The following is a 230,686-nucleotide window of genomic DNA, read 5'->3' as shown; positions in this document are numbered from 1 at the left end:
ATCCGATGAATAAATAAATTACAGGAGATAAAGTCTTTTTTTTATTCGTCTGTAATATGCGTAATGAGGTAGGTTTTTCCTGAATCATGCTGCATCAACTAAGGTAAATGGATTGTAATATGTGCTTCTTCTGCGGGTGCTGAAATCACATTTTGATAAGGAGATAAAGCACTCTGGTTTTGTTGGGATAACATAAATTTTAGCCCTGCAAAAGTCAGCGCAGCAAACATCAATAAAAATATTAAGATCCAAAAGAATGGCAGTTCATGATGGATAATATGTTTAATTTGATCGGGGATCGCTGCAAAAGGGGAAAAAGCCGCTTTTTTACCTTTCAGATAATCAATTTCATCGCCGACACGGGCGACCAGATGATTTAAACTTTCAACGGATTCAAGTCTATATTTCCCTTGAAAACCTAAAAGTAAACAATAATGAAAAATCTCAAGTGCAGCTAAGCGATCTTTACCACGGCTACGTAGTTGTTCCAAAATTTCAAAAAAACGATAGCCTGCTAATTGTGAACCAAACAAGCTGAGTTGCAGAGGGCTAACCAACCACGTATTTTGCAAGTTGAAGTATGCAGCATCTTGTTGAGTGGCGATGGTTTCATCGATTAAGGCGCAAAATGCATATTTAGCATCATGAATATCATCACTCGAAAATTGAAGTCGTTTCGCTTGTTGCTCAAAACGATTTAATAAATCTAGAATTTTGTTACGGAAATCGCTGGGATTTGAGGGGATATAACGATTACGAATTAAAAATACCAAATAGAATCCGTCATGCAGCAGATCTATCAAATTTGTCGTTTGAGATTTATTTTGCGGGAGATTTGATGCAGGTAAACCTGAACCAATTTTTCCATCATCAAATAAAGAGGGTATGCCCGTCGGATGTTGAGTCATCATTGTTCTCTTAGGTATTCATTACGGCAATAAGTTCAATCGTGATATCTTGAAAACCAGCAGGTACATATACACAAATGGTTTCTGATTCAAGCATCTGTTGATATAACTCGTGATGCGGTTCAATCTCAAAGTAACTTACACCTGAACGAACTGGGATCGCCGTTGGAACTTGCATTAAATGGTGTAGTGGCACAGCGGGTAAAGCAGCTACCACACGTCGCTCAACATCAATGGTGCTACCCACTTTAAATCGCAATGGCACAATCTGAATGAGTTCATGCGTTTGCATCACGCTACTTGAAACGGCAATATACAGACGAGTATCACGGGTGATTTTATCTGACTCAAGACTACCGACCCAATAAGACGGTCGAATTTCTTTCAGGTTAATATTGAAGTAGCGGTTTGAAATAATGGTATCTAATAAGTCTCTTAAGATCACATCCAGTTGTTGGAAGCTTTCTTGAAGTTGATGATGTTTGTAATGTGGCAAATGATCTACGTCATAATTGGTCGAAAAGGTCAGTAATGATCCAGTTAAACGTAAAAGTTCGGAAAATAAACGCTCAGGGTGAATCAGTGGATACTGTAATAAATGATTTAAGCCTGCGTAAGACGTGTTTAGTGCGTTAATCAGCCAAAATGAGACAATATCTCCAGAGCGGAACTCAATCAGTTTCTGTTCATTTTCTCGGTTGCTGCTTTGAATTGTTTTGATCTTTGCCTTAATGACATTGAGGGTTCGTTTTAAGTTACTGGTTAAGGCTTCTGACGCTGCAATGTGCAAAATGGGTGGGATAAACTTCTGATCCAACTCAAAAGAACCTGAACTTTGGCGTTTTAATTTACCAACAGCGAGATATAAAAAACCATCTAGGTTTTGACTTGGTTGAATATGTTGTTCTAGTAGTTTAAATTCTGCGCGACGACGCAATAAGCTGAGATCGGCTGGGCTCGCATCGGTGAATAAATCATGCGTTTCAGCTAAATAATTATGATACCGACTGGAAAGCGAGTGATTTCCATCCGAAATATTTTTCTTGTTGGCTTGTAAAATAGGTAAAGCAAGATAAACAACCATTTCACCTTTTAGATTGATATCATCCAACAGTAATGGTTCGGGTAGTAGGTCTTGTGCAGGAGCATTATAAATCTCTCCATCTTGCCAAATGATCTCGACTTCCTCTAACGCCAAAATATGGGTTGAAAGTTGCACCTGGTCAAACTTGAGTTTTTGTACACCATAAGCATAAGGAATTAACGCGCGAATGGTATGGTTTAAACGCTGCTCGTGATAGGTGTCTTGGATTTGGAAATGCTGTGGACGTAAAAATAAGCCTTCGCCCCAAAGAATTTTTTCTGCTTTAAACATATCAATTTACCAGTAATTATTCGTATTCATTCTTTGGCTGAACGCCGAGCATGTCTTGCACCATTTGTAAGGGATGCTCATCTTTAATAACTTGACCCAACCATTCATGTAGCGGCATTTGACTCCATTTAATTGTTTTTTGCAGCATATAACTCACAGGGCTGTGTGGTTCATTTTTTTGAAAGTAAGTGGCAATCTCTTGCAGTACTTGCATGGCTTGTTCACGATTTTCAACATGAGATTGAACTTGTGGTTGAAAGGACAGTTGATTGTGGGTCATTGGAGCCTGAGCCGTAACTGGTTGAGTTGTTGGTGTGCTTGGGGTTGCGACTGGAGTTATGCTTTGTTGAGTAGATTGTTCAAAATGTTCAGTTTTATAGATCTTTTTCAGACTGATATGAATCGTATCTAAACTTGAATCAATCGCTGCAAAACTTGGTGAATCTAAGCCCAATAAGCCATCCAAAACATTTTTAAGTACAGACCATTGTTGGAGGATTTCATTAAAATGTTGGTAGTTTTGATATTGAAAGTTTTTATCTGTATTCAATAAAGCCTGTTCAAATTGCTCTAATTCAGTGTGGTTATTCGTATTGTCATATTCATCACTTTGCTTGCGACGAATATTTTCATGGTAGAGAAAATTGTCATAATCAAGCAAATGATAAAAAGGGGAGTGATCAACTAACGAAACTTTTTTAATCAGTAACGGTAATTGATTAATGAGTCCCTGCAATAAACCAATCCGTTGGTCCAGATCGTCATCTTCGACTTCTGGGTGGATCGTCAGCCAGTATTGCTCAAGTAAGCGATGGCTTAACTCTAGACTTTTGGCAATCCCTGAAAAACCGTAAAGATTTGCCCAAGCCTCAGAAAGCCACGTAAGCAAGCGAATGTCTTTACTTTTAGATTGCAGCAAATCAATAGATGTAGATGCAACAAAATCCCAATCAGCTTGCTTAGGTTCAGTAACCCAATCCCCTTGATCAAGCAAAACATCATCTTGCGTTCTCGCTTTTTTGATGGTGTGAAACTCATTGGAAAAAGAGTAATCTTCACCACACGGCGATTGCTCATGAATTGGTGTAAGTAATGGGGATATGTCCATATTCATAACAATTGGGGCTCAATCTCAATAATCTTAAACGTCAGCTTTTGCTTTTCTACTCGCACGCTTTTTAGGTCCTTTTTCAACGGGATCTAATTGGTAGCTAATATCTTCATCTTTGACGTCAATAACGATAAGTTTCGGTAATTTATGCTCAGCTAAAGCAACAAGAATTTCAGTAGCAAGAGAAGGTAGTACCGTCGAGTTTAGGATATTGTCCACATTTCGTGCACCACTATCAACTTCAGTACAGCGGTTCAATAGTAGTTCGACGAGTTCTTCAGAATACTGAACTTTAGTGGCATATTGCTTCTCAATTCTAGAAACAATCTTACCCAGTTTATGTTTAATGATTCTGACCAGTAATTCATCATGCAATGGGAAATAAGGAACGATCCGCATACGACCAATAAATGCAGGCTTAAACTGTTTATATAAGCTTGGTTTTAAATGTTCCAGCAAGTCTTCAGCATTTGGCCATTCTTCAACAGGTTGGTTTAAGCAAGCCTGCATAATCGCACTTGATCCAGTATTTGAAGTGAGCAAGATGGTCGTATTTTTAAAGTCAATTAGACGACCTTCACCATCTTCTAAAGTTCCTTTATCAAACACTTGGTAGAAAAGCTCTTGTACATCACTATGCGCTTTCTCGATTTCATCTAATAACACAACACTATATGGATTACGACGTACTGCTTCAGTCAGTACACCACCTTGACCATAGCCAACATAGCCTGGAGGTGCACCTTTTAACGAAGAAACCGTATGTGCTTCTTGATATTCAGACATGTTAATGGTGATTAAGTGTTGTTCGCCACCATAAAGCTCATTGGCTAAAGCTAATGCAGTTTCGGTCTTCCCGACACCACTTGGCCCGACCAACATGAACACACCTTGGGGTTTATTTGGATCTTCTAATTTGGCTTTAGAGGTCTTAATGCCTTGCACTAATTGGGTTAGTGCATAATCCTGACCCATGACGCGCTCAGCCAATTTATCTTCGAGCGTTAAAATTTGCTTAATTTCATCATTGACCATATTTCCAACAGGGATACCTGTCCAGTCAGAGATAATTTCATTAATAATTCGAGGCGTGACACGTTCAAACACCAAAGGACTTTGTCCTTGAAGCTGGGTTAAGTCTGTTCTTAACGCGGCGATCTGATCTTTGGTTTCGCTATGTTCATCTTGGGCATTTAACTGTTGGATCTGTTTCACCAAGGCAAGCTCTTGTTGCCATCGCGCTTCAATCTCTTGTATTTCATTCTCTAAAGTCGAAAGCTCTTGGTTAAGCAGCTCTAAACGCTCATGATGGATCGGGAACTGCTGATGTTCTTGCGTTAAAATTTGCTGTTCTAATTTTAGATTGTGTTGTTGAGCTTTGAACTGGTCGAGGATTACTGGTTGGGCATTTTGAGTTAATGCCACACGAGCCGCAGCGGTATCTAACACGCTAATCGCTTTGTCTGGAAGCTGACGTCCACTGATATAGCGATGAGAGGCATGAACAGCAGTGACAATCGCTTGATCATCAATATGTAGGTTGAAATGATTTTGCATGACAGGAATCATGGCACGCAGCATATCGATGGCGACCTCTTCAGTCGGCTCTTCTACTTTTACCACTTGAAAGCGACGACTTAGGGCAGCATCTTTCTCAAAATACTGTTTGTATTCTGCCCAAGTTGTGGCGGCGATGGTTCTTAACTCACCACGCGCCAAGGCTGGCTTGAGTAGGTTGGCTGCATCATTTTGTCCAGCTTGGCCACCAGCACCGATCAGAGTATGTGCTTCATCAATAAATAAAATAATCGGGTGAGAGGAAGCCTGTACTTCTTGAATGACTTGTTTTAAGCGATTTTCAAATTCACCTTTAACACTCGCGCCCGCTTGTAACAGCCCCATGTCTAATACGTGCAGTTGTACATTTCTCAATGCTTCTGGAACTAAGCCCTGCGATATTTTTAATGCTAGACCTTCAACAACCGCCGTTTTACCTACACCAGGCTCACCTGTCAGAATCGGATTGTTCTGCCGACGACGCATCAAGATGTCGAGCATTAATCGGATTTCAAACTCTCGCCCAATAACAGGATCAATCTGTCCATTCTGTGCTTTTGCAGTGAGGTTGATGGTGTATTGATCTAATGCAGGTGTTTTGATGACCGTTGCCGTTTTTTCTTTTGGTACTTCGGTTGATGCTGTTGGCGCTTCAATTTGAGCTTGTTCGCTACTTTGACCACAAATATCCAAAAACTTATGTTTCATGGTATCGATCGGGAATAGCTCAAATAAGCTCGATGCTCTGAAGGCAATTTGTTGTAAATCAGGTGCAGTGAGCAGTGCAATAATTAAATGGCTACTGCGAATCAAAGGTGTTTGCTCAGCAGAAGCTAATAACCATGCTTGTTCAAATAGCTTAACGATTGATTTTGCAAATATCGGAGTACGAGTATTACCTTTGGGTAGAGAGGCAATTGTTTCTTTTAAATCCTGAGTTAAAGCTTCTGCGGAAATATTATTTTTTTGTAATAAAATAAGTAAATCATTCACTGGACTTTGATTTAATAACTCTACAAATAAATGCTCAATCTCAATCTCATAATTCAATTGATTAATGCAGTAATTGGCAGATTTTTCTAATGCAGCACGAGTAGGAGGTGATAGTTTTGTAATTAAAACCTTTAAATTACTCATTTATTACTCACAATAATTTTGAATATCAAGCCCCGCTAAGTAAGTTCAGACTTGATATTGTTGTTATATCTAAAATATATTTTCTGAATAAAATCAAAAACTTAGCTTTACTCTATCTGAGTGTACAGATTATTCTACAACAAATGATATTAATTTTAAATAGAAAGCGAGTACTAATTCTTAAAAAAAAATTTAGTAATATAATTAAAATAATTTAATAATGTTAGGAAACGTAAATAGTATTGACTTTCTATGTGTTTTTTTTGTTAAATTCGCCACAATGTTCTAGCTGCACGAAATTGAAGAGTAAGAGGGTTTTTTAAACAATAATTGTCAACTCTTCAATTATATAAGTTAAATAATTATGAGGCATATTTTGAAAAAAGGTATTGTAGTATCAATTATTTGTATGGTTATGGGTAGTTTGGCTTACGCAGATGATCAAGAAATAAAAAATGTTGATCAGGAGGTTGAGCTGACTGATCAAAAAATAAAACCTGTTAAGTTAAAAAGAAAATGTATTAAACAAAACCCATTGGTCGCGGGTCAAACCGATCAAGCATTATTGAAAATTTATCAGCAGGTTTGTGATAAATCGAATGCTGGTCAAGTCAATGATTTGTTGGCTCAAGCAGCGATGAGAATGTATGAGCTGAAACAACCCATGAATGCTTTGACGTTGGCAAATGAGTTGCAACAAAAAAATATTCAAGGCGCGACGTTGACTGATGTCACTTTCCTAGCGAGTGTTGATATTGCAAATAATGCATTGCAACACATGCGAACCGATGAAATGCGTTATCTCAGTACTGAGTTAACTTATCCACCTGCTAAACAGTTTAGCGAGAATATTCGTACTGCATTACCTGCGCCTGTGATTACGACTAAGGCTGTAGAGGAAGCACCTAAAAAAGAAGCTCGAAGTACGAGCACCGCGAATCGACGTGTAGTAAGTCAACCTAAAGCACGAACCACTTCTGCACCGCGTAACACCTCAACACAGACTACTGCGCCAGCAAGTCGTCCAACAACCACAACACCAAGTGCTGTTCGACCAACAGGTACGAATCCATTCGCTTCGTTGAAAAAATAATCAAGGGTATAGAGTTATGGCAAAAAGAGAAAGCGTACAGAAAAAATTGCAACGTATTCGTCCTCCTCGTGTGCAGCTCACTTACGATGTCGAAGTGGGGGATGGTAAAGAGTCTAAAGAATTGCCTTTTGTCGTTGGCGTAATGGGAGACTTTTCTGCTGCTTCAGAGCTTGAAAAGACCAAATTGAAAGACAAGAAATTTATCAATGTTGATTTGGACAATATTGATGAAGTGATGGAGTCTTTAGCACCAAGAGCGGCATTTCAAGTTGAGAATACATTGACTGAAGAGGGCGGACGTATGTCTGTCGACTTAACTTTTAATTCAATGGAAGATTTTAGACCTGAGCAAGTTGTACAACAGGTTGATCCTTTACGTAAATTGGTTGCAGCACGTGAACGTTTAACTGATCTTCGAAATAAGATTTCGAATAGTGAACGTTTAGAAGATTTATTAGATGACGTGCTAAAAAATACAGATCAAGTACGCCAACTGAGCGCGGAGGCGGAAAATGAGTAATTTACAAGCTGCAACTGCATCAAATGTAGAAGCTGAATCAGCAAATTTGCTTGATTCGATCGTAGAGCAAAGTCGTATCGCGCGTAATGATGACGAGCATGTTCGCGCTAAAAGTTTGATTGGTGAGTTAGCCAAAGAAGTGATGGCAGGGACGATCACAGTTTCGGAAAATATGACCTTATCGATTGATAAGCGTATTGCCGAAATTGATGCTTTAATTTCAAAGCAACTTAGTGAAATCATGCACCATGAACAGTTTCAGAAAATTGAATCGACATGGCGTGGACTTTATTATTTCTGTCAAGAAACACCTTCGCACTCAATGATTAAAATTCGTATGTTAAATACGACCAAAAAAGAGTTGGTGAAGGACTTCCAAGGTGCAACAGATTTTGATCAAAGCACTTTGTTTAAAAAGATTTATGAAGAAGAATATGGCTCATTTGGTGGTGCACCTTACGCTGCGTTAATCGGTGATTTTGAATTCGATCGCACGCCGTCTGATATGTATTTATTAGAGCAAGTTTCGCATGTTGCAGCGGCTGCCCACGCGCCATTTATCTCTGCAGCGAGCCCCAATATTTTAGGTCTTGAATCATTCACTGATATCGATCGTCCACGTGACGTTTCAAAAATCTTTGAAACAGCAGAATATGTGCAATGGCGCTCTTTCCGTGAGAGCGAAGATTCACGTTATGTTGCCCTCACCATGCCGCATGTTTTAGGGCGCTTGCCTTATCATCCGAAAGAAGGCACAGCAACGGAAGGTTTTAACTTCATCGAAGCGGTGACGGGTGAAGATCATAATGATTATTTGTGGATGAATGCAGCTTATGCCTTTGGTACACGTTTAACCAATGCTTTCGATGCACATGGTTGGTGTGCTGCGATTCGTGGTGTAGAAGGTGGTGGTTTAGTTGAAGGTTTGCCAGTGCATACTTTTAAAACCTCCGATGGGGAAGTTGTATTTAAGTGCCCAACTGAGATCGCGATCACTGATCGTCGAGAAAAAGAACTCAGTGACCTCGGTTTCATTCCACTGGTTCATTGTAAAAATACAGACTATGCCGCTTTCTTTGGTGCGCAATCTGCACAAAAACCGAAGAAATATGACAGTGATACAGCAAACGCAAACTCTGCACTTTCAAGTCAGATCCAGTACATCATGGCTGTCTCACGTATCGCACATTATTTAAAAGCAATGATGCGTGACAAAGTGGGCAGCTTTGCATCAGCAGGCAATGTTGAAGCCTTTTTGAACGAGTGGCTCTCACAATATGTTTTGCTTGATGATGGTGCATCTCAAGAGGCGAAAGCACAATATCCGCTTCGTGAGGCATCAGTAAAAGTTGTAGAAGATCCTGCACAGCCAGGTCACTACAAATCTGTGGTCTTTTTAAGACCACATTTCCAGCTGGATGAGTTGTCTGTTTCTTTGCGACTCGTGACTGAACTACCGCAGTCCTCAAATTAAAAAATGAGATCAGCCAAAAGGGGAGGTTGATACTTCACAAATGTTTGCGACTAAAGATGTTTTTTAGACGATTCAAGACATAGCTGAGGTGTCAACAGACCCTAAAATAACTTTAAATAAACAGAGGTAATTTTTAAATGAAAGATATATACGTTGAGTTTCGTGGCAAATACAAGGTTGATGGAGAATCTCGCGATTCAGAGCACAAAGGTTGGCTAGAAGTTAACTCTTGGTCTCACAAAATCCGTCAGCCTAAGTCTGCGACTTCAAGTAGTGTTGGGGGTCATACTGCTGAGCGTGTTGAGCACGAAGATATGATTTTCCTTAAAGATTTGGATGCAACTAGTCCTAAACTTTGGGAAGCATGTTCTGCTGGTTATACTTTTGATGAAGTACAGATTGATTTTTATCGTGCAAATGGTGATAAACGTATCAAGTACTTACAAATCAAATTGAAGCATGTTTTAGTTTCAAGTGTAACTCCGATCGTAAATGAAGAAGGCGTTCCAACTGAACAGTTTGGTTTGAAATATGCTGCTGTTGAGTGGACATATAACCAACAAGATATTAACGGTACTGCGAAAGGTGCTGTAACTAAGAAATGGTCACTTTCTAACAATACAGCATCTTACGCTGCATAATTAGAATCGTGATTTTTCATAGAGGTTAATGATTCATTAACCTCTATTTCCCTTATCTTTCTGTTTTATCAAAATGAATTTAGATCATTTATATCCATATGGGTTTAGGTCAACACTGTTTGATCGCTTATTACCTGAGCATGAAGATTATTTAAGGGGATTGTCGATTCAACAATTACGGGAGTCGGTTGCTCGTGATTTGGAGGATCTACTCAATACCAGAATTGCGCAGTTTGATACTGATATGGATGAATATCCACTCGCAAAAAAGTCTATTTTGCAGTTTGGGATCATTGATTTCGTTGGACTTTCAACCGCAAATCCGTTGGATCGAGATAAGATTTGTCAGTCTATTGAGCAGTCTATTGCGGCACATGAGCCAAGGTTGCGACAGATTAAAGTCGAGATGTTGTTAGATGGGCATAATATGGGGGCATTGTGTTTAAGCATTCAAGCTTACTTAAATATTCATCCGTTATATGAACCCGTTTTTTTTGATGCTTTATTGAAACCGACGACACAACAATATGTTATTTCTGCAAGAGCTTAGCGCGAGAGAACTGTGATAGAACAACTTTTACCGTATTATGAAAAACAATTACAAGAGTTCGGTCAACAATCTAGAGAGTTTGCGCAGAAGTATCCAAAGATTGCTCAACGATTATCACTGAACCAAGAACAAATTGATGACCCTCATATTGAGCGGTTAATTCAGGCTTTTTCATTGATTGCGGCGCGAATTGATAAAAAATTAGCAGACAGCTATGACGTATTTACTTATTCGTTATTTGAGGTGATGTTTCCTCAATATTTACGTCATTTTCCAGCCTGTACTGTGGTCAGTTTTGAAGATATTAATAAAATTAAACAACTGACATCACCACATATTATTCCTCAAAAAACGGCATTAAGATCACGTAGTTTTAAAGGCGTGCAATGTGAATTTAATACCAGCAATGAAGTTCGTTTATTACCCATCGCGTTAACGGATTTGGATTTTCAGACTTCACCCAGTACGCATATGCATCTGAATCAGAATGCAACCTTAAGTTTGAAATTTGAAGTATTTAATGATGCTCAGTCTTGTGTACTTGACGAAAAACTTCCAATTTATTTAGATGCGATCTCAAATTTTCCATTACAAGTCTTAGATAGTATTTTTCACAAAGAAACAGCTTTTTCAGTACGGATTGGATCACGTATTGTCGAGATTCCCAATCCATTTTTGGTGATGGGTTTCACCGAGCAAGAAAGTTTACTTCCTGTTGATCAACATACGCATCATGCTTATCGGTTGTTGATGGAATATTTTTGTTTTCCTGAAAAATTTAACTATCTCAATCTCGACTTAAGTCAGTTAAAAGGTATCCTGCAGCAACATTCGAGTTTTGAAATTTTGATTCATCTTAAATTGAATCTAAATGATCAGGCTGTGGTACGTAATTACTCAGAATTGAATATCGCAAATTTCAAATTATTTACCACACCCGCAATTAATCTGTTTGAAAAACAGGCTGAGCCACAAAAAATAGCCCATACCCAATTGCAATATCCACTGGTAACAGATGCGCATCATCCTGAGCTATATCAAGTGTATTCAGTGATTGAAATGAATATGGTGCGGGAAAAAACCAATCTGGACCAAACCTATTTGCCTGTGCTCCCTTTCTTCGCGATGAGCCATTACCATAACGATAAAGTACAGTTTTTTTATGCATTGAATTACTTCCCATCGTCCAACAAAACCATGCAAATGGGATATTCAATTGTTTCGAAGCATTTAAAACCGTATGAAATAAAATCAGATTTTATTAGTACCAAATTGTTGTGCTCAAATGGTGATTTAGCGCATGAGGCTTTGGGTCAAAGCAATAATATTTTAAATCTAAATGATAGCAGTTTGGCTCGACGTGCTTTGATTCTGAAACGTCCAACATCTCCTTTTGAGTTTGATAAAAATAAAAATGAACAGTGGCGAATTATTTCGCATTTGTCATTGAATACTTTGGCGTTGATGAAAGGGGATGCGCTCAGCCACCTCAAAGAATTATTAGCCTTATACAATTTGCCACATTCCAAAGAAAATATTTTATTGATTGATGCATTGAAAACATTAAGTTTTTCGACGACCAATAAATTGGTCAATGCCAAACCATTTCCGATGTTTATTCGGGGGGTAAAAGTAGAGTTAGACGTGAATCGAAGCGTCTTTAGAGGGCATAGCTTATATATTTTTAGCCAGTTACTCAGCCATATCTTTAATCTTAAAGTGCAGATCAATAGTTTTGTTGATGTAGTTGTTAAAGATAGTCTTAACCAACAGGAGATATACCAATGCGTTCAGAACGTTGGTGGCAAGACGCTTCTGTAGTTGATCAGCTCTTTAAAAAGGCAGGCACTTTTGAGTTTATCCAGTCAGCCCGGCTATTGCGGCATGTGCCTCATGCACCTGTGTCTCGAAATTGGTCAGATGATTTTAAGTTTGAAACATCCTTTAGTTTAAGCTTTCCTGCGACTGAAATTGAAGAATTACGCTATCAAGATGAACGTATTTATTTGACAAATCTTGTTGTGGGTTTAACAGGCACACAAGGTACGTTGCCTTATACCTATACCAATAAATTAAAACAAAGTTCGAGACAGCAAAGACTCGAAGCGAAAGAGTTTTTGGGATTGTTCAATCATACTTTGACCGCGAAGTATGTTGATGCAAGCCTGACTTACAATTTACCGATCCGTTATGAAATCGAACAGGATAATCATTACCTCGATATTCTGCATGCCTTAAATGGTTATATTAGTTCCCAACATGAGCAGCAAGATTTAGAAGAATACTTTGCTGAATTTGCAGGTTTGATGCAAGGGCAGAACAACACCGCACATGCCTTGAAAACTGTATTGACCTGCATGTTTAATGAGCAGGTACATATTCAGGAATTTGTGAAAGAAAAATTCCAGTTAGGTGACGAACAGAAGACCAGTTTGGGTGGGAAAAATCCAAGTTTATTGGGAGTGAATACCTTTTGTGGGGATATCGTACAACAAATTGATGGCAAGATTGAAATACAAATTGGCCCATTAAAGCGAGAGCAATATTTGGCTTTTTTACCCGAACAACCCTTAAATAAAAAATTGAAGCATTTGATCCAAACGTGGTGTAGTCCAACGTTGTTTATCGATGTTCGGCTGATCTTGGATAAAAGTGAAATTGGTCCAATGGGTTTAAATTCGACCCATAATATTGGTTTAGGGCAAGGGGCGTTTTTAATGCCATCCACACAATTACAACATAACATTGAAACGCGTTATGCACTGTTGGGGGCGGCATAATGATGAAGAAGATTATCGCAATATTTATCACTTGTTTCCTCTTGGTCGGGTTGATTGTGATTTATTTTTGGCGTGATACCCAATATCAACCAGAATCAGGCGATCTCATCCATTATTTCCTTATATTACCTTTAATCATCACCTCAGTTTTGATTTTACCGTGGTTGATATATCAGGCTTATCAAAAGTATAAAGATAAAAAGCAACAAGCTTTAGCCGCTGAGCAAAGTCAAAATATTGAAGCTACTGAGCAAAAAGAAGTCCAAAAAAGCACGTGGTTAGAGCTGAACATTTATGCGGCAGGAGCATATAGTGCTTTAGGTGAAAATGATTCAACGCTTGAGGGTATCAAAACGCTTGCGGGGCCGTTGTTGGATAGCAATTTATTGGATGCGCATGGATCGCCCGTTTTGTCTTATCGTATTGAGGCATTGGATCAGTTGCTCAGTGAAGATACATCTGCAGATATGCAATTTGTCAGCATGCGACAGCAGCGAATCACGTTACTTATCCATCATCAAATTCAACAGCATAATGAAATTTTGAGCACTATTTCAGATCATTTACAACGTTCTAGTTTGTTTTATGAAAGCCAGAATTTGCATGAGTACCGTATGCATCCAGCTTGGATAGATCCGACCGTGTCGAGTGATGAGGGAACTGAGTTAAAGCAGATTGAGCAGGTCTATCGTTTAGAGAAGCTTAACTTGCATATGATAATTTCTGAGGATGTAATTCACACTTGGAATGATCAAAGCAGTAATGACGGTATTCAGGCCATTTTCTATGATTTAGGGATCATTCCACAGAAGTTTCATATCGAATATCATTTCGTCAGTCGATCATCTGTTGATCAGTATGTGGTTGAGTTATTTGATCGAATTCAAAAACAGCCACACGAAATTTCATTGATCATTGCAGCTGATTCTGAGCTTGATCAAGAAATTATCGATGAAAAAATGTGGGGCAAAAAAGCGTACACACCTGCTGAATATGTCAGCAGTTGTTGTGTTGCACCTGCAGTGGTTGAGATAGAACAGTTACAAGCTTTAAAAATCTTAAAGCTTGTATCAAATCAAAATAATTTAAAGCAAATTTTTGATGAGCTAGATATTCATGATTTACCACAATATGAGGATGAGGCGCCTTTTGTCTTGGTGATTGAAGATGGTTCTGATGTCAAAGTTGTTAAAAAACTAACGCAGTTTTTTGCAGAGAGTCCAATTGAACCGCATCATTATCTTTATTGCCAAACGATGGCTGGGCACACTCAAAACGTCGCAAAAGTTTTTGGATTGATGTTGGGGGCACAGCTTCCAGATCCACAGGTTGCTTTTGTGTATAGCCAAAATTTTAAAGCATTTATTCAAACTTTTTCTGAGATTAAGCAAGATCAGGAAAGCGTTGCGATTGCTGATTGATTAACTTTTTAAGAATTCGAGAACTCAATGTACATCATTTTAGGTTATCTGTGGCAGTACATCACCAATCCGAAAGCAATTATTGCCTTGTCTTTATTTGTGGCACTTGTTTCTTCCTATTCGGTTATTCCACGTCATATTTTTCTGGCTTTGGCTGCAACCTATGTACTGGGTTTAATCGTCTATGGCATTTATTGGTTGATCCAAAGAAAACGCCATGCTGCACAGGGTGAAGAGTTAGCCAATGCGATTGAGCAAGAAAGTAGTGCTGAACATGATCAACAAAAAGATAAGGCTGAATTACAGTTAATCCATCAGCAGATGAAAGAATCGATTCAGTTGATTCGTAAATCAAAATTAGGCGATAAAAAAGGTAATGCAGCGTTATATGAATTGCCTTGGTATATGGTGATTGGTAACCCCGCGGCAGGAAAGAGTTCTGCAATTTATAACTCTGGGTTAAAGTTTCCTTTTGAAGAAACGCATCAAAAAATGGTGTCTGCAGGTCTGAGTGGCACACGTAATTGTGATTGGTTTTTCTCAACTGAAGGGATATTACTGGATACCGCAGGCCGTTATTCGGTCTATTCAGAAGATCATTCTGAATGGTTAGGCTTCCTGAATATTTTAAAGAAAAATCGCTCCAAAGCCCCTGTAAATGGCTTGATTGTGATTGTGAGTATCGCTGAGTTAGTCAGTCAGAGTCCTGAAAGTTCATTGAAATTGGCCAAGAACTTACGTGCTCGTATTCAAGATTTGACCGAGAAATTAGAAGTTGTGGTTCCTGTCTATTTGATTTTCTCTAAAATGGATTTGATTGCTGGATTTACGGAGTTCTTCGATTGTTATGAATCGCAAGAATACAACCAAGCTTGGGGAGCGACTTTGCCGTATGAGCAGAACTCCTCACAAAATGCTGTCGAATTATTTGATAAACATTACAGCTTGCTTTATGACGGTTTGAAAAGCGTCAGCACGACGCATTTAAGTCGTCGTCATTCGCAAAATATCTCACCAAGTGTCATGACATTCCCACTGGAGTTCAAAACATTAAAGCCTGCACTTAAGAGCTTTATTGGGACTTTATTTGAAGATAATCCATATCAGTTCCAACCGGTATTCCGTGGTTTCTATTTTACCAGTGCTTTGCAAGAGGGCGTGATTGAAAGCCCAATGACAGAGAACATTGCACAAGAGTTTCAGCTTGAGCATATCCAAAGTAGTACCCAAGAAGGCATCACACCATCAGTTGCGCCGAATCATGGCTATTTCTTACATGGATTGTTCTCGAATGTCATTTTGCGAGATAAGGATTTAGTAAAACAGCACATTAACCCTGCTAAAAAACGTCAACGCTATATCGCATTTATCGGCGCATTGGTGGGCGTTTCACTGATATTGGGAGTATGGGTCTGGTCATATCGCAATAACCAACAATTGATCAGCGACGTACAGGCAGATTTAGATAAAGTTGTGCATTTAGAAAAGTCATCTGGTGGACAACTCTCAACTCAACTTGAAGCTTTGTTAATCTTACAAGAGCGTCTACAACAGCTGGATGAGTTCGATAGCAATCGCCCGCTCAAATTTAGTTTCGGCTTGTATCAAGGCAATCAATTGCGCGAAAGTTTAAAAGCTGAATACTTGAAAGGTATCAAGCAGATCGTGTTGACGCCAACTCAGCAAAATATCGCGCAATATTTGCAACGTGTTAAAAACAATGAAACAACGTTGAAAGAAAATCATGTCAATGTCGAAATCAAGCAGGTTGCTAAAACTCAACAGTATTTAGAGCCGTCTGATAGCAACCCTCAAGATGCTTACAATGCGCTTAAAGCTTATCTGATGATGAGCAATCCTGAATACATGGATAGCAGTCATTTGAGTGATCAAGTCTCTCGTTTCTGGCGTTCTTGGTTAGATAGTAATCGTGGCCAAATGCCACGTGGCGAGATGATTCAGGATGCGGAAAAGATTCTTTCTTATGCGATGACCTTGGCCAATCAAAGTGGTTTCCCTATCTTGGAAACTGATGCGCAAGTTGTTGATCAAACGCGTCAAGTACTATTGTCTGTCGTTCAAGGTATGCCAGCACGCGATCGTGTTTATAATGAAATTAAAATGCGCGCTGCAGTGCGTTTCCCAGCGGTAACAGTTGGTCAAATTGTTGGCGAGCAAAATCGAGGTATCGTGTTAGGTAGTTATGCATTGCCAGGTGTTTTTACACAGAAAGCTTGGGATGAATATGTGGAAACCGCCATCGATGATGCCGCAAATAAACCAACAGACAGCAAAGATTGGGTATTGAACAGTCGTCAATCCGACGATCTCACTTTCTCTGGTAGCCCAGAACAGATTCGTAAACAGTTGGTGGCTTTGTATAAACAAGAATATGTAGCGGAATGGAAAAAATTCCTGAATGGTATTTATTATGCAAAAGCGGATCAGTTTAGCCAACAAGTCAAAAATATTGATGTTCTAGGTGAACCACAAAACTCACCAATTCGCGTGTTATTACAACGCATAGCTATCGAAACCAATTGGGATAATCCGATTGTACAAGCAGAATTGGCGATTCCTGAAAAAGGCTTCATTGCGTGGTTCAAACGTAAAGTTTTGAGGAATTCGGATGATCAGCGCACTGTTCAAGCCATGAATAAAGCACAGGGTGCAATTTCGCAAGAGTACCAAATGTTCTATCAATTGGTGCGTAAACGTGATGATCTACAAGACAAATCATTATTTGATGAGTACATGAATAATCTCGCGCAAGTGCGTAGTAAGTTCAATGACCTCAAAACAGCAGGTGAGATTGGACCGAATGCAATGGCATTGGTGAAACAGACCATTACTGATCAAACTTCTGTCTTTAACATTACCCAGAAGTATGTTGATGAGAAAATGATGGTGGGTATGAAAGAAGCTGATCAGCAAGTGGCGCAGAAATTATTGATGAGTCCATTGACGCAGGCATTTTCAAGTTTGATCCTGCCAACTCAGGATGAGTTAAATAAACTTTGGGGTATACAAGCCTATCAACCATTCCAAACCAATCTTAGTCAGAAGTATCCATTTAATTCGAGTGTGACACTTCAAGCAACCAGTAATGAAATTGGTCAGATCTTTGGTGAAACAGGTAGTATTTCTCGTTTTGTGAAAGAGGCTTTAGATCCATTTGTGATTCGTCGTGGTTATGTGCTGACTTCTAAAACTTGGAAAGATTTAGGCATCAGCCTGAATCCAAAATTTGTGATGGCTTTCCAACAATATGTCGCACCAGTGAATGGTATGGCGACGGGCAGTTTGGATCAGCCGGCGGCTGCGCCAGCATCGAATCAATCTAACTTCCAGTTTTATCCATTGCAGAACCCGCAATTCTTGTCTTATACCATTGATATTGATGGGCAACGTATGGTCTATGAAAACGGTATTCAACAATGGGTGAATTTTGTTTGGCCAAATAAAGGCGCGATTCCTGGTGCTCGCATTACTGCGATTGATCTAGAAGGACAAACCCATACTATCTTTGATGAACCTGGTGAGTACGGGATTAATCGTTTGATTGATAGTGCACAACGTAAAGAGCAGAATGGTAGTTTTGAAATGCTCTGGAAGAGCAAGGCAAATCCAGCATTGGCGTTGAAAGTAAACTTTAGATTAATCAGTGGCAATAGCTCAGGCAACGTCGGATCAAGTCGTGGTTATGCAGATTTAAAACTTGTGGATAATGTGGTAACTGAGAAAGCAGTTCGCGTTGTCGCTGCCCAAACCACACCAACCAACACTGCTGCGACACCACAACCTTCTACTGTTTCACCATCTCAAGGAGCAACACCGTAATGATTAGGATGATCAAGCAGTATCATGAGGGGGGTGTATGCAAGCAGTAAAAACTACGCCATTGTATTATGGAAAAACACCTGCTCGTGGGGATTTCATTAAATCCAAAGGTCAATATACGTTGATTCAAGTGCTTGATCAGTGGATCACTGAAGCACTTGAGCATGCAATGCAAGCGCCTGAGTTTAAACAGCGCTACGAGGCTTTGCCTGCACTTGATTTTTTTATTGCAAATCCTTCGGAATCAATGTTCTTGGTCGCAAACTTGATTGCCAGCCAAGATAGCTCAGGACGAGCATTCCCGATGGTATTGAGTCAATTACTAGAGATTGAACAGCCTTATAAAAATCTGTTGCTTGCACCTTATTTTTATAAGTCGGTGTTGGTGGATTTATTTCAACGAAATCGAGTATTACGCAGTATCCGCGATACGGATGTGATGTTGGATAAGCTCAACAATTTACCCAATTTAGTTCAGGTTTTCACCGCATCAGAATGCAATAGTTTTTATGAAAATCATACACTGCATTCCTTTGCTCAATTGATGAAAATCAATGTCTATCAACTGGCACAAAGTATGATCGGCTTGGGGCTTTTGCTCCAGCCAATCTTAAAAAATGGTACCAGTCGTCTGAATAAAGTACTGATTTTGCCAATCAATAACCATATGTATTGCTATGAAATTGCTGCTTTTTGGGTGGGAATGATTGGGCGCTTTTTAGAAAAAAGTAATACAGAAATATTGATTGGTATCTTGCATCGGGAAGACCCTATTTTATTTATCGGTTTTCAAGGGGCAGATATTATGGCGCTAAGTGATCTGTTTACCCAGAATATTCAGAGTGATCATTGGGTATCTTTGATCCAAGCCGAGTGGATTGATGCTTATCTTGAGCAGAATGCAGGTCTTGCTACTTTAGAGCAATCATTGTGTCAACGTCAGTTGAGCCTTAACCAAGGTTTAAAGCTATTTCGACAAACTTTTTTAGATGAATAAATATGACAAATAATACGAAATTTATATTGGGTAGCTGTGTTGTCGGTTTATTGAGTTTAGTGCTGAGTCATATAGCCATCGCAGCACCGATAGTGGTTGAAGGTGTTGTTCCCAATGAAGCAAGCAAACAGGCGATTTTGGTTAAAATGCAGTCTGTTTATGGTGCAGATCAAGTGGTAGACAAGATTCAGGTTCGTCCTGTTTCAGCGCCAAATGGTTGGAGTGATTCAGTGACGCGCGTGATTACACCTGATCTAAAAAAAGTGAAGCAGGGACAATTACGTGTACAAGGGACTCAGATTGAGCTGACTGGGAAAATGACAAATCCAAATGAGATTCAACCTACAGCTTCAAATTTCCAGTCTTTAGTTCAACAGCCTTATCGGTTCAATGCCCAGCTTTCTGTAAATCTGGCTGAGCAAAAAGTCATTGATGATGCTTTGAAAGATCGCATCATTGAATTTGAATCAGGTAGTGCGATTTTAACTGATGCAGGTAAACGTATTTTGGATGAAATGGCCGTTGCTTTAAATAAGGTCGGTAGTAAGCAAGTCCGAATCATTGGGCATACCGATAGCTCAGGTGATGCCAATAAAAATACAATTCTGAGTAGGGAGCGTGCCGTTGCTGTACAAGATTATTTAGTCGCTAAAAATATTGCGACTGATCGTTTAAGTACAGAAGGTAAGGGCTCAAGCCAACCGATCGCAGACAATGCAACTGCTGATGGTCGCCGTAAAAATCGTCGGATTGAGTTTGAAGTACTTTAATTTTTTAGCATTAAAGATGCGAGGGATGTGATTATGGCAACACCCTATATTGTGATTGGTTGTCCAACAACTGGTGGTGGGAAGGTCATTTCTGGAAATAGTAGCTTCTTAATTGAGGGTATTCCGATTGCTTGTGTCGGTGATAAAGCGACTTGCCCTAAGCATCAAACGGTTTCAACGATTATTGCAGGTGATCCAAATATGCAGGTGATGGGAAAAGCGGCTGCACGAGTCAATGACCCTTTATCATGCGGATGTAAGTTGTTGCCGAAGCAAAATTTAGCTGTAAAAGGCTAGATTTCTCACTTATCGTTATTTTTAGCGACATTTGCCAGTGTACAAAACTGGCTAATTGTGGTTTTTAGTGTATCTTTATTAGGCGTTATGTTTGTGGAAACATAGCGAATCCGAGGAAGGTACATAGAACGCATATGAAGATTAAAGTAGCATGCTTTGCAACAATATTGTTTGCAGGAAATTTATCGTTAAGCGCAAATGTATTGGCGAGCAATACAGTAACGGTCTATGCAGCTGCAAGTCTGACGGATGCAATCAATGAATTAACTCAGCATTATCAACACGAAAATAAAGTCAAAATAAAAACCTCTTATGCAGGCTCTGCAACATTAGCCAAACAGATCGAAGCGGGAGCACCGGCGGACCTCTTTATTTCCGCTGATGTAGATTGGATGAATTATTTACAAAATAAAAAACGAGTCACGGCTCATCATCGGATCAACTTACTCAGCAATCGTTTAGTCCTGATTAGTCCAAAAGATCGTCCAATCAAGATTAAAATGCAAAATAGCTTTGATCCTCTGAGTGTGATTCGAGGTCGGGTTTGCACAGGAGATATCAGAAGTGTGCCTGTGGGACGATATGCAAAGCAAGCGCTAACATCGTTGGGCTGGTGGGGGAGCATAGAGCCCCGTCTCGTTGCAACGGAAGATGTACGCGCAGCTTTAAATTTCGTGGCACGTGGTGAGTGCCAAGCGGGAGTTGTTTATGCGACAGATGCGGCGATCACGAAAAAAGTGCAGATTGTGTCTGTATTTCCTGAAAATACCCATACACCGATTATTTATCCTGTTGGATTACTTAAGAACAATACAGAATCCGTAAAGTTCTATCAGTTTCTGCAAAGCCGAGAAGCAACTTCTATATTTAAAAAATATGGCTTTAGTGTACTGCCGCAATGATGCTTACACCTGAAGAGATCGAAGTCCTGAAGCTGTCATGTAAAGTGGCAGCAACTTGTCTCATTTTTAGTTTAATTCCTGCCACCTTGATTGCTTGGATATTGGCGCGAAAAGAGTTTTGGGGAAAATCACTATTAGAGACGCTGGTGTTTTTACCGTTGGTGTTGCCACCAGTGGTGCCCGGTTATTTACTATTGCAAGTTTTTGGAAACAATGGATTTTTAGGGCAGTATCTCGCACCATTCGGGATAGAGTTTGCATTTAACTGGAAAGGAGCGGTGCTTGCATCGGCAGTGATGGGGTTTCCGTTATTGGTACAATCGATACGACTTGCAATTGAACTGGTCGATCAGCGTTTAGAAATTGCAGCAAAGAGTTTGGGTGCTTCTTCATTTGGTGCATTTATGCAGGTGACTTTGCCATTGGCCAGTAGTGGTATTCTAGTGGGTAGTATTTTATGTTTCTGTCGAAGTTTAGGTGAGTTCGGTGCGACCATAACCTTTGTTGGTAACATTGCCAGTGAAACGCGAACCTTACCTTTAGCGATGTATAGTCTCATGCAGCAACCTGATACTGAAGCCGCCGTTTGGCGCTTGATTATTTTGTCACTGACCGTTGCCTTTTTTGCCTTATGGTTTGCACAGTGGTTCAATCGCTATCAGAAAAATAAGCGTGGTTATGCATGATGATGATTGATTGTCATATTCGTTTACAGCAAGGGCAATTTTATCTTGATCAGCGTTTCCAGTCCGATCATTCAGTCATTGGTTTGTTTGGTGCATCGGGTTCAGGAAAAACCACAATTTTGCACAGTATCGCTGGTTTAATCACGCCACAATCAGGTTGGATCAAGGTTCAGGATCAGACTTGGTTTGATCATGGTCAAAAGATTAATTTAACGACGCAACAACGCCGCGTCGGTTTGGTCTTTCAAGATGCACAACTGTTTCCACATAAAAATGTGATGCAAAATTTACGTTTTGGGTTTAAGCATATTCAGCCGCAGCAACGGCAGTTTGATGTGGACTATATTATTGAGTTATTAAAGTTAGGTCATTTAGTCGAGCGAATGCCGATTAAGCTTTCAGGTGGCGAGAAGCAGCGCGTTGCCTTAGGTCGAGCGTTACTTTATTCACCACATTTATTGTTATTAGATGAACCATTATCAGCCTTGGATGCAGCGCATAAGGCTGAGATTATTCCTTTTTTTCAGCAGGTAATACAGGATATTAAAATCCCGATGCTGTATGTCAGCCATGACAAAGCGGAGATCGAGCAGCTCACAGATGTGATGTGGTATTTATAAGAGATATAGCATTAATCCACACAGCGCAGATGCAAAAATCACGTACAGCACATTGATCTGGAATTTAAATAATGCAATTAAAGCAGCAAGAGTCATCAGTGCAGCTTCAAAATTAAATCCTTGCTCAAAACCATTAGGCCAAAGCACATGATAGCCAAAGAACAGTGCGAGATTTAAAATCACCCCAACCACGGCTGCTGTAATTGCGGTCAGTGGAGCTGTAAATTTAAGTTGGTTATGGGTGGATTCGATGACAGGTGCGCCCGCCAAAATAAATACAAAAGAAAAAAGAAAAGTGAACCACGTGACAATTACGGCTCCAATTGCACCTGCAAGAAATAAATGCTCAGTTCCCAATAATGCTGCATTGAAAGCGCCAAGGAAACCAACAAAAGCCACCACCATAATCAGTGGGCCGGGGGTACTTTCACCTAATGCAAGGCCGTCAATCATTTGCGTTGGGCTGAGCCAGCCATAATTCTCGATTGCACCCTGATAGACATAAGGCAGAACTGCATAAGCGCCACCAAAGGTCAGTAAAGCAGCTTTAGTGAAAAACCATGCCATTTGGGTATAAGTATGTTGCCATCCCAATGTTAAGGACAACATTAATATCGGCACGCACCATAATAATCCTGCAATGATTAAAATCTTGAATAGATTCGCCCAACGAAAAATAACATGACTGGGTGGCGGAGTATCATCATCAATTACCGCTGTACCATAACTTTTTGCGCTATTTGTATGCGCAGTTTGCTGAGCAAATAAGAGCGGATATTTTTTACTGGTCAGATAGCCCAATATTGCCGCACTGAGGATGATGATTGGAAAGGGAATATTAAAGAAAAATATAGAGATAAATGCTGTGCTGGCAATAAACCATAAAAACTTATTTTTGAGGGTGCGATGACCGATTTTATAGGTTGCATGGAATACGATTGCGGTGACAGCAGGTTTTATGCCGTAAAATAGCCCTGCAATAATCGGGACATCACCAAACTGGATATAAACCCAAGAAAGTAGGATCAGAATAAATAATGAGGGCAGGAAAAACAAAATGCCAGCAACCAAACCACCGATAGTGCGATGCATTAACCAACCAATATAGGTGGCCAATTGTTGCGCCTCTGGACCAGGAAGCAACATACAGTAATTCAATGCATGTAAAAATCTTTTTTCAGAAATCCAGCGCCTGCGTTCGACTAATTCTTGGTGCATTACGGCAATTTGACCGGCTGGACCACCAAAGCTAATAAAACCTAACTTTAGCCAAAATAAAAAGGCTTGCCAAAATGGAATCGTTGGAGCTTGGTTTGGTGCGTCAGCTTGTTGCATGATTTTTCTCAGAACGCTGTTGATTTTTTTACATACACGATAGCGCTTATGTACTGTAATAACAGCGAATTATAGGTGAGTTAGTTTTATTGGTCTTGTATATTTTGCATGTGTAGTTATTCAAAAAAATGAAAATGCCATAAATATTTGCACGGTTTTGATAGACCCTTTGCATAATTGTTTAGCCTCTTTGTATTTCTTCCATCAAGAGAAACAAAAGGGGCTTAGGGGAAATCTATAAGAAGAATGAATGTTTTATATACCTCAAAAGAATAAACAACGCATTTTTTCTTATTTTTAATAATAAAACATGGCGCATACCATAAGTCCTTATTATTGAAAGATCATCTCATTATGGGCCTCAAAAACCGCAAGCCACTTATTGTTACAACAATCGTCCTTGTGGCGATAGTTGTTTTTATTATTTATCAAAATCAAAAAGATGCTACATCAGTACAATCAAAAAATAACAAATCGGTGGTGATTGCTTATCAGACGGGTATTGATCCAACCAAAGTAGCACAGGCCAATGGTGATTATGAGCGTGATAGTCAGCAATCCATTCAATGGCGTAAATTTGATGCGGGCTCAGATGTGATCAATGCACTGGCATCAGGTGATGTGGTGATCGGAAATATTGGTTCAAGTCCATTCGCTGCGGCCGCCAGTCGTGATTTACCCATCGAAGTATTTTTAGTGACTTCAAAATTAGGTGGTTCTGAGGCCTTGGTGGTGAGTCATAAATCGGGGATTAAAACACCACAAGATTTAGTGGGTAAGACCATTGCGGTTCCCTTTGTTTCAACAACACACTACAGCTTATTGTCTGCGTTAAAGCATTGGGATATTTCAGAGAACCAACTCAAAATCATTAATTTACGTCCACCTGAAATTACTGCGGCTTGGGAACGTGGTGATATCGATGCCGCTTATGTTTGGGAACCTGCATTAAGCAAAATCAAAGCCAGCGGACAGGTACTTACCGATTCAAAGCAAGTCGGTGAGTGGGGCGCACCAACCTATGATCTTTGGGTGGTACGCAAAGATTTTGCTGAGAAAAATCCTGAATTCCTCAAAGCCTTCGTAAAAACCAGCTTGAAGCAGATCGAAGCCTATAACCAAGATCCCAAAGCCTTTCAACAAAATGCGGACAATATTCAGAAAATTGCGCAACTGACGGGGTCGGATAGCAAAGATATTCCATTACTGCTTTCAGGAAATATTTATCTAGATCGTCAGCAACAACAAGCGACGTTAGCGGGTGAGTTTGCCAAGAATATTTTTGATACAGCAACTTTCTTAAAAAGTCAGGGCAAAGTCGATCAAGTCAAGCCGAACTATCAGGGCAATGTTACCACCAACTTCTTACAGCCATAGGAGATCTAAATGAACGTATTAGTTGCTGAGCATCTTCATTTAACTTTTCCAAAGCAGACTGTGCCAGTACTTCAAGATATTAATCTCAAGATTGAAGAAGAGACTTTGACTGTTATTTTGGGTGAGTCCGGCTGTGGTAAAACAACATTGTTGAATATTTTGGCAGGTTTTCAAAAGCCAAGTTCAGGGCAAATTAAACTGGATGATGAAGTGGTGACTGCACCTGATGCACGCCGCGCTGTGGTGTTTCAGGATCACGCTTTGCTGCCTTGGTTAAATGTCTCTGAAAATATTGGTTTTGCTTTGCAGCTTAAAGGCTTAAAAGCACATGAAATACAACAGCAAGTTGATACGATTCTGAAAATTGTTGGCTTGAGCCATGTTGCCAAAGCTAATATTTGGGAATTGTCAGGGGGCATGAAGCAACGTGTTGGTATTGCACGTGCTTTGATTAGCCATGCAGCTTTTATTTTGTTGGATGAACCTTTCGCAGCATTAGATGCATTTACCCGTGAAACCATGCAGCAGTTGGTTTTAGATTTATGGATTGAACAAAATAAATCCTTCTTTCTGATCACACATGATATTGAGGAAGCCTTGTTACTGAGCAATCAACTGGTGTTAATGACGGCTCGTCCCGGCAAGATCGTGGAAACTTTAAAATTAGATTTTGCTGATCGCTATAAACGGGGCGAACCCATTCGTGCGATTAAATCCGATTCAAAATTTATTCAATTACGTGAGCAATTGTTTGAACGGTTACGTGTACAGAAACAAGCAGTAAATGAGGTGACTGTATGACGGGTCAAGCAAAAAATACAGTCTATGAAGTTACGAAGACTGCTGAGCTGCATCCATCCGAGCCCAAGCAATCAAGTTTCGTTCTGAATGCATTAGGAGGGTTTGTAGCTCGCCGCCGTAGTTTGATTCTTAGTTTGTCGAGTGTTTTGAGTGTATTGGCGATTTGGTATCTGATCACCACATTAAACATTGTCCCCAGCCTATTTTTACCGAGTCCGCAAGCGGTATGGCAGAAGTTCCTTGAAGTCAGTCAACAAGGCTTTATGCAAGCAACATTGTGGCAGCATTTGGCGGCAAGTATTTCACGGGTCTTGCTGGCTTTAGTCGCGGCGATTGCCATTGGTGTGCCTGTCGGTTTGTGGATGGGATTGAACAAATGGGTGCGTGCGCTGCTTGATCCGTTGGTTGAGTTATTGCGTCCGATTCCACCTTTGGCCTATTTACCTTTATTGGTGATCTGGTTCGGCATTGGTGAAACCACCAAAGTACTTTTGATTTTCTTTTCGATCCTTGCACCCGTGATTATTAGCAGTACCCATGGCGTGTTGAGCCATCAACTTAATCGTGAGCGTGCTGCTTTATCTTTAGGCGCGAGCCAGTCACAAGTATTTTGGCATGTGATTTTACCAACGGCGTTACCGCATATTTTGACAGGAATCCGTATTGGTCTGGGTGTGGGCTGGTCAACCTTAGTAGCATCGGAGTTGGTGGCAGCAGATCGTGGTATTGGTTTTATGGTGCAGTCAGCGGCGCAATTCCTGATCACCGATACTGTGGTACTCGGCATCATTGTGATTGCCATTGTCGCCGTCAGTTTTGAATTGTTTTTGCGTTGGTTACAACAGCAACTCTCGCCTTGGTATGGTCAACAGTTATAAGTGTGGATGTAAAAATGACGTTAAATCTTGAAATCATTAAACCAAGCATTGGTGCAATTATTCACGATGTAGATCTAAATACGGTTGATGAAAAGACCACCCAACACATTCAACAGGCGTTGCTTGATCATCATGTGATTTTCTTCCGTCATCAGCAGTTAGCACCACAAGCCCAAGCTGATTTGGCACGTGGTTTTGGTTCTTTGCATATTCATCCGATTTTTCCAACGGTGGAAAATGTACCTGAAATCATTGTATTGGATAGTTGGAAACAAGACTTACGTGACAATGAGTTATGGCATACCGATGTCACATTTAGCCAAAATCCGCCATTAGGTTGTGTCTTACAAGCCATCAAGATTCCACCAGTCGGTGGTGATACGTTGTGGTCAAGTGGAGCCGCTGCATTTGCTGCACTGGATCAAGACTTACAGCAAAAGTTGCAAGGCTTAACGGCTACCCATGATATTCGTCAGTCTTTCCCGATTGAACGTTTTGCACATAATGAGGTTGAGCGTCAAAAACTTGAACAAACATTTAAACGTAATCCTCCTGTCATTCATCCAGTGGTGAGAACCCATCCTGTCACAGGTCAGCCGGTTTTATTTGTGAGTGAAGGTTTTACCACGCGTATTAATGAATTAGATAAAGCCGAAAGTGCTGAGTTGTTACAGTATCTATTTGCGCATGCGACCAGTGAGCAGTTCCATTTACGTTGGCAGTGGCAGGCGGGTGACGTAGCAATTTGGGATAATCGTTGTACGCAGCATAAAGCTTTATTTGATTATGGTGATGCGCATCGGATTATGCATCGCGCCACCATTAATGGTGATGTACCGTTTTATCAAGCTGCAAGTTAAGTTTCTATTTTTCGGTTATTTAAAGCAAGCTTGGGATGCTAATGAGTCCTAAGCTTGTTTGTGCTTGAATGATAATCTGTTGAACATTTGACAAAAAATACATTTTTTTAGACCAAAATCCCTCTTTATAAAAAAATAAATTCCCTTAACGCTTTTGGCTATCGCATAATTTTGTTTAACTTTAAACATGCTTTATAACAGATAGTTAGAAAAAGAATTTAATAAGGGAATGTACCAATGTATCAGGTTGGTTGGGATAAGCAGGAAATTCAAATAAAACCCAAAGGCTACGCCATGTTTGGTTATGGCCAATGGTCACATCGTGCTTATGAAAAGCGAACGGCTTTATATGTGCGTAGTTTTAGCATCGTCGATCAGCAGCAAAATCGGCTTATTTTTTGCTGTCTCGATTTAGGCTGTATTACCCATGCCATGCGTAATCAAACGGTGACGAGGCTTCAGCAAAGCTTTGGTTCAGCGTTTAATGAAAATCAATTGGTCTTGACCGCAACCCATACACATTCAGGGCCGGGTGGCTGTGCACATGAAGCCTTGTATAACATGCCAACACCGGGTTTTGTGCCCGAACATTTAAGCGCGATTGTCGATGCGATTATTCTGAGTATTCTGACCGCCATAGAGCAAGAACAAGAGACTGAGATTTTCCTGACCACACAGAATTTTGCAGAAAATACACCTGTGGCATGGAATCGTTCAATCAAGGCTTATAACCGTAATCCTGATGTCATCCATTATTCAGAAACTGAAACACATTTGGCGATGAATCGTGAAATGCAACTGATCGGTTTTTATCGAGCGCAAAAATTACAATCCTTTATTTCTTTGTTTGGGGTGCATGCAACTTGTCTTGGAAATAATTTAAAAGCACATGATGGCGATAATAAGGGCTATGCCGCTGCATTTTCAGAGCAGTCTTTGATTGATCAGGGGATTCAAAATCCTGTCACGATTTTTGCGCAAGCAACTGCAGGCGATGTGTCTCCACATTTTCATGGCAAAAACCAACTCAAGATTCGAAACAAAATTAAAGGCGAACAAGAGTACCAATATGCACAGCAAAATGGACGTTATCAAAGTGAATTGGCTTTAGCGGCATTTCAGTATCCTTTGCAACAGATTAAGGGAGAAATTGATGGGGTATTGTCTTATGTGGATTTAAGCAATATTGAGATTCCGCCTGAGTTTGCTGCTGGGCACGTCGGTGCCAAAACCAGTCAACCATGTCATGGCGTTGCTTTTTTTGCAGGAACGCCTGTCGATGGACTCGGTGCGCCAAAGCCTTTAATCAAAGCGATGCAGTTTTTAGCCAATCAATTTCGAAAACAAAAAACCAAGCATCCTTTAGCATCTGATTTTACTGCCTATCAACAACTATATGCCTCACAAGGACCTAAGCAAATTTTACTAGAAGCAGGCGCAAAAAAGATTTTAGGGCAGCCGATTGGCTTTCCGCCGAGTATGCTTGATCCGTTGATTGCAGAAATGAATCGACAAGTCAAAGTAGGGGCAATACAGCAAAGTCCTTTAGTGCCGAGTGTTGTGCCATTACAAATCATTCGATTAGGTCAGTTAGCACTTGTATGCTGTCCGGGTGAGTTTACGACGATTGCAGGACAACGCGTTATTCATACTGTAAAACAAGTTTTGGCTGATCAGCCTGAGATAGATCGAGTTTGGTTAAGTTCTTATTGCAATGATTATATGGGTTATGTCACCACATATGAAGAATACCAAGAACAAGCTTATGAAGGTGGGCATACCTTATTTGGGCAATGGACACTTGCCGCTTGTCAAAGCAAATTCAAACATTTAGCAGAACAATTATTACAGCGGAAACATAAACGTAACGATGATCAAGGTTATGATCAAACGACGCGGCCAAAGCCGATTCCAGAACAAGAACTCGCAAAGCGAACCAATCACGGTAACTTAAAAACTGCCGTAGGCCAAGGAGAGGCAGTATGAATGAATTTAGTCAGGCAACTTGGTCGAATTGGTCAGGTTTTCAAAAGGCCTATCCTACGCAGATCTTACAACCAACCAATATTTTAGAGTTACAGCGAATTGTGCAAGACTATCCTAAAATACGGGTAGTTGGTGCAGGGCATTCATTTACGCCGTTGGTCTGTACAGATGCTTTGTTATTGTCTTTAGATCGTATAGCGGGTGTGGAGTCTTCAGATATTGACCGCTGTCAAAGTACCATCTATGCAGGAACACGGTTATACAACTTAGATCAACACTTACACCCGATCAATCAAGCCTTGATGAATCAGGGCGATATCGATCAGCAAAGTCTGGCAGGTGCAGTTTCAACAGGTACACATGGAACAGGCGCAGATTTGCATTGTATTTCGGCTTATGTTGAAGCCTTTGAGTTACTGACGGCTTCAGGTGAAATCCTAAAATGTAGTCGAAGCGAACATCCTGAAATTTTTGCCGCAGGACGTGTTTCCTTAGGCAGTTTAGGGGTTTTGACCAAGATCACCATGCAAAATCGTCCACGATATAAGCTGAAAGAGCACATCGAACTTTGTCCCCTCGAAGATATGATGCATCATATTCAGCAATGGAAGCATCAGCATCGGCACATTGAGTGTTTTGTATTTTCCTATGAAAAACAGGTGATGTTAAAAACCTTAGATGAAACTGATGAGAAGATATTGCCACGTAAAGAAAACTTCCCGTCGGATGATACTTTGCTGACCATGTGCTCTGAGCTCACCCGATTTTTCCCACCAATCAATCCATATTTGCAGAAGCTTTTAGGTGTACTGGTTAAACCAACAACTTACGTGGATTGGTCGAGTAAGATATTTCCAACGCCGCGAAATACCAAATTCAATGAAATGGAATATCAGATTCCTGTTGAGCAAGGCATCGAATGTCTAGATGAGGTTTTACATACCTTAAGAAATTATAAAGTTTCAACTTTTTTCCCACTCGAATTTCGCTTTGTCAAAGGTGATGATATTTGGTTGAGTCCTTTTTATCAGCAAGATTCGATTTCGATCTCAGTTCATCAATATCATAAACAAGATCCGAGTTTGATTTTTGATGTTGTTGAACCGATTTTGCAGAAATATAAGGGTCGTCCACATTGGGGGAAAATGCATAATATAACTACGACGCAGCTTCGTGCTTTATATCCAAAGTGGGATAATTTTATGGCCTTGCGTCAGCGACTTGATCCGCAAGCCAAGTTTTTAAATCCATATTTAGAAAAGTTGTTTTTGGGTTAAAGAGCGTTTGTATGGGCTGGAATATTTTTAGCGGAGTCATGCCGTATTCTCATCTAATTAAGGAATAAGCTTTCAGCTAGACTTACTTTGGTTTCGCCCTGAGAGGTGTTTAAAGCTTATTAAGGTGTATTTTAACTTCTTGCGCTTCGCTAACGCTACAGTCGCTTTGGCTTGCTCAGGTTGTAGATGACTTTTTCACGTATCGAATTGTATGTAAATTTTCTTTGATTGAAAAGGATAAAAAATGTTGGATCATTATTTTAAACAACTCAATTTCGATTTAAAAAAACAGAGGGTTGCGACACCACAACTCATCGTGGATGCGGCTGCTTTAAAACAAAATATCCAACACGTACAAGTGCGTTTGTCACATGCTCAGCACTTGAAAGCACGTTTGGTGGTGAAATCGCTTGCCTGTCTAGATTTATTAAAAATGTTGTCTGAACAGATCAATACGCAACGCTTTATGGTGTTTCACCAACCACATATTATTTCAATCTTAGAAAACTTTGCTGAAGCTGATATTTTATTAGGCAAGCCCATGCCAGCCCAAGCCACAGGTTATTTTTATGAAAAGTATTCCGAATGGTCACACGCCAAGATTCAGTGGCTAATTGATACCAAACAACGCCTACAGCAGTATTTGGAAATTGCTCAGGTATATTCAATTTGCTTAAACGTGAATATTGAAATTGATGTCGGCTTACATCGTGGTGGAGTGCAGTCCACCCAGCAACTTGCTGAAATATTGAAACTGATTCAGCAATATCCACAGCATTTAAAGCTATCAGGCTTGATGGGCTATGACGCACATGTCAATAAAATTCCAGCTATCATTAAAAAGCCTGAACTTGCGTATATAGAATCACAACAGATTTATGCAAATTATCAAAATCTCATTCAAAAACAGTTCCCAATGTTATGGAATGATGAACTTTGTTTTAATGGTGGTGGTAGTCCAACTTTCAGTTTTCATACTACTGAAAGTGTTTGCAACGACTTATCTTTCGGCTCTATGTTATTAAAACCAAGCGATTTTGACAGTGATTTTTTAAAAGCTTTGCAGCCTGCATTATGGATTGCCGCGCCTGTATTAAAAGTACTGCCTTTTACTCAGCTTCCTTCTATGTCTTTACTCGATAAATTGCCACATAAATCTAAGGCGTTGTTTATTTATGGAGGATATTGGCTAGCAAATTATGTCTATCCAAAACAATCACATCCGCATGTTTTATATGGACGTAGTAGTAACCAAGAGCTGGTTAATGTCCCGAAAGATTGTGATATTCAAGTAGATGATTTTGTATTTTTAAGACCGACACAAAGTGAGGCAGTTATCCCTCAGTTTTCTGAGTTACAGTTGTACAAACAGCATGTCTTTGAAACATGGGAAACTTTTCGAGAATAGCGGTAATGCAATAAAAAACCTTGTGATTTAGCACAAGGTTTTTGAATCAGAAGATACTTTATTGCTTTATGACCAGAACTGGAATGTGTGATTCAGTCAGGACTGTACGAGCAACACTACCGAGCAATAAACGTTTTACCCCAGTACGACCATGCGAACCCATAATAATCAAATCTGCCCCAATTTCATCAGCAACAAAAAGTATGCCTTCACTGGCCGAGCCATGATAAATTTTAGTGGCAACATTGATATCATTTTGACTAAATGATTGAGCAATGTCCTGTAACTGTGTTTTTGCATGTGCTTCAGCTTGCATAAAATGCTCAGTTATCGCAGGTGCAACTTGGTAAAAGTCCACGCCCACATAAGGATCAACTGCAACCACACTTAGCACTGTGACTTTTGCACCTGATAATTTCGCCAAAGACAGTGCATGTTCAACCGCCGCATAAGAAATTGGAGAGTCGTCCACAGGGACTAAAATATTTTGATAAGACATGGTTACTCCTTATAATTTATCGTTGTGATCATTTGGGTTTGTTGAAGACCCTAATATGTTGATAACATACTTAAGCCGCCTCAAGCAAATAAAAATAGGAACCTTTGTGTTACTCAGCTTAGATGCTTTTAAACAGCAAAAATTCGACAAGATAGCGAATAAAATAATCGCCGATCCTGAAACATATTTATGTTTTGATTCGGTTTCAGATTTTTATAAAGCGACGTGGTTAGATGAGTTTCCTCAAGGTACGACATGGTCAGCAACAGGCTTAGACGATGGAGCTGAACAGTTCTATGCTGTGATTGAATATGGTCATCATTATTTATCGATCAGTCGTACGACATCAGTTGCTGTAAAATTAGGCATACGAGAAAATCACAATAAGAATAACTAATCGGAGCAGTCACCAATTTTTGCTAGTTCAGACTTTGCGATTCAAATGAGAATGATATACTTCAGACGGTGATGAAATCCTAAATAAAACGAAATGGAAATTTAAAAATGGCACATCAATTTACGGTAAATGAAACAATTCATGGTGTTTCAATTGAAGAATTTTCAAGACTGGTTGCGAATACAGCTTTGCATGAAGCAGTGTGTAAACGTATTCCTGGGGAAAACTTAGAAATTATTGAATCTGCTATAAACGGTGATACTTATACGCTGCGCCGTGAATATAATCTTGATGTAAATATTCCAGATGTTGCGAAAAAGTTGTTAAAAAATGCATTCCGCTTAAAACGTTCTGATATTACCCATTTGAAAAATTTAACTTCAACGGTTGAGTTGGGTGCAAATTTACCTTTAGAAGCAAAGGGTGAGCGTAGCGTTACTGGTGACAGTGAGAAAGTAAATATCTCTTTGACTTGGACTGTAAAAGTAAAAGTGCCTTTGATTGGCGGTATGCTAGAGAGACATGCTGAAGGTGAAATTCGTAAATTTAGCCAACTTGAAATTGAAATTGTTGCTGATGAATTAAAGAAAAATCTTTAATTTAACTTAGATTAGAAAAAACGCTTCGTATCATCAATACGGAGCGTTTTTTTATTTTAGCGTGAAAATGATAGAAGCCACATGAAATATCCAATACTATGTTATTTACTATTTGATCAAGAATAAGGTCATTGTTATGAGTGTGGTTTTAGCTGTAGCACAGCGCGGTGAAGATATTTTAACCCTTAAAGCTGCAACCGTTGGGGATGGAGAGTTTAATAGTGAATGGTTGATGCAACTTGCTTCAGCGATGCATGCGACCATGCTTGAGCGTAATGGTGTTGGGATTGCTGCACCGCAGGTTTATATTTCAAAACGAATTATTATTGTCGCTTCACGTCCAAATATACGCTATCCGGATGCGCCTGAAATGGATGCGGTGGTAATGGTGAATCCTGAGATTCTAGCGTTTTCTCAAGCGACTTGTTTAGGTGAAGAAGGGTGCTTGAGTGTGCCAGATCAGCGCGGTGTAGTGGAGCGAGCACAAGCGATCAAAGTACGTTATTACACTTTGCAAGGTGAGGTGGTTGAAACCACATATGAGGGTTTTCCCGCGCGGATCGTTCAACATGAAGTTGATCATTTGGATGGTGTGTTGTTTGTGGAGCGGATGAGTTAGTTTGATGTATGGCATTTTAAAACATACTTTAAATTTACACGGTGTATGGCAACCTTTAAATTATTACAAAAGCTATAATTTCAATATTATCAGTAATCTGTACTATAAGACTTAATCTAAATTATAACTTGAAACATTCAAAGGCTAGATGACCATGAAAACTCCTCTTCCTGATTATTTGGCACATGTGATTGATGCCTGTGATATCGATAACGGTGGTCATCTAGCCGATTATATTCCTGAGTTGGCAAATGCAAATCCCAATCGCTTGGCGTTGGCATTGTCTACAGTAGATGGTGAAATCTATTCAGTTGGGGATGATGAGATTGAATTCACAATTCAATCGATGTCTAAACCATTCACTTATGCCTATGTGCTACAACAGCTTGGTATTGACGCTGTATTAGATAAAGTTGGGGTTGAACCATCGGGTGAGGCATTTAATGAAATTTCATTGGGTAAAGATCGCCGTCCTAAAAATCCGATGATTAACTCAGGTGCAATCACCACACATTCATTGATCCCCGCTAAAGAAAATTTATCTAGTGCAGAAATTTTACGGCAATTTTTGAGTGAGCTTGCAGGACGTGAACTGCGTTTTGATGATGCTGTTTATGATTCTGAGGTGAAAACTGCTTATCGCAATCTCTCGATTGGTTATATGTTGAGGACAGTCGGGATTTTGGAAACTGACCCTGTTGATATTGTGAATGGCTATATTCGTCAATGCTCGATATTGGTAACAGTCAAAGATCTGGTGCATATGGGCAGTGTTTTTGCCAATGGCGGTGTTGATCCCAAAACTGGAAAACGTTTATTGAATAGTGCTGTGGTACGACAAGTCCTGAGCGTGATGATGAGCTGTGGCATGTATGATGCAGCAGGTGATTGGCTCACGACTGTTGGAATTCCTGCCAAAAGTGGTGTCGCAGGCGGAATATTAGGTGTGTTGCCTGGTCAGGTCAGTATTGCTGCTTTTTCTCCGAAGCTCGATGAGCATGGGAATAGTGTAAGAGGAATCGATATTTTAGAACGGCTATCACGAGATATGGGTTTGCATCTGATGGAAGGCACACCTTCAGCACAAACCATTGTACAGAGCCATTATCGAACTGGGAAAAATGCATCATTAAGTGTGTATGTGCTTCGGGGCGTTTTGAAATTTACTGAAGCAGAAATGTTATTGCGTATTTTACAAGCCGAGCCGATTGATCAAAGCACAATCGTGATTGATTTGACTCAAATTTCAATCATTCATGATGTCGGTAAACGTATGTTCCTAGAGGGAGTCGATCGCTTGATTGATGATGGGCATACCTTGCTTTTGGTCGACCCTGAACAACGTCTAGATCATGCACGAACTCATAAAGATCGTGTCTTACATGTTTATCAGAACCTTGATGATTTGATTGAGAAACAGAAAGAGCTGTAAGAAGAAAGAGCCTTAAATAGCATTCGTCTGAATTGCGGCGGTGAGGTTAGCATCACGCTATACATGAATCACTTGGATGGCGTGTTGTTTGCAGAGCAGATGTCTGCTTAAAAGTGGAGATTAATGAAGCCTTATAATAAGAATCTAAAGCAAGCATGTCGAAATTTAAGAAGTAATATGACAGATGCTGAGCAACTACTATGGCAAAGAATAAGACGTAAACAGATTTTAGGACTACAGTTTTATAGACAGAAGCCTATTCTAAATTTTATTGTGGATTTCTATTGTCCCACAGTAAATTTAGTAATTGAATGTGATGGTGGGCAGCATTATACAGAAGAGGGTTTGGAAGTGGACCAGAATCGAGATCAAACTTTAAGTGAGTTAGGGCTTTTGGTTCTCAGATTTTCTAATCATCAGATTTTGGTTGAAACTCATGCTGTGGTGGAGCAGGTTTATTGGGTTGTTCAGCAGAGATTGGAATCCCTGTCTTGCGAAACTTAGGTTCTCACCTTTAGCAAAGGGGGACTTTACCATGAGTTGAATGTAGGTCTTAGATTTCGCGGCACTCTCTCCTTTGTAAAGGAGGGTTGGGGAGGATTATAATTATTTATATCCTCAAATTTATGAAAGTAGTTTAGTAAAAAGCATATTAAACTTAATGACTAAAATTGAATGAATTATCAGATGAATATACTTTTCGATGTCATACGCTAGGAGCGTTTCAATGAAAAAAATTTACCTCATATTACTTTTAATTGTGTATATGTTACTGAATCCTTTGACTACTTTTGCTGAGTCTATTGAATCAAGTGAGGTGATGGATATTTTTATAGGGACGTTAGAAGTTAAAAACAAGAAAGTGATTTTGACGCGTTGTGATATTAGTAGAAATATATATGAACTAAAAGATGCTGAATGGAGTGATGAAAAAGCAGTATCAAACTTTTTATCTAAGGAAAAAGATATGATAAAACCTGTATATGCTGAGGTTGTTGGAGCTTATAGAGGTGATGGAAATAAGAATATGCTTTTAGTTGATTCAATTAGTGATGTTACAGAAAGAAAAAGTTGTCATTTAAGTGATCTATTCTAAATTCTAATCTGTATCAAGTAGTTATTTTGTTTGGAAACAGAGATTGCAATACCTTTTAGTAAAGAGGGCTGTCGTAAATCTAAAGTTGTTATTTTATTATCTGTACCTTCTCATTTTTAAAGGATGGTTAGGGAGGATTAAAAAAATATAGGTTAAATAGTTGGTATGAGTATCTCTCAACTTTCAAGGTCAGGGATGGCACGCTAAATTTTAAAAAACGAATTTTATTCACAGAAACAAATTTATCTGTAATTATTAAATTCTTGTATATTATAAAATAATTAGGTGATTTATGAATTTTAAATTAATAAGTATAAGTGTATTAACAGTTTTTCTTATCACTGGATGTGGTAGTGATAAGAAAGTAGGAGGTTCAGTTGAAAAAAATATACTCACAATTCAAGCTGAGGAGTTTAACGATAAAATTAAGCTAAATTTGAAAGTTGGAAATTATAGTTTAAGTGCTAAAGGAAATGACCCTGACGTAACTCTTTCGTTTTGGGAGTTTGATAAATTAAATGATTTTTTTTACGGAGATCTAAGACTTATAGCGGAAAATAAAAAAGCTAGTTTTGCTACACTTGCTTGGGGAAGTAATTACAAATATAGTTTTTTATTCTGTATCAGTTATTTGGAATGTGCCGATAATACTAGTTATAGATTTGACGAAGTTGGTCGGAAATTAAAGGTAAGTTTTAAAAAAAATTCTAATCAACTGATTAGAGATTACGTAGAGGAAGCGGAAAGAGAGAGTGCAAGAGCTATACCTGCAACTATTTCAGGTGATTTGGAATTCAAAATTCCATCTAATTGGCTAGCTTTCAATAAAAATCGATTTCCAGAAATAAAGAAAAAAGGAAGCCTAAAATTTGATGATCAAACTTATCAACTATCTGTGATAGATTCCGACGTTGTTTTCTATAGAGATGGTAGCGGTGAGTATATCAGTAGTGTAGACCATCTTAATTTTAAAAATGATGAAGAGACTATTAGTATTCATATTTACCAAGGTGTAGCAGAGAGTAATTCATTCAAGGATACACGCTTAGAAATTATTAATTATAATAAAAAAGGTAAATTAAATTTTTCCTTTGATGACTTTGTTCCAGCTTCATTTATCTCATGGACAGATAATGGAAAAATATTATCAATTAATATGGAAAACTTAAAATTGTATGATAAAGAAAGAGATATAAATAAAATATTAAATATAAATTTTGATATCCCTAGAAATATCTCTAATTTAAGCCTCAACAATGAAAATGTTCTATTATCAACCTCAAGGATTGATTTCGCTTATGTCATTAATGATCAGAAAATATATGCAATCAATTTAAAGAATTATTCTGAATCATATTTTTTAAATATAATTCAAGAGTTTAACGGAAATCTATCAATTGAAAGTGTTGATGGTGAATCAAAGATAACCTGCGGAGATCGTAATAACTCTTGTTTAGGCTTATCAATCAATTCGGATAAAAAAACTTTTAAATTTGATAATGTTAAATTAGGAAAAGATGTATTAAATGGAACGATTTACATCGCAGGAGTCCTTAATTCAAGATAAGGAAAATAACCCCCTCAATCGAGGGGATTTTTTATCACATAAGTTTATCCAATCGAATCATCTAAATTCGGTGCTAACCAACGCTTCGCTTCATCTAGTGTCCAACCTTTACGTTTTGCATAATCCTCAAGCTGATCTTGAGAAATCTTGCCTACGTTAAAGTATTCACTTTCAGGATGTGAATAGTAGAAACCACTGACAGAAGAAGGTGGCATCATCGCAAAGTGTTCAGTCAGTTTCGTACCAATTTTTTCTTCCGAACCTAACCAATCAAATAGCACTGCTTTTTCAGAATGCTCAGGGCACGCAGGATAACCCGGTGCAGGACGAATACCGACATACTTTTCTTTGATCAGTTCATCATTGTCCAAAGTCTCATCGACTTTATAGCCCCAAAACTCTTTACGGACACGCTGATGTAAATGTTCTGCAAATGCTTCAGCAAAACGATCTGCCAAAGACTGAATTAAAATTGCAGAATAGTCATCACCTTTGGCTTTATATTCATTTGCCAATTCTTCCGCACCGAAGATCGACACGGTAAAACCACCAAGATAATCTTCTGGCTGCTCAGATTGTTTAATAAAGTCAGCTAAAGACAGATTTGGTTTACCTGTGACTTTGTCAGATTGTTGGCGTACGTGTTCAAAAGTATGCGTGAGCTGTTGAGCTGTTTCGTCAAATACACTGACCGTATCCGCACCAGTGCGTTGCGCAGGGTACAAACCAAATACGGCACGTGCATCGAACAGTTTGTTGTCGATCACGTCTTTTAACATCGCTTGTGCTTGATTATATAGATCTGTTGCTGCTTCACCGACAACTTCATCTTGTAAAATTTTCGGAAATTTGCCTGCCAAACTCCAAGAAATAAAGAATGGTGTCCAGTCAAAATACTCCACCAAGGTTGCAAGTGGGTAGTTGGTGAGAACGTGTGTGCCCAATGTATTTGGAATCGGCGGCACATAATCTTTATCGACCTTAAAGCCATTTTTAACAGATTCTGGGTAGCTCAGTTTTGCCGCTTTAGGTTGTTTATTGGCTAAGCGTTCACGAATTTTGGCATATTCAGCACGTTGTTCTGCGATAAAACTGCCACGCATTTCAGGTGAAAGTAGGGTGGTTGCAACACCCACCGCACGCGATGCATCGGCAACATAAATCACCGCATCATTTGAATATTGAGGGTCAATTTTTACTGCGGTATGGGCTTTCGATGTGGTCGCACCACCAATCAATAGCGGAATATTAAAGCCTTTGCGTTGCATTTCTTTGGCAACAAAGACCATTTCATCCAGTGACGGGGTAATCAAACCTGACAAGCCGATGATGTCACATTTCTCATCAATCGCCGTTTGCAGGATTTTCTCACAAGAGACCATGACACCAAGGTCAACGATATCGTAGCCATTACAACCAAGCACCACACCCACGATATTTTTACCAATATCATGAACGTCGCCTTTGACGGTTGCCATCAGGACTTTACCTTTAGGCTTGCTATTCGTTTTTGCCGCCTCGATATACGGATTCAGCCATGCCACCGCTTGTTTCATCACGCGCGCAGATTTGACCACTTGTGGTAAGAACATTTTGCCCGAACCGAATAAGTCACCGACGACGTTCATACCATCCATCAATGCGCCTTCGATGACATCAAGTGGGCGTTTTGCTTTTAAACGTGCTTCTTCTGTATCTTCATCAATATAGGTGGTGATGCCTTTAACAAGGGCATATTCAAGACGCTTTTCTACAGATTGATTACGCCACTCAAGATTGTCAGCTTCACGTTGAGCGCCACCTTGACCGCGGTATTTTTCAGCAACTTCCAGCAACTTTTCTGTGGCAACTTGCCCTGATTCACCTTGATTTTGATTCAGAACAACATCTTCAACTGCTGCTTTGAGCTCAGGGTCAATATCATCATAAATGGCCATTTGCCCCGCATTGACGATCCCCATGGTCATGCCTTGTTTGATGGCATAGTATAGGAACATTGAGTGAATCGCTTCACGGACAGGCTCATTTCCGCGGAATGAGAATGAGACGTTAGAGACACCACCTGAAATCATCGCATGAGGTAAGTTCTGTTTGATCCAACCCGTTGCTTCGATAAAGTCCACAGCATAGTTGTTGTGTTCTTCAATACCTGTCGCGATTGCAAAGACGTTCGGGTCAAAAATAATATCTTCAGCAGGGTAGCCGACTTCATTGACCAAAATGTCATAAGAGCGTTTACAGATTTCGCGTTTACGTGCAGCGGTATCCGCCTGACCAGCTTCGTCAAATGCCATGACAATCACAGCAGCACCATACTGGCGGCATAATCGAGCTTTCTCGACAAACTCGTCATAACCTTCTTTTAAGGAAATCGAGTTGACAACGGGTTTACCTTGTACGCATTTCAAACCTGCTTCAATGATTTCCCATTTTGATGAGTCAATCATGATCGGCACACGAGAAATATCAGGCTCAGATGCCACAAGATTCAGGAAATGGACCATCGCATTTTGCGAATCGAGCATCCCTTCATCCATATTAATATCGATGATCTGTGCACCTGCCACCACTTGTTGCTGAGCAACTTCTAAGGCTTCGGCAAAGTTTTCTTCACGAATTAAACGCAGGAATTTTTTTGAACCTGTGACGTTGGTACGTTCACCGACATTCACAAAGAGCGAATCATCATAAATGTTAAATGGCTCTAAACCACTTAAACGACAGGCAGGAACGGTTTCAGGTACTTGTCGTGGTTTAATATCTTTTACGGCATTATAAATCGCACGAATATGATCTGGTGTAGTCCCACAGCATCCGCCTGTGATATTGATCAAACCACTTTCAGCAAATTCTTTGATGAACTCAGCCGTTTGTTCAGGTGTTTCATCATATTCACCAAACGCGTTTGGCAATCCTGCATTTGGATGCGCTGAAACAAAAGTATCAGCAATATCGGCAATGGTTTTAACATGCGGGCGCATTGCGTCTGCACCCAAAGCACAGTTAAAGCCGATAGAAAGTAAGTCGCCGTGACGGACAGAGTTCCAGAACGCTTCGGCAGTTTGACCTGTTAATGTACGACCAGAAGCATCGGTAATCGTGCCTGAAATCATCAATGGCAGTTCACGACCGATTTGCTTGAAGACTTCTTTGACCGCAAAGATCGCTGCTTTACAGTTTAAGGTATCAAAAACGGTTTCGATTAGGAGGATGTCCGAACCACCTTCGATCAAAGCATGGGTTGCTTCTATATAGTTTTCTTTAAGTTCATCGAAAGTAATATTACGAAATGCAGGATCATTAACATTTGGCGAAATTGAACAGGTGCGTGATGTTGGCCCCAATACACCAGCCACAAAGCGTGGTTTGTCTGGCGTTGAGTATTTATCACAGGCCGCTCTGGCTAAACGCGCTGCTTCACGGTTGATCTCAGGAACCAAATCTTCCATGTGATAATCGGACATTGAAACGCGAGTACCATTGAAACTATTGGTTTCGATAATGTCTGCACCAGCATCCAAATACGCTTCATGAATGCTTTGAATAATTTGTGGTTGTGTTAGAACCAATAAATCGTTATTACCTTTAAGGTCCGATGCCCAGTCTGCGAAACGTTCCCCACGATAATCTTCTTCTTCTAATTTATGGCGTTGAATCATAGTTCCCATTGCACCATCAATGATCAGGATGCGCTGGGCGAGAAGTGATTTTAGGGTGGCAAGTGTGGACATAAGGAACCCCAGTAAAAAATGAAGATAAAAAGCAGGGGCATTGTAACAGAAGCCGTATCAATGCGCGTATTTTCAGTACAGCAGAGTGATGATCTGTCAGTTCACATTAAAAATGTCATCGACGTTTCATTAAATTGAAATAATTAAACGGAATAATGTTTAAAAATAAGACAGGTGCCCTGAAATATGACAATAAGATGTCAACTTTCGTAGCATTTGTTGCAAAATCAGACAAACAGTTTTTAAGGTGTTTTTGTTTTATTAATCATTTGTTTTCATTGGTATTTATATAATAAGTAGGTGGATTTATCGCCAAAAAGTATCGAAAATCAGTGTGAAAATATGAAATTTTGGCTTCATATGGCATTCCTTTGTCATATAATTGTCATAATTTAATTAAACAATACAGGGGATTTCATTATCCTCTGTCCGTCTACATGAATTCTAATCTTCCCCCTGCTTCGGATTCACCACTTGCCAACCCAGCGGCAAAATCAACGAATGTACATGTACCAACACCGAAATTTTTTATGCCGGTGTTTTTGACGATTATTGTTGCAACACTTATTTATATCGGTTTTCAGGTCAGTGCTGACTTAGCACATGTTCCTGCTTTAAGTTTATATTCTGTCATTTTATTATCAACGGCTCTTTTTATTGCTTTGGCTTTCGAGTTTGTAAATGGTTTCCATGATACTGCCAATGCGGTAGCGACGGTCATTTATACCAATGCGCTTCCTGCACCTGTAGCGGTGATGTGGGCGGGCTTCTGTAACTTCTTAGGGGTTATGGTCGCGAGTGGGGCAGTTGCATACGGTATTATTGCATTGCTTCCTGTTGAAATGATTATGAATGTAGGCAGTGGTGCAGGCTTTGCGATGGTCTTTGCATTGCTGATTGCGGCGATTATGTGGAATCTTGGAACATGGTTTCTCGGTATTCCTGCTTCTAGCTCGCACACTTTGATTGGCTCAATTTTGGGCGTGGGGATTATGAACCACTTGCTCAATGCTTCAACTGGTGCGACCAGTGGCATTGACATGGATCAAGTGCTTAAAGTTGGTAAGGCTTTACTGTTCTCGCCAATGATTGGTTTCGCTTTCGCTGCGGTTCTATTCTTGTTGGTTAAGAAGATATTTAAAAACCAAATGGAGTTATTCCAGCCGCCTGTTGGCAATAAGCCACCACCACCGTTAATTCGCGGTATTTTGATTTTTACTTGTACTGGGGTTAGTTTTGCTCACGGTTCAAATGATGGTCAAAAGGGCATGGGCTTAATCATGTTGATCTTGATTGGTTTGGTTCCATTGGCATATTCATTAAATAAAAATTTAGATGAAAAACATCTACAATCATTTGAACAATTGTCTTCTCAAACGGCTTTAGTTCTAAATGTTGATCGACAAGATTTTTCTGATGAAAAAGCGCGTGAAGTGCTGACCACGTATATTCAAACCAAAGAACAAACGCCTGAAGTTGTACCTGCATTGGCAAGTATGACCAATCATTTAGGTGAAAAAGTTGCAGCTTATGGTGATCTCAAAAGCATTCCTGAAGAAGGTGTGGCAGAGTTACGTAATGACATGTACTTGAGTACAACGGCATTTAAGCGTTTAGACAAAGCTGAAGCATTACCAGTGATGACTGACGAACAGAAAAAAGTTGTAAAAGAATATCGTAGCAATATGGATTCATTTTTACAGTACATCCCAACTTGGGTAAAAGTAGCAGTCGCTCTTGCGCTTGGTCTCGGTACGATGGTGGGCTGGAAACGTATTGTTATTACTGTGGGTGAGCGTATTGGTAAGAATCACATGACCTATGGTCAAGGGATGTCTGCTGAGCTTGTTGCGATGAGTACCATTGCTGCGGCTGATGGTTTTGGTATGCCAGTTTCAACGACGCATGTCTTAAACAGTGCGGTTGCGGGTACGATGGTTGCGAATAAGTCAGGCTTGAACTTCGCTACGGTGAGAACCATTTTGTCTGCATGGGTATTCACTTTGCCAGCAACGATCTGTTTATCAGGTGGCTTGTACTGGTTATTCTTGCAGTTCGTTTCTTGATTTAACGATTCGATTTTAGATGTTAAAGGCTTTGCTTCGGCAAGGCTTTTTTGTTTTTAAATGGCTCTCTTGCGTAAATTTGTTCTTAACGGCATATTCAAGCCTATAATTTATAAATGCATAAGCTTGTACTGTTCATCATTTTGCTTTGTCATCGGCAAATATAACGATGAGGCTTAATGGTATGTTGAATCAAACAGTAAATGAGTGAACTACTTTGAAGTAGTTCTTCAGCGCTGTGAAGCGTTTCAAAGTTGATAAGCATATGGCGTATAAGGGGAATGGAAATGTATTTTTTATCTAGAATCTGGGCTGAATTACGTGCTGTTTTTTATATGGTCCTATTGGTTTTGGGTTCATCATCACTCTATGCCAAAACACTCAAGTTTCAGGATTATCCTACAAAAAATTACGCAGGAGAAAATCAACCTTTAAAACTTAATCCACATAGCCAAAAATACCGAACTTTATTTAAAGAGATGTCCCAACGAAAACCAAATTTTGCAGGGCATTATGTTATGGACACGGTAGGTTGTGGTGGGGGATGTAGCTTTGCTTTAGCCTATAATGCCAAAACTGGTCAGAGTTTTGTTTTGCCCGATACCTTTGCTGATTGTTATAGTGAACAGAAAGGCTTTACCCCAAATGATATTTTTTACCAAAAAGACAGTCGTTTGGTCATGGCTGTGGGGAGTCGCTATGGTAATCAAGACGTTTGTGAAACCGTGTATTACCAAGTGGATAATGACCATTTCAAGCAAATTTCAAAACAATTGAGATAAGGGCATAAGGCGTTTATGCAAAAAGCAAAACTTCGGTATTTCTCAAAAATAGGCTTGGGATACACATTTAACAAAAATTATTCATACAGGGAGCCTCGGATGATCGTTTTCCCATAAAGATCCAACCCTTCACCGAACTGGTTTTACCGAACAAGATATGAGCCTACAGAGAATGTAAACAGACTGATAATTTGAAACGACAATAGGGGCGGTAGCGATTAGATCCGTATTTTCATCATCCTTAGGATTGAAATAGGCAAAAAAATGGCTACCCCAAAGTAGCCATTTTGTTTTATCAGGTTTTAAGCTTGCTGAATGCCTGCAACAACCCAATCTTGTTGTGAGCCAGCAGGTTTAACAAAGTGCCAAATCTCGGTAAATGGTTGTGGCAAGCTGTTTAAGTCTTCACTTACGGTACCCGTAAAACGAACGCTGACAACATATTGACCATTTTCAGTTGAACTTTCGACCACCATTGCATTGAGATTGCTAAATTCAGCAACGTCTTGGTCTTGGTTGGCCATAATGTCGCTATACATTGAACTGTAAAGCTCAGGTGACAAATAACGACGGATTTCTTGGATGTTATTTGCGTTGTTTACTGATTGGATGTGATTGAAGCGTTGACGGGCAGTACGTAAAAATGCAGCTGGTTCAGTACCATCTGGCAGTTGATTGCCATTGCTGGTTGAAGCACTACCAAATGGTGCTTGAGTTGGAGCATTGCCAAACGGTGCTTGAGTGGCAGCACCACCACCAACTGATTGACCAAAGATATTGGTGTTGTCACCTGTTTGACGAGCAGTTGGTTGTGATGTTGTTTGACGGCTAAAATTATTTCGACCGCTATTGTTCGGAGCGTACGGATTATCTGCTGCTAATTTTTTTTTTGCGCCTAATCTGCGGAACACAAAGAAGGCGGCGGCTGCTGCAAGTAGAACCCAAATCCAACTAGGAAGCCCTTGTTTCTCCTCCTCGGCTGCAACAGCTTGTTGTTCTGTTTGAGCTGGATCTTTATCATCTGCCATTGCGTTTGCTGCAACGGCACCTAATGCTGCGCCAGCAACACCTGCGGCAACCATACCACCGACACCAGGACCTGCCTTTTGAGGTGCAGCAGTCGGAGCGGCTTGTTGTTGTGCTGGTGGAGTCGCTTGGCGAGGTTGTTGATAAGACTGGCTAGATGAGTTAGATCTGCTCATACCATGACTCTTTCCGCCGCCTGCACGTTTCGCTTCTGCGAGTGGTGCAGCAACCAAGGTTGCCATTAATAAAGCGGCCATCAAGCCACGCTGGTGTACTTGCATCGAAAATCCCTATTTAGTTCCAATTAGTAAGTGTATTTATGCAGGCATTTGCTGCGAATTTCAACTAGAAAAGCATATTTTTTATTACAATTCATCACTAAGTTGCATCGCTTCAGTCAAGGCTTCATGTAATCGTGCAACTGCAATCACTTGGATACCTTCAATTGGTTTTTGTGGTGCGTTGCCTCGAGGTAAAATCACATATTTAAAACCATGTTTAGCTGCTTCTTTTAAACGTTCTTGACCATTTGGAACGGGGCGGATTTCGCCAGATAGCCCCACCTCACCAAAAACAGCCAATTGTTGAGGTAAGGCTTTGCCGCGTAAGCTGGATGCGCAGGCGAGTAGAACCGCAAGGTCAGAACCTGTCTCGGTGATTTTTAAACCACCGACCACATTGATATAAACATCTTGACCAGCAGTTTGAACCCCGCCGTGTCGATGCATGACTGCAAGCAACATATTTAAACGGTTTTGTTCCAAACCGAGTGCCACACGACGAGGTTGACCATGTGCATCATCGACTAAGGCTTGAACTTCAACAAGGAGTGGGCGAGTACCTTCACGGCTGATCATTACAATTGAACCTGGGATGGCTTCATCATAACGGCTCAGGAAAATTGCGGACGGATTGGCGACTTCACGTAGACCTTTATCGGTCATTGCAAAGACCCCAAGTTCGTTGACTGCACCAAAACGGTTCTTCACTGCACGAATCATGCGATAACGTGAGTCAGATTGACCTTCAAAATAGAGCACGCAATCGACCATGTGTTCTAAAACACGAGGGCCAGCCAGCGCACCTTCTTTGGTGACATGGCCTACGAGAAACAAAGCAGTGCCGCTATTTTTGGCGTAACGGGTGAGTAATGCTGCAGATTCTCGAATTTGAGAGACGCCACCAGGTGCAGATTGTAAGGTTTCGGTATATAAGGTTTGAATGGAGTCCAAAATGGCAACAGCAGGGCGCACTTGTGCTAAAACATCACAGATACGTTCAACGCAGGTTTCAGCCATGACTTTGAGTTGATCGGTAGGCAAATCTAAACGTTGTGCCCGCAACGCAACTTGAGAAAGCGATTCTTCGCCAGTGATATAGAGTGCTGAGCTTTTTTTGCTGGCCATGTGGGTGGCAGTTTGCAGCAAAATTGTGGACTTACCAATCCCCGGATCGCCACCAATCAAGACCACTGAACCAGTAACTAAGCCACCACCTAAAACGCGGTCAAACTCACTCACCCCTGTGGCTAAGCGGGTTTCATTGGAAACGGAGACTTGATTTAAGGTGGTAATGCTTGCTGCTTGACCAGCATATCCACCGCCCATTTTGGGTTGACTACGATGAGTGACACTCGGTTCTATGCGGATTTCAGTGAGACAATTCCATTCACCGCATTCGGTACATTGCCCAGCCCATTTCGGATGATCTGCGCCACATTGTTCACAACGGTAAATAGTTTTAATTTTTGCCATATTTAAAATTGAAAATTTTCTGTAAATTAGTTAAAAAGTAAAGTAATTACGAAAACATTGCGCCAATCGTATTTCTCTTAATAAGGATGAAGGGAAAAGGGCGCTTTTCGTAACTCACTGGTTAAAGGGAAGTGCTCAGCAAAATAACATGATATAAGACTTTTACAAGTAAGATACAGTGTGTTTTTGAGTTAATATACTTGTTCAGTTCACTTTTTCCATGGACGGTTTTGAGCATTTGTTCAATTCTTGGCATGATACTACGGTTGATTGGCATAGATATTGCTTATGCTCAAGCAAATGGAAATATAACGGTTGTTATATTTCCAATTTTAATAAAAAAGGTTGATATATATGAGTGCAGCAGAAATTGTTAATTGGGTAAATGGCATTATCTGGAGCCCCGCGCTAATCTATTTATGTTTAGGTGCAGGTTTATTTTTCTCTATTCTTACGCGTTTTGTTCAAGTACGACAGCTTAAGGAGATGGGAAGGCTATTAATTAAAGGAACATCCTCTTCGCAGGGTATTTCATCATTTCAGGCGTTATCCGTTTCACTTTCTGGTCGTGTTGGTGTAGGTAACATTGCTGGGGTTGCCGCAGCGATTGGTTTTGGTGGTCCGGGTGCTGTATTTTGGATGTGGGTGGTTGCATTTTTAGGTGCAAGTACCGCTTATGTCGAATCAACTTTAGGTCAAATTTATAAAGTTGAATATCAAGGACAGTATCGCGGTGGTCCCGCTTTTTATTTTGATAAAGGCTTAGGACAGCGCTGGTTAGGTATTCTATTTGCGATTGCTGCAATTATTTCCTGTGGCTTGTTCTTGCCGGGCATTCAAGCGAATGCAGTCGGAAATGCATTTACGCAAATTACAGGTGACGGTGCCATTGTTTTTGGCAATGTTGGTGCTTATAAGTTGTTGGCACTTGTTATCATTGTCACGTTATTATCGGTCATTATTTTCGGTGGTATTAAACGTATCGCTCGATTTGCCCAGTATGTTGTACCATTTATGGCACTTGGCTATATTCTCATGGCGCTAGTGATCATTTTTATGAACATTCAAGAACTTCCGGGTGTGATAAAAATGATTTTTGCTGATGCTTTTTCACCAATGGCGGGTATCGGTGCTGCAATTGGTTGGGGAGTAAAACGTGGTGTTTACTCAAATGAAGCAGGCCAAGGTACAGGTCCTCATGCAGCGGCAGCGGCTGAAGTTCAACATCCAGCACAACAAGGTTTAGTACAGTCATTCTCTGTCTATGTTGATACTTTATTTGTTTGTTCTGCGACCGCGTTCATGATCTTGATTACGGGGATGTATAATGTTCAAGGTACTTTAGAAGCAGGTCAATTTATTGTTCAAAATGTCGGTGCTTCTGTTGAAATTGGTTCTCCAGCATTCACTCAAATGGCTGTAAGTACGGTCTTTGGTGGTTTTGGTCAAATCTTTGTCGCACTTGCAGTTTTCTTCTTTGCTTTCACGACAATTATTGCCTACTACTATATTGCGGAAACTAATATTACCTATCTCAGCTATATCACCAAAACACCTTCATTAATGTTCCTGACTAAATGCTTCATTCTTTCAGCCGTTATTTATGGTGTGATTAGTGCGACGGGTTATATCTGGGGGATCGGTGATATTGGTGTTGGTTTAATGGCATGGATTAATATCATTGGTATTATCATGACCTATTTTATTTGGAAACCAACCATCAAGGCTCTCAACGATTACGAGCAACAACAAAAAGCAGGCGTGACGAAGTTTACTTTTGATCCAGTCAAACTCGGAATCCGTAATGCAACATTCTGGGAAGATCGTTTGAAGAAAGAAAAAGAACAAGAACAAAAAAAATGATTTAGTTTTCTCTAGTTAAATATCGCCCAACATAAAAAAACAGCCCTTGTGGCTGTTTTTTTATGTTTAGACTTTAGCCTATCGATTGATCACGCTATACTGCTGCGAATTGTAAAAGTTAGGTGCTCAGATGCGTCCAGTCATTTGTTCTATCAGTGTGTTGCTGAGTTGTGTTGTATTAACCGCATGCGGTCAGTCGGGTGCATTGCAACTTCCTTCTGATCCAAATCATGATAAGCGTGCAAAATACCTGCTTTATAAAAATGAAGTGTCTACAGCCAAAGCTTCATCTGAAGTAAATGCAGATGAAGTGAAAGCGGAAAGCCAAGCAACATTATCAACGACTGAATCACAACCAACGTCACCTTAAGTTTGTAAACAAGGACATTTTCATGAGTTTCACGCGCATTAATGGAGTATTGCATGCTGAGCAATGTTCATTAGATCAGCTCGCACAGCAATTTGGCACGCCTTTGTATGTTTATTCAAAAGCAACTTTGGAAAAGCATTATTTGGATATGCACCGTGCTTTTGATTTTATTGATCATCAAATCTGTTTTGCGGTGAAGTCAAACTCAAATATCGCTGTTCTAAATGTCTTGGCAAAACTTGGCGCTGGTTTTGATATCGTGACGGGCGGTGAGTTAGCCCGTGTGCTGGCTGCAGGTGGCGAACCATCAAAAATTGTATTCTCTGGTTTAGGGAAATCTGAAGCAGATATTGAAAAAGCCTTAAATGTGGGTATCGCTTGTTTCAATGTGGAATCCTATGCCGAACTTGATCGTATTCAAAAAGTTGCAGCCAAGTTAGGGAAAAAAGCGCCGATTTCTTTACGTGTCAATCCTGATGTTGATGCTAAAACTCATCCCTATATTTCAACGGGCTTGAAAGAAAATAAGTTTGGTATTCCTAGCGATACTGTAAATGGAACTTATCAATATGCGGCGTCACTTCCGAACTTAGAGATCGTGGGAATTGACTGTCATATTGGTTCTCAGTTGACTGAGACTAAGCCTTTTGTTGATGCACTTGATCGTGTGATGTTGATGATCGAGCAGTTGAAAAGCCTAGGTATCACCCTAAAACATATTGATATTGGTGGTGGTTTGGGTGTTTGTTATAAAGATGAAATACCGCCTACGGTTGCAGAATATGCCAATGCACTTCGACCTGCTTTAGAAAAGCTCGGTTTAAAAGTTTATATGGAGCCGGGTCGTAGTATTTCTGCCAATGCTGGTGCATTACTGACTAAAGTTGATTTACTCAAACCAACCAATCATCGCAATTTCGCCATCATTGATGCGGCAATGAATGATTTAATTCGCCCAGCTTTGTATGAAGCATGGATGGATATTCAGTCCGTCAATCCAAATGCCGATGTTGAAACTAAAACTTGGGATTTAGTTGGTGCCATTTGTGAAACAGGCGATTTTCTAGGTAAAGAGCGTGATTTGGCATTGCAGGAAAATGATGTATTAGCGGTATTAGGTGCTGGCGCATACGGTTTTGTAATGAGCTCAAACTACAATACCCGCGGTCGTGCTGCTGAAGTTATGGTCAATGGTGATCAAGCCTATTTAATTCGTGAACGTGAAACAATAGAATCACTCTGGGAAAAAGAGCATTTGTTGCCTCAGGAGTAAATCGGGATGTATTTAGAATTCACCAAAATGCATGGTCTGGGCAATGACTTTATGGTTGTTGACCTGATTACCCAGCGCGCTTATTTAGATACCGTGACGATCCAACGTTTAGCCGATCGTCATTTTGGTGTGGGTTTTGATCAACTTTTGATTGTTGAGCCACCTGATTTTCCAGATGTGGATTTTAAGTATCGTATCTTCAATGCCGATGGTTCTGAAGTCGAGCAGTGTGGTAATGGTGTACGTTGCTTTGCACGCTTTGTGCATGAACGTCGTTTAACCACGAAAACCAAAATCCGTGTGCAGACCAAAGCGGGTATAGTTGAGCCTGAGCTGGGTGCAAATGGTTTGGTTCGTGTGAATATGGGCTATCCTAAATTTCTACCGCAAGAAATCCCATTTTTAACCGATGCACATGAAGATGCTGAAGGTCTTTATGCACTTGGCTTGGCCAATGATAAAAGCATTAACATCGATGTGGTCAATATGGGCAATCCGCATGCCGTTACGATTGTCCCCGATGTGCTGACTGCTGATGTTGCAGGGATTGGACCACAAGTCGAATCTCATGTTCGCTTTCCACAACGTGTTAATGCAGGGTTTATGCAAATCTTGGATGAAAAACACGTGCGCTTACGTGTGTTTGAACGTGGAGTAGGTGAAACTTTAGCGTGCGGAACAGGGGCGTGTGCTGCGGCTGTGAGTGGTATGCGCCGTGGTCTACTTGCCAGTGAAGTTGAGGTTCAGCTTGCGGGTGGGAAGTTACATATCGCGTGGCGTGAAGGAGATGTGGTTTGGATGACAGGTCCAACTACACATGTCTATGATGCACGGTTAGATTTAAGATATTTTCAAGGTTAACCAAAAAAGAGCACCAGATGATGGTGCTTTTTTGTTTTAGGCTCATACAAAGTTGCTTATGAATAAAATTATCTTTTTACCCGGTGCTTCTGGTGATCTGAGCTTTTGGCAGCCTGTTCGTGACTTATTGCCAAGCACATATGCGAAAGAAATTATAGGTTATCCGGGGTTTGGTAGTGTTGAAGCGAATCATGACTTAACAAGTTTTGATGAACTGATTGATTATGTCGTTGGTCAAATACAACAAGAATGTATCATCGTTGCTCAATCGATGGGCGGTATTTTTGCTGTGGCTGCGGCATTAACGAAACCTGAACTGGTAAAAGGATTAGTTTTGGTTGCGACATCTGGTGGAATTTCACTGGAGCCTTTTGATGTACAAGATTGGAGAGAAGGATATCGTCAGCATTATTTACAATATCCAGATTGGTTTGTGACCGCCAATATCAATTTTGAAGCTGAATTGGGTTTAATCAAAAATGATGTATTGTTGTTGTGGGGAGACCAAGATCCTTTGAGTCCACCTACTGTCGGAGAATATCTAAGTCAGTGTTTTTCACATGCTGAATTGCATGTCATTAAGGGTGGTGATCACCAGTTTGCACATACACATGCACAGATTGTTGCTGAACACATCAACAACTACCTAAACAGAATTTTGTAGTTTTAACGTTTGCTGAATGCAAGTTTCAGTGCAAATAGAATAAAAATACTGCCTGTGATTCGATCCATGTAGCGAATAAATTTTGGCTGTTTTAAGTAATGCGATACGGATTGCATGGCAGAAATTAGAAACATAGACCAGATAAATCCGATTACTACATGAATCATGACTAGTCCCATAGTCCACGCAATCGGTGAGGCTGAATGTGGAATGAACTGAGGAAGGAATGAAATATAAAAAATACCGACTTTGGGATTGAGCAAATTTCCGAAAAAACCTTTGATAAACCAATTCTGACTCGATCCAGAATTTGCTGTACTTGCAAGTTCTGCTCTAGGTTTGAAGATCATATTGAGTCCAAGCCATGCTAGATAAGCAGCACCGATCCATTTTAAAACATCAAAGGCTAAATCGGAGGTCATCAATAATGCCCCTAAACCACAAGCGACGATTACACCCCAAGCAATACAACCTACATTAATCCCTAAAGCGGCTTGAAATGCTTTTAATTTTCCTTCGAGTGTTGCAGTACGGATAATTAAGGTCGTGTCTAGGCCGGGGGTGATGGTAAGCAGTGTGATTGCGATCAGATAAGGGATTAGAATTGTTGTCATTATGAGAAAGCACGTTCTAAAACTTGAAATTTATTGTATTACAACCCTGATTGATCTTGAAGATTTGTTTAATACATCAGCCTAAAAAAATTGTTAAACTGTAGGATGATGAATTCAATAATATGGAGAGCTATTTGGAAACCCCTGCAAAACTGCTTTCCATGTGGTTAAAAGAACGGATGCTTCAAAATCAGTCTGAGCATACTATTACAGCTTATCGGCGTGATTTAACCGATTTTTTTCTATTTTGTGAGCACAAACAACTCCAATTACAAGATGTTGAGGCTTCTGACCTTAGACAGTATTTAGCTGAGCGAGTGGAACGAGATCAACTTAGCTCAAGTAGTTTGCAACGGCATCTGACTTCCATCCGTCAATTTATGAAATGGGCGGAACAGGGGCAATATTTAGCACAAAACCCATCAGAAGATTTTAAATTAAAACGTCAATCTCGACCTTTACCAGGTTTGATTGATATTGAAACTGTCAATCAAATATTAGACCAAGCAGCGCCTGAAAAACCGCTTGATCAACAATTGTGGTTGCGGGATAAAGCGATATTGGAACTGCTCTATTCTAGTGGTTTACGTTTGGCTGAATTGCAAGGTTTGACCATTAAAGATATTGATTTCAATCGACTGTTATTGCGTATCACCGGTAAAGGGAATAAAACACGTATTGTCCCTTTTGGACGTAAAGCCAAAGAAAGTCTGATTGAATGGCTTAAAGTCTATCGGATTTGGGTGGGTGAATTCACTGCGGATTCGGCCGTATTTATCACTCAGCGCGGGCAGACATTAAAGCCGCGACAAATTGAAAATAGGGTGAAGTTGCAAGCACAAAGAGCGGGGGTAGATGTTGATTTACACCCACATTTATTGAGACATTGTTTTGCCAGTCACATGCTCTCCGCCAGTGGGGATTTACGCTCTGTACAAGAAATGTTAGGGCATAGTAATCTTTCAACGACCCAGATCTATACGCATGTGGACTTTGATCAACTCGCAAAAGTATATGATCAAGCCCACCCAAGAGCACAGAAAAATGAATATTAAACAACAATTTTCATTATCTCTAGATGATGATGCATTTATACAATGTAGCACTTGGATTGAAACGATCTTGCAGGAATACAAGACTGTTATTCAGTTGAATTATCAAGGTTATCTCAATCATTGTAAGCGTGTTGCAGCATGTTGTTTGACCTTATGCCAAGATAACGGAAGCGAAACAATTTATAAAATAGCGATCGCTGCTGCTTTTCACGATATTGGTATTTGGACTGCAAAAACGATTGATTATCTCTCCCCATCAGTAGATCAAATGCAACAATACCTTATTGCAAATGATTTGTTAGATTGGGAAAAAGAAATCGCCTTGATGATTACCGAACATCATAAGTTAACTAAAGCAGAATTTTCGGAATATCCACTGGTTGAATATTTTAGACAGGCCGATTATGCAGATTTTTCATTAGGTTTATTACGTTCAAATATCCCAGTGAACCAGTTTAAAAAATTAACCAGACAGTTTCCAAATTCTGGGTTTCACAAGACTTTGATTTGTTTGGGTATAAAACGTTTAGTGCAAAAACCGTGGAGTCCGTTACCGATGTTTAAATGGTAATTTGATTTGTTAACACAAAGCAATTAGGGTGAAGCGATATATTATGTTGCAAAATTGAGTGTTTAATAGCCGACTACTTTCAACTTTGTCATGAAAATTTGTTTAATTGGTATTCTTACTTTATTGCCAAGTTTTTGCAAAATAGATGCAATCGCTAAACTCACTGGTAAAGATCGCTTGCGGATCATGCTTATTCGATGAAATATATTGATTAGAGGTCGTTGAATTTATAAATTATAAGAAAAATCAAAGTGTAATATTAACATTAATCAAACTCCAAGTTTATATGCTGAATAGGTGTTTTAAATTTGTGAACTGGGCATTTCATCTTTTTTCTGGTCGTAGCGGAAATTGTGACTTGACCAAAATGCCAAATACATTGCAAGATAGGGCACCTAAAAAGTTTCGATCGAAGAGTTAGAATGCTCTTTACTACATTTACTTGTTTAGAACAGCCGAGGATTACATGAAGGCTCTTGTTGCTGTAAAACGTGTGGTTGATGCCAACGTTAAAGTTCGTGTTAAACCGGACAATAGTGGGGTTGACCTTACCAACGTTAAGATGTCAATTAACCCATTCTGTGAAATCGCAGTGGAAGAAGCGGTTCGCTTAAAAGAAAAAGGAACGGTTTCAGAAATCGTTGTTGTTTCAGTGGGTTCTAAAGACGCGCAAGAACAAATTCGTTCTGCAATGGCTTTAGGTGCTGACCGCGGTATTTTAGTTGAAACTGCTGATGAAGTCGGTGCTTTAGAAGTTGCTAAAATCTTAAAAGGCGTTGTTGATGCTGAAAAACCAGAACTTATTCTTCTAGGTAAACAAGCGATTGATGATGACTCTAACCAAGTAGGTCAAATGCTTGGCGCTTTACTTGGTGCTGGTCAAGGTACTTTCGCATCTGAAGTTAAAGTTGATGGTGGAAAGGTTCAAGTAACGCGTGAAATCGACGGTGGTTTACAAACTGTTGAGCTTGGTCTTCCTGCAATCATCACAACTGACTTGCGTTTGAATGAGCCACGTTATGCTGCGCTTCCAAACATTATGAAAGCTCGTAAAAAGCCGCTTGATGTTAAGTCACCTGCTGATTATGGCGTTTCAACTGGTACTAAGCTTAAAACAATTAAAGTTGAAGCACCTGCTGAACGTAAAGCTGGCGTACAAGTGAAGTCTGTAGATGAGCTTGTAGAAAAATTGAAAAATGAAGCGAAAGTGATCTAATACAGAAGGATAAAATCATGAGTATTTTAGTTATCGCTGATCACAACAACCAGACACTTAACGGTGCAACTTTAAACGTTGTTGCGGCAGCTCAAAAAATCGGTGGTGATATTACTGTATTAGTAGCAGGTTCAGGCGCTCAAGCAGCTGCTGATGCTGCTGCTAAAGTTGCTGGTGTGAGCAAAGTGTTGCTTGCTGATAATGCTGCGTATGCAAATCAATTGGCTGAAAACGTTGCTGGCTTAGTTGCTGACATCGCGAAAGGCGGTTACAAATACGTATTAGCAGCTTCTACAACGACGGGTAAAAACTTACTTCCACGTGTTGCAGCACTTCTTGATGTAAGCATGATCACAGACATCATTGCTGTTGATTCTGCAAATACATTCAAGCGCCCAATCTATGCAGGTAATGCAATCGCAACTGTTCAATCTGATGAAGCAATTATCGTTGGTACAGTTCGTGGTACAGCGTTTGATGCAGTTGCTGCTGAAGGTGGTTCTGCTGCTGTTGAAGCGGTAAGTGACGCAAAAGATGCTGGTATTTCTAAGTTTGTAAACGAAGAAATCGTGAAACTTGATCGTCCAGAATTAACAGCTGCGCGTATCGTTGTTTCTGGTGGTCGTGGTGTAGGTTCTGGTGAGAACTACCATAAAGTACTTGATCCATTAGCTGACAAATTAGGTGCTGCACAAGGTGCTTCACGTGCTGCGGTTGATGCTGGTTTCGTACCAAACGATTTCCAAGTAGGTCAAACTGGTAAAATCGTTGCGCCTGATCTCTATATGGCAATCGGTATCTCTGGTGCGATTCAGCATTTGGCTGGTATGAAAGATTCTAAAGTCATTGTTGCAATCAACAAAGACGAAGAAGCACCGATCAACAGCGTTGCTGACTACTGGTTAGTGGGTGACTTGAACACTGTTGTGCCAGAATTGGTATCTAAACTTTAATTCTTTTTGAATTAAGTTTAAAAAAACGCTCCGAAAGGAGCGTTTTTTTTACATTAGATTTCAGAAAAAAATGATTGAAATAGTGTCTTTGGAAATATGGACAAGCGGAAGATAAAGAGGCAGATACAAAATCCATATTGTGCTATTATATGCCGCTTTTTGGTACTACCCATATTTTTGGTTTGGAGTTGAGTTTTTGCAGCTAGATACTCGTCTTACGTGGCCTGTTGTCATCCTCTTTGTTTTATCTTGTTTTATACCACTTTTGGCAGATTTTCATGTGCCTATATTTCAAGAGCATTTTGTTCGACAAGTTGAAAATGTGCAGGCAATATTCTTGCTATTTTTTGCCGTGTTTAGTTATTTCTATATGCGTCCTTTAACGTTGTCGCGTGGTAAAAAGATTTTTTGGTTGTGGGCGATATTGTGGTGGGTGCTACTGTTCGGGCGAAGTACCAGTTGGGGCCGTGATTATTTTCCTGATGTACCAAAACCATATTTTCGCGCGATATCTGTGTTATTGATTGGATCTGTGACGTTCATGCTCTTTTCAAAAACATTGTGGCAAGAGATCTTGGCTAAGTTTAAATATGCATCAATCCCGATTTGGGGGTTCTTGCTCGCTGTCTTTGGTCTGATTGTTTCTGATGCGGTTGAACATCACCGTATTATTGCGAGTGTGTTTTTGCATGATTTACGTTATCAAGATTTAGTCGAAGAGTTGTACGAGTTTCTTGTGATTTTTGGCTTGTTTTTGGTAGCACTACCAATAATGAATCGAGATAAGCATACTCAGTCACCGAGTGAAGTAGAAAATCAAGCAGTTTAATGACAGGCTATATTGAAGTTGTTTTCGATTTATTTGCTTTGAAAACGTTAGCTTAAATTGTTGAATCGCTTGATAGCATGATATGCATTAATACCATTAAACACCTCTTATTTTTTAAGAGGTTTTTTTATGCAAAAAGTTTATGGAATTGGTTGAAATAAATACAAAGAATCATGGTTATAGATCGTAAGTGGCACACAAATTTAGTCTCTAATATGTTATACTGATCGACTGAATTTTTGATGTCGATTTGGTTTTTTTGAGTCGATTTTTTAGCGAGTTTTGAGACATATAAGTGCGAGATTTTTCTCGTAGAAAGGAGTATGCATGAGCGTATCGGAAATCAGACCGATTGCCATTGAGGACGAACTCAAGCATTCATATCTAGATTACGCGATGAGCGTAATTGTATCTCGTGCGTTACCAGATGTAAGAGACGGTCTTAAACCTGTTCATCGTCGTGTATTGTTTGCAATGCATGAATTGGGCAATGATTATAACAAATCATACAAAAAGTCTGCTCGTGTTGTCGGGGACGTGATCGGTAAATATCACCCCCACGGTGACAGTGCTGTATACGAAACAATTGTTCGTATGGCACAGGACTTTAGCTTGCGTTACATGTTGGTTGATGGTCAAGGTAACTTCGGTTCAGTTGATGGGGATAGCGCGGCAGCAATGCGTTATACCGAAGTTCGTATGCAGAAGTTGACCCATGAAATTTTGGCTGATTTAGAAAAAGATACAGTCGATTGGGAAGACAACTACGACGGCTCTGAGCGTATTCCTCAAGTCATGCCAACCCGTATTCCAAATCTTCTGATTAATGGAACCACGGGTATTGCGGTGGGTATGGCGACCAATATGGCACCACACAACATGACCGAAGTGGTCAATGCTTGTTTGGCCTATGCAAATAATCCAAATATTTCTGTAGAAGGATTGATGGAGCATATCACTGGTCCAGATTTCCCTACAGGCGGTATTATTTACGGTAAAGCAGGCATCGTTGATGCTTATCGTACGGGTAAAGGTCGTTTACATATTCGTGGTAAATATCACTTCGAAGAAGATCAAAAATCAGGTCGAACGACGATTGTCTTTACTGAAATTCCTTATCAAGTCAATAAAGCAAGAACGATTGAACGTATTGCTGAGTTGGTTAAAGAGAAGAAATTAGAAGGTATTTCTGAGCTTCGTGACGAGTCTGACAAAGATGGTATGCGTATCGCGATTGATTTGAAGCGCGGTGAGAATGCAGAAATTGTCGTAAACAATTTATTTCTGCATACCCAGCTTCAAAACTCGTTCAGCATCAATATGGTTTGTCTAGATAATGGTCAACCAAAATTGATGAACCTAAAAGAGATTATTGCGGCGTTTATTCGTCACCGCCAAGAAGTGGTGACTCGTCGTACTATGTTCGAATTGCGTAAAGCACGTGAGCGTGGACATATCTTAGAAGGTTTAACGGTTGCTTTAGCAAATATTGACAAGATCATTGAGACCATTAAGACATCTGCAAACCCAGCTGAAGCGCGTGAGCGTTTACAAACGGGTGAGTGGTCAGGCGGTGGCGTCGTTGCTTTATTGGAAAAAGCGGGTGCAATTTCTGTTCGTCCAGATGAGATTGAAGGTGAAGATCCTGCTCGTCCATTTGGTTTGTCAGGTGACATCTATCGTTTATCACCAACTCAAGTTTCTGCAATTTTAGAATTACGCCTACATCGTTTAACGGGGTTAGAGCAAGACAAGCTACATGCAGAATATACTGAAATCTTAGGGCAAATTGCTGAATTAACAGCAATTCTTAATGACTTCAATTTGTTGATGAACTTGATTCGTGAAGAGCTTGCTTTAATCATCCAACAGTATGGTGATGGACGCCGTACAGAGATTATTGAGTCTGGGGTTGATTTCTGTCGTGAAGATTTGATTCCAGAAGAACAAGTCGTTCTTACTGTTTCTCAAACAGGCTATGCGAAAACTCAACCACTTTCTGATTATCAAGCGCAGCGTCGTGGTGGTCGTGGTAAGTCAGCAACTTCAATGAAAGATGATGACATCATCCAGCATTTAATTGTTGCTTCAAACCATGCCACGGTATTGTGTTTCACCAATGTAGGTAAAGTTTATCGCTTAAGAGTATTTGAAGTACCTCAGGCATCGCGTGGTGCTAAAGGTCGCCCAATTGTGAATTTGTTGCCACTTGATGCAAATGAAACAGTGACTGCAATTTTGCCACTCAAAGATTTCCCTGAAAACCATTATGTATTTATGGCTACAGCATCTGGTACGGTAAAACGTGTTGAGCTGGTACAGTTTAGTAATGTCCGTTCAAATGGTTTGCGTGCAATTGAACTCAATGAAGAAGATACCTTAATCGGTGTTGCAATCACTGATGGCAAGCAGCAAATTATGTTGTTCTCGAATGAAGGTAAAGCAATCCGTTTTGCTGAAACCGATGTTCGTGCGATGGGACGTACTGCGAAGGGTGTACGTGGTATGCGCGTCAGCTTTGCAAGTAGCGTGCTGGAAGTTGAAGAGACCGACATCATTGAAAATGATGAATCAGATGATGGCGATGATGTAGCAGAATTAAATGTGATCAGTCGCATTGTGTCGCTTGTAGTTGTTCCAGAAACAGGTGAAGTACTGTGTGCATGTGCCAATGGTTATGGTAAGCGTACTCCAGTAGGTGATTTCCCAACCAAGAAACGTGGTGGTAAGGGTGTAATCGCGATCAAAACCTCTGAACGTAATGGCGAACTAGTGGGTGCTGTTTCGATTGATGAGAGTAAAGAGCTGATGTTGATTTCTGATGGTGGTACTTTAGTTCGTACCCGCGCATCAGAGGTTGCTACTACAGGTCGAAATGCTCAAGGTGTTCGCCTGATTCGTTTAAGCGAAGCTGAAACCTTGGTTGGTGTTGTTTCGATTGAAGCTGTTGAAGTAGAAGATGATGAAGAGTTGGATGTTTTAGAAGAGGTTCAAGTCACTGAGACAGAGACTTCAGAAACGCCTATTTCTGATCAAACAGATGATGCTCCCAAAGAGTAAATAAAACTGTAAAAAAACCCAAAGTTCTCTTTGGGTTTTTTTATATCTATTGCTTCTCTAACTTTGATTTTCAGGATGTTCTATTCGAAATCAAAGGAAGCTATTTAGCTTCCTTATGGGTGGGTTTCATGATAACTAAGCGATAGTAGGAAATTGCCAATAAAACGGCACCCACCGTCGCTAAATAAATTAGTTTTGGAATGACGATCGTCGTTGGTACACCCATTTGATTGAGTTGTATGAACATTTGAACACCATGGGTTGATGGTAGTAGCCAAGCAAACCATTGCATCCATTCAGGCATGGCTTCATGGGGCCATGCTGTACCTGTGAGTAAAAAGAGCGGAACTGAAGTCACCACGATAAGGTGTCCCACACGTTCAGGCATATCGACTAATGAGCCGATGAGCATAGCTATGCCAATCACACAACTGACATAGATTGGAACTGCGAGTAACATGCCCCCAAAATTCCCTCCATGTGGATACTCATATAACCAGAAAGTAAAGCCGAATAAATAGAAACAGCTTAAACAACCCGTGGTGAGGATTGCTGCAAATACAGCCCAAAATTCTGACCTTTCCGCTACCCAGCCTTTTTCACGATAGCTGGCAATCAGCATGGCGAGTCCAAGTAAAATGGTCTGATGGACAATTAAACTTGCAACCGCTGGAAATATATAGCTTCCGTAACCTGACAAAGTATTAAACAATGGAATTTGGTGAATCGAGAGTTCTGGATGGAATTGTGATGCATTACCAAATTTTTCTAAGTGTTCTTGCAAGGTATATTCAATTGAACTTGCTAAACCAAGGCCAACTTCTTTGGTTCGTATAAAATATGCGGTACTCAGGTAAAGCCCAATGCCTCCCATCTCCCCACGCTTTAAACTATTGGTGAGATTCTCAGGTAATAGCAAAATTCCCTCAGCTTTTTGATTTTGAACCAATCGTTGGGCTTCTAGAAAATTATCCGTTACTGTTGTGATCTGGATATGAGGGCTATTCGACGCTTGACTAATAATTTTGGAGCTAAGAATGCTTTGTTCTTCATCCACGATGACGATGGGTATATTCTCTGCCGTTTGTGCTTTATATGCCGTTGGATAGAAAAAACTATACAAAAGTGTTGCTGCGATTAATGTAGTAAACACTGAGTTATTGGCAAAAATATTTTTAAAGGTTTGAATGTAGTAATGGAAAAATGACTTCATGAGATAATCTCCTGTACATTTTTCTTTAAGAGACGAACACTTAATCCAAAATAAAGCGCACAGAAAATGACTAAAATACCTAAAGGCAGCAGCGAGACATATACATCACTGCCGATGACCCATTGCTCAGTCTGTAGTTTTGCATAAGGGGTATATGGGATAATCATTGACCAAAATTGGGTAAAAACAGGCGCATTATTTAAGGGGAGTGTAATCCCTGAAAAACTCGGAGAAGAACCACCATAGAGTGCAATAAAACCAAAAGTTTTTGGTAGATCTCGGGTCGCTAAAACGACCGTGCTACTAATCACTGCATAAGCGAAATATAGTAGGAATTGTGCAAGTAAAATAAGTGTGATCGAACCAGCGATGAAATAGCCACGAATATGCGCTAGCCAAAACATCCAGCACCAGGTCCATGCACAGAAAATTAAAACATAAACTAATATTTTACCAAGTAAGCTCGTAATAACCTGCTTTGAGTTGACCCATTCTGTAAGTGTCTTTCGCTTGAGTTCTTGTCCTATTGCAAAGGCAACGCAACAACATAGGAGTAAATGGAGAACAGCAGGTACCATAAAGGGTTCTAAGAACAATTCATAACTCATATTGGGGTTATAGAGTGTAGATACTTTAATGTGTGGTGTGGGTATATCTAAATAGGGGATGGTATTGGCAAGATAACTTTGTCCCATGTAATCCGCCATACCATTTAAGGTACTGATCAGCATAGCAGATGAAACCGTGCTACCAATGCTAAAGAAAGACTGATTGTAGGCGATACTGATTTGCGCATCTTGTGCTCTGACCAGCCGTTGTTCTGCACCGTCTGGAATTAAAACGAATCCCCAAGCCTTGGTTTGGTTAATCAAGTGTTCAGCTTCATCTTGGCTTTCGGTGATCGTTTTGACTTTCAAAGCATGGTTAATACTAAGAGCGTGAATGACCTTACGGCTCATTTCACTTTGATCTTGGTCAATCACAACGATCGGTAAATGTTCAGCTTTACCCGCAGAAAACATGCTGCCAAAAAGTAGAATCACTAGCAAAGGGGCAATGACTGCCATAAAAAGATCAACTTTATGGCGCTTTAAATAACGCAATTCCCGAAGCATCACAGCAAACATCGGTTATTTTGCCTCTTCGATTTTAAATAATACACTCATACCCACTTTTAAGTCAGGAATAGATTGTTCAGGAACTAAATGGAACTTAAAGCTACGAATATCATAACCACCAGTTTGACGTGTGGTTTTAATGGTTGCAAAATCACCTTCAGCATCAATACTTTGGACTTTAAAGGTGACGTTTTGATTTAGGGCTGGAATAAAACCGTCAAGTGTTTTTCTTTTATAGACAGCGTTATACATGTCTTCACGGATATTGAGGCTAACCCACAAATCGTGGTCTTCAATGATACTGACGACAGGCACGCCTGTTGCGACGAACTCAGTTGGTTTGCCGTAGGTTTTAGAAACGGTGCCATCTGTTGGCGAATAGAGTTTGGTTTCTTCAGTGAGTGCTTGGGCTTCTTTAACAGCAGCTTGAGCCATGGCAACTTGTGCATCAGCTGTTGATTTTTGCTGTTCAGTACTACCACGTTTAGCACGTGCGTACTGTTGATAGGCGGCTTCGGCAGTTTCACGAGCAGATGTTTGTGCGGCTAACATTTCATCACGACGTTGACGAGAAATAACCCCTTGTTGAAATAGAGTCGCACCTCGTTTATATGTGGTTGCAGCTAATTCTGCTTGTGTTCTCATGGCTTGCCAATTGGCATAAAGGGTTTCAATATTTTCTTGTTGCGCACCGCGATAAACGGTGGAGTGGAAGGCCGTCGCGCTTTGTAGCGCAGCTCTCGCTTGTTCGCTTTTTGCTTCTAATTCTGGACTGACAAAACGAATTAAAGGCTGTCCCTTTTTAATGATTTGTCCTTCGGAAACATAAAATTCTTCAATTCGACTGGGTACTTTGGTGCTGATATGGACAGTTTCTGCTTCAACACGACCTTGTAACTCGATAGTTTTGGGTTGGTAGGCTTTCCATAGACCATATACAATTAAACCGAGTAATAATAAAAGTACAACCAAAGCAATGATTTTGGCTTTGCTGTTCTTTGGTGGTTCAGTTGGTTGTTTTAGAGTCGCTGATACTTTGGATTCATCAACGGTTTCTGTTGAAGACTCTTGTTGAGTGCTTGACTCAGTTGATTGATTTTTAGTAACTTTTTCCACGTCATCTGTATCGCGTTCTGAATTGGATGATGATTGATTTTGGCTCATAATATTCTCCAATTAGCGGATATAGTCAGTACGTGGCTGGTTCACATAAAGCTTAAATTCATCAATAGAACCGTAGCTTTGTAGCAAAGTGGCCAGAGATAAAATGTATTTATAAGAATTAAGCGCCATTTCACTTTTTAAAGCACTTAATGCATTTTGAGCATCAATGACTTGGGTGGCAGTACCCATACCTTCTTTAAATGAGAGTTGTTGAATACGCAGGTTTTCTTGGGCTGCTTTGGTATTCTGAGTCAGAAGTTGATGACTGGTTTGAGAGGCATTTAATTCACTATAAGATTTGTACAATACGTTTTCGATTTCTTGCTTGGTACGTTCAGTCATGAGCTCAGCCGCAAAACGCTTAAGCTCTGCTGCATGCACATTTTTGTTTTTATCTATTCCAGAAAATAAATTGTATTTTGCCATCACGCCCACAATCCAATTTTCTTTGTCATCTAGGCCATATTCACCAAAAGCAAAAAGGCTGGGTCTTTTGGCTGCTTGTTGGATTCTTACATTTTCATTGGCAAGTTGAGTATCCATCTGCAACTTTTTGACCAAGCTGGAATTTTGGTCATAGCTGGCCAGCAATTTATCCAGAGAATGGTTTTCTACGGTATTTACAAAGAGTGGGGTGCTGAGATTTAAGCCTTCTTTAGTCTGTAATAGATTTTGAAGACTAAATTGACTGGCACGCAAATTCGATTGTGCATTTTGATAAGTACGTTCAGCATTATTGCGTGCCACTTCAAATTGCATGCGTTGCCCTTTATTAATAAAGCCTTGCTGCTCCAATTTAAGTGCATTGTTATAGTGTTGTTGCATGGCATTCAAATTAAACAGACTCGCGTTGAGCAGTTGCTGTTGTAATTGCACATTAAAATAAGATTGAATCATTTCAAAACGCTGTGAATCTTGTTGTTGTTTCACACTTATATTTGAGCGCTGTGCCTGAATATTGGCAATTTGTTTGGCGCTATTGATTTTCCCACCTGTGTAAAGTGGCATGACCATCGAGACTGAGGTGCGGACATCATGATCTTTAATGGTGACATCTAGATTATTTGGAACTTTATTGAGACCATCATTTACGGTTTGATCGAAACCCTGACTGACTTGATCAATCGCCTCGGGCGAAAGTACATTTTCCCATTGTGATAATTTGTCATCAAAACCACGTGTCAGGGAGTTTTCGAGTCTGCGTTTACTTGACTCTAAAGGTACGCTGGTTTCGCTATGAAAAGAGTAAGCACGCGCATTTAAATCAATGCGTGGAAGACCTAAATGTTTGACCGCTTCCATTTCAAGTTGTGAGGCTTGTTGCAAAGCTTGTTGTGCTTGAGACGCATAAGCATTTTCGACAACATATTGTTCGGCTTGGTTATAACTCAACGTCTGGGCAAATAGCGAAGTCGAAAATAGAGCACAGCTGATCAAGTGAATACTCAAGCTGAGTTGTTTAGGCAGCCGTTTGACCTTAAAACTTGGTCGATCATGTCGTTTCAACATTATGGTATGTCGCAATTTAATATTATCCTGAGTTAGTCTAAATTGTTTTTATAAAATTTAAATATTATGTTTTTAATTAAATAGTTATATCGCTCTGATTGGTGTATTCAATTTGTAAAAAATAGAGTTTTTAATCTAGTAAAAACAGGATAAATCTCATTTTTGAAGCTTATAAATATTCATCTAAATTATTATTAAAATAAATTTAAAGGCAGAAACATGATTGAAAAATTAATAGGATTTAGATGATTAAATTGAAATATTTACTCGATAAGCTGCTGCAAGCTGCGTCAATCTGTGATTAAATTCCTATCTCAATTTGTTTCACTTTGACAAGGGAAAATTCATGCGTGCTTATAATTTCTGCGCTGGTCCTGCTGCATTACCTACTGCCGTTTTAGAAAAAGCTCAACAAGAGATGTTGGATTGGCAAGGTAAGGGCTTGTCGATCATGGAAATGAGTCATCGTAGCAATGACTATGTTGCTGTAGCAGAAAAAGCTGAAGCTGACTTGCGAAAACTCATGAATATTCCTGAGAACTATAAGGTCTTGTTCTTACAAGGTGGGGCTTCCTTACAATTTTCAGCGATTCCGTTGAACTTGCTTGGAAAAAATAATAAGGCCGATTATATTCATACTGGAATTTGGTCTGAAAAAGCATTAAAAGAAGCGAAACGCTATGGTGATATTAATGTTGTGGAAGCCGGCACGCTGATTGAAGGAAAACATGCAATCACAGAACAAAGTACTTGGAATCTTTCTCCAGATGCTGCTTATGTACATTATGCGGATAATGAAACTATTGGTGGTTTACAATTTGCGAGTGTTCCTGAAGTAAATACACCTTTAGTTTGTGACTATTCATCAAGTATTTTGTCTGCACCATTAGATGTAAACAAATTCGGTTTAATTTATGCAGGCGCACAAAAGAATATCGGACCAGCCGGTTTAACGATTGTGATTGTTCGCGATGATTTACTTGATCAAGCAAAATCGGATATTCCAAGTATTTTAAAATATGCAGACCAAGCTAAAAATGGCTCAATGGTCAATACACCAGCAACCTATGCGTGGTATTTATCAGGTCTAGTCTTTGAGTGGTTACTTGAGCAGGGTGGTGTAGACGCAATGTATAAAGTTAACCAAGAGAAAGCTAATTTACTTTATGGTTATATTGATTCTAGTGATTTTTATAACAACCCAATTGCACTGCCAAATCGTTCAATGATGAATGTGCCATTTACACTGGCGGATGAAGCACTGGAAAAGACCTTCTTAAAAGAAGCAGAGCAAAGTCATTTGCTTAACTTGGCAGGTCATCGTTCAGTAGGCGGCATGCGCGCCAGTATTTATAATGCTGTTCCGCTAGAAGGCGTTCAAGCATTGGTGAGCTTTATGGATGAGTTTGTAAAACGACATGGTTAAATTTGACTAGATACAATAAAAGCCCTCGACGAGGGCTTTTATTTATTTATAAATATGTTAATGGTCAACAATTAGAACAAGCCAATTTGATGAAAAATGAGTGCTGCTAAAAACATACCAAGTAAAAAAAAGCAATAAGCACCAACATCAAGTTTAAGACCTTGATCACTCGAATGAATAAGACTGGTGGTCGTTTGTTCTGGTATAATTTTCATTAGAACGCCTAAAAATGCCATTTATGTGATTTTTTGTCACTTTAAAGCTGTTTTAGCATAAATATTGGCCTGAATCCATAGATTGCCACGAATATATTGGCCAATGTTAAAGTTTTTATACAAATCATTTTTAGTTGCAATACGAATGACGATTGCAGGGAGATCATCTTCTAAAACTAAAGTCACGTCATATAGGGTATATTCATCTTGCATAAACTGCATTGTGGTTTTTCCGACGATATTTCCTTGGAACCATGCTTCATCTTCTTGACCTAATGTTTCACCGAATAAATAGGCAACCATTTTAGAAAAGTCGACAGTTACAGGTTCTTGATCTTCAGGGGTTTTTGGTTGCCAATCATTAATAAGTTCTTGTAAGTTTTCTGGTGCAATCCCATTATGTTCGGTCAAAATTGCATTTAATGCACGGTGATGTTTAATTGAAGCGGGATCATCAACAATGATTTTCTCACCGTCAGCAACGATTTCTAATTCATAAGCCCAAGCATTAAATTGGACTTGATAAGTTTGGTTCTTATCATATTTGCAATGATTTACACTGAATAAATTATCAAAGGCATAAATAACGGTATTGGTATTTAAACTTAAACGCAATACAGCTTGAGTTTCAGAATCACAACTAATAATTCGCTCGATTTTTGCTTCATATTTATATGGACTTTCAAAACTTGGAAAAGCTGTTTTTAATGCGCGAGGTTTTTGATCTTCTACTGCAATAATTTGATTAATTGAAATTGCTTCACCACTTGGTCCCTGAATCAGCCAAAATGATTGATCCATCTCTTGTTCATCTTCACATAGACCCATTGGCATCACAGGTGCATCCAGTGCCAACCCTAACCATTTAGGAACATCGGTTTCAGGTGTATCGGTCAATAAGTTCCAGTGTTCAACGTGGTTACCGAAATTTTGATCTTGAATTGTAATCGTTTCTGGACTGTTTTGATTTTTCATAAAGCGCGATGCAAAAAGATTGAACTTATTCTATTAAATCGAGGGTAACTGTCATATTTCAAGTCTGGATATGTAATTCTATAAATTTAATTTTTCATGTAAGTCCTAACTCTCCATTTAATTTCTTCTCATAACGATTACTCTGGTTTAGTTTTTTGATGCTGGCTCTATTAGTGTAGCAATCTGCTACACTATATTTTTTATTTATATGAGCTTGTGCCAACGTGCTGCCATTTAAATTATGGGTAGATGCGGATGCTTTACCTCGAATTTTACGTGAAGTGATTCTTCGCGCATCTGATCGTTATCAACTCGAAGTTATTTTTGTTGCCAATCAAAATGTCGGCATTACACCATCCATACGAATTAAATCGATTCAAGTCATGAGTGGGGCAGATCGTGCTGATCAAGAAATTGTTGATCGTATGCAGGAGAATGATATTGTCATTACGCAAGACATTCCACTTGCAGCCCAAGTGATCGAAAAAGGGGGAATCGCAATTCATCCTCGTGGTGAGGTCTATACCACTGCAAATGTCAAAGCGCGGTTACATTTACGGGATTTTATGGATACTTTGCGTGGTGCTGGTGTTCAGACTGGTGGACCACCTCCGATTTCAGAAAGAGATAAGCGGGAATTCTCTAGTTCATTAGACCAAACGATTTTCAAACAAAAACGTAAAACAGCTTCTTGAGCAGAATATGCCCTCACGTCTTAATTTAATGCTCACTTACGTTTTGTTAATATTTATTTGGGCATCAACGCCTTTAGCAATTGTTTGGAGTGTTTCTGATTTACATCCGATGTGGGCTTTACTGTTACGGTTTTTAATTGCACTGCCTTTGGCAGTATCGGTTTTACTGTTTTTAAAAGTTAAATTTCCAACCCATAAACTTGCACTATTGAGTTATGTCGCTGGTTCTTTGAGTTTGATTGGCTCACAGATTTTTACCTATGCCGCTACAGCTTATTTAAGTTCTGGCTTGATTGCATTGATGTTTGGTTTAGCCCCAATTATGGCGGGCTTAATAGGGCGATTTGCTTTTCAACAGAAACTTGCTGCTTGGCAATGGTTGGGGATGGCTATATCGATTATTGGACTGGCTATGATTTGTCTTAGTGGCAATCAAAAACACGTACAGCCGATCGGTATTGTCCTGATGTTATTGAGTGTTTTTTCTTATTCATTGTCAATTTTTTGGGTGAAAAAGATCAATGCAGATGTACAACCGATGGCGCAAGCCACGGGTTCGATTCTCATTTCGACTTTATGTGCATTATTGCTGTTACCTTGGATTTGGCAATACGCACCGACACAGATTCCTTCGGCGAAATCGTTATTGGCACTGGCGTATACTGTGATTGTGGCATCGTTAATTGCGATGTTTTGCTATTTTAAATTGGTCCAAAACTTAAAGGCGACGACCTTATCGTTGACCACGGTGATGACGCCGATGTTAGCAATATTGATTGGTGCATATCTCAACCATGAACAATTGTCAGTTCAAGTGGTTGCTGGCGCAAGTATTATTCTATTTGGCTTATTCTTATATTTCTTTAGAGATCTAAGTGCATATCACCGTTTAAAAATATAAATTTTAGTTTTTAAATTTGATTTACTTCAAGCGATTGAGCTTGTTGAATACTAGCGTTTAGTTTGGCTCGATCTTGTGGGTTTAGGGTAATAAAATAAGCGCCGATACGAAACTTACCTTGTTCTTCTGCTGTACTGTAGGCAACCTGTGCGGTTGCAGCGATATGAAAGAAGTTTTCAGGATGACTTAAGGTGATATGAATATAAGTACCTTCATTAATATCTTGTGAGCTAAAGAAGCTTAAGCCATTTTCAGAAAAGTTTACTTGTTCAGGTACAGGAAGTTGAGATTGCACGATATTGTCGTAAAAAGATCCTGTAATCAGATTTAATTTCTGATTAAAAAGGGATAAGATGCGAGCAATTTGTTGATCTTTTTCATTTAATTGTTCTAATTCGTAGCGTAGTGCATGATCAAATTGATCTAATTCAGCAAGTAGTAGAAAATAGCGTGGCAGTACAAAATGAGAATCATAAGGGTCATTCAAGGCAACATCATCTGGAATGATTTGATAGTTGATTCTCAACACAGCATCAATACGAGACATCACGCGACGTTCTGCGTTGTCGTCAATAAGATGATGTTGTGAATTTTCCATAATAAATCACCTCGGACTAAATGGTATGTTTAAGCCAATTTCGCTGTATATAGGGTTGAGATACACTCGCGCTCGGCGAAGTAATCATTTTATTTCTTTTATTGCCTTGGTTTCCATGATTGGTTTAACCCTAGGCGTGGCTGTCCTCATTACAGTATTGTCTGTGATGAATGGTTTTGATCGCGAATTAAAAACGCGTGTTCTTGGAATGGTACCACAAGCCACTGTTTCTTCTACTCAAATTTTAACAGATTGGCCTGAGCTTGTAAAAAAAGTTGAGACTCATCCGCAGGTTACAGGCGTCGCACCATTTACCCAATTACAGGGAATGTTGACTGCTCATGGGCAGGTCGCAGGCATTATGGTAACGGGGATCGAACCTGAATATGAGAAAAAGGTTTCAATTATCCAAGATCATATGGTCACTGGGGATTTAAACGCTTTACAAAAAGGTGAGTTCGGTATTGTTCTGGGTAAGGACATGACTGATGCGCTTGGTCTAGGCTTAAATGACAGTGTAACCTTGGTTTTACCTGAAGCAACGCCATCTCCTGCGGGAGTTGTACCTCGTTTTAAACGATTTAAGATTGTGGGTATTTTTAGTATTGGGGCAGAAGTTGATTCAATGGTCGGTTATATCGCATTGAATGATGCTTCAACTTTATTGCGTTTGCCAGATGGGGCGCAGGGCGTTCGTTTAAAGTTAGATAATATTTTTGCAGCACCAAAAGTAGCCGATGAAATTGTGAGTGATTTACCAAGCAATTTTTATGCATCGAACTGGACCTATACCCATGGCAATTTATTTAATGCCATTCAAATGGAAAAAACGCTGGTTGGCTTATTACTATTTCTGATTATTGTGGTGGCTGCATTTAACATTGTGTCATCGTTAGTGATGGTGGTTACGGATAAGAAATCAGATATTGCAATTTTGCGAACATTAGGTGCTTCACCTTCCATGATTACCAAAATTTTTATGGTGCAAGGGACTGTGATTGGTGTGATTGGAACGATTGCAGGTACGATTTTAGGTGTGACTTTAGCATTGACCATCAGTGACATCATTTCTTGGTTGAATACAGTTCTCGGTCTGAACTTATTCGATGCTTATTTTGTACATTACCTTCCTTCTTATCTCAGATGGCAAGATGTGGCTGTGATTGTCGCTGTTTCATTGGTCTTGAGTTTCTTGGCGACGATTTATCCTGCATTGCGTGCAGCTAAAGTTCAACCTGCTGAGGCGTTACGTTATGAGTAAGATTGTCTTAGAAGCCAACGATATTTATAAGCATTTTGATGATGGTAAAAGTAAAGTCGAAGTGATTAAAGGCTTGTCGTTACAAGTGAAGGCGGGTGAGTTCGTCTCGATTGTGGGTTCAAGTGGTTCAGGTAAAAGTACGCTGTTGCATGTGTTAGGTGGTTTGGAACAACCGACACAGGGTCAAGTGTTTTTACAAGGACAGCGTTTTGATAACTTGGGCGAAGCAGAACGTGGGTTTAAACGGAATCAATATCTAGGTTTTGTTTATCAGTTCCATCATTTGTTACCTGAGTTCTCTGCTTTAGAAAATGTGGCAATGCCGTTAATGTTGCGTTCAGACGTTCAATATAAATCAGCCAAAGCTCAGGCCGAATATTTACTTGATCGAGTGGGTTTATCTCATCGTATGGATCATCAACCCGGTGAGTTATCGGGTGGTGAGCGCCAACGTGTGGCATTGGCACGATCGCTCGTCACTAAACCTGCTGTGGTGCTGGCAGACGAGCCTACGGGTAATTTAGATCGCAAAACCGCCCTGAGTGTTTTTGAGTTGCTGACTGACTTAAAAAAAGAGCTCAATATGGCAATGCTGATCGTCACCCATGATGAGCAATTGGCACAATCTGCGGATTCTATTTTGCATATGCAAGATGGGTTGTGGATCGAGCAACAGTAAATTATTTTATTAAATCTCTTGTTAAAGCCCTGAAAAAGGGCTTTAATTTTGCCTCTAGAAAAATCAAAAACTTAATTAAAAATTGATGTTAAAAATTATTTTATTGGGGTGGATTGCTGGTATTGCAGTCATGGGGAAAACGTTCCCTTTCATTACTGCGACATGGTGGTTTTGGTGTCTCGTTGCGTTCAGTTTTTTGAGCTTAGTTTTTTATAAAAAACACCTCTATTTTCATCGATCACTCTACAAAGCTTTGGTATTAATCAGTGCGACGTGGGCATTATTTTGTGCCGGTTGCTATTTTGCTGATTCCGCTTTGGAGCAACGACTTAAGTTTAGAGAACTTGAAAAACAGTCATTTGAGGCGATTATTTATATTAAAAAGATTGATGAACTGAGTGATGATGGACAGAAACAAATTGCTGAGGTGCTCAATCGGCATCCTCAGCCAGTTGATTGGTTACTTTACTTAAATAAAAATAAAGACTCATCCAACGCTGAGCCTGAGCTGAAACTTGGACACTATTATCGTGTATATGGCGAAATTCGACCTGCCCATAGTTATGCTGTTGCAGGGGCATTTGATCAAGAAAAATGGTTCTTACAACAAAATGTGATGTCAGTTTTTTCAGTGAGGCACATTCAGTTATTAAGCAATGATGAAATTTACGGTCTAGGCTACCAACAACACCTGAAGCAACAACAAGGTATTCGAGCTAGCTTTTTACTCAGTGTGGAAATGAAACGTTTGACATTTCGGCAGATGTTACAAGCTTCGAACTTACAGCACAAAGGTTTGCTCTTGGCCTTACTCACAGGTGATGAAAGTCTTTTGTCGAATGCATTAAAACAACATTTTCAACAACTGGGAATTTCCCATTTATTGGCGATTTCAGGGCCGCATGTTTTGATTTTTGCTTTAATGTTGACTTGGCTCTTGCGAAATATAGTACAGCGTTATTGTCCGCATTTATATCTTAAACAGCCTCGGCAATTGTTGTTACTGTTGCCCTTTGTGTCGAGTGTTCTACTTTATGTGGCCTTTGTTGGCTTTGAAATACCAGCCATGAGAACACTATTAACGGTGATGATTGCGAGTATCTTTCTTATATTCAGGCAATCGATTCAACCTTTTGCGATATTGGTTTATAGCGCCAGTTTATTATTGATTTATGATCCATTTAGTATTTTATCTGCTGCATTTTGGCTGTCTTATGGCGCTTGCTTTATTCTGCTGAGGATTTATCAAACCATCGTACAATTACCAAAAGATCAAGTGGCGACCACGACACAGAAAATGCGTATGGCGGGTAAGGTCTTAATTGAATCACAATGGAAAATCTTTGTCGCTTTACTGCCTTTGGTGTTAATTTTCTTTCAGCAAGTGTCATGGCTTGCACCTCTGACGAATTTGATCGCTATCCCATTATTGAGTGGCATCATTGTACCTTTAGATATTATCGCCGCTTGTATCTGGTTAGTGATCCCAATATTGGGTGGACTGTTATTTCAGCTCAATGATCTATTTTTATCGCTTTTGATGTCGATATTGAATGCTTTGCAGCATATTTCCCCAGATTTATATGGTGTCAGTTATACCCCTTGGGCAATCGTGAGTTTGATCTTTGGTATTTTTATTTTGTTTTTGCCAACAGGAACGATCCCAAAAGTTTGGGCATTGCTGTGTTTCTTGCCGATATTACTTGGTGTAAAGGCTCAACCGATTGTGTTGAGTATATTGGATGTCGGACAGGGACAAGCGATTTTATTACAGCATCCGCAACACACCTTAATGATTGATACGGGTGGCTCGTTTGATGAAACTAAATTCAGTTTAGGTGAGCGGGTTGTGATTCCATTTTTACGTCAGCAGGGCATACGCCAACTCGATCAAGTGATTTTGTCGCACCTCGATCAGGATCATAGTGGCGCATTTAGCTCGATTCAAAAAGCATTTCCCATCAGACAGGTTCAATCAAATGAACGTGGGGATAAGCTTCCTTTTAATGACAATTTTTCTTTATGTCATCAAGGTCAAAAATGGACATATCAAAATCTGAATATTGAGGTTTTATTTCCTCATGCTGAGGCGCTGGTTTATGCCAAGCACCAGAAAAATGAATATTCCTGTGTGATTTACGTGCAGTTTCTCCATGCACAGCCTTATCAAAATTTTTTGATTATGGGGGATGCAGGCTGGGAAACTGAATATAAGCTTTTACAACAATATCCAGATTTAAAGGTGGATGTTTTGGTACTGGGTCATCATGGCAGTAAGCATAGTTCAGCCTATGATTTTTTAGCAACGATTCAACCTAAATTGGCGATTGCTTCAGCAGGGTTAAACAATCGTTATGGCCATCCGAGTCAAGAAGTATTAAAGCGTTTACATGCTTTAAATATTCCATTGCTCAATACAGCGCAAGCAGGAACGCTCAGCTTTGTTTTTGACAATGGAACGGTGCAACTGAAACAACAGCGCCAGCAAGTAAAATGGTTGGAGAGAGAATAGCCTAAGCATTTTCTTGCGATGTCTGTAATCGGACTTCTGCGACGCGTGTTAAAGCTTCACTTTCATCAATATCGTATATTTTTTTCAAGGCTTTATTGGCACTAAAACGCTTATAGCTCCAATGATAATGCGCAGGATGACGTTTAATTAATTGTTCTAAAGTTTGATGAATAATGAGTGTGCCATCTTCAGCATTACCTTTATAAATCTGAGGGTTGATGGGTTCAACGTACATATCAAAACCATCTTGATCATTACGCATAGCATAAATGAAGAGGGCTTTCGCTTTGGTTTTCTGAATGAGTTTGGCGCTGAGACTACTTGAGGCTAAGGGAATACCAAAATAATCAATCATTTCACCGCCATGATCAGGGGTATGGTCAGGCAAAATTGCAGTTGTCCCGCCTTGCTTTAAGGCTTTAAAGACTTGTCGAACACCACTTTCATCGGTAGGTACAAGGTTGGCTTGTTCACGGCTGCGCGCATCTCGTACAAAACGATCCGCATCAGGATTTTTGACGGGCTTATATAAAATCGTCATCTGAGTGTATTTTGATAACCAAGAATTCATCACTTCCCATGTGCCAAAGTGGGGTATGACTAAAACCAGCCCCTTTTTTTCTGCCAAAGCCTCATGAAAATAATGTTCACCATGTATGTTGTGAATACGCTGAATATTTTGAGAATTAGATGCTCCCCAAATACTGATAAATTCAAAGTAAGAGGTGATCTCATTCCGAATGGCTTGCTTGGTGAGCTGTTGTCTTTCTGAGTTTGGTAGCTCAGGAAACGCGATTTGTAAGTTCAGTTGTATGATTTTTGAGATCTTAGAGAGTTGGAAAGTATTGACCAACATCGCCACCAAGCGTGCAAAAAAACGCCCTAATTGAATCGGTTGGCGACTAATCAGCTTGAGCAAATGATAACGAGAATGGGATGATTTGGGGTGAGTCATGTATCACAGATTCAAAAATTACAAGATAAAGTATAGGGGCTGTTAACGTTTCACAGATGCTTGCGACAGAGGGTATTTTTTAACGATACAAGGCATGTTTTGCGAAATTTAGTCATTCTAAATGAGCAGGACATAACGCTGTAGCGGGAAAAAATACCCCTGTCCCGAAGGGTTATGGCTAAAACCTCCCCAAACTTTGTTATGAAACTTGACAAGGGGATCGCCATTGCCTACGTTTCATGCCTTGTTTGAGTCGTTTTAGCCGATAACGCAATGCATATTTGAAATATTAACAGACCCACTGTAAAAATAATTATAAGTTAAAACAAGTTAATTAAACAGTTTTGTGTAAATCAGCGTATATAATAAAGTCACTTTAAAATTATTGGATTGGAGTCTTATGTCCGATTGGCCACCAAAACCACAAAACGAATCTACAAATAGTAATTCTCCAAATAGTAACAATGTGACAGGCAAAGAATGGCAGATTTTAGAAAAAGCTGTTTTGGCCTCTGTCGAAGAACAACGCCGTAGTCGCCGTTGGAGTATATTCTTTAAATGTTTAGGCTTCGCTTATTTGCTAATTGTCTTGATTGCAATGAGTAAGAGTTGTACCACCTCCACAACAAAATCAACCACCAATATCAGTAGTGATCATTTGGCTGTTGTCGATATCATCGGTACGATTGACTCCTCTAGTGGTTCATCTACAGTAAACAGTGATGATACCAATAAGGCGCTTAAGCGTGCATTTGAGGCGAGTGGTAGTAAAGCTGTTGCTTTGAATATTAACTCTCCAGGTGGTTCACCAGTACAGTCAGATGAAATTTGGCAAGAAATTCGTTATCTGAAAAAACAACACCCAGATAAAAAAGTCTATGCGGTGATTGGTGATATGGGTGCTTCAGGTGCTTATTATATTGCTTCTGCTGCGGACGAAATTATTGTCAATCCATCAAGTTTGGTTGGTTCGATTGGCGTGATTATGCCGAATTATGGTTTGAGCGGTTTGACACAAAAACTGGGAATCGAAGACCGTACCATGACTTCGGGTAGCAACAAAGATATTCTCAGTATGACCAAACCGCTTGATCCTGCACAAAAGCAACATGTGCAATCTGTTTTGGATAATGTGCATGGGCACTTTATTAATGCAGTAAAAGAAGGGCGTGGTAAGCGTTTGAAATCGAATGATCCTGCTATTTTCTCGGGTTTATTCTGGACAGGTGAGCAAGCAATTACTTTAGGCGTAGCAGACCGTAGTGGTAGTTTAACGACATTGATGCGTGATCTTAAGGTAGATCAAAAAGTAGATTATACGGTTCAGCGTAATCCTTTTGAGTCTATTTTAGGCCGTATGGGTACAAAGATCGGTGAGGGAATCAGTAGCTCACTTGCAGATCAATTGCAAACCAGCCAAAACGCAAAAATACAATAACAATCGACAGAAAATCTTTAAATTCAGGGCTGTAAGGATTTACAGTCCTGAGTTTTTTTAAAATTACTCCTCAGTTCTTCTTCTTGTATTGCGACATGGTTTGAGAGGAAGATAATTTATCGTTTATTAAACTTAAAAGACTGACATGAAACCTATTATTCATTTTGCCCATGCCAATGGTGTTCCATCTAAAGTTTATCAAAAGCTGTTTGATCAATTGAAAGATCAATATGACATTATCTATGTCGCTGAAATTGGAACAGACAAGCGTTATCCAATCACGCATGGTTGGACACATTTGGTTGATCAAGTGATTGATAGCATTGTACAACAAGCTCAAGGGCGGAAAGTGATTGGTTTAGGACACTCTTTGGGTTCAGTCCTGACTTTGATGGCTGCTTACCGTCGTCCAGAGTTATTCTCACAAGTGATTATGCTGGATCCACCATTGATCATTGGTAAAGCTTCATTTGTTTTTCATCTTGCTAAAATCTTTAAACCTAAATTGGTGGATCGGATCACACCTGCGGGTTTATCGGTACGTCGTCGTGATCATTGGGAGTCTCGTGAGCAAGCGGCAGAGCTGTTGGGATCGAGAGGTTTTTATCAGCATTTTAATGCTGATTGTTTCCAAGCCTATATTGATCATGCATTAAGCAATGATCCTCAGCGCGGTGGAGTGACTTTAACGATTCCAAAAGCGGATGAAGTGGCATTGTTTAGAACCACACCATCGATGTGGTGGTTGCCTATGCCAAAACCTCCTGTTCCTGTGCACTTGGTGGTTGGCAGTGACAGCGTATTCTTAAAAGAAAAATTCCCACAAGTGGCTAAAAAGAAATTAGGGATTCCTTTTTCTGTGCTTGAAGGTGGGCATATGTTTCCATTGGAGCATCCATTGGAAACTGTAGAAAAGATTAAAAGTTTGATTTAATTATGAGGCTACGTTAAATCGAGCAAAGATAAAAAAACACATCCGAAGATGTGTTTTTTTAGTTTCAAAACTGAGCAAATTGAATTGGCTGTTTTAAAGGTTTTTGATAGAAATAAGCCTGACCGTTTTCCCAAGAGAGCTGACCATTACACAACCATTGCACGACTTGAGGATAGATGAAATGCTCAAGTTCATGTACACGTTGCGCTAAGCGTTCTGTTGTATCATTTAAACCGACTTGAATAATGGATTGAGCAATGCTCTGTCCAGCATCAAGTTCCGCGGTTACAAAGTGAACTGTACACCCATGTAAGCGATCCCCCGTGTTTAACACACGTTGATGTGTGTTAATTCCTTTATAAAAAGGGAGGAGAGATGGGTGAATATTTAACATCTTACCTTGCCATTTGCTGACAAAATTCGGAGTTAAAATGCGCATAAAGCCTGCAAGAATGACCAAATCAACCTGCCATGCAAGCAGTTGTTGATGCATGGCTTCATCAAAGCTTTCTCGGTTTGGAAAGTCTTTATGAGAAATGACAGCAGTTGCAATATTGGCGCCTTTCGCACGTTGTAGTGCATAAGCATCCACTTTGTTGGACAGAACACCAATGATTTTTCCTGAAAATTGATGCCCAATTTGGGCATCAATCAGGGCTTGTAAGTTGCTACCGTTACCGGAGACAAGTACCGCAATTCTCATTATGCAAAGATCACGCGAATTTTTTCGTCTGCACCTTCAACTGATTCAGCATTTTCTTGGATATGACCAATTTCCCAAGCTTTTTCGCCTTGAGCATTTAAGATATCAATTGTTTTTTCTGCTTCGCTCGCATCAACTGCAATTACCATACCTACGCCACAGTTAAAGGTACGATACATTTCAAAGCGTTCTACATTGCCTTCACGTTGTAGCAGTTGGAATAACTCAGACCATTCCCAGCTTGACTCATTAATCACGGCTTGAGCGCCATTTGGAAGTACGCGAGGTAAGTTACCTGGTAAACCACCGCCTGTAATATGCGCCATTGCATGAACGTCAACTTGTTTGCAAAGTTCGAGTACAGGTTTAACGTAGATACGTGTAGGTTCCATTGCGACATCTGCAAGTGGACGACCATCAACGATTTGGGTTAAATCAACGTTTTTCACATCTAAGATTTTACGCAATAATGAGTAACCGTTTGAATGTGCACCACTTGATGCAACACCGATTAATACATCACCAGCTTTAACTTTAGTACCGTCAATAATTTTGCTGTGCTCAACGACACCTACTGCAAAACCAGCGAGATCGTAATCTTCGCCTTCATACATTCCTGGCATTTCAGCAGTTTCACCACCAACCAGTGCACAACCAGCCAGTTCACAACCTTTACCAATACCAGTCACTACATCTGCTGCAACATCAACATTCAAATGACCCGTTGCATAGTAATCAAGGAAAAATAATGGTTCAGCGCCACACACTAATAAATCATTGACACACATTGCGACAAGATCTTGACCAATTGTATCGTGGCGATTGAGGTTGAGTGCTAAACGTAATTTTGTACCTACACCGTCAGTTCCTGAAACCAATACAGGTTCTTCATAACCTTTTGGAATTTTACAAAGGGCGCCAAAACCACCTAGACCACCCATGACTTCAGGGCGAGTGGTGCGTTTAGCGACAGATTTGATACGATCGACCAATGCGTCGCCCGCTTCAATATCGACGCCTGCATCTTTGTAGCTTAAGCTTGTGTTTAAGGTAGAGGTTGAGTTGCTCATAATGAAGTCTCCGCATTGGCGGCAGATTATAACCTGAATATACGAAACTCTTATGTTATTTATGCTCGAAAATGCTATCTTTATTAAAAATTTTTTCCATTTATAACGATTACACGAACAAAGGTTAAATTTTATGCAAGATCTGGTACTCCGCCGTATCTTTATCCTCGCTGGGTTAGCATTGTTGATTTGGGTGATTTATTTACTCAAACCGATAGTCATTCCTTTCGTCGCTGCTTTTTTTATTGCATATCTATTTAGCCCGTTGGTTGATGTTTTAGTTAAGATTAAATTGCCGCGTTGGCTTGCGATCAGTGTTGTGTTTATCGGTATCGGTGTGACTTTAACGGTCGTATTATGGTTTCTTGTTCCACTTGTTTGGAAGCAATTGATGTATGCGCGGGATAGTATTCCTGCGGGAATTCATTGGATTAATGCAACCTTTTTACCTTGGCTTTCTGAAACTTTTGATTTGGTGCCAATGGAACTCGATACCGACCAAATCTCTAAAGTCGTTATGGAATATGTTCAAACTAATTACAGTTCTGATAGTGTTCAAACATTTGCGTTGCGTCTCGCTCAATCTGGCTTGAACTTTATTCAGTTAGGCGGGCTTATTGTCCTAATTCCAGTCATTTCTTTCTACTTTTTACTTGATTGGAACAGAATGCTGCAAAGCTTCCGTCGTCTGATTCCACGTCCTTATGAAGCATCAACTTTAACCATTATCCGTGAATGCCACAGTGTATTGGGCGCCTTTGTGAAGGGGCAATTTTTGGTTATGTTGTTACTGGGGATTATTTATGCAGTGGGATTACAGCTGATCGGTTTAGAGGTTGGTCTAATTATTGGCATGATTGCGGGTTTGGCCAGTATTATTCCTTATTTAGGATTTGCTGTTGGTATTATTGCAGCCATAATTGCATCGTTATTTCAATTTGGTTTAGATTGGGTGCATCTACTTTTGGTGGGTGGCGTATTCTTGTTTGGTCAAATGGTGGAAGGATACGTACTACAACCGTTTCTATTGGGTGATAAAATTGGTTTATCTCCAGTCGCTGTTGTATTCGCAGTTTTGGCAGGGGCGCAACTTGCGGGTTTTCTTGGAATGCTGATTGCATTACCTGTGGCAGCAGTCATTGTTGTTTTATTAAGACACGCACGAGATAATTATGAAAAAAGTCGGCTATATGGTTTACCGGCTGACATGGTTGCGATAGAGAGTGGGGCGCAGCATGTTAGTGTGGAAACTGAACAAGTATCGCTTGATATTGAAATAAAAAACTCTCAAGATACAGAGACTTCAAACCCTAATGATGGTTCCAAATAAGCGGGGAAAAAATTAAATCTATGCGTCAACTGCAATTGGATATTGAACCACAACTTGATGCCCGAATCAGTGATTTTTCGGGACCAGGTTGGGGACCTATGGTTGATGCAGTGAGGCAATTACATGCAGGTTTGGTTAACCGGTTTTATGTTTACGGTGGAGCAGGTACAGGTAAGAGCCATTTATTATCTGCAATTTGTGATTCTTACTTAGAATTGGGCCGTCCAGCCATCAAAGTCTCTTTGTTGGAGTTATTGGATGCGCCGATTGAAGCAATTACATCATTAGAATTTTATGATTTGGTTGCATTAGATGATATTGAGGCGATTAGTGGTGTTCCTCATTGGCAAAAAGCTGTTTTTCATTTGATGAATAACCATGAAGGGCAACTGGTATTTTCTTCACGATCAGCCCCGATAGAATTGCGGTTGGAGCTTCCTGACTTGCAATCAAGATTAACTCAAGCCGTCAGTGTTAAAGTTCCTAGCGGGAGTTCATTTATAGATCGACAAGCATTGTTGCAATCTGTGATGACGCGACGAGGAATTCATTTTGATCAACAAATCATTGATTACTTATTGCAAAACGGACCTCATCAAGCTTCGATCTTATTACAGACACTCGCGCAGCTTGAAAAAATGTTAAAAGGCGAAAAAACCAAACTCTCTAATACCACCATCAAGCAGATTTACGCATTAATAGACGAATATCGCCAATAGCATAAAATTTCTTGAGTAATTACGAGAGCTATGACAAAGTACGCACAAAGGATGTGATTGCGAAATTTGGATTTTGCAATATCAAGAAAAATGAAAAATAGAAGGAGAACGGTATGTTCAAGCGGACGCTTGCCTGTGCTTTATTTGCGATTACTGGACATGTATATGCTGCAGATATTCAAGTTACAACATTAGTTGATGAAGACAAGGATGATGCCGTTTGCTCATTGCGTGAAGCTGTATTTTTTTTAAATAATCGAACTAAACCAGAATATGAAAATGGCTACAAAGGATGTGGCGATAAGGATTCTAGCTCAACTATTCTTTTAAAACGCGATCAAGAATATAAGCTGAATTCAGCACTTAGCATCAAATCGCCAATGACAATAAAAAGTGAAGCAAGTGATATATTTAATGATCAAAAACTGGGCTTGAATAACGCTACGATTAGCATCAACGGACAAGATCGTTTATTTTTAATTGATGACGGTAGTGTTGAAGATACCTTGATCATTGTTCACTTCAAAGAGCTTAATTTAAAGGGTTCTCCTACACGATTCAATAATAATGGTGGTTTGATTCTGAATCGAGAAGATTTGAGAATCGAGTACTCGCGTTTAACAGATGGAAATGCGAATAAAGGTGGAGCGATTTATAATGCTGGCATATTCTCTGATACACAAAAAACTGCGGGTAAAGTAACGATTTTTAGTAGCATATTGAAAAATAATAAAGCAGATCAAGGTGCTGTAATTTATAGTGAAATGCCACGATATTTAATTTCTCATTCAGTCATTCGTGACAATCAAGGAGTTGCAGGTACGGATGGGGCGTTACTGCATGTTCAAACAGGATTTAGTGATGAAACGATTGGTAACTCGTTGGGTAATCGAGATTCAGGCATAAGAAATAGTACAATTTTTCATAATAGAGGTGGGTTTGTCGCCAATATCCGTGAAGGCATGTTTTTAAATAATTTGACGGTAATTAAGAATGCTGCAGGATTGTATTTACAATCATTAAATCGGAAAGTCACTACTACTGGTGAAGATAATAAACCAGAGGTGAATTATTATCCTAGTGCTTATATTTCCAATAGTATTATTGCTGCAAATGGCAGTGAAAACTGTAGGGTTAAGTCAGATGATACCACTGTTGTACAGAGTAATTTAACAACAGTTGAATGTGATCAAAATCCTGCAGATCGGTTACCTAACTTCATGATCGGGGATAATAAGCTGATTGCAGGGGGAGATGACGAAGGTATTTGTGATGCACCACCTGCCGATGGATTACTGTGTCCATATAAGATCCCTAAGGATCAAATGTTAGGCTTCTTTAAACCGCGCTTATTGGCTTCTTATAATCAACTGTCTGATTCATTTATTGTGAATAAAGGACGTATCTATAGTGATGGTACAAGTTTCAGTTTAGCGAGTTGTGAGAGATCAGATCAACGAGGAATTGACCGTACTGGTTATAATGAGTTGTGTGATTTAGGTGCGATTGAATTGGTGGTTGATCGTAGTAATATTCCAATTGCAGGGCAGGATATTTTCTTCAATGAAATTGCAAAATTTAATATCTCTGAGAGTTTAGTGGATGGAGAACTACTTGATCCAGCGACTTGTGAGAAAGTATTAGGTAAGCGTTCAGATGGACAATCATGGCAATATGGTTGCTTGCAAATCATCCAAAATCAGACGCCATCAAAGGGAACGCTGACTTTGGATCAAGATGGAAATGTAACTTATGTTCCACATAGTAATTGGCATGGTGCAGATATATTCAAGCTGCGAATTATGACGACAACGACGCGTTTTAATGATGTGACGAGTAATTACATTGAAATTCCGACCACCATTGTACAAGACCCAAAGAATAATTTTAAAAGTAAAACAGTAAAGACGAGTGGTGGAGGTATCGGATTTGGAGCAATTCTGATGCTGGTTGGTTTAATTGGATTACGCCGTTTTAAGTCATAATCAAGGATGATGAGATGAAAAATTATAACAAAGCGTTTTTAGCCACTGTAATATTGGCTTCAATGCCGTTGATCGCTGCAACAAATGATGGACCAATTAAAGTCACCACTTTTGTAGATGAAGATGGCGAGAATCTCAAGGCATGTTCACTCCGCGAGGCCTTGGAAACAGCCAAGCGACGTACCTCTTATGGTGGTTGTAAGGTCACAGATACTGCATCTAGTACGCAAAAGACCATTCAGTTAGAGGCTGGAGTTTATACCCTAAAAAGTGAGCTTACGCCGCAAGTCAGTGTTGCTATTTTTGGTGAAAGTCCTGTTGATTGGGACGAGAAAAATATTTTACTCAACGATGTAATCAATCAATATCCAGCTCAACTCCCATTGAGAACCACCATAAAAGCTGAGAATTCACGTATTTTTAATACCACGCAGGGTAAACAGGGATTAGTGCTCAACAATGTTATTTTAACAGGTGGGCGCACTAGTGATCGGGGTGGAGCTATTTATGCTGGTGAAAATGTCTCTCTAAATAGTACTCAAGTTTTAAATTCACATGCCGGTATCGCGGGTGGCGCGATTTACCTTGCAGGGAGTACCAGTGGTTTAACGATCTCAAAAAGTCTTATTCAAGGCAATCAGGCACCGATCGGAAGTGTGCTGGCGATGCATGATAAGAATGATTTGGGTTATACCAAGCGTGATATTACGATTACATCGAGTAGTATTGTTGAAAATGGCTCAACAACTTCCAAGAGTATGTTTGAATTTGTTGGGGAACCAACTGTTGTATTAGAGTCCAATACTATTGCTAAAAATAAAGCTGATTCAACGCGTGGCAATCTAATTAAATTTACGGGTGATACTGAAGCTGGAACGGTCGGAAGCAATAGTTCTAGTGTTTTAAGTAGTTTGAGTCGATTGACTTTAGAAAATAATACCATTGTTGAAAATAGTGCATTTACGACATTTTTATACGATAAAATTGGACTTAAACGCATCACCTTTAATGTCTTAGCTTATAATGGTGGTACTGGCACTTATGCTTGCCGTTATTTGTTAGGTGATGCTAAAGATCAAAAAAATGTGGGACTGCTTTTTGGATATAATGCCTTTGTAGAGAAAGAGACGGACGAAAATTTCTGTGATTTACCTGAAGAAACATTAAAAGACAATAAAACGAATATTGATGTCACTGGACAGCCGATAACCACATACTTAATTGGGCTGGTGCCTGCTTCAGCGTATACTGCATTTCTACCGCTGTACTATCCAGTTGATAACAATAGAAATAAATCAGAAAATGAGACCAAAACTAAGGATCTCATAGATACTGGGGCTACAGATTGTAGTACGATTGATCAGCGTGGTTTAAAGCGAATTACAGATGGTGCTTTACATTTAGATCCAAAGGCTAGGAATACCTGTGATATCGGTTCTGTGGAGTTAATGAGATTAACGGCAGGTGACATCAATGATCTGTCGAATAGTTCACTCAGCAGTATGATAAATAACTATCAAGGGAGTTATGATTTATTTGAAGATTTGGTCAAAAAACCGAATAATGCAGAATTTTTAACCTACTATAAGTTTCGTCTGGCGCAATACAAAAAGGTATTGGATGTATTTGCTGATCCAGAGAAAAGAAAGAATGCGTTAAAATATCGAGCAATTTATGTGGACTTACGCAACCACAAGTTGCCATTACCGGAAGAGGTTGTTACATCTGATGGAAAAACACGTGCGTTACAATTCTTTAGTACTGAATATTATGATATTGATGTTAAGGCATTAGGGAAAGGGCAGATTGATGGCGTGATTGATGAGGATAATATTCCAGAAGATGAGAAATTTGTCTGTAAGTGGAATGCTGATCTAGAACAGATTATGATTTATCGTACTGATGATGAAATAACTCAAGCAGGTGATAAGTATTTTTGTAAATATACCATTACATCTATAGCCGATCGTAGAATTACCTCAACAGGCTTGTTGCAAGCGGCATTTGATAATGTTGCACCTGTAGTAGAAAATACATCAGTAACATTAAGATATAAGAAAAATGATACTGCTACATTAAATTTGCTTGATTTTGCAAATGATGATGGCGATACAGGTAAAAATGGTTTTGGTCCTGAACTGGAGCCAAATAAACCATCTTTTTGGCGCAATGCTGAAGGGGTGGAATTGCCGATTCGTCTATCAAATGTCTCGAGTAATCTGATCATCACTGCCGATCGCCAAGGTAAGTGTCCAGCACCAGATCAGCAAGAAACGTGTTATGGTGGAAATATTTATATTAAAGAAGCCAATGCTTTTAATCCTTTTAACTTCACCTTCGGTTATCAAGTGTATGATGCGGATGAGAAGCTATCGAATCTCGCCACTGTGAGTGTGATCAGTACAGCGACTACCACTGATGATTCGCGTAAAGCCAGTCATGGCGGGGGCGGTAGTACAGGCATCTTCTCTTTATTTTCTTTGTTGGGGTTACTCACATATCGCCGTTTAAGAAAATAGATTAAGACTAAAAATAGCGCCTATTTGGCGCTATTTTTTTGGGATTGATTTTATATTTTGTTAATAGAGATCATTTTATTAATATTCAGCGTACTTGGTTAAGTATTCATCTCTGATGTTTACACGTTCTTCTAAGCTGGCGTTTTGCATACGTTTACGTAATGTAGTTCGTTCTTGTGTGCTCATCTTTTGCCAAACGTCACGCATTTTTTGTTTTTCGTCATCAGGCAATTGTGTAAACCATTCCATCCGCTGTTGAAGTTGCGAACTTTGATCGGTTGGAATTTCTTTTAGAGTTTGGTAACGCTGAATAAGAACTCTTTGTTCTTCAGGGGATAAGTCATCCCAAGCTTCTTCAGTCGTTGCTTTGATTGGCTTTGAAAATGGCCAAAAACGTTCCGAACCAGCAAAACTAGTTTGTAGTAAACTTAATGTACACACAACAAGTGCTAATCGTTTAGCTGCCATGTCTGACCTTATCCTCACCCAAGACCATTAACATTTCCATGTCTTCTACCATTTGTGGTGAAAGTTTTGGATTGATAACAACTTGATTTTGTGGTTTATCTGCTAATTCTATAGAGTTCGGTAAAACCACAATTCCTGTAATGGCTGCGGCTAATGCAAAGCCACCCATTTTCCAAATACTATAGTAGGACGTTGATTTTTTTTGAACCTTATCCAAAACCTGATTCATCACTAACATTTTATTGTGATGTTGCGCTTTCTCAAGCTGATCAAGTTTGGAAGTCACTTGTTTGGTGAACTCATCTTTATTATTCATCTGATGAACCTCCCGTGTGTGGATTTAAATGCGCTAGCGTAACTTTAAGCCCTTGAATCGCACGGTGGTAATGTGTTTTAACACTGCCTTCACTGCAATCCATAATCTGGGCTGTGGTCATCGTATCGAAACCTTCCCAGGCTCTTAGCATAAATGCTTGTTGTTGACGAACGGGGAGTTGATTAATCGCGTTTTGAATCTCTTCCATCGTGACTGCTTGATTCAGAAATTCGAATGGGTTTGGTGTGGACTCATCTACGATATCAATAACTTCTTCATCGTCATCTAAACTCATTCTTTTAAATAAAGAAAATGGATTTGCGCGACGTGCTTCTTTGCGTCTCCAATCTTGTAATTTGTTATTTAAAATCGTATAGAACAGTGGATACCATTCTGCAGTATTTTTTTCAGCATAGGATTTATGTAAAGAGATAAAAGCTTCTTGCACTAAATCCATCGCAATGCCTTGTTGGCCTTGGGTTGCGCTTTCCATCATGACCAGCGCACGACCTGTAACGTCTTGCATAAAAAAACGAAGACGTTGTTCAACCGTACTTGTATTAGTACTGTTGTCAGTTCGAGCCTGTTTCGGTGCTAAATCCATAGAGATGGAAAATCCTGTCATGGATACCCACCATTATTCTCAATTCATTAGTCATATAACGTTGAAAATGGCGGGTGCGTTGACAACTGAAGCAATTATTTTTGTAGTGTAATTGATTTCATCATCAAAAAAATCGGCTTTAATGTAATTTAACGTTTTATTGGCGCTGACGAACCATTTCAAAAAAACAGATTGAACCTGCGATAGCAACATTCAAAGATTCCTGTCCACCGGGTTGAGGAATCGCTACAGCTTGGGCATGTTCTAAAGCGTAGTCACTAGCACCTTGTCCTTCGTTGCCTAAAATCCAAACACAGGCTTGAGTTAAATCTTTTGAATATAAGCTTGTAGAGCGATGTGAGCTGGTGACAAAAACAGGGATTTCAAATTTTGAAAGAATGTCATTCAGTTGAATATTTTCAAAACAGCTTAAACTAAAGTGTGCCCCCATGCCTGCACGTAAGACACGTGGTGACCAGAGTGATGCTGAGCCTTGAGTACATATAATTTGTTTGATATTGGCTGCTGCTGCTGAACGTAAAAGTGTTCCAACATTGCCTGGATCTTGAACATTTTCAAGAATGAGTGTGTCTTTACTAAAGTCAATATCTTGTGAATTTGGGGGTAAATCAATAATTGCTAGACAAGGCAACGTCGTGTCTAAAATACTCAAATCTTTGTATAAAGACTCACTAATGACAAAGACATGACCAGGATATTGGTCAATGATTTTCTCTAAATCGGGGTGTTCTAATGCTTTTTCAGTGGTAAATAAAGACGTGATTTTGTTTTGTTGTTGCAACCATGCAAGACAAAGATGGATACCTTCTAGAACGGTTTGCTGATTTTTTTTTCGAGCACTATTGAGTTCGATCAGCCCACGCAAATGTTTGATTTTTGCATTGTCTTTTGATTCTAGAAAAATAAGTGACATAAAATAAATATCCAAAAGGGCAGTATAAATTAATTATAATGCCCTGATAATTAAAAGTAATTAATGATAACTTGTGACGCGTTCAACTTCATTTTTTGAACCAATAATCACGGGCACACGTTGATGTAATTCCGTTGGTTGAATTTCCATAATACGAACACGCCCTGTTGTTGATGCACCACCAGCTTGTTCAATCAACATACTCATCGGGTTTGCTTCATACATTAAGCGTAAACGACCCGCTTTTTTCGGGTCTTTTAAATCGTAAGGGTAGAGGAAGATACCGCCACGACATAAAATACGATGGATATCGCCAACCATACATGCAACCCAACGCATATTGAAGTCTTTTTCACGTACTGAGGTTTTCCCAGCGAGAAGTTCATCAATATAACGTTTTACAGGATTTTCCCAATGACGCTGGTTGGATGAGTTAATCGCAAATTCTTGAGTATCTGCTGAAACTTGAACTTGTTCAGTCGTCAATAAGAATGTTTGAGACGTTGGATCAAATGTAAAGAATGCGACTCCAGCACCTACAGTAAGTGCTAACATCGTTGATGGGCCATAGAGTACATAGCCTGCAGCAACTTGTTCTGTACCTGCTTGCATAAAGTCAGCAGATTGAGTCACTGCATTTTTAGCAGGTAAGATAGAGAAAATCGTACCGACACACATATTAATGTCGATGTTGCTTGAACCATCTAAAGGATCAAACAAAACAAGATATTTTCCATTTTCTTGGGCAGGGGTAAAATCATCTAATTCTTCAGATGCTAGGCCGCCAACCTGAGGGTGAACTTTTAAAGCGTCAATTAAATAATCATTAGAGATTACGTCTAGTTTTTTTTGTGTTTCACCTTGAACATTTTCATTTTCAGCACTGCCTAGAATTCCTGCTAAAGCACCTTTTTGAAGTGCTAGATCAATGGTTTGACATGTCGCTGCAATTGTTTCGATGACTTGTGCCAACTCTGGAGTCAAATTCCCGTTTTGTTGTTCTAGGTATTGGGTCAAGCTGAGGTTTGACATAATTAAATAGCTCCGATTTAGCAGCGTCAAAATAGATGAAAAAGAATGTGGCTATTCTAGATGAGAACGCTCAAAAATAAAAATTATCTTACTTTATTTATGTTGCTTTTATGATTACATGTATGCCATTACATGCTATGTTGGACGGATAATAGACAGGATGTTTGGAGGTTAAAATGTCAACCAAAAATTTTGAAGCGACACCTACTGAAAGTGAAGCAATCAGCTTAGAGAAAATTTCTAAAGAAAGTGTCAAAGATGCTTGGAAGGATTACGAAGCTAAACCTGAATATAAGGAATTTAATAAGCATGATCTGATTGAGTCAATGCAACCCGCAGAATCAGACGATCCCCAATCACAGACATAAAAAATGCTCACATGATGTGAGCATTTTTTATTGAAATGTGCTTATCTCAATAATGGTGGAACTGCTTCATAGTTAATTTCTACACGGCGGTTTTCTTTCCATGCAGCTTCGTTATGACCTGCATTTACAGGTGCTTCTTTACCATAGCTGACCGCTTCAAGTTGCTGTGGGCTTACACCATTTGTAACTAAAAAGCTTTCTACTGCTTTAGCACGACGTTCACCTAGTGCCATGTTGTATTCACGTGTACCACGCTCATCTGTATGTCCAGTAAGTGCAACACGTGAGTTTGCATTGGCGATTAGAAATTGAGCATGCGCTTGTAGTGTTTGGTAATCTTCATTTGATAGATCACTACTATCATAATCAAAATGTACAACGCGTTTAGCTAAGAATGCTTTGTTGGCAGCGGTTACGCCTTTAGATGATGCACCCGCTAAGTTTTGAGCGTTTAGTGCGGCATCTTCACTTAAACCTTCAGTACTGACAGTCGTACCAGTAGGTGTGTTACCAGCAGTAATGTCAGTCGCTGGTTTGCGGCTTGCACAACCAGTAAAAACAAGTGTAGCTGCAATGAAGGGAAGGGTTAGGTATTTCATATTCATGTGATTCTCCAATAGATCCGATTTCTTCAATAGATTAAGGTTATTTTGGTGCCCAAGCTGGTTCACGTACTTCGCCTTGCTCGCTTGGTAAATTCATACGGAAACGACCATCAGTAGACATGATCGACAATAAACCTCGATTGCCCTCACGTGTCGCATAAACAACCATTTGACCATTCGGTGAGAAGCTTGGTGATTCATCTAAACTGGTTGGGGTTAAAATATTGGTGATGCCTGTATTAATATCTTGAAGGGCAACTTTATAACTGCTTCCACTTGGGCGATGTACTAGAGCAAGTCTTTTACCATCTGCACTAAGTGTACCGCGTGCATTGAAAGCACCTCTGAACGTCAAACGTTTAACGGATTTATCATCAAAAGTATAGCGATAAATTTGTGGAGAACCACCACGATCAGAAGTGAAAATGAATGATTTTCCATCTGGTGCATAGCGTGCTTCCGTGTCAATCGCAGTGTCGTTGGTCATGCGTTGTACTTGGCGTGTATTCAGATTCATTTGATAGATTTCTGGATTGCCATGCATAGAAGCAGTAAAGAGCATAGATCGACCATCTGGAGAGAAGCTTGGTGCTCCATTTAGCCCTCTAAAACTTGCTAAAACTTCACGTTGACCTGTCGCTAAATCTTGAAGATAAATCGCAGGGCGTTTGGTTTCAAATGAAACATAGGCAATTTTTTTAGCGTCAGGTGACCACGTTGGTGAAAGAATTGGATCACGTGATGCTAATACTGTTTTAGGTTGCTCACCATCGGTATCTGCAACTTGCAAGGTATAGCGTTGAGCAGGAGTTGCTTGGTTACGCAACACATAGGCAATGCGCCCACTAAAATCTCCAGCAATACCTGTCAATGCTTGATAGATAGCATCACTGATCATGTGTCCAGCTTGGCGAACGCGTCCCGCAGGTACTGTTAAAACTTCATTGAGTAAGTATTGTTGCTTTTGGACATCGTAGAGTTGATAGTGAATTTCAAAGGTATTGGCATTAATGGCTTTGCTTTGACCCACAACGACGTATGGAACGCCTGCATTTTGCCAATCGCCAGCCTGAATCTGATTCATACTTGCTGTTGCTGGCAGATTTTTTGAGGCGCTGGTAAAGCGACCAGAACGGTTTAAATCATTTTCAACAATAGGGTAGATCGCAGAATCATTTGTAAATGGCACGATTGCGATTTTAGGTGCTTTTTCGGGCGCTTTTGCAATTTCTAGGTGAAGTTGAGCAAAAGCTGTTACCGGAATAGCGGCACTAATCGCAGTGAAAACTGCGATGGCGATGAGATGCTTACGAGTCTTTTCCATATTTAAAATTACTTGCTTTCGTGTTTTTGTGGCTGTTGATTATTTAACATAGTTACATGCTTTGTGCTATGGAAAGCATGTAACGTTAACTATTTATTACTATTTTGCAGTGAAACTTGAAGTAAAGCTTCTTGCTTCTCGACGAGCGTCAGGATCTTCAGGCATTGGGTAGGGTGCGGCAGATCTTACAGCGGCTTCGATACTTGCTTTCATATCTGGATCAGCTGAGTTAACGATGACTGACATCACAGCACCACTATCGTTGAGAGTCACTCTAGCTGTTGCTTTCTTACCAGAAGAGTCCATTGGAATATTCCAAGAACGATAAATTTTTTGCTCAAAATCACGTTTCGCTGTTGAAGCAATACGCCTAGATTCAGCTTTTTTCTGTGCGGCTTCTTGTTCAGCTTGTTTTGCAGCAGCAGCTTTCGCGTCTGCATCAGCTTTTGCTTTAGCATCTGCGTCAGCTTTACGTTTCGCGTCTGCATCAGCTTTTGCTTTAGCATCTGCGTCAGCTTTACGTTTCGCGTCTGCATCAGCTTTTGCCTTAGCATCTGCGTCAGCTTTACGTTTCGCGTCTGCATCAGCTTTTGCTTTAGCATCTGCCTCAGCTTTTGCCTTAGCATCTGCATCAGCTTTACGTTTCGCATCTGCCTCAGCTTTTGCCTTAGCATCTGCATCGGCTTTGCGTTTCGCATCTGCCTCAGCTTTTGCCTTAGCATCTGCGTCAGCTCTGCGTTTCGCGTCTGCATCGGCTTTGCGTTTCGCGTCTGCCTCAGCTTTTGCCTTAGCATCTGCATCAGCTTTACGTTTCGCATCTGCCTCAGCTTTTGCCTTAGCATCTGCATCGGCTTTGCGTTTTGCATCAGCCTCAGCTTTTGCCTTGGCATCAGCATCGGCTTGTTTGGCTTTACTTGCCTCATCAGCCTGACGTTTTTGTTCTGCCAATTTTTCTTGTTGCGCTTGTTCAGCTTTTTGCTTTTCAGCAGCAAGCTGTTGTTCAGTCGGTTGTGATGGTGTTGCAGGTAAATTTTGTGGCAATGTATCGTCGACAATAGGACCTTGAATTTCCTCAGCTTGGTTCTCGGCTGTTGTTTCAGAGTCTATTTGTTTTGGTAGGTCTTCGGGTTTTACCAAAGTAGTCGTCAACTTTTTAGGTTGCTCAAGTGGTTTGCTCATACCCAAATACAATAAGCCAACAATAGCCACGACATGAACACCGAGTGTAAAACCCAGTGCAATCGCATTTTGTTTTTGTTGAAAAGGTGGCTTTTGAAATTTTTTCATAGCTTATTTTAACGGCTCTGTCAGTAAGCCCACTTGGGTTAAACCTGCTTCTTGTAAACTTGCCATGAGTGCAATGACTTCCCTATAAGGGCGTGATTGGTCACCATTGACTAAGACGGTAAGTGTTTTATTGTCTTGTTCAGCTTTTGTCTGAGCTTCAGTTAAAATATTTTCTAATTCCTGCAATGATAAAATTTTATTTTTATCGTGATCTTGGAACTCTAGATAAATATTACCGCTGCTCCCTAGTGTAACGATAGGCGGTCGCTCTTGGGTTTCAATAGGAGGTGTGTTTGCTTGAGGTAAGTCAACTTTAATGCCGCTAGTGATCATGGGTGCTGTGACCATAAAAATAACCAACAGCACTAACATGACATCAATATATGGAACGACATTCATATCACTTTTCAGTGGTTTTTTGATGCGCTCAAAACGTCCAAATCGTTGAATCGCCATTATGCATCTTCCTGAGTCGTTCCAACAGATTGGCGTTGTAACAGGGCAACCATTTCTTCTGCAAATAAGGCACGATCTGTATAAATTGCTTCGCCTTTAGCTGTAAAGTGGTTAAATGCAAGTACAGCAGGGATCGCAGCAAATAAACCAATCGCTGTCGCAATGAGTGCCTCAGCAATACCTGGTGCAACGGTTGCTAAAGTCACTTGATCGACTGCGGCTAGACCAATAAAAGCATTCATGATCCCCCATACAGTACCAAATAAACCTATATATGGCGCAACAGAACCGATACTTGCCAGCACGCCTAAACTTTGCTCTAAGTGACCTTGTTCACGACTTAAACCGACACGAAGGATTCGTTCGGTTCCATCAATGGTTTGTGTGGTATCTGCTTTACGTTTTTTTAGTTTAAAAAACTCAGCTAAACCTTGATAAAAAATATCTTCTAAACCATGACGTTTAGAGTTGAGTTGGGCATTGTTATAAAGCGTATTTAACTCGGCACCTGACCAAAACATTTTTTGAAAATGTTCATCGGCTTGTCCTGTTTTTTTATAGCTCATATGTAATTTAGCAATTACATACCAGCTATAAATAGAAGCAAATAACAAGATCAGCATGACCAGTTGTACAACAGGGCTTGCTTGTAAAATAAGGTCGGAAATATGCATTGAAGAGTCTAAATTAGTTGCCATAAGTTCAGTGCCAAAAGTTTATTTTTCGTCCTGTGCTAATTCTTTTTGAATCAGATCACGAATTTCTTCAGGCAGTCTACGCGGCATTAACTCTTTATTGAGACATGCCAACACAACCTCACCTGAAGCCAGCAAGATTTCACCACGATAAATATTTTGTTGCAACACAAAAGATGCTGCTTTACACGAAATAACACGTGCTGTAACGGTAATCAAATCATCCATTAATATAGGACGTACATATTTGACCTGAATTTGATGTACAACGAAGTTGTAATCTTGTTGATGCCAGTAGTGATCTACGCCTGCTGCGCGTAACCATTCAGTACGGGCACGCTCCATAAAACGAATATGATTGGCATGGTAAACAATACCGCCTGCGTCAGTGTCTTCGATATATACACGGATATTGAATTCAAAATGATTTGCCATGTCCTTTAACCTATTTCAGTATGTTTCGGGCGATGGTGGAATGATAGGGTTTCGAGCTAGCGATGGAAATAGTAATAAATAACATATTGGTGACGGAGGGGAAAAATAAAGCCCTGTGAAAGGGCTTATTTGGATAAAGTGATAATTGCTTAAAACTCGTTCCAGTCTTGTGAAAAAGTTTGAACAAGTTTTCCATCTGCATAAGTACTAACTAACGCTGTGCCATTAGTAGCTTGATTAATTGAAATAGCATTTCTTTGATTATAGAGATCAGTAATTTCAACATTTGCGGAACTTGGTTTTAAGTCCAAAAGATCTTTAAGTGTTGAAAAATTTAATATAGAAGCAAAATTGACTGAAAAAATGTTGCCGTTGAATTCACCGTCTATTTCTCCTTTTGTAAAATCTTCTATATGACTACTTGATAGGTAATAATTTGAGATGAACTGGTAATTTTTTAGGTTGTATAGATAGTGGTTTTTATTATCAAGTTTTTCTACTAATTCGAGCGTGGACTGATCAACTTCGTATGTCTGCTTAATAAGATCATAAGTAGATGATGATGTTTGGATTATTTTCCCATTAAAAATGATTGATTTTTCACTTAAATCAATATTTATATTTGACAGCTTTAATTCATTTTTTAGTGATGCTGTAGTGTTATTACTAATGGATTGAATTGTGCCAGAAACTGTACCTGAGAATGGAGTGTCTTGAAAAGGATAATTAAAATTTTTACAGTTATTTAGCGTAATACTGTTGTCACTATTTATTTTTACTGTTCCAGTTCCACAAGAAAAATCTAAGTTTGTGACTCTCTCATAAATGCTTTGTGTAAGACCGGTGATATAAAGTATTGAATTATTTGATATATGTGATAGATTTACTACGGACTTACTGATGATCTCGGTTGTTTCTACTTTTTTATAATCTAGTTTTTGTTTACCATTAAAATCCGTCTGATTATCATCTCCATCACCGCAAGCTGTTAATAAGGCTAGACTAATATAAAGTATTGTTGTTAAAAACTTATTTTTCATTTCAATCCTTAATAAAATAGTAAGGTAAGTAGAATAATCTGTAAATTATTTTAATTACTTTACTATGAAAAGTATTTTATTAATAATAAATTTTATTCAGGCGGTGTCAAACCAAACTGTAAATATGCCATATTGGTTGCAATACGTCCACGTGCGGTTCGCATCACATAACCTTGTTGGATTAAATAAGGCTCAATTACATCTTCCAATGTTCCACTATCTTCTGCCATTGCTGCGGCTAGGGCCTCAACACCAGTCGGTCGTCCTTCAAAACGTTCTAAAAGCATAGATAAATAACGGCGATCTAAAGTATCTAAACCATCTTTATCGACATTGAGCATATCCAAAGCGCGTTGTGCCATGTCTTGTGTTACTTCACCATTGCCTTTGACTTGGGCATAGTCACGTACACGACGCAATAAGCGATTGGCAATACGTGGTGTGCCACGCGCACGACGAGCAATTTCTGTTGAACCTTCTTTAGTTATCGGCACATCCATCAGGTTGGCAGAGCGTGTGACAATATGAGTGAGATCCGCGACTGAATAAAATTCTAAACGTTGCACAATACCGAAGCGGTCACGTAAAGGCGAGGTGAGTAGACCTGCACGTGTTGTTGCAGCGACCAAAGTGAATGGGGGGAGGTCTAATTTAATTGAGCGAGCAGCAGGACCTTCACCAATCATAATATCCAGTTGGTAGTCTTCCATCGCTGGATAAAGAATTTCTTCAATCACTGGAGATAGACGATGAATTTCGTCAATAAATAAAACGTCACCTTCTTCAAGATTGGTCAGCATCGCGGCCAAATCTCCTGCACGTTCCAATACAGGCCCAGAGGTTGACTTTAAATTACCACCCATTTCACGTGCGATAATATTTGCGAGTGTCGTTTTCCCCAATCCTGGTGGACCGAAAATCAAGGTGTGGTCTAAGGCTTCACCCCGTCCACGAGCAGCCCCAATAAAGATTTCCATTTGCTCGCGTACCACAGGCTGACCAATATAGTCTGCGAGTGAAGTTGGACGGATGGCACGATCAAAGTGATCTTCAGGTTTTTCAGAACCACTGATTAAACGGTCTTGCATAATTGATTTGGTCTATCTTTATTTATTTAATGATTTAAGCGCAGCACGGATGATATCACTCGCTTCGGTAAATTCGGCTTTAACGGATTGAATCAGTTTTTGAGCTTCAAGTGGTTTATAGCCTAATGATTGTAAAGCAGCTTCAGCTTCAGCAACAGCAGAGTTTCCAGTGAATTGTATTTGAGTTGATGCTGAGTTAATCGAAGTCGTATGAGTTGAAAATGCTTTGAAACGATCACGTAGTTCAATCATCAAGCGTTCAGCGGTCTTAGCGCCGACACCAGGGACTTTCACCAATGTTTTGACATCACCATTTTCAACGGTATGTATCAGCATATCCACGCTCAAGGTTGAAAGAATACCTAAAGCCATTTTAGGGCCAACGCCATTGACTTTAAGTAAGGTGCGAAAAATGGTTTTTTCATTGGTATCAATAAAACCATAGAGTTGTTGAGCATCTTCACGGACAACCAAATGCGTCCATAAAGTCACTTTCTGTCCTTTTTGTAATTGGCAAAATGTCGAAAGAGGGGTATCTATTTCATAGCCGACACCATTTACATTCAGTAATACAGTTGGGGCTTCTAAGGCAAACACTTCGCCAATTAAACATCCGATCATTGAGTCTTTCACTTATTTGTTAATGGTTGAATAGTAGATGCCATTTGTTCTAAACGCAAAATGGCTTTTAGAATTTCTTTACGATTTCGCGTGGATTTTATCCAAGCAGGTAATCGCGAAAAATAACTGCGATTATAATTTGGAAATTTACGTTCTCTTAGATCGGCTTGAATAAAGTTTTTCAATATTTCTAAATGAGTTAGGTTATAAACACAGATTTGGCCCTGTCGAACAGCTATATTTAAAAATAATGGATATGAATAATAAGGATCAAAGCCAACTTTTGAGTAACTGATTTTTCTTAAAGTATAGGCAGAGTCATTAAACCTATTTTCTCGTAGGCAGAAATTACAGCTTACAGTTATCTCTCGTGGAATAAGTGATTTACGGGCATATTGCCTAATATATTTGTATTTTCCTTTCTTACATATTGTACATTTCGTATTTATCTCGACTTCACATGCACCCCTCCATTCAGTTATATTTTGATTTAAATTAAAGTAATAACTCATGTAGTCATAACTTTGGGCACGAATATGCTGTAAAGCTTTGCGATATGTACACTGAGTACAAAAGACCTTTACTATTTCCGATTCTTGCTCTTTTATCTCAATAATTTTTGCGAGCTTTTGACATGCTGGACAATGCACCCAAATTTCAGGTTTGAGAAGAGATAAGCTACTTATACCTTTATCAATAAATCGAGACATTAAAAGAAACCTATTTTATTGCCTTTCAGCTCCTGTGCCAAACTATAGGCTTGGTGGTCAGAGAACTTACTAATAATATCTAAGACCTGCATAATATTTTGATAATGATTGCTTTGGAAGTTTGCCCCTGAGTGCTGCAAAATCGAAAGCAAACGCTGTTCTTTAAAACTTAAGCTCTTATGTGGCATGGTCAATGGAACAAAAGCATCTAAAATTGTTTGTAAGCTTTGATGCGCAATAATTTCCAAACCTGATTTTTGTGGATGTTCAAAGATCCGATCTCGGGCAAGATTTTTTGCAGTTTGAATGCCTGCTTCGATATCAGGGGAGCAGTATTGTAAAAGGCTACCTTTGAGCTGACCTGTCAAGATTTCATAATGATGCTTGGCAAATGCTGAACTGACTTCTTCGACGAGACGCTTCATGACACGTCCACGCAAAGCTGCGATTTTTTGTTGCCATGTGGTGTGGGGTAAAAACAACTCTTCGGGACGACCAAAGTCGGCGATTAAATTCAGAAATATGGGTTCGACTTCATCATAGTCCAACATATTTAAAATAATGCCATCTTCTAAATCAATCAGCGCATAGCAGATGTCATCTGCTGCCTCTAATAAATAAGTCAATGGATGACGACAATAATGATATTCACCAAGTTGGATTAATCCTAGTTGTTCAGCAAGCTGTTTTAAAATTTCTTTTTCAGATTGATAACAACCAAACTTTGCTCTTTGATGAGATGGAATATCACCTTGTGCTTCAATGGTTTTGGATAACCACGGATATTTGAGATAAGCGCCTAAAGTGGCACAAGTGAGGCGCATGCCACCATCGTCAGGATGATAATCAATACGACTCAATAAGCGAAGACCTTGAGCATTACCTTCGAATTGACGCACATCGGCGGCTTCTTCTGGAGTCAGTTTTGTAAGAAAGTCTCGATGTGAAGCATCATCAAACCATTCTCGAATAGCATATTCGCCCGCATGCCCAAAAGGTGGGTTGCCAATATCATGGGCGAGACAGGCTGCTTGAATAATTGCACCCACATCTGCAGGTGAAATCCAAACGGGTAATTCATCTTTAATCTTTTCCGCAGCGAGCATGCCTAAAGAGCGTCCGATACAGGACACTTCTAGCGAATGGGTTAAACGAGTATGGATACCATCATGTTGGGTAAGCGGATGAACCTGTGTTTTTCTATTCAGTTGACGAAAGCTTTGGGAAAATATAATTCTGTCATAATCTTTATGAAATGGACTTCGAGCCAATTCTGAACTGCTTTTTTTACTACCTAAACGAATTGCAGAAAGCAATTCCAACCAACGCATTTGTTCCATGTATCATGATTCACTATCAATTCACGATCATCATGCCAAAAAAAATATCAAAGCACTAGGGTGGAGCGACATAAGTTGTCTTAGATCAGTCTGCGTCATAAATGTCGAGATGAATAGAAATATAATTTATTGTGATAAACGCTTATCCAAACTGGAAATTATTAAAAAAGATGCAGTAAAAATAAGTGATATTGATTGTTTTACAAACTAAAAGAATTGTTACGAATACAGTCACAGTCATAAGGCTAAAAGGAATTCGCTAATTTACAGCAGAAAACTCTAGTTTTTAAGATGGATATGGCTAGCTGAAAAGAGCCTTTCACAGTAGAATATGCGCTCTTTCATAAGTCACATTGCGGTAGGTCTGTTCGATCTGCCCGTGGAGCCAAAGTCAACATGTTTATCGTGGCCGGTGCATCAGCACATTCTTCTTTTAAGAAAGCTCAACTCTTAAACCGTTTAACGTCAATGAGTTCTGTTCAATCTTTTGACAGCCAGTGGGTTTATTTGTTTGATCAAGCGCTCAACGAGCAGCAGTATCAATCGGCATTACAACTATTAAACGATGGTCAATCTTTTGAACTTCGCCAAGCTGCAAGTGATGAAATCCAGATTTTAGTAACACCACGTGTCGGCACAATCTCGCCGTGGTCATCTAAAGCAACCGATATTTTCCAAAACTGTAATACGCCGATTCATCGTTTAGAACGTGGTCTTTTATTTACCTTAAAAGGGGTAAAAGAGATTTCGAACGAAGTGAAATTGGCATTACATGACCGCATGACAGAAAATGTTTTTGCTCAAATTGAAGATGCAACTGCACTGTTTTCTGAAACCGCACCAAAACCGTTGAACTCGATTGATATTTTGGGTCAAGGTAAAGATGCACTAGTTAAAGCCAATAATGAATTTGGTTTTGCGCTCTCTGATGAAGAAATTGATTACTTAGTGGCAGCATTTTCTAAGTTGGGTCGTAATCCAAATGACATCGAATTGATGATGTTTGCACAGGCAAATTCTGAACATTGTCGTCATAAAATCTTTGGTTCTGAATGGACAATTGATGGTGAGAAACAACCATTATCATTGTTCCAAATGATTAAGAACACCTATAAAGAATCTCCAAACGATGTGTTATCAGCTTATAAAGATAATGCTTCTGTGATCGTCGGTTATGACACCATGCGTTTTTATCCAAAAGCGGATGAAAATGGTCACTTCGTATATAAATACAAGAGCCAAGCAGCTCACATCTTAATGAAGGTTGAAACCCACAACCATCCGACCGCAATTTCTCCATTCGCTGGCGCTGCAACAGGTTCTGGCGGTGAAATTCGTGACGAAGGTGCGACAGGTCGTGGTGGTAAACCTAAAGCAGGTTTAACAGGCTTTACGGTTTCTAACTTAAATATTCCGGGTTTTGAACAGCCTTGGGAAGAGAACTACGGCAAACCTTCACGTATGGCATCGCCATTACAAATTATGATTGAAGGTCCATTGGGCGGCGCGGCATTTAACAATGAATTCGGTCGTCCTGCGCTGAATGGTTATTTCCGTACTTTCGAACAGAATGTAAATGGTGAAGTGAAAGGCTTCCACAAACCAATCATGATCGCAGGTGGTTACGGTAATATCCGTCCAGACCATGTGGAAAAAGATGCGATTCAACCGGGTGACTTACTCATTGTATTGGGTGGCCAAGCAATGTTGATCGGTCTAGGTGGTGGTGCTGCATCTTCTGTAGATAGTGGTACGATGGGTGAGAGCCTTGATTTCGCTTCAGTACAACGTGAAAACCCAGAAATGGAACGCCGTTGCCAAGAAGTGATTGACACTTGCTGGCGCTTAGAAGACTTCAACCCAATCGTTTCTGTACATGACGTTGGGGCAGGTGGTTTATCAAATGCGATGCCTGAACTTGTGAACGATCACGAGTTAGGTGCGGTGCTCAATCTTCGTAAGATTCCATCATTAGAGCCGGGCATGAGCCCAATGGAAATCTGGTCAAATGAAGCGCAAGAGCGTTATGTACTTGCCATTCGCCCAGAGTCTTTAGCACAATTTGAATCAATCTGTGCACGTGAACGTTGTCCGTTTGCTGTATTGGGTGAAGCGACAGAAGCACGTCATTTAACAGTTGAAGATCCGTTGTTTGAAAACAATGCAGTCGATATCCCGATGCAAGTGATGTTGGGTGGTACGCCACGTATGCAACGTGCGTATGAAACCATTGAACGTACAGGCACTGACTTTGATGCATCAAAAGTTGATTTGAAGGATGCGATCTTCCGCGTATTGAAAAATCCAACGGTTGCTTCTAAATCATTCTTGATCACCATTGGCGATCGTTCGATTACCGGTATGGTTGCACGTGACCAAATGGTGGGGCGTTGGCAAGTTCCTGTTGCAGATGCAGCAGTAACCACAACGAGCTTACAAGGCTTCACAGGTGAGGCAATGGCAATGGGTGAACGTCCACCAGTTGCATTGTTAAACCCTGCTGCATCTGCTCGTTTAGCAGTTGCGGAAGCGATTACCAATATTGCATGTGCCAACATTGAACAAATCAGTGATATCAAACTTTCTGCAAACTGGATGGCTGCGGCTGGTCAAAAAGGTGAAGACCAAGCGTTGTTTGAAGGGGTGAAAGCGATTGGTATGGAAATGTGTCCTGCATTGGGCATCGCCATTCCAGTTGGTAAAGACTCACTTTCAATGCGTACGACTTGGAATGATGGTGAAGACAAAGCCGTAACTTCTCCAATGACAGGTGTGATCACTGCATTTGCACCAGTTTTAGATGTACGTAAAACATTAACACCTGAACTTAAGAACTTAGAAGACTCAGTACTTGTACGTATTGATTTATCTAAAGGTCAGTTCCGCCTAGGTGGTTCGATCTTGGCACAGGTGTATAAAGCCATCGGTTCAGTGACACCTGACGTCGATAGTTTTGATGACTTCAAAGCATTCTTTGCCTTGATTCAGGACTGGAATAATCGTGGTGTGATCAAGGCTTACCATGACATCGGTGATGGTGGTTTACTCGCGACTGTTGCTGAAATGATGTTTGCTTCACGCTTGGGTGTCGCTTTAGAAAATCAAAGCACTGAAAGCTTATTTGCTGAAGAAATTGGTGCGGTACTGCAAATCACAGCGGCGGATTGGGCACAGTTAGAAGTTGAAGTTGCAGCCTCTAGTCTGAAAGATGCCATTGCAGTTGTCGGTCGTGTGAATACTACGGATCAATTGGCGGTCAATGGTTTAATGCTTGAGCGTGCTGAATTGCAACAAGCATGGGCAGAAGTATCGCATCAGATCCAACGCTTACGTGACAACGTAGAAACTGCGGATCAAGAGTTTGCATTAATCGCAGATAAAAACCATAAAGGTTTGATTGCCCAAGCGACTTATGATTTAAATGAACCTGTTGAAGCGCCGTTTATCAATACCCGTCGTCCAAACATGGCCATCTTGCGTGAGCAGGGTGTCAACGGTCATGTCGAAATGGCTGCTGCATTTGACAAAGTCGGCTTTAATACCATCGACGTACACATGAGTGACTTGCTTGCAGGTCGTGTCAGCTTGAGCGACTTCGAAGGTTTAGTGGCATGTGGTGGCTTCTCATACGGTGACGTGATGGGTGCTGGTGGTGGTTGGGCGAAATCAGTATTGTTCAACGCGAAACTACGTGATCAGTTTGAACAATTCTTCCATCGTGAAGATACCTTCAGCTTAGGTGTGTGTAACGGCTGTCAAATGATCTCTCAACTTGCGCCATTGATTCCGGGTGCAGAGCATTGGGGACGTTTCCATCGCAACATGTCAGAGGTATTTGAAGCGCGTGCAGTCAATGTTCGTGTAGAGAAATCGGTATCTATCTTGCTTGAAGATATGCAAGGTTCAATTTTACCGATTGCGGTTGCGCATGGTGAAGGTCGTTTAGTTGCAACTGAACAACAACTTGCAGCTTTAAATGCTGAGAACCAAGTGGTGTTACGTTATGTGGATAGCTTGGGTAATCCAACTCAGCACTATCCATTGAACCCGAATGGTTCACCTGAAGCGATTACAGGCTTAACCTCTAAAGATGGTCGTGCAACAGTGATGATGCCACATCCAGAACGTAACTTCCGTGCTTTGCAGCATTCTTGGAAGCCTGAAGATTGGGCTGAAGATGGTGCTTGGTTGCGTATGTTCCGCAATGCCCGTAAATTTATTGGTTAATGTGACTTAACCATAAGAGCCACCGAAAGGTGGCTTTTTTATTATAATCCATCAGCTATTGGCGAAAGCCAATCCGTGTATTTATCTCTTAAAGCATTTCTTTTTGCATCATTAAAAATAATAAAATCAATACCACCATCATAGGGAGCAACAATGATGTTCTGCTCAAAAGAAACCATAAAAGCGCGAACTTCATCATCGGCGATCTTTCTCAATAACTCATTGTGTTGATTAGCTTGCCAAATTGTTTCTATAGAATATGGTCTAAAAAAAGAATCTTCTTCGTCATCATCATAATCTTCAGGATTTAGTTGCTTTAAGTTTATTTCTTGCTCTAAATGAAATTTGTAGGGGAGTATAAAGGCTGGATCATAGTCTTTATTGTTACGGGAATGGCTAAAATAGTGACCTGAAACTATAAATATAGAGGTGTTTTCCCCAAAACAATCTGTAATGATTTCATTATGTCGATCTAATAACAATTCATATTCGGCAGGTGTATCCGCATACCTTTTTGATTCAGGCAGGCTATGGATTCTTAACCAAGATTGTGGAAAGTAGTGCTTAAGTAGGTGAGAAATTGAGAGGTTGTTGGGATAGAAGTGATCCCATTGAGATTGAAATGAGTTGCTCATATTTTGAAATCGAAGAATTTAGTAATATATTATTAATATAATTTGGCATAGCTAATTTAAGAAGTAAAATTTTTGAAGTATAGCTTCATATCAATTTTACTTTTAAAAAACTGGTTCAATTTTTGCTTTCTCAATAATGATCATAAAAATCGGAGAACAACATGATGAAAAACGAAAATTACATGAGGACGATCCATAGCAAAGATAAAGGTTGGTTTTGGTTTGGTTTAACCATCGTCATCCAAATTTTATTTATCTTAGTGAGTTATCTTGTGATGAATATTTCACTTTGATTTTTCTTTATTTTTAAGGCTATGATCTAGCTAAATTCATAAAGATAAAAGCTGCTAAACATATGCTAAAACTCATCTACTATGTCCCTGAATCACACCTAGAATCAACCAAACAAGCCATATTTTCAGTTGGTGCAGGTGGGATAGGGAATTATGAACACTGCGCGTGGCAAGTGAAAGGCATCGGGCAGTTTAAGCCCGTTAAAGGTGCAAATCCATTTTTAGGGCAGTTAGATGAATTAGAACAACTCGAAGAATGGCGTGTTGAAACGATTGTCCCAGAAGAAAAAGCCAGTGCTGTCGCCAAAGCATTAAAGGCAAGCCATCCTTATGAAGAGCCTGCCTTTGAGTTTATCCAAATATTAGATATTGAATAATTAGGGTCTGCTGACATTTCAGCCATGCATTGCGTTATCGGCTAAAACGACATAAACAAGGCATGAAACGCAGGCAATGGTGGCCCTCTTGTCAAATTTATACTTTTTGAATAAATAGGTCACGATCGAAACGATATTGCGGGAAGAACACACCATCTTCTGCTCGTTCACCTGCGCTAATCACCATCACCGGATATTGTTGATCATTAAGCTTTAAGATTTTACGAACCAAAGGTTCATCGAATCCTTCCATCATACAACTATCAAAACCGTAGGCACGTAATGCCAATACAAAATTTTCACATGCTAAAGCGGTCGTTTTAGTCGCCCATAGTTTTGCATCGGCAGGGTTAAATGCAGTCACAGGCAGTTGTTTATCGAGTGTGCGGGCAACCTTAAATGCAACTTTCTTAAAATTACCCAATGCATTGAAGTAACCTGTTTTATAGTTATATGGAATAAAACGATAATACTTTTGTACAGCAGGTGGTGCTTCAGGGAAAGGGAACTCAGTGATATTCAGTTTTGCCATTTCATCAACGCGATCTGTACGAGCAACACATACGATCAATTCAGGTGCTGTTTTGGCCGCAAGTTGGTTTAAACATGCTTTGACCAGTTGTTTTTTCTTGGCTGGATTTTGCACAACGTAAAACGTCCAAGGTTGTAAATTCGATGAGTTGGGTGCAAGCAATGCCAAATCCAAACATTCATCTAAAATTTCGCTTGGAATCGGTTTATCAGTAAATTTACGTACTGAACGGCGGCTTTCAACGACTTTGCGGAAGTTGGCAACATCAATGTCTTGTGGCGCAGGTTCGTAATAGCGTTTTTTTTCGGAAGATGTTTTTTGGGTTGTCATGAGTTCGATATTTTCCTAAATATTTATTCTTCTATTGGGACATTCCGACAAAAACCAACTGATGAAGTGAACAAGTTACTTTTTTATAAAAATATAGAATCAGTAAATTTTTAGAATCAAAGCATATCTAAATAAAAAAGCAAGTTACTCAAGGGGAATAACTTGCTTTTAAAATCAAAAATGATGTGAAGATTAAGCCGTTACAGTTTCTAGTTTTGGTTCTGGACGTTTGAGTAATGCATAACTGATTCCTGTAATACAGCTACCCGCTGTAATTGCAGCGAGGTACAGCCACGCATGATTAATCGCATTTGGAATCAGTAAAACAAATACGCCGCCATGTGGTGTAACCAGTTCACAGTGGAATAAGGCGACCAATGCACCCGTAACAGCACCACCTAAAATACAAGCTGGAATCACACGCATTGGATCTTTAGCTGCAAAGGGAATTGCACCTTCCGAAATAAAACATAGACCTAGTACAAAGGCAGCTTTGCCAGCATCACGTTCACTTTGATTGAATTTATTTTTTGCTAACAAAGTTGCAATCGCCATACCAATGGCGGGAACCATACCGCCAGCCATGGTCGCCGCCATTGGCATATAGGTATTTGTCGTGAGTAACCCTACTGTGAAGGCATAAGCCGCTTTATTAATTGGACCGCCCAAATCAATACACATCATTGATGCGAGGACGATGCCCATCAAAACAGCATTGGTTGTGCCCATATTGTTAAGGAAATCTTTCATCATTTCAAAGATATGTGCGACTGGCTGTCCAACCACATAGTACATAATCAGACCTACTGATAGTGTGGCTAAAAGTGGAATGATCAGAATAGGTTTCAATGACTCTAAACTGGTTGGCAATTTGATTTTCTTGGCGAGAAATAGGGCAATGTAACCTGCGAGGAAACCTGAAACGATACCACCCAGAAAACCAGCGTCAAGTTGTGTGGCAATTAATCCACCAATCAAGCCTGGCGCTAAACCAGGACGGTCAGCAATTGAATAGGCAATATAACCCGACAGCATTGGCACCATTAAGGTAAATGCTGCTGCACCGATTTGCTTTAATATATAAGCTAAGCTTCCTGTTTCTTCCGCTGCATTAAGACCAAAACAAAGTGATAGCGCAATTAAAAGACCACCTGCCACGACCATAGGCAGCATGAAAGACACACCAGTCAGTAGGTGCTTATAAACGCCAGTTTTTTCTTGGCTTTTATTTTCTGCCGTTTGTTTACTTTGTTTTGATGATTCGAGAACGGCCGCTTCACTGATTGCTTCGGCGAACGCTTTATCTGTTTGTTTAAGCGCAAAACCTGTACTGCAACGATAAACACGTTTACCCACAAATCGATCGGTATTCACTTCAATATCAGTGGCTAGAATAACAATGTCAGCTGCAGCAATGGCTTCATCAGTGAGGATGTTTTTTGCACCTACAGAGCCTTGTGTTTCAACATCAATCCGATAGCCAAGCTTATTTGCACCTTGTTGTAATGCTTCGGCAGCCATAAATGTATGAGCAACACCTGTTGGGCAAGCTGTAATCGCAACAAAACGTTGAGCTTGCTGTATGCTGTTCAGTTGAGTTTCAGCTTTTAGTTGATCAATTGGCTGTGCATGCGCTAAAGCGTATTCAAAGGCCTGTTCAAGCGCTTGATTCGCTTGTTCTAGTGAAATGGTTACGACTGGATAGGCTTTAAATGGGTCAAGTTGAGTCGGTGTCTGACCAATAAAAATAACTTTACTAAATGCAATGTCAGGAATTTGATCTTTTACTGAAATGGTATGACTTTCAAAACCTTGTTGTTTCGCAAGTTGCGCCAATTTTTTTGTCAGAATCAATGCATCAACAGGATTTTGAGGATGATTGATGACCAATAAGAGAGAGTTAAGGGTTTGCATCAGATTCACTCAAGGTTTTGATCGTTGTGTGTTGTTTTAAATCAGCTAAAAGTTCAGGGGTTGGAACACGAAAGCCCACCTGAGTTACGGCATGACTGGCAATTGCCGTTGCTGTTGCTAGGATATCGTCTGTCGATAACTGGCATGCTAGCCCATGAATCATGCCCGCCAAAAGAGAATCTCCAGCACCTACAGTACTTTTCACATGTACTTGAGGTGGTTGTGCAGCATAAGCTTTGTTTTGATGAAGCCAATGTACGCCATGTTCACCCATTGAAATGACAATATGCTCAATTTGAGCATTGAGTGATTTGAATAAGTGTTGTTGATCTTTAAGACTTTTAACAGACACCCCAAAACTTTCTTGTAATTCGTCGGTGTTGGGTTTGATCATCCATGGATTCATGGCGATCGCAGCAGTTAAAGCTTTTCCACTCGTGTCTACAGCGACAGGTTTGTTTTGTATGTGTAGGATTTGCATGAGCTGTTTTAAATCATCCACGCCAAAGCCCAACGGTAGGCTACCCGCAATCACCACATAATCTACTGAGTCGCTACATTGTTGAATACGTTTGAACAATGCTTGTTTATCTTCGGTAGAAACTTGAAAGCCTTGACCATTAATATCGGTCATTCGTCCAGACTGTTCAGCAATTTTGATGTTTTGGCGAGTTTCACCGTCAATATAAATAAATTGGTCGTCAAACTGCATCGCTTGAAAATGCTGCTTAAAGAGCATTTGGTTTTTTGTGCCTAAAAAACCTGACACAATCAATTCATGTCCTAAATCATGTAACACTTGGGCAACATTAAGTCCTTTACCCGCAGCATGATATTGAAGGTTCTGTTGACGATTGACTTCGCCGATACGTAACTGTTCAAGTTCGATGGTGGCATCAATGGCAGGGTTGAGGGTAATGGTTAAAATTTTAGCCATGTGTTTGCTCCACGAATGATCGAACGGCAGGCGCACTTTCACATTTGAGTGCTTGTTGGGCAAGCTGTTGGCAATCAGCAAAATTAAGCTGACGAATTTGTGCTTTCACTAGCGGAATACTGGACGCTGACATACTGAGTTCGTCCACACCTAAACCCAGTAAAACAGGCACAGCTTTGGGATCTGCTGCAAGTTCGCCACAGACACCGACCCATTTTTGCTGTGCGTGAGCTGCACGTACAGTTTGATCAATTAACATTAAAATACTTGGGTGTAGTCCATCAGCTTCGGCAGATAAAATAGGATGTCCGCGATCGATCGCTAACGTGTATTGGGTTAAGTCATTTGTGCCGATACTGAAAAAATCGACTTCTTTTGCAAGCAAGGGTGCGATTAAGGCTGCTGATGGAACTTCAATCATAATGCCGACTTCGAGGTTCGGGCAGGGATGCTTGAGCAAAACCTCATCTAAAATTGCTTTAGCAGCGCGCCATTCTTCAATACGTCCGACCATTGGAAACATGATTCTTAAAGGGCGATCATCCGCAGCACGAACCAATGCCATTAATTGTTGACGTAATAATTGTGGTTTACGTAAGGTTAAACGGATACCACGCACGCCCAAGAAAGGGTTTTCCTCAGCATCTATCGGTAAGTAAGGTAACGGTTTATCACCACCGACATCTAAAGTACGGACTACCAAAGGTCGACCGGCCAAGCTATCTAATACATGGCGGTATTCTTTTTCTTGTACGTCTTCGTCAGGTGCTTGGCGATGCGCCATAAAGACTAATTCTGTGCGTAATAAACCAATTGCTTCTGCACCATAGTTCACCGCTTTTTCAGTATCTAAAATTTTACCAAGATTGGCTGCTACTTCGACTTGGTGCTGATCTAAGGTAATTGCTGGCTCGTGACAATGTTGCTCTGCTTCATGGCGACGTTGATGTTGCAGTTCACGGTCATGAATGGCGTGGTCAATTTGTGCTTGAGATGGATTGATTTCAAATGCACCTGTATCTCCATTAATCAACACCGTTGTATGTGGAGCAATATCTAATACCGCTTTACTTGCACCTACAACAGCAGGAATACCTAAAGCACGAGCAACAATCGCACTATGTGCACTTGCACCACCCACAGCAGTCAGAATGCCTGCGACACGGTCTTTATTCAGACGAGCGACATCACTTGGCCCAACATCATGCATGATTAAAATATAGGGTTGATCAGGTTCTTGAACCGCCACTTCATCACATAAAACTGCTAAGACTTTGTCTCCAATATCACGCAAATCTGCAGCACGTTCAGCGAGCAATCGATCAGGTAAAGCAGCTTGGGCTTGAGCTGCTTTTTCAATATATTCGTACCATGCAGTTGGGGCAGTTAGGTTCTGATTCAGCGCTTGGTGAACTTGTTGGATCAGGTCAGGATCATCCAACATTTCCAGATGTGCCATGAATATCTGTTTAATTTCATTGGCTTCAGTCTTTGCAATCAGTTGATGAAGGGTGTTTTTAACACTATGCAGCGCAATTTCTAGTTTTTCCTTTTCTGCCTTAACATTATTTCCAAAACGTTCATATTGGAAATGTTTTGGTTTGATCACATGCGCTGGACCAAAAGCGAGACCTGTCGATGCTGCTATTCCTGTTGTTGGTGTTGCGATACTTTCTTCAAAATCAATGCTTGAAATTTGTTGAGTCGCTACTTTTTCTTCAATGGCTTCGACTTCTTCACCTAAACCTTGCTGAACGGCTTGGATGATGATAGGAAGCGCCTCAACAGCATCTGTATTTGGTTCAGCAATGAAAGTAAGTGTTTGCCCATATTTGCAACCCATTGCGAGCAGTTTGGTTAAGCTTTTTGCAGAGATGAATTGTCCATCATCCACAGTAACTCGAATATCACCTTGATAGGTTTTGGTAAGATTGACAAGTTGAGTCGCAGGGCGGGCATGCAGTCCGTGAGCATTTGCCAGAATAATACTTTGTGATGGCCAATCTGGGATCGTTTCCGCGCCAACCAGTTTGGCTATATCTTGGCGATGATGTTGATCACTGAGTTGTTGTTGGATTTGTGGTTGGAATAATAAATCGAGCAAACGTTGTAATTGTGGGTAATTTAATTGTTCATGTTGAGCAATACAAATCAAGGTTTGAATTTGACCATTTTTAAAATCAATAGCTTGATCTGCTTTGACAATACTGACCGCAGATTGTGAAACATAATTTTTCGCTGAAATAGACCAAAGCGTATCTTGAATTTGGATGAGATTTTTAGGATCAAGTTGGCTAATGAAACCAGCCTCAACTAATTTTTGTTGTTTAAGTAATTTATTTGCTGACCATAAGAAATCGTCAATATCGGTGGCTTGAACTTGAGTTTCGATCAAATTTTCATGCAAAATGATTGTTTCAGGTTGAGCCTGTAAAATCTCAATAATTTGCGCTGCACTTTTAGCGTGTTGGACTTGATCTGAAACATCCTGAGAGAGTGCACGAGTCAGAATTTGTAAAACTTGTAAATGCTCATCAGACTTTGCGGCAATGACAACTGCCAAATAGACTTTGTTTTCACCATCCCAAACCACACCTTCAGGAAAATGTGCCAAGCGAATCCCTGTTTCTAAAATAAATTCACGGGATTGGGGGGTGCCATGAGGGATCGCAATTCCTTGACCCAAATAGGTTGCACTTTGGGCTTCACGTGCATGTAATCCAGATAAATAATCTGCTTTGACTAATTGATCTTGAACCAAAATATTGGCTAAACATTCGAGTGCTTCTGCCTTATCCTTAGCAGATTGATTCATATGTACATGTTGTGGTTCAAGTACAAACATAAAACATCCTTTGATGATGAAAATAATAGTCTCTGTTAAGTCCACGCTCAGAACTGCCAACAAAGATATTTTTAGAGTAACCGTTTATGTCACATGCAGCTGTAGCAGCGGTCAACAGCGCACGTCAAAGATAAAAAAAAGAAGCTAATTTCCACTTCATGTCCTAGACAATCATGGTTTAGCTTCTTAATTTAAACTTTAACAGATGCTCAAAAAGATATCGAGGTGAAAATCTTACAATTTTCCCTGATGATACATTTTATAAACATCTGTTTAGGGCAGTTTTACACCATCGAACTTAGTTAAACTGAGAAAAATCAGGTTTACGCTTTTGCATAAAGGCTTGAACTGCTTCCATCATTTCAGGGGAGCGTACACGCTGCATAAAGATTTCTGCTTCTTCATCGACACATGCGATGATTTCAGCGAGGTCTTTTTTCATCAGGGCCTTACTTTGTTTCAGCGAAGCCAATGGCAAAGCAGCAAGATGTTGCGCTGTTTGCTGTGCTGTTGCATACACATCTTCAACTACATCATTGATGAGATTGGCTTGTTGTGCCGTTGCAGCATCGAACTTTTTCGCTGTGAATAACAGTTCGGCTGCTTTGCGATAGCCTGCTTGCTGAACCAATAAGCGACTTGCTGCACCTTCAGGAGACAAACCGAGGCTCACAAATGGAATTTGGAATAACGCAGTATTATCCGCATAAACAAGGTCAGCATGTAATAAAATAGTCACACCGATACCAATCGCAACACCTTTTACCGCGATGATCAGTGGCTTAGAAAAACGCGCTGCTGCTTTTAATAAGACAAATGGAGGAACTTCACCTGCAGAAACTTCAAGTGGTTTTTGCATAAAGCCCATAAAGTCTTTCATGTCATTTCCTGCAGAGAAATCATTTTCTGCACCACGGAAAATCACCACACGAACATTTTTATCGGTATCTGCTTCATCAAATGCTTGTGCAATCCAAAGATAAAGCTCACCATACAGCGCATTTTTAGCTTCTGCGCGGTTAATGGCTAAGGTGAGTACGCCATCTTCTAAATTTGCTTGCAAATGTGGATGAGGTTGTTGAATACAGCTAAGTGTCATCGTACTATCCTTGCTTTAAACCGTCTTGTTAATTTTTAAGTGTTCATTATGTCGCATCTTACTGCAATTTGGTGTAACTGATGAGTTCATAAAAAGTGAATTTCTATTTATGTACAAATTTGACTATCTTGTTTTTATTGGACGATTCCAGCCGTTTCATTTGGCGCATATGTTGACCATTGAAATTGCGTTGCGACAAAGTCAGCATGTGGTTCTTGCTTTAGGCTCAGCACAAGCAGAACGAAATATTAAAAATCCTTTTCTCGCCAGTGAAAGGGAGGCCATGATATTGTCAAATTTTGGAGATGAAGATAAACAACGCATCCATTTTGTACATGTGATCGATGTATATAATGACGAAAAGTGGGTTAAACAAGTTAAGAGTTTGGTGAATCAAGTGGTTCAACCAAATTCAAAAGTCGGTTTAATCGGTCATTTTAAAGATGAATCCTCTTATTATTTACAATTATTTCCAGAATGGACCATGGTTGAGTTAGAGAGTCTAAAAGCATCGTTGTCAGCAACGCCGATGCGCGAAGCTTACTATCGCGGCGAAATCAAAACTCAAGCATTTCCAAAAGGCAGTATTCAATTTTTAGAAAAATTCCAAAAGACGCCAATCTATACCGCATTGCAGCAGAAATTTTTGGCAGGTGATCACAGTAATTTAGATCTTATAGAATGAGTCCATTAAAAATTATGCAATATCTGCTTTTAAATGCGTGACTAAAAAATCAATAAACGCACGGATATGTGCCGATGCATATTTTTGTGACGGATAGAGTAAGGAAAATGGCCGTGTTGTTCCTGAAAATGGCTGCAAAACTTCTATTAAGTGCCCATTTTCGTTATCTTGTTCAACGATAAAACGATAAGTCTGTAGCAGGCCTGCACTTTGTTTTGCAAGCGTAACCGTACCTAAAATATCATCTAAACATCGTAATTTCCCTCTAGTTCGATACTCAATGATTTCATTTTCGACTTTAAATAGCCAAGGCACATTTTTGCCCGTACTGGGCAATATAAATTGTATGCATTCGTGCTGATCAAGTTCTTGGAGACTGTGTGGGGGTGTTTTTGATTCGAGATACTCGGGTGAAGCCACTACAACTAATGCGGCGAGCTCTAATGTTCGAGCAATCAAGTTTGAGTCTTTGGGATGACGCCCACGAATCCCTAAATCAAAGCCTTCACCAATAAAGTCGATATTTGTATTGGTCAATTGAATATCAATTTGAATCTCAGGATAACGCTGCATAAACAAAGGTAATAACGGCAATATCCTATAGTGTCCATATGGCGTAGGCACACTCATACGAATTTTTCCACTGAGTTGCTGGTGTTGATTTTTTAATATTTGTTCTGCATCAATGATCTGATTTAAAGCGTTTCTGCATTGTTGAAAATAAAGCTCACCACTATCTGTTAGTCGAACTTGGCGCGTGCTACGGATAAAGAGTTGCGTATTTAAGCGTTGTTCAAGTCGAGCGATAGATCGGCTAACAGCAGCAGGCGTCAAGCCAGCCACCGTTGCTGCTTGACTAAAGCTTTTTCGTTCAGCCACTAAACAAAATAACTCTACGCTACTCAACATGATTCTTTTGAGTTGTTGTGTCATTTATTACACCATGTAAGAAATGATTTGATTTGTATGCTATTTAATCACACTGATGTAAAGAATACGATAAGCATCAGTTGATGAATTTATTCCTCAACTGAACAACTTTTTGATGAGGAAATAATGATGCCCTATATTTTGATACAGGTTACAGACGAAGGCGTGACCGTGGCGCAGAAACAGCAATTAATTCGCGGGGCGACTGATTTAGTGGTCGATGTGCTCAACAAAGACCCAGCAACAACCTTTGTGGTGATCGATGAAGTCGCGACAGAAAATTGGGGAGTGGCTGGTGAGTCTGTTCAGCAGATGAGACAGCGTATCAGATAGGTGAGAGCAAAAAATGACTAAACAAAGTGAACAATACCACGCTGATATAGCAGCAATACGATTGCAGTTGCAACAGTATTTTGATGGATTATATACCAGTGATGTAAGCTTACTCAGACAGGTCTTTCATCGAGATGCGGTGTATATTTGTGTGACGGATCAACCTCTCCTTAAATTGACGATGGAGGAGTATTTCCCACTTGTTGAGCAGCGAACTTCACCTGCTTCAAAAAAACAACTAAGGCAGGACAAAATCATTTCGATTAACGTCATCAGTGAAAAAACCGCAATCGTCCAAGTTGAATGTGTGATTGAACCGAAATATTTTTATGATGCCTTAACTTTTATCTATGACAAGGGCATGTGGAAAATAATCAGCAAAGTGTTTCACTATCGGGTAATGGAATAGATTACGGCTCTAAGCATCTTCCCAAAAAATCAGACGATTAGAAAATGGGTCTGTGATGCTTAGTTCAAGTGTTTCCCAGTCTGTTTTTTCAATTTGTGGTTTGGCAAACTTATAGTCTTTTACATTTAGTTCTGCATGCAGCAAACTTATATTTTCCCAGTAAATACGGATAGCACTGTGTGGACTTGCATCACCAAAATGTTCAGATAAGTGAATAATGCAATCACCTTTAGAAATCTGTAAATAAACAGGGAAGTTATCTCCGAAAGTGTGCTGCCAATCGATGTTAAAACCCAGATAATCCATATAAAAAGATTGGGCAACATCTATATCAAAAATACGAAGAATAGGGGTAATTGAGCCAGTTTGCATGATTATTCCTTTTAGCGAACACCAAATTGTTGAGTCCAGTAATTTCTGTTTTGCGATGATTGGTCGGATGCGCAAGCGATTGCGTAATCCGTAAATTTAGGGTGCATGATATTGCTACAGTGTACAGGGCTGGTTAGCCATTTTTGGGTAACGTCATTCAGATTCTGATGACCACGCGCTACATTTTCGCCACCACCACGACCTTTGAATTGAGATTGTTTTAACCTCGCTTTTAGATCAAGTCCAGTGCTGCTGACATGCCCTAAAAAATTATGCTCGGTCATATCTTTGCTGTGAGCAAATGCGCTTTGGTATAACTGATTATTCCATGTGAGAGCTGCAGCAGCTGGGAAGTGTTGTTGACCACATTGACGGGGGTGTTTGCGAATTTCATTGATCGCATTCAGCATTGCCTGTTGGTAAGCTGGATTTGATAAATCTTGACAACTGATTTCTGTGGTTGTTTTTTGAATTTTTGTTGTAGATGCTGCTGTTGTTTGAGGAATACTGGATGAACTGGCGCTACATGCAGTCAGTAAAATAAAAACAGGTGTTTGAATAAATAGTTTTAGATGATTCATTGGTCAGCCCTTACTATAATTATTGTCATGTTTTGATCATAAGCCAAGCGCACTAGATTGAACAATTCTCTTCAAAAAATAAAGTGAGTCTGAGACTCACTTTACGATGGTCATATTTGATTATTGAGCGGCTTGGAGTACTTTTAAGTCTTCAAGCACTTGTTCTGCATGTCCTGCGGCTTTGACTTTTCGATAGCTTTTTACCAATTGTTGCTTATGGAAAATAAACGTCGAGCGCTCGATGCCCATGACTTGTTTGCCATACATGTTCTTTTCTTTAATCACATCGAAGTGTTTACACAGTACTTCTTCTTTATCACTAATCAAATCAATAGTCAGTGCTTGTTTCTCTGTAAAATTCTGATGGGCTTTTACAGAGTCACGTGATACTCCGATAACTTGACAATTCAATGCATCAAATTGGTCTTTTAAGCAAGAGAAACCCACGGCTTGAGTGGTACAGCCCGGTGTTGAATCTTTGGGATAGAAATATAAAACCAACCATTCATTTGCGAGTTCGGTTAAATTGATTTCACCTTGTGTTGTTGGAAAGGTTTGATTCGGTAATAGGATATTTTCAGACATTTGGGATCCTTTATTAAAGTTAGATTTGGTTTAATTCAAGTGGTAAAAAAGCATATTCCTCATGATAAACAATATCGCCCTGACGTACAGGAATAGCTTTGTTAAAAATTGGACCATCAATCACAGTCGTATGAAACTCACCACCTTCACCGCACGGGTCGATACCGCGAGTCTCTAGTGCTTGGATATATTCTAAAGTTAAGATTTGGCCTAAATCCTCAACTCGCATACCAAGTTTAAGATTGACCGTCACGATGACGCTGCGAAAGCCTAGTTTAATAAACTCTTCAACCACTTCTTTATGTGGACGCAACCATAAGGGCATACCCAGTTTAAGACCAACTTGTTGCGTGACACGATCATGCCAACAACCATGTTGAGGCATATCCAAATCACCTGTGACCAAGACCTCAGCACCTTGTTGCTTGGCTCGGTTGAGTAGTTCTATGAATTTGCTTTCATAGTCACTCCAACTCGAAGAGGCCATAAATACAGGTAAACCAATCGCATCGGCTTGTGCTTGAATTACTTCAAGGGGCATAGCATGCGAGCGAGAACGTTGTCCTTGTTCTTCCAACATGACGATTAACCCAGTCACTGTGCCTGTTTGCATAGCGTGGTACAACGCAAGTGAGCTATCTTTGCCACCACTAAATGAGACAACACATTGGCTGTTATGGGTGTTGGTTTTCCACTGATCCTGCATAGTGTCGTTCAACTTATTAAAGACAAGTAGATTTTAACAGACATATAAAAAAGCCTGCATAAAAATGCAGGCTTCCTTCGAGCAACAAGGGCTTATTTTTTCGGCGCTTGTTGTTGAGCAGATTTCATTGCTTCTGCCGTGAGCTTTTCTAACTTGCTTACAAGTGGTGCACCTAAACAGTTTTGCAATTCTTTATTTTGCTGTTGTACAAAAGCTAAAGAACTTGGGCTTTTCTTGGCATTGATTGCACTTTGAATTTCCCATTTTTGCGCTTCGGTCACTTTTCCTTGAGCATCAATCTGACAGCCACAGAACTTGCTTACTTCTGCTGCTGTCAGTTTACCGCCTTTGGCAGTTTGATCTTTACATACGTTGACCAATCCTGCTTTAACATTGGTACTTTTATATGCAGCTTCAAGTGGATTAGTATTTGCATGTGTAGCTGTTGCCAATAAAGCAGCAGCAGACATCATTGTAGAAAGAATAAGATTTGATTTTAAAAACTTCATATATATGTACCTAATTATTACCCTATATCGTCTGTTCAGTATAACGCGTAGGATCCGCAATACCTGCTTCGATAAAACCTTGATGACGTAAACGGCAACTGTCGCATTTGCCACACGCACGTCCTTGAGCATCTGCTTGATAGCAGGATACCGTTCGACTATAGTCTACGCCATGTTCGATGCCTAAGCGTATAATATTCGCTTTGGATAAATGTAACAAAGGTGTTTCAATTTTAAGGGGTTTTCCTTCAACACCAGCTTTTGTTGCGAGACGAGCAAGATTGGCAAAAGCGTCAATAAATTCTGGACGACAGTCAGGATATCCTGAATAATCAACAGCATTGACACCAATCACAATGGCTTCAGCGTCAAAAACCTCTGCTGCTGCGAGGGCATAAGATAAGAAAATGGTGTTACGTGCTGGAACATAAGTTACAGGAATGCCTTCTTGTAATTGTTCTGGTATATCAATGTTGTGATCTGTAAGTGCAGACCCGCCTAGATTACCTAAATCAATATTAATCACACGATGTTCTACACCAGCACTTTGTGCAAGTGTTCTCGCCGCATCAAGTTCAGTGGTAGAGCGTTGCCCATACATAAAGCTTAAAGCAACACATTCATAGCGAGCTTGTGCCCAAGCAAGGCACGTTGTCGAGTCTAAGCCGCCAGATAATAATACGATGGCACGTGAACGCATATTATTTTCCATGATTCAACCTAAAGATAAATTTATGACACTTCTCATTGTGAAAGCATGAGAAGTACGACGAGAGACAGATTTTAACGACCTGATTCATCATTCCATAACAGTTTATGTAACTGGAGTTGGAAACGAACGGGGAGATGGTCATCTAAAATCCACTGCGCTAAATCACGCGCAAAAGTGGGTAAAACAGCAGCACCTTTTTCAACTGCGAAAGCAGGAGAGAACCACACCGTACTTACTTTCGTATGTAGCTGGAACTGTTCAAGTTGTTGCTTTGACCATTCATAATCAGCGCGATTACAGATCACAAATTTGATCTGATCATGCTGGGTTAAGTAGTCAAAATTGCTGAATAAATTACGATGATCTTCTTTGGATGTTGGTGTTTTTAAATCGAGCACCTTTGAAACACGAGGATCGACTTTAGAGACATCTAAAGCACCACTGGTTTCTAAAGAAACTTCAAAACCAAGATCACATAAGCGTTGTAATAAGATTAAACAATTCGGTTGCGCAAGCGGTTCACCACCAGTGACACAAATATAAGGTGTTTTGAATTGGCTAGCCGTTTCGATGATATGTTCAAGGGATAAACGCTCACCACCTTCAAAAGAGTAAGTGGTATCACAATAGCTGCAACGTAATGGACAGCCTGTTAAGCGAATAAAAACAGTGGGTAGACCAAAGGTATTCGCTTCGCCTTGCAAAGAATAAAAAATCTCGGTAATGCGTAAACCAGCCGCAGGGTCAGAGACAGGAATTGCAGAAGAACGTAAGGAAGCCATATAATCAGAACCACACCATATAAAAGAACAAAATCTCTACGACCATGACTGATCGTAGAGACGCAAGACGACTAAAGTTGCGTAATAGGGATTAAATTAGTCAGCGCGTAATAAGTCGTTTAGACTTGTTTTAGCGCGAGTTTTCGCATCTACTTTTTTTACGATGATCGCAGCGTAAAGGCTGTATGTACCGCACTTAGATGGAAGGCTGCCCGCAACCACAACAGAACCTGCTGGTACGCGACCATAATGAACTTCACCAGTTTCACGGTCAAAGATTTTTGTCGATTGACCAATGAAAACACCCATTGAAATAACTGAGCCTTCTTCAACAATGACGCCTTCAACGATTTCAGAACGCGCACCGATAAAGCAGTTGTCTTCAATGATTGTTGGATTTGCTTGTAATGGTTCTAAAACACCACCGATGCCTACACCACCTGACAAGTGAACATTTTTACCGATTTGAGCACATGAACCTACAGTTGCCCAAGTATCTACCATGGTGCCTTCATCTACATAAGCACCAATGTTGACATAAGAAGGCATTAACACGACGTTTTTCGCTTGGAAACTACCACGACGTGCAACAGCAGGTGGTACAACACGAACACCAGCAGCTTTAAACTGTTCTTCAGTCCAGCCTGAGTATTTAGTTGCGACTTTGTCATAAAAACGAAGATCACAAGCTTCGATTGGCGTATTGTCATTCAGCTTAAATGAAAGTAAAACTGCTTTTTTTAACCATTGGTGGACAACCCACTCACCATCGATCTTTTCAGCAACACGAAGTGTACCGTTGTCTAAACCAGTCAATGCTTCTTCAACAACTTGACGGATTTCGGTAGGGCAATCCGCTGCACTATAGTTGGCACGGTCTTCAAATGCTTGCTCAATGATTGTAGAAAGCTGAGACATGATCTTCCTTCTTCCAAAAAAATTTTGTTGATTTTACACTAGTTTGAACCAAGAATCTTTGAAAAAAGTTGTTACAATAATTTGGTTAAAATTCATGCAATAAATGTGTCATAAAATGAAATATATTGTTTTTTATAAATTATTTCCAAATACATAACTCCTCAATATTTGTATCAAAACATAACAAAAAGTAATCAGTTTTTGTATAAAAACATAGCGATCAATCCTTTATGATTCAATCACAGAAACAATTATATTTAATAAGAGTATTTTTAAGGAGACTTCAATGAAAACTTTACGTGTAATGTTGGCAGCTGGTGTGTTAACTGCGATTGCGGGTACTGCATTTGCAGATGAGCAAATTGTTAAAGAATCAGTTTATGCTTTTCCTTCTTACTTAGATCCAGTATCAGTTCGTGCTGAAGTCGGTACGACTGGTTATGGTGGTGCGATTTCTTACCGTGTCAATCCATACGTTGGTGTAACTTTAGGTTATAACGGCGGTGATATCTCTTGGTCTGATGAATTAAAAATCGACGGTACCAAGTATGATATGGAAATGGATAATAACAATACCTATCTAAATGCTGAAATCTATCCATGGGGTGCGAGCCAAAATGCGTTTGCCCGCGCACTCTATGTTGCGGCTGGTGTTGCTTACTTGGATAATGAGTATGACTTGAAAAAACGTATTGGTAACAATAGTTTTGTTCGAGTTGATGGCGAGCGTTTTACGACAGATAATACTCAAAGTGCAAACATTGATGGTACTTTGAAATATGATAACAATATTTCACCGTATTTAGGTGTTGGTATAAACGCGCCAGTTTATAAAAACATTGGTCTTTTTGGTGAGATGGGGGCTTATTACACTGGTAACCCAACTGTAAATCTAAAAACCTCTGGTGATGACCAAATTATCGGTAGTAATGGTAATACTTTGGAAAGCGCTGTTTCAAAAGAGCAGCATAATATTGCGAATCAGAGCAAGTATGAGTGGATGCCAGTTGCTAAAGTTGGTGTGAGCTTCAAGTTCTAATCCATCTATTCAACATAAAAAAACGAGCTTTATGCTCGTTTTTTTATGTTTGATTTTTCTAAATAACAAGACACTTATATGCTGTTACTCTTCAGGGTAAGCAACTTTCTTTAGCGTTTTGATATCGGTTTCTGGTGAGCATAAAGAAATAAACTCATAGCCATAGCCTCGAAGCAAATGCCCTTTGCGGACTGCAATCCACGTAGTATTGACACCAAAAATATCGGTTTGAATCTGTTGTAAACGGTGATCACGCTCAGCATCATAAGCCACAGCATTGACGATCCCAACGCCCATATTCATCTCAACATAGGTTTTAATGACATCGGCATCCAGCGCTGACATGACGATATCAGCATGTAATTGTGCATCATCAAAGGCTTTATCAATTTTAGAACGTCCTGTAAAACCGCCATGATAAGTGATCAATGGATACTCAGCCAAAAGCTCTAGACTAATTTTATCGAGTTTGGCTAATGGGTGGTCTTTCGGGGTAATGATGCTGTGATGCCATTCATAATAAGGTACGCTGGCTAAGTTTTCTTCTGTGGTTAAGGATTCTGTTGCGATCCCGATATCAGCTTCGCCTTGAAGTAACATTTCTGCAATTTCAACTGGGCTAGCCTGTTGTAAAACCAAATGAACTTTGGGAAATAGCTTTTTAAATTGATTAACGATTGGTGGGAGCACATAACGTGCTTGAGTATGTGTAGTGGCAATAGTCAGTGTACCTTCATCGACTTTATTAAAGTCATCGGCCAGACGTTTAATGTTGTCTGCATCGACCAACATCCGTTCAACGATATTAAGTAATGATAAACCCGGCTCAGTGAGACCAAGTAAGCGCTTCCCCTTACGCACAAAAAGTTGTACACCTAATTCATCTTCTAAATCTTTAATGTGTTTACTGACACCTGATTGGGAGGTATAGAGTGCCGCAGATGCTTCAGTTAAATTAAAGTTTTGGCGAACAGTTTCTCGAATAATTCTGAGCTGTTGAAAGTTCATAAAAGTTTTTCCTTATCTCTAAATTCCCCTCTTTTAAAAGAGGGGGAGCTGCGGTTACAGCAGCGCAAGGGAGATTTTTTTAAGCGACTTGCGTGGTTTGATCTGCAAATAAGTGCAGTTGAGCCGTGCTAATCCAAACGGTTTGATTCGGTTTAAACTGATGCAAATTCGCCTCTTCTACAGTTAATAAAATTTCAATGCTATGTCCACTGCGATCTTGTAATTCAGCCACGACTTTACCAGCAATCCACACTTCACGTAAGAATGTTGCCTCAATTGTATTTGGCTGAGCTTGGCTGTGAATATGTAATTCATTTGGCCGTGCAAATGCAATGACTTTTCCTTCCGGTACTTCCAATGCAGTTGGTAACTGAATACGATCATCACCGATACGGATAATACCGTTGCTATATTCGCCTTCAAAACGATTTGCTTGACCCAAGAAATCAAAAACAAAGGGGGTTGCAGGTTTCTCATAGACTTCACGTGGTGAGCCGATTTGTTCTACATCACCTTTGTTCATCACGATGATCTGATCAGCAACTTCTAAAGCTTCTTCTTGATCGTGGGTAACAAAGATTGATGTAATATGAAGTTCGTCATGCAATGCACGTAACCATCGACGTAATTCTTTTCTCACTTTAGCATCTAACGCGCCGAAAGGTTCATCTAGTAATAACACACGTGGCTCAACCGCCAAAGCACGAGCGAGTGCAATTCGTTGCCGTTGACCACCAGACAATTGAGAAGGGTAGCGGTCGGCTAAGAAGCCCAATTGAACGAGATCAAGTAAGCGAGTGACACGTTTTTTTATTTTTGCTTCAGAAGGGCGAGTTGAGCGGGGACGAACCCTTAAACCAAAGGCAATATTGTCAAATACCGTCATGTGGCGGAACAACGCATAGTGTTGGAATACAAAACCGACTTGACGCTCACGTACATGCGTATTGGTCGCATCTTCACCTTCAAGCAGAACTTGACCGCCGTCAGCAGATTCTAAACCTGCGATGATGCGTAGAAGTGTGGTTTTACCACAACCAGAAGGACCCAAAAGCGCAACCAACTGACCTTCAGGAAAGTCTAGAGATATATTTTTTAGCGCATGGAATGCACCAAAGTGTTTTTCAATATTTTTAACTTGAATACTCATAAGTTCATTCCTTAAGGATTTGGTTGGTGTGCTTGTTCTTGGCGTATTTCTAACCAAGTTTTCAAGATCAAGGTGATGATTGCTAAAAATGCCAATAATGAAGACACCGCAAATGCAGCACTAAAGGTATATTCGTTATAGAGAATCTCAACATGTAAGGGCAATGTATTGGTTTCACCGCGAATGTGTCCTGAAACCACAGACACCGCGCCAAACTCACCCATGGCACGGGCATTACATAGAATCACGCCGTAGATCAAACCCCATTTGATGTTAGGTAGTGTGACCCTCCAAAAGGTTTGCCAACCAGAAGCACCGAGTACAATGGCCGCTTCTTCCTCTTCTGTTCCTTGTGCTTCCATCAACGGAATCAATTCACGTGCAACGAATGGTACTGTAATAAAAATAGTCGCTAGGACAATTGCAGGTACGGCATAGAGAACTTTAATGTCATGATCCATTAACCAGCCACCGATCCAGCCTTGCGAACCAAAAATTAAAACGATCATCAAACCTGCAATCACTGGTGAAACCGAAAAAGGCATATCAATAATCGTGGTTAATATGGCTTTACCACGGAACTGGAATTTCGCCACAGACCATGCTGCTGCAACACCAAATACCACATTTATCGGTACGGCTATCGCTGCTGTGAGTAAAGTCAGCTTTACTGCGGATAATGTGTCTGGATCAATTAAAGCATTGAGGTAGACTTCGATACCTTGCTTAAATGCCTCAACAAAAACCAAAATGAGTGGCAGGATTAAACAGCTCAAGAAGAAAATCAGTGCCACCACAATCAGGCTGTAACGTACCCATGTAGGTTCACGGGTAGCATCTCGAGTTTGCAATTTAATTGCTAAGGTATCGCTAGTGTTGTTTAAGCTCATTGTGCAACTCTCCCTGTACGGCGGCTAGCCCATACTTGTACTAAGTTGATCAAGAATAAGATGGCAAAAGAGAGCAGCAGCATGACGACTGCAATGGTGGTCGCACCTGCATAATCATATTCTTCTAAACGAGAAATAATCATCAGCGGTGCGATCTCCGTTTTATAAGGCATATTACCTGCAATGAAAATCACTGAACCATATTCACCAACTCCACGGGCAAAGGCGAGTGCAAAACCTGTCAGTAGGGCAGGAAATAAAATCGGTAAAATAATTTTGGTAATGGTTTGCCAACGATTTGAACCCAATGCAGAAGCTGCTTCTTCTAGTTCGGTTTCAATATCACTCAGCACTGGCTGCACGGTACGCACCACGAAGGGTAAACCAATGAAAATCAATGCCAGAGTGATACCGATCGGAGTGTACGCAACCTGAATTCCTAATGGTTCAAGATACTGTCCAATCCAACAATTTTTTGAGTAGAGAGACGTAAGGGCGATACCTGCGACAGCAGTAGGTAAAGCAAATGGTAAATCCACTAAAGCATCGACTAATCTTTTACCGGGAAAGCTGTAGCGAACTAAACACCAAGCTAGCAGTAAACCAAAGATGACATTTACAAAAGCAGCGATCAGTGCAGCACTAAAGCTGAGTTGTAAAGATTTTAGGATTCGTTCAGATGTTAAAATTTCCCATAAACCCTCCCAACCAATCCCAAAAGATTTGATAAAGACAGCAGATAAAGGAATAAGCACAATCAAAGACACGTAAGCGAGGGTAAAGCCTAAGGATAGGCCAAACCCAGGCAGCACTCGGGAACGCTGCGACATGATATTTCCTCAAAGAGAAAGGTTTGCTAAACAAGCAAATAAATAATGCTAAATCGAAAAATACAGGGTGTTTGGTTTAGGCAAATTTCACATTAAAATTCGACTGGTGCATTCGAGAGGTGATTCGCGGGTTATTTTCAGGCAACAAATAGTTGAAAATTTCAGGAAATGGACCATACCCAGATGCGACATTGACATGACCAACAGGACCTAAATTGATTGGGGTGAGCTGCCATGCTTGTGCAAGTTCTAGCGCATCGACATAGTTCAACCAAGGATCATTTTCACTGATCAATAATGTCGTTGGCACGTCTATATTGAGTTGATAGAAATACTGTTTATAGTCTGTCAAGCTATGGCGTGCAAAACCACTTTCACCGAAACGTGCTGGATTTGCTGGTGCGACAAGAACCAGATTTTTCACCTTTGCTTTAAGTTCAGGATGCTCTGCAAGTGCTGCAACACTGGTGAGGCAACCAAAGCTATGTGCAACGATTTGTATTGGTGATTTGATCTCCGCCACTGTTTTGACAAATTGACTCACCCATTCACTTAATACTGGTCGATCCCAATATTTCTGTTGAACGCGAGAGCTAGACACGAGTTGTTGTTGTAACCAAGACTGCCAATGCTGGACTTCGCTACCACCTACACCAGGAACAATAAGGGTATGAGTCATGTCTGCTCTCCTTCGAATTTCTTTAAAAGCAATTCTTATCGACTATTTGCCTTGACGATCTGATCAAAGATGCCGCCGTTCTCAAAATGCTGTTTCTGTACTTTGCTCCAGCCGCCAAACTCTTTATCAATGGTGACGAGTTTCAGTGGCTTAAATACAGTTTGATATTTCTTCAATACATCGGCATTGCGAGGTCTGTAGAAATGACGAGCAGCAATGTCTTGACCCGCTGGTGAATAGAGATAATTTAAATACCCCCGTGCGATTTGCAGATTGCCATTTTTAGTCGCATTTTTTTCTACAACTGCAACAGGAGGTTCGGCCAAAATCGACAATGAAGGAGTAATAATTTCAAACTTATTCGGTTGTTCACGCACAGCTAAATAAGCTTCATTTTCCCAAGCCAGTAAAACATCGCCAATACCGCGTTCTGCAAATGTTGTGGTTGCGCCACGAGCACCTGAATCAAGAACTTTGGTTTGTTTATAAATTTGACGGACAAAGTCCTGCGCTTTGGTATCATTGCCGCCTTTTTGGTGTTTTGCCCAAGCCCAAGCAGCTAGATAGTTCCAGCGAGCACCGCCCGATGTTTTTGGATTTGGTGTGATGATTTCTACACCGGGTTTCACTAGATCACCCCAATCTTTAATCTGTTTAGGGTTGTCTTTACGAACGAGAAAGACAATGGTTGAGGTGTAGGGTGTTGAGTTATTTGGCAGTTTCTTTTGCCAATCATTTGGAAGTAGTTTGGCATTTTTAGCAATTTCATCGATATCCGCAGCCAAAGCTAAAGTCACCACATCGGCATTGAGACCATCAATGACCGCACGTGCTTGTTTACCTGAACCACCGTGAGATTGTTTGAAGTTAATGTCTTGACCAGTGCGTTGTTTCCAAAAGCTACCAAATTGTTTATTAAAATCTGTGTATAGTTCACGTGTTGGATCGTAAGAGACATTTAAAAAATCTTGGGCTGCCAAGCTAGATGCTGAAAGTAAAGCGGCTAAAAGACCGACTTTGAATTGAGATAAACGCATAAAAACCCCTTAAAATTGCATAAGCATTTAGAATATGGATGCAGCATAACGCTGGGTTTTTTGCAAAAAAAATAATTAAAAACGCATTTGATATGAAAAATATAGAAATAGATAAAACAGATAAGCTATGCTGATTTTTTGATAAATAAGAAAATATTAACTCTCGAAATTTTTTATTTAATTTTTTAAAAACAGTTTGTTATGTGTCTTTAAGTCGATGAGGGTTTTAGAGCATCGTTGCAATTTATACGCATCTATAGTGAGTCACGATAGTAAAAAGGAAACTGGGTCATCAGATGAAGAACTCTCAAGTTTGTATTATCCTGTGTCAAATAAAGATTGGTTTGCTCTTAAGGCGATGAATTTATGCAATGTTATAAAAATGGACAGTTGATTGATTCGATCCCTTTACTTGATCGGGCATTTCATTATGGTGATGGTTGCTTTACTACAGCACGAATGTTCCAAAATCATTTTGAACTCAAAGAACAACATTTGGCACGCTTAAGATTGGCTTGCCAGCGCTTAGGTTTAGATGCTGATTTGTCTCAGATTGAGGCTTCACTTGAGAAATTAAAACAACAATATGCAAATTTAAGTGGCACTTTAAAAATCGTAATTAGCCGTGGTGAAGGGGATCGTGGCTATAGTTTACCTTTACATGCTGCCGATGTTTATGTGTGGTATTACCCGAGAGCAACACAAGTTTTTCAACCTGAGTGGATTGAAAGTGGCGTGTTAAATCATACGATGGGCTTAAATATGCCGCATCTCGTTGGATTGAAAACCCTCAATCGTTTAGAGCAGGTTCTACTGAAACAAGAGGCTGATCAACGCGGTTGGCTTGAAGCACTGGTCAGTGATGTACAGGGCTATGTTGTTGAAGGGGTGAGCAGTAATTGTTTTATTCGTATAAATGATCGATGGATTACTCCAGAACTTCGTTATAATGGCGTCCACGGTGTGATGCGATCCAAAATCTTATCAAGAATGCAGCAGTACGATGTGGCATGTGAGCAACGTTGTATGGGCATTGATGAAGTTGATCGTATTCAGAACCTATTTTTTTGTAATGCATTGCATCCGATGAAGGCGGTTGTTCGATTCAATGATCGAGCTTTTGAGCAACAACCTTATCTTGATTTATTTGAAACTTTAAAACTTAGCCAGATTGATTAAATATGCCAAAGCCACCGAACCCAAGCAAAAGTAAGAAAAAACCAAAAGCTAAACCGAAATCTAGATTTACGTTTAAAGCATTTCTTGTATTTATCTGTGTTTTTACGATGGTGGTCTTTGGCGTGATATGGGCAAATTTATTTAAGCCTTATCCAATGGAGAGTAAAAAACAATTATTAGTGATTTCATCTGGTGATACCTATTCAAAATTTATTGATCGCTTAGCCCAAGATCAAAAGGTGAGTTTTCCGATTATTTTAAAGCTCTATCAGAAATTTATGATACATGACAGCATGAAAGCTGGTGTATATGAACTAACTAAAGGGATGAGTGTTCGTCAGGTGCTGGATATGCTTGCCAATGCAGATAATGCGCAAATGAATCGAATATTGGTCATCGAAGGTACGAATTTTAAGCAGTTGATGCAGAAGCTAAAAAATGATCCGAATGTCACCAAAACGATTTTAGATTTACCGGAAGATCAATTGTTAAAAGCTTTAGATATTTCTTATTCACACCCTGAGGGGCTATTTGCACCTGATACTTATTTTTTTGCTAAAGGTGAAACAGACAAGAAAATTTTGACGGATTTATATCGTCGTCAAATGAAAGCATTGGATGAGGCATGGGCAAATAAGGCGGCTAATCTGCCGTATAAAAATAAATACGAAGCGTTGATTATGGCTTCGATTATCGAAAAAGAAACCAGTTTGGATAGTGAGCTTCAACAGGTTTCGGGTGTATTTGTACGACGTCTCAAAATAGGTATGCGTCTACAAACGGACCCAACGGTTATCTATGGTATGGGTGATAACTATAAAGGTAATATCACACGTAATGATTTACGTACTCCAACGGCATATAACACTTATACGATCAATGGATTACCACCAACACCGATTGCATTGCCAAGTAAAAAAGCGATTGAAGCAGCGATGCATCCAGATGATGCGGAAAATCTTTATTTTGTTGCAACAGGAACTGGTGGACATAAGTTCACAACCAATTTGCAAGATCATAACCGAGCAGTTCAAGAGTATTTGGTGGTTTTACGTGCCAAGAGGCAGGAGCAAGAGTAAATGTTTATTAGCTTTGAGGGCACAGAAGGTGTAGGCAAAACTACGTTGATTCGTAAGATTCATCAGTATTTTGAGCAGCAAGGTAAACAGGTGGTGTTGACCCGTGAACCAGGTGGCACGCCTTTGGCTGAACAAATTCGTTCGTTATTACTGGCGGTGAATCATGATGAGCAAATGAGTCATGATACTGAGCTATTATTGATTTACGCGGCACGTGCTCAACATTTACAGCAAGTGATTTTACCTGCATTAGAAGCAGGCAAGATTGTGCTGAGTGATCGTTTTACCGATGCCAGCTTTGCTTATCAATGTTCTGGACGCGGTTTGAGTCAGGAAAAATTGCAACTGTTAAACCAAACTTTTGTGGCGAAAATGCCGAATATTACCTTTTGGTTGGATGCCCCGATTGAATTGGGCATGACCCGTGCGCGAGAGCGTGGCGCATTGGATCGTTTTGAGCAAGAGAAATTGAGCTTCTTCGCTAAAGTTCGTGCAGGTTATGAGACTTTATGGCAAGCGGAGCCTGAACGGATTAAACGTTTGGATGCAACACAGAATGCTGATGTTGTGTTTGATGAAGCTTTGCAATATTTGAAATAAGAGCCTTGATAATGAGTTTGCCTTGCCTCATAAAAATGCAGGTAAATGAATGCTTTTTGTATTGGTCTTTCCTTACTTTTCAGGGATGAAAAGTAACAAAAATCCTTTGTTGCGCTGACGGTACATCCTTGATACCGCAGCGCCACAGGCGACATCCATGTCGCCTACCACGATAGTAAATAACAACTACAAAATTACTTATAAAGCTTCAGAAAATCAATAGCCTTAAAATATCACTCATTCACCAATGGCTGTTCCACTTTAAAATTTGGTGGCGTCAACACTGTTTTTCGAATTTCATTCGACAGTTCAGGATAATCCAATGTGTAATGCAAACCACGCGATTCCTTACGTTCCATTGCACAACGTACAATCATTTCCGAAACCAAAACCAAATTACGCAATTCGATCAAGTTCTTGCTTACACGATAATCTCGATAGTATTCATTGATTTCACGTTTCAACATTTCAATACGATGTAAAGCACGTTGTAAACGCTTAGTCGTACGAACAATGCCGACATAGTTCCACATGGTAGAACGCAGCTCATCCCAGTTTTGAAGAATGACAACATCCTCATCTGCATCGGTGACTTGAGATTCATCCCAAGAGGGTACATCTGGAAATTCAAAGCTCATATTGTGCTTGTTTTGAATATCTTCTGCTGCACTCATGCCATAGACAAAGCATTCAAGCAGCGAGTTACTCGCCATACGATTTGCACCATGTAAACCTGTATAAGAGGTTTCACCAATGGCATATAAACCATCGAGATCCGTTTGGCTATGTTCATCGACCATCACGCCACCACAGGTATAGTGTGCTGCTGGGACTACAGGGATCATATCTTTGGTAATATCAATCCCAAGCTCAAGCAAACGTGCATAGAGCGTAGGGAAGTGTTCAATAATAAATTCAGGTGTCTTATGTGTGATGTCCAACCAAACATGGCGGATACCGAGGCGCTTGATTTCATGGTCGATCGTCCGCGCGACAATATCACGTGGTGCAAGTTCAGCACGTTCGTCAAAACGCAACATAAAACGTTCACCATCTGGCAGACGTAAATATGCACCTTCACCACGCATCGCTTCGGTGATCAAGAAGGAGCGAGCTTTTGGGTGATATAAGCAAGTTGGGTGGAATTGGTTAAATTCCATATTGGCAACACGGCAACCTGCACGATAAGCCATTGCAATTCCATCACCTGTTGCGATATCAGGATTTGATGTATACAGATACGCTTTCATCGCACCACCACAAGCTAAAGCTGTGAATGGCGCTAAGAAGGTATGAACTTGTTCCGTATTTTCATTTAAGGCATATAAACCAATCGCGCGATTGGTTTGATCTTGATGACCAAGTTTGTGCAGTGTAATAAGGTCAATCGCAATATAATCTTCAAAAATTGTAATGTTTTCGCGTTCTTGTGCGCGTTCAACCAAGGTTGTTGAAATGGCCTTACCTGTTGCGTCGGCGGAGTGAATGATACGACGTTGAGAATGTCCGCCTTCACGAGTGAGATGAAGTTGTTCATCATCATCCAAAGTGAATTGCACGCCTTGCTTCAGGAGAAAATCAACCGAAGGCTTGCCACCTTCAACCGTATGTTTGACCGCATCTAATTCACATAGATGTCCGCCTGCAATCATTGTGTCATTAATATGTTGTTGAATAGAGTCTGTTTCGTCTAAGACCGCAGCAACCCCACCTTGTGCATAGAAAGTGCTAGCTTCTGTTAAAGCTGCTTTTGCTAAAATGGCAATGTTGTAATGACTTGGTAAAGAGAGTGCAAGACTTAAACCTGCACCGCCACTGCCCACAATAATCACATCAAAATGGTGAATTGCTTTTAAATCAGGCATGTCAATCTGCTTCAGTTTTAAACGTTCGCTAATGACAACGCTTTTTCATTAAAAAGGCAAGGGCTAATCTGCCTAGAGTTGAATGAATTTTTAGCAAATGTGATGATATTTAATCTGCGTAGCGGTTCACTATATCTTCGTATCGAGTGATGGGGCTATTGTTGGTGATTCTCATACGCTCGAAAATGAAAGCATGAGTGATGTTCGGTATTTTGATTATTTATTAACATTTTTATCTGCAACACCTGTTTATATCTTGAAAAGATAAACATATTTTTACGAAAATATGAGTGGGCATATGCTAAAAACATAGTCTAAAATTTTTTTTGATCATCAGTCTGTAGGTTCTTGCTTCATGAAAAGTCGCTTTTTACAACAAGGAATGTATGCTGCGGTATTTACAGTTGCCGCTGCTCAAGTCAATGCTGCAGCGCCAGTAGATTTTTCAAATCTGGTTGAGCAGGTTAGCCCTGCTGTGGTGAGTGTCAATGTTGTGAAAAAAATGACTCAGGAAGAGTTGTTACAGCAACAAGTCCCAGAAATTCTACGCCGTTTTTTTGGCAATCAGGTGATTATTCCTCAACGCCAAGGCCCGCAAGAAAAAACAGCTTTCGGTAGTGCATTTTTTATTAGTAAAGATGGCTACTTGGTGACAAACCATCATGTGATTTCAAATGCTTCACGTATCAGCATCACTTTAAATGACCGTCGTGAGTTTGACGCAACATTGGTGGGAAGTGATGAAAGGACCGATGTTGCGGTACTTAAGGTTGAAGGGGCGAATTTCCCTGAGTTAAGAGTGGGTGATGTAAACCAGCTTAGAGTTGGTGAGCCTGTTCTGGCCATTGGTTCTCCTTTTGGATTTGATTATTCAGCATCAGCAGGGATCGTCAGTGCAAAATCACGTAATATGAGTGGTGAGACGTCAGTTCCTTTTATTCAAACTGATGCAGCTTTAAATCCGGGTAACTCTGGTGGTCCATTATTTAACCAACGCGGTGAAGTGGTCGGCGTCAACTCTCGAATTTTTAGTGGCACAGGCGGTTATATGGGCTTGTCATTCTCGATTCCGATTGATGTCGCGATGGATGTGGTTCAGCAACTGAAAGCCAATGGTAAAGTGACCCGTTCTTATCTGGGTATCATGCTCCAAGATATTGATCGTAATTTGGCTGAAGCATATAAATTACCAAAACCTGAAGGTTCATTGATTACTCAAGTTGCACCAAAATCACCAGCAGAAAAAGCAGGTTTAAAATCAGGTGATGTGATCTTAAAAATTAATGGCACAGCTATTTCTCGTACCAGTGATTTGCTCTATACGCTAAACCGTACTGCTCCGAATCAAACCATTCGATTAGATGTTTTACGTGATGAAAAAATTCGTACCGTTTCAGCAACTTTAAGTACTGCACCAGATGACACACCTGCAGCAGAAGATAAAAATAACCCAACCAATGGATTGGGAATGAGTATCCGAAATCTGACACCTGCTGAGCAATCTCGCTTAGATGTGTCTGGTGGTATTTTGGTACAAGAGGTGAAACGTGGTGGTTTGGCTTCGTTGTCAAATATTGTTGCTGGTGATGTGATTCTACAAGTCAACGGGGTTGCGATTACGGATAGTGCAGCTTTTGCCAAAGTGATTGCTGGATTGCCTAAAGGAAGTGTTGCGCGTGTTGCAATTATTCGTCAGGGTCAACGAGCAATATTGGGTCTACGCCTACAATAAGATTTCATAATGCAAATAAAAAACCACTCTCACTTTGAGTGGTTTTTAATTTTGTCATATCGATGGGTTTGCATTACTGTGTGCAGCAGTGTATGGATTTAAAAAGTATAGCTATATTATGAGTACGATTTTTGATTTAAAAATACAGGTTCAACCTGAACATATTGATGTGCTGGGTCATGTCAATAACGTGGTCTATGTGCAGTGGATGCAAGATGTGGCGGCTGCACATATCGAAACGCTAGGCTTAGGTTTGGCGCAGTATTTAGAACTAAAACATGCCATGGTTGCAGTTGAACATCATGTGCAATATCGCAAAGCTGCGCTTGAAGGTGAAGAAATTATTTTACGGACATGGCTAGATGATATAAATGCGCTGTACTCGTTCCGTCAGTATGCATTTTATCGTCCAAAAGATCAGAGTGTCTTGTTTATTGCGAATACCAAATGGGCTTGTATCGAGATTGCAACTGGTCGTCCAAAGCGTATGTCACCAAGCTTCTCCCAAGCGTATCAGCCTATCTCAACCGATTTGAATCCAATGGATTTTTCGGTTTCTTATGCGCAGATTTCTCCAGTTTAAATCTAAATAAGATGCTTATGTTTGCTCTTAAATAGGCATCATTATTTTGAATACTTTGAAAGGTCGTTCTGTTATAATCCCTAACAATTTTGTTAAACCGCTTTGGCTCATCGCTTTTTTAAAGGATAGAGCGTTCTATTTTCTCAAGGTAACCCATGGCGCAAGCTAAAAAATCCGTAGATATCAAAAATATACGCAATTTCTCGATTATTGCTCATATTGATCATGGTAAGTCAACTTTGGCTGACCGCTTTATTCAAATGTGTGGTGGCTTACAAGATCGTGAGATGCAGGCTCAAGTACTGGACTCTATGGAGCTTGAGCGCGAACGTGGGATTACCATTAAAGCTGCGTCAGTTACGCTGTATTACACGCATCCAAACGGTCAAGAATATCAACTGAACTTTATTGATACACCAGGACACGTTGACTTCTCTTATGAGGTTTCGCGTTCTTTGGCTGCATGTGAAGGCGCGTTGTTGGTTGTGGATGCTGCACAGGGCGTAGAAGCTCAGTCAGTGGCGAACTGCTATACCGCAATTGAGCAAGGCTTAGAAGTATTGCCAATCTTAAACAAGATTGATTTGCCTCAAGCAGAGCCTGAACGTGTTATCCATGAAATTGAAGAAATTATTGGTATTGAAGCAACAGACGCACCGACATGTTCAGCAAAAACAGGTTTAGGCGTTGAAGGTGTCTTAGAGCGTTTGGTGGATGTGATTCCTGCACCTGAAGGTGATCGTGATGCACCGTTACAAGCTTTAATTATTGACTCATGGTTTGATAATTACTTAGGCGTTGTCTCGTTGGTTCGCATTAAACAAGGTCGTATCCGTAAGGGCGACAAAATGTTGGTGAGATCGACAGGTCAGACGCATCCAGTCACTTCTGTAGGTGTGTTCAATCCAAAACATAGTGAAACCGATATACTCGAAGCGGGTGAAGTTGGCTTTGTTATTGCTGGGATTAAAGATATTTTTGGTGCGCCAGTGGGCGATACCATTACTTTATCAAGCACGCCAGATGTTGCGATTTTACCGGGCTTTAAAAAGGTTAAACCGCAGGTCTATGCGGGCTTATTCCCGATTGATGCTAGCGATTTTGAACCGTTCCGTGAAGCACTACAAAAACTACAGATTAATGACTCTGCTTTATTTTTTGAACCAGAAAGTTCAGATGCTTTAGGTTTTGGTTTCCGTTGCGGCTTCTTAGGCATGCTGCACATGGAGATCGTACAAGAGCGTTTAGAGCGCGAGTATGATCTTGATTTGATCAGCTCTGCACCAACAGTGATTTATGAAGCATTGACCAAGAAGGGCGATATCATCTATATCGATAGCCCATCAAAAATGCCAGATGGTTCAACAGTTGAAGATTTGCGTGAGCCAATTGCTGAGTGTCATATTCTTGTACCACAGGAATATCTAGGCAATGTCATGACCTTGTGTATTGAGCGCCGTGGTGTGCAAAAAGACATGAAATTCTTGGGCAATCAAGTTTCACTCACTTTTGAAATCCCAATGGCTGAAGTGGTCATGGATTTCTTTGATAAATTGAAATCTTGTTCACGTGGTTTTGCATCGCTCGACTATAACTTTGTACGTTTTGAAAGTTCAGCATTGGTTAAGGTTGATGTGTTAATTAATGGCGAAAAGGTTGATGCCTTAGCAATGATTTGTCATCGTAATGATGCACGTCACCGTGGTATTGCACTGGTTGAAAAAATGAAAGACTTGATCCCTCGTCAAATGTACGATGTGGCGATTCAAGCGGCCATAGGTGCGCAAATCATTGCACGTTCTACTGTAAAAGCGATGCGTAAAAACGTATTAGCAAAATGTTATGGTGGTGACGTATCGCGTAAGAAAAAGTTACTTTCAAAACAAAAAGAAGGTAAGAAACGCATGAAACAAGTGGGAAGTGTTGAAATCCCTCAAGAAGCGTTCTTAGCTGTATTGAAAGTTGAAAGATAAATAAATGTGGCTGGCAGAACAAAGTGTTGCTTTGTCCAGCCCAAGACAAGCAGCTTGTCGGCTGCAAGTGAGGGTGTGTGGATTTTGATTTTAATTTGATTCTGGTACCTGCCACACTTATATTTTTCATGGTGTGGTTGCTTGATAAGTTTGTACTCAAACATCGTGCAAACAAAGGGCGAGATCAGGAAAATTTTATCATTACATGGGCGTATGATTTCTGGCCTGTATTGGCGATCGTACTCGTTTTGCGCTCTTTCCTATATGAACCATTTAATATTCCATCTGAGTCTATGGTTCCGACCTTAGAAATTGGTGATTTTATTTTGGTCAATAAATTTGATTATGGTGTGCGTTTACCGATCGTAAATACCAAAGTGATCAATGTCGGTGAGCCAAAACGTGGTGAAGTCATTGTCTTCCGTTATCCACCACAACCTACTATTAGTTATATCAAGCGCGTTGTCGGTTTGCCGGGCGATCATATTCAATATAAAGACGGTCAGTTGGTGATTAATGGTGAGCAGGTTGCCAAAGTTTCGACTGAAGTTAAGCGTGAAAAAGATCTATTGGAAACACCAACAGTCTCTTACTTTAAAGAAACTTTAGGTGATCATCAGTATTCGGTTCGCTATATAGACGGACGTAACTCTTTGGTTGAAACCTATCAATTTGCACAAGCCAAAGGTGCAGATGCATTGGTTCCATTTGTTGCTAAAGCCAATGACGTGTTTATTCAGAGTCAAGGGCAAGATTGGGAAGTGACTGTACCAGAAGGTCAGTACTTTGCTATGGGTGACAACCGTGATCAAAGTGCGGATAGTCGTTTTTGGGGCTTTGTACCTGAAGAAAACTTAACAGGTCGTGCTTTTTATGTATGGATGCATAAAGAACCTGGTTTTAAACTTCCAAGTTTTAACCGAAATGCTAAAATTGACTAATAAATAAAAAACACATAGGAAATATAAAGATGCGTAAATCTCAGTTGGGGACTTCGTATATTGCAATTTTATTTGGGGTGGTTTTATTTGCAGTTGCTGTGAAAGCAGCAATTGCAATTTGGCCAGCGTACTGGGATGACAAAGTGATCGACAGTCAAATTGAGGGACTATTAAAAGATAGCCCACAAAATACGACACCGAGTAAATTTGCATCTCAGATGGATCAGCGTTTAGATATGAATGGAATACGTGATCTTCGTTTTAAGGATGTCGCACAAGCCACATATAAAGATGATTTGATCGTAAACAAAAAGTATGAAGTGCGGAAGCCTTTCATGCTCAATATTAGTTTAGTGATGACTTTTGAGAAAACTTTTGACCAAAAATCTGCCAAACAAGCTCAGTGATAGTCGCTTACAAGGGCGAATCGGTCACCAGTTTAAACAAGTTGACTTGTTGACACTGGCTTTAACCCACCGCTCTGTTAGCCATAAACACAATTACGAACGCCTAGAATTTCTAGGCGATTCGTTATTGGGAATGATCATTGCCAATTATTTATATCAGGTCTACCCTTTAGAAAATGAAGGGCGTTTGACGCGTATGCGAGCGACGCTTGTGAGACAAGAAGCACTCGGTAAAATCGCCAATGATTTACAGCTCAGTCGGTCATTAATCTTAAGTACTGGTGAGTTAAAATCTGGTGGTCATCACCGCGAGTCTATCCTTGCCGATACGGTTGAGGCGATTATCGGTGCGATTTATTTAGACTGTAATGATCTAAACCAGCTACAAAGCATTGTGTTAAAATGGTATGAACCATACCTTGATTATATTGAACCCACAGATCAACTCAAAGACCCGAAATCACGCTTACAAGAGTATTTACAAGCACGTAAAAAACCTCTCCCAGTTTACGAGGTTGTAGATATTCAGGGCGATGCGCCAAATCAACATTTTACGGTGGAATGTTTGATTGATGGTTTGCCTAAAATCCATGGTGAGGGCTCAAGTCGTCGATTCGCTGAACAAACAGCAGCGGCTGAAATTTTAAAATTATTGGAGCAATAACTTGATGTCTCATTCAAATGACAATCAATCAGAAATTACTGAACCGCAAGATGATCAAAATGTTGTTGATCAATTTTTTAGTTCTAAAGAAGTCACCATTCCTTCGGATTTCAAAAGCGGCTTTGTCGCAATTGTAGGTCGTCCAAATGTGGGTAAATCAACGTTGATGAACCATCTATTAGGACAAAAACTTTCGATTACTTCACGTAAACCACAAACCACTCGTCATAAAATTGTGGGCATTGATTCGCGTGAAAAATCACAAGCGGTATTTGTTGACACCCCAGGAATGCACAAAAAAGAAGTCCGTGCGATCAATAAAATGATGAACCGTGCTGCACATTCTGCGTTGCGTGATGTGAACTTGGTTTTATTTGTAGTTGATGCACAAAAGTGGACTCAAAATGATGAGCTTGTTTTAGAGAAACTTAAAAACGCAGAAATGCCTGTGATTTTGGTGATCAACAAACTTGATACTTTTGAAAATAAAAATGAAGCACTTCCACTGATTCGTGAACGTGCCAAATTAATGAACTTTGCTGAAATTGTCCCTGTTTCAGCTTTGCGTGGTGCGAATCTAGATCACTTGCGTGACACTATTGAAAAGTACTTACCTTATCAAGCGCCATTATATTCATTGGATCAGATCACGGATCGTTCAGAACGTTTCCTTGCAAGTGAAATTATCCGTGAAAAAATTATGCGTCAGTTGGGTGAAGAACTACCATACGATTTAACTGTACAGATCGAATCATTTAAAACTGAAGAAGCAGTGATGAATGAAAAGACGGGTAAATTGAAGTCTGCTTGTACTTATATTGATGCGACCATTTTTGTAGAACGCCAAGGTCAAAAAGCCATTGTGATTGGTGACAAAGGTGCGAAGCTGAAAAGTATCGGTATGGATGCACGTGCAGACATGGAAAGAATGTTTGAGCAAAAGATTATGCTGACGCTTTGGGTTAAAGTGAAAGGTGGCTGGTCTGATGATGAACGTGCGCTGAAAAGTCTGGGTTATAGCGATATTTAAAAAATTTATTAAGATGGAAGCAGGTATGAAAATCACAATACGAGTAATAGCGATCGTGACATGTATATTCATGTTGCAAGGGTGTATTCATAAAGTGGTGACTGTACCTGTTAAAGTTGCCTATAAAACCACCAAGGGCGTTGTGAAAGGCACAGCGGCTGTGGTGGGTGCTGTGATTCCTGATGGTGAAGATGATGAAAAAAAGGATGCAAAGGACTAGGGTGAGTCGCATGCTATGATGCGCAATGAGGTCTTGCATGGATATTTAATTCATCATCGTAAATACCGAGAAAAAAGCCATATTGTGCATTTGTTTACACAGGAATATGGTCGGGTGGATGGGATCCTGAGACAGACTCCGCCACCCCAATATCAACCGATCCGTTTACAAGCCACAGGCAAATCTGAACTTAAAAATTTCACTAAGTTGGAAATTTTAAATCAACCAGTTTTTTTTCATGGCGATGCTTTCTTTGCTGGTTTTTATTTAAATGAAGTCATTTTGCGTTTGTGTTCGCTTGAAGAAGCGATGCCACAAACATTTCAGCAATATCAAATGGTTTTATTGCAGTTACAGCTACTTGCATCGCATGAACAAGCATCTTTGTTTTTGCGTCAAATTTTACGTCAATTTGAGCATGTTTTATTGCAAGAGCTAGGCTATGCAATTGATTTCTCAGTGGATGGTAGCCAACAACAAGTTCAACCATCTCAGCATTATCAATTTCAGCTTAATGATGGTTTTATGCCTGTTGCAAAAGCCTCACGTTCAACGCTAGATGGTGCTCTAATTGCATCCATGCTCAGTTATGAACAAGGTCAGGATTTTTCTCACGAACAATTGCAATTATTAGGTAAACTATACCGTCAAATGATTAGCTCATTGTTGGGTGATCGACCGCTGAAAAGCCGTCAACTTTGGATTCAAAATACTCAAACTTAATCATTCAAAAGCAAAACTTTTAAGTGCTTTAGGGTGAAAAACAATAGGATATTTTTATGGCTGCAATATTAGGTGTAAACATTGATCATGTTGCGACATTAAGACAAGCACGTGGTACAAATTACCCTGATCCTGTACAGGCTGCATTGGTCTGTGAACAAGCAGGTGCAGAAGGCATAACCTTACATTTACGTGAAGATCGTCGTCATATACAAGACGATGATGTTCGTCGCATGCGTCCATTATTGAAGACACGCATGAACCTTGAATTAGCAGTCACCGATGAAATGGTTGAGTTTGCCAAAGAAATTAAGCCTCAACATGTGTGTTTTGTGCCTGAACGCCGCCAAGAAGTGACAACAGAGGGTGGCTTGGATGTGGTTGGTCATTTTGAAAAAGTTAAAGCTGCGACAGAAGCACTCAAAGCGATTGGATGTGATGTGTCACTATTTATTGATGCAGATTTAGCCCAGATTGATGCGGCAGTTGCATGTGGTGCGCCAACCATTGAAATCCATACAGGTGCTTATGCGGACGCGGAGACGGATGAACAACAGCAAACAGAATTGGCACGCATCGTCAAAGGTGCTGAATACGCCGCTGCGAAGGGGTTAGTGGTCAATGCTGGACATGGTTTAAACCTAGAAAATGTCGCGCCTATCGCCGCGATCCCGCAAATTCATGAATTAAACATTGGGCATTCGATTATTGCAGATAGTGTATTTGTCGGGTTGGCTCAAGCGGTAAAAGAGATGAAAGCAGCGATTCAGGCTGCTGCGAGATAAGTTGATGAGTAGTATGAATTACGATGAGTTGATGCAACCTGTGATTGGTTTTTTAGGTTGTACTACACCTCAAGCATGGTTAGATGAAGCCATTAATAATCTTGAAATATTGATGCAAGACCATGCAAATTGTGAAAAGAAAGCTGCCAGTACGGCAATGAACCTGATGTTTCGCTATAGCTTTTTTATTGACTTACAAGTGAAGTTGGCGCAGCTCGTGCGTGAAGAAATGCTGCATTATGAGCAGGTTCTTGAGTTTATGAACAAACGTGGTCAAGAATGGAAGGGGTTGAGCGCGGGGCGCTATGCAGGTGGTTTACGCAAAGAAATCCGTACCTATGAACCTGAGGCCTTGATTGACGTGATGATCATCGGGGCATTTGTAGAGGCGCGTTCTTGTGAGCGATTCTATGCACTTGCACCAATTGTTGATGATGAGCTCGGTCGCTACTATCGTTACTTGCTTAAATCAGAATCACGTCACTTTGAGGATTATTTGGCGCTGGCTTTAGATGTTGCGAAAACGGCGAAACTAAAAGATCCTGAAGAAACCATTCAACAGCGGATTGAGTATATTCGTGAAGTGGAGAAGTATCTGATTTTAAGTCCAGATGATACTTTCCGTTTCCATAGTGGTGTGCCAGCAAAGATCGTCGCTTAATTCTGAACTAAAGTTGAGAAGACCTCTGATAATTTCAGAGGTTTTTTTATTTCTATTATGAATATACAAATAAAAAGCCCATATCAGTGATATGGGCTTTTTAGAATCTTGGCTCTCCCACCTGGGCTCGAACCAGGGACCTGCGGATTAACAGTCCGTCGCTCTACCGACTGAGCTATGGGAGAATCTGACAGCCATTATAGGCGGCTTTTAAGATCGGTCAAGTTAAAACTGCCATGTTTCTTTCATTTTTGTGTTGTATGCTTTTTATTTGCACAATTAGCGTTAAATCGAAAAAAATACTTGAAACTTGAACATGTGATTGCTAGATTTAATTCAGAAAGAGCGTTTAGACATTGATCTAGACAGTGTGGATTTAACCCTACTTGCCAGCACTAAAATGGCTAAACCGGAGGTCAAAATGACTATTCTTCGTATTCAATCTATTTTTTCAAATCTATCTTTTTATCAAGAACATTATCTTGATATCCTCCAAGATCCTGAGCGTTATTACACGCCTGTTGAAAGTTCATTTATCAATACATTTCCTTTTAAGAAACAAGCCTTGTTCTTGGGCGATTTATTGCAGTTATGGTTCGGTAATAAGTGGAAAATCCTAGATTCACGCAATTTATTGAGTCAAAAAAATCCACTCACCGTAAACCAACAAAGCCCTTTATATTTATTTCAACTCGGTGGTGAATTGATTTTAGGCGCAAATACAGCTTTGGCATGGTCTGTTGCAGAAGAGAAGATTGTTACGGTACAAGTGAAGAGTATTTGGCAATATGCGGTATTCAGTCATTTATTTACGCGACCGAAAAATTTTAAAGTAAAAAAGGCAATTGCTTAATTTACTTAGATTATTTTTAATATGGGGTTTTACAAATTGTCCGTTTGTTAAAAATATGCGTTGTTTTAAACTATTTGAACTTATGAAGAATAATTTAAAAGTAAGGTGAATTTATAATGAATGGACAATGTGTTTGTGGTGAAACCACTTTTGAAGTTGAATTAAAAAATCATGATGTGCATGTCTGCCATTGCTCTATCTGCCGTAGACAGACCAGTGGAGTAATCATGACAATTGATGTTGAGCAGGGAAGTCTAAAATTTCTTAAACAAGATCACCTTTCGGTTTACAACTCATCTGCTTGGGGTGAGCGTGGTTTTTGTAATGTTTGTGGTACAACTTTGTTCTGGCGGACTAAAGACCAAAATTACTGCAATATCAATGTATTCTCACTGAATGAACAGCCGAAAGACTTAAACTTGGATATGGAAATCTACATTGATTGCAAACCTGAGTTTTATGCTTTCGAAAACTCAACCAAGAAATTGACCGAAGCTGATGTCGTTGCTTTGTTTAATGCTGAATCTTCGGATTAGAATTAGACGTTTGATTGGATATTAAAAAAGGAAACTCCATTGAGAAGTTTCCTTTTATTTAAAGCAAATAGGTTGATTATTTGGCAGTTTTTTCTGCTTCTATTGAGGCAATCGCTGCATCTACACCATCAATTGAATCAGCTGCTTGCTTGATACGTGCAAGTGCGTCAACTAAAACTTCGTCAGCCGTTGCATAAGAAATACGCATAAAGCCACCTAAACCAAATGCGTCGCCAGGAACAACAGCAACGCCAGTTTCTTCGAGTAACCATTCAGAAAATTCTGTGCAAGATTTTAGACCTTTGGCACGAATTAAAGGGCGAATATTAGCGTAAGCATAGAATGCGCCATCTGCTGTTAAGCAAGAAATACCCTTGATTTCATTCAAGCCATTTACCACTAAGTCGTGACGACGTTTGAATGCTTCAATCATCGGCTTAAGAACATCTTGTGAACCATTCAAGGCCGCTTCAGCAGCAACTTGGGAAATCGATGTCGGGTTAGAGGTTGATTGTGATTGGATCTTTTTCATTGCACCAATAATTTTTGCTGGGCCCGCCGCATAACCAATTCGCCAGCCAGTCATAGCATAGGCTTTCGATACACCATTTAATACGATGGTACGGTCATATAAATCAGGCGCTACAGTCGCAATGTTATAGAACGCATCTTCCCAACGAATTGGTTCATACATATCGTCTGAAGCGACATAGACATGTGGATGACGACGAAGTACTTCAGCCAAAGCTTCTAATTCAGCTTTAGTGTAGATCATACCCGTTGGGTTAGATGGGCTGTTTAAGACCACTAAACGAGTATTTGCAGTAATTGCTGCTTCTAATTGCTCAGGGGTGATTTTAAAGCGTTGATCTTCACCACACTTTACGATCACAGGTGTGCCTTCCGCAATAATCACCATATCTGGATAGCTTACCCAAAATGGAGCAGGGATGATCACTTCATCGCCTTTATTTAACAAAGCGAGTGCTAAGTTAAAGAAGCTTTGTTTACCACCACAAGACACCAAAATATGGTTAGCTTGATAATCTAAATTATTGTCACGTTTTAATTTTGCAATAATTGCTTTCTTTAAGCTTGGAGTACCGTCTACTGCTGTATATTTTGTAAAGCCTTTGTTGATCGCTTCAATTGCAGCATCTTTGATGTGTTGAGGGGTATCAAAGTCTGGTTCGCCTGCACCTAAACCAATCACGTTTTTACCAGCAGCTTTAAGCTCAGCAGCTTTGTTGGTGACTGCAAGTGTAGGAGATGGTTTGATGGCATTGACACGATCAGAGAGACGTACGTCCACGGCATTATTCCTTCTTATGGGATTAAAAATAAAAAAGCATGTTATCTTAGCTTAAATAGAAATGATTGTGGTTGAAACCTGCCTTAATCGTATAAAAAGTTACCAAATTGTAAGTATTGGTTTGGTTCTCATTTTTTTCATATTTTATTTTTATCATCATCATAAAAAATCTATTACAATAGTGGTTAGAAATTTTGATTTCGAGAGAATTTCAATGAGTGATCAACAACCAAAAGCCAAAAAAGCTTTGGTCAAATTACCTTTCCCGATGCCATCGGCACAGGATGATTCTGAGAGTGCTGTGCATAATCAGGTGCGTCCAAAGCCTGAGCAATACGCAGATCGAACGTGGATGCCACCGCGTGGTACTCGTCGTTCGATGGGGAAACGTTAGAAAAAAGCCAATCATTATATGATTGGCTTTTTTATTTTAAGTACGATTAATTGGGTGCTGAATCTCAAGTTCGCCACGCCAAAGTTTGATGAAGTCTTGTTCATCTATGTCATAAAGTTCCATCAGCGCAATAATCACACTGACAAAGATCATCGCGCCTTCGGTGTTATTTTGAAAATGGAAAATTTTTCCATTTAATTTACCTAAAATATCCTTGATTTCATGTTCACGTCCTCGTCCATAACGATCACGTGGGTATAGTTCTTCATTCAGAACAATTAAGGCAATGGCTTTTTCAGCAGGGGATAATTGGGTTTTATCTAAAGCTTCAGTAAAGGATTCATAGCCATGATTGAAATAGAAAATGACGTCATCGGTGATAAAGGTATGGACCATATCTGCCGTTAAGTTTGGAAATTGTGAAACCGCATCTTCTTCAATATAGGGGCGGAATGATTCAGGGAAAATAACATTGGAATGAATCCCTTTAAATAAAGGTGCAATTTCTGACACTTTATAGCCTGCAATTCCACAACCGAGAGCAGTCAAAAAGTATTTTGTTTTGGGATGATTTTCGGCATAGATTTTAAAATCATTCACATAATGCTCAATTTGTGAGAGTGGCATTTGCTGAATGTGTTCATTCAACGTTGGAATGGCAAAACTTTGACCTGCCCAACCACGTCCAACACCTTTCACTGCTGCAAAATGTTGTGCGGCAACCCGAGCTGCGCCACTGTCATGTTGACCTGCGAGATTACTGCCAAAAACAAAAACAGTATCTTCTGGGAGTTCGGTGACTATACTTTCATCGTGGTATTGGTAAGACATATTTTTATCATTAAAATTGTGTATAAGTTTCATGTTGCAACTGATTGCGTAGTTGGTCAAGTAGAAAAATGAATACATGAGAGTGTTCTATGATTATGATCATTTTATGCGGTTGCTACATAATAGTGAATATTTCAGCATTGAGTAATCCTCAATCATCCCCATAAAATGAATGAACTAAAATTTAGTATGACAGTATCTTTATGAGCGAAAACCAACCATTCGAATTAGTCACCAATTATCAACCTGCAGGCGATCAACCACAGGCGATTGAAAAATTGGTCAGTGGCATTGAACAAGGTTTTCGTAATCAACTGCTACTGGGCGTTACAGGTTCAGGTAAAACCTACACCATGGCAAATGTGATTGCCCAAACCCAACGTCCAACCATTGTCATGGCACATAATAAAACCCTTGCAGCTCAGCTTTATGGGGAGTTCAAATCTTTTTTCCCCAACAATGCGGTTGAGTATTTCGTTAGTTATTATGATTACTATCAACCCGAAGCCTATGTGCCGTCATCAGATACTTTTATTGAAAAAGATTCAGCCATTAATGATCACATTGATCAAATGCGCCTCTCGGCAACACGGGCATTATTAGAACGTCGAGATGCGATTATTGTGGCATCGGTTTCTGCGATTTATGGTTTGGGTGATCCGAATGCGTATATGCAGATGTTGCTACATATTGTGCAAGGTGATCGAATCGGTCGTGATGACATTATCCGTCGTTTGGTTGAGATGCAATATACCCGTAATGAACTAGAGTTTTTACGTGGTACATACCGTATCCGCGGTGAGATTATTGATATTTTCCCTGCGGAATCCGATCAGGATGCGATTCGCGTTGAATTGTTTGATGATGAAGTTGATTCGATCCGTTGGTTTGATCCTTTAACTGGAAAATTGGTGCGGAAAGTTCCGCGAGTTACCATCTATCCAAAAAGTCATTATGTTACGCCAAAAGATCATTTAACCCGTGCGATTGATACCATCAGAGATGAGTTGCAAGATCAACTTAAGTTTTTCCGTGAGCACGACAAACTGCTTGAAGCCCAACGCATCGAGCAACGTACGCGCTATGACTTGGAAATGATGCAGCAATTGGGCTATACCAATGGCATTGAAAACTATTCACGTCATCTTTCAGGACGTCCATCGGGTGAAGCACCGCCGACACTCTTTGATTATATCCCTGAAGATGCTTTGTTGATTATTGATGAATCGCATGTCACCGTTCCTCAAATCGGCGCGATGTATAAGGGCGATCGTTCACGTAAAGAAAACTTGGTGAATTATGGTTTTCGCTTGCCGAGTGCGCTGGACAATCGTCCGATGAAGTTTGAAGAGTGGGAACGAATTGTGCCGACGACTGTTTACGTCAGTGCAACCCCTGCACGCTATGAAATGGAAAAATCTGAACAGATCGTAGAGCAAGTGGTACGTCCAACGGGTTTGATTGATCCTGAAATTGAAGTGCGTCCTGTACTAACTCAAGTTGATGATGTTTTATCTGAAATTAATCTGCGTAAGCATTTGAATGAACGTGTGCTGGTGACGACATTGACCAAACGGATGGCCGAAGATTTAACTTCATATTTGAAAGAGTATGGCGTGAAAGTCGCGTATTTGCATTCGGACATTGATACGGTTGAACGCGTTAAAATTATCCATGATCTTAGAACAGGGGTACACGATGTTCTGATCGGGATCAATTTATTGCGTGAAGGTTTGGACATGCCAGAAGTTTCTTTGGTGGCGATTTTAGACGCTGATAAAGAGGGTTTCTTACGCTCGGAACGATCATTGATTCAGACCATTGGGCGTGCAGCACGTAACGTCAAAGGCAAAGCAATCTTATATGCGGACCGTATTACTGATTCGATGCGTAAAGCCATAGATGAAACAGATCGACGCCGTGCAAAACAAGTTGAATTTAACCTATTGCATGGTATTACGCCACGCAGTACCGTGCGCCAGACAACCAAAGAAATTGATTCAGGCGAAGTGTTAACTGATGATGAAATCGATGACAAAGTGCTTGATCAAGCTCAAGCAATGAGTGCTGATGAACAACACCTTTTATCTGATCCAAAATTGTTTGCGAAGCAGATCGGTAAACTTGAGAAGGAGATGCTCAAAGCCTCTAAAGAGTTACAGTTTGAGCAGGCAGCAAGGTTACGTGATGAAATCGTGCGCTTAAAAGCATATATGCTGCAATCGTAATATAGGAGAGAAATTCTCAAGAGTGATACATTTCTCAACAGTTTTTGTTTATAAAATAGGCTAGCTTAATAAGCTAACTATATGACTATTTATAACAAATTTCTGTTTTGAGGATTTATCATGCCATTGATTACAAATTTCCCAAAATCGAGTTGGCGTTTAGCAAAAATTGCAATTGGTGGCGTAGTCCTGACAGGGTTGGCTATCGGGACATACGCTTATGCTCAATCAAAGCCTTTGCCTACCGTTGAAAAAGTAGAATTAGATAAGTATTTGGGTATTTGGTATGAGGTTGCACGTAAACCGATGTTTTTTGAGCGTAAGTGCGCTTATAACATCTCTGCTACATATACAGTGAACGAAAATGGCAATATCGTGGTAGATAACAAATGCTACGATATCGATGGAAATTTACAGCAAAGTTTAGGCGAAGCCTTTGTCGCAAATGCGCCATTTAACAGCAAATTGCGTGTTAGTTTTTTACCTGAAGGTGTACGTTGGATTCCAGTTGGGCGTGGCGATTATTGGATTCTAAAACTGGATGAAGAGTATCAAACTGTATTGGTCGGTGAACCACGCCGCAAATATTTATGGGTACTTTCGAGGACTCCAACACCGAATAAAGAAATTATTCATGAATATCTGAATTATGCCAAAACGGTTGGTTATGATATTGGTGATGTGATTTATCCTGAATATCGTTAAATAAACTATATTCGCTAAAAACCATGCTTGCATGGTTTTTTTATTTGCATATAGTGGATAAATCATGCATTCGCTAGCGTTTTTTTCTAGCCTAGATAGAGGTCAAAATGTTCAAAGGTATTATTTACTCAGTTTTGGCCTCTGTAACCTTTGGTGTTTTATTTTTTTACACCAAAGTATTAGGTGCATTTGATAGCGAGCAAACTTTTGGTTGGCGTATCATTGCGACTTTGCCATTTTTAACCTTGTTCATGTGGTTCAGTGGCGATTTGATTCATATCAAAACTATATTTAAACGGATTCTGGCAAAGCCAAGTTTGTTATTGTTTCTAATGACGACCTCATTACTCACTTCAGTGCAACTGTGGTTATTCCTATGGGGACCAATGCATGGTCGTGGTTTGCAAGTTTCATTGGGCTATTTCTTATTGCCGCTGATCTTGGTTTTGGTCGGAAGTGTGCTGTATGGCGAGAAGCTGTCAAAGTTTCAATGTGTCGCAGTTGCTTTGGCGATGTTTGGAGTAGGACATGAGTTTTGGCGCTTAGGCAGCATTGCATGGGAAACTGCGCTCGTCGCGATTGGTTATACCGCGTATTTTGTGATTCGTAAAAAAATTCAAACGGATAATTTAGGTGGTTTTTGGTGGGATTTATTGCTGATTCTTCCTATTGCAATTTTCCTTACTCAAACAGGGGATACGCCGTATCTCAAGTTTTTTGATGCGCCAGTTCTCATTGCGATCATCATGGGGCTTGGATTCTTAAGTGCAATTGGTTTGGGAAGCTTCATTTTAGCAAGTCGTTATCTGCCACTGATTATTTTTGGTTTATTGGGATATTTAGAACCGGTGCTTTTGGCGCTTGTTTCCTTGTTGCTTGGAGAGAAAATCGGCGCAGAGGAATGGTTCACTTATATTCCAATTTGGTTGGCTGTACTGGTTTTAGTGATCGAGGGTGCTGTACATTTATTGCAACAGAGAAAACGAAAGCAACATTTGGAACTTAATTTAAAACAATACCCAAAACGCTTAGATGACGACCAATGAACAATGATTGCTTTAAAATGGATCACGGCTATTACGATGATTGAAAAAGATTTTTACCTAAAATCACAAAAATAATTATAGGTATTTTATGAATTTATGGCTGATTGCGACAAAATCTCAACAACTTGAGCAGCTTTTGATTCAATCTTGATGATAATTCTATTACAATTAGGCGTTTTTAAAATTCACGCCCAGTATAGATATTAAATTAGAGGACGTAACTGTGAGCAAAGACACTATCGTTGCCCTACACGCAGAACATCAAGGCCGTTGGAAAAACCGTGAAGAAATCGCGGAACACATGATTGCGTTGATTGGTCAATTATACCGTGAGAAGAATATTGTTGTTTCTGTTTACGGTCGTTCTTTAATAAACCGTTCAGTAATCCAGATCTTAAAATCACATCGTCGTACACGTATGCTTGATGTTGAGCTTTCAGTTGTCAATACCTTCCCAATCTTGGAAGCGTTAATGAAAGTTCAAAACATTGGTTCTGCTGAAGTTGATATCGGTAAACTTGCTGTTGAATATAAAAATGAAGGTGGTGATGTAGACGCTTTTGTTGCAAAAGCAGTGTCATCAATCGAAGGTAAGGCAACTTCTGAACAACCTAAAGATGTGGTGCTATACGGTTTCGGTCGTATTGGTCGTATCTTGGCCCGTTTAATCATCAGCCAATCAGGTTTAGGTCGTGGTTTAAGCCTTAAAGCAATCGTTGTGCGTAAATCATCTGATGGTGACTTAGCAAAACGTGCTTCATTATTACGTCGCGATTCTATCCACGGTACTTTTGCTGGAACGATTTCTGTCGATGAAGAAAATGAAGCAATCATTGCCAATGGTAACTTCATTAAAGTGATTTATGCATCAAGCCCAAGCGAAGTAGACTACACCGCTTATGGCATCAATAATGCACTTTTAATCGACAATACGGGTAAATGGCGAGATGCTGAAGGCCTGAGCCAACACTTGAAATGTGCAGGTGTTGCACGTGTTGTATTGACTGCGCCAAGTAAAGGCGAAATGAAAAACGTAGTATTTGGTGTAAACAACACTGATATTTTAGATGAAGACAAAATCATCTCTGCTGCAAGCTGTACCACTAACGCAATTACACCTGTATTAAAAGTTTTAGATGACAAGTACAAAGTATTAAATGGTCATGTTGAAACAGTTCACTCATTCACAAATGACCAGAACTTGATTGATAACTACCATAAAGCTGATCGTCGTGGTCGTGCTGCAACTTTGAACATGGTTATCACTGAAACAGGTGCTGCGAAAGCCGTTGCTAAAGCTCTACCTGCATTGAAAGGTAAGTTAACAGGTAACTCTGTTCGTGTTCCAACACCAAACGTTTCTCTTGCAATCTTGAACTTGAACTTAGAGAAAGAAGTTGATCGTGAAGAAGTGAACGAATATATTCGTCAAATCTCGATTAACTCTAGTTTACAAGGTCAAATTGGCTATACCAACTCAAGTGAAGTGGTATCAAGTGACTTTATTGGTTCACGTACTGCGGGTGTGTTTGATGCGCAAGCAACAATTACCTCTGGTACTCGTTTAACTGCTTATGTTTGGTACGATAACGAAGTTGGCTACAGCTGCCAAGTGTTACGTATCGCAGAACAAATGTGTGGCGTAAACTATACAAAAATTCCTGCTGAAACAAATGCATAATTTGTTTTTAGGTTGAAAATTAAAACCCAGTTTCGACTGGGTTTTTTATTGACTGTACAGAATACAAGCAGATTAAAACACAAAAATCGTTGAGAATAATGAGAAAGGGAATTGATTAGTTAGGAATACTTCATTGTTGCAGTTTAAGCGTTTGTTTGCAGTTTTTGCTTTGATTATTATTGCCAACTTGTGTGGTGTCTATATCGCGATGTGGGTGTTTAAACACTTTAATATCAATATTCCATTGAAAGATCAAAAAGTCGCGATTGATTTACAAGAACCTTTACAAGTTCGGGTTAAAGTGAAAGATGCTTTAGATGTCGAAGTGAATGGACGTGTCGATGCGCAAATTCCAATTAATGAACAGTTGAATGTTGCTTTAACTCAGACACTCACGCCACGCGTTTATTTCGATAGTTCAGTTCCAATTAGCACCATGATTCCAGTTCAAGAAGTGATTAAGGTCAATCAAAACTTACCGATAGATACAAAAGTACAGGTCAAAATTCTGGGTAAAGATGTGACATTACCTTTAAAAGGAACGATTCCTTTGCAACTGGATGTGCCGATCAATATCCAAGTGCCGTTACAGCAAAATGTACATTTAAAGTTTGATGCGCCCGTAAAAACAGTTTTAAAAGAGAATTTAAATATTCCATTAAAAACACAACTCAATGCCAATATTCCAATTCAAGGTAAATTGAATGTCCCGATTACTTCAGAATTGAATGCTTCTGTTGATGTTAAGAATACTTTGCCTGTCAAAATTGCACAGGGTGAACTCAAGATTCCGCTATCGAGTATGTATTTGGATCGCGTGCAATCTCAGTCTGTTGATGCGAGTCTAAATAAAAAAGATGCGAAAGCAGGTGAGTGATGCTGATGCTTAAATCATTTAAAAGTGTGTTGATCAGTTTTGTCATTTTAACCACCTTAGTTGCGATCTTGTTTTGGTTCTATCTCAATATTCAGGCATCAGTCATGGTGTCCGCGCAGCAAGCAGATATTCGGTTGCCTGAGTCACTTTCGACCAAGATTCAGGTCGGAGATCACCTAAGAGTCAGGTCTGAGGGGGAGTTAAAGAGCACCTTAGTGATGGATCGTACTTTGCAATTACCTTTGCAGGGAAAATACTTAGCAGATCTGCGTTTTGAAGTGGAAACGCCGATTACAGTGAATATTGATTATGAAACCACACTCAAAGTCGATCAGGTGATGCCAATCGAGACGACAACTGATTTAATTTACCAAAAGAAGCTTCTGCCCAAATTTCCTTTAAAACTAAATATCCCCGTAAAGCTAGATATTCCATTTCAATTGAAGCGTGCTTATACCGTTCCTGTGAAAATTGTATTTGACGGGCCTGTTTATTTTGCTTTTGATGAATCAATCAATTTACCGATTAAGCATCAATTCAATCCCAGTTTTTATATCAACGATACCATCGATATGAATTCGATTTCATCTTTCAATGCCACCATGTTTAACGCTGTCCAAGAGACGAAGGCAAATTTAGAGATGCAAATGGACGTGCCATTGAAGAATGTAAGACCATAAAAGAACGAAATCACGCTTTTTTGCAGTCTATAAGGGCATTTGCTGATTTTAATATTCGAGTAATTTACGAAAATGTGGCAAAATATCCCGTTTTATAGAATTTAGAGGATTGGCGCATGCGCTTTGTTGATGAAGCAGTCATAATCGTAGAGGCTGGCGACGGTGGCAATGGCGTAGCTAGTTTTCGCCGTGAAAAATTTGTCCCTTTTGGTGGTCCAGATGGTGGAGATGGGGGACGTGGTGGAAGTATTTATATCCAAGCCGATGATGATACCAGCACACTTGTAGACTTCCGTTATACACGTCGCTATCGTGCAGAACGTGGCAAAAATGGTTCGGGTGCAAACTGTTCAGGGCGTGGCGGTGAAGACGTTATATTAAAAGTTCCAGTCGGTACCACGATTGTTGATACAGAATCTGGCGACATTATTGGTGACTTAGTGGCTGATGGTCAGCGCGTTAAAGTTGCTCATGGTGGTGATGGTGGTCTAGGTAATACGCACTTTAAATCATCAACCAACCGTGCACCACGTAAATGTACGACAGGCATTAAAGGCGAATATCGCGAAGTTCGTTTAGAGTTAAAAGTACTTGCGGACGTTGGCTTACTGGGTATGCCGAATGCAGGTAAATCAACCTTTATTCGTGCGGTCAGTGCTGCAAAACCAAAAGTTGCAGATTATCCATTTACCACGATGGTGCCTAACTTAGGTGTGGTCGATGCTGATCGTCATCGCTCATTTGTAATGGCTGATATTCCAGGATTGATCGAAGGTGCGGCAGAAGGCGCTGGCTTAGGGATTCGCTTCCTTAAACACTTAGCGCGTACTCGTATTCTCTTACATATTGTGGATGTAGAACCGATTGATGGTTCTGATCCTGCGTATAATGCCAAAGCGATTTCGGCTGAGTTAGTGAAGTTCTCACCAACCTTGGCTAAACTTCCAGTTGTACTTGTGTTGAACAAGCTTGATCAAATTGCAGAAGATTCAAGAGAAGAGTGGTGTCAGCACATCTTAGATGAATTGCAATGGACAGGACCTGTGTTCAAAACATCTGGCTTACTTGCTGAAGGGACCAAAGAAGTCGTTTATTACCTTATGGATCAAATCGAACAACAACGTGAACGCGAAGTTGAAGATCCTGAGTATGCAGCAGAAGTTAAGGCCTTCCGTGAACAGCTTGAAGTTGAGACACGTGAACAAACCATCGCAGCAAAAGAAGCTTATCGTGAGATGCGCAGAGCACAGCGTTTAGCTGGTCTAGAGAGCGATGATGAAGACTTTGATGACGATGAAGACGACAGTGATGTAGAAAGCGTCTACATTCGTGACTAGGCTTTTTTTAGTTCCCCTTTTTGCGATGCTTTCGTCGCATTTTGGGGGAAAACAAAATTGAGGGAAAAATGATAGAAGTGGTCGATATGCAACGTCAGCTCAATACGTGTAAACGAATCGTTGTTAAAATCGGATCATCTTTACTCACTGCAAATGGGCAAGGTTTAGATTTAAATGCAATTTCGCATTGGGCGAAACAAATTGCAGATCTACACAATGCTGGACATGAAATTATACTCGTGTCGTCAGGTGCAGTCGCAGAGGGGATGGTACGCATGAAATTTGCGAATCGACCCACTGATCTCCCTAGTTTGCAAGCATGTGCTGCCATTGGTCAAATGGGCTTGATTCATACATGGTCAAACGTATTGGATCAGCATGGAATCAAAACGGCACAAGTTTTACTCACGCATGATGATCTTGCAGACCGTCGTCGCTATCTCAATTCTTGTGATGCACTGCAAAACTTGATTGATTGGCGCGTGATTCCCGTGATAAATGAAAATGACACTGTATCTACAGACGAAATTCGTTTTGGTGATAATGATACTTTGGCTGCAATGGTAGCGGGTCAGGTTCAGGCTGAGTTGTTGATTATTTTGACTGATCAACAAGGTATGTTTGACTCGGATCCTCGTAGTAATCCAAATGCCAAGCTCTTTTCTGCTGTGCGTGCATTGGATGACAGTTTGTTTGAAATGGCAGGTGGTGGTGGTGTATTTGGTCGTGGTGGTATGGTGACCAAAGTTCGTGCTGCACGTTTGGCTGCACGTTCAGGTTGTCCAACATTGATTGCCAGTGGTGAAAGTGAACATGTACTTGCGCGTTTGATGGCTGGTGAAATGTTAGGTACTTTGTTCACCACTGATAATGATCGTGTCACTGCAAACAAAAAGTGGTTAGCTGCACATTTACAAACTGCAGGGCGTTTAGTGATTGATGCTGGTGCGGTTGAAGCAATCAAACTCAAGCATCGCAGTTTATTGCCCGTTGGTGTAAAAGCGATTGAGGGGCATTTTGATCGTGGTGACGTGGTTGAGTGTGTTGATCAGAAAGGACAGCGCATCGCGGTTGGGCGTGTGAATTTCAGCTCTCGTTCAGCAGATATGGTTAAAGGGCTGAGTTCTGATAAAGTGCATCAACTCTTAGGTGAAGCACGTTCATTGGAAATGATCCATCGTAACCATATGGCGATTTACTAATCCAGATATTGCTTTACTAGCATAAAAAAAGACTTCTCAATCAGAAGTCTTTTTTTATGCCTAAAGTTTTTGGACTATTTATGTTGTTGAATATTTTTACCCATACGTGCCAGTAAAATCACTGGAATCAGTCCTACCAACACAATCAATAGCGCAGCGATAGCACCATCTTCATAAGTGCCTCTTGAGGCTTCAGCATAGAGTTGGGTGGCGAGCGTTTCCATATTGAGTGGTCTAAGCAATAACGTAGCAGGTAACTCTTTCATACAGTCAACAAAGATCAATAATGCTGCTGAGATAATCGCTGGGCGTAACAGGGGCAGATGAACTCGCCATAAGATACCAAACTTATTTTGTCCTAAGTTCTGTGCGGCATCATCAAAGACACCATGAATACGATTATAGCCAGATTCGATTCCACCAATTGCGATCGCAAGGAAACGAACACAGTAGGCATAGATGAGGGTGAAGGTGGTACCTAAAAATAATAAACCTGTGTTAATCCCAAGTTTAAATTCAAGAAAGTCCGCGACCGCATGGTCGATTTTTCCTAAAGATAACATTAATCCAATCGCAAGCACCGTCCCTGGAATCGCATAACCCAAGCTAGAGATACGACTGAACCATGAGTTTTGGCTAAAGCGAGCAGCACTGACGATCAAGAAACCAATAAAAATCGTGATCAAAGTTGCAAGGCTTGCCAAGCTAAGCGTATTGATTGATGCTTGTAATAAATAATCTGAAAAACCTGCATATTGAAGGCGCTTATAAGATTCAACCAATAAATGACTGATTGGAATCAGAAAGCCGATACAAATCGGAATCAAACCAAGTCCGAAGAATAACAACGCTTTGCTTCCTGTGACAGCTTGAGCAGGCATTAGTCGGCTGCGTTGGGCTGAGTTCATATAACGCTGTTTACGTCGTCCCAGTCGTTCTACGACCACCAATAAGGTAATGATCATTAACATGAAGATCGCAATTTGAGCGGCACTGGCCAAATCCGATTGGTTGGTCCATGTTGAATAGATCGATAGGGTTAGTGTTTTTACACCTAAAAATTCAGTCGCACCGATATCATTAATGGTTTCCATTAAGGCCAAACTCGCACCGACTGCGATCGCGGGGCGTGCAAGGGGAATGGCGACACGTAAAAAAACTTGGTTTGGTTTCAATCCTAGACTACGCGCAACTTCAACCAGACTGGCTGATTGCATTAAAAACATGGCACGTGTACTTAAATAGACATAGGGATACAACACAAAACTTAATAAAAAAATACAGCCCCAAACTGAACGAATATTGGGAAACCACCAAGGCTGTGCTTCCCAGCCAAACCAGCCACCGAGTACACTTTGTAACGGCCCAATGGGATGCAAGATATCAATATAGCTATAGGCAATAATATAAGTGGGTACTGCGAGGGGCAACAATAGCGCCCAGTCTAAAAAGGCTCGCCCCCGAAATTGATAAGCAGTAACTAACCATGCACTCCCTGTTCCGATCAAGATCGTGAGTATACCTACGCCAAAGAGTAATAACGTAGTATCGATTAGTGTCGGTGGGAGGACATAACGAATCAGGTGTTCCCAAATATCACTATTGCCTTGTAGCGCCGTCACGATTAACGCCAATACAGGTAAACAAGCGAGCAGCGTCAATAGCCCACTGAGTGAAAATAATAAATTAAAAGTATATTTTTTTTTCATCATCGAGGGTGTGAGTATACGGAAAGGGAGGAAAGTTCAACTGGGTAGCTAAACAGGCGACAAGTCAGTTGCCGCCTATCAGTCGGACAAGATTTAGTGATTAAATTGAACTTTATCGACTAAAAGATTGGCTGTTTTACGATGACGAGCAATATCACTGAGTCGAATTTTGTCGACTTCAAGTTTGCCGAAGCTGGCAATAATTGGATCGACTTTAACGCCAGCTTTTACTGGGTATTCAAAACCACTTTGCGCATAAATTGCTTGGGCATGATCTGATGCTAAAAACTCAAGAAGTTGAACCGCTTCTTTGCGGTTAGGTGCATGTTTTGCGACCACTGCACCTGAAACGTTGATATGCGTACCCCCATTTTTAAAACGTGGTAATACCACATTAATGGCATTGCCCCAACGTTGTTGTTCGGCATCACCCGTGCGCATCGTACCGACATAATAGGTGTTGGCTACACCGATATCACAAATCTTGCCAAGGATGTCTCGTGCAACATCACGGTCACCACCACTTGCTGGACGCGCCAAATTCGCCTTTACGCCACGCAGCCATTGTTCAGTGGCTTTTTCACCATGGTGAGTGATGTAGGCCGCAATTAAGCTGGTGTTATATGAATGGCTACCTGAACGAATACAAATTTTACCTTTCCACTTTGGATCGGCTAAATCTTCATAGTTGATTGCGGTGAGCGGGGTACGATCTTTTGAGGCATATACGGCACGTGCCCGCATAGATAAAGCATACCAGTGTCCATTTGCAGCACGTAAGTTCCCTGGAATAGCACGATCGAGAACTTTTGAGTTGACTCGTTGGGTTAGACCACTTTCAACGATATCGACTAAATTACCAAAATCAACCGTAAGCATGACATCAGCAGGAGAGCGACGCCCTTCTGCTTTAACACGTTCGAGCAACCCATCTTTGATGAAAACAGTATTCACCTTAACACCTGTTTTCTCGCTAAATTCTTGTAAGAGCGGTTGAATCAAAACAGGTTCTCTTGTGGTATACAGGTTGACTTGAGCAGCATTTACCCAACTACTCGCAAGTGCAACGAGTCCTGTTAAAACAATATGACGTTTAGACAGTTGTTCCATTTTTTCTAATTCCTAATCACAAGGTTTAAACTTGAAGTGTTTGTTCGGTACTAAGGTGATCTGTGTTGAAACTGTCATCCGATGCATAGAAAAAACATGTTGTTAAATCTACAGAAAGATAAACCTGTTCAGTTTCAGCAAAATTTTGTCGATGGTCAACGTGAGCCAGCAATATAATATCTTGCAAATCAAGCTGTAAACGCAGTAATTGAGTATGACCCATAAAGCTCGATGAAATCACTTTGGCAGATAAAGCCCCCTCAGTAGGTGCACGGAACACATTGAGTTGATGAGGGCGGAAACAACACTGAATCGGCTGCTGAGTTGTATTTAAGTGCTGAGGTACAGCGATCGTTCCAAAAATACTGGTAATTTGATGATCCGATCGTTGCGTTGGTATTTCATTCAAAGCAGAAAAATAACGTGCAGCAAATAAGGTTTTTGGTTGTAAATAAAGTTGTTTCGGGGTGCCGATTTGAATGATCTTACCTTGATGCATCAGAATAATCTGATCTGAAATTTGCAGCGCTTCTTCGGGATCATGAGTCACGATAATTGTTGTCGTGGCTGTTTTTTTTAAAATTTCGATAGTGCTTTGTCTGATTTGATCTCGTAAACGATGATCAAGATTAGAAAAAGGTTCATCCATGAGTAAGACATGAGGTTTTGGTGCAAGGGCACGTGCTAAAGCCACACGCTGTTGCTCACCACCAGATAAGGTATAAGGATAACTGTGTAGATGATGATGCATCGAAACATGTCTTAATGCTTGTTCTGCTATCGTTTGTCGCTGTGGTTTTGGGAATTTTTTTAATCCAAACATGACATTTTCCAACACACTCAAGTGTGGGAAAAGTGCATAGTCTTGAAACACTAAGCCAATATTGCGGTCTTCGGCGGCAACCTGCTGTTGGGCATCCCATAAAGTATTTTGTTCGAGTTGAATTGAACCGCTACTTGGGGTTTCTAAACCTGCAATCAAACGCAGCATTGTGGTTTTGCCACAACCTGAATGTCCAAGTAAACAGACGATTTGCCCACTGGTCGCAGACCACGTCGCCTGATTTACAGCAAATCGTGAGCCATATTGTTTGCTCAATTGCTGGATAGTTAAGACATTGGCCTGAGGTGCAGTATGAGCATTCATGGTCAATTCACAAGACGATTTATTTGAACAAATGATAACTAATAATTCTTCTCATGTAGAGTCTTTTTCTAATTTCTTTTGCCGTTGCATCACTTCAATCGGATGTAAATCGATTAACTCAGGTAGCGTATCGTTAAGACCAACCATAAAGTGTTGATCTGTGAGACTGAACATTTCAAGGTCTTCATGGCTATTACCATAAGCATAGACTTGTTGGTAATAGTCCAGATTATACTTTTCCAATACTCTGAGTTTCTTTTGTTCGCAGCTACAATCTTGAGAGTTGTAGTTACCCGATAAAATGCCATTGTTAATTTCTGTTTGTGTACAAATCAGTTCAATATTTAGAAGTTCGCAAACTGGTGCCAAATATAAGTCAACTGAGGCTGAGACAAGCACCACATGATCACCACGTTGCTGGTGTAAATAAAGCTGTTGAAGTAGGTCTGGGTCTAATTCTTTAATGATTTTTTGTGCATAGCTTGGTGCTAATCGCTGAGGTAAGTCTGCTGCAATTCCTTTAAACATGCTTTGAAATAAGCGAGAACGCATTGCATGAGCAGGGTATAAGCCTAAATAATAAGCCATAATCCAAGGCAAGATTTTCAAGCCTCGGGTTGCGATATGGTGCTTAGGAAAGGTGAAGAAAATAAATCCAGTAAAACTATCTTTCGGATAAAGTGTTCCATCAAAATCAAATAACGCAAGATTTAAAGTTTTATCTGTTTTGCTCTTTGCATGCATGTCTCATATCGTCCATTTACACGGCTCGCAAACCAATTAGTATTATAATCACGACTCAGCTTAGGACCTGAAATCACAACTTGGGGCATGATCGCATATTTTGCGTCTTTCCCTGTTTTGCTTTGATATAAATTTTGTAGCGCAAGATAAGTTTGGGTATTTTCTAATTTTTTCGATTTTTCTTTTTTTAGATCGCTACGTACTTGACGCGGCGTAACCAAAACATTATTTGCAGCAAAAACCGAAATCAAGGCTTTTTCAGTTTGACTTTGTGTGGTGCGGATATTGCCTTCTTTATTATAAATAAGCAGATCGCCATCCAAACCGATTTCGATGTCGGTTAATGCATCCAACATGCTTTGGAATGAAGCATTGCGGCTAGAATACATGCCTGAGTTATAATCAGCGAAACGATAAATTGCTTTATCATAATCGGCGGGATAAACCATTAAACGATGGATGCCATAATATAGACCACCATATTGTGTGTATAGATCATCGCGTAGTTCGGCTGTACTCATCCCGATACGTTTATGTTCTTTGGCATAATTAATATGGACTTGCATCGAACCAAGTGTCGTAATTGGATTCATCTTTTCACTGATGTCCTGACCCACCAACTTGGCTGCACCTGTTAAGGCACTGATATGATAGTGCTTTGCCATATAAGCAAAAATTTCGCGATAAAGTAAATCAAGTTCTCGTTCAGTTTTAACGCGTCGCATTTGACGCATATAGTTATCTTCAGGTGAGGGTTGGGTTTTTAAAACCTCTTCAAAGTAACCTGCAATTGTGCCACCTATATTTTCACCTAATTTGGCTTCAAATTTTTCTTTTAAACGCGTGTTAATTTCTTGGACTGCTTTTTCACCTAAGCCAGCCACTTGTGGATCTGCGATAAAATTTGACTCTTGATCTACCACAGCGACAATACTACAAACATTTTGTTTGGTTTGAGGAATACTTAATTCCTGCATAATGGCATGAATATCTTGCGCCCACGATTGACGGTCCTTCACACGTGATGGAATGACTTTTTTAATGTGCTCAGCTTGCATTTCAGGTTCTTTACTATTTGACCACCATGCTTTATCACAAGCGGTTAAACCAACACATGCTGCAAGGATGCTCATCGCTTTTAATAAAGGATGAGTCGGAGACGTTTTGTTCATAATCAAGACAACACCGCATAAAAAGATGAGCTGAATGGGCGAATGAAGTATACTATGTTGATCAAAAATTGTAAGAAAATATATGTATATTGGTTCCTATCAACTGTCAAATAATCTGATTGTTGCTCCGATGGCGGGTGTAACTGACCGACCGTTTAGAACGCTGTGCAAATACTTTGGTGCAGGGCACGCTGTTAGTGAAATGATGACGGCCGATAAAACCTTACGTATGACCAAAAAAAGCTTATATCGAGCAAATTTTGATGGTGAGCTTGCCCCGATTTCTGCACAGATTGCGGGTTCTGATCCAGAGCAGCTCGCTGAAGCAGCGCGTTATCAGGTTGCCAATGGTGCGCAAATTGTTGATATCAATATGGGATGTCCAGCAAAAAAAGTCTGCAACAAACTCGCAGGCTCAGCGTTGCTGCAAGATGAAGACCTAGTTGCTCGTATTTTGGATACCGTAGTCGCCGCAGTTGATGTTCCTGTGACTTTAAAAACTCGACTTGGCTTTTTAAATGGCGAAGAAAATATTTTACGTGTTGCTAAACGTGCAGAACAAGCTGGGATCACTGCTTTAGCTTTGCATGGACGTACGCGCGAAGATATGTATTTGAATAACGCACGTTATGAACTGATCAAACGAGTAAAAGAAATTCTGAGTATTCCTGTGATCGCCAATGGTGATATTGATAGTCCAGAAAAAGCCAAATACGTCCTTGATTATACGGGTGCGGATGCCATTATGATTGGGCGTGCTGCGCAGGGACGACCTTGGATATTTAGAGAAATTGGTCATTATCTGCAAACAGGCGAACATCTAGCCGCACCAGATATTGCTGAAGTCAAAATGGTTTTATTGGGACATTTGGCTGAGCTATATCAATTTTATGGTGAGTATTCTGGTTGTCGTATTGCGCGTAAACATATTGCTTGGTACACCAAAGGTTTACGTTCAAGTAACGAGTTTCGTCAAAATATGTACAAGGTTGAAAGTACGGCCGATCAAGCAAAAGTGGTGGAGTCTTACTTTGATCAATTGCTTGATCAAGGTCAGCGTATGAGTGATGTGCAGATTGAGCAGGTTAATTTGTTAGAAATAAAATAGCCTAAGTAAATTTGATTGACTACAGGCTTCTTAATAAATTGATCATTATTAAAATTTTGGTTTTCTAATATGATCGAAATCTTGTTTTTTATGCGTTGGTTCTGTGTGGTGTCATTTATTTTGGCTTTTATATTTTATATCTATTCATGGTATCTGTACTGTATAAAAAACAAACTTGTTTCGGATGTTTGGAACTTTTTTGTTCGAATTAACCAACTTAATCCTGTATTAAACGAAGTGATTTTTAAGGGCAGAAATAATCATCAATATGAAGTAAAAAGAGTAAAAATTATGTTTTGGCTTGTGCCAATATTATTATGTTTAACGATTTGGAGTATCGCTTATTTTTGAGCCTTATCCACATAATTTAAAAAAACGTGAGTGGTAAGGTTTTCTGTTGGGCCGAAAAATCTTACCTGACTCACGATTTATTTCATTTAATTTTACTCTAAATGTGACGTGATTTTTTTAAGGATATCTAAGATCACATCAAACTCACTTTGTAGTGGGGTGCTTTTACGGGTAATCAATGCCAGTGTGCGGCTTGGTGCATCCTGAATTGATTTAATCGCAATCGCATCATTGCCACTCAGCATACTATTTTTGATTGCAATTTCAGGTAGTAGCGTAAAGCCAAGATCAGAAGATACCATCTCGACTAAGGTCGGTAAGGAACTTGCTTTTAAGCGGTGATCATTTTTACGCTCACCGACAGGGCAGGCACTTAAAGCATGATCACGTAAACAATGACCTTCTTCGAGTAACATTAAACGGGTCAGATCAAGATCATCTAAACTGTTTGCATGAATCGCATTACTATCGTTTTTGTTGTAAACAAGTGACAAATGCTCTTTCGCAATTTCAGAGACTTTTAGACCACGTGTATCAAAAGGTAGTGCCAGCACAATCATGTCAAGATTGCCATGTTCGAGCTTTTCTACAATTTTTTCACTTTGTGCTTCATGGAGATGCAGTTGGATTTTGGGTAAGTGTTGATGAACTTCATCAAGCAACTGAGTCAAAATAAACGGCGCAATGGTTGGAATGATACCCAGATGCAAATCACCGGTTAGCGGTTCACTCATTTCTCGACTTAAGCGCATTAAGTCCTGTGCGTCAGCCAATAACACACGTGCGCGTGCTACAACTTGTTCGCCTAAAGGAGTTAAGCGAACGTTTTGACGATCACGTTCAACTAAGACGCCACCTAACAGACGCTCTAACTCCATAATCCCCCCAGACAATGTGGACTGGGTAACAAATGAACGGCGAGCTGCTTCAGTAAAATGTAATGTTTCTGACAACGTAACTAAATATGATAGCTGTCTTAATGAGGGTAATGCAGCCATAGTGTCCTAGTGTGATGATCTAAAATGATGAACAAACAAACCGCTAAGTTGAGGAATGAAATGTGCTGGAATATCATGCCCCATTCCTTGAATTAATTCAAACTTAGCACCAGAAATTGCTTTTGCAACTGCTTTCCCATGACTTGGTGGTAACAAACGATCTTTTGAACCATGTACAACCAAGGTTGGTTGAGTAATATTCTTGTTTAAAGGTAACAAAGAACCCGTACATAATATTGCTAAAAATTGTTGAAGTACACCCGCCGGGTAAAAACTACGGCGATATAATTTACGAATGGTTTGAATTGTTTCGAGTTGGTTCACATAACCTGGCGAGCCAATAATTTGAAATACTTTTAAACTGTGATTAACAATTGCTTCTTCGTCATGCGCTTCAGGTCTGCCGAGTAAACTAAAAAGTTGCTTTGGATGCGGTAATTTTAGAAAGGGCTGATTGTTACTGGTAAATAATAAACCAACCTTTTCGACTTTCTCTGGATATTTTGCTGCAACGATTTGGGAAATCATGCCACCCATTGATGCACCTAAAATATAGGTTTTCCCGAGACCTAATTGGTCAATCAACATCGCCACATCATCAGCCATATCATACAGCGTATAAGGTGCACCTTCATTGCCTAAGCCCAACATAAAGCGACTCATCAATTTCATGGTGTTGAGGCGTTGTTTTTTATTACGAATTTTTGAAGATAAACCGATATCACGATTGTCAAAACGAATAACCCGAAAACCTTGGTCGATCAGTGATTTGCAGAAGAAATCAGGCCAAAACAGCATCTGAGCACCCAATCCCATGATTAGTAAAATCGTCGGGTGTTCAGGATTGCCTCCAATTTCAACATGTAACTCAATTCCATTGCCCAAAGTTACTTTGGTTTCTTGCATAAATGAAGTATAAGGCGACGCATTGAATTGAAAGGCACTGTTCATGGGATTCGTTCCGAGTTGAATTCTTTTTATCAATTGTGAGTTTGTTGGTCTTTATTTCACAACAAACTCATTGTGGTTAGATTTTAAACTTGTGCAGGAATTAAATCTGGAACAAGTTTGGTTAAGGTTAAACGTTGTTTACTTGCTGTTGCACCGAGAAGAACAAAACCTCTTAATGTACCTTGGGCATCATTTGCTTTTGCAAGCATACCATCATCAAACTCTTCTGTTTCCCAATTTACTTCTACATCGATAGGTGCAGGTAAAACAGTCAGTGGGGCAGCAGGCGTTTTAACTGCAACGGGCATCGCAGGATAATGCACAGTTGTGTTTTGACCACTCAGTGTTTTAGCCAAAGCACGCGCTTGTTGCATGATTGGCATCACAAATGGAAGCAATGTCCCATTTACTTCTGCACAGTCACCAACAGCATAGATATCAGCTTGGCTGGTTTCTAATAATGTATTGGTAATAATACCGCGACTGGTTTGGATATTTGCTGATTTGGCTAAAGCTGTGTTGGGCTGAAGACCGATCGCAGAAAGGACAATATCAGCGATTAAGGTTTTACCGTTGGCGAGAGTAACTTCGTAGTCTTCACCATTATTAATTTTAGTTACTTTTTCTACAGTGGTCGATAGGGCGAACTTAATGCCTGCTTGTTCTAAGTTGGTTTTAAACGCATCAGCGACATGATTTGGTAACAAACGACCAAGCGGTTGTGGCGCAAGATCAATCACAGTAATGTCATAGTCGCTATGCAATAAGTCATTCGCAAACTCACAACCAATTAATCCAGCACCAAGAATAACCACACGTTTGTCTTTACGTTTCGCTAAGTTTTCACGAAATATGCGATAGTCGATGAGTGAGTTTACAACATGAATATCATCACTACCGTCACCAGAAATGGCTAAACGGATTGGATTTGCACCGACCGCAAGTACAAGTTTTGAATACGGCTGAGTAATACTTTCACCATTTTTTTCTAAAATGATTTCATGGTTTTCAGCATTGATTTCTTTGACTAGCGTTTCTGATTCAATACGCATATTCAGTTGGGTTGCCATTTTTGCGGCATCACCCAAAGCGATTTGCTCTGGCGCTTTTTTTCCCGCAAAAGCATTGGATAATGTTGGTTTTGCATAATTTACCGCATCATCTGCACAGATCATAACGAGTTCTTGTTCTGGGCTCAGTTTGCGAAACTCACGAGCAACGGTATAACCCGCCATACCTGATCCGATGATGATGATAGGATGCATTATATTCTCCAACATTTTTTCATTTAAAAATAAATTATAGAAAAAAAGACCATGTGATCATGGCCTTTTTGACAATCTTAGATTTCAATCATTTCAAAATCAGCTTTTGAAACGCCGCAATCTGGGCAAGTCCAATCATCTGGAATATCTTCCCATTTAGTCCCTGCTGCAATGCCGTCTTGTGGCCAACCATCTGCTTCGTCGTAAATCCACCCACAAACGATACATTGATATTTTTTCATGTGACTCTCCAAACTGATAGGTATGCTCAAATTGCCTTTCAGTAAACTATTCCATAATGTCGCTACGATCGCTGCAATACAACAAACTTGTGTTGATTGGGAGTTAGATTTTTACGCAGAACGACTTTTAAGTAAAGTAAATGTAAGAGTTTAATCATTTATGAGAAAAGTAATATGGCAATTCTAGCTGAAAGTCTTGTTATTTGTGCAATTACTCTAATCTTTATGGTCGTAAATATGACGATGTAATTTAAAAAGGTGTAAATGTATAAATATGGTTTGATTGAAAAATGAACACTTGGAGTTGGGATATCATAATTATCACCACCAAGATGGAGCAAAAATACATGGAAACCTTATCTTATACGATAAAAATAAATGCACCTAAACAGAAAGTTTGGGATGCGTTATGGGCAACCGAAACTTATCAAACATGGACAAAGTTTTTTTCGTGTAGTTCAACGATGCAAACAGACTGGAAAGTAGGTGGAAAAACCTATTTTTTAGATGGTGATAGAAATGGCATGGTATCTACCATTGAACATTTAGATGAGCCGAATACAGTTGTCTTTAAACATCTCGGTATGATTATGGATGGGAAAGAAGACTTAGAGAGTGATGACGTAAAGTCGTGGGCTGGTGCATTAGAAAAGTATCTGTTGACTGATGTCGAGGAGGGTACTCAGCTTCATGTAGAAGTGGATATTCAGCCAGAATATACAGAAATGATGAATAAAGGCTTTGATCAAGGGTTGGCAATGGTGAAATACTTAGCTGAAAAATAAGTTAAATTTTATTGGATATTTATATTGTAATCACCCGATCGAAAAGGCTGAAAATCGATAAAGATTCGCTTTTTTCGAGATTATAAAGCTGAAATGATACGAAAATGGGTTGTGATCTGCTATTCTATTCGCCTTTATTTTTTTACTTAAATCGAGGCAGAAATGACGCAACAAAACGCTCAATCGACTTCTGAACAAATACTTTCCGAAAACGATTTAATCGCACAGCGTCATGCCAAATTAAAGCAAATCCAAGAGACTGCAAAACAGACAGGCAAAAGCCCTTGGCCGAATACCTTCAAACGTGAGCATTATACGGCTGATTTGCAAGAACAATTCAAAGATCAAGATAAGGCACAAATCGAAGGTGCTGAAAAAGTTTATGTAAAACTCGCGGGTCGTGTCATGCTCAATCGTGGATCATTTATTGTGATTCAGGATATGACAGGTCGTATCCAGTTATATGTTGACCGTAAAGGCTTAGCAGCAGACGTTTTAGAAACGATTAAAAGCTTAGACTTGGGCGATATTATTGCAGCAGAAGGTTATATTGGTCGTTCGGGTAAAGGTGACTTATATGTCCACCTTGAAGGTTTTGAGTTATTAACTAAATCTTTGCGTCCACTTCCAGACAAATTCCACGGCTTAACTGACACCGAAGCAAAATATCGTAAGCGTTACTTAGACTTGATCGTAAATGAAGAAACGCGCAGAACTTTTGAGATTCGTGCTCAAGTGATCGCGGGTATGCGTAACTATCTAATCAATGAACGTTTCATGGAAGTAGAAACGCCAATGATGCATGTAATTCCAGGTGGCGCATCTGCGAAGCCGTTTGTTACGCATCATAATGCTTTAGATATGGAGCTCTATCTGCGTGTTGCGCCAGAGTTATATTTAAAGCGTCTGGTTGTTGGTGGCTTTGAGCGTGTGTTTGAAATTAACCGTAACTTCCGTAACGAAGGTGTTTCAACCCGCCACAATCCAGAATTCACCATGATTGAGTTCTATCAAGCTTATGCGGATTATAAAGACTTGATGACACTGACTGAAAACATGCTTGAAAAGTTGGCTGTTGATATTTTGGGTTCTACTGATGTGCCTTATGGTGAAGAAGTGTATAGCTTCAAAGGTCCATTCAAGAAAATCTCGATGTTTGATGCGATTCTTGAGCATAATCCAGATTTCACACCTGAAAATGTCAATGATCGTGAATTCTTGGCAAAATTCACCAAAGACGTTTTAAAAGAGCAGGTTAAACCTGGTTTCGGTTTAGGTAAATTACAAACCATCGTGTTTGAAGAAACAGTAGAGACTAAACTCCGTCAGCCGACATTCATCACTGAATATCCTGCTGAAACTTCACCGCTTGCTCGCCGTAATGATGATAATCCGCATATCACAGATCGTTTTGAGTTCTTTATTGGTGGTCGTGAATTGGCCAATGGTTTCTCAGAGTTAAATGATCCGATCGATCAAGCTGAACGTTTCCAAGCACAAGTTGCAGAGAAAGATGCTGGTGATGATGAAGCGATGCATTACGATGCAGACTTCATTGAAGCGTTAGAATATGGCTTGCCACCGACTGCAGGTCAAGGGATTGGTATCGATCGTTTAGTGATGTTGTTTGCAAATGCAGCGAGTATTCGTGACGTTCTATTGTTCCCGCATATGCGCCGTAAAGATTAATTTTAAGTCAAATAAAAATAGCCACATCTGATTTGTGGCTATTTTTTTATGTGTGCTTTTATTGATTATTTTTCCTGCATCTCTTTTTCTAGTTTTTCACTTGCTTGCATGATTTTCGGCATTAATTCATTCATTTGCTGGTATCCAACTTGCATACTTTTTTGCATGACGATCGGCAACTTATCAATCGTAGATTGGCCAACAGGCGTCTTATAAAACTCAAGCATGCCGTTGATTTCTTCTTGAGTAAACTCTTCAACATAAATTTTAATCATTTCGGGTTCTAATTTTGCCCAAGTAAAATCCTGTTTTACGATGTTTGCAATATTTTGACTATAATTTTCAATGGCTTTCTTTTGTTTAGCATTGACTTCTTGACCATGAGTTATTTGTTCAATGCTTGAGGCTGTAAATTTGGAGATGTATTCGTTGGATTGATCAATTAATTGTTCTGATTTGGTGATTTTCAATAACTCTTTTACCGACTCTTTTGATGCTTGTTGAGCAAAAGCTGGCATACAAATCGTTGCGCCAAGGATAAGCGTTGGAATAAGTTTTTTCATTATCTGATTTCAATAGTATTAAAGAAAAACAAAGGGTACTCAGTGATATCCTGAGCTGTCAATTTTTTATCGCATGTTAAGAAATGTAATTGTTTGGTTTGGTGATTGAAAAGAATCTATAAAAAACAGATGATGTGCTCATAAATAAATTTGAGAACAGCTTAGATATGTTTTTAAAAAAATCGCTTTATGTCGCATTATTTGCTTCTCTTTCTTCTGCATCATTTGCACAAGGTATTGTGTTGAATGATGAAAATTTACGCACCGACTTGAATTGGTTGAATCAACAAGGCGTTATTCAAATCAGCACCTCAACATGGCCAATGAGCGGTGATGAGATTAAACGTGCATTATCACAGGCTCAAGTGAACAATAAAGCACAACAGAAAGTTGTGGACTCAGTTGTTCATGCATTAGCTGTTGACAATGCAACTGCTAAAGTAGGTTTACATGCGGGAACTGATCTTAAAACTGTGCCACAAGCCTTTGGTGATAGCCAAAAATCTCAATACCAAGCAGCTTTAGAGTTTAATGCTGGCGGTGAAAATTGGGATGCAAAAATCAGAGTCAATGGTGAGAAAGACCCGTTGATTGATAATGGACATGATGTCAATGTTGAAGGCTCTTATATTGCTGGAAAGCTTTGGAATCAATGGGTCATCGCAGGTCAAATTCCGACGTATTGGGGACCAGGTCATGATGGTAGTTTGATTCGTGGTGATGCCAGTCGTCCAGTTTATGGGGTAACTGCACAACGCGCGGTACAAAATGCTTTCGAAACAAAATGGTTGTCTTGGATAGGTCCTTGGCAATATCAAGCTTTTGCTGGACAGCTCGATGATTATGAAGCGGTTCCAGATGCTAAATTAATCGGTCTACGCGTAACGGCTCAACCTTTGCCATATTTGGAGTTGGGTGCTTCACGTATGTTGCAGTGGGGCGGTGATGGTCGCTCAGAAAGTTTTGATTCTTTATGGAATGCAATTAAAGGGAATGATAATTTCGATTCTGCTGACGATGATAAGTCGAATCAAATTGCAGGATTTGATTTTCGTTTAAACTTACAGTCCTTATTAGATACCCCAGTGGGTGTCTATGGACAATATGTGGGTGAAGATGAAGCGGGTGGTCTACCAGCGAAAAAAATGTATCTAGCTGGTACGGATTTCTCATCAAGTTATAACAACATGCCTTACCAACTTTATGCTGAGTGGGCAGATACACGTACCAATGGTAGTGCAAAAGGTATCTCTTATAGTCATCATATTTATAAAGATGGTTACTATCAACACGGTTTTCCACTTGGTCATGCGATGGGTGGTGATGGGCAAATGTATTCTGTAGGCGGTGATATTCGCTTTGATACCATGAATCGTTTAAGTGGTCGCGTAATGTATGCAAAAGTTAGTCAGACTCAGCGAGTTGAGGATAACAATGCAGCATTTCCTAAAGCTGATAAACTTAAAGGCTTAGATTTGACTTGGACACATTATGTGAAACCAACGATTCCATTAAAAATTAATGGTTGGATTAGTGATTCTGATGTGAATGGAAATGATGGTGGTGTTTCAGTCGGTGTGGAAATTCCATTAGAGCGAAATATGTTCCGTTTTTAAGCGTTATTTGTCTAAAAAAGAAGCCTATAAGGCTTCTTTTTTTCGAGATATTCATGTGAATTTGAGATGATCATGATTGTTTTTTTATTCATGCATATCACAATTTTGCATATTGATATGAAAAAACAAGCTAAAGAAGTCAATCTAAATTATTATAATGAATAAACTTTACTGGCTGGTGAATAAGCCACTAGTAAGCATATTGATATCACGAAAAATTGGAGTTGTTATGGCACTCGTTCCTCCACACGGTCTTCCAAGTGGTGGTTTAATACCACTTATAGATTTTATGGGTAACATGGATAAGGAGGTAAGTGTACATGACTGAAAATAGATTAACGCACCTCAAACAACTTGAGGCTGAAAGTATTCACATTATTCGTGAAGTTGCTGCCGAATTTGAAAATCCTGTCATGCTTTACTCGATTGGTAAAGACTCAGCGGTGATGTTGCATCTTGCATTAAAAGCATTTTACCCAGCAAAACTTCCATTCCCACTTCTGCATGTAGATACGGGTTGGAAATTTAAAGACATGATCGCATTTCGTGACAACATGGCAAAAACACATGGCTTTGATTTGATAGTGCATCAAAACAAAGAAGGTCGTGATGCAGGTATCAATCCATTTGATCATGGTAGCTCGAAATATACTGACATCATGAAAACTCAAGGCTTAAAACAAGCCTTAGACAAATACCAGTTTGATGCAGCTTTTGGTGGCGCACGCCGTGATGAAGAAAAATCACGCGCTAAAGAACGTGTTTATTCGTTCCGTGATACTAAACATCGTTGGGACCCTAAAAACCAACGTCCAGAACTTTGGAATCTCTATAACGGTAAAGTCAACAAAGGTGAAAGCATCCGTGTTTTCCCATTGTCGAACTGGACTGAGTTAGATATTTGGCAATACATCTACTTGGAAAATATCCAATTGGTTCCGCTTTATTTCTCTGCTGTTCGCCCAGTAGTTGAACGCAGTGGTACGTTGATCATGGTGGATGATGAGCGTATGCGTTTAAAAGAAGGTGAAGTTCCACAAATGAAATCGGTACGTTTCCGTACACTTGGTTGTTACCCACTGACAGGTGCAGTTGAGTCTGAAGCGGATAACTTGCCTGAAATTATCCAAGAAATGCTTTTAGCAACCAGTTCAGAGCGTCAAGGTCGTATGATTGACCATGATGAAGCGGGCTCGATGGAAAAGAAAAAGCAGGAAGGTTATTTCTAATTTCCTTAAGCAAGTCCCTCTTTTTAAAGAGGGATTTAGGGAGATTAAAACCGATTTCTAAAGAATATGTGGAGTTTTGAGCAATGTCTCATCAATCAGATCTTATTAGCCAAGACATCTTGGGATATTTAAAGCAGCATGAACAAAAAGACTTATTGCGTTTCTTAACCTGCGGTAATGTCGATGATGGTAAAAGTACCTTAATTGGTCGTTTGCTTTATGATTCAAAATTGATTTATGAAGATCAATTGCAAGCGGTCACGCGTGACAGTAAAAAAGTCGGCACGACGGGCGATGCGCCTGACCTTGCTTTACTTGTAGATGGTTTACAAGCGGAACGTGAACAGGGTATTACCATTGATGTCGCTTATCGTTATTTCTCAACCGAAAAACGTAAGTTCATCATCGCGGATACACCAGGACATGAGCAATATACTCGTAATATGGCGACGGGTGCATCTACTGCGGATCTTGCGATTATTCTGATTGACGCGCGTTATGGTGTGCAAACACAAACGCGTCGTCATACTTTTATTGCAAGTTTACTCGGTATCAAAAATATCGTGGTTGCGATCAACAAAATGGACTTGGTTGAATTCTCAGCAGTGCGTTTCAATGAGATTCAGGTTGAATATGATGCTTTTGTGAGCCAGCTTGGTAGTCGCCGTCCTGAGAATATCCAGTTTGTACCAATTTCTGCGTTGAATGGTGATAACGTCGTTAATCCATCTACAAGCACGCCTTGGTACAAGGGTCAAACCTTGATGAATATTCTTGAATCAGTGGAAATTAAGCGCGAATCAAATAAGCAAGAGTTTCGTTTCCCTGTTCAATATGTCAATCGTCCTAATCTTGATTTCCGTGGCTTTGCCGGTACGATCGCATTGGGCGGAATTAACGTCGGTGATGAAATTTTAGCCTTACCGTCAGGTAAAAAGTCAACGGTTAAAGAGATTGTGACCTTTGATGGTAATCTTGAGCATGCTTTTGCTGGTCAAGCTGTAACTTTAACGTTAAATGATGAAATTGATATTTCTCGCGGTAATGTTTTAGTACGTGCAGGCGAACAACCACTGATTTCACGTAGTGTGCGTGCGTCAGTTGTGTGGATGACAGAACATCCTTTGGTTAAAGGTAAGTTGTATAACCTGAAAGTGGGTACTCAAACTGTTCCTGCGAAAGTAACTGCAATTAATTACCGTGTTAATGTAAATACCCTTGAGCATACCCAAGTTGAAGAACTTGAGTTGAATGCAATTGCAGATGTTGTGGTTGAATTTGATGCACCAGTGGTATTTGACCAATATCAAGACAGTCGTTATACAGGTTCATTCATTTTCATTGATCGTTTAAGCAATGTAACGGTTGGTGCGGGTATGGTTGAGGCTGCTGTTGAATGGACTGCACATAGCAATCCTGTGACAGCGGAAGATCGTGCTGCCCGTTTAGGTCAAAAACCTGCGGTGATTGGTGTGTCTGCCCAGTTGATCGAAAAAGCGCATGCTTTAGAGAGCTTATTGATTCAACAAGGTGTTGTTGCGATTGCAAAAGCGGATTTAACTGCTGAGCAAATCAACTTGTTGCGTGAAACCGGTGTGGTTGTCATTACAACAACGGTTGATGCTTCTGATACTGAGGTAGCGGCTGAGTCAGTGGAAGATGCGGCTGAGAAGATTGTGACATTAGTCCGTCTGTAATTGCTTAGCTTGATTGAAAAGAAGCCCGCGAAAGCGGGCTTGTTTTTTGTGGTTTGTATCTAAAATCGTATTTAATTTTATCCTACTTTGAGATCGCTTTTATGCGACAATAGCCCTTTATATTTTTGTCCAAGGACTCCCATGACTGAGCGCTCTCCTGAATCTTTAAGCGATATCGAAATTTTAGACATTTTACAGTCTATGAGAAAAGATGAGCTTGATGTTGAAGCCAAAGAGATGATCGTCAATGGTGGTAAAGCAGGTCGCCAAGAAGCACATAAACAAGCATTGGTGGCATTGCATACAAGTTTTGAAGATAAATTTGTTGAAGCTGTTACACTGGCATTGGGTTTGAATGCAGGGCAAGCAAAAAAAATCCGTTATAAAAAAGATCGTATTCGTATTTTAAAAGTACGTGGTATTGATTATCTTGCGATTGATGGTGCTGAAACTGCACAAGTACTCTCGCAAGTGGCTCAAGCAATTAGTCGTGAAGATGCCATTGTTACTGAAGGTCTGCACAATATTTTCCCATTTTGGAAGGAAGGTTGGCCGATGGTTCAGTTTGATAACGCCTACAAGATTTTAGCTGAAGATATCTCGATTCATTATCAAGCAACACTCGATGAGTTAATTTCACTTTATGGTGGCAATTAAAACATCATTAATGCGGTGTCGTGCTTGAATCCTCTCATTGAAAATAACAAGGATTGTTGATTTTATGCGTTTAGCTACGAAGATTCCGCCAGAGGCTTTACAGGTATTACGAGAAGGTAAATTAATTGATGCCATTAAGATTACCCGTGAAAAAACGGGTTTAGGCTTAAAAGAATCGAAAGATTTAGTGGATCAATATTTACAAGATCATCCGCAAGAACAGGCACGTATCCAAGAGCAGTTGGCCCAGCGTAGTCGAGGGGGAATCAAACTTTTTGTTTTGATCTTCTTTATTTTGGCCATCTTAATTTGGTTTGCTACAAAATAAAAAAAGCCCAGTCAATGGGCTTTTTCATTTGGTTTGATTCTAGTCTTCTTGAATTAAAAAAGACTCACTTTCTTGGCTTGATAGGATTTGAGTCACAAGTAATTGATCAATCTTATAATGATCAATATCGACCACCTCAAATTTGAAACCAGCATATTCTACAGCATCGGCTGGGCGAGGGATCTTGCGTAAGCGATACATAATAAAGCCTGCGATCGTCTCGTAGTTTTCATTTTCAGGGAATTCTTCAATTTCCAAGACGTGCTTTACATCTTCTATCGGGGTGCTACCATCAATTAACCATGAATGATTATCACGCTTAATAATTTGTAGATCTTCTTCCAATGGTGTAACCCAATCGCCCATCACCGTAATCATAATATCGCTCAAGGTAATGACACCAACCACGAATGCATATTCATTGATAACGACTGCAAATTTTTCTTTGGTTGAGCGAAACCGATCCAGTACCTCTGATAAGGTTAGGGTGTCTGGAAGCATGAGAACCGTACGAATCGTGGACTCATTGAGCTGTAGTAAAGATTGATTATTTAAAATACGGACTAAAATGTCTTTGGTATCGACATAGCCAATGACTTGGTCAATATGTTCATTGCAGACTAAAAACTTTGAATAAGGGTATTCCGCTAATTTTTGACGAATACTACTTTCATTTTCTTTCAGGGTAAAATAAACCACATTTTCGCGTGTGGTCATACTCGATGGAACAGTACGTTCTTCTAGTTCAAATACATTTTCAATGAAATGATGTTCTTGTTTTTGTAAAACACCTGCTTGAGCGCCAGCATCCATGACTGCGGAAATATCATCAAAAGTAATATTGTCATCACGAATGGTATTCACTTTAAATAGACGGAATAACAAGTTTGCGATCGCATTGATGCCCCAAGCTAAGGGTTTACAGACTTTAATAAAGATTTGAATCGGGTCAATGACGCTAATCGCAATTTTTTCTGGTGCGATCATTGCCAAGCGTTTTGGCATCAAATCAGCAAATAGAATGAATAGTGATGTCACAAACGTAAAGGAAACGGCGAAACCAATGTTTTCTAACCATTGTCCTGTATAAAAGCGACTAATCAGCTCAATAAAATGAGGTCGAAAGGCTGCTTCACCTAAAATACCACCTAAAATAGCAACAGCATTTAGCCCTATTTGTGAAGCGGCAAAGAAATCAGCAGACTGTTCTTGTAGGTCTAGTACTTTTTGAGCGCGATGCTCTCCAGATTCTGCGAGAATCTTAAGTTTAACTTTGCGAGCACCTGCTAGCGCGATTTCAGTAAGTGATAAAAAGCCTGCTGCAACAATCAGCATAGCAATGATAATGATATTTTGTACGAGACTCACACGTCACCTAGATTTTCATCATTATTAATTATCATAATGTTTTAACATAAAAAAGACGCTGAGTTAATCTTTAGATCAACCCAGCACTACTCATATTTTAAAGTGAAATGACTTTAAGGTAATGAGCTACTTTTAGTATTGAGAAAACTGTGAGTTGTTTAATAAAAACTCACGGTTTTCTTCTTCAATCATTTGGCGCGCGACAAATAGAATCAGTTGTCTTAACCAACGGTGCGCTGGATGATGGTGAAGTAAAGGGCACCAAGCCATTTTAAGTTCAAATTCTGGAATATAAAAAGGAGGATCTTTGATGACCAGTCTTTGATTTTGTGTTTGTAGTTGTGCCATTCGCGTTGGAAGCGTTGCGATTAAATCAACATTTTGAGCTAAAAGGGCTGGCATTTGATAGTGTCGGGTAAAGACTGAAATCTTACGACGTTGACCGATACGCTCTAATGCTTGATCAATCCAACCTAAACCCGCTTGTTTGTCTGGATTTACACCGAAGCCAACGCCCATACCTGTTTTTGATACCCAAATATGTTGGGCATCTAAATAACTTTTGAGGTTGAGGTGGGTAACGGCAGGGTGCTTGTCATTCAAAATACAACTAAAGCTATCACGCCAAACCAAGACTTGGTGAAAGCTTTGCGGAATTTCATTGAAACGATTAATGGCTAGATCGACTTTACCTTGTTCCATGTCTCGATATGAGACATCGCTTGGGGTCAAAAAGTCGAGTACGACATTAGGTGCTTCTGAGCGTAATGCTTTGACTAAGCGAGGAACTAAAGTTGCCTCAGCATAGTCAGATGTCATAATGCGAAACACGCGAGTACTGGTATACGGTCTGAACTCGGTACGCGGTTCCAGAATCATCGAAAGGTCTGATAGTGCATCACGAATACGAGGTTGTAGTTCTAATGCACGTTCAGTCGGGGTCATGCCTTCTGATGAACGGATCAGTAAAGGATCATTAAATAAATTACGTAAACGACGTAAAATATTACTCATCGCTGGTTGGGTGACACCGAGCTGTTCCGCGGCGCGTGTGACATTTTTTTCACGAAGAAGTACATCAAGATATATTAATAAATTGAGATCGACCCGTTCCAGATTCATAAAAAAAATACCGAAAATAAAATCTTTAAATTGTGCTGGATTATGACATATTTAAAGCAGTTTGCGTAACTTAATACGATATAAAAACAATTGCACAGTAATGAATGATGTAAGCTATTGAAAGCATAATTCTGTCTTGTTCAGCAGTCAATTTACGCTGTTTTTGGTGTGAAAATAATATGAGCATAATAAAATAGATCAGAATGAAGCGCTCTCGAATTGGATTTTTGGGATGCTTTTGCTGATTTAAAGAAAGCAGATATTGCGTGTTGCAACAGCATCGAGGCAGTGCTGATGAACTTTTAATGTAAAAAATATAATTTAAAACAATATCTTAAAATGGTTATATGTTATTGTGAATACGTCTTTATCCATGTATTTTTTAAAAAAATACTGAAGATTAACCTAGAATATTGGATAAATTCGTTTGCAAAGACTAAGCTGTGAAACATGTTGATGAAGTGCTTGAAATCTAGACTGCGAAAAGCATGATTTTTAGCAATCATTCGATGCCAATCCTCAAAGGAATATATCATGACTACATATCAAACAGCGATTGATGCAATCCGCGAACTAAAAGCAAAATTCGGCGACACTTGGCGCGATATTAGCCCAGAAGATGCTGCGCGTATGCAATTGCAAAACCAATTCAAAACAGGTCTAGATATTGCTAAATATACCGCTGCAATTATGCGTCGTGATATGGCTGAATATGATGCTGACTCTAGCAAATACACTCAATCATTAGGTTGCTGGCACGGTTTTATCGCGCAACAAAAAATGATTGCGAACAAAAAATACTTCGGTACAACTGAGCGTCGTTATATCTACCTTTCTGGTTGGATGGTTGCTGCACTTCGTTCAGAATTTGGTCCACTTCCTGACCAATCTATGCATGAAAAAACTTCAGTTGCTGCGTTAATTGGTGAAATCTACACTTTCTTACGCCAAGCTGATGCGAAAGAATTAAACGATTTATTCCGCGCGCTTAAAAAAGCAAAAGAAGCGGGTGATACAGCTAAAGCTGCTGAAATCACTGCTCAAATCGATGGTTTCCAAACTCACGTTGTGCCAATTATTGCGGACATCGATGCTGGTTTTGGTAACGAAGAAGCAACTTACTTACTTGCTAAGAAAATGATCGAAGCAGGTGCTTGTGCACTTCAAATCGAAAACCAAGTATCTGACGCGAAACAATGTGGTCACCAAGCTGGTAAAGTAACAGTTCCACATGAAGACTTCATCGCTAAGATCCATGCATTACGTTATGCATTCTTAGAAATGGGTCTTGATGACGGTATCATCGTTGCACGTACTGACTCAGAAGGTGCTGACTTAACTCAAAAAATCCCAGTGGTTAAAGAGCCAGGTGACATCGCTTCTCAGTACATTAGCTACTTAGAAACTTCTGAAATTGATATTGCTGATGCTCAAGAAGACGAAATCTTGATCAAACGTAATGGTAAATTACACCGTCCTAAGCGTTTAGCTTCTGGTTTATATCAGTTCCGTGCTGACACTCAAATCGACCGTGTTGTACTTGACTGTGTATCTAGCCTTCAAAATGGTGCTGACCTTCTTTGGATCGAAACTGCGACTCCAAACGTTGACGAAATCGCTCACATGGTTAACCGTGTACGTGAAACTGTTCCAAATGCGAAGCTTGTTTATAACAACAGCCCATCATTCAACTGGACTTTAAACTTCCGTCAACAAGCTTACGACCGTTGGGTTGCTGAAGGTAAAGACGTTTCTGCTTACGACCGTGCTAAATTAATGAGCGCTGAGTACGATGAGACTGAATTGGCTGCTGATGCTGATGCTAAAATCCGTACTTTCCAAGCAGATGCTTCTCGTGAAGCGGGTGTGTTCCATCACTTGATCACACTTCCGACTTACCATACTGCTGCGCTTTCTACTCATGAGCTTGCACAAGGTTACTTCGGTTCTGAAGGTATGTTGGCTTATGTTGCTGGCGTACAACGTAAAGAAATCCGCGGTGGTATCGCATGTGTTAAACACCAAGCAATGGCTGGTTCTGACATCGGTGATGACCATAAAGAAATCTTCGCTGGCGACAATGCTTTGAAAGCTGGTGATGACTCTAAAAACACAATGAACCAATTCGGTGGCTAAGCCCTGATTTGATTCTAAAAAAACCCTGCTGTTAAAGCAGGGTTTTTTTATACTTAGATTGATATTTACCGATAATGAATGCTCATAATATGTGAGCATTCATCGCATAAACATTATTCCGCTTCTTTGTTGAGTTGGTATTTATCAGCGAGTGCACCTGTGATTTCATTGCCTTCTAAATCAAGTGCTTTTAAGTAGCCTTCGGCAACAAAGTATTTACGGCTATCACCAGCTTTGTCTAATTCAATGATAGACGTGTTGTTGTGATCAAACTGGAAGCTACCTTTACTTTCAAAAGATTTCCCATCACCTTTACCGAGATAAGTTTCTTCTAGTTCAAAAGTTTTATCCGAATTAAGCTCTAGTTTTGTTTCAATACCTTCACAATCGGCGCAAGGTAATACACCTTTATAGCTACCATTCCAATCTAAAGAGTTTTCTGCGGTATGTTCACGATCTATCATCGGTTCAGATGCAGCCTCTGTTGTTACTGCAGGAGGGGTTGAGTGGTCATCTTTAGGTGTTTCTGACTTATTACAAGCCACTAGAAATACAGATGCAAGAGAAACTGCGATTATTGATTTTTTCATCTTAGATACAACCCTGTGAAAATATTGATACCCAAGTTATGAGATTTTAAAAGAAAATAATAGTAGGGGAGTGTAAGTGTTATTTAATTTTTGGTAAAACAGGACGGTTTAGATGAAATGGAAATGTATCAAATATATAAGAAGAAAGGCACTTATCTTTCGATAAGTGCCTTTCTTTGAATCTGGAGCGGGAAAGGAGACTCGAACTCCCGACCCCAACCTTGGCAAGGTTATGCTCTACCAACTGAGCTATTCCCGCAATATGGACGCATTATAGAGTGTTTAACAAAACTGTCAACTCTCCATGGTGTTGATTGGTTGTTTTTTGACTAAGTTAGTCAGCGCGACGCCAAATCGTGCCCTGGCGGCTGTCTTCAAGTACCACACCTTGATCGAGTAAGGATTGACGAATTGCATCTGCCTTCGCAAAGTCTTTGGCTTTTTTTGCATCCACACGTTGTTGTATGAAATCTTCAATTTCTGTATCAGATAGAGAAAGGGCTTCTTGGCCAATATCAGACTTTAAAAAATCATCTACATCGTGTTGAACTAAAGCTAAAACATTGGTTAGGTTTCGTAGCGTAGAGTATAGAACCGTCGCTTGTTCAGCTTGTTGTTCTTTTACAGCACGATTCAATTCTTTATTTAGTTCAAATAATACCGCCATCGCTTCAGCAGTATTAAAGTCATCTCGCATGGCATTGTTAAAACGTTCAACGAAACTGGTTTCTAATGTTTCAACTGTTTTTTGTCCATAAACTTGTTGATAGGCTTTAAAAGAATGATAAAAACGGCTAAGTGCTGTTTTGGCTTCTTTTAATGCAACATCGGAAAAGTTGACTGGACTACGATAATGCGACGACACGATAAAATAGCGAATGACTTCGGGATGGAATTTTTCCATCACATCTCGAATGGTAAAGAAGTTGCCTAAAGATTTAGACATTTTCTCGCCATCAACATTGATGAAACCAACGTGCATCCAATAATTTACATATTGTTCGCCAGTGGAAGCTTCACTTTGCGCAATTTCATTCTCATGGTGAGGGAACATTAGATCCGAACCGCCACCATGAATGTCAAAGTGATTGCCTAAGCAGCAAGTCGACATTGCTGAACATTCGATATGCCAACCGGGACGACCATTGCCCCAAGGAGAAGCCCAAGCAGGTTCATTGGCTTTGGCGTGCTTCCAAAGTACAAAATCAAAAGGGTGTTTTTTATCAACTTCGACATCAACACGTTCTGATGCGCCTGCTTGCATATCATCTAGTTTGCGACCTGATAAGCGACCATATTTATTGAATTTAGTCACTTCAAAATAAACATCACCATTTGCAGCAGGATAAGCCGCACCTTTGTCTACTAAAGTGCTGATCATGCTTTGCATCTGATCAATATAATCTGTCGCTTTTGGTGCTTCATCAGGTGCGATACAGCCTAGATTTGCTGCATCTTCATTCATTGCCTCAATAAATCGAGCAGTGAGTTGTTGAATGCTTTCACCATTTTCATTGGCACGTGCAATGATTTTGTCGTCTATGTCAGTAATGTTACGAATGTAGCGAACTTTCCAGCCTTGACTACGCAAGAAGCGGGTAATGAAGTCGAATGCAACCATAACGCGAGCATGTCCAATATGACAGTAATCGTATACGGTCATACCACAGACATAGATATCGATTTGTCCTTCGTTACGTGGGACAAATTCAACTTTTTTACGTTGCTCTGAGTTATATAAAACAAAAGGTTGCATAAGGGTTTTCAAACACTCTACAAAAATCGTGATTCATCATAACGTATGCACCATATTTCATAAAGTTATCAATAAAAAAAAGATGGTGCGGAATGTATTTTTATCATTGGGTTATTTAAGGGGATATTTTATGGAGAAAAGATGATGGTATACCGTTTTTTCTTTATAAAATAAGTGCTAAAACTTTTGGTTTGAGTAAAATAACATTTTGTTCAGTGTATCATCCATGACTATTATTTATTGATATGGATTACTATGTAGGAGTGAAATTAAACGAACTAATACATTTGTTTAAGATTGATCTAGTAGAGAATAAATAATGAGTGAATCAAGACCAATATGCCCAAATTGCAATAGTAAACAGACTCGCTATACTCCAAGTAAATCAAATATTGGTACGGCAAGATTTAACTGCAAGAACTGTGGTCAAAGTTTTATTATTGCAACTGAAGTACAGCGAAATAAAAGAGGTTGTTTGGGTTCTATTTTGAAAGTTGTAACCCTTACTTTTATTTTTGTCATTGGAATATCAATCTTTTTAGCAATAACTAAAGATGAGTCTGAGGGGTCACAGATGATTGAACACTCTGATGAAAATCCATCATTTGAGCAAAATCATATTGAAGATGTGGAAGACGCTGTTGAGATAGAGCGTTCTGAACAAGCAGCTCATTCTTATATTCCAACAGAAGATGATTACAAAAACTTTGAACAACAGCAAAAAGTTCAAAAAACAGAAAATCTAACTATTGTGGAAACAACGAGAGAAACTGAATAATTATTTCATTTCACTGTAGGAACTTTGGCTGAGAAAGAAATTATTTCCACAGAATCCCAAAAGTCTTTTCCTGTTTCTATAGCTCTATTTATTGTGAGTTCAATCTCTCTCCATTTTCTACGAAATCTTATACATTTAGAAACGTGTATAATTCACAGTTATGCTAGAATCTGCCGTATTCTTTTGATTAAAATCATCTACTATCAAGTGGATTGAGCATTACTTTGAGTCAAACTCACATGTCACAAGTCATAAATTTCCAAAAAAGCGCATTGGAAACCTTGCGTATTGAACAACAAGCCATAGAAGTGCTTGCCACACAAATTGATGAGCGCTTTGATCGTGCATGTGAAATCTTATTGCAGTGCAAAGGGCGCGTCGTGATCACGGGTATGGGCAAATCAGGCCATATTGGTCGCAAAATGGCAGCGACTTTTGCGTCAACAGGCACGCCATCATTCTTTATGCATCCCGGCGAAGCAGGACATGGTGACTTGGGCATGTTGGTGCGTGGAGATGTTTTGATTGCGATTTCAAACTCTGGCAAGAGTGATGAAATTATGATGTTGATGCCTTTGATCAAGCATCTAGAAGTGCCTTTGATTACTATTAGTCGTGATGATAAAGGTCCAATGCCACAAAATGCGGATATTGCTTTGACGCTGGGTTTAGCGGATGAAGCATGTCCTTTAGGTTTAGCACCGACATCGAGTACCACTGCAACACTTGTGTTGGGTGATACTTTGGCGGTTGCTTTATTGGAAGCGCGTGGATTTACCGCTGACGATTTTGCGCGTTCACATCCTGCGGGCGCACTTGGCAAACGTCTACTTTTACATGTGAAACACTTGATGCACACAGGTGCAGAGTTACCAAAAGTTCACCCTGATACACCGATGAATAAGGTGTTGTATGAAATTTCTGATAAACGATTGGGTCTGACCACAGTGGTGGATGAGCAAGATACATTGTTGGGGATTTTTACCGATGGTGACTTGCGTCGTATGATCGATCGACAACAGGGTTTTGATGTAAATGCTGCTGTGTCCGCTGTGATGACAGAAAATCCGATGACGATTTCTCAAGAAGCTCGAGCAGTAGAAGCATTGGAAAAAATGCATGAGAAAAAAATTAACCAATTCGTTGTTGTTGATGATGCTAAAAAAGTAATTGGTGTTATTAGTATGCACGATCTTATTGAAGCTGGAGTAAATTAAGCCATGGCATCATATGCTTTACAAGAACAAGCACGTCATTTACAAGCACTGGTGCTTGATGTGGATGGGATTTTAAGCGATGGCTTTGTAACCTTAACCAATTCTGGCGATGAAATTAAATCATTTGATATTCGCGATGGTTTAGGGATGAAATTGGTCCAAAAAGCGGGCATGAAAGTGATTATTATCACGGGCCGTAAAAGTCATATTGTTGAAAAACGTATGTTGGATTTGGGCGTAGATTTGGTGTTCCAAGGGCGTGAAGATAAAGGTGTGGCACTACGTGAAGCTTGTGCGCAGTTCAATATCTTACCTGAAGACTGCTTATATATGGGCGATGATTGGCCTGATTTATCTGCATTTGCCATTGCGGGTATGAGTATTACAGTGCCGAATGGGCATGAAGAAGTACGTCGACGTGCCCATTTGGTAACACAAGCGATGGGTGGCCGTGGGGCTGTAAGAGAGGTCTGTGATATGTTATTGATGGCAAAAGGTGTTTACCAAGAGCTGCTTGAAAAATATCTTGCGGTACCACATTAATATACTTAATAGCGTTGATTTGCTCAAAGGTTAGGTAACCCTGTTTATGGATACCAAAGTTTTATATGTTGTTGCTATTGTGGTCGCTTCTGTAAGTGGCGGCTATTACTACTTTAGTGGCAAGGCAAAAAAGTTGGATGTAGACTCAGCGAAGAATATGACTTATTCAGCGCACGGTGTTCATTTAACGCAAACAGATGAACAGGGTAATTTGTACATTCGTGCTGAAGTAAAACAACTACAGCAGGATATGCAGCAGAAAACCTCGCAGCTTGATCAACTAAAAGCTGTTATGTACAAACAGGGAAAACCTGATGCCACTTTTTCTGCCCTACGAGCAAATGGTTATGATGAAAATCGTAAGATTGTATTGGCTGGAGATGTTGTCGTCACAAACTTGTCGGATCAGGGCAACATGGAGTTTCATACAGATGAAATCACCGGTTATCCAAAAACAAGAGAACTAGAAACCCAACACCAAGTCATTGTTCAATCCCCAACAACCGAATTTGTGAGTCAGGGTTTAAAAGCAAATTTGAATGATGGTCAATATGAATTTTATAAAGTTCGAGGAAAGTATGCGCCAAGCTCTTAATTCTAAATATCGTTTTACTTTCTTAAAACAGTTTACTTGTATTGCTGTGGCTGCATTATTTTCCAGTTCAAGCTTTGCTTTGCCGTCTGATCGTAATCAACAACTTTCTTTAGTTGCAGATCGTGCCACATACAATGATAGAACGGGTATCACAACTTATACGGGAAATGTTGTGATTGAACAGGGAACGATGAGACTTCAGGCAGATTCAATTATTGCCACCTTAAATAGTAAAAAAGAAATTCAGACCATTACGGCTAAAGGTCAACTGGCGAAATTTCAGCAGCAAATTGATACGAATAAGGGTTTAGCGCGCGGTGAAGCGCAACAGATTATTTATAATGCGGATACGGGTATTCTGACTTTATCTGGAAAGGCCTATCTTTACCAGAATGGCTCAAGTATTCGTGGTGATAGCTTAAAATATAGTATGAATAAAGGCGATGTTGAGGCTCAAGGTTCTTCAAGCAATCGTGTGCAAATTATTATTCCACCATCAAGTTCAAAAAGTTTTCCAGGGGCGCGTGATTAATGGAACAATCGGTGCAACAACCACAAACTTTATGTATTAAGCATCTAGCGAAAAACTATAGTAAACGTTGGGTGGTAAAAGATGTGTCTTTTACCATGCAAAGTGGGCAAATCGTCGGATTGCTTGGTCCGAACGGTGCGGGTAAAACGACGAGCTTTTATATGGTCGTTGGTTTGGTTCGGATGGATAAAGGCGAGATTCATTTAGATGATCTTGATTTATCTGATCTTGCTATGCATGAGCGTGCTCGTAAAGGGATTGGCTATTTACCTCAGGAAGCTTCGATCTTTAGAAAGTTGACTATTGCCGAAAATATTATGGCGATTTTAGAAACGCGTAAAGATTTGAACAAGCAGCAACGTCAGCAACGTCTGAGTGAATTATTAAATGATTTTAAAATTAATCATATTAAAGATTCACTAGGCATGAGTGTTTCTGGTGGCGAGCGTCGTCGTGCCGAAATTGCACGTGCTTTGGCTGCTGACCCTAAATTTATGCTGCTGGATGAGCCATTTGCAGGTGTAGATCCTATTTCTGTTGGAGATATTAAGGACATTATTCAGACCCTTAAAGACCGAGGGATTGGCGTACTTATTACGGATCATAATGTGCGAGAAACTTTGGCAATCTGCGAAAAAGCCTATATTGTCAGCGAGGGGGCGGTGATTGCTGAAGGTACTCCGCAAGAAATCCTTGATAATGAGCAAGTACGTAAAGTTTATTTGGGTGATGATTTTGTTGTTTAGACAATAGATTTGAGCTTCGAAAAGAACCTTTAGGGTTCTTTTTTTATGCGGGTAGCAACCATCATGTTACGAGAAATTTGAATTTGAGTGTATTCTGGTTTTTTTATTCCTATTTTATTCATAAATATAAGTTTTTTTATTTATTTGTGCATATGCCGCCTCAGTTGTATGATAAGAAAAGTGTGAACTAATTTACAAAAAACAAACACTTATCCGTCGAGAAATTGGCATTTGAAACGTGGTGTTTTCTACAAAAATAAGAGTAGAATGAAGACGCTTTGAACGATAATTACATGACAAGAATATGAGCATTAATAAAGATATAGATATAGATGATGGATCACGTAAAACATGTATAGATCTAAAGTGGCTATTTTGTATAGCAACTTTATCTGTACCCGTTACACATGCCTCAACGCCAAGCGAACAGTATCATTCTCTCAAGAATAATTTGTCTCAGCTATTTACGCCTAAAAGTAATGATGAATTTAAAACTGCAAGTATGCAGAAGTTGAGCAATTTTTCGCTTCATTCATCACCTACTGAATTACCTGTCGTTGGATCTGGTCGTCCAATGGATGTTGTTCCTACTGCATTATGGGAGAACCAAAACAAAACCTTAAAAGATGCGATACAGATTGCTGTTCAGCGCAATCCTGAAATTTCACAAACCCTAGCAACTTTAGCCGCACAGAATGCCAATATAGATGTAGCGAAAGCAGGGTTTTATCCACAAATTTCAGGGGGCGTGAATACAGGTGATTTGACGAGAAAGGGGGAGCGAGGTCGACAAGTATTAGCTTTAAATGCCTCTCAAATGCTGTATGACTTTGGGAAGGTGAAGTCTGGCGTTACCACTGAACAAGCCAAATTAGTGATAGAACAAGCGAATGTTTTAGTCAAAATTGATGATATCTCGCTGGATGTAACACAAACGATTATTAATATTCAGCGTTATCAAAAGCTCATAAGAATTGCTAATCAGCGGATTGCTGGGGTTAAACGTATTCAGGAAATGGCGAATTTAAGAGCAAATGCGGGGATCAGTAGTCAGGCAGATCCTGTTCAAGCACAATCATATTTGCAATCAGCTCAATCAGCATTGATTGCACAACAATCATTACTCAGTCAGTTTCAACAACATCTTTATACGTTATTAGGTTTTGATGCTCGTAATGTTCAATGGGCGATTACCGATGATTTTATTAAACAATCTGATTTATATGTAGAGCCGCAATTTAATACCATTCCGCAAATGATTGCAGCGCAGGCTGGAATTGAGGTTGCACGTAGTCAGAAAATACAAACTAAAGTCAGTAACTATCCGACCTTGTCTGTAAAAGGTGAATTAAGCCAAGCATTACACGGGCGTAATCCAAACAATGATAAAAATGGTGGCTTTGATAGCGCGATTATGTTGGAAGCAAGTAGCCAATTTTACCAAGGCGGCGCAACATCTTCGAGAATTAGGGCCGCAAGTTTTGCTGAAGAGGCAGCAAAAGCACAGGTCAATACCGTTTACTTAAATGTGCTGGATCAGATCAGAACCAGTCGAGAACAAATTGAAAATAAGCAGCGTCAAATGCAAGTGTTAGCTGGACAACAAGCAACCACAGTACGGACACGTGAGCTTTATCAGGAACAATATAAATTGGGAACTCGTACGCTGGTCGATTTACTTAATGCAGAACAAGCCATTCATAGTGCAAACACAGAAGTCGAAATAGCACGTTATGATATTTACAGTAGTATCGCTCAATATATTGCAGCCACAGGCCGTTCTCGCCAAGCCTATGACCTGAATAATATAAAAATTCAAGGGTTTGAGGTGCAACAATGATGACAAAAATAGATTATCAGCCTTGGTTACAGGCGATATTAACGATTGCAAAGCATTATCGAATTGAGCCTTCAGAAGAGCGTATTCGGTTACAACTTGATTGGAATCAAAATCAGAATCTTGATGAGGTTTTGACTTTAATTAGTCGACAAATTGGCTTGAACTTAATAAGAGTTAAATTTAGCGATGATGTGATTAATCCTTGGCGTTTACCTATTTTAGTTGAATTGGCAGACGGACAAGTGGGAGTCATTGACAAGGCGGATGCTTCTGGACATGTCAGTATTCAACTCAGCGGCGATCAAGGTTTATCACAAAAATTTGCTGTCGGGGCTTTAAAACATATTGTAAAAAATGTGTTTATCTTACGTCCAGAGCAGTCAGTTCCTGATGCACGTATTGATGAGTATATTAAGCCCTATAAGCCAAGCTGGTTTTGGTCAATCGTTTTAAGTGATTGGAAGCGCTATATCGATATTATGTTTGCATCGTTGATTGCAAATGTTCTGGCATTGGCGACCATCGTTTTCTCGATGCAAGTTTATGACCGCGTTGTTCCCTCACAGTCGATACCTACGCTTTGGGTGCTTGCTGGTGGTGTACTGATTGCAGCAATTTTTGAGTTTGTTCTGCGTATTTCGCGTGTTTATATCTCTGACATTATCGGGAAGCGTGCAGATCTACGTATTTCTGATCGGGTATTTGGCCATGCATTAAGAATCAAAAATAGCGAGCGCTCCAAGTCAACAGGAACCTTCATATCTCAGATTCGTGAATTGGAAGGGGTGCGAGAGCTTGTCACTTCAACCACGATGGGTGCGATTGCAGATCTTCCTTTCTTCTTTTTATTCTTGTTTATCTTTGCAATTATTGGCGGAAACTTATTTTGGGTGATGTTGTTGATCGTACCGCTGATGATTTTGCCTGCAATCTTGGTACAAAAGAAGCTGGCTAAACTTGCACAAGAAGGTATGCGTGAATCCTCAATTCGTAATGCAATTTTGGTTGAGGCTGTACAGGGAATTGAAGATATTAAACTGTTACGTGCAGAATCTCGTTTCCAAAACCAGTGGAATCATATGAATGAGATTTCTGCTGATATCAGTATGCAACAACGTAAAATTGTCGGTGTACTGACAGCTTGGACGCAGAAGCTACAAGGGCTTACTTATGCCATTGTAGTACTGGTTGGGTGTTTTGCTGTGATGGAAGGTGAAATGACTACAGGTGCGCTGGTTGCTTGTTCGATTTTATCATCACGGATGTTGGCGCCAATATCACAGATCACAGGTATTCTTGGTCGCTTTCAACAAGCAAAAGTGGCAAAGCAAAGTTTAGATGAATTGATGCAGCGCCCAGTTGATCAAGCTGACCATGCACATTTGGTACATAAAGAAGTGTTACATGGTGATTATGAGCTGAAAAATGTGGTATTCCAGTATGGTGAAGATGACCCTCGACCAAGTTTGGCGATTCCAAAATTAAAGATTCGGGCGGGTGAGCGCATTGCAATTCTCGGTCGAAATGGCGCTGGTAAATCAACGTTATTGCAAATTCTCTCTGCAATGCAGACTCCAAATTCAGGTTCGGTACACTTAGATGATTTAGATATGAGTTTGATTGACCCTGCTGATGTCCGTCGTGATATGGGATTACTCAACCAAAATGCCTATCTTTTCTATGGAACCATTCGAGAAAACTTAACTTTAGGTGCACCGTTGGCACGCGATGAAGATATTTTAAAAGCTTTAAAAGTGACTGGTGCATTGAGTTTCGTACATGAAAAGAAAGAAGGGCTGGATCATTTGGTTTTAGAGGGTGGTGTAGGCTTCTCGGGTGGGCAAAGACAGGCATTGTTATTAGCACGATTACTCATTCGTGAGCCGAATATTTTACTGCTTGATGAACCGACAGCGGCGATTGATGATGTCGCAGAAAAACAATTAATCGATCATTTAAAGGTGTGGCTAGGCTATCGTACTCTAATCGTCGCTACGCATCGCCGAGCGGTGCTGGAGTTGGTTGATCGTATTATTGTGATGAATGATGGCAAAATTGTCATGGATGGACCTGCTGATAAAGTCTTGCAACAATCATCGGCAAAACAAAAAATAGTTTAATAAAATAAAGAGGATAATTCATGAGTGAGCAAGAACAAACCAGCAGTCGTCCCATGAATGTGAGTTACAAGGAACCGAAGTTACCTGGTTCATCGGTTATTGTATGGTTAATTGGGATTGGTTTAGTGATATTGCTCGTGTGGGCATGGGCATTTAGTTTAGAAGAAGTATCTACAGGTACGGGTAAAGTTGTACCTTCCTCAAAAGAGCAGACAATTCAATCGCTTGAAGGGGGGATTTTAACTAAACTCGCTGTGAGAGAAGGCGATATCGTTGAAAAAGGACAAATACTAGCGCAGTTAGATCCGACACGTCTTGCTTCAAATGTGGGAGAGTCACAATCTTTACTGAGTTCTGCACAAGCGACAGCAGCGCGTTTACGTGCCGAAGTCAGTAATACTGCTTTGGTTTTTCCAGAAGAAGTTTTGAAAGAACCTAAACTCATAAAAGAAGAAACAGCACTTTATTATTCACGTCGCATGAATTTAGAAGAGGCTATTTCTGGTAATCAACAAGCACTTAAATTGGTGCAACAAGAATTGGCTATGACTGAGCCGTTGGTTGCAAAAGGGGCCGCCAGTGAAGTTGAAGTGTTGCGTTTAAAGCGTGAAGCCAATGATTTACAAAATAGAATCAATGATATTCGTAATCAATATTATGTAAAAGCACGTGAGGAGTTATCAAAAGCCAATACCGATATTCAAACTCAACTACAAGTGGTCAAAGGAAGAAGTGATAGCTTACAACGTGCTGTATTTAGAGCGCCTGTTCGCGGTGTAGTGAAAGAGATTGATGTGACAACTGAAGGTGGTGTCATTCCTCAAAATGGTAAGTTGATGACGATTGTGCCTTTAGAGGATAAATTGTTAATCGAGGCGCGTATTTCGCCACGTGATATTGCCTTTATTCATCCAAATCAAGAAGCTTTGGTCAAAATCACCGCTTATGATTATGCGGTATATGGCGGGCTAGAAGGTAAAGTCACCACGATTTCACCAGATACTATTCGTGATGAAGTGAAGCAAGATCAGTTTTATTATCGTGTTTATATTCGGACAGATTCAGATAGACTTTATAACAAAGCGGGTACAGCATTCGATATTACCCCTGGTATGGTGGCTACTGTAGATATTCGAACTGGACAAAAAACCATTATGGATTATTTGCTTAAACCATTTAATAAAGCCAAAGAAGCATTACGTGAACGATAGTTTCTGCTGATTTGAAACAGTCATCGTCGGGTGTGGTGGTGATCAATCATCACACCCATTTTTTATAATGGAATGTCAACAGACCCTATCATCGCACCCTACATCGCGCCAGAAAATTGCTATAATCATTTTTTAAAGTTTGTATTTATGTTTTATGCCATTCACCATTGCCAATTCGGTAACTTTTGAAGAAGAAATTAAAAAAAGTCGTTTCCAAGCGATTGCTGCGATTGTTGAAAATGAACAGCAGGTCAAAAACTTTTTAGAAGAAGTGAAAGATCCATCGACGACACATCAATGTTGGGCATGGAAGATTGGACATCATGTTCGATTTAATGATGATGGTGAACCTTCTGGCACCGCAGGACGTCCGATTTTAGCAACCATCGAAGGGAATGATTTGACCAATGTGATTGTATTGGTCAATCGTTGGTATGGTGGTATTAAGCTTGGTACGGGTGGTTTAGTTCGTGCTTATGGTGGTTGCGCTGGGCAATGTTTGCTATTGGCTGAAAAAATTGAGCTGATTGAGAAAAAACAGATTCAATTTAGTTGCCTATTTAATGAATGGGCAATTATTCAATATGAACTTATGCAGCAACACATCGAATACCAAGAAAGTTATACTGAAAATGGTGTTTTTATTGAGGCACCGCTACAAATTCATCAAATTGAACCTTTAAGACAAAAACTTCAAGATGTTACTAGAGGGCGTGAGCATTTACATGTTGAAGATTAGAATTTACAAGCCCTCTCTTGCGAGTTTGCGGAACAGTGTTCCTCGCTCTCAGGGCGTAAGTAATTGAAAGGGGTAGAGAGGCAACAACTTGATGAATGATCCTTTATTAAAATATAGAGAGCAGCATAAACATCGTCTCAATTATATGCCGTGGTTGTATTGGTCGCTCAAGCCTAAACAACGTGAATGGGCTGAAGCATGGCAAGCCGAATATCAAGCATATTTGATGGAAATGGAAACGGTTGAGATTGGTCAGAATTGTTTTATTTCACCATTGGCACATATTTTTGCAGAGCCAGGACGCAAAATTACCATTGGTGACAATACTTTTATTGCCGCTGATTGTACCTTGCATGGGCCTTTAGTTATTGGCAATGAGGTTGCAATAAACCATCATAGTATTTTGGATGGTGGGCGCGCAGGGATTCAGCTACACGATCAAGTCAGAATAGCGGCCTATAGCCATTTATATGCTTTTGATCATGGGATGGCTTTAGACCGACCAATCTACCAACAACCCGTGACATCCAAGGGCATTGAGATCGGCAAAGATGTTTGGTTAGGAGCGCATGTGGGAATCAAAGATGGGGTCAAAATCGGAAACCATGCTGTGGTTGGGATGAATAGTATGGTGACCAAAGATATTGAAGATTATGCTATTGTGGCAGGGAATCCAGCAAAATTGATTCGTTATAGAACTGAATAAAAAGCATTAAAAAGCGTATGAGATTCTATACATAAATTTAACCTATCCTGCTTTTATCTGTGTTAAGTTAAAAATAAGTAGAAGACCTAAGGTGTCAAACCTGAAGAGAGGCCAACATGAATCGCGTAATTGCATGTATTGATTCTTCACCCTGTATTGATGCTGTGGCTGAGGCCGCAGTTTGGGTTGCGAAACAAACCCAAAGAGAATTAGTGCTGTTGCAAATCTTGGACTATTATCCTGCAAGCTATCATTTAGGTGAAATTAGCGGTGTGATTGGCTTTGAGAGTAATGCCATGTTGCTCAAAGAGCTTGCTGAGTTAGAGCAAAAGCAAAGTGAGTTAGCACTCGATTATAGTAATAATCTACTCAATCATATTTCAGAGTTAATCGAGAAACAATACGGTTTAACCAGTAGCAAAATTCAAGAAAAAGGCGATTTTCTTGAACAAAGTTTTAATCTTCTGCATGAAAATGACGTGGTGATTATTGGTCGTGTTGGCGAGCGAGCTGCGGAGAAAAATAAACCCATTGGGAGTAATGTTGAGAACTTTATACGTGGTGCAAATTGTACTGTAATTACAGTTGGAGAGCATTTCGAGCCTCCTAAACGTTTTATCTTTGCATATGAATATTCACCAACCTGTCAGAAAATGTTGCAACGCATTGCTCAAAGTGATTTGTTGAAAAAATTACAATGCCATCTGCTTTATGTGGGTGATCATCCTGAAATGCTTACTGAGCCAGCAAAGTATTTAACAGATGCAGGTTTGGAAGTTATGCCTATTTATCGTTATGGCGATGTTGCACAAAATATTTTGGAATATCAAAGGGAACATAATGTGCAGTTAATCGTATTAGGTGCTTTCAGCCATAGTAAAATCCATCAATTTTTCTTAGGCAGCATTACAACCTCGATATTTAGAAATGCAAATGTACCATTATTGGTCGCTAAGTAATTCATTTTATTCCATATAGTTATCCGCAAATACTGTGGATAACTATATGGAAAAGCACTATGTAAATTTGTATCTATTTGATATTTAATAACTAAAAAAATCAGTTCGTTTTTTGATCTTTACTTTACAATCGCAATTGCGAAGCCATCATGTCCTTTTGAACCCACTGTTTGTAGTGCTGTACAAGATAAAAGCATCGGGTGATTTTTCAGTGCAGCGAAAGTTTCTCGAATGCCTTCGATACTCGGTTTTTTATTATTTTCATCCAATATCGCGCCTGAACGAATCACATTATCCAATACAATAATCGTTCCTGAATGAGATAGCTTCAAGCTGAGCTCCAAGTATTCAGGATAACTTTGTTTATCTGCATCAATAAAAATCAAATCAAATGCCTCACTGGATTCTGCAATGAGTTGATTCATGATATCTGCGCCGCGTCCTTTTTTAAGTTCAATATGGGTGGGCATATCGGCATAATCAATATTTTCTTGGGCGATGGCAGCATGGCTATCTCGTCCTTCAACCGTGAGCAGGTAACCATCGGCTGGTAATGCTTGTGCCAACCAAATTGTGCTATAAGCGGCAAAAGTTCCAAGTTCCAATACACGTTTACATTGATTCATTTGAATCAACATTTGCAGGAACATACCTTGATTCGGTGCAACAGCCAAATGATTAGAAAGACCTTGCGTATCGGTATTGTCTAATGCATGTTGAAGTTTAGGATCTGAGGGGATTAAATGTGCATTAATATAGTCATCAATGTCGGTCCACATCTGTTGCATAATCAGGCTTACCTTTGAATCTGTTTGCAGCATTTTAAACATTTATGCTCAGAGTGCAATTTGATTACTGAATAAAAAAAGAGATCATTTAGATCTCTTTACTGAAAGTGATCTTTTATTCTAAAAGTTACACATTGAGCTGTTACGTGTTAGGTCTGGGCCCCAAGTGCGATAACCCTGAGTATCAATATGAATCTGACCTGAGCGATAGAGACCAATACCTAGATTTAAGCTTTGACCATGCTGAACCCAAAACTGACATAATTTAAATTTGGATTGTTCGATAAATGCATAATCTTGCGGCTGAGGGTATTCAGGACCAATACGAAAATCGATGGCAGAGTTAAATAAATGTTTAGATGAACTTGCACCGCCAGCGCATTCGTTTAAAGGTAAATCACGATAGACAGAGGTCACTTCAAAATCGGTTAAAATTTTTGCAGAAATAAGATATTTAAATACACGTAAAGTTGAAAGCGAGTTGCCCCACAATTCACGGTTTGGTACAGCATACTCATTGCGACCACATTTCTGCCAATCTCTTGCGGTTCGTAATAATTCAAAACTTGGGATAATGTGAGCGACTTGATTACGTGTTAAAAACTGTTCATATTCACGCACACGAGCATAGTTTTCGCCTTGTGCCAACCAACGACGATAAGAAGCTGGCTCTACTTTGTCTGGCGTTGGTCGTGTAAAAGTGACTTTTTCTTGAGGAATATGGATTCTTTTGCCTTTATTTACTTCTGTCTTTGAACTGACACAGCCGACCATCATCACAGGGATGATAAAAAACGATAAGAAACCCTGTAATTTATTTCGCAACATAAAAGCCAGTTCACAATCTAAAGACACGTTATTTTAATGCAAAAGAACGTATACATAATGGGACAATTGCAAAGAAATGTGTGATTCAAGTATTAAAAAAGACCAGTAAAACTGGCCTTTTCAATTACTTTTCTAAATATTGCAGTTTATTCGGTTTTCCATTCCATTCTTCACGATCTGCAGGTTGTTCACCAATTTGGGTGATATTGTTACCCGCCCATTTTTCAGATAATTCAGTATTGAGCTCAATAAAGATTTCTTGACCTTCAGGTAGTTCATCTTCAGAGAAAATCGCATTTGCTGGGCACTCAGGTTCACAAAGCGCACAGTCAATACATTCATCTGGATTGATGACAAGAAAGTTCGGGCCTTCATAAAAACAATCGACAGGGCAAACTTCAACACAATCTTGATATTTACATTTAATACAATTTTCAGTGACAACAAAGGTCATGGCGACAGCTACCTAAAAATACGGTTTTTGTTTGGAATGGGCTATTGTAGGCAAAAATGGGGTGAACAAACAATTGCTTTTATTGATATTGTTTATTTATACATATGAAAAACAGGATAACATATTGATAAAAATAAATATGTTCTATTGATTCGTTGATTTTTAAAGACATAATGCGATTAAGTATTTGTCTTAATCAGTTGTTTTTATCTTTCCCTTTAGGATTTCATTGTGCGCTGTTTTTGATAAATGACTCTATAGAACACATCAGGTGAATATCCTCTGGTTCTAATTTCCATAGATGTTGATCCGGTTGCGCTAATAGTTGGGCACCATGTTTGAGATAAAAGTCTACAGTTCGTTTACTTGGTGTTGCTGAAATATAGAGTTGTTTAGCACCCAATAGTTGTGCTGATTCTACTGCAGAATGCATGAGCAGTGCCCCAATGCCTTGACCTTGGTGATCTGCATCAACATAAAAGTATTGCAATAATTTTGCTTCGGGATAATTTTTTATAAGTTGATTGGATACGACTTGAACACCAATTAACTGATCATGTGAGTTAAATAACCCGACACATAATCCACCTTGTTGATGGATTTGTTTTAATAAAGGTGGATCATTATCTAGATGAAAGGCATCCCAATTCTCAACATCATAAAAACAATCGACTATGTCTAAATGTTGTTTGTGTTGCACGTACATTTGAGTAATTAATTCGCGACGACTGATCTGTTGCCAGATTAAATCGATTTCTGAAACCTGTAGTTTTCTGAGCACAAAATTCAGCATTTGTCCCTTCGATTGATTACTCATTTTATTCTGATGATAGGGTGGATGATATAACGATGCGGTTTATCTTATTCATAAATTTTTTCCCAGAACAAGTCTCAGTTACTTGTTCTGGGAAAATGTTTTTAGGATCTCAGTGCTGCTTTTAGTGAATAGAGTTGTTCAAGTGCTTGACGAGGCGTAAGATCATCTACATCAATGCGTTGTAACAAATCTAAAGCTGGTGAATGGACTTCCACTTCAATAACTTTCTCAATCACTTGGGTTTCAATTTGAGGATCAATTGAACTGAATAAATCTGTTTGCACTGTCTTTTGCAAGATATGATGTTGTTGCTTTTCAAGAATTTTCAAACGTTTTTGCGCCTCTTTAATCACACTTGCTGGAATACCCGCCAATTTTGCAACTTGTAAGCCGTGACTTTGACTTGCGGGGCCATGTTGAACTTTGTGTAATAAAATTAAATTACCATTCAATTCCTGTGCAGTAACGTGATAGTTATCGATACCTGTTTCACTACCAAGTTCAGTCAGCTCAAAATAGTGGGTGGCGAAAAGGCATAGACATTTCACACGCTTAGTCAAATCAAGTACACATGCCCAAGCCAAAGAAAGGCCATCATAAGTACTGGTTCCACGACCAACCTCATCCATTAACACCAAGGACTGGTTGGTGGCATGATGCAAAATCTGTGAGGTTTCGGTCATCTCGACCATAAAAGTTGATTTTCCAGTTGATAAATCATCGGCTGAACCAATACGGGTAAAAATACGATCAATTGGACCAAGTTTTGCAGACTTTGCGGGAACGAAACTTCCACAATAGGCAAGAAGGCTAATCAGCGCGGTTTGACGCATAAATGTCGATTTACCACCCATGTTTGGACCAGTAATGATCGCCATACGGTGTTGTGCATCTAAAAATGTATCATTTGGGGTAAACGGTGTTTTATTTAAAGCTTCTACCACAGGGTGACGACCTGCTTGAATCTTAATCCCTGTTTCAGGACTGAATTCTGGCCGTGCCCAATTGTTTAATCGTGCTTGATGGGCAAAGTTGGCAAGTACATCAATATATGCAATTGCAGCGCTCATCATTTGTAAATGTGCAATGTTTTGGCGTAATTCATCCAACAATGACTCAAATAACAGTTTTTCACGTGCTAATGCGCGAGACTCACTAGAAAGTACTTTGTCTTCAAAGCTTTTCAGTTCAGGAGTGATATAACGTTCAGCATTTTTAAGGGTTTGACGACGGATGTAGTCCGCTGGTGCTTGTTCTGCTTGAGCACGAGTAAGTTCTATATAATAGCCACTGACACGGTTATAGCCGATTTTAAGTGTATTGATTCCAGTACGTTGACGTTCTCTAATTTCTAAATCAATTAAGAATTGACCTGCATGATCACGGATCTTGCGGAGTTCATCTAACTCCTCATCATAGCCTTCTGCAATTACATTGCCATCACGCAAGAGTACGGGTGGATTTTTTACAATCGCTGCCATTAACTGCTGATACAAGCTTTTAAAGTCACCAAGCTCATGATCAAGTTGGGTCAATAATTTAGATTGTTTGGCTTGTAAAACAGGCGCTAATGCGTGTCGTAGAAAAGGAATTTGTGCACAGGCATGACGTAGTTGGACTAAATCACGTGGACGGGCACTGCCTAAAGCCACGCGACTTAGAACGCGTTCGATATCACCAATTTCTTTTAGCACTAAACGCAGCGGCGCTTCATGGTATCCCTTTAAAAGCTGTTCTGTAGCATCAAGGCGAGCATCTAAAACGGCTGTATCACGAATGGGCTGCATGAGTGTTCGGCTGAGTAAGCGTCCACCCATTGCAGTTTGACAGTCATTCACCAGTTGAAATAAGGATGTACCATGGTCAAATAAAGGATCAATAATTTCTAGATTACGACGTGTAATTGGATCGAGGGCTATAAAATCGGTGCTTTGTTCTATTTGAATCGCGCGAATATGGGGTAACGCTGTTTTTTGTGTTTCTTTTGCATAGTGAATCAATGCCGCAGCGGCAGCCTTTGCTAGCGGAATTGGATCTAATCCGAAGCCAGATAAGGTCGAAACAGAAAACTGATCACATAAGGTTTTTTGCGCGTTATTTAAATTAAAATCAACATTTGGTCGTTTGGTAATTGGGCAGTCAATATTCTTTTTAATCTGTTCAATAATATCTTGATCAACTAAATCTTCGTCGATCAAAATTTCACTTGGCATTAAACGAGCCAGTTCAATGGGAAGTTGTTCTGGCTTATAGTCTTGTTGCTGAACTTTAAAAATACCCGCACTGAGGTCTAGTAAAGCGAAGCCGACTTGATTTTGTTGGATACATAGCGCAACAAGATTCGAAGACTGGTAGCTACCTAGTAAAGCATCATCGGTTAAAGTACCCGGTGTTAGGATGCGAACCACTTGCCGATCAACAGGACCCTTTCCTGTAACCTCGCCAACCTGTTCACAGATCGCAACCGTTCGACCTGATTTAACCAAACGCGCAAGATAGCCTTCTGCTGCATGATAAGGTACGCCCGCCATAGGAATCGGTTCACCACTGGCTTTACCACGATGGGTTAGCGTAATACCCAACAGCTTGGCAGCAAGACGAGCATCTTCAAAGAATAGCTCGTAAAAATCTCCCATACGATAAAACAGCAGGGCATGTTGATGCTCCATTTTTACTTTTAGATATTGCTGCATCATAGGGGTGTGGGAAGAGAGATCAGCCATGATTTCTTTGCTATTCATGTATGTTAAATCCTTAAATTTAAATAATAAATAAATTTAATTTGAAAGTTTGGCTGTCTAACCAATTCTAACAACTTCTGTTTAAATCTGACCTAATCTAAGAAAAAAGTGTACCTTTGAGTATCCCTTTTTTTATGTCAAAATTGAGTCAACAGTGTTTGAGAATGTATTACGATTTTCTCAGGTTTGCCATCTTAACAAATTTGAGCTGATTGAGAAAAAGTAATCCTGAAATGGATGGCGAAATAAGTAGCGAAAAAGAGCTTATTAATTAAATCGTAATTTTTTATCATATAAAAAAGAAAACCGCCCCGTACAGGCGGTAGCTGAATTTACTCAGCAAATAATAGAAGTGTGAACGGTCAAGGGCACACTTCTATTTTTTTGAATTATTGCTCTTTATTCAGACCAGTTGTAAATTCTTCCGACTTGAAATAAGTATCTATTTGTTCGACACTTTTTGAATACTCTGTAATGTTTAAAAGAGATTTATCACGTTTTTGGGTAGGATTGAATTGAAAATCTGGCGGGATATCACTTCTGAGAGAAGGAGGTGCTTTTCTCTTACCATCCGTAGTGATTCTTTGAATAAAACCTGCCAACCATAAAATGAACTCATCTTCATTTTTAATTTTAGGAATTAAACTTATATCTAACTGAACCTTACATTCTTGATTAGGCTTATTTAAACACTCTTCAAAATCAATAAAGTTGTAAAGTAGTTTTAATTTAGTTCCTTTAATTTCTTTACGAATTTCGATGATCAATATATTGAGGTTTTCTATGGGATCATTGTTGGTATCTTTCTTTTCTTGCAAGTTTCTATAGACTTTTTCAGCTATACGTAAAAATTGTGGCATTTCTTGCTCCTGCCAAGTCCATATCATTTACAGAGTATGAAGGTTTTTACGTTACCGATTGTATTTGTTCTGATGACTCATGTGAGTAATGATGATTTTGTGAAACGAAAGTCTAAGTGGATAATAATGTATAGAGTTTTTTTTGCTATCATGTTGTTTTTTATATTTATTAAAATATTACTTAGAAGGAATTGTTTACATAAAAAACGGATTGTAAAGATTATATAATTGTGGAATATAATGTTGCATTTATCTTTTGTGAGCTGATAAGTATCTAATTTAGAATAAACTATTTGTATTCATAAGCAATGAGAGCCGTAACAAGAATTTCTGAATTATTGTAAGTATGACAATGACTAATATTCTTAATATTTACTTTGAGATTATGGTTGGAAAATTCTTCCCTTAGCCATTTATTAATGGAGTTTTCTAAATCTTGAATTGATTTTTCTTCAAAAGACTTTATTTTAGACATTTATTACTCACTTTCATATCTCCTATCTGATAAATAGATTAGACAGTTAAATTTTTTTTGTGATGTTTTTTATTTATAAAATTGTTTCATATTAAATAAAGATGTTTAGTAATGTTTGGAAATAAATTTGTGTTAAATTTAAGATTTTGATTTATATCTATATTTGTTTTCCATAATGATGTTTTTTACATAAGTTTTCATTCTTTAAAGAAAAGCTATAGAAGAGGGGCTTAAAGATTACAATAAAAATGTTACTAATATAAGTCTTCAAATACATTAAAGAGGTATCTCATGTTAAAAACGATTATTACTTTGGGAACAGGTGTCGCTTTGGGTTGTTATTATAAATCTCACAAGGATAAGGCTAGATTGTCTGATGATAAAAAAAGTGATGCTCATGATTTAAATGAAGAGGTCAAAGGGAAAAAAGTTTTGAGTAAATTTATGAAATGAATTTAGATTAAAAAAGAAGCTTAAACCAAGCTTCTTTTTTAATGAATTCCTATCTTGGTGATTTTTCTAATATAGACATATACTTCTTTAAGTTATATGAAGTAACAGAATCCCAAATAGTCTATTTCATAGAGCGTAGGTCAAGAACCTTCAACACATATTCTGTAATTACTGATGACAAGGCTCCTTGTCGGCAAGAATTGGAGGTGATGGTAGATGATAAAAGTGACTCTAAAAATAAGATAGACTTAAATAACTGGCTAAATTTTTATTCATGGAGCAAAGGAATATATTTGCTCAGGTTATGGAAAATAGTCAGTTGATAAGTGCAGTGATAGAAGAATAGAACCTATTATCTATTAACAAAGACAAAATAGAGGTACAAAGTGATGAATAATCTATTATTAAAAAGTTTAACATTATGTTTTGTATTCAGTGTAGCTGGATGCGAAAAAAATAAAGACGCTGATACAATGAGTCGAGAGGAGACAACGACTCCCCATGCTTTAGAAACGGAACCAGTAGAAATGGATCATTCTAGAGAGGCTCAGTTACATGATGATTTACAACATGGTAGTTCTGCTCCTGTGATGAATGAAAGTGATGAAGCAGGTTTAACAAATGATAATACTCAAACGAACTTATCAAGTAGAACTCCTTCTAATTAAAAACTAAGAATTTTAAGGATGTTGTGGTTAAGAATTTTCTATGAAGTTTTTAACCACAATTAATTTAAGATTTCTATTATTGGAGATAAAAATTAATTCAATATCTTTATATAAATTTATAACGTGTGAACTTTGTCACAAAAAACCTTGTTTGCGATACTTGAAACTTTTTCTAATGTACTTTCTGTGTTTTTTCTACGAGATTTAATTTCATAATTTAAAACAATATTAACAATGGGTTACTTTATTTCCTGCGAAAATTCCTGAAGGATAAAATAAAGGAACTAACAAATGCCTCAGTACTTAAAATTAGCAGAGAAAATTTATAGTAATTTAAAAGTATCAAAAGGATTCTCTGATGATCCAGTTGAGGATCTTAATAATTTGATGATTGAGTTAAGAAATACAGTAAAAGATACAAATTTTAAGATGCTTCATCATTATATAGATTTTGAAGAGTTATTGATGAACTCACAAAACGCACCTATTAATATTGATATAAGTATTTTACCAAAGAGTAAAAATAAAAATGAATATATATTGTGGCTTGCGAGTTTTGTAGAAAAAGTCACGATCCCCACTAAAAAAGTAAAACAACCTATAAAGGATAAAGTTATTCAACCTAGCTATTGCTATGATGATTTAGGGAATATTGTAGATAAAACAAAAAAAGATGAAGATGCAATAGTTTTATATTTTCAATATAAAGAAACTACAACATAAAATGGATTAATGAAGATGGGGTGTAGATAAGGACTTAGCCCAACTCTTCGCTTGGCAACGTGGACATTCCTGTTCTAAATGCAGTAAATGCTGCGTTGCGCCACAATTCATACAAGAGTAGAAGGTTTCTGGACTCAAATATTCAGTTTTTTTATAATCTTTAGGAAACAAAGGTAAGCCCCATTTGGTTTCTTTCTCTGTATAAAATAAAATACTCAGTGAACCATCCTTATTATTGATATTATTATATTACATAAATAAAATGAGCTTATTAAAAAATAAGCTCATTTTTTACAACATGTCAGTTTTATATTTTATCCCAAGCATCTTTAATCGCTTGTTTAGCATGTTCCCATTTTAGCCTAGATTCAGCTTTTAGCTCTTCCCATGATTTCTCTAAACTACCTTCGACATCTTCGAATTGAGTATCACGGTCGTATTCAGAGCGTGCTCGACTACCAAGTTCATAAGCTTTTGAAAAATCTCGGTCATAATCTAAATCTGGTGTATCAAGTTGAGCTTCTTGATAATAGGGACGGGTGACATAGCTATTACGCCAATGATCATTTGGATCAATACTAACACGTGGATTTTGCTGATGTTGATTTGTAATATCTACTTCTTTCATTAGAATTCTCCGAATCACTAATCGAATGAATATAAAATTTAGGAGAATATTTAACTATTCTCCTAAATCTCTTCAGATCTAAAAATAATCAAATATTACTTTTGTTGATTATTTTGATTTGATCCTTGACGATTAGCGTCTTTTTGGTTTGAACCTTGTTGTTGAGAATCGCGCTTGTCTTGTTGCTGTTGCTGATGTTGTTGCTGACGATTATCATCATTTGGTTGTTTTCTTTGCTGATTGTTACGTTCTTCATTCGGCTGATTATTTGTATTACTCATGATCGTATACCTCATTTAACTATAATAAAATTATCTGAGTACATCAGATGGTTTTAGTAAAACATATTTTTTTATTTTGAAGTGGGTGAGCATGTTTCACTATATTTAAATGTAATTATTTTTTTATATTAACTAATTAATTAATAGAGACTTGTAGATATAACAGTCTTGAAAACAAAAACATTATTTAATATAAGTTCATGTTTGTACTACAGGATGAAACAAATCAAAAAATTATATTCTCAGCTTATGATTTCTTCAATTTTTTTACATATATCTATCAATAGGTTCTGTAGCTTTATTTCTGGTTTTCCTTTATATTCAGTTCGAAAACTATAAATCTTGTTTTTATAATCAATGCAATAGAAGAATGTTCCTACAGGTTTTTCCTTTGATTCAGATCCACCTTTTTTCAATAATCCTGTACATGAAACATAAATATCGGCTTTAATTTTTTTCTTCCCTTTTTAATCATTTCTTTAGTGACTTGCATTGATTCAGCGGTATGCCTTTGAATTAATTTGGATGAAATTTTAAGTAAGTCTTCTTTAACACTTAAATCATAGCAGACCAAGCTACCGATTAAGATATTTCCCGAAAGTGGGTTGAGTGAGAATTGGTAAGACAAATAACCGGCAGAAGCACTCTCAAAGAAAAATATTGTTAATTTTTTCTTCGCCAATATGGTACACGTTGTCTTTAACATTATTTGATCACCTTTTTAACGATTGATTAAATTATTGAGCATTTATTTTATTTATTTCCATTTTAAATAATTCAAAATATTGGATTGTAATTCTACTATTTTATATATGTTTGAATAAAAAGCTTTTTTTAAAATAATATGTTTTCCTGTTAACGTGCTTTAACAAAAAATCGGTATGAATAAAGATAGTAAGCCGTAAGCTTGTTTTTATGTTTTCAACTTGGAGAGTGAAAATGCCAGTTGTCGTCAAAAAAAGGTTACTTGATTTGATACAGGATGATCATCAAAATTATTATGAGTTAGTTTCTTTTTTCCTTGACGGGAATATTGCTAACATTGAAAAAGAGAAGAAGTCTGTCAGTTTATTAAAAATGGAACTTGAACAAGTATGTTTAGATGATGTTCATTTTCCCGATCAAATCGGTGATATAAAGCACTGGTATCTAGAGGAAAATAAAAAAACAGGTAATGCCTATCAAGATTATATAAGCCGAAGACAATTAGGTGGCCAGCGAGAATATTTTAAAAATATAGGTCAAGCCTTTGAATTTCTGATTAAAGTCTCACCGATAAAAAAAGTTGATGGCTCTTGGTTATATAGTATTGTGAATTATTGGAATGATCCTGCATTTCATGATCTTATTTTGATTTATTTGGAGGAATTGGGACTAGGTTCAGCTAAATCCAATCACGTATGTATTTATGATGATCTTTTAAGAGTTCTAGGTTTAGATGATTTTGAGCTTTTTCTCGATGATGAATACTACCACCATGCCGCAATTCAATTGGCTTTAGGGTATGCACCCCCAGAATTTATTCCAGAAATCGTAGGATTTAACTTCGGTGATGAGAAATTGCCTTTGCATCTTCTGATCACTAATTATGAGCTTAAAGAATTAGGGATTGATTCAAAATATTTTAACTTACATATTACGATTGATAATCTTGATAATGGTCATGCTTTTAAGGCGCTAAAAACATTAGAAAATTTATATAAAAAATTTAAGGATAAAGACGTTTTTATCAATAAACTAAAACGTGGTTATGCATTAAATCAACATGGAATTACCTCACTGCAAATTATTAACAATCTCAACTTAGAAGATTTCGTTCATAAAATTTTAAAGCGCAAAGCTTTGATTGGGCAGTTAGTACATAACGACAAGCAGCAAATCGGGTGTAAATCTATCAATCAATGGCTTTCTAATCCTGATGAAATTGGAAGTTTTATCAATCAATTGAAAGATAAAAAATGGATTAAACTTAATAAAGCCCCTGAAGAAAGTTTGTTCTGGAAATTGATTAGTCATGAAGATGGCAAGATGTATGGGGTATTTAATCCCACAGAAAAACAAATTATTCATGATTGGATTGCAGGAGAACAGTACGCGTCTACTTTTCTTTCCTATCACCAACATGTTGATAAAGAAAAGTCGATCCATGATTTTTTATTTAGTTATATCTCAGATGGTGAACTGGAAAACTTGCAAACAAGAGTCAGTCAGACCAGTAATCTGGCCCTTAAGCTTTCAAAGTTGACACCTTTTTTAGCTCCAGATACTCATCACAAAACTATTGGGTTATGGAGTACACAAAAATATACGGAACTTTTATTTCCTTATTTAACAAGTTCACTTAACCGATAACGATTCATCAAAACTTTTTATTTTCTAGCCGACCGTAAGTAGATCGCCAAAAATTCCAATAAGTGCGATTGTACATATCCTTTTTTTGGATTTAGCATGATGACAAACATTAGATTGCAGTTATTTTGACTAGAACGACTGCAATCCTTTCGATGTGTTGGTAGTTCGGTTGTTCTAACTCTTCGCCAAATACATCAGGATCGATTTCTTCATAGGTACATTTCAAAGTTGGATAATTGATGATCCAACTTTGAATGGCTTCCAAAAACTTATTGCCGTATTGGCTGATTGAAATTCCTGTATATAGAAAAATACTACCATTCGGGGCAAGTCTTTTTACCGCCTCTCTTAGAATGTTGAAGGACAATTCTGTGCCATCTAAATTGTTTCCACCATGCCGATACTGCCGTTCTTGGATATCCATCAAATAAGGGGGATTGGCAAATATAAGATCAAAATTCCCCTCTAAATTAGAAAATAAATTGCTATGAATAGGATAAATATTTTCTAAGCCATTAAATTGTTGGTTTAGCTGACTATAAAACAAGGCCTTAGGGTTAATGTCCGCAGTAAATATCTCAGAAATTGAGGGAAAGCGTTTTGCAATTGAAATCGCGACAGCTGATGTCCCACAGCATAACTCCACAGCTCGTTGGCAGGATGGAGATTGAGTGAGTAAATATTGCTTAAGATGATAATAAAATCGATAGGTGTCTGGGCCAAAAAACACGGCATCATTTTCTACGGTTGGAAAAGCAGAATGAATAAATAATTCATCCTCTAATGATGCAACACGGATTTTACTGAAACATTGGTTGTTCTCAATGCGGATAAGATCTGCTTTTTCCAAGAGGACAAAGAGTTGAGGCTCTAAATCTTCAGGAGCGAAAGGCAGATTCCATCCAAAAATATCTCTAAGTGTTATAAACCTTGATGTTAAACCTTCTTTTCTTTTTATAATACGTTCATGGGTTAGTGGAGTAATTACTGTAAATCGATAATTTTGCTCTTTTAAAAATTTTAATAAAAAGAGCAAAGCATGTTGCTGGAGAAGCGATGTATCAAGGTGTTGTTTCATTGTAGGTCTCTTATTTTTATAAAAACCTCTGAGCTGAGGTTGAGTGTTTACTTAACCATTGACGATTTCACCACCATTGACGTGGATCACTTGTCCCGTAATATAGCTGGCATCATCTGAAGCTAGAAATAGAAAAGCAGGGGCGACTTCACTGGGTTGTCCCATTCTTCCCATTGGCGTATTTTTACCAAACTCTGCCACAGTTTCTGAGTCAAAACTACTCGGGATCAATGGTGTCCAAATTGGACCAGGTGCAACCCCATTTACGCGAATTCCTTTTTTCTGTTTCATCAAGTTATTGGATAAGCTCCGAGTAAAGGTTGTAATCGCGCCTTTGGTGCTGGCGTAATCAATTAATTCATCATGACCCTGATAACTGGTAATACTGGTGGTGTTAATGATGCTATCTCCTTCATTTAAATGAAGAAGTACCGCTTTGGTAAAATAAAACATGGAAAAAATATTGGTTCTAAAAGTTGTTTCTAGTTGTTCATCGCTGATATTCACTATATCGCTTTGTTGAAATTGTACCGCTGCATTATTGATTAAAATATTTATTTTACCGAACTCATTGATCACTTTGTCGACACTATCAATGGCAACATTTGGATCGGTGATATCCGCTTTAATTAATAAACATTGTTGACCTTCTTTTTCTACTAACTGCTTTGTTTCCTCTGCATCTTCTTGTTCCTCTAAGTAAACAATGGCGACGTCTGCACCTTCTCTTGCAAATAAAACAGCAATAGAGCGACCTATGCCACTATCTCCACCGCTAATTAAAGCGACCTTGTTTTTAAGCTTATCACTTCCCTGATGTGTTGTTTTGATGACCTCTGGGATAGGGTGCATCAGTGTTTGTTTACCAGGTTGATGCTGTTGCTCTTGTGCGGGAGCTGAAGCAGGATATTCATGGGATGTATTGTTCATCTTTGCGCGTCCTTAAAATAGATACATTCTATAGTCTTTTAAAAAAATGTTATTTTGAGTAAAGACTATATTTAGATTGGTTGTGTTTGTATTTATTGCGTAGTGAGTGACGGTTGAATATAAATTAAATTTATAGAATTAATGCTATTTGATAAGTAAGTTTTTAATAGGGTTGTTCTAAAAATAAATATAATTCAGATTCAAGTGGTGCTGATAATGCTGTGTGCGCATCAATAAACTCAATTGATAAGAATTTATAATTTGTTTTAATTTTAAGCGTTATATTTATAAAAAAGTATTTTCTAAGCTTGAGATACTTAAAAGAAAGGTATTGTTGGATATTGATATTTTATGGAATAGTGTACTTTTTGAATTGTCTTGAAATCTTTCTAGGTGCTTTGTAGCCTAATGGTTAAAAAATATGTTTGAAAATTCTAAATAAATAGCATATATCAATTACTTAGCGTTCAAAGTAAAAAAAATATAATACTTATAACTCTTGTTACAACCATTTAGTCGACAAAGCCACAAATTTTTTACATAGTAGGCTATATTATTTGGGAGAATTATCATGAATAAGATCACTGTGATGATTAAAGATCAGGAAGAAAATGAATCTATAGTCGTTGCGCAGCTGAATGACATAGAGGATCACGAAGTTCCCATCTTTAAAAGAATAGAACATATTGAGGTTGAGGGGCGGGATATTTTTCCGAATATGGATTTTATTTTTGAAGATGAATTGGATGGAAAAACCTATAAAATAATTTCTCTTGTTAATGATAAAAGATTTATTTAAATTATTCAGGTACTTAAATTATTGTAAATAAATAGCCCACTTATTTGAATCCATTAAGTGGGTTTTGTTTTATAAAGATAAACTTTTTAAAAGATTAAGCAATAAAATAATGATTTAAAAGTATGGAGTAGTAATCAAAATATTGTATGAATGTCAGTTTATTTAGTTAAAATATTAAAAATCAAGAAAAGAACTTGCTGATTGTATCTAAGCAAGCTCTTTGTAATGAAATTATATTTATTGTTTATCGCTATCAAGTAATTGGGTTGAGACCTTTAACAATATCATTAAATTCAGAACCATTTAACCAAAAAGATTTCTTTAAGAAGAGGGTAGTCATAATACTTTCTGCTGCTTCACTATTCTGGCTTTCACAAAACAGTCCATAGCTATTGCCTAGTACAGTGTTGTTTTCAATAAGACGAATAAAGTAAGCATGTTGTTCATCAGCATAGCCAAGAATTGCATCACGTCGACTGTCCATTTTTCATGTCTCCACATCAAAAATATTTGAATAAAACCTAACGGCTGATAGATCAGATTTATTCGTGAATGAGATCAATAACTTAAATGCCATATAGAAGTGGAAAGCATCATAAGTGATTCATTTCAAACATTAATCTCACTTTGTTTTACATCCTTGTCCAAGTTAAACAAATGAGGGTCTGATCTATGAAATTTATTGTTATGCAAAATTAATTGCACGTCAACTTGAATTTGTAACTTTTTCAAGTTAAATTGAATTACTGTTGTTAATCACTTGGATTGGGAGGAAAGATGTCCAAAAAAAATGACTTTGAGCATGGCGGTGCGAGAGCAAATGCTGGGCGGAAGGCACAATTCAGTGAACCGACCAAAGTGATTCGTGTTCCTGAATCCCAAGTGGATTTCATCAAAAATTGGTTACTGAATAATGTCAAAACTGGCACGCATACAGATTTGACCTCCACAATGAAAATTCAAAATGTTCAAGCGAACAATGATCGAATTTACCACATTCCACTGGCAACGGAACGTGTTGCGGCGGGATTTCCATCACCCGCACAAGATCACGTGGAGCAAGCACTGGATTTAAATCAGTTTTTAATTAGAAATGAAAATTCTACTTTTATTGTGAAAGCCAATTCACTGTCGATGTTAGATGTCGGAATTGATATTGATGATCCTTTAGTTGTTGATCGGAGTATTCCAGCGAAGTCGGGTGATATTGTGATTGCATTGATTGACAATGATTTTACGGTGAAACGCTTGATGATTGATCATCATTTTAATCCACCAAAAGTATGGCTAAAGGCTGAAAATCCTGATTATCAAAATATTTATATACATGAGGGACAGGAGTTGGTGATTTGGGGTGTGGTGACGTATAACTTGAAACCGATGAGGTAAGTGTCAATGAATGTACCACAACGTATTTTTGCTTTGATCGATGTAAATAACGCTTATGTTAGTTGTGAGCGTGTATTTAATCCAAAGTTAGAAAATCGTCCTGTGGTTGTGCTTTCAAACAATGATGGCTGTGTGGTTTCTCGTTCTTATGAAGCAAAAAAGCTTGGCATAAGAATGGCTGTGCCTTTATTTCAAATTGAAGAAATTATTCGGCAGCATCAAGTTGAAGTACTTTCAAGCAATTATGCCTTGTATGCAGAAATGTCACGTCGTTTCATGAATATACTAGGTAGTTTTGTCGATCCTTGTGAGCAAGAAGTTTATTCGATTGATGAATGCTTTTTAGAGTTGACTGCTTATCAACAAAGTTATGACTTAAGTGAATATGCCCGTCAAATTTTAGCGACAGTCAAAAGTTGGTTAGGATTACCATGCTGTATCGGTATCGGATACTCCAAAACACAAGCCAAACTTGCGAATAACTTAGCTAAAACGCATACCTGTTTTGATAGTGTTTGTAATATGGTTGATGAAGATCCTTGTATTATTGAAGACTTACTTCTTCATACACCCGTAGGAGAGGTATGGGGTGTCGGACGAAAGATTCGACAGCGCTTAGAAAAAATGAATATTTGTTCAGTACTAGATTTAGTCCAAGCAGATCCCAAAATGATCGGGAAGCAATTCTCTGTAGTAATGGAAAATACAGTCAAAGAATTACAAGGAATGGCGTGTTTAGAAATTGAAGATGTTATTTCAGACCGTCGACAAGTATTAAGTAGTCGTTCCTTTGGTCAACCGATTGAAGATAAAAATAGCCTAAGTGGTGCTTTAACTGAGTTTAGCTTGCGGGCAATAGAACGCCTTCGCAAACAAAATTTATTGTGTAAGGCTGTTGGGATCAGTATCCGAACCAATCGATTTAATAAAGAACAATATTATCGTCCATATACCATGGTGTATTTGGCTGATTATAGTGATGATCGTTTGGAAATTATAAAAGCGGTACAACAAGGCTTAGACCGAATCTATCTAGCAGGGCATCGTTATAAAAAAGCAGAGGTCATTTTGTTAGACATCATTCCGCGACACAGCCATGCGGTTGATTTATTTCATGATACGGATGAACTGATTGCTCGTCAGAATCTTTCGGTCGCTTTTGATGAAATTAATGAACGATTTGGGCGAGATATGATGACATTCGGGCGATTGATTACTCCGCAAGGACGAACTTGGGGAATGACTCAAAATCATAAATCACCCAGTTATCTGACCAAGTGGGATGAAGTATTGAGGGTTGGGTAGATTTTTTAAATCAGCATTACCAAAGGCATTCGCGTGGGATATGCACGATGTGCTCTGATTGTTGAGTTAGTACAGCTTATCGAATATTTTCCCACCATTGCTTAAAGCTTTGCCGATCATTATCCAGTTCCACTAATTCACCAATCATTGGGGTTGCAAGACGATACTTCCTCGATTTTGAATACTCAGCAATTCTTGTGATCGGTTCATACCATGGGTGTTTGGCTAAACTAAATTTGGAATGATGTACGGGAATCATATTGCGCGCTTTTAGTTCTTCAGTCGCTTGTGCCACTTCATTTGGATGACAATGTACAGCATGCCAAGCGGCATCATATTGCCCATTTTCCATCAATGCCCAATCAAAAGGCCCATATTTTTGACCGATTTCGACAAAGTGCTTGTTATAACCGCCGTCGCCTGTATAAAAAATCTTTTTGTTTGGTGATTGAATAATGAATGAAATCCACAAATTTTTTCCGCCATCGAAAGCACGTCTTGAATCATGATGGGTGGTTTCGGTGATAATGGTAATGCCATCGTCAAACTCAATGCGATCTCCCCAATCTTTTTCAATCAGCATGCTTTTGGGATAGCCCCAATATTCAAAGTGTTCTCCAACACCTAAGCCCGTGATCACATATTTTACTTTGTTCTTTAATTTAAGAATGGTTTTATAATCCAAGTGATCATAGTGATCATGTGAAATCAGTAAATAATCAATCTCAGGTAATTCTTCGACGGTGTATATATCGGTTCCTCGATAAGCGCGTGTTCCCCACGGCAAGGGAGAAACTTTGCCACTCATGACAGGGTCAATTAAAAATTTTTTGCCGTGTAGTTGCATAAATACGGAAGAATGTCCGAACCAGATCATGACATCTTGCTGAGGATCTAGTGTTTGGAGATTGGTTTTAATCGAGGGAATAATATCTTTGGGTCTGCGATGAGGAATGGTTTTGATAAATGTTCTATAAAGTTCAATGAGAGTATGGGAGCAATCAGCCATGCCTAATTTTTCAGTGAGATTGCGAAATTGACCTTGTTGGTAGTTAGGAGAGTTTTTGATACGTTGCAGTCGTTCACCAGAGGGGCTTTTGCCAAAAAGAGGATGCTGTAAATATAAGACGCAGATAAAAATAAGCAGGACGAGAGTGAGGGTGAAAACAATAAGCATAAATCGCATTCCCTTTTTATTTGGGCAGTTGATAGTCAACATTAATAAAAAGTAAAAGCGACAAAATGATGAAATATTGTCTAAAGTCGACGAATGAAAAATCATCTATTCTTATTTAATATTTGTCTAAGCGAAGGATAAAGGTATTTTGATCAAGCGATCGTGTTGGTATTGGTGTGATTGAGCAAAAGGAAGCCATTTAGAGGGCTGTGGTTTATGCTAGACTATAGGCAAATAACAGTATTGAAAATGGCTGTGCGTTAGCAGAACGAGTAGGTAAAATGATTGGGCAGCAGAGAAACATATTAGCAACTTTAGGAATAGATATTTGGATTCCTAGAGAGGTTGTATGTCAAAAAAATACTGCACCGAATCTATGGCGAGATCAAGTTGTCGAAGAAACCCCGCAATCTCCTGTGCTTACATTTGATACAGCGCCAATTTCTGAAAATATCCAAGTCGCACCAGTAGCAACGCCGCCGATAATTGAAATAGACGTTCCTCAAGCAACTGAAGTTGTCGCAAAGCCTGTTGTCAAAGACATTGTTGTTGAAAAAGAGCAGGTCGTTATAACGACACAAGTTCAAGCGTTTGAGCTGCAAATGTACATTTTAGAAAGCTGTGCAATTTTGCTAGAAAGCAGTCAACTGAGCGATGCTCAAAGACAGTTGTGGCAGAATATTCAGAAAGCCAGATTGGGACAATATGCTGAGTTGAAATGGCCATTTCCATTGGCAGCTTTTCAGGAAAGCCGAGGATTATCTTCATATATTCAAGGTTTCTTGGATGCGACCGCTACCAATAAAAAGATTTTATGCTTAGGTCATTTAGATTTTATTCAGCATTCTAATATATTGCATTTAGCCAGTTTAGAAGAAATGATTGCTCAACCCTTATTAAAAAGACGATTGTGGCAATTGATGCAATAAAAGAGTGGATGTTTCATAATGAAGAAAGTTGTTGTGTTTAGTCAAATTAATCAAGACGTTTTAGCACGGTTACAGCAAGATTATCAGGTAGTGGTACTCAACCCAAAGTTGGGTGATATCAATGCGCAAATCCGAGCTGAAGTCGTGGATGCAGATGCCATGATTGGTGCTGGGCGTTTACTCAATCAAAGTAACTTAGCAGCTGCACAAAAACTTAAAATTATTTCTACTGTTTCAGTGGGCTATGATAATTACGATATCGATTATCTGAATCAAAGAAAAATTTGGCTCGCGAACACGCCACATGTATTAACAGAAACTACAGCGGATTTAGCTTTTAGTTTATTGCTGAGCGCAGCACGAAAAATTCCACAACTGGATGCTTGGACAAAACAAGGTCAATGGAAACGAACAGTTTCAGCTGAACAATTTGGTGTAGATGTATTTGGTAAAACCTTGGGTATTATTGGTCTAGGTCATATTGGCGCAGCAATCGCTCGTCGAGGCTTTCATGGCTTCAATATGAACATCTTGTACCATAATCGCCGTGAAAAAATAGAAGTCGCTCAAGCATTCAATGCCCAATATCGTGACCTCGACCAGTTATTACAACAATCTGACTTCATTGTGGTTGCTGTTGATTTAAATAGCCAGTCACAGGCGCTGATTGGAGAGGCTCAATTTGAGCTCATGCAGAAGCATGCTGTATTTATCAATATCGCACGTGGCTCTGTAGTTGATGAGAATGCACTACTTGAGGCATTACAACAAAATAAAATCTTTGCTGCGGGTTTAGATGTTTATGCCAAAGAGCCATTACAGGCATCTCCCTTATTTGAGCTGCCAAACGTGGTGACTGCACCTCATATTGGTTCAGCAACGGCTGAAACACGGAATAAAATGGCCAATCTCGCTTATCAAAACTTAATTGATGCCTTAGAAGATCGAACGCCACGTTATTTGGTCAATCCAAAATTTGAATAAATTCTTACATGTTGATTGCTGAATAATTGCTCTAATCTATGTTTTAACGCTGATTAATATTGCTACACTTGCGCCCTTTGTAATTTGGACTTGGGGTGTTTGTGTTCGAGAAATTAGCTGAGCAAAGTTTGGGCTTGATGGGGTGGGAAATCGATAATCATTGGGATTTGGATATTGACCAATGTGTGATGATTGCCGCACCACATACCAGTAACTGGGATGCTTTATATGCCCGTTTGGCTTTGAAAGCGTTGGGGGTAAATGTTCGCCTCACCATTAAAGACAGCTATATGAAACTTCCTTTTGGGCCTTTTGTACGTGCGATGGGCGGTATTGGTATCGATCGTGGCGCGAAACAAGAAGGTCAGGAACGACCAAGTATGGTTCAATTGATGAGTGACTTGTTTAAAACTCATCCGAAACTGGTGATGTTGGTGACCCCAGAAGGAACGCGCGCCAAACAAGAACAATGGAAAACAGGTTTTTACCATATAGCGGTTGCGGCAGGAGTGCCAATTGCATTGGCGTATATGGACTATGCCAAGAAAAAAACAGGCGTAGGTAAGATTATTTATCCATCAGGCGACTATGAAAAAGATATGACTGAAATCATGGCTTTTTATGCAGAGATTCATGCAAAGTTTCCAGAAAAATTTAGCGTAGACCAACGCTACAGCGCGAAGAAATAGCCTCTAAAAATATAAAAGAAGACAGTAAAAGCTGTCTTCTATAACACTTTGTTGCAAATTCCTCTCATTTTCAGTGCTATATTAAATTTCTCCATTAGAATCATAGAGAAACCCCCTTGAGACCGCTGCTGCTTGCATGTGGCTTATTTGCCACGACCCAACTGAGTCATACTCAAGTCCTTTTGCCTACACAGGTGATGGGAGCAACTGAAGTCCCTGAAATTGGCGGTGGAATAGGGTTGCTTGATCAACAAAAAGAAAAATTCATCGGTGAAAAAGTTTATCGTCAAGTTCATCGACAAATGCCTACTGTGCAAGACGCTTGGTTGGAAGATCAATTTTTACAAGTTTTCTCAGGCATTTTAAGTCAAACCCAACTGGGGCAGCCGATTGGTTTGGTGGTGATCAAAGATCCCCAAATTAATGCCTTTGCTGTACCTGGTGGTTTATTTGCAATAAATACTGGTTTGATTACGTCCGCTAAAAATTTAGATGAAATCGCAGGCGTTATGGCGCATGAAATCGCCCATGTCACGCAACGACATTACAGCCGATCACAAGAAGCATTTAAGGGACAAGGATTATTGGCTTTGGCTGGGATCCTCGTTGGTGCTGCGATTGCCTCACAGGCTGATGGTGATGTCGGCTCAGCGGTAATGTTGGGAACGCAAGCCGCTTTAATTGATAAACAACTGAGCTATAGTCGTAATCAAGAGCGTGAAGCAGATCGTATCGGTATGCAATTTATGTATGCCGCAGGATATAATCCGCAAAGTATGGCGGATTATTTTGAAACCATGCATCGGGCGACCAGTCGAGTCAGCTTTTTGCCAGATTTTTGGTTAACTCATCCATTAACCACTGAACGGATGAGTGAAGCGCGTCTGCGTGCCAATCAACTGCCTAAAGTGAAATCAAAGATTTATGATCTCAATTTTGACATATTGAAATGGTATACCTACGTCACTTCAAATCAAGCCACAGAAATTCAGATACAATCTCTTGCCTCGCAGAAGAATGTTGCAGCACAACTGGCGCTCAGTAAGTTTTATTTAGAGCAAGGTGATTATGCTCAAGCACAGTCAAATCTTGATTTGGTGAAAGTAAAATTAAAATCTCATATATTGGTTCCACTCATTCAAACGGATATTTATTTGGGACAAAATAAACTTGAGCTGGCAGAGAATGCGATTGCACCGATTCAAAGAACGATGCCTGAAAATCGCGCCTTATCTTATAAATTCGCTGAAGTCTTAATTCGACAAGGACAAGTTGCACAAGCGCAAACCTTAGTTCAACGATTTATTCATAAGAACCAACGTGATATTCGAGGATGGCAACTGTTGCAACAAGCAGCAAACTTAGACAAAAGCTCACCATTACAAGCCGTGAATGTCTTATGCTATCGTGCAGAAGTTGAATATTGGTCAGGCTATGAGGAAAATGCAATTAAATCCATGTTACATGCGCAACGACTTGCAAAAGGGAATATGGCAATGTCAGCGAAAATTGAATCTCGTTTAAAGCAAATGCAAGATGACTACCGTAGGAAAATTTAATTCTTAATTTGATGTGGTGGAATTAGCTTGCTGAAAATTTGAGAGTAATTACATGGAAATTAAATTAGAAAAATTCAACATACAAGATTTTGATTACTATTTTCAATTGGTTAGTAATATACAAATAATGGTCATGATTACCGAAAGGGCTATTCCTCAAGACAAAGCGGAATATGATTTTCAACAACTTATCGTAAATAATCAGTTACATGAAGATTTTGGTAACTTTAAAATTCTTGATGCTGATACGAATGAATTTATTGGTTTGGCAAAGCTAGAAATTAAAGAAATAGATGCTGACGAGCTTGAATTAGGTTATATGCTTTTGCCAAATTATTGGGGTAGAGGTATTGCGAGTAGAGTCAGTGAACTTTTGCTTAATATTTCAAAAAAAGAGAATTCAATTAATCAAATATTTGCGATTATTGATCCTAAAAATCTTGCTTCACGCAAGATTCTAACGCGTCAGGGTTTTAAGCATAAAGCATTTAAAGACTATGATGGATTAGCAGGTGAAATACTGGAATTAAAAAAATAATTTAAGTCATCAATAATAAAAGAGTAAGTATAATTGCCGTATAACATAAATAGAAATTAATTGAGAGGAGGGCTTATTATGATCAAGGGGCAATGTTTATGTGGGGCTGTGCAATATCAATATCATGGTGAAATTGAAAATAGTATTCTGTGTTATTGCCAACACTGTCAGCAGGCGCAAGGCGCAATCGCAGGTTGGAATAGCCCGCTTGATCAAACAAAATTTGAATTTATCTCAGGGCAAGATCAACTAAACGAATATTTTCATACGCCGAATAAAGCACGAGTATTCTGTCAACATTGTGCAAGCCCGATTTATTCATATCGTACAGATTTGCCAAATATCATTCGCTTACGTTTGGGTACGGTAACTGAAGGACAGATTCCTGCACCTACAGAAGAATTTTTTACCGAGCATAAACCAAAATTTATTGAATTAAGATAAGATGGCTGGCTTGAGTAGTAAAGAAGTTAAAAATTGATGAAGAAAATTATTGGTTTTATTTTTGCGTTTGGGTTTGTGGGGGCGAGTTCAGCGGCTTCAGTTGAGCAATATGTACGTGCTGTAGAAAAGATAACAGCAACCTATGCGCAAGATATGCGCAGTTTCTTACGTAGTTTAGACCCGCAACTCTCACATTTCACACTTGAGCAGCAGACAAAATATTGCGCTATTGTAAATCAATATGTGCAGGACTCTTATGGGGCGATCGAAAAGAATAGATCTCATTTAACAGGACAATACGCCACGATGACTAAGCAAGATGTAATTCATCAAGTGACTGAGTCAAAAGAAATGAAAATGCTGACTAAATATAATATTCAGTGTGATTTTAAATAAATAATATGCGTGGGTTCATTGTTGAAATGAATCCAATTTATTATTAGATATATAAAAAGAGAGGTATAAAGCCGAACTGAGCTGATTAGCTTAATTTTGCTTTAATTTTAGAAGAAACTTGTGCAGGATCGGCACGCCCGGCTATGATCGGACGTAGAGAATTCATCACCTTACCCATATCTTTCATGCTAGTAGCTCCTTGAGCAGAAATCGTTTGCTCAATGAGAGAATCAAGTTCTTCCTCAGTCATAGCGGCTGGTAGAAATTGAGAGATAACCTCAACTTCGGCTTGTTCTTTACTAGCTAAATCTTCTCGACCAGCACCTGAAAAGGCCTTGATCGATTCTTTACGTTGTTTAATTTGCTTTTCAATGACCGCAAGAACCTGAGCATCGTCAAGCTCAATGCGCTCATCAATTTCGATTTGCTTAATTGCTGCTTGTAGACCACGAATAACCATTACTGTTGCCATTTCTTTGGCACGCATAGAATTTTTTAACACGTCAGTAATTTGGTTTTTTAAAGTCGTCATAGTCTTTTCAGCAGTCAATCACAAATTAATTAGTAAAGGCGAGTAGTACGTACAGATTCGCGAGTCAATTTCTTTTGATAACGCTTAACTGCTGCAGCTTTTTTACGCTTACGTTCTTGAGTTGGTTTTTCATAGAATTCGCGCTTACGAACGTCAGCTAAAACACCAGCTTTTTCGCATGAACGTTTGAAACGGCGGATAGCTACGTCTACTGGTTCGCCTTCTTTCAACTTAACTTGTGGCATGTAAAATCCTCTAAGATGATGGATAAGATCTAACGCACGATTGCACTAGATCGCAAGTGAAGGTCAGTATTTTACTCATTTACAACTCAGATCACAAGTCTATAATAGCGCTGATACTATTTTTGATCGTTGTAAAGGCAGTTTAATGATTGTTTTGGGCTTAGAAACTTCGTGTGATGAAACTGGGTTAGCACTCTATGATAGCGAGCTCGGCTTACGGGGGCAGGTTCTCTATAGTCAGATCAAACTGCATGCAGAATATGGTGGTGTCGTACCTGAGCTGGCGTCACGGGATCATGTTCGTAAGATGATTCCTTTAATTAATCAATTGCTTGAGCAAAGCGGTGTGAAAAAACACGAAATCGATGCAGTTGCTTATACACGCGGTCCGGGGTTGATGGGTGCATTGATGACAGGTGCATTATTTGGTCGTACTTTGGCGTTTGCGTTCAATAAACCTGCGATTGGTGTGCATCATATGGAAGGTCATATGCTTGCGCCATTACTTTCAGATACGCCACCGGAATTTCCGTTTGTCGCTTTGTTGGTTTCAGGTGGACATACGCAACTGATGGCTGCACATGGAATTGGTCAGTATGAGTTACTCGGTGAGTCGATTGATGATGCGGCTGGTGAGGCGTTCGATAAAGTCGCAAAAATGATGAAACTTCCTTATCCCGGTGGGCCGAATATCGCAAAACTGGCGTTACAAGGTGACGCCCAAGCATTTGCTTTTCCTCGCCCAATCTTGCATCAAGGCTTAGATTTTTCGTTTAGCGGTTTGAAAACAGCGGTTTCTGTTCAACTGAAAAAACTTGGCGAAGAAAATCGTGATGCGGATATTGCGGCTTCTTTCCAAGAAGCAGTGGTTGATACACTGGCTAAAAAATCAGTAAAGGCTTTAAAACAAACAGGTTTAAAACGCTTGGTCATTGCTGGTGGTGTCAGTGCCAATCTTCGCTTACGTGAGCAATTAGAGACGTCGCTGAAAAAGATCAATGCACAAGTCTATTATGCTGAACCAGCTTTATGTACAGATAATGGCGCCATGATTGCGTTTGCAGGCTATCAACGTTTAAAAGCTGGGCAGCAAGATGGTCTGGCAGTAACTACGACACCAAGATGGCCGATGACGGAATTAGAACCAACCTAGAATGAAACTGATCATTTTTATGGGATGCTAAGCTTCTGCGAAGCTACATATTATTTTATTTAAAAATCAAATGATTCATTTATATGCGTAGTGAGGGGTTGGAGTCAACGCTATCGTGTTAAAGTGTCGAATAAATTATTTATTTTGATGAGCTAAAAACTCATAGCGGAGTACAGAAGTTGAAAATTTCTTATGTTTTTACATGTGGCAGATTAGAATCTTTATTTAAAATTCTAAATCTCATCCAGCAGGGTGAAGAGCATGACACATCAGAAGCTAAAAAAATAATTGAGCAATTCAGAAAGGATATCTCTATAGGGCGAACTTTTGAGGAAACTGAACTTTATCAGCGGATACAAAAGAGTGAGGAAAAAATCGTCATTAATCGCTTGAATAATATTCTTCGAGATAAACCACCTCATCAAAACAAATTTGATTTGGATGAATATAAGACGGGTGCATGGTCTGAATTTAGTGATTATAAGTTAGCGATTAGATTCTCTGATGCTAAAACAGCCTTGAGTCAAAAGCACTTTGAAAAGACAGGTGAATATATGACTAGTCGAGGTATTGCTAAACTGACGGGTTTTAATCCGACCAACATTAAGAATATGTTAAATCATAAAAGAAGTGTGGTGAAAAAAATGCTATCCACTCTGGAAAAATTAGCAAAAGAGTATTGATATTAACGTTCTATAGCAGAGCGAAAACGATGCAGAGGAAATTTATTTTCTGCATCGATTCCATTTTTCTATTTTCTGAACAAATAAAAATTAGATAATTATTTCGCTTGTGATGAAGCATATCGAAATACATTTCAGGTTCAAAAATTAATTTGACTTATCTGCTTTGGATAGCACAGCCAAACAGACAAAAATCAAAACCATACCGATCCAACCAATCGGCGCTAATCTCTCACCCACCAGCAATACCGCAAAAAGTGCGGCAACTAATGGTTCAAATAAAGTGAGGGTCGTGGCGGTACTGGCAGAAATTGTTTTTAAAGCATAACCAAATAACAGATAACCGAGAAACATCGGGATCAGCATCATATAGCCGACAACATATAGGTTGACGGGTTCATCAAATAAATTCGAACCAGTAAAAAATAAAGTCGGCAATAAAATTAAAGCGCCGAATCCAAAAATCAGACCCATTGATGCTCTAGAGTCAACACCTCGATCTATCATTTTCTTGGCAGCCCATGAATAGAGTGAATAGGTAAGTGCTGCGATAAGTCCAAGAATGATTCCCAAAGTTTTTTGGTCGGTTGTAATGCTTTGCGATGAGCTTTGGGAGTGCGATTCTCCGATTGATAAAAGCAATACTCCAGCAACACCAAAAATAAAACTAATAAACCATTTTAGCGAGAGTGCCTTTTTATCAAAAAACTTTTCAAGTAGCGCTGTAAACAAAGGCGCTGAGCCAATCGAAACCACAGTACCGATGGTGATGCCTGCCATTCGCATAGATGAGTAGAAGGCAAGCGGATATATGGCAACAGAAATCATCCCAACGAATAGGAGAGGGAAATATGAACGGATCTGTGGTAAATGACCAAGGATATTTTTATGCGCGAGTAATGCCTGTAAAAGTCCACCACCACCCATTGCAATCGCGCCAATAGCTAAAGGACTTAGGTTGGGAGCATAGGAGGCCACAGTACCCGTCGTACCCCATAAAATTGAAGCGACTAAAACCGCAATAAACCCATAATGTGGACTGAGTTTGATCGTGTTATTCAATTCCTAATCTCTTGTTCTAATAAGGACTGAGCCATTTGTCTGGCAGCAAAAACTTTAGCACTTGAACTTTCTAAACCTGCTCGAACGATAGAACCTTCCAAAATAAAAGAGAGCAGCAGCGCGAGTTGTTTAACTTTTTCAGGATCATTTATCAGCTGATTTAAATGATCTGCCAAAATGTTTTCAACTTCATCTTTATGTTTTTTCACCGCCAAACGTTCTGGACTATGCGCAGGAAATTCTGCTGCTGCATTGAGGAGTCCGCAACCGCGGAAACCATTTTCATAGGCAAACTCGGCATGATCTTGATAAGCATCGAAAACAGCCAATACGCCATCAATTGGTGTTTGGATTTGGGCTTTTCTATTTTGGTATAAGCCTAACCACTCTTGATGACGTGCTTCGATATAACAAGTGACCAATTCAGATTTAGTCCGAAAGTTATTGTATAAGGACATTTTTGCAACGTTGGCTTGATCAATGATGCTATTGATCCCTGTACTGTTGATTCCATCTTGATAAAACAGCATTGAAGCGGTTTCTAAAATTCTTTGTTTTGCAGATTTAGTGCTCATAATAAAAGATATTGGGTAAACTGTTCTACCTAATATTAGGGTGAATTAAGGAAATTCGCAATAGGAGACGCTGTTTTATTCATTGAGCATAAGTTTTTATTTAGGTGTAAATATGATTAAAGAGAGTGGATGATCTCTTTAATCAAATCGCTTATTTGGTTTTTTTGCTGTGGACCAAGGCGAGTCCATAAGTAGGCCATTTCTTGTCGGTCTTAATGTTATTGACCAACCAAGCCACGAGTACCAGCGCGATTGATCCCAATAACACAGGGAAAAATAAAAAGCTCCAATGGTATTGAATGGTATTTGCTGTGAGCAAGATGACTAATGGATTTGCCCCAGCAGGTGGATGAACACAGCGTAACAGTTGCATTGCCGCAATAGCACAACCCACGGAAATCGCAATACTCAATGCAGAAGTTCCTAAAGTTTTAAGAAAGACTAAGCCAATCAAAGCTGAAACAAAGTGCCCCAGAATCACATTACGAGGTTGGGCTAAAGGGGATTGAGCAACGGCATATAATATGACACAGCTTGCGCCGAAAGGTGCCATGATAAATAAATTTTGGGTCCATTTGCTCAAGAGAACTAAGATCAGAATACTGAATGTCCCGCCAATTAAGCTTCTGAAAATATCAATGGATTGGGGGCGTGGAGCAAGATGCTCTTTGCCATGAAATAGCGATAACATTTTAATCTCACAGGATCATTGTATTCAGTCAATAATAAGACTAAAATTAAAAATAGTACAGATCTGTACTATTTTTAATTGAGTAAACTTGTATGTCAAAGTCAGCAAATAAAATTTTGAATACCGCAGAAAAATTATTTTATGAAAATAGTTTTGTCGGTGTTGGTGTTGATTTAATTCGAGATGAGTCCGGCTGTTCAAAAACAACTATGTACACTCATTTTAAAAATAAAAATCAATTAGTGAGATCGGTGCTTGAGGCCAGAGATACGAAGTTTAGACAGAGTCTAATTGCTTATATTGGCAATGCAACAGGAGCACAGGCACTCAATCAGCTCATTGATTGGCATTTGTTGTGGTTTCAAGAAGACAATTTTAAAGGATGTTTATTTGTCAGAGCTGTTGCTGAATCTCATTGCGGTGATCAAGACATCATTACAGTCTCTAAAGAACATAAGATTTGGATTCGCGCATTAATTGCAAAATGTCTTGAATCAACCCCCCATGCAGATGCATTGGTTGAAATTATTTATACCTTGATTGAAGGGTTGATTAGCCGCTTTTTGGTAGAAGGATATGATGCAAAAGTTGCAGATGAGATTAAAAAATCGATAAACCGTATGGTTGAGATTTTTAGTTAGGAGTTTTATTGAAAGGATAGGGGGCGATGAAGCAAGCTTCTAAATAATTAAGCCGTTGAAAATATATCAACGGCTTATGCTTGATTGGAAGATAAAAAATGTTTTTATTTCAACGGTGAAGTGAATAGGCTTAATCTATAAAATAGTTTTGGTTTTCTACATCGATATACTCAATATAACCACGCCCTTGAACTTCATTATTCAAATATTCACCGGTGAAAGTATAGGCGCTGGCATAACCAATTCCATGACCGTAGCGGAATGGACTATCAATTTCAGCAAAGATTTCTAATACTTTTTGACCCGTATCATCTTTCACCGTCCAAGAAAAGAATTGTGGCAAGCGCATTTTCTTGCCACTTGGCGAAATATAATCATCGATCTGATGCGCAATCACCTTAAACTCAACATTGGTATAGATTTCAGCAGGTTTGTCGATATGTCTAATATGCAGAGAATAAGCTACGGGTTGACCTAAAATATCGGCTTTTGTTAACAATAGTTGCGTTGTTTCAGTCAGATTAATAATTTGATAGGTGAAGAAATCAAGCGGTAATTTATAAGATTCGGGGAGGCTTTTTTTTACCACACCATGCGCACCGGTTGCACGCGCATATTCATAGGTGCATAAACCTTCCGCTGGCGTAGCTTGACCTTGATATTCAAGTTGACCTTTGAATGTGGCTAATAGACTAAAATGATCATAGATCGGAGTTTTGATAAACCATGAAACTTGATCGGTCACATCTAAATCAAATTCAAAATTTAAATCATGATAAGCACCTTTCAAATGAATATTGGGCAAAGTGCCTGTAATGGAAACGTCTTCGCCTAATTCGATTTGTATGCCATTTTCTTGAATATTTGTCTCATCTGGGATGATGTAAGCTTTTAATAAGTGTTGGTCTAATGCGGCTGTACTAGAGAACAATGTTGCAGTATGTCTTGGGTCACCCAGTGTTATGTCATCATGATCGAAGGCAAGTGCCCCAGGGGTACCTAACAAAATCATGATATTTAGATAACGATGTGGTTCAGGCAGCAGTGGAAAAAAGATTCCATAATGTGTCCACGTATAAAATTTTTCTGTTGTTCTTGGACGGATGATCTCTGGTTCAGAAAAAGGAATGGTTGAATATTTTACAGCCTGATCTAGTGTGCTTTGTGCGAGCAATAAGCTTTTACCCAAAATTTTGCTCGTCAGAGAGGTTGGCGGCAGTTGTTTTTTCATCTTTTCCCCTAAACTCATTCTATGCTAGATCTTAGATTAAGAAAAACAACTGCCCGTGCTAAGCCTAAATAAGGACAATGCCACGGCTTTTGAGGCCATTTATCCTTTTATAGTGTTTGACAATTTCTCTAGGTTTTGTGAACCAATCCAATGTTTTGAAAACTGATAGGCCGCTCGACCAGAGCGTTGACCGCGTGCCTGACACCATTTCAAACTTTCACCACGAACCAGATCGTTATATTGCAAACCTGCTTGAACGATATAGTGTTCCACAATTTCTAAATAAAGTTGTTGATCCATTGGATAGAATGACAGCCACAGACCAAAACGATCAGAAAGGGAAATCTTTTCTTCAATCGCTTCTTGTGGGTGTAGCTCAGTATATTGCGGAACATCGACTTTACGCACAGGCGTATTTTCGTGCATAAATTCTGGCAATAAATGGCGGCGGTTACTGGTGGCATAGATAATGAAATTGCTTGAACCAGACTGTAGTGAACCATCTAATACACTTTTCAAACTACGATAATTTTCATCTTCTGCGTTAAAGGCTAAATCGTCACAATAAACAATAAATTTCTCAGGGCGGTTTTCAATTATCTTTTGAATCTTGGGTAAATCAGATAAATCATCCCGTTCGATTTCTATGAGACGTAAACCTTGTGATGAATATTCCGTCAGTAGGGCGCGGACAATCGATGATTTTCCTGTACCACGTGAACCAGTGAGCAAAACATCATTGGCAGGCAAGCCATTTAAGAACTGTAAGGTATTTTGAATAATTTTATCTTTTTGACGCTCAATCCCTTTTAGGTCTTCCAAATGCATTTTTTTGGGTTGTTGAATGGCGAGCAGTTGTTGATTTTCCCATCGAAAAGCGATAGCTGAAAAATCAGTGGGTTGTTTTGGTGCAGGGAGAACTTGCTGTAATTGTGTCAAAACACTGGATAACGAATGGAGAATAGATTCCGGTAAATCAATGAGAGCCATAAATACAAACCAAACACAGTGATCAATGAATAGGGATACTATCATTGCTGTTGTTGAAATAAAGAAGATCTCATTAAAAAGATTGTAATATGTCGATTTTCCCCTTGATTGTTGCAGCCACTTTTTGCATTGTATAGGTGCAGAATGAGAAAAAAATCATCAAAACTGGAAACACGAATGTCAAACAGACTTCAAGAAAAAAAGAATACATATCAGGCATATAGGGTCGGTGTATTACAAGAGCACTTACGCCATGCAAATGGGTATGCGGAATGGAAGTCCATTGCACTCAAACTAGACCAAGAAGCAGGTACTGAAGCATGGAAATATGACAATGATTCGCCTTATTTTGATGCTGAAATTTTATCTAAACGGCATAACTTATTAAAAAAATATCGTACACAACATCGAACCCTAGATTTGATCTATGTATTAAGAGAAGGTTTATCTTATGATTTTGCCAACATTGGTCATCCGATGTTGTTTGCTGAGACCTACTGCGGCACTAAAAAAATTATAGAAAATTATGTTGAAGAAGTCAGTGAGTGTTTTGGTTATTTAGCTTCCAGTGAATGTATTACTTTTCAACTAAAAGAAAAAATAAAGTTTTTTGAAGAATGCCAAAAGGCTTATGGACAACCTGCTTTAATGCTATCAGGTGGTGCGACATTGGGCTTGTTTCATACTGGAGTATGCAAGGCATTGTTGGAACGTGATCTATTACCGAAGGTAATTTCAGGTTCGAGTGCAGGTGCCATCATGACAGGGATGCTCGGCGTTTCATCTGCTGATCAGATTCCTGGCTTACTTTCTGGTGAGCACTTTTTCCATGAAGCCTTTCGCTTTAGACGTGTCATGGAGTTGATTAAAGGGCATGGTGGTATTGCTGATGTGATGTATCTTAAAAAATTCTTGATACGTAATATGGGCGATGTCACTTTTGCTGAAGCCTTCCAACGTTCAGGATTGCATATTAATATTGCGGTTGCACCCTATAACACCGCACAAAACCCTCGAGTATTAAATGCTTTAACTGCGCCAAATGTTTTGGTTTGGAGTGCTGTGCTGGCTTCATGTGCCGTCCCTGTGTTATTTCCGCCAGTCAAATTAACCAGTAAACGTTATGATGGTCAGCATACGCCGTATCTTGCCAACACTAAATGGGTGGATGGCAGTATGCGCAGTGATTTTCCTCAGGAAAAAATGGCAAGGCTTTATAATATTAATTACACCATTGCCAGTCAGGTGAACCCACATATCGTCCCATTTATGCAAAGTGATAATGAGAGATTTCGTCGTGATGTGCTGAGTTGGCCTGAACGGGTGGTACGTCATCAAGGTAAATCAATTGCAATGGATGTGATGGATTTAATTCGCAATTCAATGGGTGGTTTTTTCCCGATTCGACGTGTGCTCGACCATGGTTATGGAATTTTAGGTCAACGTTACTATGGCGATGTAAATATCATTGCGAAATATGGTTTAAAACATTATAGCTACATGTTGAAAAACCCACGTCCAAAATTATTTAAAATATTGCAACAAGAAGGTGAGCGAGCAACGTGGTCTAAAATTGCTTCGATTGAAACACATGCACGTATTGGTAAAACCATTGAACATTGTTTAGCATCATTACGTAAGCAGGAAGAAAAGCAGCAGAATGAGTTTTATTACGTGGATCTCTGATCCAACTGTTCAATGGAACAATTGGTCGTTAGAAACGAAAAAGCGAAGTTATGATTTTGGACGGCGTTTATATACGTTTCAAGTTGAAAATCAGAAGTATTGGCTTAAATTTCATGTCGCCAATACCGATCCAGTGATAGAGCAAGCTTTTCAAGGTGAATTGGATTTTTATCAGCTTGAATCAATACATTCTCAGCATTTTCTATTGCCGCATCATATTATTATCTTAGAACAGACATCGCAGTGCCTTCACCTTGAAGCGAAGGGTAGAGGCTTGATATTGTTTGATGCAGAAAAGTTCTTCACGGATATTTTACCCACCACCGATCTTGTGATTATTCAAAAAAAAATCTTAGATGCCTTGGAAACACTCGACTACATGCACGAAATGGGTTGGGTTCATGGTGATCTAAAGCCAGCACATTTCCGTTTATATCATGGGGCTTGTCGGCTGATCGATTTTGAGCAAAGTTTTAAGTCTCAATGTCCAATTACGCGCATGAATGCGACACCACATTATATGGCGCCTGAGCTTTTTCATGGTGAAGCGAAAAGTATTCAAAGTGATTTATATGCTTTAGGCATTATTTTGTATGAATGGTTAACGAACACTAAATTAAACGCTGATACTTATTATGATTGGGCTGTACTGCATTGCCAACAACTGCACATTCAGCTGCCTAAAGCGCTTGAATGTTTTTTTCCACTTTTAAACGGTTTACTGCAAAAGCGAGTTGAACAGCGATTTAGGTCAGTTCTTGATGTCAAAGGTTGTCTAAACGAGATTGGCTTGTTGTAAATATAAATACTTGATTTGAATATTATATGTTCATTTGAATGGTTTTTTTATCAGAAAGACTTGTCAGAATTAGCGTTTCTCACTAATATGCATACCCATCGGGGGCGTGGCGAAATTGGTAGACGCACTGGATTTAGGTTCCAGCGCCGCAAGGTGTAAGAGTTCGAGTCTCTTCGCCCCCACCAAATTTAAAAAGCAAGCATGTCTTGCTTTTTTTATGGTTAGGTCTGATATGATTTAATCATGCATGTTCTAGAGGATTGGTGTAATGGTAGCATGACGGTCTCCAAAACCGTTCGTCAAGGTTCGAGTCCTTGATCCTCTGCCAAATTAGAAAAGGGACTTATTCAAAGTCCCTTTTTTTATTTCTGTTGTTTTTATCTGTATATTAAAAAAGCATTAGCTTTCAGATGCATGGTTTTTTTATAAAAAGGGCTTGTCAGCAGAAAGGTTTATCACTAATATACACATCCATCGGGGGCGTGGCGAAATTGGTAGACGCACTGGATTTAGGTTCCAGCGCCGCAAGGTGTAAGAGTTCGAGTCTCTTCGCCCCCACCAAATTTAAAGAGCAAGCGTATCTTGCTTTTTTTATGGTTAAGTCTGATATGATTTAATCATGCATGTTCTAGAGGATTGGTGTAATGGTAGCATGACGGTCTCCAAAACCGTTCGTCAAGGTTCGAGTCCTTGATCCTCTGCCAAATATTTTAAAAAGCCCTTGTTTTTACAAGGGCTTTTTATTGCCTAAATTTTATGTGGATAGGTTGCAACATTTGAATCTTGCTCAAGATATAAGGTTTTAATTCACTAAAGAGCAAGACCTAAAAGTAGTGGATATGGCTTCTATTTAATAAATAAATTTTGAAATTTTATCTGCGCTTTCAAGAACTGCATCTGCAATTTCATTTCTAAAATAATCTTCTTCATACGTACCTAATGGGCAGCTGACGGATAATACGGCTGTTACTTTACCCGTGGATTGTTTAAAAATGGGCACAGCACAGGCGGCCATATCGTGATTGTAATGACCCCAGCTCACCATAGATCGTTGTGTTTTGACATAGCTTAAACGTTGTAATAACTCTTTAAGACTTTTCGGCGTCAGCTCTGAAAAAGTTTCCCACTTATTAAAGTTTTTATACCGTTCTCGGATTTCTGTTTCGGATAAATCTGCCAGTAACATTTGTCCGATGACTGTTGCATGGGCAGGCCATCGTGTACCTAAACCAATATTACTGCTAAATGTTCCATTGGATTGAATGTTATTGATAAAGACAATATGCGTACCTTCTAGAATTGATAAATGGACTGCCAACTGGGTTTGATCGCGGAGTTCTTTCATCAACGGTGTAGCTAAATCCAATAAAGATTGTTTGGATAAGCTATTGAAACCGAGTTCCATTACTTTTGAATCTAAAGCATAGGTCTTTTGTGAAGCTTTTCTGAGAAAACCACAGGATTCTAAGGTGTAAATCAGTCGAAATGCGCTTGAGCGATTCACGTCTAAAATCTCTGCAATTTCAGTGATCGTCATTTCTTGGGTTTGCTGATTAAAGGCCTGCAAAATTGCCAAACCACGAACT

The 230,686-nt window shown here is 39.4% G+C and carries 223 protein-coding genes, 6 tRNA genes and 2 pseudogenes (2 of these 231 running past the window's edge); 132 read left to right on the top strand and 99 right to left on the bottom strand.

Going from position 1 to position 230,686, the window contains the following annotated elements; genetic code table 11:
• The 5 genes in view from EAH57_RS01500 to tssH are tightly spaced (at most 27 nt apart) and all read right to left on the bottom strand, a layout consistent with a single transcriptional unit that may run on beyond the window.
• Nucleotides 1–88: the 5' end (the start) of a hypothetical protein gene (locus EAH57_RS01500; protein WP_121928541.1), read on the bottom strand. The gene continues 506 nt to the left of window position 1, outside the view; the window shows 88 of its 594 coding nt (coding positions 1–88); its start codon is at nucleotides 86–88; its stop codon lies off the left edge, out of view.
• Between the two features lie 10 nt (nucleotides 89–98).
• Nucleotides 99–908, bottom strand: a complete 810-nt coding sequence (icmH, locus tag EAH57_RS01495; RefSeq protein WP_121928540.1) for a type IVB secretion system protein IcmH/DotU — start codon at nucleotides 906–908, stop codon at nucleotides 99–101.
• Between the two features lie 10 nt (nucleotides 909–918).
• A complete protein-coding gene (gene tssK / locus EAH57_RS01490) occupies nucleotides 919–2,283 on the bottom strand; it encodes a type VI secretion system baseplate subunit TssK (RefSeq protein ID WP_121928539.1) in 1,365 nt (454 codons plus the stop codon).
• A 16-nt stretch (nucleotides 2,284–2,299) separates the two neighbouring features.
• Nucleotides 2,300–3,397, bottom strand: a complete 1,098-nt coding sequence (gene tssA / locus EAH57_RS01485) for a type VI secretion system protein TssA (RefSeq protein WP_121928538.1) — start codon at nucleotides 3,395–3,397, stop codon at nucleotides 2,300–2,302.
• Nucleotides 3,398–3,424: 27 nt separating this feature from the next.
• Nucleotides 3,425–6,088 carry a type VI secretion system ATPase TssH gene (tssH, locus tag EAH57_RS01480; protein ID WP_121928537.1) on the bottom strand — a complete coding sequence of 888 codons (2,664 nt, stop codon included), beginning with the start codon at nucleotides 6,086–6,088 and terminating at the stop codon, nucleotides 3,425–3,427.
• A 376-nt stretch (nucleotides 6,089–6,464) separates the two neighbouring features.
• Between tssH and EAH57_RS01475 the strand changes: the two genes are divergently transcribed.
• The 15 genes from EAH57_RS01475 to EAH57_RS01405 all read left to right on the top strand — a co-directional run bounded on the left by EAH57_RS01475 (nucleotide 6,465) and on the right by EAH57_RS01405 (nucleotide 22,679).
• Complete coding sequence (locus tag EAH57_RS01475) at nucleotides 6,465–7,181, top strand: hypothetical protein (protein ID WP_121928536.1); 717 nt, start codon at nucleotides 6,465–6,467, stop codon at nucleotides 7,179–7,181.
• Nucleotides 7,182–7,197: 16 nt separating this feature from the next.
• Nucleotides 7,198–7,701: a type VI secretion system contractile sheath small subunit gene (gene tssB / locus EAH57_RS01470; protein ID WP_121928535.1), complete on the top strand. Its 504-nt coding sequence runs from the start codon at nucleotides 7,198–7,200 to the stop codon at nucleotides 7,699–7,701.
• Nucleotides 7,694–9,175, top strand: a complete 1,482-nt coding sequence (gene tssC, locus EAH57_RS01465) for a type VI secretion system contractile sheath large subunit (protein WP_005195655.1) — start codon at nucleotides 7,694–7,696, stop codon at nucleotides 9,173–9,175. Before tssB ends, tssC begins: the two co-directional genes overlap by 8 nt.
• Before the next feature lie 137 nt (nucleotides 9,176–9,312).
• On the top strand, nucleotides 9,313–9,816 hold the full coding sequence (locus EAH57_RS01460) for an Hcp family type VI secretion system effector (protein WP_005195657.1): 504 nt from the start codon (nucleotides 9,313–9,315) through the stop codon (nucleotides 9,814–9,816).
• Between the two features lie 73 nt (nucleotides 9,817–9,889).
• Entirely contained in the window at nucleotides 9,890–10,366 is a 477-nt protein-coding gene (gene tssE, locus EAH57_RS01455) for a type VI secretion system baseplate subunit TssE (protein ID WP_005195659.1), read from the top strand.
• Nucleotides 10,367–10,378: 12 nt separating this feature from the next.
• Nucleotides 10,379–12,187, top strand: coding sequence for a type VI secretion system baseplate subunit TssF (gene tssF / locus EAH57_RS01450; RefSeq protein WP_121928534.1), 1,809 nt, complete (start codon nucleotides 10,379–10,381; stop codon nucleotides 12,185–12,187).
• Entirely contained in the window at nucleotides 12,151–13,146 is a 996-nt protein-coding gene (gene tssG / locus EAH57_RS01445; RefSeq protein ID WP_121928533.1) for a type VI secretion system baseplate subunit TssG, read from the top strand. Before tssF ends, tssG begins: the two co-directional genes overlap by 37 nt.
• A complete protein-coding gene (locus EAH57_RS01440) occupies nucleotides 13,146–14,567 on the top strand; it encodes a hypothetical protein (RefSeq protein WP_121928532.1) in 1,422 nt (473 codons plus the stop codon). The genes tssG and EAH57_RS01440 overlap by 1 nt, the downstream gene beginning before the upstream one ends.
• A gap of 27 nt (nucleotides 14,568–14,594) precedes the next feature.
• Nucleotides 14,595–18,407: a type VI secretion system membrane subunit TssM gene (gene tssM, locus EAH57_RS01435; protein WP_121928531.1), complete on the top strand. Its 3,813-nt coding sequence runs from the start codon at nucleotides 14,595–14,597 to the stop codon at nucleotides 18,405–18,407.
• Nucleotides 18,408–18,444: 37 nt separating this feature from the next.
• A complete protein-coding gene (tagF, locus tag EAH57_RS01430; protein ID WP_121928530.1) occupies nucleotides 18,445–19,404 on the top strand; it encodes a type VI secretion system-associated protein TagF in 960 nt (319 codons plus the stop codon).
• 2 nt (nucleotides 19,405–19,406) lie between these two features.
• On the top strand, nucleotides 19,407–20,174 hold the full coding sequence (locus tag EAH57_RS01425) for an OmpA family protein (protein ID WP_121928529.1): 768 nt from the start codon (nucleotides 19,407–19,409) through the stop codon (nucleotides 20,172–20,174).
• A gap of 33 nt (nucleotides 20,175–20,207) precedes the next feature.
• Nucleotides 20,208–20,471, top strand: a complete 264-nt coding sequence (locus EAH57_RS01420; protein ID WP_121928528.1) for a PAAR domain-containing protein — start codon at nucleotides 20,208–20,210, stop codon at nucleotides 20,469–20,471.
• 134 nt (nucleotides 20,472–20,605) lie between these two features.
• Nucleotides 20,606–21,373: a molybdate ABC transporter substrate-binding protein gene (modA, locus tag EAH57_RS01415; RefSeq protein WP_121928527.1), complete on the top strand. Its 768-nt coding sequence runs from the start codon at nucleotides 20,606–20,608 to the stop codon at nucleotides 21,371–21,373.
• Nucleotides 21,370–22,059: a molybdate ABC transporter permease subunit gene (gene modB, locus EAH57_RS01410; protein ID WP_004668992.1), complete on the top strand. Its 690-nt coding sequence runs from the start codon at nucleotides 21,370–21,372 to the stop codon at nucleotides 22,057–22,059. Before modA ends, modB begins: the two co-directional genes overlap by 4 nt.
• Entirely contained in the window at nucleotides 22,059–22,679 is a 621-nt protein-coding gene (locus tag EAH57_RS01405; RefSeq protein ID WP_171407357.1) for an ATP-binding cassette domain-containing protein, read from the top strand. The genes modB and EAH57_RS01405 overlap by 1 nt, the downstream gene beginning before the upstream one ends.
• Here the strand turns inward: EAH57_RS01405 and chrA are convergent.
• Entirely contained in the window at nucleotides 22,674–24,014 is a 1,341-nt protein-coding gene (chrA, locus tag EAH57_RS01400) for a chromate efflux transporter (protein ID WP_121928526.1), read from the bottom strand. The two genes, EAH57_RS01405 and chrA, sit on opposite strands and share 6 nt — an antisense overlap.
• 336 nt (nucleotides 24,015–24,350) lie before the next feature.
• On the opposite strand from chrA, the gene tauA reads away from it, so the two are divergent.
• The 7 genes from tauA (at nucleotide 24,351) to EAH57_RS01365 (ending at nucleotide 32,601) form a co-directional block, all read left to right on the top strand.
• The gene (gene tauA / locus EAH57_RS01395) at nucleotides 24,351–25,391 is read left to right on the top strand and encodes a taurine ABC transporter substrate-binding protein (protein WP_171407340.1); all 1,041 of its coding nucleotides are present in this window, start codon (nucleotides 24,351–24,353) and stop codon (nucleotides 25,389–25,391) included.
• A gap of 9 nt (nucleotides 25,392–25,400) precedes the next feature.
• On the top strand, nucleotides 25,401–26,192 hold the full coding sequence (locus EAH57_RS01390; protein ID WP_121928524.1) for a taurine ABC transporter ATP-binding protein: 792 nt from the start codon (nucleotides 25,401–25,403) through the stop codon (nucleotides 26,190–26,192).
• The gene (gene tauC / locus EAH57_RS01385; RefSeq protein ID WP_121928523.1) at nucleotides 26,189–27,070 is read left to right on the top strand and encodes a taurine ABC transporter permease TauC; all 882 of its coding nucleotides are present in this window, start codon (nucleotides 26,189–26,191) and stop codon (nucleotides 27,068–27,070) included. Before EAH57_RS01390 ends, tauC begins: the two co-directional genes overlap by 4 nt.
• A 14-nt stretch (nucleotides 27,071–27,084) precedes the next feature.
• On the top strand, nucleotides 27,085–27,930 hold the full coding sequence (tauD, locus tag EAH57_RS01380) for a taurine dioxygenase (protein ID WP_121928522.1): 846 nt from the start codon (nucleotides 27,085–27,087) through the stop codon (nucleotides 27,928–27,930).
• A 237-nt stretch (nucleotides 27,931–28,167) separates the two neighbouring features.
• Complete coding sequence (locus EAH57_RS01375; protein ID WP_121928521.1) at nucleotides 28,168–29,916, top strand: neutral/alkaline non-lysosomal ceramidase N-terminal domain-containing protein; 1,749 nt, start codon at nucleotides 28,168–28,170, stop codon at nucleotides 29,914–29,916.
• A complete protein-coding gene (locus EAH57_RS01370) occupies nucleotides 29,913–31,193 on the top strand; it encodes a D-arabinono-1,4-lactone oxidase (RefSeq protein WP_121928520.1) in 1,281 nt (426 codons plus the stop codon). Before EAH57_RS01375 ends, EAH57_RS01370 begins: the two co-directional genes overlap by 4 nt.
• A gap of 244 nt (nucleotides 31,194–31,437) precedes the next feature.
• Nucleotides 31,438–32,601, top strand: coding sequence for an alanine racemase (locus EAH57_RS01365; protein WP_121928519.1), 1,164 nt, complete (start codon nucleotides 31,438–31,440; stop codon nucleotides 32,599–32,601).
• Nucleotides 32,602–32,659: 58 nt separating this feature from the next.
• Here EAH57_RS01365 and EAH57_RS01360 read toward each other — a convergent pair whose 3' ends face one another.
• The gene (locus tag EAH57_RS01360) at nucleotides 32,660–33,100 is read right to left on the bottom strand and encodes a universal stress protein (RefSeq protein WP_004668980.1); all 441 of its coding nucleotides are present in this window, start codon (nucleotides 33,098–33,100) and stop codon (nucleotides 32,660–32,662) included.
• Nucleotides 33,101–33,206: 106 nt separating this feature from the next.
• On the opposite strand from EAH57_RS01360, the gene EAH57_RS01355 reads away from it, so the two are divergent.
• The 7 genes from EAH57_RS01355 (at nucleotide 33,207) to EAH57_RS16025 (ending at nucleotide 38,810) form a co-directional block, all read left to right on the top strand.
• Complete coding sequence (locus tag EAH57_RS01355) at nucleotides 33,207–33,497, top strand: hypothetical protein (RefSeq protein WP_121928518.1); 291 nt, start codon at nucleotides 33,207–33,209, stop codon at nucleotides 33,495–33,497.
• A 107-nt stretch (nucleotides 33,498–33,604) separates the two neighbouring features.
• Entirely contained in the window at nucleotides 33,605–34,096 is a 492-nt protein-coding gene (locus EAH57_RS01350) for a DUF2505 domain-containing protein (protein WP_121928517.1), read from the top strand.
• A 136-nt stretch (nucleotides 34,097–34,232) separates the two neighbouring features.
• Nucleotides 34,233–34,715, top strand: a complete 483-nt coding sequence (def, locus tag EAH57_RS01345; protein WP_121928516.1) for a peptide deformylase — start codon at nucleotides 34,233–34,235, stop codon at nucleotides 34,713–34,715.
• 154 nt (nucleotides 34,716–34,869) lie between these two features.
• Nucleotides 34,870–36,147 (top strand): glutaminase, encoded by a 1,278-nt coding sequence (locus EAH57_RS01340; RefSeq protein ID WP_121928515.1) that lies wholly within the window; start codon nucleotides 34,870–34,872, stop codon nucleotides 36,145–36,147.
• Between the two features lie 123 nt (nucleotides 36,148–36,270).
• Nucleotides 36,271–36,651 (top strand): endonuclease domain-containing protein, encoded by a 381-nt coding sequence (locus tag EAH57_RS01335; protein ID WP_121928514.1) that lies wholly within the window; start codon nucleotides 36,271–36,273, stop codon nucleotides 36,649–36,651.
• A 223-nt stretch (nucleotides 36,652–36,874) separates the two neighbouring features.
• A complete protein-coding gene (locus EAH57_RS01330; RefSeq protein WP_121928513.1) occupies nucleotides 36,875–37,243 on the top strand; it encodes a hypothetical protein in 369 nt (122 codons plus the stop codon).
• Between the two features lie 292 nt (nucleotides 37,244–37,535).
• Nucleotides 37,536–38,810, top strand: coding sequence for a hypothetical protein (locus tag EAH57_RS16025; protein ID WP_213071133.1), 1,275 nt, complete (start codon nucleotides 37,536–37,538; stop codon nucleotides 38,808–38,810).
• Nucleotides 38,811–38,854: 44 nt separating this feature from the next.
• Here EAH57_RS16025 and metH read toward each other — a convergent pair whose 3' ends face one another.
• Nucleotides 38,855–42,541 (bottom strand): methionine synthase, encoded by a 3,687-nt coding sequence (gene metH / locus EAH57_RS01320; RefSeq protein WP_121928512.1) that lies wholly within the window; start codon nucleotides 42,539–42,541, stop codon nucleotides 38,855–38,857.
• Between the two features lie 437 nt (nucleotides 42,542–42,978).
• On the opposite strand from metH, the gene EAH57_RS01310 reads away from it, so the two are divergent.
• Complete coding sequence (locus tag EAH57_RS01310; RefSeq protein WP_121928511.1) at nucleotides 42,979–44,607, top strand: inorganic phosphate transporter; 1,629 nt, start codon at nucleotides 42,979–42,981, stop codon at nucleotides 44,605–44,607.
• Nucleotides 44,608–44,894: 287 nt separating this feature from the next.
• On the top strand, nucleotides 44,895–45,389 hold the full coding sequence (locus EAH57_RS01305; protein WP_121928510.1) for a hypothetical protein: 495 nt from the start codon (nucleotides 44,895–44,897) through the stop codon (nucleotides 45,387–45,389).
• Nucleotides 45,390–45,691: 302 nt separating this feature from the next.
• On the opposite strand, the gene EAH57_RS01300 is transcribed toward EAH57_RS01305, so the two are convergent.
• Entirely contained in the window at nucleotides 45,692–46,696 is a 1,005-nt protein-coding gene (locus EAH57_RS01300) for a Tim44 domain-containing protein (RefSeq protein ID WP_121928509.1), read from the bottom strand.
• 84 nt (nucleotides 46,697–46,780) lie between these two features.
• Nucleotides 46,781–48,169 carry a DNA repair protein RadA gene (gene radA, locus EAH57_RS01295; protein WP_005195710.1) on the bottom strand — a complete coding sequence of 463 codons (1,389 nt, stop codon included), beginning with the start codon at nucleotides 48,167–48,169 and terminating at the stop codon, nucleotides 46,781–46,783.
• Between the two features lie 354 nt (nucleotides 48,170–48,523).
• Between radA and EAH57_RS01290 the strand changes: the two genes are divergently transcribed.
• The 5 genes from EAH57_RS01290 (at nucleotide 48,524) to EAH57_RS01270 (ending at nucleotide 53,200) form a co-directional block, all read left to right on the top strand.
• The gene (locus tag EAH57_RS01290; protein WP_121928508.1) at nucleotides 48,524–50,032 is read left to right on the top strand and encodes an alanine/glycine:cation symporter family protein; all 1,509 of its coding nucleotides are present in this window, start codon (nucleotides 48,524–48,526) and stop codon (nucleotides 50,030–50,032) included.
• A gap of 130 nt (nucleotides 50,033–50,162) precedes the next feature.
• Nucleotides 50,163–50,402: an LPS translocon maturation chaperone LptM gene (gene lptM / locus EAH57_RS01285; RefSeq protein WP_121928507.1), complete on the top strand. Its 240-nt coding sequence runs from the start codon at nucleotides 50,163–50,165 to the stop codon at nucleotides 50,400–50,402.
• Nucleotides 50,403–50,424: 22 nt separating this feature from the next.
• On the top strand, nucleotides 50,425–51,675 hold the full coding sequence (lysA, locus tag EAH57_RS01280) for a diaminopimelate decarboxylase (protein WP_121928506.1): 1,251 nt from the start codon (nucleotides 50,425–50,427) through the stop codon (nucleotides 51,673–51,675).
• A 6-nt stretch (nucleotides 51,676–51,681) separates the two neighbouring features.
• Nucleotides 51,682–52,536, top strand: coding sequence for a diaminopimelate epimerase (dapF, locus tag EAH57_RS01275; protein ID WP_121928505.1), 855 nt, complete (start codon nucleotides 51,682–51,684; stop codon nucleotides 52,534–52,536).
• Between the two features lie 58 nt (nucleotides 52,537–52,594).
• Nucleotides 52,595–53,200, top strand: a complete 606-nt coding sequence (locus tag EAH57_RS01270) for an alpha/beta fold hydrolase (RefSeq protein WP_121928504.1) — start codon at nucleotides 52,595–52,597, stop codon at nucleotides 53,198–53,200.
• Nucleotides 53,201–53,202: 2 nt separating this feature from the next.
• Here EAH57_RS01270 and EAH57_RS01265 read toward each other — a convergent pair whose 3' ends face one another.
• A complete protein-coding gene (locus EAH57_RS01265; RefSeq protein WP_121928503.1) occupies nucleotides 53,203–53,814 on the bottom strand; it encodes a LysE family translocator in 612 nt (203 codons plus the stop codon).
• Between the two features lie 161 nt (nucleotides 53,815–53,975).
• On the opposite strand from EAH57_RS01265, the gene xerA reads away from it, so the two are divergent.
• The 6 genes from xerA to gyrA all read left to right on the top strand — a co-directional run bounded on the left by xerA (nucleotide 53,976) and on the right by gyrA (nucleotide 61,498).
• Nucleotides 53,976–54,869, top strand: coding sequence for a site-specific tyrosine recombinase/integron integrase (gene xerA, locus EAH57_RS01260; RefSeq protein ID WP_171407354.1), 894 nt, complete (start codon nucleotides 53,976–53,978; stop codon nucleotides 54,867–54,869).
• Complete coding sequence (locus tag EAH57_RS01255) at nucleotides 54,859–55,440, top strand: HD domain-containing protein (protein WP_121928502.1); 582 nt, start codon at nucleotides 54,859–54,861, stop codon at nucleotides 55,438–55,440. The genes xerA and EAH57_RS01255 overlap by 11 nt, the downstream gene beginning before the upstream one ends.
• A 466-nt stretch (nucleotides 55,441–55,906) precedes the next feature.
• Nucleotides 55,907–56,656 carry an electron transfer flavoprotein subunit beta/FixA family protein gene (locus EAH57_RS01250; protein WP_004668959.1) on the top strand — a complete coding sequence of 250 codons (750 nt, stop codon included), beginning with the start codon at nucleotides 55,907–55,909 and terminating at the stop codon, nucleotides 56,654–56,656.
• A gap of 17 nt (nucleotides 56,657–56,673) precedes the next feature.
• Nucleotides 56,674–57,609 (top strand): FAD-binding protein, encoded by a 936-nt coding sequence (locus tag EAH57_RS01245; protein ID WP_121928501.1) that lies wholly within the window; start codon nucleotides 56,674–56,676, stop codon nucleotides 57,607–57,609.
• Between the two features lie 196 nt (nucleotides 57,610–57,805).
• Complete coding sequence (locus tag EAH57_RS01240) at nucleotides 57,806–58,438, top strand: hypothetical protein (protein ID WP_121928500.1); 633 nt, start codon at nucleotides 57,806–57,808, stop codon at nucleotides 58,436–58,438.
• A 327-nt stretch (nucleotides 58,439–58,765) separates the two neighbouring features.
• Entirely contained in the window at nucleotides 58,766–61,498 is a 2,733-nt protein-coding gene (gene gyrA, locus EAH57_RS01235) for a DNA gyrase subunit A (protein ID WP_121928499.1), read from the top strand.
• 100 nt (nucleotides 61,499–61,598) lie between these two features.
• Here gyrA and EAH57_RS01230 read toward each other — a convergent pair whose 3' ends face one another.
• Genes EAH57_RS01230 through EAH57_RS01215 form a run of 4 tightly spaced genes read right to left on the bottom strand, consistent with a single transcriptional unit; the run spans nucleotide 61,599 to nucleotide 66,502 of the window.
• The gene (locus tag EAH57_RS01230; RefSeq protein WP_121928498.1) at nucleotides 61,599–62,711 is read right to left on the bottom strand and encodes an ABC transporter permease; all 1,113 of its coding nucleotides are present in this window, start codon (nucleotides 62,709–62,711) and stop codon (nucleotides 61,599–61,601) included.
• Nucleotides 62,708–63,838: an ABC transporter permease gene (locus EAH57_RS01225; RefSeq protein ID WP_121928497.1), complete on the bottom strand. Its 1,131-nt coding sequence runs from the start codon at nucleotides 63,836–63,838 to the stop codon at nucleotides 62,708–62,710. Before EAH57_RS01225 ends, EAH57_RS01230 begins: the two co-directional genes overlap by 4 nt.
• A 3-nt stretch (nucleotides 63,839–63,841) precedes the next feature.
• A complete protein-coding gene (locus EAH57_RS01220) occupies nucleotides 63,842–64,993 on the bottom strand; it encodes an HlyD family secretion protein (RefSeq protein ID WP_121928496.1) in 1,152 nt (383 codons plus the stop codon).
• 12 nt (nucleotides 64,994–65,005) lie between these two features.
• Nucleotides 65,006–66,502, bottom strand: a complete 1,497-nt coding sequence (locus tag EAH57_RS01215) for a TolC family protein (protein ID WP_121928495.1) — start codon at nucleotides 66,500–66,502, stop codon at nucleotides 65,006–65,008.
• Between the two features lie 346 nt (nucleotides 66,503–66,848).
• Here EAH57_RS01215 and serC point away from each other — a divergent pair, with 346 nt between their 5' ends.
• Entirely contained in the window at nucleotides 66,849–67,928 is a 1,080-nt protein-coding gene (gene serC / locus EAH57_RS01210) for a 3-phosphoserine/phosphohydroxythreonine transaminase (protein ID WP_121928494.1), read from the top strand.
• Between the two features lie 71 nt (nucleotides 67,929–67,999).
• Here serC and EAH57_RS15910 read toward each other — a convergent pair whose 3' ends face one another.
• Nucleotides 68,000–68,143: a hypothetical protein gene (locus EAH57_RS15910; RefSeq protein WP_004668950.1), complete on the bottom strand. Its 144-nt coding sequence runs from the start codon at nucleotides 68,141–68,143 to the stop codon at nucleotides 68,000–68,002.
• A 36-nt stretch (nucleotides 68,144–68,179) separates the two neighbouring features.
• Entirely contained in the window at nucleotides 68,180–69,118 is a 939-nt protein-coding gene (locus EAH57_RS01205; protein WP_121928493.1) for a hypothetical protein, read from the bottom strand.
• A gap of 224 nt (nucleotides 69,119–69,342) precedes the next feature.
• Between EAH57_RS01205 and EAH57_RS01200 the strand changes: the two genes are divergently transcribed.
• A complete protein-coding gene (locus EAH57_RS01200) occupies nucleotides 69,343–69,813 on the top strand; it encodes a YaiI/YqxD family protein (protein WP_121928492.1) in 471 nt (156 codons plus the stop codon).
• Between the two features lie 7 nt (nucleotides 69,814–69,820).
• Nucleotides 69,821–70,714 (top strand): DMT family transporter, encoded by an 894-nt coding sequence (locus tag EAH57_RS01195; protein WP_121928491.1) that lies wholly within the window; start codon nucleotides 69,821–69,823, stop codon nucleotides 70,712–70,714.
• A gap of 10 nt (nucleotides 70,715–70,724) precedes the next feature.
• Here EAH57_RS01195 and EAH57_RS01190 read toward each other — a convergent pair whose 3' ends face one another.
• Nucleotides 70,725–71,312, bottom strand: a complete 588-nt coding sequence (locus tag EAH57_RS01190; protein ID WP_121928490.1) for a PilZ domain-containing protein — start codon at nucleotides 71,310–71,312, stop codon at nucleotides 70,725–70,727.
• Nucleotides 71,313–71,337: 25 nt separating this feature from the next.
• On the opposite strand from EAH57_RS01190, the gene EAH57_RS01185 reads away from it, so the two are divergent.
• From EAH57_RS01185 to EAH57_RS01175, 3 genes are all read left to right on the top strand, one after another.
• The gene (locus EAH57_RS01185) at nucleotides 71,338–72,573 is read left to right on the top strand and encodes a lipoprotein-releasing ABC transporter permease subunit (protein ID WP_121928489.1); all 1,236 of its coding nucleotides are present in this window, start codon (nucleotides 71,338–71,340) and stop codon (nucleotides 72,571–72,573) included.
• Entirely contained in the window at nucleotides 72,566–73,252 is a 687-nt protein-coding gene (lolD, locus tag EAH57_RS01180) for a lipoprotein-releasing ABC transporter ATP-binding protein LolD (RefSeq protein ID WP_121928488.1), read from the top strand. Before EAH57_RS01185 ends, lolD begins: the two co-directional genes overlap by 8 nt.
• A gap of 85 nt (nucleotides 73,253–73,337) precedes the next feature.
• Complete coding sequence (locus EAH57_RS01175; RefSeq protein WP_121928487.1) at nucleotides 73,338–75,764, top strand: DNA internalization-related competence protein ComEC/Rec2; 2,427 nt, start codon at nucleotides 73,338–73,340, stop codon at nucleotides 75,762–75,764.
• 1 nt (nucleotide 75,765) lies between these two features.
• Here the strand turns inward: EAH57_RS01175 and EAH57_RS01170 are convergent, their stop codons facing one another.
• Nucleotides 75,766–76,719 carry a lysophospholipid acyltransferase family protein gene (locus EAH57_RS01170; RefSeq protein ID WP_121928486.1) on the bottom strand — a complete coding sequence of 318 codons (954 nt, stop codon included), beginning with the start codon at nucleotides 76,717–76,719 and terminating at the stop codon, nucleotides 75,766–75,768.
• Nucleotides 76,720–77,119: 400 nt separating this feature from the next.
• On the opposite strand from EAH57_RS01170, the gene sppA reads away from it, so the two are divergent.
• Together sppA and EAH57_RS01160 are read left to right on the top strand one after the other, a co-directional pair.
• Entirely contained in the window at nucleotides 77,120–78,157 is a 1,038-nt protein-coding gene (sppA, locus tag EAH57_RS01165) for a signal peptide peptidase SppA (protein WP_121928485.1), read from the top strand.
• A 145-nt stretch (nucleotides 78,158–78,302) separates the two neighbouring features.
• Nucleotides 78,303–79,091 (top strand): alpha/beta fold hydrolase, encoded by a 789-nt coding sequence (locus EAH57_RS01160; protein ID WP_121928484.1) that lies wholly within the window; start codon nucleotides 78,303–78,305, stop codon nucleotides 79,089–79,091.
• Between the two features lie 64 nt (nucleotides 79,092–79,155).
• Here the strand turns inward: EAH57_RS01160 and purN are convergent, their stop codons facing one another.
• On the bottom strand, nucleotides 79,156–79,797 hold the full coding sequence (purN, locus tag EAH57_RS01155; protein ID WP_171407353.1) for a phosphoribosylglycinamide formyltransferase: 642 nt from the start codon (nucleotides 79,795–79,797) through the stop codon (nucleotides 79,156–79,158).
• The gene (gene purM, locus EAH57_RS01150) at nucleotides 79,794–80,864 is read right to left on the bottom strand and encodes a phosphoribosylformylglycinamidine cyclo-ligase (protein ID WP_121928482.1); all 1,071 of its coding nucleotides are present in this window, start codon (nucleotides 80,862–80,864) and stop codon (nucleotides 79,794–79,796) included. The genes purN and purM overlap by 4 nt, the downstream gene beginning before the upstream one ends.
• Nucleotides 80,865–80,997: 133 nt before the next feature.
• On the opposite strand from purM, the gene cxpE reads away from it, so the two are divergent.
• The 4 genes from cxpE to EAH57_RS01130 all read left to right on the top strand — a co-directional run bounded on the left by cxpE (nucleotide 80,998) and on the right by EAH57_RS01130 (nucleotide 87,417).
• Nucleotides 80,998–82,194 (top strand): chloramphenicol efflux transporter CxpE, encoded by a 1,197-nt coding sequence (gene cxpE, locus EAH57_RS01145; protein ID WP_121928481.1) that lies wholly within the window; start codon nucleotides 80,998–81,000, stop codon nucleotides 82,192–82,194.
• Nucleotides 82,195–82,214: 20 nt separating this feature from the next.
• Nucleotides 82,215–82,913, top strand: a complete 699-nt coding sequence (hda, locus tag EAH57_RS01140; protein WP_121928480.1) for a DnaA regulatory inactivator Hda — start codon at nucleotides 82,215–82,217, stop codon at nucleotides 82,911–82,913.
• A 113-nt stretch (nucleotides 82,914–83,026) separates the two neighbouring features.
• On the top strand, nucleotides 83,027–84,898 hold the full coding sequence (gene rbtA / locus EAH57_RS01135; RefSeq protein WP_121928479.1) for a rhombotarget A: 1,872 nt from the start codon (nucleotides 83,027–83,029) through the stop codon (nucleotides 84,896–84,898).
• A 14-nt stretch (nucleotides 84,899–84,912) separates the two neighbouring features.
• Nucleotides 84,913–87,417 carry a CSLREA domain-containing protein gene (locus EAH57_RS01130; RefSeq protein ID WP_121928478.1) on the top strand — a complete coding sequence of 835 codons (2,505 nt, stop codon included), beginning with the start codon at nucleotides 84,913–84,915 and terminating at the stop codon, nucleotides 87,415–87,417.
• A 78-nt stretch (nucleotides 87,418–87,495) separates the two neighbouring features.
• Here EAH57_RS01130 and EAH57_RS01125 read toward each other — a convergent pair whose 3' ends face one another.
• From EAH57_RS01125 to EAH57_RS01100, 5 genes are all read right to left on the bottom strand, one after another.
• Nucleotides 87,496–87,885: a DUF3106 domain-containing protein gene (locus tag EAH57_RS01125; protein WP_121928477.1), complete on the bottom strand. Its 390-nt coding sequence runs from the start codon at nucleotides 87,883–87,885 to the stop codon at nucleotides 87,496–87,498.
• The gene (locus tag EAH57_RS01120) at nucleotides 87,875–88,201 is read right to left on the bottom strand and encodes a hypothetical protein (RefSeq protein ID WP_004668927.1); all 327 of its coding nucleotides are present in this window, start codon (nucleotides 88,199–88,201) and stop codon (nucleotides 87,875–87,877) included. The genes EAH57_RS01125 and EAH57_RS01120 overlap by 11 nt, the downstream gene beginning before the upstream one ends.
• Nucleotides 88,194–88,805: an RNA polymerase sigma factor gene (locus EAH57_RS01115; protein WP_121928476.1), complete on the bottom strand. Its 612-nt coding sequence runs from the start codon at nucleotides 88,803–88,805 to the stop codon at nucleotides 88,194–88,196. Before EAH57_RS01115 ends, EAH57_RS01120 begins: the two co-directional genes overlap by 8 nt.
• Before the next feature lie 157 nt (nucleotides 88,806–88,962).
• Entirely contained in the window at nucleotides 88,963–89,739 is a 777-nt protein-coding gene (locus tag EAH57_RS01105; RefSeq protein WP_121928475.1) for a TrmH family RNA methyltransferase, read from the bottom strand.
• Nucleotides 89,740–89,799: 60 nt separating this feature from the next.
• Entirely contained in the window at nucleotides 89,800–90,771 is a 972-nt protein-coding gene (locus EAH57_RS01100) for a class 1 fructose-bisphosphatase (protein ID WP_004668924.1), read from the bottom strand.
• Nucleotides 90,772–90,947: 176 nt separating this feature from the next.
• Here EAH57_RS01100 and EAH57_RS01095 point away from each other — a divergent pair, with 176 nt between their 5' ends.
• On the top strand, nucleotides 90,948–91,139 hold the full coding sequence (locus EAH57_RS01095) for an NF038105 family protein (RefSeq protein WP_121928474.1): 192 nt from the start codon (nucleotides 90,948–90,950) through the stop codon (nucleotides 91,137–91,139).
• A 41-nt stretch (nucleotides 91,140–91,180) separates the two neighbouring features.
• Here EAH57_RS01095 and pal read toward each other — a convergent pair whose 3' ends face one another.
• From pal to EAH57_RS01040, 11 genes are all read right to left on the bottom strand, one after another.
• Complete coding sequence (pal, locus tag EAH57_RS01090) at nucleotides 91,181–91,744, bottom strand: peptidoglycan-associated lipoprotein Pal (RefSeq protein ID WP_121928473.1); 564 nt, start codon at nucleotides 91,742–91,744, stop codon at nucleotides 91,181–91,183.
• A gap of 40 nt (nucleotides 91,745–91,784) precedes the next feature.
• Nucleotides 91,785–93,068, bottom strand: coding sequence for a Tol-Pal system beta propeller repeat protein TolB (gene tolB / locus EAH57_RS01085; protein WP_121928472.1), 1,284 nt, complete (start codon nucleotides 93,066–93,068; stop codon nucleotides 91,785–91,787).
• A gap of 99 nt (nucleotides 93,069–93,167) precedes the next feature.
• Nucleotides 93,168–94,355, bottom strand: a complete 1,188-nt coding sequence (gene tolA / locus EAH57_RS01080; RefSeq protein ID WP_121928471.1) for a cell envelope integrity protein TolA — start codon at nucleotides 94,353–94,355, stop codon at nucleotides 93,168–93,170.
• Nucleotides 94,356–94,358: 3 nt separating this feature from the next.
• On the bottom strand, nucleotides 94,359–94,811 hold the full coding sequence (gene tolR, locus EAH57_RS01075) for a protein TolR (RefSeq protein WP_121928470.1): 453 nt from the start codon (nucleotides 94,809–94,811) through the stop codon (nucleotides 94,359–94,361).
• On the bottom strand, nucleotides 94,811–95,509 hold the full coding sequence (tolQ, locus tag EAH57_RS01070; protein WP_004668917.1) for a protein TolQ: 699 nt from the start codon (nucleotides 95,507–95,509) through the stop codon (nucleotides 94,811–94,813). The genes tolR and tolQ overlap by 1 nt, the downstream gene beginning before the upstream one ends.
• 18 nt (nucleotides 95,510–95,527) lie before the next feature.
• Nucleotides 95,528–95,941 carry a tol-pal system-associated acyl-CoA thioesterase gene (ybgC, locus tag EAH57_RS01065; protein WP_121928469.1) on the bottom strand — a complete coding sequence of 138 codons (414 nt, stop codon included), beginning with the start codon at nucleotides 95,939–95,941 and terminating at the stop codon, nucleotides 95,528–95,530.
• Nucleotides 95,942–96,090: 149 nt separating this feature from the next.
• The gene (locus EAH57_RS01060) at nucleotides 96,091–96,981 is read right to left on the bottom strand and encodes a hypothetical protein (RefSeq protein WP_121928468.1); all 891 of its coding nucleotides are present in this window, start codon (nucleotides 96,979–96,981) and stop codon (nucleotides 96,091–96,093) included.
• A 92-nt stretch (nucleotides 96,982–97,073) separates the two neighbouring features.
• Nucleotides 97,074–98,069 carry a Holliday junction branch migration DNA helicase RuvB gene (gene ruvB, locus EAH57_RS01055; RefSeq protein WP_004668912.1) on the bottom strand — a complete coding sequence of 332 codons (996 nt, stop codon included), beginning with the start codon at nucleotides 98,067–98,069 and terminating at the stop codon, nucleotides 97,074–97,076.
• Nucleotides 98,070–98,087: 18 nt separating this feature from the next.
• Nucleotides 98,088–98,690: a Holliday junction branch migration protein RuvA gene (ruvA, locus tag EAH57_RS01050; RefSeq protein ID WP_121928467.1), complete on the bottom strand. Its 603-nt coding sequence runs from the start codon at nucleotides 98,688–98,690 to the stop codon at nucleotides 98,088–98,090.
• 8 nt (nucleotides 98,691–98,698) lie between these two features.
• A complete protein-coding gene (locus EAH57_RS01045; protein ID WP_121928466.1) occupies nucleotides 98,699–99,400 on the bottom strand; it encodes a hypothetical protein in 702 nt (233 codons plus the stop codon).
• Nucleotides 99,400–100,740 carry a deoxyguanosinetriphosphate triphosphohydrolase gene (locus EAH57_RS01040; protein ID WP_121928465.1) on the bottom strand — a complete coding sequence of 447 codons (1,341 nt, stop codon included), beginning with the start codon at nucleotides 100,738–100,740 and terminating at the stop codon, nucleotides 99,400–99,402. The genes EAH57_RS01045 and EAH57_RS01040 overlap by 1 nt, the downstream gene beginning before the upstream one ends.
• A gap of 396 nt (nucleotides 100,741–101,136) precedes the next feature.
• Between EAH57_RS01040 and purL the strand changes: the two genes are divergently transcribed.
• Entirely contained in the window at nucleotides 101,137–104,967 is a 3,831-nt protein-coding gene (gene purL / locus EAH57_RS01035; protein ID WP_121928464.1) for a phosphoribosylformylglycinamidine synthase, read from the top strand.
• A 41-nt stretch (nucleotides 104,968–105,008) separates the two neighbouring features.
• Here purL and EAH57_RS01030 read toward each other — a convergent pair whose 3' ends face one another.
• Nucleotides 105,009–105,602 carry a hypothetical protein gene (locus EAH57_RS01030; RefSeq protein WP_121928463.1) on the bottom strand — a complete coding sequence of 198 codons (594 nt, stop codon included), beginning with the start codon at nucleotides 105,600–105,602 and terminating at the stop codon, nucleotides 105,009–105,011.
• Between the two features lie 161 nt (nucleotides 105,603–105,763).
• Here EAH57_RS01030 and EAH57_RS16195 point away from each other — a divergent pair, with 161 nt between their 5' ends.
• Both EAH57_RS16195 and EAH57_RS01025 read left to right on the top strand, forming a co-directional pair.
• The gene (locus EAH57_RS16195; protein WP_265936484.1) at nucleotides 105,764–105,895 is read left to right on the top strand and encodes a KGW motif small protein; all 132 of its coding nucleotides are present in this window, start codon (nucleotides 105,764–105,766) and stop codon (nucleotides 105,893–105,895) included.
• Nucleotides 105,896–105,957: 62 nt separating this feature from the next.
• Nucleotides 105,958–106,272 carry a hypothetical protein gene (locus EAH57_RS01025; RefSeq protein ID WP_004668903.1) on the top strand — a complete coding sequence of 105 codons (315 nt, stop codon included), beginning with the start codon at nucleotides 105,958–105,960 and terminating at the stop codon, nucleotides 106,270–106,272.
• Between the two features lie 97 nt (nucleotides 106,273–106,369).
• On the opposite strand, the gene EAH57_RS01020 is transcribed toward EAH57_RS01025, so the two are convergent.
• From EAH57_RS01020 to EAH57_RS01000, 5 genes are all read right to left on the bottom strand, one after another.
• Complete coding sequence (locus EAH57_RS01020) at nucleotides 106,370–107,134, bottom strand: nitroreductase family protein (RefSeq protein ID WP_121928462.1); 765 nt, start codon at nucleotides 107,132–107,134, stop codon at nucleotides 106,370–106,372.
• A 192-nt stretch (nucleotides 107,135–107,326) separates the two neighbouring features.
• Nucleotides 107,327–109,048, bottom strand: coding sequence for a fructose-specific PTS transporter subunit EIIC (locus tag EAH57_RS01015; protein ID WP_121928461.1), 1,722 nt, complete (start codon nucleotides 109,046–109,048; stop codon nucleotides 107,327–107,329).
• Nucleotides 109,035–109,985 (bottom strand): 1-phosphofructokinase, encoded by a 951-nt coding sequence (gene pfkB / locus EAH57_RS01010; protein ID WP_121928460.1) that lies wholly within the window; start codon nucleotides 109,983–109,985, stop codon nucleotides 109,035–109,037. Before pfkB ends, EAH57_RS01015 begins: the two co-directional genes overlap by 14 nt.
• Nucleotides 109,978–112,830, bottom strand: a complete 2,853-nt coding sequence (gene ptsP / locus EAH57_RS01005) for a phosphoenolpyruvate--protein phosphotransferase (RefSeq protein WP_121928459.1) — start codon at nucleotides 112,828–112,830, stop codon at nucleotides 109,978–109,980. Before ptsP ends, pfkB begins: the two co-directional genes overlap by 8 nt.
• 298 nt (nucleotides 112,831–113,128) lie before the next feature.
• The gene (locus tag EAH57_RS01000; RefSeq protein WP_121928458.1) at nucleotides 113,129–113,929 is read right to left on the bottom strand and encodes an enoyl-CoA hydratase-related protein; all 801 of its coding nucleotides are present in this window, start codon (nucleotides 113,927–113,929) and stop codon (nucleotides 113,129–113,131) included.
• Nucleotides 113,930–114,038: 109 nt separating this feature from the next.
• Between EAH57_RS01000 and EAH57_RS00995 the strand changes: the two genes are divergently transcribed.
• Complete coding sequence (locus EAH57_RS00995) at nucleotides 114,039–114,614, top strand: nicotinate-nicotinamide nucleotide adenylyltransferase (RefSeq protein ID WP_005195807.1); 576 nt, start codon at nucleotides 114,039–114,041, stop codon at nucleotides 114,612–114,614.
• A gap of 12 nt (nucleotides 114,615–114,626) precedes the next feature.
• On the opposite strand, the gene EAH57_RS00990 is transcribed toward EAH57_RS00995, so the two are convergent.
• Nucleotides 114,627–115,547 carry a LysR family transcriptional regulator gene (locus EAH57_RS00990; RefSeq protein ID WP_121928457.1) on the bottom strand — a complete coding sequence of 307 codons (921 nt, stop codon included), beginning with the start codon at nucleotides 115,545–115,547 and terminating at the stop codon, nucleotides 114,627–114,629.
• 126 nt (nucleotides 115,548–115,673) lie between these two features.
• Here EAH57_RS00990 and EAH57_RS00985 point away from each other — a divergent pair, with 126 nt between their 5' ends.
• Together EAH57_RS00985 and EAH57_RS00980 are read left to right on the top strand one after the other, a co-directional pair.
• Nucleotides 115,674–115,877, top strand: coding sequence for a 2-hydroxymuconate tautomerase family protein (locus EAH57_RS00985; protein WP_034595116.1), 204 nt, complete (start codon nucleotides 115,674–115,676; stop codon nucleotides 115,875–115,877).
• A gap of 13 nt (nucleotides 115,878–115,890) precedes the next feature.
• Nucleotides 115,891–116,286, top strand: coding sequence for a nuclear transport factor 2 family protein (locus EAH57_RS00980; protein ID WP_121928456.1), 396 nt, complete (start codon nucleotides 115,891–115,893; stop codon nucleotides 116,284–116,286).
• Between the two features lie 9 nt (nucleotides 116,287–116,295).
• Here the strand turns inward: EAH57_RS00980 and EAH57_RS00975 are convergent, their stop codons facing one another.
• From EAH57_RS00975 to dapD, 8 genes are all read right to left on the bottom strand, one after another.
• Nucleotides 116,296–116,658 (bottom strand): glyoxalase superfamily protein, encoded by a 363-nt coding sequence (locus tag EAH57_RS00975; protein WP_121928455.1) that lies wholly within the window; start codon nucleotides 116,656–116,658, stop codon nucleotides 116,296–116,298.
• An 11-nt stretch (nucleotides 116,659–116,669) separates the two neighbouring features.
• Nucleotides 116,670–117,239, bottom strand: a complete 570-nt coding sequence (locus EAH57_RS00970; protein ID WP_121928454.1) for a CAP domain-containing protein — start codon at nucleotides 117,237–117,239, stop codon at nucleotides 116,670–116,672.
• A gap of 120 nt (nucleotides 117,240–117,359) precedes the next feature.
• Nucleotides 117,360–117,824, bottom strand: a complete 465-nt coding sequence (locus EAH57_RS00965) for a peroxiredoxin (protein ID WP_121928453.1) — start codon at nucleotides 117,822–117,824, stop codon at nucleotides 117,360–117,362.
• A 19-nt stretch (nucleotides 117,825–117,843) separates the two neighbouring features.
• Nucleotides 117,844–118,530, bottom strand: coding sequence for a diphthine--ammonia ligase (locus EAH57_RS00960; RefSeq protein ID WP_121928452.1), 687 nt, complete (start codon nucleotides 118,528–118,530; stop codon nucleotides 117,844–117,846).
• Between the two features lie 92 nt (nucleotides 118,531–118,622).
• Nucleotides 118,623–119,039: a hypothetical protein gene (locus EAH57_RS00955; RefSeq protein WP_121928451.1), complete on the bottom strand. Its 417-nt coding sequence runs from the start codon at nucleotides 119,037–119,039 to the stop codon at nucleotides 118,623–118,625.
• A gap of 22 nt (nucleotides 119,040–119,061) precedes the next feature.
• Nucleotides 119,062–119,739: a 7-cyano-7-deazaguanine synthase QueC gene (gene queC, locus EAH57_RS00950; RefSeq protein ID WP_213071137.1), complete on the bottom strand. Its 678-nt coding sequence runs from the start codon at nucleotides 119,737–119,739 to the stop codon at nucleotides 119,062–119,064.
• Nucleotides 119,740–119,822: 83 nt separating this feature from the next.
• Nucleotides 119,823–120,533, bottom strand: a complete 711-nt coding sequence (gene queE, locus EAH57_RS00945; RefSeq protein WP_121928449.1) for a 7-carboxy-7-deazaguanine synthase QueE — start codon at nucleotides 120,531–120,533, stop codon at nucleotides 119,823–119,825.
• A 96-nt stretch (nucleotides 120,534–120,629) separates the two neighbouring features.
• Nucleotides 120,630–121,451, bottom strand: a complete 822-nt coding sequence (gene dapD / locus EAH57_RS00940) for a 2,3,4,5-tetrahydropyridine-2,6-dicarboxylate N-succinyltransferase (protein ID WP_121928448.1) — start codon at nucleotides 121,449–121,451, stop codon at nucleotides 120,630–120,632.
• A gap of 286 nt (nucleotides 121,452–121,737) precedes the next feature.
• Here dapD and carO point away from each other — a divergent pair, with 286 nt between their 5' ends.
• Nucleotides 121,738–122,490: an ornithine uptake porin CarO type 5 gene (gene carO, locus EAH57_RS00935; RefSeq protein WP_121928447.1), complete on the top strand. Its 753-nt coding sequence runs from the start codon at nucleotides 121,738–121,740 to the stop codon at nucleotides 122,488–122,490.
• An 84-nt stretch (nucleotides 122,491–122,574) separates the two neighbouring features.
• Here carO and EAH57_RS00930 read toward each other — a convergent pair whose 3' ends face one another.
• The 6 genes from EAH57_RS00930 to EAH57_RS00905 all read right to left on the bottom strand — a co-directional run bounded on the left by EAH57_RS00930 (nucleotide 122,575) and on the right by EAH57_RS00905 (nucleotide 128,084).
• On the bottom strand, nucleotides 122,575–123,498 hold the full coding sequence (locus EAH57_RS00930) for a CysB family HTH-type transcriptional regulator (RefSeq protein WP_004668874.1): 924 nt from the start codon (nucleotides 123,496–123,498) through the stop codon (nucleotides 122,575–122,577).
• A gap of 79 nt (nucleotides 123,499–123,577) precedes the next feature.
• The gene (locus EAH57_RS00925) at nucleotides 123,578–124,648 is read right to left on the bottom strand and encodes a sulfate/molybdate ABC transporter ATP-binding protein (RefSeq protein WP_121928446.1); all 1,071 of its coding nucleotides are present in this window, start codon (nucleotides 124,646–124,648) and stop codon (nucleotides 123,578–123,580) included.
• 11 nt (nucleotides 124,649–124,659) lie between these two features.
• A complete protein-coding gene (gene cysW / locus EAH57_RS00920) occupies nucleotides 124,660–125,538 on the bottom strand; it encodes a sulfate ABC transporter permease subunit CysW (RefSeq protein ID WP_121928445.1) in 879 nt (292 codons plus the stop codon).
• A complete protein-coding gene (cysT, locus tag EAH57_RS00915; RefSeq protein ID WP_121928444.1) occupies nucleotides 125,535–126,368 on the bottom strand; it encodes a sulfate ABC transporter permease subunit CysT in 834 nt (277 codons plus the stop codon). The genes cysW and cysT overlap by 4 nt, the downstream gene beginning before the upstream one ends.
• A gap of 76 nt (nucleotides 126,369–126,444) precedes the next feature.
• Nucleotides 126,445–127,047, bottom strand: a complete 603-nt coding sequence (locus EAH57_RS00910; RefSeq protein ID WP_121928443.1) for an RBBP9/YdeN family alpha/beta hydrolase — start codon at nucleotides 127,045–127,047, stop codon at nucleotides 126,445–126,447.
• Between the two features lie 35 nt (nucleotides 127,048–127,082).
• Nucleotides 127,083–128,084, bottom strand: coding sequence for a sulfate ABC transporter substrate-binding protein (locus EAH57_RS00905; protein WP_121928442.1), 1,002 nt, complete (start codon nucleotides 128,082–128,084; stop codon nucleotides 127,083–127,085).
• A 366-nt stretch (nucleotides 128,085–128,450) separates the two neighbouring features.
• On the opposite strand from EAH57_RS00905, the gene pabC reads away from it, so the two are divergent.
• Genes pabC through tmk form a run of 3 tightly spaced genes read left to right on the top strand, consistent with a single transcriptional unit; the run spans nucleotide 128,451 to nucleotide 130,942 of the window.
• Nucleotides 128,451–129,263, top strand: coding sequence for an aminodeoxychorismate lyase (gene pabC, locus EAH57_RS00900; protein ID WP_121928441.1), 813 nt, complete (start codon nucleotides 128,451–128,453; stop codon nucleotides 129,261–129,263).
• A gap of 2 nt (nucleotides 129,264–129,265) precedes the next feature.
• Nucleotides 129,266–130,342 (top strand): endolytic transglycosylase MltG, encoded by a 1,077-nt coding sequence (gene mltG, locus EAH57_RS00895; RefSeq protein WP_121928440.1) that lies wholly within the window; start codon nucleotides 129,266–129,268, stop codon nucleotides 130,340–130,342.
• Nucleotides 130,343–130,942: a dTMP kinase gene (gene tmk / locus EAH57_RS00890; RefSeq protein WP_121928439.1), complete on the top strand. Its 600-nt coding sequence runs from the start codon at nucleotides 130,343–130,345 to the stop codon at nucleotides 130,940–130,942.
• Nucleotides 130,943–131,175: 233 nt separating this feature from the next.
• Here tmk and nadB read toward each other — a convergent pair whose 3' ends face one another.
• Nucleotides 131,176–132,813 (bottom strand): L-aspartate oxidase, encoded by a 1,638-nt coding sequence (gene nadB / locus EAH57_RS00880; RefSeq protein WP_171407351.1) that lies wholly within the window; start codon nucleotides 132,811–132,813, stop codon nucleotides 131,176–131,178.
• Nucleotides 132,814–133,162: 349 nt separating this feature from the next.
• On the opposite strand from nadB, the gene EAH57_RS00875 reads away from it, so the two are divergent.
• From EAH57_RS00875 to EAH57_RS00825, 11 genes are all read left to right on the top strand, one after another.
• The gene (locus EAH57_RS00875; protein WP_121928436.1) at nucleotides 133,163–134,539 is read left to right on the top strand and encodes a Do family serine endopeptidase; all 1,377 of its coding nucleotides are present in this window, start codon (nucleotides 133,163–133,165) and stop codon (nucleotides 134,537–134,539) included.
• A 118-nt stretch (nucleotides 134,540–134,657) separates the two neighbouring features.
• Nucleotides 134,658–135,122 carry an acyl-CoA thioesterase gene (locus tag EAH57_RS00870; protein ID WP_121928435.1) on the top strand — a complete coding sequence of 155 codons (465 nt, stop codon included), beginning with the start codon at nucleotides 134,658–134,660 and terminating at the stop codon, nucleotides 135,120–135,122.
• 155 nt (nucleotides 135,123–135,277) lie between these two features.
• A complete protein-coding gene (gene lepA, locus EAH57_RS00865; RefSeq protein WP_121928434.1) occupies nucleotides 135,278–137,095 on the top strand; it encodes a translation elongation factor 4 in 1,818 nt (605 codons plus the stop codon).
• Between the two features lie 77 nt (nucleotides 137,096–137,172).
• Nucleotides 137,173–138,036 carry a signal peptidase I gene (gene lepB / locus EAH57_RS00860; RefSeq protein WP_121928433.1) on the top strand — a complete coding sequence of 288 codons (864 nt, stop codon included), beginning with the start codon at nucleotides 137,173–137,175 and terminating at the stop codon, nucleotides 138,034–138,036.
• A 29-nt stretch (nucleotides 138,037–138,065) separates the two neighbouring features.
• Nucleotides 138,066–138,443 (top strand): DUF4845 domain-containing protein, encoded by a 378-nt coding sequence (locus tag EAH57_RS00855; protein ID WP_004668857.1) that lies wholly within the window; start codon nucleotides 138,066–138,068, stop codon nucleotides 138,441–138,443.
• A complete protein-coding gene (rnc, locus tag EAH57_RS00850; protein ID WP_004668855.1) occupies nucleotides 138,412–139,107 on the top strand; it encodes a ribonuclease III in 696 nt (231 codons plus the stop codon). The genes EAH57_RS00855 and rnc overlap by 32 nt, the downstream gene beginning before the upstream one ends.
• Before the next feature lie 4 nt (nucleotides 139,108–139,111).
• A complete protein-coding gene (era, locus tag EAH57_RS00845) occupies nucleotides 139,112–140,137 on the top strand; it encodes a GTPase Era (protein WP_121928432.1) in 1,026 nt (341 codons plus the stop codon).
• Nucleotides 140,138–140,162: 25 nt separating this feature from the next.
• The gene (locus EAH57_RS00840; RefSeq protein ID WP_121928431.1) at nucleotides 140,163–140,357 is read left to right on the top strand and encodes an NF038104 family lipoprotein; all 195 of its coding nucleotides are present in this window, start codon (nucleotides 140,163–140,165) and stop codon (nucleotides 140,355–140,357) included.
• Between the two features lie 15 nt (nucleotides 140,358–140,372).
• Nucleotides 140,373–141,080 carry a DNA repair protein RecO gene (gene recO / locus EAH57_RS00835; RefSeq protein WP_121928430.1) on the top strand — a complete coding sequence of 236 codons (708 nt, stop codon included), beginning with the start codon at nucleotides 140,373–140,375 and terminating at the stop codon, nucleotides 141,078–141,080.
• 56 nt (nucleotides 141,081–141,136) lie between these two features.
• Nucleotides 141,137–141,865 carry a pyridoxine 5'-phosphate synthase gene (gene pdxJ, locus EAH57_RS00830; RefSeq protein WP_121928429.1) on the top strand — a complete coding sequence of 243 codons (729 nt, stop codon included), beginning with the start codon at nucleotides 141,137–141,139 and terminating at the stop codon, nucleotides 141,863–141,865.
• Between the two features lie 4 nt (nucleotides 141,866–141,869).
• Nucleotides 141,870–142,526, top strand: coding sequence for a tRNA-(ms[2]io[6]A)-hydroxylase (locus tag EAH57_RS00825; protein ID WP_121928428.1), 657 nt, complete (start codon nucleotides 141,870–141,872; stop codon nucleotides 142,524–142,526).
• 109 nt (nucleotides 142,527–142,635) lie between these two features.
• Here the strand turns inward: EAH57_RS00825 and EAH57_RS00820 are convergent.
• A tRNA-Asn gene (locus tag EAH57_RS00820) sits at nucleotides 142,636–142,711 on the bottom strand.
• A gap of 236 nt (nucleotides 142,712–142,947) precedes the next feature.
• Between EAH57_RS00820 and EAH57_RS00815 the strand changes: the two genes are divergently transcribed.
• Both EAH57_RS00815 and EAH57_RS00810 read left to right on the top strand, forming a co-directional pair.
• Nucleotides 142,948–143,379 carry a hypothetical protein gene (locus tag EAH57_RS00815; RefSeq protein ID WP_121928758.1) on the top strand — a complete coding sequence of 144 codons (432 nt, stop codon included), beginning with the start codon at nucleotides 142,948–142,950 and terminating at the stop codon, nucleotides 143,377–143,379.
• A gap of 116 nt (nucleotides 143,380–143,495) precedes the next feature.
• Nucleotides 143,496–143,915, top strand: coding sequence for a GFA family protein (locus EAH57_RS00810; RefSeq protein WP_121928427.1), 420 nt, complete (start codon nucleotides 143,496–143,498; stop codon nucleotides 143,913–143,915).
• Between the two features lie 76 nt (nucleotides 143,916–143,991).
• Here EAH57_RS00810 and EAH57_RS00805 read toward each other — a convergent pair whose 3' ends face one another.
• Entirely contained in the window at nucleotides 143,992–145,227 is a 1,236-nt protein-coding gene (locus EAH57_RS00805; RefSeq protein WP_121928426.1) for a pyridoxal phosphate-dependent aminotransferase, read from the bottom strand.
• A 214-nt stretch (nucleotides 145,228–145,441) separates the two neighbouring features.
• On the opposite strand from EAH57_RS00805, the gene EAH57_RS00800 reads away from it, so the two are divergent.
• Complete coding sequence (locus tag EAH57_RS00800) at nucleotides 145,442–145,621, top strand: hypothetical protein (RefSeq protein ID WP_005195874.1); 180 nt, start codon at nucleotides 145,442–145,444, stop codon at nucleotides 145,619–145,621.
• Between the two features lie 36 nt (nucleotides 145,622–145,657).
• Here EAH57_RS00800 and EAH57_RS00795 read toward each other — a convergent pair whose 3' ends face one another.
• Complete coding sequence (locus EAH57_RS00795) at nucleotides 145,658–146,452, bottom strand: hypothetical protein (RefSeq protein ID WP_121928425.1); 795 nt, start codon at nucleotides 146,450–146,452, stop codon at nucleotides 145,658–145,660.
• A gap of 203 nt (nucleotides 146,453–146,655) precedes the next feature.
• Between EAH57_RS00795 and uvrB the strand changes: the two genes are divergently transcribed.
• The 8 genes from uvrB (at nucleotide 146,656) to proB (ending at nucleotide 156,208) form a co-directional block, all read left to right on the top strand.
• Nucleotides 146,656–148,680 (top strand): excinuclease ABC subunit UvrB, encoded by a 2,025-nt coding sequence (uvrB, locus tag EAH57_RS00790; RefSeq protein WP_121928424.1) that lies wholly within the window; start codon nucleotides 146,656–146,658, stop codon nucleotides 148,678–148,680.
• A gap of 120 nt (nucleotides 148,681–148,800) precedes the next feature.
• Nucleotides 148,801–149,385: a lipocalin family protein gene (locus EAH57_RS00785; protein WP_004668835.1), complete on the top strand. Its 585-nt coding sequence runs from the start codon at nucleotides 148,801–148,803 to the stop codon at nucleotides 149,383–149,385.
• Nucleotides 149,386–149,492: 107 nt separating this feature from the next.
• Nucleotides 149,493–150,431, top strand: coding sequence for an EamA family transporter RarD (gene rarD / locus EAH57_RS00780; protein ID WP_121928423.1), 939 nt, complete (start codon nucleotides 149,493–149,495; stop codon nucleotides 150,429–150,431).
• Between the two features lie 223 nt (nucleotides 150,432–150,654).
• On the top strand, nucleotides 150,655–152,112 hold the full coding sequence (locus EAH57_RS00775; RefSeq protein ID WP_004668833.1) for a glyceraldehyde-3-phosphate dehydrogenase: 1,458 nt from the start codon (nucleotides 150,655–150,657) through the stop codon (nucleotides 152,110–152,112).
• Between the two features lie 133 nt (nucleotides 152,113–152,245).
• Nucleotides 152,246–152,989 carry an MFS transporter gene (locus EAH57_RS00770; protein WP_121928422.1) on the top strand — a complete coding sequence of 248 codons (744 nt, stop codon included), beginning with the start codon at nucleotides 152,246–152,248 and terminating at the stop codon, nucleotides 152,987–152,989.
• Nucleotides 152,989–153,669 carry a hypothetical protein gene (locus EAH57_RS00765; RefSeq protein ID WP_121928421.1) on the top strand — a complete coding sequence of 227 codons (681 nt, stop codon included), beginning with the start codon at nucleotides 152,989–152,991 and terminating at the stop codon, nucleotides 153,667–153,669. Before EAH57_RS00770 ends, EAH57_RS00765 begins: the two co-directional genes overlap by 1 nt.
• A 116-nt stretch (nucleotides 153,670–153,785) precedes the next feature.
• On the top strand, nucleotides 153,786–155,006 hold the full coding sequence (gene cgtA / locus EAH57_RS00760; RefSeq protein ID WP_004668828.1) for an Obg family GTPase CgtA: 1,221 nt from the start codon (nucleotides 153,786–153,788) through the stop codon (nucleotides 155,004–155,006).
• Nucleotides 155,007–155,074: 68 nt separating this feature from the next.
• The gene (gene proB / locus EAH57_RS00755; RefSeq protein WP_004668826.1) at nucleotides 155,075–156,208 is read left to right on the top strand and encodes a glutamate 5-kinase; all 1,134 of its coding nucleotides are present in this window, start codon (nucleotides 155,075–155,077) and stop codon (nucleotides 156,206–156,208) included.
• Between the two features lie 74 nt (nucleotides 156,209–156,282).
• On the opposite strand, the gene EAH57_RS00750 is transcribed toward proB, so the two are convergent.
• The 5 genes from EAH57_RS00750 to EAH57_RS00730 form a co-directional block, all read right to left on the bottom strand.
• On the bottom strand, nucleotides 156,283–157,920 hold the full coding sequence (locus EAH57_RS00750) for an ABC transporter permease (protein ID WP_171407339.1): 1,638 nt from the start codon (nucleotides 157,918–157,920) through the stop codon (nucleotides 156,283–156,285).
• A 90-nt stretch (nucleotides 157,921–158,010) separates the two neighbouring features.
• The gene (locus tag EAH57_RS00745) at nucleotides 158,011–159,027 is read right to left on the bottom strand and encodes an extracellular solute-binding protein (protein ID WP_121928420.1); all 1,017 of its coding nucleotides are present in this window, start codon (nucleotides 159,025–159,027) and stop codon (nucleotides 158,011–158,013) included.
• 25 nt (nucleotides 159,028–159,052) lie between these two features.
• Complete coding sequence (locus tag EAH57_RS00740; protein ID WP_121928419.1) at nucleotides 159,053–160,174, bottom strand: ABC transporter ATP-binding protein; 1,122 nt, start codon at nucleotides 160,172–160,174, stop codon at nucleotides 159,053–159,055.
• A gap of 51 nt (nucleotides 160,175–160,225) precedes the next feature.
• Complete coding sequence (locus tag EAH57_RS00735; protein ID WP_121928418.1) at nucleotides 160,226–160,918, bottom strand: HAD-IB family hydrolase; 693 nt, start codon at nucleotides 160,916–160,918, stop codon at nucleotides 160,226–160,228.
• Entirely contained in the window at nucleotides 160,885–162,090 is a 1,206-nt protein-coding gene (locus EAH57_RS00730; RefSeq protein ID WP_121928417.1) for a DUF1615 family protein, read from the bottom strand. Before EAH57_RS00730 ends, EAH57_RS00735 begins: the two co-directional genes overlap by 34 nt.
• Before the next feature lie 82 nt (nucleotides 162,091–162,172).
• Between EAH57_RS00730 and dusB the strand changes: the two genes are divergently transcribed.
• Nucleotides 162,173–163,198, top strand: coding sequence for a tRNA dihydrouridine synthase DusB (gene dusB, locus EAH57_RS00725; protein ID WP_121928416.1), 1,026 nt, complete (start codon nucleotides 162,173–162,175; stop codon nucleotides 163,196–163,198).
• Between the two features lie 443 nt (nucleotides 163,199–163,641).
• Here dusB and oxyR read toward each other — a convergent pair whose 3' ends face one another.
• The 4 genes from oxyR to rubA all read right to left on the bottom strand — a co-directional run bounded on the left by oxyR (nucleotide 163,642) and on the right by rubA (nucleotide 167,005).
• Nucleotides 163,642–164,547 carry a LysR family transcriptional regulator OxyR gene (gene oxyR, locus EAH57_RS00720; protein ID WP_004668812.1) on the bottom strand — a complete coding sequence of 302 codons (906 nt, stop codon included), beginning with the start codon at nucleotides 164,545–164,547 and terminating at the stop codon, nucleotides 163,642–163,644.
• Between the two features lie 6 nt (nucleotides 164,548–164,553).
• A complete protein-coding gene (locus tag EAH57_RS00715; protein ID WP_004668810.1) occupies nucleotides 164,554–165,498 on the bottom strand; it encodes an alpha/beta fold hydrolase in 945 nt (314 codons plus the stop codon).
• 83 nt (nucleotides 165,499–165,581) lie between these two features.
• Complete coding sequence (gene rubB, locus EAH57_RS00710) at nucleotides 165,582–166,763, bottom strand: rubredoxin reductase RubB (protein WP_121928415.1); 1,182 nt, start codon at nucleotides 166,761–166,763, stop codon at nucleotides 165,582–165,584.
• A gap of 77 nt (nucleotides 166,764–166,840) precedes the next feature.
• Nucleotides 166,841–167,005 (bottom strand): rubredoxin RubA, encoded by a 165-nt coding sequence (gene rubA, locus EAH57_RS00705; protein ID WP_004663059.1) that lies wholly within the window; start codon nucleotides 167,003–167,005, stop codon nucleotides 166,841–166,843.
• Nucleotides 167,006–167,352: 347 nt separating this feature from the next.
• Here rubA and EAH57_RS00700 point away from each other — a divergent pair, with 347 nt between their 5' ends.
• Both EAH57_RS00700 and lysS read left to right on the top strand, forming a co-directional pair.
• The gene (locus EAH57_RS00700; RefSeq protein WP_121928414.1) at nucleotides 167,353–167,790 is read left to right on the top strand and encodes an SRPBCC family protein; all 438 of its coding nucleotides are present in this window, start codon (nucleotides 167,353–167,355) and stop codon (nucleotides 167,788–167,790) included.
• Between the two features lie 162 nt (nucleotides 167,791–167,952).
• Entirely contained in the window at nucleotides 167,953–169,479 is a 1,527-nt protein-coding gene (gene lysS, locus EAH57_RS00695; RefSeq protein WP_121928413.1) for a lysine--tRNA ligase, read from the top strand.
• A 65-nt stretch (nucleotides 169,480–169,544) separates the two neighbouring features.
• Here lysS and EAH57_RS00690 read toward each other — a convergent pair whose 3' ends face one another.
• The gene (locus EAH57_RS00690; RefSeq protein ID WP_121928412.1) at nucleotides 169,545–170,042 is read right to left on the bottom strand and encodes a DUF2059 domain-containing protein; all 498 of its coding nucleotides are present in this window, start codon (nucleotides 170,040–170,042) and stop codon (nucleotides 169,545–169,547) included.
• Between the two features lie 167 nt (nucleotides 170,043–170,209).
• Here EAH57_RS00690 and EAH57_RS00685 point away from each other — a divergent pair, with 167 nt between their 5' ends.
• The 6 genes from EAH57_RS00685 to EAH57_RS00660 all read left to right on the top strand — a co-directional run bounded on the left by EAH57_RS00685 (nucleotide 170,210) and on the right by EAH57_RS00660 (nucleotide 175,569).
• Complete coding sequence (locus tag EAH57_RS00685) at nucleotides 170,210–171,658, top strand: capsule assembly Wzi family protein (protein WP_121928411.1); 1,449 nt, start codon at nucleotides 170,210–170,212, stop codon at nucleotides 171,656–171,658.
• Nucleotides 171,659–171,887: 229 nt separating this feature from the next.
• A complete protein-coding gene (locus EAH57_RS00680; RefSeq protein WP_004668798.1) occupies nucleotides 171,888–171,986 on the top strand; it encodes a hypothetical protein in 99 nt (32 codons plus the stop codon).
• Nucleotides 171,979–172,887 (top strand): sulfate adenylyltransferase subunit CysD, encoded by a 909-nt coding sequence (cysD, locus tag EAH57_RS00675; RefSeq protein ID WP_121928410.1) that lies wholly within the window; start codon nucleotides 171,979–171,981, stop codon nucleotides 172,885–172,887. Before EAH57_RS00680 ends, cysD begins: the two co-directional genes overlap by 8 nt.
• Before the next feature lie 83 nt (nucleotides 172,888–172,970).
• Entirely contained in the window at nucleotides 172,971–174,584 is a 1,614-nt protein-coding gene (gene cysN / locus EAH57_RS00670) for a sulfate adenylyltransferase subunit CysN (protein WP_121928409.1), read from the top strand.
• Nucleotides 174,585–174,725: 141 nt separating this feature from the next.
• On the top strand, nucleotides 174,726–175,241 hold the full coding sequence (locus EAH57_RS00665) for a hypothetical protein (RefSeq protein ID WP_121928408.1): 516 nt from the start codon (nucleotides 174,726–174,728) through the stop codon (nucleotides 175,239–175,241).
• A gap of 64 nt (nucleotides 175,242–175,305) precedes the next feature.
• Nucleotides 175,306–175,569 (top strand): ribosomal protein L7/L12, encoded by a 264-nt coding sequence (locus EAH57_RS00660; protein WP_121928407.1) that lies wholly within the window; start codon nucleotides 175,306–175,308, stop codon nucleotides 175,567–175,569.
• Nucleotides 175,570–175,608: 39 nt separating this feature from the next.
• Here EAH57_RS00660 and EAH57_RS00655 read toward each other — a convergent pair whose 3' ends face one another.
• Both EAH57_RS00655 and EAH57_RS00650 read right to left on the bottom strand, forming a co-directional pair.
• Entirely contained in the window at nucleotides 175,609–176,937 is a 1,329-nt protein-coding gene (locus EAH57_RS00655; RefSeq protein WP_121928406.1) for a hemolysin family protein, read from the bottom strand.
• 132 nt (nucleotides 176,938–177,069) lie between these two features.
• Nucleotides 177,070–178,059, bottom strand: coding sequence for a LysR family transcriptional regulator (locus EAH57_RS00650; RefSeq protein ID WP_004668785.1), 990 nt, complete (start codon nucleotides 178,057–178,059; stop codon nucleotides 177,070–177,072).
• Nucleotides 178,060–178,593: 534 nt separating this feature from the next.
• Between EAH57_RS00650 and EAH57_RS00645 the strand changes: the two genes are divergently transcribed.
• Nucleotides 178,594–180,195 (top strand): isocitrate lyase, encoded by a 1,602-nt coding sequence (locus EAH57_RS00645; protein ID WP_004668784.1) that lies wholly within the window; start codon nucleotides 178,594–178,596, stop codon nucleotides 180,193–180,195.
• 113 nt (nucleotides 180,196–180,308) lie between these two features.
• On the opposite strand, the gene EAH57_RS00640 is transcribed toward EAH57_RS00645, so the two are convergent.
• The 3 genes from EAH57_RS00640 to cysS all read right to left on the bottom strand — a co-directional run bounded on the left by EAH57_RS00640 (nucleotide 180,309) and on the right by cysS (nucleotide 182,541).
• Entirely contained in the window at nucleotides 180,309–180,785 is a 477-nt protein-coding gene (locus tag EAH57_RS00640; protein ID WP_121928405.1) for a copper resistance protein NlpE, read from the bottom strand.
• A gap of 183 nt (nucleotides 180,786–180,968) precedes the next feature.
• Nucleotides 180,969–181,044 (bottom strand) — tRNA-Gly (locus EAH57_RS00635).
• 75 nt (nucleotides 181,045–181,119) lie between these two features.
• A complete protein-coding gene (gene cysS / locus EAH57_RS00630; RefSeq protein ID WP_121928404.1) occupies nucleotides 181,120–182,541 on the bottom strand; it encodes a cysteine--tRNA ligase in 1,422 nt (473 codons plus the stop codon).
• Nucleotides 182,542–182,860: 319 nt separating this feature from the next.
• On the opposite strand from cysS, the gene EAH57_RS15890 reads away from it, so the two are divergent.
• The 12 genes from EAH57_RS15890 to EAH57_RS00570 all read left to right on the top strand — a co-directional run bounded on the left by EAH57_RS15890 (nucleotide 182,861) and on the right by EAH57_RS00570 (nucleotide 194,527).
• Nucleotides 182,861–183,319: a hypothetical protein gene (locus EAH57_RS15890; protein WP_147440119.1), complete on the top strand. Its 459-nt coding sequence runs from the start codon at nucleotides 182,861–182,863 to the stop codon at nucleotides 183,317–183,319.
• Nucleotides 183,320–183,558: 239 nt separating this feature from the next.
• Nucleotides 183,559–184,536 carry a KpsF/GutQ family sugar-phosphate isomerase gene (locus EAH57_RS00620; RefSeq protein WP_004668778.1) on the top strand — a complete coding sequence of 326 codons (978 nt, stop codon included), beginning with the start codon at nucleotides 183,559–183,561 and terminating at the stop codon, nucleotides 184,534–184,536.
• Nucleotides 184,537–184,539: 3 nt separating this feature from the next.
• Nucleotides 184,540–185,079: a KdsC family phosphatase gene (locus EAH57_RS00615; RefSeq protein WP_121928402.1), complete on the top strand. Its 540-nt coding sequence runs from the start codon at nucleotides 184,540–184,542 to the stop codon at nucleotides 185,077–185,079.
• A 46-nt stretch (nucleotides 185,080–185,125) separates the two neighbouring features.
• Nucleotides 185,126–185,674 carry an LPS export ABC transporter periplasmic protein LptC gene (lptC, locus tag EAH57_RS00610; protein ID WP_121928401.1) on the top strand — a complete coding sequence of 183 codons (549 nt, stop codon included), beginning with the start codon at nucleotides 185,126–185,128 and terminating at the stop codon, nucleotides 185,672–185,674.
• Nucleotides 185,658–186,206, top strand: a complete 549-nt coding sequence (lptA, locus tag EAH57_RS00605; protein WP_121928400.1) for a lipopolysaccharide transport periplasmic protein LptA — start codon at nucleotides 185,658–185,660, stop codon at nucleotides 186,204–186,206. Before lptC ends, lptA begins: the two co-directional genes overlap by 17 nt.
• Nucleotides 186,206–186,952: an LPS export ABC transporter ATP-binding protein gene (lptB, locus tag EAH57_RS00600; RefSeq protein ID WP_121928399.1), complete on the top strand. Its 747-nt coding sequence runs from the start codon at nucleotides 186,206–186,208 to the stop codon at nucleotides 186,950–186,952. Before lptA ends, lptB begins: the two co-directional genes overlap by 1 nt.
• A gap of 304 nt (nucleotides 186,953–187,256) precedes the next feature.
• Nucleotides 187,257–188,792 carry a TolC family protein gene (locus EAH57_RS00595; RefSeq protein WP_121928398.1) on the top strand — a complete coding sequence of 512 codons (1,536 nt, stop codon included), beginning with the start codon at nucleotides 187,257–187,259 and terminating at the stop codon, nucleotides 188,790–188,792.
• Nucleotides 188,789–190,912: a type I secretion system permease/ATPase gene (locus EAH57_RS00590; protein ID WP_121928397.1), complete on the top strand. Its 2,124-nt coding sequence runs from the start codon at nucleotides 188,789–188,791 to the stop codon at nucleotides 190,910–190,912. Before EAH57_RS00595 ends, EAH57_RS00590 begins: the two co-directional genes overlap by 4 nt.
• Nucleotides 190,913–190,932: 20 nt before the next feature.
• The gene (locus EAH57_RS00585) at nucleotides 190,933–192,123 is read left to right on the top strand and encodes an HlyD family efflux transporter periplasmic adaptor subunit (protein WP_005196074.1); all 1,191 of its coding nucleotides are present in this window, start codon (nucleotides 190,933–190,935) and stop codon (nucleotides 192,121–192,123) included.
• Between the two features lie 154 nt (nucleotides 192,124–192,277).
• Nucleotides 192,278–192,862, top strand: a complete 585-nt coding sequence (locus EAH57_RS00580) for an IMPACT family protein (RefSeq protein WP_121928396.1) — start codon at nucleotides 192,278–192,280, stop codon at nucleotides 192,860–192,862.
• Nucleotides 192,863–192,953: 91 nt separating this feature from the next.
• On the top strand, nucleotides 192,954–193,568 hold the full coding sequence (locus EAH57_RS00575) for a chloramphenicol acetyltransferase CAT (RefSeq protein WP_004668758.1): 615 nt from the start codon (nucleotides 192,954–192,956) through the stop codon (nucleotides 193,566–193,568).
• 116 nt (nucleotides 193,569–193,684) lie between these two features.
• Complete coding sequence (locus EAH57_RS00570; RefSeq protein ID WP_121928395.1) at nucleotides 193,685–194,527, top strand: universal stress protein; 843 nt, start codon at nucleotides 193,685–193,687, stop codon at nucleotides 194,525–194,527.
• Nucleotides 194,528–194,646: 119 nt separating this feature from the next.
• Here the strand turns inward: EAH57_RS00570 and EAH57_RS00565 are convergent, their stop codons facing one another.
• From EAH57_RS00565 to EAH57_RS00540, 6 genes are all read right to left on the bottom strand, one after another.
• Complete coding sequence (locus EAH57_RS00565; RefSeq protein WP_121928756.1) at nucleotides 194,647–195,315, bottom strand: O-methyltransferase; 669 nt, start codon at nucleotides 195,313–195,315, stop codon at nucleotides 194,647–194,649.
• 120 nt (nucleotides 195,316–195,435) lie between these two features.
• Nucleotides 195,436–196,143, bottom strand: a complete 708-nt coding sequence (locus EAH57_RS00560; RefSeq protein ID WP_004668755.1) for a D-Ala-D-Ala carboxypeptidase family metallohydrolase — start codon at nucleotides 196,141–196,143, stop codon at nucleotides 195,436–195,438.
• A gap of 124 nt (nucleotides 196,144–196,267) precedes the next feature.
• Complete coding sequence (gene fdxA, locus EAH57_RS00555; protein WP_004668754.1) at nucleotides 196,268–196,597, bottom strand: ferredoxin FdxA; 330 nt, start codon at nucleotides 196,595–196,597, stop codon at nucleotides 196,268–196,270.
• 226 nt (nucleotides 196,598–196,823) lie between these two features.
• Nucleotides 196,824–197,390: a GNAT family N-acetyltransferase gene (locus tag EAH57_RS00550; protein ID WP_121928394.1), complete on the bottom strand. Its 567-nt coding sequence runs from the start codon at nucleotides 197,388–197,390 to the stop codon at nucleotides 196,824–196,826.
• Nucleotides 197,391–197,515: 125 nt separating this feature from the next.
• The gene (gene mutS, locus EAH57_RS00545; RefSeq protein ID WP_121928393.1) at nucleotides 197,516–200,155 is read right to left on the bottom strand and encodes a DNA mismatch repair protein MutS; all 2,640 of its coding nucleotides are present in this window, start codon (nucleotides 200,153–200,155) and stop codon (nucleotides 197,516–197,518) included.
• Nucleotides 200,156–200,544: 389 nt separating this feature from the next.
• Nucleotides 200,545–201,015: a hypothetical protein gene (locus EAH57_RS00540; protein ID WP_121928392.1), complete on the bottom strand. Its 471-nt coding sequence runs from the start codon at nucleotides 201,013–201,015 to the stop codon at nucleotides 200,545–200,547.
• Nucleotides 201,016–201,781: 766 nt separating this feature from the next.
• On the opposite strand from EAH57_RS00540, the gene EAH57_RS15905 reads away from it, so the two are divergent.
• From EAH57_RS15905 to EAH57_RS00520, 3 genes are all read left to right on the top strand, one after another.
• A complete protein-coding gene (locus tag EAH57_RS15905; RefSeq protein ID WP_171407338.1) occupies nucleotides 201,782–201,943 on the top strand; it encodes a hypothetical protein in 162 nt (53 codons plus the stop codon).
• 389 nt (nucleotides 201,944–202,332) lie between these two features.
• Nucleotides 202,333–202,611 (top strand): hypothetical protein, encoded by a 279-nt coding sequence (locus EAH57_RS00525; protein ID WP_121928389.1) that lies wholly within the window; start codon nucleotides 202,333–202,335, stop codon nucleotides 202,609–202,611.
• A 291-nt stretch (nucleotides 202,612–202,902) separates the two neighbouring features.
• Nucleotides 202,903–203,334, top strand: a complete 432-nt coding sequence (locus EAH57_RS00520) for a hypothetical protein (protein ID WP_121928388.1) — start codon at nucleotides 202,903–202,905, stop codon at nucleotides 203,332–203,334.
• Nucleotides 203,335–203,340: 6 nt separating this feature from the next.
• Here EAH57_RS00520 and EAH57_RS16070 read toward each other — a convergent pair.
• The 4 genes and pseudogenes from EAH57_RS16070 to EAH57_RS00500 all read right to left on the bottom strand — a co-directional run.
• A pseudogene (locus EAH57_RS16070) lies at nucleotides 203,341–203,562 on the bottom strand (DUF421 domain-containing protein); the annotation flags it as partial.
• A gap of 79 nt (nucleotides 203,563–203,641) precedes the next feature.
• Entirely contained in the window at nucleotides 203,642–203,962 is a 321-nt protein-coding gene (locus EAH57_RS00510; RefSeq protein ID WP_121928387.1) for a hypothetical protein, read from the bottom strand.
• A 95-nt stretch (nucleotides 203,963–204,057) separates the two neighbouring features.
• Nucleotides 204,058–204,243, bottom strand: coding sequence for a hypothetical protein (locus EAH57_RS00505; RefSeq protein WP_005196089.1), 186 nt, complete (start codon nucleotides 204,241–204,243; stop codon nucleotides 204,058–204,060).
• A 242-nt stretch (nucleotides 204,244–204,485) separates the two neighbouring features.
• Nucleotides 204,486–204,949 (bottom strand): annotated as a pseudogene (locus EAH57_RS00500) (CinA family protein).
• Between the two features lie 233 nt (nucleotides 204,950–205,182).
• Between EAH57_RS00500 and EAH57_RS00495 the strand changes: the two are divergent.
• Nucleotides 205,183–206,595, top strand: coding sequence for an iron-containing redox enzyme family protein (locus EAH57_RS00495; RefSeq protein WP_121928386.1), 1,413 nt, complete (start codon nucleotides 205,183–205,185; stop codon nucleotides 206,593–206,595).
• Between the two features lie 109 nt (nucleotides 206,596–206,704).
• Here EAH57_RS00495 and EAH57_RS00490 read toward each other — a convergent pair whose 3' ends face one another.
• A complete protein-coding gene (locus tag EAH57_RS00490; protein ID WP_121928385.1) occupies nucleotides 206,705–207,673 on the bottom strand; it encodes a methyltransferase in 969 nt (322 codons plus the stop codon).
• 51 nt (nucleotides 207,674–207,724) lie between these two features.
• Complete coding sequence (locus EAH57_RS00485; RefSeq protein ID WP_121928384.1) at nucleotides 207,725–208,603, bottom strand: SDR family oxidoreductase; 879 nt, start codon at nucleotides 208,601–208,603, stop codon at nucleotides 207,725–207,727.
• 571 nt (nucleotides 208,604–209,174) lie between these two features.
• Here EAH57_RS00485 and EAH57_RS00480 point away from each other — a divergent pair.
• Nucleotides 209,175–209,402 carry a hypothetical protein gene (locus EAH57_RS00480; protein WP_004671973.1) on the top strand — a complete coding sequence of 76 codons (228 nt, stop codon included), beginning with the start codon at nucleotides 209,175–209,177 and terminating at the stop codon, nucleotides 209,400–209,402.
• 253 nt (nucleotides 209,403–209,655) lie between these two features.
• Here the strand turns inward: EAH57_RS00480 and EAH57_RS00475 are convergent, their stop codons facing one another.
• Entirely contained in the window at nucleotides 209,656–209,886 is a 231-nt protein-coding gene (locus EAH57_RS00475) for a hypothetical protein (protein ID WP_004671971.1), read from the bottom strand.
• Between the two features lie 293 nt (nucleotides 209,887–210,179).
• Between EAH57_RS00475 and EAH57_RS00470 the strand changes: the two genes are divergently transcribed.
• A complete protein-coding gene (locus tag EAH57_RS00470; RefSeq protein ID WP_121928383.1) occupies nucleotides 210,180–210,791 on the top strand; it encodes a LexA family protein in 612 nt (203 codons plus the stop codon).
• A gap of 6 nt (nucleotides 210,792–210,797) precedes the next feature.
• On the top strand, nucleotides 210,798–212,096 hold the full coding sequence (locus tag EAH57_RS00465; protein ID WP_121928382.1) for a Y-family DNA polymerase: 1,299 nt from the start codon (nucleotides 210,798–210,800) through the stop codon (nucleotides 212,094–212,096).
• Nucleotides 212,097–212,172: 76 nt separating this feature from the next.
• Here EAH57_RS00465 and EAH57_RS00460 read toward each other — a convergent pair whose 3' ends face one another.
• Nucleotides 212,173–213,273 (bottom strand): MBL fold metallo-hydrolase, encoded by a 1,101-nt coding sequence (locus tag EAH57_RS00460; RefSeq protein WP_121928381.1) that lies wholly within the window; start codon nucleotides 213,271–213,273, stop codon nucleotides 212,173–212,175.
• A 281-nt stretch (nucleotides 213,274–213,554) separates the two neighbouring features.
• On the opposite strand from EAH57_RS00460, the gene EAH57_RS00455 reads away from it, so the two are divergent.
• From EAH57_RS00455 to EAH57_RS00425, 7 genes are all read left to right on the top strand, one after another.
• The gene (locus tag EAH57_RS00455; RefSeq protein WP_121928380.1) at nucleotides 213,555–214,202 is read left to right on the top strand and encodes a hypothetical protein; all 648 of its coding nucleotides are present in this window, start codon (nucleotides 213,555–213,557) and stop codon (nucleotides 214,200–214,202) included.
• 18 nt (nucleotides 214,203–214,220) lie between these two features.
• Nucleotides 214,221–215,186: a 2-hydroxyacid dehydrogenase gene (locus EAH57_RS00450; RefSeq protein WP_121928379.1), complete on the top strand. Its 966-nt coding sequence runs from the start codon at nucleotides 214,221–214,223 to the stop codon at nucleotides 215,184–215,186.
• A 101-nt stretch (nucleotides 215,187–215,287) separates the two neighbouring features.
• Nucleotides 215,288–215,875 (top strand): 1-acyl-sn-glycerol-3-phosphate acyltransferase, encoded by a 588-nt coding sequence (locus tag EAH57_RS00445; RefSeq protein WP_034594973.1) that lies wholly within the window; start codon nucleotides 215,288–215,290, stop codon nucleotides 215,873–215,875.
• A 161-nt stretch (nucleotides 215,876–216,036) separates the two neighbouring features.
• On the top strand, nucleotides 216,037–217,434 hold the full coding sequence (locus tag EAH57_RS00440) for a M48 family metalloprotease (protein ID WP_228200030.1): 1,398 nt from the start codon (nucleotides 216,037–216,039) through the stop codon (nucleotides 217,432–217,434).
• 52 nt (nucleotides 217,435–217,486) lie between these two features.
• On the top strand, nucleotides 217,487–217,972 hold the full coding sequence (locus tag EAH57_RS00435; RefSeq protein WP_121928377.1) for a GNAT family N-acetyltransferase: 486 nt from the start codon (nucleotides 217,487–217,489) through the stop codon (nucleotides 217,970–217,972).
• 78 nt (nucleotides 217,973–218,050) lie between these two features.
• Nucleotides 218,051–218,416 (top strand): GFA family protein, encoded by a 366-nt coding sequence (locus EAH57_RS00430; RefSeq protein ID WP_121928376.1) that lies wholly within the window; start codon nucleotides 218,051–218,053, stop codon nucleotides 218,414–218,416.
• 36 nt (nucleotides 218,417–218,452) lie between these two features.
• Nucleotides 218,453–218,812: a hypothetical protein gene (locus EAH57_RS00425; RefSeq protein WP_121928375.1), complete on the top strand. Its 360-nt coding sequence runs from the start codon at nucleotides 218,453–218,455 to the stop codon at nucleotides 218,810–218,812.
• An 85-nt stretch (nucleotides 218,813–218,897) separates the two neighbouring features.
• Here EAH57_RS00425 and EAH57_RS00420 read toward each other — a convergent pair whose 3' ends face one another.
• On the bottom strand, nucleotides 218,898–219,344 hold the full coding sequence (locus tag EAH57_RS00420) for a GatB/YqeY domain-containing protein (protein WP_121928374.1): 447 nt from the start codon (nucleotides 219,342–219,344) through the stop codon (nucleotides 218,898–218,900).
• Nucleotides 219,345–219,373: 29 nt separating this feature from the next.
• Nucleotides 219,374–219,589, bottom strand: coding sequence for a 30S ribosomal protein S21 (gene rpsU, locus EAH57_RS00415; protein ID WP_004652785.1), 216 nt, complete (start codon nucleotides 219,587–219,589; stop codon nucleotides 219,374–219,376).
• 145 nt (nucleotides 219,590–219,734) lie between these two features.
• Between rpsU and tsaD the strand changes: the two genes are divergently transcribed.
• Together tsaD and EAH57_RS00405 are read left to right on the top strand one after the other, a co-directional pair.
• Nucleotides 219,735–220,742, top strand: coding sequence for a tRNA (adenosine(37)-N6)-threonylcarbamoyltransferase complex transferase subunit TsaD (gene tsaD / locus EAH57_RS00410; RefSeq protein ID WP_121928373.1), 1,008 nt, complete (start codon nucleotides 219,735–219,737; stop codon nucleotides 220,740–220,742).
• 179 nt (nucleotides 220,743–220,921) lie between these two features.
• Complete coding sequence (locus EAH57_RS00405; RefSeq protein ID WP_121928372.1) at nucleotides 220,922–221,425, top strand: hypothetical protein; 504 nt, start codon at nucleotides 220,922–220,924, stop codon at nucleotides 221,423–221,425.
• 147 nt (nucleotides 221,426–221,572) lie between these two features.
• Here EAH57_RS00405 and EAH57_RS00400 read toward each other — a convergent pair whose 3' ends face one another.
• From EAH57_RS00400 to EAH57_RS00390, 3 genes are all read right to left on the bottom strand, one after another.
• Entirely contained in the window at nucleotides 221,573–222,487 is a 915-nt protein-coding gene (locus EAH57_RS00400) for a DMT family transporter (protein WP_121928371.1), read from the bottom strand.
• A complete protein-coding gene (locus tag EAH57_RS00395) occupies nucleotides 222,484–223,062 on the bottom strand; it encodes a TetR/AcrR family transcriptional regulator (RefSeq protein ID WP_004671947.1) in 579 nt (192 codons plus the stop codon). The genes EAH57_RS00400 and EAH57_RS00395 overlap by 4 nt, the downstream gene beginning before the upstream one ends.
• A gap of 151 nt (nucleotides 223,063–223,213) precedes the next feature.
• The gene (locus tag EAH57_RS00390; protein WP_121928370.1) at nucleotides 223,214–223,753 is read right to left on the bottom strand and encodes an HPP family protein; all 540 of its coding nucleotides are present in this window, start codon (nucleotides 223,751–223,753) and stop codon (nucleotides 223,214–223,216) included.
• Between the two features lie 92 nt (nucleotides 223,754–223,845).
• On the opposite strand from EAH57_RS00390, the gene EAH57_RS00385 reads away from it, so the two are divergent.
• The gene (locus EAH57_RS00385) at nucleotides 223,846–224,394 is read left to right on the top strand and encodes a TetR/AcrR family transcriptional regulator (protein WP_121928369.1); all 549 of its coding nucleotides are present in this window, start codon (nucleotides 223,846–223,848) and stop codon (nucleotides 224,392–224,394) included.
• 130 nt (nucleotides 224,395–224,524) lie between these two features.
• Here EAH57_RS00385 and EAH57_RS00380 read toward each other — a convergent pair whose 3' ends face one another.
• Both EAH57_RS00380 and EAH57_RS00375 read right to left on the bottom strand, forming a co-directional pair.
• Nucleotides 224,525–225,625, bottom strand: coding sequence for a DUF6670 family protein (locus tag EAH57_RS00380; protein ID WP_121928368.1), 1,101 nt, complete (start codon nucleotides 225,623–225,625; stop codon nucleotides 224,525–224,527).
• 99 nt (nucleotides 225,626–225,724) lie between these two features.
• Nucleotides 225,725–226,615, bottom strand: a complete 891-nt coding sequence (locus EAH57_RS00375; RefSeq protein WP_034595573.1) for an ATP-binding protein — start codon at nucleotides 226,613–226,615, stop codon at nucleotides 225,725–225,727.
• Between the two features lie 177 nt (nucleotides 226,616–226,792).
• Here EAH57_RS00375 and EAH57_RS00370 point away from each other — a divergent pair, with 177 nt between their 5' ends.
• From EAH57_RS00370 to EAH57_RS00345, 6 genes are all read left to right on the top strand, one after another.
• Nucleotides 226,793–228,301: a DUF3336 domain-containing protein gene (locus EAH57_RS00370; RefSeq protein WP_121928367.1), complete on the top strand. Its 1,509-nt coding sequence runs from the start codon at nucleotides 226,793–226,795 to the stop codon at nucleotides 228,299–228,301.
• A complete protein-coding gene (locus tag EAH57_RS00365; protein ID WP_121928366.1) occupies nucleotides 228,276–229,100 on the top strand; it encodes a serine/threonine-protein kinase in 825 nt (274 codons plus the stop codon). The genes EAH57_RS00370 and EAH57_RS00365 overlap by 26 nt, the downstream gene beginning before the upstream one ends.
• A 100-nt stretch (nucleotides 229,101–229,200) precedes the next feature.
• A tRNA-Leu gene (locus EAH57_RS00360) sits at nucleotides 229,201–229,285 on the top strand.
• A gap of 69 nt (nucleotides 229,286–229,354) precedes the next feature.
• Nucleotides 229,355–229,428 (top strand) — tRNA-Trp (locus EAH57_RS00355).
• Nucleotides 229,429–229,576: 148 nt separating this feature from the next.
• Nucleotides 229,577–229,661: transfer RNA gene (locus EAH57_RS00350), tRNA-Leu, on the top strand.
• 69 nt (nucleotides 229,662–229,730) lie between these two features.
• A tRNA-Trp gene (locus EAH57_RS00345) sits at nucleotides 229,731–229,804 on the top strand.
• 146 nt (nucleotides 229,805–229,950) lie between these two features.
• On the opposite strand, the gene EAH57_RS00340 is transcribed toward EAH57_RS00345, so the two are convergent.
• Nucleotides 229,951–230,686, bottom strand: the 3' portion of a protein-coding gene (locus EAH57_RS00340) for an IclR family transcriptional regulator (protein WP_121928365.1). It continues 77 nt past the right edge of the window; 736 of the gene's 813 nt are visible here — the last part of the coding sequence; the start codon falls outside the window, past its right edge; the stop codon is at nucleotides 229,951–229,953.

Source organism: Acinetobacter sp. 2JN-4 (assembly GCF_003687745.1).
GTDB lineage: Bacteria > Pseudomonadota > Gammaproteobacteria > Pseudomonadales > Moraxellaceae > Acinetobacter > Acinetobacter halotolerans.
The sequence above is the reverse complement of the archived record's forward strand: the minus strand, read 5'-3'. Positions and strand labels throughout refer to the sequence as shown.

Coding starts and splice junctions, on each gene's coding strand:
- EAH57_RS00495 (WP_121928386.1), top strand. CDS start 205,183: ATGCCAGTTGTCGTCAAAAAAAGGTTACTTGATTTGATACAGGATGAT.
- EAH57_RS00800 (WP_005195874.1), top strand. CDS start 145,442: ATGAGTGATCAACAACCAAAAGCCAAAAAAGCTTTGGTCAAATTACCT.
- EAH57_RS00460 (WP_121928381.1), bottom strand. CDS start 213,273: ATGCTTATTGTTTTCACCCTCACTCTCGTCCTGCTTATTTTTATCTGC.
- dapD (WP_121928448.1), bottom strand. CDS start 121,451: ATGTCTCAGCTTTCTACAATCATTGAGCAAGCATTTGAAGACCGTGCC.
- EAH57_RS00375 (WP_034595573.1), bottom strand. CDS start 226,615: ATGGCTCTCATTGATTTACCGGAATCTATTCTCCATTCGTTATCCAGT.
- cxpE (WP_121928481.1), top strand. CDS start 80,998: ATGCAAGATCTGGTACTCCGCCGTATCTTTATCCTCGCTGGGTTAGCA.
- EAH57_RS01100 (WP_004668924.1), bottom strand. CDS start 90,771: ATGTCAAACCTCAGCTTGACCCAATACCTAGAACAACAAAACGGGAAT.
- cysT (WP_121928444.1), bottom strand. CDS start 126,368: ATGTCGCAGCGTTCCCGAGTGCTGCCTGGGTTTGGCCTATCCTTAGGC.
- EAH57_RS01405 (WP_171407357.1), top strand. CDS start 22,059: ATGATGATTGATTGTCATATTCGTTTACAGCAAGGGCAATTTTATCTT.
- mutS (WP_121928393.1), bottom strand. CDS start 200,155: ATGAATAGCAAAGAAATCATGGCTGATCTCTCTTCCCACACCCCTATG.
- EAH57_RS00480 (WP_004671973.1), top strand. CDS start 209,175: ATGAATAAGATCACTGTGATGATTAAAGATCAGGAAGAAAATGAATCT.
- EAH57_RS00665 (WP_121928408.1), top strand. CDS start 174,726: ATGACTGAGCGCTCTCCTGAATCTTTAAGCGATATCGAAATTTTAGAC.
- lptA (WP_121928400.1), top strand. CDS start 185,658: ATGCGCCAAGCTCTTAATTCTAAATATCGTTTTACTTTCTTAAAACAG.
- EAH57_RS00975 (WP_121928455.1), bottom strand. CDS start 116,658: ATGCAAACTGGCTCAATTACCCCTATTCTTCGTATTTTTGATATAGAT.
- rarD (WP_121928423.1), top strand. CDS start 149,493: ATGTTCAAAGGTATTATTTACTCAGTTTTGGCCTCTGTAACCTTTGGT.
- EAH57_RS00455 (WP_121928380.1), top strand. CDS start 213,555: ATGATTGGGCAGCAGAGAAACATATTAGCAACTTTAGGAATAGATATT.
- EAH57_RS00425 (WP_121928375.1), top strand. CDS start 218,453: ATGAAGAAAATTATTGGTTTTATTTTTGCGTTTGGGTTTGTGGGGGCG.
- tssK (WP_121928539.1), bottom strand. CDS start 2,283: ATGTTTAAAGCAGAAAAAATTCTTTGGGGCGAAGGCTTATTTTTACGT.
- mltG (WP_121928440.1), top strand. CDS start 129,266: ATGCCAAAGCCACCGAACCCAAGCAAAAGTAAGAAAAAACCAAAAGCT.
- EAH57_RS01170 (WP_121928486.1), bottom strand. CDS start 76,719: ATGACTCACCCCAAATCATCCCATTCTCGTTATCATTTGCTCAAGCTG.
- EAH57_RS00620 (WP_004668778.1), top strand. CDS start 183,559: ATGTCACAAGTCATAAATTTCCAAAAAAGCGCATTGGAAACCTTGCGT.
- pfkB (WP_121928460.1), bottom strand. CDS start 109,985: ATGGCTAAAATTTTAACCATTACCCTCAACCCTGCCATTGATGCCACC.
- EAH57_RS00580 (WP_121928396.1), top strand. CDS start 192,278: ATGCCATTCACCATTGCCAATTCGGTAACTTTTGAAGAAGAAATTAAA.
- EAH57_RS00380 (WP_121928368.1), bottom strand. CDS start 225,625: ATGAAAAAACAACTGCCGCCAACCTCTCTGACGAGCAAAATTTTGGGT.
- EAH57_RS00910 (WP_121928443.1), bottom strand. CDS start 127,047: ATGACTCATACCCTTATTGTTCCTGGTGTAGGTGGTAGCGAAGTCCAG.
- cysW (WP_121928445.1), bottom strand. CDS start 125,538: ATGAGCTTAAACAACACTAGCGATACCTTAGCAATTAAATTGCAAACT.
- EAH57_RS01120 (WP_004668927.1), bottom strand. CDS start 88,201: ATGAATAATAAAGATGAGTTCACCAAACAAGTGACTTCCAAACTTGAT.
- EAH57_RS00955 (WP_121928451.1), bottom strand. CDS start 119,039: ATGAAGTTTTTAAAATCAAATCTTATTCTTTCTACAATGATGTCTGCT.
- tssM (WP_121928531.1), top strand. CDS start 14,595: ATGTACATCATTTTAGGTTATCTGTGGCAGTACATCACCAATCCGAAA.
- EAH57_RS00450 (WP_121928379.1), top strand. CDS start 214,221: ATGAAGAAAGTTGTTGTGTTTAGTCAAATTAATCAAGACGTTTTAGCA.
- lptB (WP_121928399.1), top strand. CDS start 186,206: ATGGAACAATCGGTGCAACAACCACAAACTTTATGTATTAAGCATCTA.
- EAH57_RS00715 (WP_004668810.1), bottom strand. CDS start 165,498: ATGAACAGTGCCTTTCAATTCAATGCGTCGCCTTATACTTCATTTATG.
- lepA (WP_121928434.1), top strand. CDS start 135,278: ATGGCGCAAGCTAAAAAATCCGTAGATATCAAAAATATACGCAATTTC.
- EAH57_RS01060 (WP_121928468.1), bottom strand. CDS start 96,981: ATGAAAAATAAGTTTTTAACAACAATACTTTATATTAGTCTAGCCTTA.
- lptM (WP_121928507.1), top strand. CDS start 50,163: ATGCGTCCAGTCATTTGTTCTATCAGTGTGTTGCTGAGTTGTGTTGTA.
- EAH57_RS00525 (WP_121928389.1), top strand. CDS start 202,333: ATGAATAATCTATTATTAAAAAGTTTAACATTATGTTTTGTATTCAGT.
- carO (WP_121928447.1), top strand. CDS start 121,738: ATGAAAACTTTACGTGTAATGTTGGCAGCTGGTGTGTTAACTGCGATT.
- lptC (WP_121928401.1), top strand. CDS start 185,126: ATGGATACCAAAGTTTTATATGTTGTTGCTATTGTGGTCGCTTCTGTA.
- EAH57_RS01000 (WP_121928458.1), bottom strand. CDS start 113,929: ATGACACTTAGCTGTATTCAACAACCTCATCCACATTTGCAAGCAAAT.
- queC (WP_213071137.1), bottom strand. CDS start 119,739: ATGCGTTCACGTGCCATCGTATTATTATCTGGCGGCTTAGACTCGACA.
- EAH57_RS00700 (WP_121928414.1), top strand. CDS start 167,353: ATGGAAACCTTATCTTATACGATAAAAATAAATGCACCTAAACAGAAA.
- proB (WP_004668826.1), top strand. CDS start 155,075: ATGATAGAAGTGGTCGATATGCAACGTCAGCTCAATACGTGTAAACGA.
- EAH57_RS00970 (WP_121928454.1), bottom strand. CDS start 117,239: ATGAATCATCTAAAACTATTTATTCAAACACCTGTTTTTATTTTACTG.
- tolB (WP_121928472.1), bottom strand. CDS start 93,068: ATGGAAAAGACTCGTAAGCATCTCATCGCCATCGCAGTTTTCACTGCG.
- tsaD (WP_121928373.1), top strand. CDS start 219,735: ATGATTGTTTTGGGCTTAGAAACTTCGTGTGATGAAACTGGGTTAGCA.
- EAH57_RS00690 (WP_121928412.1), bottom strand. CDS start 170,042: ATGAAAAAACTTATTCCAACGCTTATCCTTGGCGCAACGATTTGTATG.
- EAH57_RS01175 (WP_121928487.1), top strand. CDS start 73,338: ATGTTAAAAATTATTTTATTGGGGTGGATTGCTGGTATTGCAGTCATG.
- lysS (WP_121928413.1), top strand. CDS start 167,953: ATGACGCAACAAAACGCTCAATCGACTTCTGAACAAATACTTTCCGAA.
- tmk (WP_121928439.1), top strand. CDS start 130,343: ATGTTTATTAGCTTTGAGGGCACAGAAGGTGTAGGCAAAACTACGTTG.
- tolA (WP_121928471.1), bottom strand. CDS start 94,355: ATGAAAAAATTTCAAAAGCCACCTTTTCAACAAAAACAAAATGCGATT.
- EAH57_RS01045 (WP_121928466.1), bottom strand. CDS start 99,400: ATGTCTCGATTTATTGATAAAGGTATAAGTAGCTTATCTCTTCTCAAA.
- EAH57_RS00615 (WP_121928402.1), top strand. CDS start 184,540: ATGGCATCATATGCTTTACAAGAACAAGCACGTCATTTACAAGCACTG.
- EAH57_RS01340 (WP_121928515.1), top strand. CDS start 34,870: ATGAAAACTCCTCTTCCTGATTATTTGGCACATGTGATTGATGCCTGT.
- tssC (WP_005195655.1), top strand. CDS start 7,694: ATGAGTAATTTACAAGCTGCAACTGCATCAAATGTAGAAGCTGAATCA.
- EAH57_RS01095 (WP_121928474.1), top strand. CDS start 90,948: ATGTCAACCAAAAATTTTGAAGCGACACCTACTGAAAGTGAAGCAATC.
- EAH57_RS00505 (WP_005196089.1), bottom strand. CDS start 204,243: ATGAGTAATACAAATAATCAGCCGAATGAAGAACGTAACAATCAGCAA.
- EAH57_RS01300 (WP_121928509.1), bottom strand. CDS start 46,696: ATGCAAGTACACCAGCGTGGCTTGATGGCCGCTTTATTAATGGCAACC.
- EAH57_RS00550 (WP_121928394.1), bottom strand. CDS start 197,390: ATGCTGAATTTTGTGCTCAGAAAACTACAGGTTTCAGAAATCGATTTA.
- ybgC (WP_121928469.1), bottom strand. CDS start 95,941: ATGGCAAATCATTTTGAATTCAATATCCGTGTATATATCGAAGACACT.
- EAH57_RS00370 (WP_121928367.1), top strand. CDS start 226,793: ATGTCAAACAGACTTCAAGAAAAAAAGAATACATATCAGGCATATAGG.
- EAH57_RS00575 (WP_004668758.1), top strand. CDS start 192,954: ATGAATGATCCTTTATTAAAATATAGAGAGCAGCATAAACATCGTCTC.
- EAH57_RS00465 (WP_121928382.1), top strand. CDS start 210,798: ATGAATGTACCACAACGTATTTTTGCTTTGATCGATGTAAATAACGCT.
- pabC (WP_121928441.1), top strand. CDS start 128,451: ATGCAATGTTATAAAAATGGACAGTTGATTGATTCGATCCCTTTACTT.
- EAH57_RS01130 (WP_121928478.1), top strand. CDS start 84,913: ATGAAAAATTATAACAAAGCGTTTTTAGCCACTGTAATATTGGCTTCA.
- EAH57_RS01335 (WP_121928514.1), top strand. CDS start 36,271: ATGAAGCCTTATAATAAGAATCTAAAGCAAGCATGTCGAAATTTAAGA.
- EAH57_RS01040 (WP_121928465.1), bottom strand. CDS start 100,740: ATGGAACAAATGCGTTGGTTGGAATTGCTTTCTGCAATTCGTTTAGGT.
- EAH57_RS00430 (WP_121928376.1), top strand. CDS start 218,051: ATGATCAAGGGGCAATGTTTATGTGGGGCTGTGCAATATCAATATCAT.
- queE (WP_121928449.1), bottom strand. CDS start 120,533: ATGGCTTCCTTACGTTCTTCTGCAATTCCTGTCTCTGACCCTGCGGCT.
- EAH57_RS00475 (WP_004671971.1), bottom strand. CDS start 209,886: ATGGACAGTCGACGTGATGCAATTCTTGGCTATGCTGATGAACAACAT.
- EAH57_RS00595 (WP_121928398.1), top strand. CDS start 187,257: ATGAGCATTAATAAAGATATAGATATAGATGATGGATCACGTAAAACA.
- EAH57_RS00570 (WP_121928395.1), top strand. CDS start 193,685: ATGAATCGCGTAATTGCATGTATTGATTCTTCACCCTGTATTGATGCT.
- EAH57_RS01420 (WP_121928528.1), top strand. CDS start 20,208: ATGGCAACACCCTATATTGTGATTGGTTGTCCAACAACTGGTGGTGGG.
- xerA (WP_171407354.1), top strand. CDS start 53,976: ATGTGGTTAAAAGAACGGATGCTTCAAAATCAGTCTGAGCATACTATT.
- rpsU (WP_004652785.1), bottom strand. CDS start 219,589: ATGCCACAAGTTAAGTTGAAAGAAGGCGAACCAGTAGACGTAGCTATC.
- EAH57_RS01245 (WP_121928501.1), top strand. CDS start 56,674: ATGAGTATTTTAGTTATCGCTGATCACAACAACCAGACACTTAACGGT.
- EAH57_RS01220 (WP_121928496.1), bottom strand. CDS start 64,993: ATGAGCCAAAATCAATCATCATCCAATTCAGAACGCGATACAGATGAC.
- EAH57_RS15890 (WP_147440119.1), top strand. CDS start 182,861: ATGAGTGAATCAAGACCAATATGCCCAAATTGCAATAGTAAACAGACT.
- tssG (WP_121928533.1), top strand. CDS start 12,151: ATGCGTTCAGAACGTTGGTGGCAAGACGCTTCTGTAGTTGATCAGCTC.
- ptsP (WP_121928459.1), bottom strand. CDS start 112,830: ATGTTTGTACTTGAACCACAACATGTACATATGAATCAATCTGCTAAG.
- EAH57_RS16195 (WP_265936484.1), top strand. CDS start 105,764: ATGATGAAAAACGAAAATTACATGAGGACGATCCATAGCAAAGATAAA.
- dapF (WP_121928505.1), top strand. CDS start 51,682: ATGTATTTAGAATTCACCAAAATGCATGGTCTGGGCAATGACTTTATG.
- EAH57_RS00520 (WP_121928388.1), top strand. CDS start 202,903: ATGCCTCAGTACTTAAAATTAGCAGAGAAAATTTATAGTAATTTAAAA.
- EAH57_RS00965 (WP_121928453.1), bottom strand. CDS start 117,824: ATGTCTGAAAATATCCTATTACCGAATCAAACCTTTCCAACAACACAA.
- EAH57_RS00750 (WP_171407339.1), bottom strand. CDS start 157,920: ATGATGAAAAAAAAATATACTTTTAATTTATTATTTTCACTCAGTGGG.
- EAH57_RS01230 (WP_121928498.1), bottom strand. CDS start 62,711: ATGAAGTCATTTTTCCATTACTACATTCAAACCTTTAAAAATATTTTT.
- EAH57_RS00740 (WP_121928419.1), bottom strand. CDS start 160,174: ATGAATGCTCATACTGCACCTCAGGCCAATGTCTTAACTATCCAGCAA.
- EAH57_RS00765 (WP_121928421.1), top strand. CDS start 152,989: ATGCTGATGCTTAAATCATTTAAAAGTGTGTTGATCAGTTTTGTCATT.
- tolR (WP_121928470.1), bottom strand. CDS start 94,811: ATGGCGATTCAACGATTTGGACGTTTTGAGCGCATCAAAAAACCACTG.
- EAH57_RS00435 (WP_121928377.1), top strand. CDS start 217,487: ATGGAAATTAAATTAGAAAAATTCAACATACAAGATTTTGATTACTAT.
- EAH57_RS00980 (WP_121928456.1), top strand. CDS start 115,891: ATGACTAAACAAAGTGAACAATACCACGCTGATATAGCAGCAATACGA.
- chrA (WP_121928526.1), bottom strand. CDS start 24,014: ATGCAACAAGCTGACGCACCAAACCAAGCTCCAACGATTCCATTTTGG.
- tssA (WP_121928538.1), bottom strand. CDS start 3,397: ATGAATATGGACATATCCCCATTACTTACACCAATTCATGAGCAATCG.
- EAH57_RS01250 (WP_004668959.1), top strand. CDS start 55,907: ATGAAGGCTCTTGTTGCTGTAAAACGTGTGGTTGATGCCAACGTTAAA.
- EAH57_RS00730 (WP_121928417.1), bottom strand. CDS start 162,090: ATGAACAAAACGTCTCCGACTCATCCTTTATTAAAAGCGATGAGCATC.
- EAH57_RS01030 (WP_121928463.1), bottom strand. CDS start 105,602: ATGAGCAACTCATTTCAATCTCAATGGGATCACTTCTATCCCAACAAC.
- cysS (WP_121928404.1), bottom strand. CDS start 182,541: ATGCAACCTTTTGTTTTATATAACTCAGAGCAACGTAAAAAAGTTGAA.
- EAH57_RS00995 (WP_005195807.1), top strand. CDS start 114,039: ATGTACAAATTTGACTATCTTGTTTTTATTGGACGATTCCAGCCGTTT.
- rubA (WP_004663059.1), bottom strand. CDS start 167,005: ATGAAAAAATATCAATGTATCGTTTGTGGGTGGATTTACGACGAAGCA.
- EAH57_RS00930 (WP_004668874.1), bottom strand. CDS start 123,498: ATGAACTTTCAACAGCTCAGAATTATTCGAGAAACTGTTCGCCAAAAC.
- EAH57_RS00810 (WP_121928427.1), top strand. CDS start 143,496: ATGAATGGACAATGTGTTTGTGGTGAAACCACTTTTGAAGTTGAATTA.
- tssH (WP_121928537.1), bottom strand. CDS start 6,088: ATGAGTAATTTAAAGGTTTTAATTACAAAACTATCACCTCCTACTCGT.
- fdxA (WP_004668754.1), bottom strand. CDS start 196,597: ATGACCTTTGTTGTCACTGAAAATTGTATTAAATGTAAATATCAAGAT.
- modB (WP_004668992.1), top strand. CDS start 21,370: ATGATGCTTACACCTGAAGAGATCGAAGTCCTGAAGCTGTCATGTAAA.
- ruvB (WP_004668912.1), bottom strand. CDS start 98,069: ATGCAAGACCGTTTAATCAGTGGTTCTGAAAAACCTGAAGATCACTTT.
- EAH57_RS00385 (WP_121928369.1), top strand. CDS start 223,846: ATGTCAAAGTCAGCAAATAAAATTTTGAATACCGCAGAAAAATTATTT.
- EAH57_RS00985 (WP_034595116.1), top strand. CDS start 115,674: ATGCCCTATATTTTGATACAGGTTACAGACGAAGGCGTGACCGTGGCG.
- EAH57_RS01365 (WP_121928519.1), top strand. CDS start 31,438: ATGTTGGATCATTATTTTAAACAACTCAATTTCGATTTAAAAAAACAG.
- cgtA (WP_004668828.1), top strand. CDS start 153,786: ATGCGCTTTGTTGATGAAGCAGTCATAATCGTAGAGGCTGGCGACGGT.
- cysD (WP_121928410.1), top strand. CDS start 171,979: ATGACTGAAAATAGATTAACGCACCTCAAACAACTTGAGGCTGAAAGT.
- EAH57_RS01330 (WP_121928513.1), top strand. CDS start 36,875: ATGAAAAAAATTTACCTCATATTACTTTTAATTGTGTATATGTTACTG.
- lysA (WP_121928506.1), top strand. CDS start 50,425: ATGAGTTTCACGCGCATTAATGGAGTATTGCATGCTGAGCAATGTTCA.
- pdxJ (WP_121928429.1), top strand. CDS start 141,137: ATGGCTGCAATATTAGGTGTAAACATTGATCATGTTGCGACATTAAGA.
- dusB (WP_121928416.1), top strand. CDS start 162,173: ATGTATATTGGTTCCTATCAACTGTCAAATAATCTGATTGTTGCTCCG.
- icmH (WP_121928540.1), bottom strand. CDS start 908: ATGACTCAACATCCGACGGGCATACCCTCTTTATTTGATGATGGAAAA.
- EAH57_RS01305 (WP_121928510.1), top strand. CDS start 44,895: ATGTATTTTTTATCTAGAATCTGGGCTGAATTACGTGCTGTTTTTTAT.
- purL (WP_121928464.1), top strand. CDS start 101,137: ATGTTTATCGTGGCCGGTGCATCAGCACATTCTTCTTTTAAGAAAGCT.
- EAH57_RS00470 (WP_121928383.1), top strand. CDS start 210,180: ATGTCCAAAAAAAATGACTTTGAGCATGGCGGTGCGAGAGCAAATGCT.
- EAH57_RS01270 (WP_121928504.1), top strand. CDS start 52,595: ATGAATAAAATTATCTTTTTACCCGGTGCTTCTGGTGATCTGAGCTTT.
- EAH57_RS01015 (WP_121928461.1), bottom strand. CDS start 109,048: ATGCAAACCCTTAACTCTCTCTTATTGGTCATCAATCATCCTCAAAAT.
- EAH57_RS01370 (WP_121928520.1), top strand. CDS start 29,913: ATGAATGAATTTAGTCAGGCAACTTGGTCGAATTGGTCAGGTTTTCAA.
- EAH57_RS01190 (WP_121928490.1), bottom strand. CDS start 71,312: ATGGAAAATTCACAACATCATCTTATTGACGACAACGCAGAACGTCGC.
- gyrA (WP_121928499.1), top strand. CDS start 58,766: ATGAGCGTATCGGAAATCAGACCGATTGCCATTGAGGACGAACTCAAG.
- EAH57_RS01375 (WP_121928521.1), top strand. CDS start 28,168: ATGTATCAGGTTGGTTGGGATAAGCAGGAAATTCAAATAAAACCCAAA.
- purM (WP_121928482.1), bottom strand. CDS start 80,864: ATGAGCAACTCAACCTCTACCTTAAACACAAGCTTAAGCTACAAAGAT.
- radA (WP_005195710.1), bottom strand. CDS start 48,169: ATGGCAAAAATTAAAACTATTTACCGTTGTGAACAATGTGGCGCAGAT.
- EAH57_RS00685 (WP_121928411.1), top strand. CDS start 170,210: ATGTTTTTAAAAAAATCGCTTTATGTCGCATTATTTGCTTCTCTTTCT.
- EAH57_RS00510 (WP_121928387.1), bottom strand. CDS start 203,962: ATGAAAGAAGTAGATATTACAAATCAACATCAGCAAAATCCACGTGTT.
- EAH57_RS01440 (WP_121928532.1), top strand. CDS start 13,146: ATGATGAAGAAGATTATCGCAATATTTATCACTTGTTTCCTCTTGGTC.
- tssE (WP_005195659.1), top strand. CDS start 9,890: ATGAATTTAGATCATTTATATCCATATGGGTTTAGGTCAACACTGTTT.
- EAH57_RS01205 (WP_121928493.1), bottom strand. CDS start 69,118: ATGAAAAATCAAAACAGTCCAGAAACGATTACAATTCAAGATCAAAAT.
- ruvA (WP_121928467.1), bottom strand. CDS start 98,690: ATGATCGGATGTTTAATTGGCGAAGTGTTTGCCTTAGAAGCCCCAACT.
- EAH57_RS01265 (WP_121928503.1), bottom strand. CDS start 53,814: ATGACAACAATTCTAATCCCTTATCTGATCGCAATCACACTGCTTACC.
- EAH57_RS00645 (WP_004668784.1), top strand. CDS start 178,594: ATGACTACATATCAAACAGCGATTGATGCAATCCGCGAACTAAAAGCA.
- EAH57_RS01255 (WP_121928502.1), top strand. CDS start 54,859: ATGAATATTAAACAACAATTTTCATTATCTCTAGATGATGATGCATTT.
- EAH57_RS01360 (WP_004668980.1), bottom strand. CDS start 33,100: ATGTCTTATCAAAATATTTTAGTCCCTGTGGACGACTCTCCAATTTCT.
- serC (WP_121928494.1), top strand. CDS start 66,849: ATGCGTGCTTATAATTTCTGCGCTGGTCCTGCTGCATTACCTACTGCC.
- EAH57_RS00745 (WP_121928420.1), bottom strand. CDS start 159,027: ATGGAACAACTGTCTAAACGTCATATTGTTTTAACAGGACTCGTTGCA.
- EAH57_RS01425 (WP_121928529.1), top strand. CDS start 19,407: ATGACAAATAATACGAAATTTATATTGGGTAGCTGTGTTGTCGGTTTA.
- EAH57_RS00875 (WP_121928436.1), top strand. CDS start 133,163: ATGAAAAGTCGCTTTTTACAACAAGGAATGTATGCTGCGGTATTTACA.
- EAH57_RS00650 (WP_004668785.1), bottom strand. CDS start 178,059: ATGAATCTGGAACGGGTCGATCTCAATTTATTAATATATCTTGATGTA.
- EAH57_RS00795 (WP_121928425.1), bottom strand. CDS start 146,452: ATGTCTTACCAATACCACGATGAAAGTATAGTCACCGAACTCCCAGAA.
- EAH57_RS00560 (WP_004668755.1), bottom strand. CDS start 196,143: ATGTTGCGAAATAAATTACAGGGTTTCTTATCGTTTTTTATCATCCCT.
- tauC (WP_121928523.1), top strand. CDS start 26,189: ATGACGGGTCAAGCAAAAAATACAGTCTATGAAGTTACGAAGACTGCT.
- EAH57_RS00905 (WP_121928442.1), bottom strand. CDS start 128,084: ATGCGTTTATCTCAATTCAAAGTCGGTCTTTTAGCCGCTTTACTTTCA.
- tauD (WP_121928522.1), top strand. CDS start 27,085: ATGACGTTAAATCTTGAAATCATTAAACCAAGCATTGGTGCAATTATT.
- lolD (WP_121928488.1), top strand. CDS start 72,566: ATGAGTAAGATTGTCTTAGAAGCCAACGATATTTATAAGCATTTTGAT.
- EAH57_RS00540 (WP_121928392.1), bottom strand. CDS start 201,015: ATGCCACAATTTTTACGTATAGCTGAAAAAGTCTATAGAAACTTGCAA.
- EAH57_RS01115 (WP_121928476.1), bottom strand. CDS start 88,805: ATGGATTTAGCACCGAAACAGGCTCGAACTGACAACAGTACTAATACA.
- sppA (WP_121928485.1), top strand. CDS start 77,120: ATGTCCGATTGGCCACCAAAACCACAAAACGAATCTACAAATAGTAAT.
- EAH57_RS00960 (WP_121928452.1), bottom strand. CDS start 118,530: ATGCAGGATCAGTGGAAAACCAACACCCATAACAGCCAATGTGTTGTC.
- EAH57_RS00485 (WP_121928384.1), bottom strand. CDS start 208,603: ATGAACAATACATCCCATGAATATCCTGCTTCAGCTCCCGCACAAGAG.
- EAH57_RS00660 (WP_121928407.1), top strand. CDS start 175,306: ATGCGTTTAGCTACGAAGATTCCGCCAGAGGCTTTACAGGTATTACGA.
- EAH57_RS16025 (WP_213071133.1), top strand. CDS start 37,536: ATGAATTTTAAATTAATAAGTATAAGTGTATTAACAGTTTTTCTTATC.
- EAH57_RS00490 (WP_121928385.1), bottom strand. CDS start 207,673: ATGAAACAACACCTTGATACATCGCTTCTCCAGCAACATGCTTTGCTC.
- tssB (WP_121928535.1), top strand. CDS start 7,198: ATGGCAAAAAGAGAAAGCGTACAGAAAAAATTGCAACGTATTCGTCCT.
- EAH57_RS00420 (WP_121928374.1), bottom strand. CDS start 219,344: ATGACGACTTTAAAAAACCAAATTACTGACGTGTTAAAAAATTCTATG.
- EAH57_RS00925 (WP_121928446.1), bottom strand. CDS start 124,648: ATGAGTATTCAAGTTAAAAATATTGAAAAACACTTTGGTGCATTCCAT.
- EAH57_RS00870 (WP_121928435.1), top strand. CDS start 134,658: ATGAGTACGATTTTTGATTTAAAAATACAGGTTCAACCTGAACATATT.
- EAH57_RS00640 (WP_121928405.1), bottom strand. CDS start 180,785: ATGAAAAAATCAATAATCGCAGTTTCTCTTGCATCTGTATTTCTAGTG.
- pal (WP_121928473.1), bottom strand. CDS start 91,744: ATGAATATGAAATACCTAACCCTTCCCTTCATTGCAGCTACACTTGTT.
- EAH57_RS00390 (WP_121928370.1), bottom strand. CDS start 223,753: ATGTTATCGCTATTTCATGGCAAAGAGCATCTTGCTCCACGCCCCCAA.
- recO (WP_121928430.1), top strand. CDS start 140,373: ATGATGCGCAATGAGGTCTTGCATGGATATTTAATTCATCATCGTAAA.
- EAH57_RS01350 (WP_121928517.1), top strand. CDS start 33,605: ATGGCACATCAATTTACGGTAAATGAAACAATTCATGGTGTTTCAATT.
- EAH57_RS01290 (WP_121928508.1), top strand. CDS start 48,524: ATGAGTGCAGCAGAAATTGTTAATTGGGTAAATGGCATTATCTGGAGC.
- era (WP_121928432.1), top strand. CDS start 139,112: ATGTCTCATTCAAATGACAATCAATCAGAAATTACTGAACCGCAAGAT.
- EAH57_RS01225 (WP_121928497.1), bottom strand. CDS start 63,838: ATGTTTGCTGTGATGCTTCGGGAATTGCGTTATTTAAAGCGCCATAAA.
- EAH57_RS15910 (WP_004668950.1), bottom strand. CDS start 68,143: ATGAAAATTATACCAGAACAAACGACCACCAGTCTTATTCATTCGAGT.
- EAH57_RS00825 (WP_121928428.1), top strand. CDS start 141,870: ATGAGTAGTATGAATTACGATGAGTTGATGCAACCTGTGATTGGTTTT.
- def (WP_121928516.1), top strand. CDS start 34,233: ATGAGTGTGGTTTTAGCTGTAGCACAGCGCGGTGAAGATATTTTAACC.
- modA (WP_121928527.1), top strand. CDS start 20,606: ATGAAGATTAAAGTAGCATGCTTTGCAACAATATTGTTTGCAGGAAAT.
- EAH57_RS01310 (WP_121928511.1), top strand. CDS start 42,979: ATGAATTCTAATCTTCCCCCTGCTTCGGATTCACCACTTGCCAACCCA.
- EAH57_RS01020 (WP_121928462.1), bottom strand. CDS start 107,134: ATGACAACCCAAAAAACATCTTCCGAAAAAAAACGCTATTACGAACCT.
- tagF (WP_121928530.1), top strand. CDS start 18,445: ATGCAAGCAGTAAAAACTACGCCATTGTATTATGGAAAAACACCTGCT.
- tolQ (WP_004668917.1), bottom strand. CDS start 95,509: ATGGCAACTAATTTAGACTCTTCAATGCATATTTCCGACCTTATTTTA.
- EAH57_RS00585 (WP_005196074.1), top strand. CDS start 190,933: ATGAGTGAGCAAGAACAAACCAGCAGTCGTCCCATGAATGTGAGTTAC.
- EAH57_RS00840 (WP_121928431.1), top strand. CDS start 140,163: ATGAAAATCACAATACGAGTAATAGCGATCGTGACATGTATATTCATG.
- EAH57_RS15905 (WP_171407338.1), top strand. CDS start 201,782: ATGTTAAAAACGATTATTACTTTGGGAACAGGTGTCGCTTTGGGTTGT.
- EAH57_RS00815 (WP_121928758.1), top strand. CDS start 142,948: ATGACTATTCTTCGTATTCAATCTATTTTTTCAAATCTATCTTTTTAT.
- EAH57_RS01160 (WP_121928484.1), top strand. CDS start 78,303: ATGAAACCTATTATTCATTTTGCCCATGCCAATGGTGTTCCATCTAAA.
- EAH57_RS01125 (WP_121928477.1), bottom strand. CDS start 87,885: ATGGCAGCTAAACGATTAGCACTTGTTGTGTGTACATTAAGTTTACTA.
- EAH57_RS00365 (WP_121928366.1), top strand. CDS start 228,276: ATGAGTTTTATTACGTGGATCTCTGATCCAACTGTTCAATGGAACAAT.
- EAH57_RS01195 (WP_121928491.1), top strand. CDS start 69,821: ATGCCCTCACGTCTTAATTTAATGCTCACTTACGTTTTGTTAATATTT.
- rbtA (WP_121928479.1), top strand. CDS start 83,027: ATGTTCAAGCGGACGCTTGCCTGTGCTTTATTTGCGATTACTGGACAT.
- EAH57_RS00855 (WP_004668857.1), top strand. CDS start 138,066: ATGCGTAAATCTCAGTTGGGGACTTCGTATATTGCAATTTTATTTGGG.
- metH (WP_121928512.1), bottom strand. CDS start 42,541: ATGTCCACACTTGCCACCCTAAAATCACTTCTCGCCCAGCGCATCCTG.
- rubB (WP_121928415.1), bottom strand. CDS start 166,763: ATGCATCCTATCATCATCATCGGATCAGGTATGGCGGGTTATACCGTT.
- EAH57_RS00680 (WP_004668798.1), top strand. CDS start 171,888: ATGGCACTCGTTCCTCCACACGGTCTTCCAAGTGGTGGTTTAATACCA.
- EAH57_RS00735 (WP_121928418.1), bottom strand. CDS start 160,918: ATGCATGCAAAGAGCAAAACAGATAAAACTTTAAATCTTGCGTTATTT.
- EAH57_RS00565 (WP_121928756.1), bottom strand. CDS start 195,315: ATGCAACAGATGTGGACCGACATTGATGACTATATTAATGCACATTTA.
- uvrB (WP_121928424.1), top strand. CDS start 146,656: ATGAGCGAAAACCAACCATTCGAATTAGTCACCAATTATCAACCTGCA.
- EAH57_RS00990 (WP_121928457.1), bottom strand. CDS start 115,547: ATGACACAACAACTCAAAAGAATCATGTTGAGTAGCGTAGAGTTATTT.
- hda (WP_121928480.1), top strand. CDS start 82,215: ATGCGTCAACTGCAATTGGATATTGAACCACAACTTGATGCCCGAATC.
- EAH57_RS00395 (WP_004671947.1), bottom strand. CDS start 223,062: ATGAGCACTAAATCTGCAAAACAAAGAATTTTAGAAACCGCTTCAATG.
- EAH57_RS01390 (WP_121928524.1), top strand. CDS start 25,401: ATGAACGTATTAGTTGCTGAGCATCTTCATTTAACTTTTCCAAAGCAG.
- EAH57_RS01185 (WP_121928489.1), top strand. CDS start 71,338: ATGTTTAAGCCAATTTCGCTGTATATAGGGTTGAGATACACTCGCGCT.
- EAH57_RS01025 (WP_004668903.1), top strand. CDS start 105,958: ATGCTAAAACTCATCTACTATGTCCCTGAATCACACCTAGAATCAACC.
- EAH57_RS00785 (WP_004668835.1), top strand. CDS start 148,801: ATGCCATTGATTACAAATTTCCCAAAATCGAGTTGGCGTTTAGCAAAA.
- EAH57_RS01460 (WP_005195657.1), top strand. CDS start 9,313: ATGAAAGATATATACGTTGAGTTTCGTGGCAAATACAAGGTTGATGGA.
- EAH57_RS01105 (WP_121928475.1), bottom strand. CDS start 89,739: ATGTCACTTATTTTTCTAGAATCAAAAGACAATGCAAAAATCAAACAT.
- oxyR (WP_004668812.1), bottom strand. CDS start 164,547: ATGGCTGCATTACCCTCATTAAGACAGCTATCATATTTAGTTACGTTG.
- EAH57_RS01215 (WP_121928495.1), bottom strand. CDS start 66,502: ATGTTGAAACGACATGATCGACCAAGTTTTAAGGTCAAACGGCTGCCT.
- EAH57_RS00590 (WP_121928397.1), top strand. CDS start 188,789: ATGATGACAAAAATAGATTATCAGCCTTGGTTACAGGCGATATTAACG.
- cysN (WP_121928409.1), top strand. CDS start 172,971: ATGTCTCATCAATCAGATCTTATTAGCCAAGACATCTTGGGATATTTA.